Origin of the sequence: Sphingomonas sp. NIC1 (assembly GCF_001638925.1) — a bacterium.
GTDB lineage: Bacteria > Pseudomonadota > Alphaproteobacteria > Sphingomonadales > Sphingomonadaceae > Sphingomonas > Sphingomonas aquatilis.
In genome coordinates this window covers 3,065,924-3,296,609 of the sequence record NZ_CP015521.1, presented here as the reverse complement: position 1 = coordinate 3,296,609, position 230,686 = coordinate 3,065,924, and the positions used below count along the sequence as shown (strand labels likewise).

Here is a 230,686-nt window from a genome sequence, read left to right as displayed (position 1 = left end):
ATCCTGCCAGCGGCCGTCGCGGATTGCTTGGAACACCGCGCGATACCCCTCGCGCTGCGCGCTATCCAGCTGGTCGGGAATGCGATCGTTGCGGCTGGCGGTGGTGATCCGGGCGTCGCCGCCTGCGGATGTGCCGGGCTCGGCGGCCGAAGCGGCCTGCGGCACGGTCAGCGCGACGATCGCGGCCATCCCCAGTGCCGCTAGTCCTGGCGCCAGCATACGGGTCATGCGGACAAATTCCCCATCAGCAATTGCAGGTCCTTCCAGGCCTCCGCCTTCGCCGCGGGCTTCTCGATCAGGAAGCGCGGATGAAAGCTGGCGACCACGCCTGTCTTTCCCCGTCTATGGTTAAACGCGTGTAAAGACCCGCGCGTCCCGGGCATTTCCGCCCCCAAAATCGCACGGCTCGCCGCATTGCCCATCAGCAGCAGCCGTTTCGGCGCGACGAGGCCGATGTGGTGCTTGGCGATATCGGCCAGCTGCGTTTCCACCTCGCGCGGCATCCGCCCCGCCACGGGTCGCTTCGCGCACACCGAGGCGAGGTGGATCGTCTCGCGCGACAGGCCGATCGCGGCGAGCATGCGGTCGAACAGCCGCCCCGTCTCGCCGCTCATCAAAACACCGGCGGCATCGTCGTCCTTGTCGGGGCAATCGACCAGCACCATCACCGCGGCCTCCGCGGGGCCGGTCGCGGCGATCGACACGCCGCGCCATGCCACTTCGGGCACGGCATCGCCGCCGCGCCATGCGATGAAGTCAGCCAGTTCGGCGGGCATCGCCGGAGCCAGCTCTACCGGTGCGGCGGGGGAGGGGGAGGGCGCCCGCGCGAAGACCGGCGCGACCATCGGCTGGGTCAGCCAGTCGCGTGGATCCGCCTCGACGAGCGTATCGACGCCCGCCTCCTGCCACCAGTCGAGCGCACTCGCGAGGCTCTCATTCCAACTGTGATGCTGATCGGCCCCCACGTTTCTCTCTTTCTGTAGGTTGACGTTTTCGTCAACTTGTCCGATCGCGGTTCAGAGACGAGACGTTGTCGGCCTGCGCCTGACCGCTATCCCCCGGCGCCGACAACCGCAACCGTATCCGGGAGTGGATTGAAGATGACCCAGCGTGAATCGATGCCTTACGACGTGGTGATCGTCGGCGCCGGCCCGGCGGGCCTGTCGGCGGCGATCCGGTTCAAACAGGTGGCGGCCGAAAAGGGCGCGGACCTCAGCGTCTGCGTGCTCGAAAAGGGCTCGGAAGTGGGCGCACATATTCTGTCGGGGGCGGTGATCGATCCGCGCAGCCTCGACGAACTGCTGCCCGACTGGCGCCAGGACTGCCCGCTCGCCGAAGTGCCGGTGACCGAAAACCTCCATTGGGTGCTGACGGAAAAGAAGAAGTCGATCCTGCCGCACGCGCTGACGCCGCCCTTCCTGCACAACAAGGGCACCTATACCGGCAGCCTGGGCAACCTGTGCCGCTGGCTCGCGGGCAAGGCCGAGGAACTGGGCGTCGAAATCTTCCCCGGCTTCGCCGCCGCGGAAATCCTGTTCGACGATCAGGGTCGGGTGATGGGCGTCGCGACCGGCGACATGGGCGTCGCGCGCGACGGCACGCACAAGCCCGATTATCAGCCCGGCCTCGAGCTTCACGCCAAATATACCTTCTTCGCAGAGGGTTGCCGCGGACACCTCACGAAGGAAGTGGTCCGCACCTTCGGCCTTGCGAAGGATAGCGACCCGCAGGTCTATGGCCTCGGCGTCAAGGAGTTGTGGGATATCGACCCGGAGCTGCACCAGCCCGGCCGCGTCATCCACACGCAGGGCTGGCCCTTGGGCGACGATGCCAATGGCGGCGGCTGGCTGTATCATCAGGCGAACGGCCAGGTCAGCCTCGGCTTCGTCACCTGGCTCAACTATTCCAACCCCTACATCTCGCCGTTCCAGGAGATGCAGAAGTGGAAGACCCACCCCGAGATCGCCGCGATCCTGAAGGGCGCCAAGCGCGTCAGCTATGGCGCGCGCGCGATCAGCGACGGCGGACTCCAGTCGATCCCGAAGCTCGTCTTTCCGGGCGGCGCGCTGATCGGCGACAGCGCCGGCTTCCTAAACGTGCCGCGCATCAAGGGCACGCACACCGCGATGAAGAGCGGCATGATGGCCGCCGAAGCCGCGGCCGACGCGATCCTGTCGCAGCGTCAGCATGACGAACTGGCCGCTTATCCCGAAGCGTTCGAGCACAGCTGGGTGAAGAAGGAGCTGTCGATCGTCCGCAACGTCGTGCCGTTGGTCAAGAAGTTCGGCGATTTCCTGGGGTCGGGCCTCGCCGGCATCACGATGTGGCTGGAACATTTCGGCCTCAAGATGCCCTTCACCATGAAGCATCACCCGGATCACGAGACGCTGTGGCGCAAGGATCTGGTGAAGGCCCCGGTCTATCCGAAGCCCGATGGCGTCCTGACCTTCGACCGCCTGTCGTCGGTGTTCCTGTCGAACACCAACCACGAGGAGGACCAGCCCGTCCACCTGACGCTGAAGGACCCCAACGTCCCCGTCGAATATGATCTGCCGCTCTACGACGAGCCTGCGCAACGCTATTGCCCGGCCGGCGTTTACGAGATCGTCGGGCAGGAGACGGGCGATCCCAAGTTCGTCATCAACGCGCAGAATTGCGTCCACTGCAAGACGTGCGACATCAAGGACCCCACGCAGAACATCAACTGGGTGGTGCCGGAGGGCGGTGGAGGCCCCAATTATCCCAATATGTAAGCGTCTGTTCCTAGCATCGGTTCTGAGCATCGCGGTCGCCGCGCCGGCTCAGGCCGATGCGGCACGCCGCGCCGATCCGGTCGCGGACTATATGCAGGCCCGCGTCGCCGATGCGGACGGCGACGTGGCGACGGCGATCGCCGGCTACGCCCGCGCGCTCGCCGCCCGGCCCACCGATACGACGGTCGCGCTGAGGGCGTATCGCGAAGCGCTGGCCGCCGGCGACATCCCGCTCGCCACGCGCGCCGCCGCGGTGCTGCGCAACCAGCCCGGCGCGCCTGCCGACCTGGCGCTGCTCCCCCTCGCGCTCGCCGCCGCGCGCAACGATGCGGCAGGTGCCGAGGCCGCGACACAGGCGCTCGCCCGCACGCCGCTGTCGGTGATGGTGCCGGCGCTTCGGGCGTGGATCGCATACAGCCGCGGCGGAAATCCGAGCGGCCCGATCGTCGCCGCCAATGTCGGCAGCACGCCCGTCGCCCAGCGTCTCGCGGCCGAGACCGCGGCCTTGCTCCAGATCGCGATGGGCGACGTGCAGGGCGGCCTGCGCGGGGTGCAGGCGCTCCGCGAAACCGGCTCGCCCGTCGATCTGCGCCTGTCCGCCGCGCAATTGCTGTTCGGCACCGGCCATGCCGACGAAGCGCGCGCGCTGCTCGCCGGTGACGACCCCGCGCTCGCCGCCCTCCGTCGGGGTGCCCCGGCCAAGCCGACGCTCGCTTATGGCGTCTCGCGCCTGCTCGCCCGCGTCGCCGGCGACCTCGTCGATCAGGATGTCGCGCCGCTCTCGATCGCGCTCACCCGCACCGCGCTCATCGCTTCGCCCGCCAACGATCGCGCCCGCCTGCTGCTCGCCCAGGCGCTCGCGGGGGAGGATGCGACCGATCAGGCGCTCGCGACGCTCGACGCGGTGCCCGCGTCCAGCCCCTTCGCCTCCACCGCCATCGCCGCGCGCATATCGATCCTCGCCCGCGCCGATCGTACCGCCGACGCGCTCGCACTCGCGCGCCGTGATGCCGAGCGTGCCGACGCCGGCCCCGCCGCCTGGCAGCTCTACGCCGACCAGCTCAGCACCGCCGGCAATAACGCCGAAGCCGCCCGCTGGTATCGCCGCATCGCCGAGGCGCAGCCCGCCGCGTGGAACGCCTGGTTGCAATATGGCGGCGCGCTGGAGCAGGCGGGCGATTGGCCCGCCGCCCGCGCCGCGCTGCAAAAGGCGGTGGCGCTCGCCCCCGCCGAGCCGCTCGCGCTTAATTACCTCGGCTATGCGCAGGCCGAACGCCGCGTCGACGTCCCCGCCTCGATCGCGATGCTGCAACGCGCGCACGCCGCCAAGCCCGACGATGCCTCGATCGCCGATTCGCTCGGCTGGGCGCTGTTCGTCAACGGCGACACCGCACGCGCGCTGCCGCTGATCGAGCGCGCCGCCGAGGCGGAGCCGACGAATGCCGAAATCGCCGAACATCTCGGCGACGTCTATTGGGCGCTGGGCCGCCGCTACGAAGCCCGCTACGCGTGGCGCGCCGCGGCGTTGACCGCTCCGGCCCAGGACGCCGCGGCGCTCGCCACCCGGATTGCACAAGGCCCGCCCGCCCGATGATCGTCGAAGCCGCCCCCGCCAAGATCAACCTCGCGCTCCACGTCCGCCATCGCCGGCCGGATGGCTACCACGCGCTCGAAACGCTGTTCGCCTTCGCGGCCGATGGCGACACGGTGACCGTCGTGCCCGCCGACACCGACAGCTTCACCATCACCGGACCCTTCGCCGCGGCGCTCGAGACGGCATCCGGCCCGAACCTCGTGGAAAAGGCCGCCGGCGCGTTCCGCGACACGTTCGGCGTCGCCGGGCACCACGCGATCACGCTCGACAAGCATCTCCCCATCGCCTCAGGGATAGGCGGCGGATCGGCCGACGCCGCCGCGGCGCTGCGCGCGCTTGCCCGCCTCCACGCGATCGCCCCGCAGGACCCGCGCCTGTTCGTCCTCGCCGAAACGCTCGGCGCCGACGTGCCTGCCTGCCTCGACGGCCGTACCACCTTGGGCACGGGCAAGGGCGAGGCGCTGATCCCCATTGCCGGCCTCGCCGGTATGCCGCTGCTCCTGGTCAACCCCGGGGTCGCGGTCAGCACCGCCGCAGTCTTCGCCCGCTGGGACGGCACCGACCGTGGCGGCATCGCAGGGGAGGGCGACCTCCTCACGCGCGCCACCGCCGGCCGCAACGACCTGCAACCCGCCGCACTCGCACTGGCGCCAGAGATCGCCGACGTCCTGTCGCTCCTCGAAGGGGCAATCGGCGTCCGCCTTGCCCGCATGTCCGGCAGCGGCGCCACCTGCTTCGCCCTGTTCGCGGACGACACGACCCGTGACGCCGCTCGCGTCGCGGCGGCAGCCAGAGGCTGGTGGACCCTAGCCACGACCCTTACCTAAAAGGGCTATCCCTCCCGCTCTCCAATCTTCATCCCAGCGCAGACTGGGATCTTATATTTACAGCGCGCCACCAGCGCCGAGAAAGACGCAAGCCTCCGCTGGGGTGACGCCAAAGGCTGCGAAAAGCCGCCGCTGCCACAAGCGCAACCCCTCCGCGTCCTCCGCGCCTTTGCGCGCAAAACCTCTTCGCGTCTTCGCGTCTTCGCGCGAACCATATCCACCAACTCCATGGCCCAAAACCAAAGTTCCCCTCTTGTTCTCATGGAACAAACATCGTACATACAGAACAGACGCGTTGCTCATGCCGCGCGCTTGCTCTAGCGAGGAACCCTCCCGATGGCCGCCAATCTGAAAGTGATCGACACCGGCATGGCAACCGCAAACGCAGACCGTCAAAAGGCGCTCGACGCCGCCCTCGCGCAGATCGATCGCGCCTTCGGCAAGGGCAGCGCGATGAAGCTCGGTCAGAAGGAAACGATGCAGGTCGAGGCGATCTCGACCGGCAGCCTCGGCCTCGACATTGCGCTCGGCGTCGGCGGTCTGCCGCGTGGCCGCGTGATCGAAGTCTATGGTCCTGAATCGTCGGGCAAGACCACGCTCGCGCTGCATGTCATCGCCGAAGCGCAGAAGAACGGCGGCACCGCCGCCTTCGTCGACGCCGAACATGCGCTCGATCCCGTCTATGCCAAGAAGCTGGGCGTCAACATCGACGAACTGATCGTGTCGCAGCCCGATACCGGCGAACAGGCGCTCGAGATCACCGACACGCTCGTCCGCTCGAATGCGATCGACGTGCTGGTGGTCGATTCGGTCGCCGCGCTCGTCCCCCGCGCCGAAATCGAGGGCGAGATGGGCGATAGCCACGTCGGCCTTCAGGCCCGCCTGATGTCGCAGTCGCTGCGCAAGCTCACCGGCTCGATCAGCCGCTCGCGCTGCATGGTGATCTTCATCAACCAGCTGCGCATGAAGATCGGCGTGATGTACGGCAACCCGGAAACCACGACAGGCGGCAACGCGCTGAAGTTCTACGCGTCCGTCCGCCTCGACATCCGCCGCACCGGCGCTATCAAGGACCGCGAGGAAGTCACCGGCAACACCACGCGCGTGAAGGTGGTGAAGAACAAGGTCGCGCCGCCGTTCAAGCAGGTCGAATTCGACATCATGTACGGCGAGGGCATCTCGAAGATCGGCGAGATCCTCGACCTTGGCGTGAAGGCGGGCCTCGTCGAAAAGTCGGGCAGCTGGTTCTCCTACGATTCGGTACGGATCGGGCAGGGGCGTGAGAACGCCAAGAACTACCTGCGCGAGAATCCCGAGATGGCCGACCGCCTCGAGAAGGCGATCCGCCAGCGTACCGAAAAGGTCGCCGAGGAAATGATGGCCGGCCCGGAAGCCGACGACGATCTGTGATCGCCGCGCCATCCGATTGGATGCTACGAGGGGGCTCGCCGGCAACGGCGGGCCCCTTTCGCATGGAGGCGTTCCGGACGATGACGTATCCTCCACTTCGTCCACTTCCACGCTCGTTTTGGCGGAAAATGGGCTGTTCCCGAGTAGAGGCTCGGCGTTCAAGCACCGCTCGCTCACTGATGTCGACCCTCACCCTTCCGGCGCTTCGCGCCTCCCTCCCTCTCCCGCCGGGAGAGGGAAGGGGCCCGCCCGGCGCAGCCGGGTGGGAAGGGTGAGGGTCGAAGGGGAGATTGGCGGATGACAACGACCGTGGCCCAATTTGCTTACTGGACCGGCTCCAGGTTCATCGCTGAAAGTCACACCCCATGACCACCGCCACAGACTGGACCGGCCGCGTCGGCCGCACCTGGGCCGCCGAATGGCAGCGCACCGACCGCTCCTTCGCTAACCTGTCCCCGCATCTCGACGCCGCAATCCGCACCGCCGCCCCCGCCGGCCCCTTCCACGCGATCGACATTGGCTGCGGCGCCGGTGCCACCAGCCTCGCCCTCGCCGACGCCCGCCCCGACGCCACCCTGACCGGCCTGGACCTGTCCGCCGACCTGATCCGGATGGCACGCACCCGCGCGGGCGACCGCGGCACCGTTACCTTCCATCATGGCGACGCCATCGCGATGGCCCCGCAACTCTCACCCGCCGACCTCATCGTCTCGCGCCACGGCGTCATGTTCTTCGCCGATCCCGTCGACGCCTTCGCCACGCTCCGCACCGCAGCCAGCCCAGGCGCCCGCCTCGTCTTCTCCTGCTTCCGCGACCGCAGCGACAATGTCTGGGCGTCCGATCTGATCGAGCAGGTCACCGGCAGCCGCCCGCAGCCCTTCGAAGGCTACGCCCCCGGACCCTTCGGGTTCGCCGACCGGAGCGTTACCGCCGCGATCCTGACCCAGGCGGGCTGGAGCGTCGACAGCGCCACCCGCATCGACTTCGCATATGTCGTCGGGGCCGGCCCCGATCCGGTCGCCGATGCCGCCGATTTCTTTCACCACATCGGCCCGCTCGCGTCGGCGCTCAAGGACGCTGCCGATCCATCGCTCGACGATCGGCTCAAATCGGCATTGCAGCGTTATACAGCCGACGGCATCGTCGCGCTCCCGGCCTCCGCCTGGATCTGGCGCGCGACCGCAACAGGGGAACAGCCATGATCATCGTCCACCATCTCGAAAACAGTCGGTCGCAGCGCGTGCTGTGGATGCTCGAGGAACTGGGCCTGCCCTATCAGGTCAAGCGCTATGAGCGGAACAAGACGACGATGCTCGCGCCGCCCGAGCTGAAGCAGGTCCACCCCTTGGGCAAGTCGCCGGTCATCGAGGATACGGACGGCGGCCACGTCATCGCCGAAACCGGCGCGATCGTCGAATATCTGGTTGAGAAGGCCGACGGCCGTCTGGGCGCGCCCGCGCATCGCGACTCGGCGCTCCGCTACCGCTTCTGGTTGCATTATGCCGAGGGCTCGCTGATGCCGCCGCTGCTGCTGAAGCTCGTCCTCAGCAAGGTGCCGCTGATGGGCAAGCCCGCGATGAAGCGCATCCAGCCGATGATCGACGTCCATCTCGACTATGTCGAATCGGAGCTGAACCAGCGCCCCTGGTTCGCCGGCGACGCGATGACCGCCGCCGACATCATGATGAGCTTCCCGCTGGAGGCGGCGCGCAGCCGCGCCGGCCTCGATACCGCTCGCCCGGCGACGATCGCCTGGCTGGAAAAGGTGCATGCCCGCCCGGCCTACCAGGCCGCGCTGGCGCAGGGCGGGCCCTACGCCTACGCCTGATCCCCGGTGCTTAGTGCCGGAAGCTGGTGGCCGGCGGCAGCGCCGGCCCATCCGCCACTGCCGGGTCGATCTCGGCCGGCTCGCGGGGATCGAAGCCGCCCTCCCACTTGGCGACGACCGACGCCGCCACCGCATTGCCGATCACGTTGGTCGCGGTGCGGCCCATGTCGAGGAAATGGTCGATGGCCAGGATCAGCAGCAGCCCCGCCTCCGGAATGTCGAACACCGGCAGCACCGCGGCGATCACCACCAGGCTGGCCCGCGGCACGCCCGCGATGCCCTTGGACGAGATCATCAGGAACAGCAGCATCGCCACCTGCGTCCCCAGCGGCATGTCGATGCCATAGGCCTGGGCGATGAACAGCGACGCGAACGTCATGTAAATCATCGACCCGTCGAGGTTGAACGAATAGCCCAGCGGCAGGACGAAACTTGCGATCCGCGGCGGCACCCCAAACTTGTCGAGCGCCTCCAGCATCCGCGGATAGGCCGCTTCCGACGAGGCGGTGGTGAAGGCGACCAGCAGCGGCTCGCGAACGTAGCGGATCAGATCCTTGATCCGCGGTCCGATGACGAGGAACCCGACGCCGAGCAGCACCGCCCACAGGCACAGGAGCGCGAAATAGAAACTGCCCATGAAGAAGGCGAGCTGCCCGATCACCCCCGCACCGTGCTCGGCGAGCGTCGCGGTCACGGCGCAGAACACCGCGACCGGCGCGACGCGCATCACATAGTCGGTGATCCGCAGCATGACGGCGACGAGGCCGTCGACCGCCCGCACTAGCGGCGCACCCCGCTCGCCGACCGCGGTCAGCGCGACCCCGACGAAGATCGAAAAGACGACGATCTGCAGGATTTCGTTCGTCGCCATCGCCTCGATCATCGATGCGGGGACGATATGCGTGATGAACTTGTCGAGGCTGAACGCCGCGGTCGCAACCCCGGCATCGGTGCCCGCCGGCGGCAGCGCCAGGTTGATGCCGACGCCGGGATGGATCGCATTGACCAGCACGAGGCCGAGGCCGAGCGACACCAGGCTCGCGCCGATGAACCAGCCGATCGCCTTCGCCCCGACGCGCCCCAGCGCCGCGGTATCGCCCATCTGCGCAATGCCGCTGACCAGGGTCGCGAAGACGAGCGGCGCGATGATCATCTTGATCAGCCGCAGGAACACCGTCGTGCCGATCGTGAAATAGCCGGCGATCGCCTTCAGCCGCGCCGCGGCCTCCGGCGTGCCGTCGTCCAGCCAGCCGTTCAGAATCAGGCCGGTAACGATGCCGAGCAACAGGCCGATAACAATAAACACAGTCAGCCGCTTGGCCATTCATTCCCTCCCGGATTCGCGCTTAAGGGAAGGGGATTGCGAGCGCCGGGTCAAGCGCCGTATCGTTTCGCGATGCCCTTCACCCCCTCGCGCCGCACGTTTCTCGCCGCGGCCGCCGCTACGCCGCTGCTCGCGTCGGCCATGCTTCGTGCTGCCGAACCCGACCTGTCGGCGCTCCGCGACATCACCACCGGCGCCCAGCCGATCGGCCCCGACGAGCGCGCCCACCGCCTGGCCCGTGCCCAGGCGCTGATGGCGCAGAACGACATCGGCGCCGTCCTGATCGAGCCGGGATCGTCGATGATCTATTTCACCGGCGTGCGCTGGGGCCGCAGCGAGCGGCCGACGCTCGCCATCCTGCCCCGCGAAGGCCAGCCGCTGATCGTAACGCCCTTCTTCGAAGAACCCTCGGTGCGTCAGACGCTCGCCGTCCCCGCAGAGGTGCGCGTCTGGCAGGAGGACGGCAACGCGCTCGCCATCGTCGCCGGTTGGCTGAAGGAGCGCGGCCTCGCCAACGCCAGGATCGGCATCGAGGAGACCGTCCGCAGCTTCATCCCCGCCGACCTCGCCCGCTTCGCACCGGCCGCACGGCACGTGAGCGCCAACCCGATCGTCCGCGGTTGCCGCATGGTGAAGACCCCGGCCGAACTCGCGCTGATGCAGACCGCGACCGACGTCACGCTCGCCGCCTATCGCTGGCTCGCACCCCGCATCGAAGCCGGAATGACCGGCGCGGAGATCGGCGCATTGATGAACGCCGCGACGCGGAAACTGGGCGGCGACCCCGAATTCGCCCTCGCCCTGATCGGCCCCGCCGCCGCACTGCCCCATGGCAGCCGCGAGGTATATCGCGTCACGCCGGGCGAGATCCTGCTGATGGACTGCGGTTGCACCGTGCAGGGCTATCAGTCCGACGTCTCGCGCACCTGGGTGCCGAAGGGCGCGCCCAGCGCAGACCATCGCAAGGTCTGGGATCAGGTCGCCCGCGGCCAGCAGGTCGCCTTCGCCGCCGCGAAGCTCGGCGCCACCGCGGGCAGCGTCGACGACGCCGTCCGCCGCTATTACACCAGCCTCGGCTACGGCCCCGACTATAAGCTGCCCGGCCTGTCGCACCGCACCGGCCACGGTATCGGCATGGACGGCCACGAACCCGTCAATCTGGTCCGCGGCGAAGCGACGCGCCTCACACCCGGCATGTGCTTCTCCAACGAACCGGGCCTCTACCTCCCCGGGAAGTTCGGCGTCCGCCTGGAAGACTGTTTCCACATGACCACCGACGGCCCCCGCTGGTTCAGCACGCCACCCCGTTCGATCGATCGGCCGTTCGGATGACACACGAACGACGCTTGAGGGGAGGGGCGCTCTCGCCTAAGTCACGACGCCTATGATCTCGACCAACGACATTCGCCGCAGCTTCCTCGACTATTTCGCGAGCGCCGGCCACACCATCGTACCCTCCGCGCCGTTGGTGCCGCAGAACGACCCGACGTTGATGTTCGTCAACGCGGGCATGGTGCCGTTCAAGAATGTGTTCACGGGGCTGGAAACCCGGCCCTATGTCACCGCGACCAGCAGCCAGAAGTCGGTGCGCGCCGGCGGCAAGCACAACGACCTCGACAATGTCGGCTACACCGCGCGTCACCACACCTTCTTCGAAATGCTCGGCAATTTTTCGTTCGGCGACTATTTCAAGGAACAGGCGATCCACCACGCCTGGACGCTGCTGACGAGCGTCTGGGGCATTCCGGCCGAAAAACTCACCGCCACCGTCTACCACACCGACGACGAGGCGTACGGCCTCTGGACGAAGTACCTGCCCGAAGAGCGCATCATCCGCATCGCCACCAAGGACAATTTCTGGGCGATGGGCGACAGCGGCCCGTGCGGCCCGTGCTCGGAAATCTTTTACGATCACGGCGACCATATCTTCGGCGGCCCTCCCGGCAGCCCGGATGAGGACGGCGACCGCTTCGTCGAGATCTGGAACCTCGTGTTCATGCAGTACGAGCAGGACGCCAATGAGATCGTCGGCGAACTGCCCAAGAAGTCGATCGACACCGGCATGGGGCTGGAGCGCATCGCCGCCGTCTTGCAGGGCGTCCACGACAATTACGATACGGATACGTTCAAGGCGCTGATCGCCGCATCGACTTCGCTGACCGGCACCGATGCCGAGGGCGAGCGGCGCGCGTCGCATCGCGTCATCGCCGATCACCTGCGCTCGTCGGGCTTCCTCGTCGCCGACGGCGTGCTGCCGGCCAACGAAGGTCGCGGTTACGTGCTGCGCCGGATCATGCGCCGCGCGATGCGCCATGCACATCTGCTCGGCGCCAAGGAGCCGTTGATGCACCGGCTGGTGCCGGCCCTAGTCGCCGAAATGGGCGCGGCCTACCCCGAACTCGTCCGCGCCCAGCCGCTGATCGAGGCGACGCTGCGCCAGGAAGAGACGCAGTTCCGCAAGACGCTCGACAAGGGGCTGAAGCTGCTCGACGAGGCGACCGCGGGCATGGGCGAGGGCGATACGCTGGCCGGTGAAACTGCGTTCAAGCTCTACGACACCTATGGCTTCCCCTACGATCTGACCGAGGACGCGCTGCGCACGCAGGGCCTGCACGTCGATCGCGCCGGTTTCGACGCCGCGATGGCCGAGCAGAAGCGTGCGGCGCGGGCGGCATGGAAGGGCTCTGGCGCCAAGGCGTCGGACGATCTGTGGTTCGACATCGCCGAGGAAGCCGGGTCGACCGAATTTATTGGCTATTCGGCCGATATCGGCGAGGCGGAGGTCGTCGCGCTGGTCAAGGACGGCGCACGCGTCGACACGGCGAACGCAGGCGATACCGTCGCGATCATCGTCAACCAGACGCCTTTTTACGGCGAGAGCGGCGGCCAGGTCGGCGACAGCGGGACGATCTCGACCGATGCGGGGCTGCGCGCCACCGTTACCGAAACGTCGAAGCAGTTGGGCCGAATCTTCGTCCATCATGCGGTGGTCGAGGCCGGGTCGATCACGGTCGGCGACGCGGTGAAGCTCCAAATCGACGTCGCCCGCCGCGCCGCAATCCGCGCCAACCATTCGGCGACGCACCTGCTGCACGAGGCGCTGCGTCAGCGGCTCGGCACGCATGTCGCGCAGAAGGGCTCGCTGGTCGCGCCGGAGCGGTTGCGCTTCGACGTTTCGCATCCGGTCGCGATGACGCCGGCCGAACTCGCCGACGCCGAAGCTGCGGTCAACGCGCAGATCCGTGGCAATGGCACCGTCACTACCCGGCTGATGACCCCGGACGAGGCGATCGCCGAAGGCGCGATGGCGCTGTTCGGCGAGAAATATGGTGATGAAGTCCGCGTCGTGTCGATGGGCACCGAAGATGGTGGCAAGACCTATTCGATCGAGCTGTGTGGGGGCACCCACGTCAACGCGCTCGGCGACATCGGCCTGTTCAAGGTGGTGGGCGAGGGCGCGGTGTCGTCCGGCGTCCGCCGCGTCGAGGCGCTGACCGGCGAGGCGGCGCGCGCCTATCTGGTCGGCCGCGACGAACGTCTGCGCGAGGCGGCGGCGACCCTCAAGACCACGCCGGACGAAGTGCCCGCGCGCGTCGCGGCGCTGCTCGACGAACGACGCCGGTTGGAGCGTGAACTGGCCGAAGCGAAGAAGGCGCTCGCCATGGGAGGCGGTGCCGGTGGTCCGGCGGGGCCGGAGCAGGTCGGCGGCGTCGCCTTCATCGGCCAGGTGCTCGACGGCTTTGATGCCAAGGGGCTGCGCGGCGCGGTCGACGAGGCCAAGCAGCGCCTCGGCGGGTCGGGCGTCGCGGTGATGGTCGCGGTGAACGATGGCCGCGCTTCGATCGCGGTCGGCGTGACTGACGATCTGGTCGGGCGCGTCACTGCGGTCGACTTGCTGCGCAAGGCGGTGGCGGTGCTCGGCGGGCAGGGCGGCGGTGGCCGTCCCGACATGGCGCAGGGTGGTGGCCCCGATGGCAGCAAGGCCGCCGACGCGGTCGATGCGATCCGCGCGGCGCTGGCCGAGGCTCCCGTCGCAGCCTAGGCTTTCGGGACGGCGCCGGGCAGGCTTTGCTGGCGCCGTCCTGATCCTGATCAACTAGAAAAGCCCATATCGCGCCGAGACTTAGGCGGCGTCCGGCCGTTGATCGATCGTCCCCTTCAACGATCGAAAGACAGCACGCCATGACAGCCCAGCCGGACCGCCTGCGCGACCTCTTCATCGTCGGCCTGCGCAATGCGCACGCCGTGGAAAAGCAAGCGCTGTCGATCATGACGCCGCAGGTCAGCCGCATCGAGCACTATCCCGAAGTCGCCGACCAACTCCGCCGCCATATCGAGGAAACCAACCAGCAGATCGCCCGGCTCGACGAACTGCTCGAAGGGTTCGACACCAGCGGTTCGCTGTTGAAGGAGGCGGCGCTCAGCCTGTCCGGCACTATGGCGGCGATCGCCCACGTCCCGGCGGGCGACGAAATCTTGAAGAACAGCTTCGCCAACTACGCCTTCGAGCATTTCGAAATCGCGGCGTACAAATCGCTGCTGACCCTCGCCGACGATGGCGGGTTCAGCTCTGCGACGACGTTGTTGTCGCAATCTCTCGGCGAGGAAGAGCGAATGGCGGCATGGATCGACGACACCTTGCCGACGATCACCCGCCGCTATGCCACCCTCTACGCCGAAGGCGGGTCGAGCGCCGCCAAGGTGTAAGCCGCCTTACGACCCCAGGAACGCAGCGGTTCGCGCCGCTGCGGCCTCCCAATGGACACCATGGGCGCTGAGCCACGCATCGTCATAATAGGTGCAGCCGTACCGCTCGCCCCCGTCGCACAGCAATGTGACCACGCTGCCGCTCCGGTCCGCCGCTGCCATGTCGTCGATCAACGTCATGCAGGCGATCAAATTGGTGCCAGTCGACCCGCCGACCCGCCGTCCCAGCCGATCCGACAGCGCACGCATCGCGCCGATGCTGTCCGCATCCTCGACCGCGATCATACGGTCGATCACGCTCGGCACGAAACTCGGCTCGACGCGGGGGCGGCCGATGCCTTCGATCCGCGAACCGCAGCCTTCGGGCAAGGCGGTTACCGTGGCATCCGCGAAATGGCGGTGGAAGACCGAATGGACCGGGTCGGCAACGCACAATTCGCTGTCATAGCGACAATAGCGAATGAAGCGCCCGATCGTCGCCGACGTGCCGCCCGTTCCCGCACCGCACACCACCCAGGACGGCACCGGATGCTCCTCCGCCGCCATTTGTGCGAAGATCGATTCGGCGATGTTGTTGTTGCCCCGCCAGTCGGTTGCACGCTCGGCGTAGGTGAACTGGTCGATGAAATGCCCGCCGGTTTCCGCAGCGAGCCGGTGCGATGCCTCGTAGATCGCACGCGGATCGTCGACCGCATGGATTTCGCCGCCATGGAAACGGATCGCGTCGAGCTTGGGCGCCGCGGTGCTGGCGGGCACTACGGCAATGAACCGCAGCCCCAGCATCCGCGCGAAATAGGCTTCGCTGACCGCGGTCGAGCCCGACGACGCCTCGATCACGCAGGTGTCGGGCCCGATCCACTCGTTGCACAAGGCGTAGAGGAATAGAGACCGCGCCAACCGGTGCTTCAGGCTACCCGTCGGATGCGAACTTTCGTCCTTCAAATAGAGCGTGATGCCCGGAAAGCGCGGCAGGTCGACGCGGATCAGATGCGTATCGGCGGAGCGGTTGAAGTCCGCCTCGATCCGCCGCACCGCCTCGGCCAGCCAGGTCCGGTCGGTCCGCGTCCGCATCATTGCAGGCCGTGCCGCACCAGCATCGCGACCGGATCGGGGTCACGGCCGCGGAACGCACGGAAGCTGTCCGCCGCCGGCCGTGTCGCGCCGCGCGCCAGCACTTCCTCGCGGAACAGGTCGCCGGTCGCGCGGTCGACGAGGCCCGCCTCACGGAAGCGGTCGAAGCCGTCGGCGGCGAGCAGTTCTGCCCACAGATAGCTGTAATAGCCCGAGGCATAGCCGCCCGCAAAGATGTGGCTGAACGCATGCGGAAAGCGATTCCACGCCGGCGGGCGGATCACCGCCACCTCGTCGCGCACCGCCTCGATTACTTCGATCGGGTCCGACCCCATCGTGCCAAGGTGAAGCAGCAGATCGAACAACGCGAATTCCACCTGGCGGACGATGAACAGCCCCGCCTGGAAATGCCGCGCCTTCACCATGCGATCGAACAGGTCCTGCGGCAGGCGCTCGCCGGTCGCGACATGGCCGGACATGCCGGTCAGCACATCGGCATCCCAGGCGAAATCTTCCATCAACTGGCTGGGCAGCTCGATCGCGTCCCATTCGAACCCGTTGGTGCCCGCGATGCTGGGCCGATTTACCCGCGTGAACAGCAGGTGGAGCACGTGGCCCGTCTCGTGGAGCAAGGTGGTGACGTCATTGTGGCTCAGCAGCGCCGGCGACCCCTCGCTCGCCGGCGGGAAGTTGCACACCAGATAGGCCACCGGATTGGCGATCGTATTGCCGTCATGTAGCCGCGGCCGTGCCTCGCTCATCCAGGCGCCACCCCGCTTGCCGGCGCGGGCGTGGAGGTCGAGGTACATCCCCGCCAGCACCGTGCCGCCCTCATCGATCACGTCGAAATAGCGCGCATCCGGGTGATAGAGCGACACGTCGTGACGCTCGACCAGCGTGACGCCGAACAGCCGGGTCAGTAGCGCCTGCCACCCCGCCACGACGCGTTCGACAGGGAAATAGGCGCGCACCAATTGCTCATCGACGGCATAGCGCGACTGGCGCAACTTGTTCGAGGCGAAGCCGACGTCCCAGGGCTGCAGATCGGCGATGCCCAGCTCCGCGGCGGCAAACGCCCGCAACTCGGCCAAGTCTCGCTCCGCGGCCGGCTTGGCCCGGCGCGCCAGGTCGCGCAGGAAAGCGAGCACCTCGCCCGCATTGGGTGCCATCTTGGTAGCGAGCGACCATTCGACGGGATCGGCAAAGCCCAAAAGCTTGGCGGCCTCATGCCGCAGCTCCAGGATGCGGGCGATGCGCGGCGAATTATCGAACTTTCCGGCATCCGGCCCCTGATCCGAAGCGCGCGTCGCCGACGCGCGGTAGACGCGCGCGCGCAGATCGCGGTTCGTCGCGAAGGTCAGGATGGCGTTGACGCTGGGTTGCTGCAGCGTGACCAGCCAGCCGTCGAGCCCCTTGGCCTTTGCGGCGGCGGCAAACATCGTCCTGTCCGCGTCCGACACGCCATCGAGCAGCGCCGCGTCGGTGACGTGCTCGCTCCAGCTTTCGGTCGCATCCAGCACCGCGCTGCCGAAGGCGTTGGACAGCGCCGACAATTCGACCGAGATGTCGCGAAAGCGGTCGCGATCCCCGGCATCCAGCGCCACGCCCGACAAGCGGAAATCGCGCACCGCATGCTCTACCGCGACACGATCGGCCACCGGCAGGGCGGCGAAATCGGGCGATGTCGTCAGGCCGACGAGGATGTCGTAGAAGTCGCGATCCTGCCCGACGGCGATGCTATGCTCGGTCAGCCGGCGCTGCGCTTCGGCGTGCGCCGCGCGAATGTCGGGCGTGTCGGCGACGCCGTGCAGGTGCGAGACTGCCGACCAGATCGCGTCGATGCGCGTGTTCGCCCGCTCATAGGGGAGCCATACGGACGCGAAATCGGTGGGCTTCGCCGCCTTGATCGCGGCCACCGTCGCGTGATGCTCGGCGAGCGCCACGTCCAGCGCAGGCGCGATCATGTCGGGCGTGATCTCGGCGAAACGGGGCAGCGCATCGGTATCGAGCAGCGGATTGGTCGTCGAAGTATCCATTGCGCCGATAAAGCCGCTCGCGCCACCAATCGCAAATCCGAATTGACGATAGGGCCATCAATCGTGCGAATGACGGGATGGCGGACCGGCGTTCAGGACACCGGTATCTCGAACGCCCCCACCGGCAGCCCGGCATCGTCGGTCAGGTTGGTGATCGCGCTGTCCCCCCATGCGTAGCGCACGCGCGTGACGGGCTTGCCGTCGCCCGACAGCATCACGCCGTCGTTACCCACCGTGCCCGCGGCAAAGCGACACGTCCCCGGCCCAGCGCCACACAGTTCGAAGCCGATCGCCTGCGCGGCGCCCCGCGCATGGAGCACCCCGGTGACGCCAGTGAACCGCAACGCCACGCCGGTGCCGCTCGCACGGGCTGTCGCAATGGCGGGCCCGGACGCACCGATCGCGTCCTTGTAGACGATGGCGCGCATGACCCGAGCGAGCCGCTGACCCACCGCATGCTTCTCGCCGGGGTGGATGTCGAGCGGATCGCCGATATCGTGCGATACCGCGACGCCCGCACGTCCGTCGCGCTCGACGACCAGTCGTTGCGCATTGCGCACCTCGCCCCAGCCGCTCTCGCTCGGCGCGGTGGGGATGGCGCCGTAGGACGACAGCTGCACGACGCCCCATGCTGCCTGTGGACTATCCAGCCGCGTGCGCCAGTCGGCAAACAGGGCGGCAAGGCGTCGGTCGTATCCTGGGATGCCGGTATCCGATTCACCCTGATACCAGGCGATGCCAGCGACGTGCGTTTGCCTCAGCGGCGCGATCATCGCATTGTACAGCGTGCCGGCGCCGTTGATGTCATCCCAGGGCACGCGCGGCGCCGCACCGTTCAATCGCTTGGCGATCGCGTAACGCCAGCCTGAACCCAGCGGAATGCTGCTGCCATCGGCAAAGGTGATCCGCATCGCCTCGGTCGGGCCGGTCATCCCGCCGAGCGCATAGACGTCGTCGTCATTGACGGTGATGACGTTGCGTCCAGCGGTCAGCGTACCGGCGGGCAGGGCGTAGACCCGCATCTGCGACGCCAGGCTGCTGCCGCCAACCCCCTTGCCATTCACCCAGGTCCGATCCGCATCGTCGATCGCGCCCAGCGTCAGCGTCGCCGGGCCCCGCGCTTGCTCGGCCGAGACATCGATATCGCGGCTATACCAGAGCATGCCGTTATAATCGGCGAGTTCCGGCACACCCCAATGTTCGAAGTTGGTCATCGACGGCACCGGTCGCCAGTCGAGCCGCGCTTCCGGCTGCCAAGGCTCGTGTCCTGCGGCATCGCCCGATCCCTTCCGCCACCACGCCTCCCACGCGGCCATCGCGCGCGCATTGGCCGCGGCGGGATCGCGTGCGTACAGCGCCAGCAGGTCGGCAGCATCCGCCATGCCGGCACGGCGCAGCGCGGCGTCGCTCATCCACGCGCTGATCCGCGACCCGCCCCAGCTCGAATGGATCGCGCCGATTGGCACGTCGGCGCTGCGGCGCAGCGCCTGCACCATGTAATAGCAGGAGGCCGAGAAGCCGGGCACGCTTTCGGGCGTCGCCGCGACCCAGCGGGGTTGTTCGGCAAAGCGGGTCAGAGGCGTCGCGGAAGACACCTTCGCTACGGTGAGCAGCCGCAGTATGTCGTCGGCGGGGGCATGCGCGTCGGCGATCATGTCCTGCGCGCTCGAAACCGTCATCTCCATGTTGCTCTGCCCCGAACAGAGGAACACATCGCCCACCAGCAGGTCGCGCACCACCGCGGCGCCACTCGGAGCGGCGATGGTCATGTCATAGGGGCCGCCGGCGGGCAGCGTGGGAAGCTGCGCAGCGAAGCGGCCGTTGCGGTCGGCGCGGGCGGTGACGCTGTGCCCGGCGAGCGTCACCATCACCGTTTCGCCGGGGGCCGCATCGCCCGACAGGTCGACGGGTTGGCCGCGCTGGATCACACCATGATCGGTCAGGACGCCATCGAGCCGGGGCGCAGCACCGGCCGCGGCACTCGTGGCGGTCAGGAGCAAGGCGAATAGCGGCTTCATGACAGACCCTCTCAATAATCGGCGCTCGACGGTGACGCCTTTTCGGCAATGGTAACGCCATCATCGGATTTAAAGAAGGCTATAGCCAATAGAGCGGTCGGCCGCTTTCCGTCGGGCGAATCTTCTGACACACCTTATGCTAACGATATCACGATGGGAGAGGGCGCATGGATCGCCGCGATTTTCTGGCGAAGGGCATGTTGGGCGGCGCTGCCGGTTTGGCGGCGAATGGCTTCGCGACAGTCGCGGGCGCCGATCCGATGAAGCCGCAAGACCTCAGTTTTCCCAAGGATTTTCTGTGGGGCTGCGCCACCGCCTCGTATCAGATCGAAGGCGCGGTGACGGAGGACGGCAGAGGGCAGACGAATTGGGACGTTTTCTCGCATACGCCGGGCAAGGTTGCCAATGGCGACACCGGCGACGTCGCCTGCGACAGCTATCACCGGTACAAGGACGACATCGGCCTCCTGAAGGCCCTCGGCGTAAAGGCCTATCGCCTGTCGCTCGCCTGGTCGCGTATCTTTCCCGACGGTCGCGGCAAGCCGAACCAGAAGGGCATCGACTATTACAACCGTGTGATCGACGGCCTGCTGGCGGCGGGCATCCAGCCTAACGTCACCCTGTTCCACTGGGATCTGCCTCAGGCGCTGCCCGGCGGGTGGCAGAACCGCGATACGGCGAAGGCGTTCGCCGACTATGCGGGTTTCATGGCGGGCAAGCTGTCCGACCGCGTCCACCGCTTCATGACGGTCAACGAGCTGCGCTGCTTTACCGATCTCGGCCATATGGTCGGCATCCACGCGCCGGGGCTGAAGCTGCCCCAGGGACAGGTCAACCAGGTCCGCCATCATGGCGTGCTGGCACATGGCCTGGGGGTGCAGGCCATTCGCGCCAACGTGCGGGCCGGGACCGAGGTGGGCCTTGCCGACAACGCCAACATCTTCGTTCCGGTCATCGAGACGCCCGATCATATCGAGGCGGCGAAAAAGGCGCTGCGCGACGACAATGCCATGTTCCTGACCGCGATCATGGAGGGGGCCTAACCGGACAGCTATCTCACCGCCGCCGGGGCCGACGCGCCCAAGGTGCAGGCGGGCGACATGGCGGCGATCGGCAGTCCGATCGATTTCGTCGCTCTCAACATCTATACGCCGACCTATGTGAAGGCCGATCCGTCGGCCCCGCGCGGCTACACGCCGCTGCCGCATCTGCCCTCCTCACCGCGGATGGCATCGCCCTGGCTGTATGTGGGGCCGGAGGTCGCCTATTGGGGCGTGCGGGCGGTCAGCGAATTGTGGAAGCCTAAGGCGATCTACATCAGCGAAAACGGCTGTTCGGCGGACGATCCCGTCAACGCGAGCGGGCTGATCGATGATTCCGACCGGATCATGTACCTGCGCAATTACCTGGGCCAGTTCCGCCGCGCGGCCGCCGAAGGCTATCCGCTCAAGGGCTATTTCCTCTGGAGCCTGATGGACAATTTTGAATGGGCAGATGGCTATGGCAAGCGCTTCGGCATCCACCACGTCGACTTCGCCACGCAGAAGCGGACGCCGAAGTTGAGCGCTCTGTGGTACAAGGAACTGATCCGCCGCAACGCGCTGGTCTGACGCATGCGCCGCCCCGTCACGTGCAGAGCGTGGCGGGCGGCAGCGGGGCGTCGGCGGGAATGGGGACCCCCTTCGCTGCCGCAGCCGCTTCCAGCATCGGGCTGGGACCCGGCAAGGCCAAGTCGATCGCTGCCGCGTAAAAGGGGTCCGCTTCCGCGCGTTGCAGTGTCGTGAAGGTGAAGCCCATCTCGCGATACTGCGCCAGCAGGCGCGGCATCATCCGTGCATCGAACGCCCCCAGATGCATCAGCAACACATAGGGAATGTCGCGCCCCAGAGCGGCTTGCGACAAGGCCCGCGATCGGAGCGCTTGCGCGCGTGCGGCGGCGAGGAAGCTGGTTTCGAGGCTCGTGATGGCCGCGCCGTCGTTCTTCGCGACGCAGCGCGCATAGGCGTCGTTCCAGCCGTAATCGCCGAAGCTCATCGTCACCGCGGCAATGCGATAGCCGTTGGCCCGCAACCCTGCGCGCACCGCTCCGACCTGCGCCGCATCCTTGCCCTCGCTGAGGAAGGGATAGCGGAACCAGCGCCAGTCGCTGCGCTTGCCGGCCGCAGCCAGCGCCGGCTCGTTGCGAGCGACGTCGGCGAGGAAGGCTGGGGCGGCCGTCGTCGCCAGATTGCCGTGGCTCCAGCTGTGGTTGCCGATCGGCAGCCCGGCACGCCGCCACGCCGCGACCACCTGGGGCGCGGTCGCATCGCTGGCGAAACCGCCGTTGTAGAAGCCGAACGCCGGCGCCCGTTCGGCTTTCAGCGCCGCGAGGATGCGCTGCGCGATGCGCAGGCGGTCGTCGCCGATCGGCAACGGACCATGCGCGGGCAGGTCGTCGAAGGTCAGCGCGATCTGCGGCGGCGGGGCCTGCGGCCCGACCCTAATCGGGGCGGAGGCGCCAAGGATGCGTCGCTCGGCGAAAAGCGAAAGCGGGATCGCCTGGGCCATCGCGCGATAGCCGGCCTCGTTCGGATGAAGATGGTCGCCGGTATCATAAGCAGGCAGCAGCCGGTCCGGATGCGCCGGGTCGCGGACCGCCGCGTCGAAATCGACCACTGCATCGAACGTGCCGGAGGTTCGGATGAAGCGATTGATCGCCTGCCGGTCCGCTTCGGTTTCGGGGCCGGCATGATAATTAGCGTTGCCGACCAGCGGCGTGATCGTACCACCGATCAGCCGGATGCCATGCGAGTGGGCCCGTGCCGCGAGTTGGCGGTACGCAGCGGTGATGGCGGCAACCATCGCGCGATGGGTCGCGCCATCCACGGGTCGGTCGCGTGTCAGCGTGCCGAGATCGTTGACGCCTTCCAGCACGATCGCCGCGCGCACGTTGGGCCGGTCGATCACGTCCCGATCGAAGCGCGCGAGCAGATTGGGGCCGGCGCCGTCGAGCAGCACCCGATTGCCGCCGATCCCGGCGTTGACCACCGACAGGCCGGCGGTGGCGCGGTTCGCGGCCAGGCGGCGTGCCAATTCGTCGGGCCAGCGGGTGTTCGCATCGTCACGCACGCCGCGGCCATCGGTGATCGAGTCGCCGATCGCGACGATCGTCCCCGTCGTGCCGCCACCGCTGACCTCGACATCGGCAAGGCTCCACCAGCCGCCGATCGTCTGCGGATCGGTCAACGTCGCGGCGGCAGTCTGGTCGCCGCGCGCGGCAAAGGTCGTCGCGCGGGCACCGGGGTGGCCGGTACGCGTGGCGGGCGCGTCGGGGAAGAACAGGCTGATCGTCAGATCGTCCCCCGCGTTTGTCGCAAGCGGCAGCGGATCCGAATAGACGTCGGCACCCGCCGGGATGGTGACTGCCTGTGCGCCGGAGAAGGTCAGCGGCGTATTGCCGCTAACGGCAGCACTGGCGGGCGCGCCCTTGCCCAGCGCAGCGGCGTCGATCCGGAGCGGCGCAGTGCCGGCGCTGTTCGACAGCCGCACGCGCACCATCGTGCCACCGCCCGAGAGATGGACGATCTGCCGCACCGTCACCGGCCCCAGCGCTGCCAGCTTGTCCGCTTCGGCCTGCGCGGCGACCATCTGGGCCGATCCCCAGGCCGGCACCCAGTGCGGCCCCTGCGCCCAGCCCGCGGCCGCCATCCCGGCGAGCAGCAACGCGCCGCCCGTCACCATCGTCGTCCGCCGCACCCGGCCCCGCCATGCCGCCCTCATCCGCCCGATCCTCTCAACCCGATGCCTAGCGCGGCATTGCCAAATACGCCGCGACCCAGACCAGTGGCGCATTCCAGTTGATGGCCACTTCGTTGTCCGCAAAGGCCCGCGAATCGTCCAGCCAGCACCGCTGCGCAACGCATCGCCCCTTCAGCGAGGCCGAGACGGGATCGGCGAACGAGGTGTTGTTCGCTCCCCCACTCAGCACGCCCGGCGGCGGCCCCGGCAGTCGTGCGTCGAACTGATGCGCCCAGAAACGATGGTGCGGGTGCTGCATCGGCTTCCATCCGAAGCCGGTGACATAGCTCTGATCCAGCGGATTGCGCCCCAGCACATAATCGGCGGTATCGACCACCGCATCGCGATAGCGCGCCTCACCGGTAAAGCGCGCCGCCAGGGCGAGCACGATGCCCCGGCTCAGGATCGCGCCGTTCGATCCCCAGACATAATCGGTGGTCGCATAGGGCAGGTGATATCCCGACCGCTCCCGCTCCGCCAGGAATGCGTCGGCGAGCGCCACGAGCTTTGCCCGTGCCGCATCGCGTTCGGCCAAGGGGACGCCATCGGCGGTCGCCAGCGTGATCGTCCCCAGCGTCCCGACATTGGCCCAGCCCGCTTCGCCCCACAGCGGTGCGGCATGCAGCGGCATGCGCTGCAGCGTCTCGGCCAGCTCTGGCATCTTGGTCGTCGCATACAGCTCAGCAGTCGCCCAATAGCGCTCGTCGTCGAGGTGCGGGTCGCCATAGCCGCCGCTGCCCTCGAAATCCTGAGCGGCATAGATATCCGGGTTGCGCAGTGCCGCTCGATAGGCCTTGCCCGCCGCCACCAGGCAGCGATGCGCGAAGGCCTTGTCGATCGCGCGCCAGATCCGCGCACATTGCGCGGCGGTGGCCGCCAGATTCAGCGTGGCGGCGGTGCTCGGCGGATACAGCAACCGCTCCTCGCGATCCTCGGCGGGGATGGTCGGCAGCGGGGTCCAGTGGCGATCGGCGACCTTGTGATGCGCCATGCCACCGGCATCGACGCTGGTCAGGGTCATCGGCCGGCGTGGTTGCGGCCCGACCGGCAGCGCGAGTTGCGTGCCATCCGGCACCTGCATCGCCAGCAGGAACCGCATCTCCCATCGGCTTTCGTCGAGCAGGTCGTCGATGCCGTTGCCGGCCTCGGGCAGCACCGCGCTGCCATCGGCGAACGGCGGGGCCGCGGCATTGACCTCGTAGAGGTTCTGCAACGTCCACAGCGCGATGCCACCGTTGACCACATACTTGCCATGGTCGCCCGCGTCGTACCAGCCGCCCGTCACGTCCAATGTGTAGCGGCACCCGGGCCAGACCGTGCCGGCGGTATCACGCCCGGCAAAACAGGTCGCGACCTCATGCGGATGCCCCGCCGCGCGCGCCCATTGCGGACCACCGGCATAGCGCGCGTCGATCGCGATGCCGGCGCGGTTCTGGTAGAAGAAGTTCAGCGCCGCGCGCGCCAGCGACGCATAGGTGTCGGCCTTGATCGCAAAGGGATGGCTGGTCACGCCATCCACCATCAGCCGATACGTGCCGGGCACCCGCACGGCGCTCAGGTCGATCTGATGAACGTGATCGCCCGATGCCGCATCATCGCCAAACGGCCGGGTCTTGCCCTCCGCCACGGCCTTGCCGCTTGCATCGATGACGCGCCACGGCAGCGGCGCCTTGGCATCGTCCGACAGGATCGCCCATTTCGCCGTGTCGGGGCGAAAGCCGATCTGGTTGAGATGCACCGCCGGCGGTGCTGACGCCGCGCCTGCCAGCGCCAGCGGTAACAGCAGCGCCCAGGCCGTGCTCATCGGGTCTGCCCCCAATTGGCGAGCGGGGAGGGGGCCACCATCCGCAGAAAATCGCCATGCGTCGGCAGCCGCTCGGCGGTGTCCGCATAGCCGCGCCGCATCGTCTCCATCGCCTCGGCGACCAGAGTTTCGTCCAGCGCGTCTGCGGCGGGCTCCCAGGTCGATGGCACCAGTCCCTGGCCCAGACACACCGCGACCCAGCTCGGCACGCTGAACAGATCATAGCCTTCGCGGAACAGTCGCCCCTTCCCGCGCCACAGGTCCAGCTTGCGGGTCAGACTGTCGGGCAGCGGCATGGTGCGGACGCGATCCCAGAACGGCGTGTCGGTCCGCCGGGTCTGGGCATAATGGAGGATGATGAAGTCGCGGATGTCCTCGTACAGATCGTGCAGCTGGCGGTTGAATTCGTCGCGTTCGGCGGGGTCGAAGCGTGTGTCGGGGAACATTGCGACGATCCGCTGAATGCCCGCCTGGACCAGATGGATGCTGGTCGATTCGAGCGGTTCGATGAAGCCGCTCGACAGCCCCAGCGCGATGACGTTGCGGTTCCAGCTCTGCCGCCGCCGTCCCGCGGTGAAGCGCAGGCGGCGGGGATCGCCCAACGGCTCGCCCGCAAGGCTGGCGAGCAGGTCGAACTCCGCCGCCTCGTCGGACAGAAAGTCGCTGCAATAGACATAGCCGTTGCCCATCCGGTGCTGCAGCGGGATACGCCACTGCCAGCCGGCCGCACGAGCGGTGGCACGGGTGTAGGGATCGGGCTCCCGCGCATTGGGCAGCGCACACGGCACCGCCACCGCCCGGTCGCAAGGCAGCCATTGCGCATAGCTCTCATAGCCCGTGTGCAGCGCCTCCTCGATCATTAGTCCGCGAAAGCCGGAACAGTCGATGAACAGGTCGCCCGCCACCTGCCGCCCGTCGGCGAGCGTCAGCGCCTCGACATAGCCATCCTCGCCCCGCAACCGGACGTCGGCGATCCGCCCCTCGATCCGCGTCACGCCGCCGCGCTCGGCATAGCCGCGCAGATAGCGCGCATAGAGCGAGGCATCGAAATGATAGGCGTAGAACAGCTCGCGCACCGGCGAGCGCGCATCCTCGCGCGCCCGGCCGAACCGCCCGCGCGCCGCCGCCTGCGCGCTCATCGACCAGGCGGTGATGTCCGGTATCGCGCGACGACTGCGTTCGCGCAGCCACAGCTGATGGAAGGCTATGCCCTGCAGATCCTGCCCGAAAGTGCCGAACGGATGGATGTAGCGATCGCCGATCGCGCCCCAGTCGCGAAATTCGATGCCCAGCTTGAACGTGCCTGCGGTCGCCGCGAGGAATTCGTTCTCGTCGATCCCCAGCATCCGGTTGAAATTCAGCAGCGGCGGGATGGTCGCTTCGCCGACGCCGACCGTACCGATCTCTTCCGATTCGATCAGCGTGACGCGCGTATAGCCGGTGTTGAGCAGGCGCGAGAACGCGGCGGCGGCCATCCAGCCGGCGGTGCCGCCACCGACGATGACGATATTGCGGATGGCATGGTCGGGGACGGGCAGGGTCATCGGGCTAGGCGCCTCGCTTGCGCCGCGAGCCAGGCGGCATGGGTGGGGGCGTGCGGCAGCGCCGCCGCGATAGCGTCGGTGATGCCATGCATCGCCGCATGCGCATCGGCCAGCGGCACGGCGTCCGCCAAGGGATCGATCCGCCGCGGGCGTATCCCCTGACCGATCATCACCGCCGCCCAGCCGTCGCGCGTGAACGTTTCCTCTTCGTAGAAGGGCAGGCGCCCGCGCTCTTCGAACTGGCGTAGGGTATGGGCCAGGCTATCCGGCGGCTCCGCGGAGACCACCGCCCGCCACATCGGTTCCGGTCGGGCGGTCGCGCGATAATGCAGCGCCAGCATGTCGCGCACGCGTTCCGCCTCCGCCAGCGTCTGGCGATTGAAATCCGCCGCCTCCACCCGCGCCATGTCCCGGTCGGGGAGCATCGCGATCAGGCGATCGATCGCGCTCAGCGCCAGGTGCAGGTTGCACCATTCCAGCGGATCGATTGCCGTCGCGGCATCGCCGATCGCGACGCAATTGGCACGCCATGGCTCCCGGCGCGTCCCCGGTCGGATTGTCATGGGTGCAGCACCGGCCGTCCCCAGCAATGCCGCTGCATCGTCATCGGTCAGCCGGTCGGCCGCATAGACGATACCGCGCTGCGTGCCGCTGTCCCACGACCAGCCCGCCGCATGCGCGGTGACGGGCGTTAGCAGCGGCGGCTCGGCCGGCGGCCCATCGGCCAGCATCACCCGATCGCACGGCAGCCACGCGCTCCAATCGTCGCACGCGGTGTCGATCGCATCGCGCAGCCGCGCTTCGGGCCCAGTCGCATCGACGTACAGGTCCGCTGTCAGCCTTCCCCCATCGGCGAGCGCCACCGCTTCGATCCCGCCACGATCGTCGCGCGCGATGTCGCCGATCTCTCCCGCCACCACGTCCACCCCGACATGGGCGGCAAAGGCCCGGATCATCCGCGTGTAGCGCGGCAGGTCCAGCGTCAGCCCGGGCTGATGCCGGGCGAAGATCGTCCCCGGCGTCGGCGGCGCGTATCGCCCGGCCCGACCGAGCGCGGCGGCGGGCGCGAACGCTTCGAACCGCGGCACCGCCCCCTCCCGCTCGACGCGCAGCCAGTGCAGGTGAAATGCCGTCGCGCCGAACGCCTGGCCATAATGATCATAGGCGTGGACATAGTCCGCGTCGTCGCGTCCCCACCCGATGAAGCGCGTGCCCAGGCGATAGCCGGCGCCGGTGCGCACCACGGCATCCTCGTCACCGATGCCCAGATCGGCATGGAAACCGGCGAGCGAGGGCAGGGTGCAGGTGATCCGATCGGCCAGTGCATTCGGCGACGGCGCGGTATCGAGCAGCGTCACCTCTAGAAACGGCGCGCGGCGCTTCAGTGCGGCTGCGGCCAGCCAGCCGACGATCCCGCCACCCGCCACCAGAATGCTGCGAATGGCGCGGTCCTGCGTCACGCCGCCTCCGCCATCGGGCAGTAGCCATCGATGAACGCGCGATGCCCCGGCCGCCGCGCCACCTCTGCGGCAATCTGTTCGGCAAGGCTGCCGATGCCACGCCACACGTCGCCCTCGGGCGGAACGTCGGCGCGCGGGTCCCAGCCCCGCGGTACGATGCCCTGGCCCATGTAGACCGCGATCCACGACGCATCCAGGAATACGCCCTCGCGATATTTCACCACCCGACCGCGCCGGCGCCACAGCTCCAGCTTCTCCGACAGGCTGTCGGGGATCGGCATCGTCCGCACATAGTCCCAGAACGGCGAATCGCTCCGCGTCGTCGCGTGATAGTGCAGGATCAGGAAGTCGCGGATCCGGTCATATTCCAGGTCGATCACACGATTGAACTCGTCGCGATCCGCGGCGCTGGTGCGCCCGTCCGGGAACAGCTCGACAAGCAACGTGATCGCCTGCTGCACCAGATAGATGCTGGTCGATTCGAGCGGCTCCAGAAATCCACTCGCCAGCCCGATCCCGACGCAATTGTGCGACCAGCTCTGCCGCCGCCGCCCCGCCTTGAAGCGCAGCGGCCGCGGGTCGGCGAGCGCTTCGCCCTCCACCACGCCGCGCAGCGCTGCGGCTGCGGCATCGTCGCTCAGGAAGCCGCTGGCATAGACATAGCCGTTGCCGGTGCGGTGCTGCAGCGGGATGCGCCAGCGCCACCCCGCCGGCATGGCGATCGCGCTGGTATAGGGCGTCACCGCCGTCTCCGTCCGGCACGGCATCGCCACCGCCCGATCGGCGGGCAGCCAGCGCGACCAGTCCTCGAACGGCTCGCCCAACGCCTCGCCCAGCAGCAGCGATCGGAAGCCGGAACAGTCGACGAACAGGTCACCTTCGATCCGCGTGCCATCGGCCAGCGTCACCGCGACGATATCGCCGCTTACGCCATCGCGCGCCACATCCACGACGATCCCCTCGCTGCGCCGCGCGCCCATCTCTTCGGCGAGACCGCGCAGATAGGGCGCGAAGAGCAGCGCATCGAACTGATAGGCATAGCCGAACGTCCCCGCGAGCGACCGCCGGTCCGTCTCCGGCATGGCGAACCGCCCCTCGCGCGCCAGCGCGCAGGCATAGGACAGCCGGTCGAGCGGCGGCAGCTCGGCGCCCTCGCGCAGCAGTCGCGTATAATAATGGTGGAAATCGACCGCGCCCGATCCGGTGCCGAACGTACCGAACGGGTGGATATAGCTGTCGCCGATCGCGCCCCAGTCGCGAAATTCGATCCCCAGCTTAAACGTCGCGCGCGTCCGCGCCATGAATTCCGCTTCGGGGATGCCGAGCCGTTCGTTGAAGGCGCGGATATGGGGTAGGGTGGCTTCGCCGACGCCGACCACGCCGATCGCCTCCGATTCGATCAGGTGGACCTCGGCGCGATGCGGCAGCAAGCGCGCGATCGCCGCCGCAGTCATCCAGCCCGCAGTCCCGCCGCCGATGATGACGACGCGGGTCGTCCGTTGCCGTTCCCCGGCCATCCTCATCCCTTCCCGACGCCCCATGGTGGCGCTCCCACTCGTGCGGCGTCTTGTCTGATCAATGTCCCTACAGCAGTTCCGACGATGCGCCAATGTTGCTCGAAAATCACACTAGAGACATAAAATGTAATGGCGCCGGAACGGGCGTTACCGCAACCATTGCAGTTGGATCGCTGCTCTGCTCAGACAAATAGAACAGGAGACCCGCGGATTCGAAACCGTGCGGCTCATTGGGGAGGATCATCATGCGCCCAACCGCGCCGTCGCATTCCACTGCCACATCGCTCGTCCGCCTCCTGCGCGGCGCCTCGGTCGGTGCCCTCTGCATCGCCAGCGTGACGGGCGCCGCCCATGCGCAATCGGTCGAGCAGACTAAACAAACCTCCCCGACCGCGGCGAAGGCCGGCACCGGCACCGCAGGCACCGCGTCGGCCACCACGCCCGCCGCGAGCGCGCAGGTCGATCCGGCCGCGACGTCGCAGGCGAGCGATACGTCGGCATCGCCCGAAGACATCGTCGTCACCGGCATTCGTCAGAGCCTCGCCAATGCGCAGAACATCAAGCGCAATTCCGATACCGTCGTCGACGCCATCACCGCGACCGACATCGGTGCGCTGCCCGATCGCTCGGTCACGGAGGCGCTGCAGCGCGTGCCGGGCGTCTCGATCAGCCGATTCGCTGCGGCCAACGATCCCGACCACTTCTCGGTCGAAGGATCGGGCGTCGTCGTACGCGGTCTCAATTTCGTCCGGTCCGAATTCAACGGCCGCGACGCCTTCGCGGCGGGTATCGGTGGCCAGTCGCTCAACTTCTCGGACGTTCCCGCCGAACTGCTCGGCTCGGTCGAGGTGTACAAGAACGTCACCGCCGCCGCGATCGAGGGCGGCCTCGCCGGTACGGTCAACCTCAACACGCGCAAGCCCTTTGACAATCGCGGCTTCCACATGGGCGTCGATGCCGAGGGGAATTACGGCGATTTCCGCAAGAAGTGGACGCCGACGGGCTCGATCCTGATCAGCGACACCTTCGAAACCGGGATCGGCACGTTCGGCATCCTGGGCGATCTGTCCTATTCGCGCATCCGCAGCCGCGCCGATGGCGTGCAGATCACCAATTTCCAGACGCGCGACAACACGCAGGTGCCCTTCCAGAACGGCAATGGCGTGCTCGTCTGCCGCAACCCGTTGCCGAGCAACAGCAACACCACGACGCTGCCGCCGGCCGGATCGGCGTGCGGCACGGCATCGACGGCCGGGGCGGATGGCTTCGCCGATCTGCTGCCTAAGGCCTATGCGCCGCTCGGCGGCCAGTACCGGACGCAGGAATTCGACCGCAAACGCGACGGCATCGCGCTGGCCGCACAGTTCGAAACGCGCGACAAGTCGTTCCTGCTGACCGCGCAGTACCTGCGGTCGCACACCACCAACACGACGGATGAGCACACGTTCGAAGCGGCGCCAGATCTGTCGGAATACAGCACCTTCCCGGTCGGCTGCGTGCAGAACAACGACGGCCCGCTATACAACGGCAATGGCACGGTGCGGGCGGAATGCCCGGTCGGCCAGTTCAAGAATTACGTCTACGATTCGAACGGGCTTTTTCAGAGTGGCTACATCACGTCGCCGGGCACCGGCTATCGCACCAGCCGTAGCGGCGCGCCGGCCACCACCTTCCTGCCGACGGGGGGTGCGCAGCTTCAGCTCGCGCGCGGGCAGACCTACGATCGCAACCTCGTCAGCGATTACGGCCTCAACGCCGAAATCCATCCGGCCGAGCGTTGGTCGATCAACCTCGATGCGGACTACACGCGATCGGAACACAACAACTACAGCCTGAGCATCTTCGGCGCGACCTTCGCCGATCAGGAGCTGGATCTAACGGGCAAGCTGCCCAGCGTCATCTCGCACAAGCCGAACACGCTGTCGGCGAGCTGGGCGCAGCCGGCGAATACGATTCTCGCTGGCGAAACCGACGCCCAGTATTTTGCTGATCCCCGCGCGCAATACTGGCGCGCCGCGATGGACCACAGCGAAGACAGCGTCGGTCAGGAATATCAGTTCAAGGCGGACGTCACCTACGACTTTGCCGAGGACAGCTTCTTCAACAAGGCCCGCTTCGGCGCACGCTATGCCGATCGCGACCAGAATGTGAAATATTCGACGTATAACTGGGGCATGCTCAGCGAAATCTGGGCGGGCAATTATCCGGTCACGCTCGACCAATATGGCGGCAACCAGGCCCAATATTACACCTTCCCCAACTTCTTCCGCGGAGCCACCAATTCGCCGCCGGGCGCCTATTTCTACAATGGCGACATGATCAACGGCTACGGCACGGCGGTGAACTTCCTGAAGCAGGTGGAAGCCGTATCGCGCAACCAGAACGGCAATACGCAGCAGCAATGGCTGCCGCTCGCCGAGCGTCCGGGCGTCGTGGCGGGCACACCCTATCTGCCCAGCGAAATCCAGCGCGTGCATCAGCGCGATACCGCCGCCTATGCGATGATCTCGTTCAAGTCGCGCAGCGGTCTCGACTTCAGCGGCAACGCCGGCGTCCGCTATGTCCGCACGGGTCTGGACTCGTTCGGGACGACCACGGTGCCCAACCAGGCGACGCTGAACATCTCGAACCCGTACAGCTCGCGTTGCGCCATCGTGGCTCCCCCTGCCGGTGCCCCTCCCGGTGCGACGCCCAGCACGCCTGGCGGCGTCTGCAACCTGGGGCCGACGGGCTATGCTCTGCTGCAGCAGTTCGCCGGGGTGAACTCGGTCAACCTCTACAATCAGGCGAAGAACAGCTACACCTACTGGCTGCCAAGCGTGAACCTTAAGTTCGGCCTGACGCGAAACCTGATCGCGCGTCTGGCCGGATCGAAGGTGCTGACGCGACCGGATTCAGCGCTGATCCGCAACTTCCAGCAGATCACGATCGACGGCAACGGCAACTTCCTCAGCACGGTCGGCAATCCGTATCTGAAGCCGGCAACGGCATGGCAGTTCGACGCAACGGCGGAATGGTACTTCTCGAAGGTCGGGTCGTTGACCGTCGACGCCTTCTACAAGGACGTGTCCAACTTCTTCTACCAGTCGGTCGTCAGCCTGCCGCTCCAGAACAATGGCGTCACGTTCCCGCTGCTGACCCGCGGGCCGGCGAACTATAACGGTCACGGCAAGATCAAGGGTGTCGAGGTCGCTTACCAGCAGACGTTCAGCTTCCTGCCCGGCTTCCTCAACGGCTTCGGCTTCACGGGCAACTATTCCTATATCGAAAGCTCGGGCCTGCCGAACTCGTTCCTCAACGGCGGTGCGCCGGTGACGAACGTGGCCGCGCAGACGGTGCGTGGCAGCCTGCCGCTGGAAGGTCTGTCGAAGCACAACGTCAACGCGACGCTCTTCTACGAAAAGGGGCCGATCTCGCTGCGTGCCGCCTACAACTGGCGCTCGAAGTATCTGCTGACCGCGGCGGACGTGATCTTCCCCTATACGTCGATCTTCCAGGACGCCTCGGGTCAGCTCGACGCATCCGCGTTCCTAAACGTGACGAAGGCGATCAAGATCGGTGTCCAAGGCGTGAACCTCACCAACACCGTCACCAAGACATTGCAGGCGTATACGGGCGATCCCGCCCAGCTCGCCCCGCGCTCCTACTTCATGAACGATCGCCGCTTCTCGTTCATCCTGCGCGGCAATTTCTGACGAAAAAGGCGGCGGGATATCCCCGCCGCCTCCACCGTTCCGGGCCGGTTCCTCGGGATCGAGGCGCCGGCCCTTTTTCGTATCCGTCAGTTATGCGGCAGCTTCGACCGATCGAACCCGGCGCCCAAATCGAGCAGGAACGCTGGCCCCACCTCGATCACCTGCTTCGCTCCGGCGAGCTGTATGCCGATCCGCGCCTTGCCCGCCGCGAATGCCTGGTTCGACACGCCCGACACGAAATAGCGCTTCCACCCCGCGCCGACATTCACTGTCTCGCTGGTGATCTGCGGGTAGGGGGCGTCGGCACCGCCGACGTTGACCGGGATCGGCACGGTCGCGCCGTCCTTGGCATCGGGCGCGCGCAGATAGACCATCACCAGCAGCGTATCGCCGGCCGCGATCGGCTTGATCGTCGGATAGGTTGCGCCGACGTCCCACACGTTCGCGCCCGCCTTGCTCACCTGCACTCGCACGGCGGCACCGCCGGGCACGTCCGTCGCCGGCACCTGCTTGGCGGTCTGGCCGGGCCCATAGACGCTCCACCCGATACCGGGCTGATTGATCGCCTTGTCGAAGATGCTCCCCTGTGCCGGCGCCGCCTGTTGTCCCGCCGCCACGGCGCTCAGCGGCACCATGGCGAGCGCCGCTGCGACCATAACCCTCATCATCGTCTCCCTGTATGGCCGGCCGGCTCCATGCCGGTCCGGAAACGGATCAGCGCGGACGCGCCGCGGCAAAGGCGTCCGCAATGGCGGTGCGCATTGGCTTTGGCCGCAGCGCCGCATCATACGGGGTCGGGCGGCGCGCGGCACGATCGGTGCGCGGCTCGAACCCCGGAATCCAGCTGTGCGCATCGCTCAGGCCCCACACCAGCACGTCGCGCAGCTGCGGATAGGCGAGCGTCACGTCCAGATAGCCGCGGGTAAAATCCGCCACCGCGCGATCCCGCACCGCAGTGTCGGCCGGCAGGTTGTTGTCGCGCACGTCGAGCTCGGTGATCAGCAAAGCATAGCCCATCCCCATCACCGCATCCAGGAACCGCCGCCACTCACCCTGCAACCGCCCGACATCGGCGCGGGCGTCTGCGCTCTGCGTGATGAGATGCGATTGCACGCCCAGCGCGTCCACCGGTACGCCACGCCGCCGAAACCCCTCGAGCAGCCGCAGCACGCCCGCGCGATGCGCCTCGTTGTGCGGTTCCCAGCTCATATAATCGTTATAGACCAGCTGCGCGCCCGGCGCGGCCGCGCGCGCGGCGTGGAAGGCGAGGTCCAGCGTTGGCTCCGCGCCACCGATCGCCTTCGACAGCGCGGTCTCGTACAGATGGCCGTCCGCCGGATCGACCGCCTCGTTGACCACATCATAGCTGCGGATTTTGTTGCCATACCGACCGAGCACGGTGCGGATATGCGTCGTCAGCAGCCGTCCGCCCTCGGCGCGGGGGCGGCTGCCGAAATCATAGGCGTTCAGCCATTTCGGCTGCCATTTCGGCTGGTGCCACAACAGATTGTGCCCTCGCACCGCCAGGCCGTTGCGCTCCGCCCAAGCGACGATCGTGTCGAAGGGCGCGAAGTCGAACACGTCGGGCGCCGGGCGCAGCCGCTGCCACTTCATCTCGTTTTCGGCGACGACCAGCCCGCATTGCTGGGCGATCAGTCGCGCATAGGCCGGGTCGCGGACCGGCAGGCCCGGGGGCGAGCCCGGCTGCCACGGGATCGCCGATCCGAAGCGCAGCCCCTTGCGTGCGGCGATCGCCTCCAGACTGTCGGCGGGGTGCGCGGCCCATGCGGCCGGCGCCGCCATGCCGGCGACGGCGAGCGCCGCGCCTCCCAAAATATCGCGTCGCGACGGCGGTGCCATGATAGCCTCTCCAACTTTCGTTATCGCTATCATTGGCCTCGCCGGCACCGCCGTCAAGGACGCAGCGCCGCTACCGCCCGATCACCATGACCAGCGGATCCAGCGCCTGCCCGGTCGGCAGCCGCCCCTCCACCGACAGCCTGCCGCGGGCATCGTCCCACACCAATGTCGCGCTGCGTCCGCCCCCGGTGCGCCAAGCGTTGGTCGTCCCGTCGTCGTCGTACAGCGTGAAGCGCGCGTCCCGCCCCGGATAGACACGGACCTTGGCCAGCCCTTGCTCGCGAGCGGTGCTTTGCACCTGCTCCCCGATCGGCAGGATCGATCCGGCGCGCACGAACACCGGGATGCGGTCGATCGGCGCAGCCGCGTCGATCCACTGGCCGCCGGTGTAGCGCTTGTCCGTCCACAGATCGTACCAGTCCGTCCCGGCGGGTAGATAGACGCGGCGGCTGGTGACGCCCTGTTCGGTGACGGGCGCGACCAAGAGGGCGGGGCCGAACATATATTCGTCGCCCAGCGTCTTGGCCGTCGCATCGTTGGGAAAGTCCATGAACAGCGCCCGCATGAACGGTGCGCCGGTCAGGCTGGTCTGGCGTCCCAGCGCATAGATATAGGGCAGCAGCTCGTACCGCAGCCGCAGCGATGCGGCGAGCACCGGTTCGGCCGCCGTGCCATAGTCCCAGATCGCCGTCGCCGGCCGCTGGCCATGGATGCGGAGCGTCGGCGTGAACACATTATACTGGAACCAGCGCACGAACAGCTCGGGATAGTCGCGATACGACGGCGCCATGGCGGTCGCCCCCGCCGGATCGATCAGCACGGGGCGCTGCGCCGCCGGGCCGTTGGGCCACTGCCACCCGCCCGTATCGCTCGACCAATAGGCGATCCCGCTTGCCGTCATGCCGAGCCCTGCCGGCACCTGCCGCCGCAACGCCTCCCACGTCGATCGCACGTCCGATGACCAGAACAGACAGCCATTGGCCTGCGTCCCCAGATAGGCCGCCCGGCACAGGATCAGGTTGCGCATATCCGGCCGGTCGCGCGCCGAGCCTTCCGCGACGCTCAGCGTATGCAGCAGCGGAAAGACATTGTGATAGCGATCGCCCGTGCCGATCGCATAGTGGAAGCCGTCCGGCACCAGATCGGGCTCGGTCTCGTCCAGCCAGGCGAAATCGAAGCCCGCGCTGAAGATATCGTCGCGGATCTTGCCCCAATACCAGGCGCGCGCATCCGGGTTGGTGCTGTCGATCAGCCCGCCCGCGCGATCCGACCGGATCGGCAGTCCGTCCACCGGCTTGCCGTCCTTGTCCTTGAGCAGCCAGCCTTTGGCGGCGAGCGTGTCGAACCAGCGGCTCTCCTTCTCGAACCGCGGCCAGATGCTGACGATGCTGCGGACGCCCTGCGATTTCAGATGGGCGTTCATGGCGACCGGATCGGGAAAGGCCGTCCGGTCGATGTCCAGCTGCCCCATCCGGGTCCAGTAGAACCAGTCGAGCACGATGATGTCGAGCGGATAGCGGCGCTGCCAGTACCCGTCCGCCACCGCGGTCAGCTCCGCCTGCGTCTCGTAGCGCGCCTTGCTCTGGATCAGGCCGAACGCCGATTTGGGCGGCAGCGGCGTCGCGCCGGTCAACCTGGCATAGCCCGCATACAGATCGTCGCTGCTCCGCCCGGCGATGACGAAGAACGACACGCGCTCGCCGACGTTGGATTGCAGATGCGTCTGGCTGTGCAGGCCGGGCGAGACGATCGTCGCCGACGGATTGTCCCACAGGATCGCATAGCCTTTGTCCGTCACCATGAACGGCACGCACACCGCTTCGCCGGCGGGGCGATCGTAATCGTGGCGGCAGTCGATCGTCCGCCCGCGCAGGTCGAGCACGCCGTCCTGATATTGGCCCAAGCCGTAGTAATGCGTGTCGGGCGTGTCGGCGAAGGTCGCGCCGACGCGGAACGTATGCTCGCCCGTCACGTCGTGCGGCGCCATCTCCCACCCGGTCATCGCGGTCAGCGGCGTGCCGTCGGCACGGTCGAAGCGGATCGACACCGGCGGCAGGGACGGAGCGAAGTAGCGTTCCATCTGGCTCGGCGGCTTGGGCCAGGGTTGCGCCGCCACGGTGACGCGCAGGTCGCCCGAGGCGAAGACGTCGCCGCCGTCGCTACCCCGCTGTCGGCTCCAGCCCGCGGCATCGCTTTTACCGGAAATGCCATAGCCGGGCAGGCCTTCCGCTTGGCCCCGATCCGTCGCGATCGTCACGCGTACGATCCCCGGCCCGTAGGGCTCCACCGACACCAGCGCCCCATGGCGCTCGACGGTCGCCAGTCGCTGGGCATAGGCGGGCGCGCTGCCGGCCAGCAGCGCGGCGATGAGGGCGAGGCGCTTCATCGGCCCGCTCCCCGTTCGCCCAGTGCCTGGCGGATCGCCGCCTCGGCCACGGGCCGCATCGCAGCATAGCCCGCCGCCGTCGGATGCACGCCGTCGCTCGCCAGCCCCGGCTTCATCGCGCCTTGCCCGTCGTCCAACACGGGATGATAATCGACATAGGTGAACCCCTCGCGCTGGGCATACTCCCGGATCCACGCATTCAGCGCCGCGATCTGCGGCACCGGCTGCTTGTCCTTCGCCCAGGGGAAGGCGCCCGCCGGCGGCACGGAGGCAAGGATCACCCGGATGCCATGCGCGCGCGCCAGCTCCGCCATGCTCGCGATATGCCCTTCCACCGTCTCGATCGTTGCTGCACCGGTGTTGCCGGCGATGTCGTTGGTGCCGATCATGATGTGGACGGCCTGCGGGTGCAGGTCGATCACGTCCTGGCGAAAGCGGACCAGCAGCTGCGGCGTCGTCTGCCCGCCGATCCCGCGATCGATCACGCCGTCGCTGAAGAAGGTGGGCTCGAGGTTGATCCAATTGTCGGTGATCGAGTCTCCCGCGAATACCACCCGCGGCCGTTCCGTCAGCGCGGCATTGGCGGCGCGATAGCGGCATAGCTGCCCGAAATCGCGGGTCAGAGTGTGCAACTGCTGCGCGGCCCAGCCAACCTTGGGATGGGCAGGGCAGGGATCGGCGACGATCCCGGTCGGGTCGCTTGCGAAGGGATCGCCGGCGGCGCTGACCTGTGCCGCGGCGGGCACCGCGCCCGACACCAGCACCGCGGCGCCCATGACACCCAGCCAACCATTGCCCACGACATTCTCCCCTACCTCTTGTGAGCGCTATCGTAGCCGCCCGGTCGCGCGTGTCCAATCTCTCAGCCGGTCGGATTGAAAAAGGGGCTGTCCTACACGCTTCGTTCGATCTATGTTCCTGGCATAGGCCAAGGGATCGTCACGGAAAAACACCCTCTTCGGCGTGACTTTTGTGACCTTTCGAAGGGACGTTCGTGGACCAGTTGCTTGTCGTTGCCATTCTCGCGCTTGCCGCCGGCCTGCTGATCGGTTGGCTGCTGGCGGCCCGTCGCAGCGGTCGACTCGCCGCCGATCTGGCGGTCGCGCAGAGCAAGGTCGCCGACGCTGAGCTCGTCGCCCGGACGCGTGACGCGGTGGAGCGCGAACGCAACGACGCGATGCGCGAACTCGCCGGCCTGCGCGCGCAGGTCGACGATCGCATCGCCACTGCCGACTCGCTGCGCACCGAACTCCTCGCCGTCCGCAGCGACCGCGACGCGGCACGCGCCGACCTTGCCGCCGCCGGCGCGCAGGTCGAGGCCGCGGAGGTCCGGCTTATCGACCTCCGCGCGCAGATCGATCAGAGTCTCGCCGCTGCCGACCTGCTCCGCCGCGAATTGGCGACGATCCGCGCCGATCGCGATGCCGCCCGCGCCGATCTCGCCGCGATGCAGGCACAGAGCGAGGCCTTCGAAGCCCGCCTCGCCGACATGCGCGAGGCGAAGGAGCTGATGGCGACGCAGTTCAACGATCTCGCCAACAAGGCGCTGACCGACGCGCAAAAGGCGTTCCTCGATCGCGCCGAGGCTCGCTTCCGCCAATCCGAAGAGCTTGCCGGCAGCAACCTCAAGTCGCTGCTCCAGCCGGTCAACGATCGCCTGGCGCGTTACGAGGAGGGCGTCGCCAAGGTCGAGGCTGAGCGTCGCGATGCCTTCGGCGACCTCAAGGGCCAGATCGAACAGATGCGCCTCGGCCAGGAACGCGTCTCTGGCGAAGCTGCCAAGCTCGTCAACGCGCTCCGCAACGCGCCCAAGGCCCGCGGTCGCTGGGGCGAACAGCAGCTGCGCAACGTCCTCGAAACCTGCGGTCTTGCCGAGCATACCGATTTCGCGATGGAGGTCAGCGTCGCGGACGGGGAAGGGGGCCGCCTGCGCCCCGACGCGATCGTCCGCGTCCCCGGCGGCAAGTCGCTCATCATCGACGCCAAGGTGTCGCTCAACGCCTATCAGGACGCGTTCGGCGCGGTCGACGAGAACGAGCGTCATATCGGCCTCACTGCCCATGCCGCCTCGATGCGCGCGCATATCAACGGCCTCAGCGCCAAGGCCTATTGGTCGCAGTTCGACGATACGCCGGAATATGTCGTGATGTTCGTCCCCGGCGAACACTTCCTCTCCGCCGCGCTGGAGCATGACGCCGGCCTGTGGGACTATGCCTTCGACAAGAAGGTCCTGCTCGCCACCCCAACCAACCTCATCGCCATCGCCCGCACCGTCGCTGCGGTCTGGCGTCAGGAAAAGCTCGCCAGCGAAGCCCGGGCGATCGGCGCGCTGGGCAAGGAGCTGTACGACCGTCTCGCCAAGGCCGGCGAGGATCTGCGCAAGGTCGGCAGCGGCCTCACCACCGCGGTGAACAATTACAACAGCTTCGTGTCGAGCTTTGAAAGCCGTGCTCTGGTGTCCGCACGCAAGTTCCGCGACCTCAACATCGAACCCGGGGCACGCGAGATCGGCGTTGCGGAACCAGTCGAGGCCTTGGCGCGCTACGGCGATGACGTACTGCGCCTTCCCGACGCAGCCGAATGAGGACCCCGCGATGAAGGGCATGCACCCCGGCGATATCGTGATGGATCAGGACGGCCGCATCGCCGGCATGGTCGCCGGGGATGTCGTCATCCGTCCCGGCTGCGACGTCCGCATCAGCGGCATGGTCGCGGGCGACGTCTATGTCGAAGAGGGTGCCCGCGCCCGGATCAGTGGCATGGTATCCGGCCGTGTCTTCAACGACGGCGGTGCGGTGCGCGTCAGTGGCATGATCGGCGGATAGATGGCTTCCCATACCGTGCGGCCTTTCTGCGGGCAGCTTGGGTACAGAGACCGAAACGATTAGCCCCGATCGTTTGCGCCAAGGTATTCATGTTGCTGCAAAAACGGGCAATCACCGGCTCTGCTGAGCCAGCACCTCATAGGCCATCACCGCCGTCGCTACCGCAGCGTTCAGGCTGTCCGCCTTGCCCAGCATCGGAATCTTGACCAGCAGGTCGCACGCTGCGGCATAGTCCGCCGGCATCCCTTGCGCCTCATTCCCCGTCAGCAGAAAGGTCGGCGCGGCATAGGTCGCCCCGCGATAATCGTGGGTGGTGTCGAGACTCAGCCCCACCAGCTGTCCCGGTCCCTGCCGCAGCCACCCGAGGAACTCCTCCCAACCGCTCCGCACCACGGGCACGGTGAACAGCGCCCCCATGCTCGCGCGGACGGCCTCGACCGAGAAGGGATCGACGCACTCGCCGATCAGGATCAGCCCGCCGGCGCCCACCGCATCGGCGGTGCGCAGGATGGTGCCCAGATTGCCCGGATCGCGTAGCCGCTCGGCGACCAGCCAGATGCCGGCACTGTTGCGGTCGAGGTCGGCAAGCGTGCGATCGAACTCGTCGAACACCCCGACGACGGCTTGCGGGTTATCCTTGCCTGACAGCTTGGACAGGATGTCGGGCGTCGTCTGAATCGATTCCCCGCCCGCCATCTCGACATCGACCGACAGGGCATGGACCAGCGGATGGTCGGCATTGGCTGCCGCGTAGAACAGGATGCGGGGCAGGCGGCCCGTCTCGCGCGCTTCGGTCAGGATGCGCAGGCCCTCGGCCATGAACTGCCGCGCGCCGCGACGATGCTTCTTGTCGCGCAGCTCGCGGGCATATTTGACCAGCGGGTTGGAAAAGGCGGTAATCTCTCGGGGCATTGCGTGTCGGGCCTTCGCGCCAGCCGGAGGCTGACGCAAGGCAAAAGCGACACGCCCGGCCGACGCGGCAAAGCCGCGTCCGACGACGCGGCTTTGCCGCTGCGCTGCCCTAGACGGAACGCAACCCGAAATCCGGCGGCCGCCCCGCTCAGTCTTCGCCGAACTTCGCCTCGACCAGCTCGCACAAGGCGCTCACCGCCGCCTCGGCCCCGTCGCCCGCTGCGCTGATCGTGATCGAATCGCCCTTGGCGGCGCCCAGCATCATCAGCCCCATGATCGACGTGCCGGTGACGGCGCCGTCGTCCTTGCGCACCTGCACCTCGACCGGCTGGCTGGAGGCGAGGGTGACGAACTTGGCGCTCGCCCGCGCGTGCAGGCCGCGCTTGTTGGTGATCAGGACGGTGCGCTCGATCCCGGCGCTCATGCCGCCGCCTCGCCCAGCACCTCGGATGCGACCGAGATATATTTGCGTCCCGCCTCGCGCGCTGCAGCCACCGCGTCGACGACTTTCATCGATTTGCGCGCCGATCCCAGCCGGATCAGCATCGGCAGATTCATCCCGGCGATCACTTCGACATGCCCGCGCGTCATCAGCGAGATGGCGAGGTTGGAGGGCGTTCCGCCGAACAGGTCGGTCAACACGATGACGCCCCGCCCCGTATCGACCGCGGCGATCGCCGCGGCGATATCCGCGCGGCGCTCTTCCATGTCGTCGTCGGGACCGATCGAGATGGTGGCGATCCGCTCCTGCGGCCCCACGACATGTACCATGGCGGTCACGAACTCTTCGGCGAGCCGTCCGTGCGTCACCAGAACCAGGCCAATCATATCGGTTACGTTACTCATTTGCTGGCCGGCGGCCCCTCGAGCGAGTCCTGCGGTGCGGCCCCCAGGTCGCGATGCGTAATGGTGGGCGAAAAACCCGCGTCGCGCAACCGTCGAGCGAGATGTTCCGCGACATGGACCGAGCGATGCCGCCCGCCGGTGCAGCCGATCGCGACGCTGACATAGGCTTTCCCCTCAGCGCGATAGCGCGGAATCAGCAGTTCGAGCAGACTGCCGATCTGTTCCATCGCGGCGGGATAGGCGGGGTCTGCGGCGACATAAGCGGAAACGTCGGCGTCCAGTCCGGTGCCCGGTCGCAGCACGGGGTCCCAGTGCGGATTGCGCAGGAAGCGCATGTCGAACACCAGATCGGCGTTGCGCGGGATGCCGCGGGCGAAACCGAACGACTGGATCGACAGCACCGGCGCGTCGCTGCCCGACACAGCGAAGGTCGACCGCACCTTTTGCGCAAGCATGTTGGCGCTGAGGTCGGTGGTGTCGATCAGCCGATTCGCCCATTCGCGCAGCGGGGCCAGCAGCTCGCGCTCACGAGCGATGCCGTCGCTCGCCGGTCGGTCCGGCGCCAGCGGGTGGCGTCGCCGCGTTTCCGAATAGCGGCGCTCGAGCTCGGAGCCCGCGCAATCGAGGAACAGCATGCCGACGTCGAGCCCATGGCCTTCGCGCAGGGCGCGGATGCGCTCGATGATCCGTTTCGGGTCGAAGTCGCGCGTCCGCGCACCGATACCCAGCGCCAACGGCTGAGTACCATCCGCCGCTCCCTGCGCCAGCGGCGCTTCCAACAGTCGATCCAGCAGGGCGAGCGGCAAATTGTCGACCACCTCCCACCCCAGGTCTTCCAGCGTCTTCAACACGGTCGACTTGCCCGCACCCGACAGGCCGGTGACGAGCAGAATGTCCTTGGTCATCAATACGTCCCTGCAATGCGGGAAAAGAGGAGAGGGCGTGTCACGCGGGCGTCGCGCCGGGTTGGCGGACCGCCCATTCGATCTTTAGCGGGGTTGAGGCGTGATGTGCGTCGAAGGAAAGCTCGCGGACGGCGATTCCTGCGAGCAGCCGCTGTCGCCGCTCGGGCATGCGGTCGGGCTCGCCGCCCAGGTGCACGATCAGCGCGACCGGCAGATCATCCACCTGCGGCAGGCTGACGATGCCCAGGCCTCGCACCTCAATCCGGCCACGGATGGTGTCCGGCGCCCGCGCGAGCAGGGCGGTTCCCTGCCGCACCACCAAAGTGCGATCGTCGCTGACCAGCACCGCGCCGCGATCGATCAGGCGCAGCGCCAGATCGGACTTGCCAGTGCCCGACACGCCCTGGATCAGCACGACATGCCCATCGATCGCGACACTGGTCGCGTGCAGCATTTCTGACGAAAGGATGGTCATGATGCTCAGTCCGCCGCAGATGGCGCGCCGGCGATCGGCAGGCGCACGACGAAGCGCGCGCCCGCCAGCCGGTCTTCGCGCGATTCGACGATGATGCTGCCCTGATGGGCCTCGACGATGGTTCGCGCAATGGCGAGGCCCAGGCCGCTGTGCTGGCCGAATGCCTCGCTCTCCGGCCGGATCGACTGGAAGCGGCGGAAGATCGCCTCACGCGCTTCTTCGGGCACGCCAGGGCCTTCGTCCTCGACGCGGATGATGACGTCCTCGTCGCTCCGTGCGGCGGCAATGGCGACGAGGCCACCATCGGGAGAGAAGGATAGCGCGTTCTCGATCAAATTCTCGAACACCCGCTCCAACCGCGCGCCCTCGCCGAGCACGACGAGCGGTTGGCCATCATCGTCGACCCGCAACCGGATATGCCGCTCCACGACGCGCTCGATGCGCTGGGCGACGAGCGCATGGATCATCGCGGCGACATCGATCGGTTCGAAATGCGCGCGGCTGAGCTGCGCATCGAGGCGCGATGCCTCCGAAATGTCGGTGATCAGCCGATCGAGCCGATGCACATCGTCGCGCACGATGCCGAGCAGGCGGGCTTGCAACTCCGGGTCTTTCACCCGCCCCAGCCCCTCGACTGCCGACCGCAGCGAGGCGAGGGGGTTCTTCATCTCATGCGTCACGTCGGCCGCAAACGCCTCCGTCGCATCGATCCGCGCGCGGAGTGCGAGGCTCATGTCGGACAGGGCGCGAGCGAGGCTACCGATCTCGTCGCGGCGCGAAGGCAGGCGCGGCACCACGACCTCGCGCGCGCGCCCCAGCCGCACCCGCACCGCCGCGCGTGCCAGCCGACGCAATGGCCGCACGATCGTGCGTGCCAGAAACAGCGAGAGCAGCACCGAAACGAGCGTCACGACGAGCAGCACGATGCTCAGCCGGAACCGTTCGATCCGCACCGTCTGCGTGATGTCGCGCGCGTTGATCGTACTCATGACCACGCGTTTGCCGGGCAGTGGCGCCGCGACGGTGATGACGGGGGTGCGATCGGGCGCGCGCCAGATGCTCCCCGATACCTTGCTCTGCGCTGCCGCGACGGAAACGTCCGGCCATTCGCGTCCGTCGCCGCGCTCGCGGTACAAGGGTGGGCGGACCGCGCCTACGATCGTATCGATGGCCGCGTCCAGGAAGCGGGCGACGCTCTGGTTCCACGCCTGTTTGTCCGGGTCTAGTAGCACGGCGTTGCGGACGCCGAGGTCCCGACTGTCGGCGATCGTCCGCCCGCCACCATCGAAGATACGCAGCCGTGCGCCGGTGTCCCGTGCCAGTCGCGTGATCAGATCGTCCCGCTGTTCCGGCCCCACCATTGCCAGTGATTCGGCGATCAGCCGCCCTTCGCGGACATATTGCGCCACCCGCGCATCGAGCAGCCGGCTGCGGTACGAATCGAGGTAGAAGAACCCGCCCGCCAGCAGCAGCAGCGCAAAGATGTTGACCGCGAGGATGCGGCGGGTGAGCGAGATCTGGCCCGACCAGCGGAGCGCGAGGTCGCTCGCCTCGCGTCGCCGATCGCCGCCTTCACTCTTCGGAGAAGCGGTAGCCGGCGCCATACAGCGTCTCGATGGCGTCGAATTCGGGATCGACCTGTCGGAACTTGCGTCGCAGCCGCTTGATGTGGCTGTCGATCGTCCGGTCGTCGACGTAGATGTCGTCCTGATAGGCGGCATCCATCAGCTGGTTGCGCGTCTTGACGATCCCCGGGCGCTGCGCGAGCGTTTCGAGGATCAGGAATTCGGTGACGGTCAGCGTGACCGGCGCATCGTCCCAGGTGGTGCGATGCCGCGCCGGGTCCATGGACAGGCGCCCGCGGATGAGCGGCGCCGCCGCCGTCGTATCGCCCTCCTCGGCGGGGCTCGCCACCGCCTCGGTCCGACGCAGGATCGCGCGGATGCGGGCGATCAGCAGCCGCTGGCTGAAGGGCTTGGCGATATAATCGTCCGCGCCCATCGCCAGGCCGAGCGCCTCGTCCAGCTCATCGTCCTTGCTGGTCAGGAATATGACCGGGATCTGGCTCTTCTCGCGCAATCGCCGAAGCAGTTCGAGGCCATCCATCCGCGGCATCTTGATGTCAAAGATGGCAAGGTCGGGCGGGTTGTCAGTCAGGGCCTTCAGCGCCGTCTCGCCATCCGAATAGACGCGGGTCAGGAACCCCTCCGTCTGCAGCGCGATGGACACGGACGTCAGGATATTGCGGTCGTCGTCGACCAGCGCGATCGTCGCGGTCATGCTCGGGGGCGCCTTCGATCCATAGAGTGTGGCCTAGGGCAAAGCGCGTCGCGGCTCAACACCTGCCCCTGCGGCAAGTGTTTGACGTGTTAAACGCCGTGTCCTATATGATGGGACATCAGCGGCGTGCGCACAGCCCCTCCCCAGGATGTGCACGCCGTGGCGAGTCATGGGAGGATGATTGTGAACGAGCGCATTCCGCACGCGGGTCTTGCCGCACAGGGTATCGAAACGCGCGCCGACCTGCATTGGAACCTGGTGACGGCGCGGCTGGTCGAGGCCGCCGTCGCGCGCGGCGAGGGCAAGCTCAGCGCCGACGGACCCTTGGTCGTCGAAACCGGCGCCCACACCGGCCGGTCCGCGCAGGACAAATTCATCGTTCGCGATGCCGAAACCGATGGCACCGTCTGGTGGGGCAAATCAAACAAGGCGATGGCGCCCGAGCATTTCGCCGCGCTGAAGGCGGACTTCCTGACCGCGCTGGGCAGCAAGGAACATCTGTTCGTCCAGGACCTCTACGGCGGATCGCAGCCCGAAAACCGCGTGCGCGTGCGCGTCATCAACGAACTCGCCTGGCACAATCTGTTTATCCGCACGATGCTGGTCCGCCCCGAAGAGCATGAGCTGCGCGACTTCCAGCCCGAATATACGATCATCGACCTGCCGACCTTCCGCGCAGACCCGGCGCGTCACGGCACGCGCAGCGAGACGGTGATCGCCGTCAACTTCACCGAAAAGCTGATCCTTATCGGCGGCACGCGCTACGCGGGTGAGATGAAGAAGAGCGTATTCGGCCTGCTCAACTATCTGTTGCCGACAACCGGCGTCATGCCGATGCATTGCTCGGCCAACATGGGCGCGGATGGTTCGACCGCGGTGTTCTTCGGCCTCTCGGGCACCGGCAAGACGACGCTGAGCGCCGATGCCAGCCGCACGCTGATTGGCGACGACGAACACGGCTGGTCGGACACGGCGGTCTTCAATTTCGAAGGCGGCTGCTATGCCAAGATGATCCGCCTGTCGGCCGATGCCGAGCCGGAAATCTTCGCGACCACCAAGCGTTTCGGCACGGTGCTGGAAAACGTGGTGATGGACCCCGTCACGCGTCAGCTCGACCTCGACGACAACAGCCTCGCCGAAAACAGCCGCGGCGCCTATCCGATCGACTTCATCCCCAATGCCTCCGAAGAGAATATGGGGGGCGTGCCCAAGAACATCGTGATGCTGACCGCGGATGCCTATGGCGTGCTGCCGCCGATCGCGAAGCTGACGCCGGATCAGGCCATGTACCACTTCCTGTCGGGCTATACCGCCCGCGTGGCGGGGACCGAGATCGGCGTGACCGAGCCGGACGCGACCTTCTCGACCTGCTTCGGCGCGCCATTCATGCCGCGTCACCCGTCGGTGTATGGCAACCTGCTCAAGGAGCGCATCGCCAAGGGCGGCGTCGACTGCTGGCTGGTCAACACCGGCTGGACCGGCGGCAAGTACGGCGTCGGTAACCGCATGCCCATCAAGGCGACGCGGGCGCTGCTCAACGCCGCGCTCGACGGCAGCCTGAAGGACGCGGAGTTCCGTACCGATCCCAATTTCGGCTTCCAGGTGCCGGTCGCGGTGCCGGGCGTCGATGCCGCCATCCTCGACCCGCGCAGCACCTGGGCGGACAAGGACGCCTATGACGCGACTGCCGCGCGTCTGGTCGACCTGTTCGTCGAGAATTTCGCGCAATTCGCCGACCATGTCGACGAGGGCGTTCGTCAGTCCGCGCCGCAGGTGAAGGCGACCGAAGCCGCCTGACGCGCATCGCGCCGCGGGCCCGGAGGGGCTCGCGGCGCTGTCACGCGATCATCGCGGGACTTTCCCCGGCGCGTCACAATCCGCGCGCATGGCGCCGCTCGACGCACAGCCGAGGGGTGGGCAGATGACGGGTAACACGCAGAAGGCCGTGGCCGCCGCGATGCAGCGGCACGGCCATCTTTCCAAACAGGGCCTGCTGGAGCGCGCCTTCACCTGGGCATTTCGCGGACTCGTCTATGCGCAGATCTGGGAAGACCCGGTCGTCGATATGGCAGCGCTGGCGATCACGCCGGACTGCCACGTCGTCACCATCGCATCGGGCGGCTGCAACGCGCTGTCGTATCTGACCGCCAACCCGGCGGCGATCACCGCGGTCGATCTCAACACCGCGCATATCGCGCTCGGCACGCTGAAGCTCGCCGCGGCCCGGCACTTGCCGGATCACGCGAGCTTCCTGCGCTTCTTCGGCCACGCCGCCAGCCGTGACAATCTCGACGCCTATCAGCGCTATATCCGCCCGCATATCGACGAACCGACGCGCCGCTATTGGGAAGGTCGCGACCTGATCGGCCGACGCCGCATCGGCGGCTTCGCGCATGGCGTTCACAAGCGCGGTCTGCTGGGCCGGTTCATCGGCGCCGCACATCTGCTCGCCAAGCTCAACGGCGTCGATCCGCGCCTGCTGCTCGATGCGCGATCGATCGAGGAACAGCGCGCGATCTTCGATCACAAATTCGCGCCCGTCTTCGACCGGCGCTTCGTCAAATGGTTGACCGACCAGCCGGCCTCGCTGTTCGGCCTTGGCATTCCCCCCGCGCAGTTCGATGCGCTGGCCGGCGAGGAGCGTATGGCCGGCGTCCTGCGCCAGCGCCTGGAAAAGCTCGCCTGTGGCTTCGACCTCAAGGACAATTACTTCGCCTGGCAGGCTTTCGGCCGTCGGTACGGCGAAGGCCCCGCCGCGCCGCTGCCGCCCTATCTGCAAGCCGAGCATTACGACGCCATCGTCGATCGCGTCGGCCGCATCACGCTCGCCCACGCCAATCTGACCGAGCATCTCGCCGGCCTGCCCGATGCCTCGCGCGATCGCTACATCCTGCTCGACGCGCAGGACTGGATGACGGACGCGCAACTGTCCGCGCTGTGGACGCAGATCACCCGAACGGCGCGCCCCGGCGCGCGCATTCTGTTCCGCACCGCCGGGGAGGCGGACATCATCCCCGGCCGCATCCCCGATGCCGTCCTGTCGCGCTGGGCGTATCAGGCCGAGGCATCCAAAGTCTTCACCGCGCAGGATCGGTCCGCGATCTACGGCGGCGTCCACCTCTACATCCTGCAGGATGCGTGAGGTGGATCATGCCGCGCGGATGGACCGCATCTACGCGGGCCAGCGCCACATCTATGATCTGACGCGCAAATATTATCTGTTCGGGCGTGATCGGATGATCGATCGTCTGGATCTTCAGCCGGGTGCCACCGTGCTGGAGGTCGGCTGCGGGACGGGACGCAATCTGATCCGGGCGGCGCGGGCGTGGCCGGACGCGCGTTTCTACGGCCTCGATATCTCGGCCGCGATGCTGACCACGGCGCGGGCCAAGGTTGCCGCGGCGGGTCTATCCAGTCGGATCACGCTGGCGCAGGCCGATGCCGCCGATTTCGATCCCGTCGCGCTGTTCGGCCTCGCGCGGTTCGATCGGGTCGTCTTCAGCTATACGCTATCGATGATCCCGCCCTGGCGCGCCGCGTTGCAGCAAGGGCTGGCGGTCACGGCAGCGAACGGGCGGCTCGCGGTGATGGACTTCGGCACGCAGGGCGGCTGGCCCGCGTGGTGGCGCACGGCGTTCCTTGCCTGGCTGCGCCATTTCGACGTGACGCCGCGCGCCGATCTGGCGGAGGAGGTCGCGAGCCTCGCCACGCTAGCCAACCGACAGGCCGATACGCGGGCGTTATGGGGTGGTTACGCCTGCGAAGCGACGATCGCCTGAGTCGTCAGCGGCGTTCGACCAGACCCGTGGCGGGCAGGGGCCCTTCGCCGAGCTGAAAGAAGCGTTCGACGATATCGCGCGCGAGCCGTGCCGGCCGCAGCGTTTCCGCATCGAGGCAGCACCAGCTCGATTTCACCTCGGCGACCACCTCTTCACCGCGACGGATGACGGTGTCGTAGAAGGCGCGTGCGCCCTGTACCTTCTCCAGCAACACCGTCGCGATCACGTCGTCGCCGAGGAACGTCGGCTTGCGATAGGTGATCTCATGCTTCAGCGCGACCCACAGATGGGCGGCGACGGCATCGGCGGGCGCGAGCTTCTGCCAATGGCTGACGACGGCGTCCTGCACCCACTTCAGATAGCTTGCGTTGTTGACGTGCCCCATGAAGTCGATGTCGGCCGGATCGATCGGAACCGGAAATTGATGCGGAATGCTCTGCGTCACGCCTGTGGATATAGCAGTTCGTGCGCAATCCGACAGGGCCGATCGGGATGGATGCGACGAATGGCGCGGTGAACGTCGGTCAGTCGCCCGCCTGTTCGACGGTAACCAGGCCGCCGTCGACCGCGACGATTCGGACACGGTCCCCCACCGCCGCATGCGGTCCTCTCGCCGGCCAGCTGCCATCGCCGATCCGCACCCGGCCGCCAGCCTCGCCGATCGCTACGTCGACCAGTACGATCTCGCCGATCAGGCGCGCCGCCCGGTCGTTCAGCTTGGGGTCGCTGCTCGACACGGGAAAGTCCCGATACCAGCGCCGACCGACCAGCACCGCGATGACGCTCCAGACGGCGAAGGCGGCGATCTGCGCGGGCAGCGGCAGATCCGGTACTACCAGCACGACCGCGCCGACGACCGCTGCGGCCGCCGCCAGAAAGATCGCGAACACGCCCGGGATCAGCAGTTCCGCAATGCCGAGCGCCAGCGCGGCGATCAGCCACGCGCCGCCGGCCCCGCCGATCGTGTCGAGCGTCACGCCTGCGGCAATTCGAACGGCCCGCGCTTTGGTTCGGGCTTGGCCGCGGTGGGGGCAGGGGATTTCGCCAGCGCTTCCTTTGCAAGTTCGCCGATGCCGCCCAGCGTCCCGATCAGCTGCGTCGCTTCCACCGGGAACAGGATCGTCTTGGCGTTGGGGCTGGTCGCGAACTTGCCGACCGCCTCGACATATTTCTGCGCGACGAAATAGTTGATCGCCTGCGTCCCGCCTTGCTCGATCGCCTCCGACACGACGCGCGTCGCTTTCGCCTCGGCCTCCGCCGCGCGTTCACGCGCTTCGGAATCGCGATAGGCCGACTCGCGCCGTCCCTCGGCTTCGAGGATCCGCGCCTGCTTCTGGCCTTCCGCCCGCAGGATCTCCGATGCGCGCGTGCCCTCGGCCTCCAGGATGTTGGCGCGCTTCTCGCGTTCGGCCTTCATCTGCCGGCCCATGGCGGCGACGATATCAGCCGGCGGGCGGATGTCCTTGATCTCGACGCGGGTGATCTTGACCCCCCAGGGCACCGTCGCATGATCGACCACCGACAGCAGTCGGGCGTTGATCTCGTCGCGCTTCGACAGCGTTTCGTCGAGATCCATCGATCCCATCACGGTGCGCAGGTTCGTCGTCGTCAGCTGCAGCAGCGCGGTATAGAGGTTCGATACCTCATAGGCCGCCTTGGCCGCATCGAGCACCTGGAAGAAGACGACGCCGTCGGTCGAGATGATCGCATTGTCCTTGGTGATGATCTCCTGCCCCGGAATGTCGATCACCTGCTCCATCATGTTCATCTTGCGCCCGACCCGGTAGAAGAAGGCGGGGTAGAAGTTGAAGCCCGGGCTCGCCGTGGTCGTGTAACGCCCGAAATGTTCGATCGTATATTGATAGCCTTGGCGGACGATCTTGATGCTCGTCATCAGGTAGAACAGCACCAGGACGAGGGCAAAGGCGGCGATCGTGATGGCCATCGGTGTCGTATCCCTTGCCGCGCGAATCTGCCCCGCGCTGTCGTGCGACGATAGCACAGTCCGCCGGCCATGCACGGCCCTCTAGCGCTTCTGCTGCACTGCGGTTACATGGCCCGCCACTTACTCCCCTCCCGCGAGGACATGGCACCTTGGATATCCGGCTCGGTCTCACCTTCGACGACGTATTGCTCGTACCGGGCGAGTCGGACATCCTGCCGAGCACCGCGGATACGCGCACGCAGCTGACGCGCGGGATTGCGCTCAACATCCCGATCCTTTCGTCCGCCATGGACACCGTGACCGAAGCCGACATGGCGATCGTCATGGCGCAGTTGGGCGGGATCGGCGTGCTCCACCGTAACCTGTCGATCGAGGAACAGGTCGCTGCGGTGCGGCAGGTCAAGCGCTTCGAATCGGGCATGGTCGTCAACCCGATCACCATCGCCCCCACCGCGACGCTCGCCGAAGCGCAGGCGCTGATGGCGCATCACCGGATCAGCGGCATTCCGGTCGTCGAGCGCGACGGCAAGCTCGTCGGTATCCTGACCAACCGCGACGTGCGCTTCGCCGGCAACCCGAAGCAGCCCGTCGCCGAGCTGATGACGCATGAAAATCTCGCCACCGTTACCACCGACGTCGGGCAGGAGGAGGCGCGCCGCCTGCTTCACCAGCGCCGGATCGAGAAGCTGCTGGTCGTCGACGATGCCTATCGCTGCGTCGGCCTGATCACGGTGAAGGACATCGAAAAGGCGGTCACCTATCCCTCGGCGACGAAGGATGCCGCCGGTCGTCTGCGCGTCGCCTCGGCGACGACGGTCGGCGACAAGGGCTTCGAGCGGACCGAGGCGCTGGTCGATGCCGAATGCGATCTGATCGTCATCGACACCGCGCACGGCCACAACCGCGACGTCGCGCGCGCGGTCGAGCGGGTGAAGAAGCTCAGCAATTCGGTGCAGGTCGTCGCCGGCAACGTCGCGACCGGCGAAGCCACGCGCGCGCTGATCGACGCGGGGGCGGATGGGATCAAGGTCGGCATCGGCCCGGGCTCGATCTGCACCACGCGCGTCGTCGCGGGTGTCGGCGTGCCGCAGCTCACCGCCGTCATGGACTGCGCGGAGGCAGCCGCAAAGGCGGGCGTGCCGGTCATTGCCGATGGTGGCCTGCGCACCTCGGGCGACCTCGCCAAGGCGCTTGCCGCGGGCGCCTCGACCTGCATGGTCGGCTCGTTGCTCGCGGGCACCGAGGAGGCACCCGGCGAGACCTTCCTCTACCAAGGCCGCGCCTACAAATCCTACCGCGGCATGGGCTCGGTCGGCGCGATGGGCCGCGGCTCGGCCGATCGCTATTTCCAGGGCGACATCAAGGATCAGATGAAGCTGGTGCCAGAGGGCATCGAGGGGCAGGTCGCCTATAAGGGCCCGGCGAAGGACGTGATCCACCAGCTGGTCGGCGGCATCAAGGCGGCAATGGGCTATACCGGTTCGGCGACGATTCCCGATCTCCAGACGCGTGCCCAATTCGTCCAGATCACTGGCGCGGGCCTGAAGGAAAGCCACGTCCACGACGTGACGATCACGCGCGAAGCGCCGAATTATCCGACTCGTTAAGTGACGCCCGCCGCCCGCACCCAGGCCGCGATCGAGTTGCTCGATGCGGTGATCGACGCCGCGCGCAGCGGCGGCGCGGCGGCGGACACGTTGATCGCGCGCTATTTCGCGACGCGCCGCTATGCGGGATCGAAGGATCGCCGCGCGGTGCGCGACCTCGTCTATGCCGCGATCCGGCGAGCAGGGGACGTGCCGGCATCCGGCCGCGCCGCCATGCTCTCGGTAGCGGCAAGCGACGCCGCGGTCGCCGCGACCTTCGATGGCTCCGCACACGGACCGGCACCGATCGCCGCGGACGAACCGGTGGCAGCCAGCGGTGTCATGCCCTCGTGGCTCGCGGCAGCCTTGTCGGCCTCCGGCGTCTCACCCGATCAGCAGGCCGCCCTCATCGACCGAGCGCCGTTGGACGTGCGCGTCAATCGTCTGCGCGCCGATCCGGCGTCGATCGCTTCAGCCTTGGGTGGCGAACCGATCCCCGGCGTGCCCGATGCGCTCCGCCTGCCGACCGGCACCAACGTCGATGGCTATGCCGGCCAGATCGAGGTCCAGGATGCCGGCAGCCAGATCGTCAGCCTCGCCGCTCGTGCGCAGCCCGGCGAGCGTATCGTCGACCTGTGCGCCGGCGGTGGTGGCAAGACGCTGGCGCTCGCCGCAGCGATGCGGAACGAGGGGCATATCCTTGCCACCGATATCGATCGGGCGCGGTTGTCCCGTCTGGCGCCACGCGCCGAAAAGGCCGGCGTGACGATCGTCGAAACCCGGTTGCTCGATCCGAAGCGCGAGGCGACAGCGCTGGCCGATTGGGCGGGGGCAGCCGACACGGTGCTGATCGATGCCCCTTGTTCGGGCACCGGAACGTGGCGCCGCAACCCCGAGGCGCGGTGGCGGCTTACCGCCGACCGGCTCGCGCGTCTCGCCGAGCAACAGCGTCATGTGCTGGATGTCGGGGCGGCGCTCGTCCGACCCGGCGGGGCATTGGTCTATATCGTCTGCTCGCTGCTCGATGCCGAAGGCGCCGGGCAGCTGGAGGCGTTCCTCGCCGATCATTCGGACTGGCGCGCCGAACCGCTCGACCTGCCAGCGGGCAGCCCGCGCGGCGCCGGTCTGCGGCTCGATCCGGCAAGCCATGGCACCGACGGATTTTTTGTCGCGCGGTTGATCCGCGCCTGTTAGTCCTCGGGGCGTGCCCCCCGTGGAGACCTTCATGCGCGTTACGTCCGTCGCCCTTGCCGCTGCGCTGACCCTCGTCTGCGTGTCCACTTCGCTCAGCGGCCAGCGTCCCGACGACCAGATCGACGCGCGGTCGTTGCAATTGCTCAGCGAAGGACGTTCCGCCAAAGCTGCCGGCAATCTCGATCAGGCGACCGATCTGCTCGAAACCGCCCTCGCGGTCGATCCCCGCAACCGTCAGGCGTTCATCACGCTGGCGCAGGTCGCCGAAACGCGGGGTCTGCCCGGCAAGGCAATCCGCCTGTATCGCGAGGCGCTGACGCTCGAGCCCAACGATGTCGCCGCGTTGCGCGGGCAGGGCGAGGCGCTGGTGATGAAGGGCGCCGTCGCAGTCGCGAACGGCAACCTCGCGAAGATCCGCACGCTCTGCAAGGGCGCCTGCCCGGAGGCCAACGAACTCGCCGCCGTCATCGCCAAGGGCCCGCCGGTGACGACGGCGCAGAACGACGGGAAGCCGGCGACCGCCAAGCCCTAAGCGCCGGCGCCCACCTCTCTCGCGAGGGCAACGAACTCCGCGACGCTCACCGTTTCCGCCCGCCGGGTGGCGTCCAGACCGAGCCGCTCAAGCGCGGCGAGCGCGCCCGGCACGCCCTTCAGGCTTTGGCGCAACATCTTGCGCCGCTGGCCGAAGGCCGCAGCCGTCACCCGCTCCAGCACGCGCACATCGACGCCGTCCGGCGCGTCGCCCGGCACGATATGCACCACGGCCGACATCACCTTGGGCGGCGGAGTGAAGGCCGAGCGATGCACTGGCATCGCGATCCGCGCGGTCGAGCGCCACTGGCTGAGCACCGCAAGCCGGCCATAGGCATCGTCCCCGGCGTCGGCGACGATCCGGTCCGCGACCTCCTTCTGGAACATCAGCGTGCACGATTGCCACCACGGCGCCCAGTCGCTGGTCAGCCAGCCGACGAGCAGCGCGGTGCCAACATTATAGGGCAGGTTCGAAACGATATGCGGCCGCCCCGCGAACAGCGTCGGCGCATCGATTTCCAGCGCGTCGCCCTCGATGACACGCAATTTGCCCGGATAGGCTTCACCGAGTTCGGCCAGCGCGGGGATACAGCGCCGGTCGCGCTCGATCGCGGTCACCTGCGCGCCCGCCGCGAGCAGCGCTCGCGTCAGACCGCCGGGACCGGGGCCAACCTCCAGCACCTCGGCACCGGCGAGGGGGCCCGGCACCGCCGCGATGCGGGCGAGCAACTGCCCATCGAACAGGAAATTCTGCCCCAGCGCCTTGCTGGCGCTCAAACCGTGCCGGGCGATGACGTCGCGCAAGGGGGGGAGGACCGGCGCAGGCGCACCGGCCGTAGGCGCATCGCTCATGCCCGAGCGCGCCGGTCCGCCGCCTGCCCCGCCATCGCGATCGCCGCGATCATCGCACCGGGATGCGCCCGGTCACTGCCCGCCAGATTGAACGCCGTGCCATGATCGGGCGAGGTCCGCACGATCGGCAGGCCCAGCGTCATATTGACGCCTTCGTCGAAATGGAGCGTCTTGATCGGCACCAGCGCCTGATCGTGATAGCAGCACAGGGCCGCATCATAATGTTTGCGTGCGCGGGCATGGAACAGTGTGTCCGCGGCGAACGGCCCGGTGGCGTCGATGCCCTCGGCGCGGAGCTGCGCGATCGCAGGCTCCAGAATGTCGATCTCCTCGCGTCCGATCGTCCCGCTCTCGCCCGCATGCGGATTGAGGCCGGCAAAGGCCAGGCGCGGCGCAGCGATGCCGAAGTCGCGCCGCAGGGCGGTCGCGGTCGTCCGTGCCTTCGTCACCAGCAGATCGATCGACAATAAAGACGGCACCGCCGCCAGCGGCACATGCGCCGTCAGCGGCACGACGCGCAGCGATGGCCCCGCCAGCATCATCACCGCATCCTCGGCCGCCACGCCGCAGCGTTCGGCGACGAATTCCGTCTGTCCCGGCTGGTTGAAGCCGATGCCGTAGAGTTGCGCCTTGGAGACCGGTCCCGTCACCAAGGCCTTCGCTGCGCCCCGCTGTGCGAGCGCGATCGCGCATTCCAGCGCGCTCAGCGCGGCCCGCGCGCCGGAAACCGTCGCCGTACCCGGCACCACGTCTCCAGCGGGCTCGACCGCCAAAACCGGAAGCGCCCGATCGAACACGACGGGCGCCTCGGCGATATCGTCGATCACCTCGATCGGGCCATCCCACACACGTGCCACGGCGCCGGCATCGCCGACCATTGCAAAGGGCGGCAGGCTGCGCAGCGTGCGAACCACCCAGCTCTTGGCGATGATCTCCGGGCCAACCCCCGCGGGGTCGCCCATCGCAATCGCCAGCGCCGCCCCGCCCGTCATATCAACGATACTCGATGACCGCGTCACGACGCAGGTCGCGCAGCTTGCTCTGCGCACGCAGGTTGACGCGCTGCTGCTCCAGCTGCCCCTGGATCTGGGCAGCGCCTGGCACCACCGAGGCCTGCGGATCGTCACGACCGCACAGCACCAGCGCGCGCACGCCTTCGGTCGGCGAACCGAACGGCGGGGTCGCCTGACCGACCTGCATCTTCAGCAGAATTTCCTGAAGCGGCGCGGGCAGGTCGCGGATGCGGATCGAATCGTTGTCGACCACTTCGGCGCCGATGCCGGCGGCAATCTTCTCGACCGTGCCGCAGCCCTGGATCGACTGGACCGTCTTGGCGAAGGTCGCGGCGCGCGCCGAGGCCTGCGCCTGCGTCGTGCCCGCCGGGAAGGCGACGGTCAGCTGCTTCAGGCTCAGCTTCGCATCGCGCGGGTCGGCCGCACCGATCGTCCGCTTGTCGGTGAGGTACAGGATCGAGAAGCCGCCCGGCGTTTCGATCGGGCCGGCGATCTGGCCGACCTGCATCTGCTGCGTCGCTTCGGCGAGCGGCTGTGGCAGCGTGACGAGGCGGATCCAGCCAAGATCGCCACCGACGCCGCGCGTCGACGCTTCGGAATAGTTGCGCGCGAACAGTTCGAAGGGCTGCTGCGCCTTCTGGATTTCGCCGATGATCTGCTTGGCCTTGGCGAACACCTGCGCGCGATTCGCGTCATTGGCGCTCAGGTAGATTTCCTTGAGATTATATTCCTCGGTGCCGCGCGATGCCTCGATGCGCTTCTGGATCGCCGACACCTCTTCGTCGCCGACGTTGACGAACGGCTCGATCTTGCGGCGCAGGTAACGGCTCCAGGCCAATTCGCCCTCGATCGCGCGGCGCAGCGAGCGTTCCGACGACCCCGCCTTGCGCAACGCGACGCGCAGCTGCGGCACGGTCATGTTGAACCGCTTGGCAAGGCCCGCCTCGCTCTGGTCGAGCTCGGCCTGCGTCACGGTGATTTCGGCGCTCTTCGCCTCCTGGATTTCCAGCGTCTCGTCGATCAGCTGGCGCAGGATCTGGAGCTTGAACTCGTCGATCTGGTCGGGCGGGGGCGTGCGGCCGCCGTTGTTGAAGACGGTGAGCGCCAGGCGCTGGTCGACGTCGGTGCCGGTGATGACCGTGTCGTTGACGATCGCAGTCGGCTTGCGGATGTTGGGGTCGAGCTTGCCGAAGATCTGCAGGTTCGCGGGGATGTTCAGGTTCGTGTCGGGCACCTGCTGGTCGGCGACCGTCTGCGCGATCGCGCCGGTGCTGAAAGCGGCCAGCGCGGTCCAGCCGAGCAGGCGCACGGCCTTGCCGCGGAGATTGCGTCGAATGTTGTGCGTCACGTCGTTCCGTTACCCCAAAAAGCGCGGGCGCGCCGCAGCACGGCCTTGCGGCCCGTCTTGCCCCGTCGCAGCTGAACTTCGGCTTAGCGACCGAGGTTGGTCAATGCCAGCGTCAACAGGAAGCTGTTGCCCGAGCGCGCGTCGCCCGTATCCTGATAATCGCGGCGCCACGTCGCCCCCAGCCGGATGCAATCGTCCTCATATTGCACGCCGATACGATGGCGGATCGGATCGAATCCGTCGGACAGCGACAACGGGTCTTCGTTGCGATCGGTCAGATCGATGACGGTCGATCCGAACGCCGACCAGAAGCGTGCGAACTGGACGCGGCCGGCAAGGCGCAATTCCTCGCGGTCCTGCAAATCCTCGATCTCGGGGAAGATATTGCGATTGAGCCGCAGATAGCCCGCCATAACGTAGGTGGAGCGCGATCCGATCGTCGCATCCACTTCGTTGCGGCGTACGGCCAGCCCGTCCTTGTCGAGGCGGTAACGATGCGTGATCGACACGAAATCGCGGATGCGCAGCGTCGTCCGGCCGACGATGTCGGAAAAGCGGTCCGACAGGCCCGTGCCGCTCGGCAGGATCGTCGGCCGTTCCGACAGACGATAGCTCTGGCCGATCACCGCATCCAGCGTCGCGCCGGGCAGCGCGACGGACCATTCCGCGCCATAGGTCGCGCGGCTGCTGTCCTCGAACCGGTCGTACCCGGCGAAACGATTGAGCGCGAACAGGTTCGAATCCTCGAGGTCGACGGCGCGCGCATCCTCGTTCGGCACGGCGAGGTTCGCGATCCGCGGCGCGCCGACGATCTGCACCCGCGGCGTCAGGCGCTGCGTGCCGCCCAGGAAGCTACCGACGAACGGCCACTTCACATCCACCGCCACCGCACCGATCGCTCGCGTCTGGAACCCCTCCAGCCCGCGATAGCTCGCGACGCTGGTCAGCTGCGTATCCTGCGTGTTGTACGCGTCGAGCCGGGCATAGCCGGTCAGCGTCACTTCCTGGCCCCAATTGGTCAGGCGGCGAAGGTCCCACTGGCCCGCGACGAACGCGCGCTGCGTATCCTGCCCGGCGGTGCGGGTGAGGGCGAGCGTGTTCGCCTGCAGCTGCAAGCGCCCGCCGGCCAGATCCATCCGCTTGCGGAAATCGAGCTCGGGCAGCGCGATCGGCTGCGTCCCCTGCGGATCGTTGACGCGCATCGACTGCACGTACCAGCCGGTCAGCGCGAAATAGGTATTGGGGTCGATCCGCTCCAGCGACGCCGTCGTGCGCAGCCGGTCGTCGCGCGAGATGTTGTAGCGGCGCAGGAAGGTGCGGTCGCTCGCCAGGCGGACCGACCCGCTGACGCTCCAATAGGGCGACAGCTGATAGCGGGCGACGCCATCGATATAACCGCGCAAGGCCCGTTCGGTATCGGTCGGGGTGATCGTGACCAGATCGTCGCTGCGCCGGCTTTCGGTGCCATAGGCGGTGATGCGGAAGGCGCCGTTGGTGCCCAGCGCATCATATTGCGCCTCCATCATCGGCAGGACGGCCGAGAAGACATGCGGCGTCAGCGTCAGCCCCTTGTTGGGCGCGAGCCGGAAATAATAGGGCGCGACCAGTTCGAGGCCGTTGACGCGATCGAGCTGGAAATCGGGCGCCAGCAGGCCGCTTTCCGCCTTGCCGCCGATCGGCAGGGAGAAGGCGGGCAGGGGAAGCGCGGGCAGGCCGAACAGATGGAATTGGCCGCCGCCGAAGTACACGCGCTCGCGATCCGGGCGATAGGTGATGCGGATCGCCGTGATCTTCCACGACGGTTCCTTCGGGCACCCTTGCGGATTCGTGACCGTGCAGGGCGTATAGGCGGCCTTGTCGAGCTGGAGCGTGCCGTCGGCGTAGCGCTGCCCGCGCTCGGCCGCCATGCGCCCGCCTTGTTCCAGCACGACGAGCATATTCTCGACGACGCCGTCCTTCATCGAATCGGTCAGCTCGATCGAATCGCCGTAGGCGACGTCGCCTTCGGGGTTGGTGACCGCGATATTGCCGGTGGCGACGACACGCCCCGTCTTCCGGTTCCACACCACCTTGTCGGCGCGCAGGCGATCGCCCTGCCGGAACATCCGCACGTCGGTCAGCGCGGTGACGATGTCGGTGTTCGTATCATATTCCAGGCTGCCGGCGCTGAACTGCACCTGCTCGGCATCGTTGGGCTTGGCCGCAGGCGCAGACAGAGCCGGATCGCTGGAGGATGGCGGCGCGACGGGGCGGCTCTGCAGGTCCTGCGCATGCGCCGATCCGGCGAACAGGGTCGCGGCGAGCGCACAGCCGGCCAGTAGGTCGAAACGCAACACGATGATCCCGGCACCCTTTTCCGTACACCGCGGCCTCGCCCTGATCGACGCCGCACGTCTGCCGCCTATCGCACCCCTGATGCGCACCTGCAATCGTTGTGCTTCACCGCCTGCGATCCTAGATCGGGCATCAGTCATAGTCGTTGTCGGAAAGTCGAAAGATGCAGATCGCCTTCACCTCCACTGCGCCCAGCGCGCCCGCCATTCTGGCGCTTCCAATCGACAAGGATGCTGTCGGTCGCGGGCAATGGGGCGGTCTGGGGGAAGGTCATCGCGCGATCGCCGATGCCGCGGCCAAGGCGGCACGGTTCGACGGCGAGGCGGGCGCGATCGTCGAACTGTTCGTCGCGGACGACGGTCAGGCGAAGCAGCTGCTGCTGGTCGGCGTCGGGTCCGGTGACGAAGCGGGCTGGAGCAAGGCGGGCGGCGCGCTGGTCGCGCGGTTGCTGACCTCTGGCGCGACCGAATTGGTTGCCGACCTGAGCGGCGCGGACGCCACCCCGCAGGCCGCCGCGCGTTTCGCCGCCGCCGCCGCCCAGCGCGCATGGCGCTACGATCATTATCGCACCAAGCTGACCGATAAGCAGAAGGTGAGCCTGACCACGCTGACGATCGCCGGGGCACCCGACGGCACCCATGCCGCATGGGCCGCGCAGGACGCCGTGACGCAGGGCCTCGAACTCACCCGCAACCTCGTCGCCGCGCCGCCGAATGTCCTCTATCCTGAAACCTTCGTCGAGCAGGTCCGCGAATCGGTCGAGGGACTGGGCCTGGAGATCATCGTCCTTGGCGAGGACGAAATGCGCGAACACGGCATGGGCGCGTTGCTCGGCGTCAGCCAGGGGTCGGTGCGCGACGCACGCATCCTCGCGCTCAAGTGGAACGGTGCTGGCGAAGGCGATCCCACGCTCGCGCTGGTCGGCAAGGGGGTGACGTTCGACACCGGCGGCATATCGCTGAAGCCCGGCGCGGGCATGGAAGACATGAAGTGGGACATGGGCGGCGCCGGTGCGGTCGCGGGCACGATGAAGGCGCTCGCCGCGCGCAAGGCGAAGGTCAACGTCGTCGGCGTGATGGGCCTCGTCGAGAACATGCCCGACGGTAACGCCCAGCGTCCCGGTGACGTCGTCACCTCCATGTCCGGCCAGACGATCGAGATTCTCAACACCGATGCCGAAGGGCGGCTGGTGCTGTGCGATGCGATCACCTGGACCCAGCAAACGTTCCGGCCGAAGACCATCATCGATCTCGCCACGCTGACCGGCGCGATGATCGTCAGCTTGGGCAACGAATATGGCGGCCTGTTCTCCAACGACGACGGCCTCGCCGACAAGCTGCTTGCCGCGGGCACCGCGACCGGCGACAAATTGTGGCGTTTCCCGCTGTCCGACACGTACAACAAGCTGATCGATTCCCCGATCGCCGACATGAAGAACGTCGGCCCGCGCGGCGCTGGTTCGATCACCGCGGCGCAGTTCATCCAGCGCTTCGTCGATGAGGGCGTGCAGTGGGCGCACCTCGACATCGCCGGCATGGTGTGGAGCGACAAGGCTGCCGCGACCTATGACAAGGGCGCGACGGGCTATGGCGTGAAGCTGCTCGACCGCCTCGTTGCGGAGCATTTCGAAGGACAAGCCTGAGCGATGCGGGGGTGGAGCCATGCCCTCCGGCAGGCTACACCCCCGGCATGCAGGTCGACTTCTACCACCTCACCGCGACGCCCCTCGACCGCGCGCTGCCGCAGATCGCGGCGAAGGTCGTGGAAAGCGGCGCGCGTCTGCTGATCGTCACCGCGCGCGACGAGCAACGGGCCGATCTCGACCGCCTGCTGTGGACCTACCGCCCCGACAGCTTCCTGCCGCACGCGCAGGCGGGGGCAGGGGACGACAGCGTGCAGCCGGTGCTGCTCGCGCCCGCGGTCACGCCGACGAACGATGCCCGCCACGTCGCGCTGGTCGACGGCCAGTGGCGCGACGAGGCACTGACCTTCGATCGTGCCTTCCACTTCTTCGAGGACGAGCACATCGGCGCCGCGCGAGAAGCTTGGCGTGCGCTGGGCGGCCGCGACGGGGTGGAGCGGCGCTATTGGAAACAGTCCGATACCGGCCGCTGGGAACAGGCCGCCTGAACCCGAAGCGGTTGCAAAGCCGCCGCCCCGCGACTAGGGCGGCGGCACTTTCAAACCCCTCCCAAATCACAGGAGCCCGTGACCATCATGGCCGCGACCCGTACCTTTTCGATCATCAAGCCCGATGCCACGCGCCGCAACCTGACCGGCGCGGTCACCAAGATGCTGGAAGACGCCGGTCTGCGCGTCGTCGCGTCGAAGCGTATCCACATGACCCGCGAGCAGGCCGAGGGCTTCTACGCGGTCCATAAGGAGCGACCCTTCTTCAACGATCTGGTCGAGTTCATGATCTCGGGTCCGGTCGTCGTGCAGGTGCTCGAGGGCGAGAACGCGATGCAGCGTAACCGCGACATCATGGGCGCGACGAACCCGGCGAATGCCGAGGCCGGCACGATCCGCAAGGAGCTCGCCGAGTCGATCGAGGCCAACACGGTCCACGGTTCGGATTCGGACGAAAACGCCGAAATCGAGATCGCCTACTTCTTCAAGCCTGAAGAGATCGTCGGCTGATGACCGACTGGCGGCTGCGGCGTGCGTCCGTCGAGGATGCGCCCGCGGCCGCTTTGGTTGCCGGCGCCAGCTTCCTGGCGACCTTCGCCGGCATCCTCGATGGCGCCGACATCGTCGCGCACGTCGCGAAAAACAGCGCGCCTGCCAGCTTCGCGGCATGGATCGGCGATCCCGGCAGCGTCGTCACGCTTGCCGAACATCCGATCGGCGCCGCCCCTGTCGGCTATAGCGTCCTGACCACGCCCGACCTGCCGGTCGCTACGCACGGCAGCGATATCGAGCTGCGCCGCATTTACACTTTGCCACTCGCACAAGGCACCGGCCTTGGTCGCGCCCTCATGCAACAGGCCATCGCTGACGCCATCGCGATGGGTAAAACACGCCTGTTGCTCGGCGTGCTGGGCCGTAACGCCCGTGCGCGCGCCTTTTACGAACGGCAAGGCTTCGAGGTCGTCGGAACGCGCCAATATCGCGTCGGCAGCGCCCTGTGCGATGACGTGATCTACGCGCGTCCACTGTAAGCCCCCTCCCGATCCTGTCGGGAGAGGGCTCATTCGGGCTCAGGCCGGCGCGAACACGCCGTCGTCGTCCATCACGTGCAGCACGCCGTCAGCGATCGCGAAATAGGCGCCGCGCAGCTTCAGCGTGCCCTGCGCCTCGCGCTTCGCCACGAAGGGGAAGGTGCGCAGGTTGTTCAGGCTGACGCGCACCGCCTCATGCTCCATCTCGCGCGATGCATCCGGGCCATCGCCATGCTTCGCGATCACCCGCTCGCGCGCCGCATCCAGCATTCCGACCCAGTCGGAGATGAACTTGCCCTCGCCGGCCTTCGCATCCTCGAAGCCATGGGTCAGCGCCGCCTTGCAGCCGCCGCACGACGCATGGCCCATCACCAGCACCTCGGGCACTTCGAGCTGCGTCACCGCGAACTCCAGCGCCGCCGACACCCCGTGATAGCCGCCGCCGACCTCATAGGGTGGCACCAGGTTGGCAACGTTGCGCACCACGAAGATTTCGCCGGGCGACGTGTCGAAGATCTGCGACGGATCGACGCGGCTGTCCGAACAGGCGATCACCATCACCTTCGGGCTCTGGCCATCCTTCAGTTCGTCCCAGCGCTCGCGCTGTTCCGACCAGCCGGTGTCGCGAAACCGATGATAGCCACCAATCATGTCGGAAAAGTCGGTCATTGTGCCTCCGTTATGGTCTAGGTCCGGTTCGGCGGGGATAACGCGTTTGCGGCCGACTGGTGCCCACCCGGGCGCGTCAGCAAAGCAACGTCACAATCGAGCGATGGTTGTTCCATCCGCCCGACATCGCTATCTCGCCCGAATGAACGAGATGACTCCGGTGGCCCGCCCCGAACGCCAGCGCAAGCCCGACTGGATCCGCGTGAAAGCGCCGACCAGTGCCGGCTTCGCCGCAACGCGTGAACTGATGCGGTCCAAGAGCCTGACGACCGTCTGCGAAGAGGCCGCCTGCCCGAACATCGGCGAATGCTGGTCGAAGAAGCATGCGACCGTCATGATCCTCGGCGATACCTGCACGCGCGCCTGCGCCTTCTGCAACGTGAAGACCGGCATGCCACGCGCCGTCGATCCGATGGAGCCGAACAACGTCGCCGATGCGGCTGCGCAGATGGGCCTCGAACATATCGTCGTTACCTCGGTCGACCGTGACGATCTGCCCGATGGCGGCGCCAAGCAATTCGTGAAGGTGATCGAGGCGATCCGCCGCGCCAATCCGAAAACGACGATCGAAATCCTCACGCCCGACTTCCGCAACAAGCACGAAGCGGCGGTCGAGGCGATCGTCGCCGCGCGGCCGGACGTCTACAACCACAATCTCGAAACCGTGCCGCGGCTGTATCCGACGATCCGCCCGGGTGCGCGCTACTATGCGTCGATCCGGCTGCTGGAAAGCGTCAAGAAGCTCGACCCGTCGATCTTCACCAAGTCGGGCGTCATGCTGGGGTTGGGCGAAGAACGGCTCGAGGTGCATCAGGTGATGGACGACATGCGCTCGGCCGACATCGATTTCCTCACCATGGGCCAGTATCTTCAGCCGACGCCGCGCCATGCGAAGGTGGCCGAATTCGTCACGCCCAAGGCGTTCGACAGCTATGCCGCGATCGCCCGTGCCAAGGGCTTCCTGTTGGTCGCTTCTTCGCCGCTGACCCGCTCCAGCTATCACGCCGGTGACGATTTCGCGAAGATGCGTGCCGCGCGTGAGGCCAAGCTCGCCGTCCATGCCTAAGCATTCGGAAACGCGGCATCTGCCGTATTCGGCCGAACAGATGTTCGACATGGTCGCCGACGTAAAGCGCTATCCGGAATTTCTGCCCTGGGTCAGCGCGATGCGTGTGCGTCAGGACAGCGACACCGCGACGCTCGCCGACATGATCGTCGGCTTCAAGGGCCTGCGCGAAACCTTCACGTCGAAGGTCGAAAAGCAGCGCCCGGGCAGCATCCACGTCGAATACATCGACGGGCCGCTGAAGTATTTGCACAACGATTGGCGCTTCCGGCCGGAGGAGGGCGGCTGCGCGGTCGATTTCAGCGTCGACTTCCAGTTCAAGAACCGGATGTTCGAGATGCTGGCGGGGCAGGTCTTCGGCGTCGCGCTCAGAAAGATGATCGGCGCGTTCGAAGACCGCGCCCGCGTCCTTTACGGTAGCAGCAGTTCCAGCGCGACCAGCGCCGCCTGAAGGCGGATTCCTCCGCGGCCTAGGTCGCCAAACTGTTTGCGGTCGGCATGGACGTCCGCGGGGTCGCCGCCCCGCTCCGCGCGGGCGAAAACGACCGTGCCGACGGGCTTCTTTTCCGATCCGCCACCGGGACCGGCGATGCCGGTGATCGCCACCGCGACATCGGCGTCGCTATTGGCGAGCGCGCCCTGTGCCATGCTCCAGGCGACGGCGATCGACACCGCGCCAAATGTTTCGAGCACGTCGGAATTGACCTTCAGCAGGCGCATCTTGGCTTCGTTCGAATAGGTGACGAAGCCGGCGCCGAAGACGTCGGACGATCCGGGAATTTCGGTCAATGCCGCCGCGACGAGCCCGCCGGTGCAGCTTTCGGCCAGCGCCACGGTCCGTCCGGCGGCGCGGTTCGCTTCCACGACACGGCGTGCAGCATCGATCAGTTCGGTGGGGAGCAGGCTGTCCATCATCGCGCCTCCGAACATAGCGGCAGGTCGGGCACGTTGATCGCCTTGCCCTTCGCCTTTTCCGCCTTGAAGTAGCGCAGGGTCGTCACGATGACCCCTGCGGTGTTCTGCGGGGGTAGGGGCGCGAGCTGCGTCACGAAGCGGTCGATCGTCCCGCAATCGGCGGGGTTGATCCGGCCGACGAGCAATGGCGCCAGCGCCGCCGTCAACAGCGGCCGGGCGAATTCGGATTGCAGCAGCGAATCGATCATCGGATCGGACAGTTTGACGATCGCGACACGGGCATTGGGCCACGCCCGATCGGCGGCGGACTGGTAGCGCGCCAAAAAGTCGCTGTCCGTCCGTCGGATCAGGCTGGTTGCGGGCAGGCGCGTCGCACACACGATGCCGGTCTGCTGGATGATATCGGGCAAGGCGACCAGTGTCATCGCCTCCGCCTCAGGCGTGGTGATGCAGCGGCTCTGCGCTTCGGCAGGCGCGGCCGCGAGCAGGGCTGTGACGGCGAGCAGCGCGGTCTTCATCGCGGCAGGCTCACGGTTGCCACCGCCTGCGCGGCAATGCCTTCGCCGCGGCCGGTGAAGCCCAGCCGTTCCGTCGTCGTCGCCTTGATGCTGACGCGGTCTTCCGACAGCCCGAGCAGCGCGCCGATGCGCGTGCGCATGGCTTCGCGGTGCGGCCCGATCTTCGGGGCCTCGCAGATCAGCGTCAGGTCGACGAAGTCGATGCGGCCGCCCTTGTCGGCGATCAAGGTGGCGGCATGTTGCAGGAACTGCGCGGAGTCGGCGCCCTTCCACTGCGGGTCACTCGGTGGAAAGTGCGTGCCGATGTCGCCCGCCGCGATCGTGCCCAGCAGCGCGTCGGTCAGCGCGTGCAGGCCGACATCGGCATCGCTATGTCCTGACAAACCCTTGTCGTGCGGGATGAGCACGCCCCCCAGCCACAATTCCTCGCCCTCTTCCAGCCGATGAACATCGAAGCCGGACGCGCTCCGCGTCTCCCAGGCGATTTTGGCTTCGGCCGCGGCGAAGTCCTGCGGATGCGTCACTTTGTCGAGCATCGCATCGCCCTGCACCAAAGCGACGCTCCCGCCAAGCCGCTGCACCATCTGCGCATCGTCGGTTGCCTCTTCATCGGCCGGCCATCCGGCATGGGCGGCGCGGAGCGCGGGCAGGCGAAAGCCCTGCGGCGTCTGGACGCGGAACAGCTTGTCGCGCGAGACGACCGAACCGTCGCGGATTAGCGTGTCCGCAACGGCAAGGCCGGGGATCGCCCCCTCATTGGTGTCGAGTGCGGCCAGTATCCGGTCGATCACCTGCGCCGGCACGAAGGGCCGTGCCGCATCGTGGACCAGCACCCTGTCGGCCTCGATCGCTGCGAGCCCGCGCGCGACCGACTCGCGCCGCGTGGCCCCGCCGACGATCGTCCGCACCGGCCCGAGTGCGGCGGCTGCCAGCGGCTCCGCCCCCGCGGCGATCACCACCACCACCTCGTCCACCGCCGGGTGACCGGCAAAGGCGGCATAGGCGTGCGCCAGCAAGGCCTTGCCGCCGACGTGGGCATATTGTTTCGGGATGGCACCACCGGCGCGCGAGCCGCTACCCGCCGCCACGATCAGCGCGACCGTCCGCTGCTTGTGTATCATTGCCGCCGCCTAGCGCAGACCTGCAATGCTTGCCAGAGCAGGCATGGGACGGTAAGGGCTGCCCGTTTTTCAGGCAGATTTATGGCCCATCTCACGCCCATTCAGATCGGTCCCATCCGGATCGAGCAGCCCGTCGTGCTGGCGCCGATGACCGGCGTCACCGACATGCCGTTCCGCACGCTCGTGCGCCGCTATGGCTCCGGTCTCAACGTCACCGAAATGATCGCGAGCCAGGCGGCGATCCGCGAAACGCGGCAGTCGCTGCAGAAGGCCGCGTGGCACCTGTCAGAAGAGCCGGTCTCGATGCAGCTCGTCGGCTGCACCCCCTACGAGATGGGCGAGGCGGCGAAGCTCGCGGAAGATCGCGGTGCGGCGATCATCGACATCAACATGGGCTGCCCGGTCCGCAAGGTGACGAACGGCGACGCCGGCTCGGCGCTGATGCGCGACCTCAAACTCGCCGCTGCCCTAATCGACGCCGTTGTAAAGGCGGTCAAGGCTCCAGTAACGCTGAAGATGCGTATGGGCTGGTGCCACGACAGCCTCAACGCGCCCGAACTGTCGCGGATCGCGCAAGATCTTGGGGTGAAGCTCATCACCGTCCACGGGCGCACCCGCAACCAGATGTACAAGGGATCGGCCGATTGGCGCTTTATTCGCTCGGTCAAGGACGCGATCGACCTGCCGGTGATCGCAAACGGTGACATCTGCACGATCGACGATGCGGTGGACGCCCTCGATCAGTCCGGCGCCGATGGCGTCATGATCGGCCGTGGCGCCTATGGGCGGCCGTGGATACTCGGGCAGGTGATGCACTATTTCGCGACCGGCGAACGGCTTCCCGACCCGTCGCTCGACGAACAATATCGCGTCATCGTCGAGCACTACGATGCCATGCTCGACCATTATGGCGAGATGACCGGCGTCAACATGGCCCGCAAGCACATCGGTTGGTACACCAAGGGCCTCACCGGATCGGCCGAGTTCCGCAACGCGGTGAACCAGGAACCGAGCGCCGCGAAGGTGAAGGCGATGCTCGCCGATTTCTACGCGCCATACCGCGATCAGCCGCCCGCGGCCGTCCGCCAGGCCGCCTGACAGGATTGTGACGGACCGTCCGGGCTTTGCCGAGTTGTTCGCGGCGCTGCCTGTCGCCGTGCTCGTGATCGATGGAGAAGACCGTATCCAGCACGGCAACGCCCAGGCGGAGCTGCTGCTCAATTTGTCCGAGCGGGTGATGCGCGGGCAGCTGCTGTCAGCGATCCTGCCACGCCCTCCGGCTGGCGATCGGCAGGCCGGGCACGGCTTTGCCGTCTACGACACGGAGATCGCGACGCCGCACGGGCCCAAGATCCGTGTCGACTTTTCCGAGGCGCAGCTCGCCGATCATCCCGGTTGGCGCGCTATCACGCTGCACAGCGTCGCGGGTACGCGCAGCGTCGGCCAGCTTGGCGGACGCGGGGCCAGCGCCCGCGCAGCGAGCGGCGCGGCGGCGATGCTGGCGCATGAGATCAAGAACCCGCTGTCCGGCATCCGCGGCGCCGCGCAGCTACTTGATGCCGGTGAACTGACCACGCTGATCGTGACTGAGGTCGACCGCATTGCAGCGCTGATCGACCGTATGCAGGATTTTAGCGATACGCGCCCGCTGCCGATCCAGTCGGAGAATATCTATCCCCTGATCGGCCATGCCCGCCGGCTGGCGCTAGCCGGCTTTGCCCGCGGCGTGTCCATGGAGGAGCGGTTCGATCCCTCGCTGCCGCATGCCGCGATCAATCGCGATGCCTTGCTGCAGATCCTGATCAACCTGCTTAAGAATGCCGCGGAGGCGACGCGGACCGTCGCCGATCCCCGCATTATCATCACCACCGCCTATCGCCACGGCATGTCGGTAGCGGCGACGCGGGGCGGCCCGCGCGTGCCCTTGCCGATCGAGATCTGCGTGACCGATAACGGCCCCGGCGCCCCCGCCGACATCGCCGAATATCTGTTCGATCCGTTCATCTCGGGCCGGCCGGAGGGGCAGGGGCTTGGCCTCGCGCTGGTCGACAAGCTGACGCGCGACATGGGCGGGATCGTTCAATATGCCCGTGAAGGATTGCCCGAGATGACGACCCTGCGCCTCCTGCTGCCACGGGCTGCTCAGTGAGCCGCGTTCTGGTCGTCGACGACGACGCTGCGATCCGCACCGTCGTCGCGCAGGCGTTGCGCCGTGCGGGACACGACGTCCAGACGGCGGAGACCCTGTCGCAGGCTGATCGTGCGCTGGCGCAGCGGCTGCCGGACGTGCTGATTACCGACGTCGTGCTGCCCGACGGCGACGGCATCGTTCATGTGGCGGAGGTCAATGCGCGCCACCCCGATCTGCCGATCATCATCCTGTCGGCACAGAATACGCTGACGACGGCGGTGCGCGCGAACGAGGTTGGCGCGTACGAGTATCTTCCCAAGCCTTTCGATCTCGACGATCTGACCCGCGCCGTCGCCGGTGCGCTGGTCCGCCACGCGGCGATGCCGCCGCAAGGGGAGGGGGAGGACCCCGCGCTCCCCCTGATCGGCCGCTCGCCGGCGATGCAGGACGTCTACCGGGTCATCGCCCGTGTCGTCGCCACGGACCTGACCGTGCTGATCTCGGGCGAATCGGGCACGGGCAAGGAACTGGTCGCGCGTGCGATCCACGATCTCGGGCGACGCCGGGGGGCGCCTTTCGTCGCGATCAACATGGCCGCCATCCCGCGCGAGCTGATCGAGGCGGAATTGTTCGGCCACGAACGCGGCGCCTTCACCGGCGCGGGCCAGCGTAACGCCGGCCGCTTCGAACAGGCCGCGGGCGGCACGCTGTTCCTCGACGAGATCGGCGACATGCCGATGGATGCGCAGACGCGTTTGCTTCGGGTGCTCCAGTCGGGCGAGTTCACCACGGTCGGCGGCGCTCGGACGATGCGGGCCGACGTGCGCGTCGTGGCTGCCACCAATCGCGACCTTACGCAGCAGGTCGCTTCGGGCCAATTTCGCGAGGACCTGTTCTATCGCCTGAACGTCGTCCCGATCGTGCTGCCCGCGCTGCGTGACCGGCGACAGGACATTCCGTTGCTCGCCCGCCACTTCCTCGACAGCGCTGCCGCCCAGGGTTTGCCGCGCCGCCAGTTGCAGCCGGAGGCGGAAGCCGCGCTCGCGGCTTATGACTGGCCGGGCAACGTCCGCGAACTCGAAAACCTGATGCGCCGGCTCGCGGTGCTGGCACGAGATGAGCTGATCGATCCGGCGACGATCCGCGATATGATCAGGGTGCCGGGCGCACAGATGGATCTGCCTGACGCGGGAATCGCCGAGGCGGTACGCCACCTGATCGAACGGATCGCCCGTGAGCGCCCCGGCGCTCTGGACGATGGCACCCTGTACGATCGCGTCATCGGAGAGGTGGAACGCCCCTTGATCGAAGCGATGCTGGCCCGACACGGCGGCAATCAGCTACGCGCGGCGCGGGCGCTGGGTCTCAACCGCAATACGCTGCGCAAGCGGTTGGATACGCTGGGGATCAGTGCCAAGGGCGACGATTGATCCGTAGCGGCTGACCGCCGCGCTTGATCGTACTGTGGCCCCAAACCACCGCAACCGGCAATTATGTGGTTTCCGTGCAACAATCCGCGTTGTACGGAGGGACGAATGCACGCGGCCCCCACGCCCGATTTGAACGACATGCTACCGGTTCGTCGCCGGCGGATTACGCCCGCGGTCGAAGGGCTGGTACTGGCGCTTGCGTTGGCAATCGCCGTCGCGACCTATTTCGTGTTGACGGGTGGCGCATCCGATACACGTGTGATTTCGCCTCCGTTGGTCGCGTTGCTACTCGTCGCCAATCTGGTGTCCGGCACGACGTTGATGATGCTGATCGGGCGGCGGATCGCGAGGCGGCGCGCCGTGCAATCCCAGATTGGCGGCAACGGGCAATTGCACGTGCAATTGGTCGCTTTGTTTTCGCTTGTCGCAGCGGTTCCGTTGGTGCTGGTAAATATCTTTGCGTCGCTGCTGTTCCAATACGGTGTCGAGTTTTGGTATTCGGACCGCGCTCGTGGAATGTTGGAGAATTCGACCGCACTTCTCCAGATCAATTATTATCAAGAGCTGGACCGCATCGCCGCCGAAGCAACTGCGATGCGTGTAGACCTCGCAGGATATTTTCGAGAATATCCGATCAATAGTGAAACGTTCGCGAAGGCGCTCGTCTTTCAGCTGAAACAGCGCAACATGTCTGAAATGGCAATCTTCGTAAAAGGCGATCCTGTTCCGATTGCCTTCGTCAATCCTTACGAACGGCGGCTGGATCGTGTCGTGACCCCGGGCATGATCAGAAAGATTGATTCCGGTACGCCGAGCGTTGTTATTCAAGCCAAGGATCGCGCCGCACTGTTGATGCCGTTAAAATACGGCAAGGGTGCCTATCTCTACGTGGCGCGCGTTTTTGACCCCGGGGTGGTCGAGCAATGGAAGCGCGGCGAGAAACTCGTTGCAGACTACCGAGACATGCAATCGCGTTCGCGGGCATTGCAGTTGCGGTTCAACTCCGCATTGCTGGGCATTTCGTTGCTGATCGTGGCCCTTGCGGTGTGGATCGCGCTGGCCGTTGCCGACCGTCTCGTTCGTCCGCTGGGCGAGCTTGTGGGCGCGGCGCGACGCGTAGCAGATGGTGATCTGTCGACACGTGTACCTGATCCCCGCACCCTGGATGAGGTCGGCACGCTGGCCAATGCGTTCAACCGAATGACCGGGCGGCTACAGGAACAAAATCGCGCGCTGGTCACCGCAAACGATCAGCTCGACAGCCGCCGTGCGCTCATCGAGGCGGTGATGGCCGGCGTGTCGGCCGGCGTGATCGCCTCGGGCGAAGACGGCATGATCCGGATCGCCAACAATTCGGCGTCCGAACTGATCGGCACGGGCATCGACAGCGTCGTCGGGCAGCCGCTTGCCCTCATAGCGCCTGAACTCGCCGATCTGGTGGCGAGTGGCCAGCGTGAGGCAATCGTTCAGGTCGTGCGTGGCGGCGAGACGCGGACGCTCGCCGTCCGGATCGCGCGGACCGATGCGGGGCCGATCCTGACCTTCGACGATATCACGCAGCAGTTGCTCGATCAGCGCCGCGCGGCGTGGTCGGACGTCGCGCGCCGCATCGCGCATGAGATCAAGAACCCGCTGACCCCGATCCAGCTCGCCGCCGAGCGCCTGCAACGCCGCTACGGCAGCAAGATCGATCCCGCGGATACAACCTTCGCGCGGTTGACCGAAACGATCGTCCGGCAGGTCGGCGACCTCAGGCGGATGGTCGACGAATTCTCGTCTTTCGCGCGCATGCCGAAGCCGGTGTTCCGCGAGGAATCGCTCGTGGACATCGCTCGCCAAGCGCTGTTCCTGCACGAGGTCGCCCATCCCGCGATCCGCTTCGCGCTCGACCACGATTTTCCCGCCCCGCAGCTCGTCTGCGACCGGCACCAGCTTGGTCGCGCCTTCACGAATATCGTCAAGAACGCCGTCGAGGCGATCGAGAGCAAGGGGGATGGCGGCGGCGCTGTTACCATGGGTATCCATGAGGATGGCACGACGATCGTCGTCGAGGTCGCGGATACGGGCGTTGGTCTGCCGCCGGATCGCGATCGGATCGTCGAACCCTATATGACGACACGCGCCCGCGGTACGGGCCTAGGCCTCGCGATCGTCAAGAAGATCGTCGAGGACCATTTCGGCACCATGGCCTTTGCCGATCGCGACGGCGGCGGCACCGTGGTGCGCATGACATTCGATGCCGCAGCCCTCGCGGCGCTCGATCAGGGGGCAGCCCCACCCGAACCGGTCACCGAACATGACGGTGCCGGCCAGCTTGCTGCACTCACACGCAATCGGAATTAGAGATTATGGCGCTCGACATCCTCGTCGTCGACGACGAACACGATATCCGCGAACTGGTCGCCGGCGTTCTGGAGGACGAAGGCTATGACACGCGCTCGGCCGCAGACAGCGACGCCGCGCTGGAGGCGATCGCCACCCGACGCCCGTCGCTCGTGCTGCTCGACGTCTGGCTTCAGGGCTCTCGCCTTGACGGTCTCGAGCTGCTCGACGAGATCAAGCGACGCGACCCATCGATCCCCGTGCTCGTCATCTCGGGCCATGGCAATCTCGACACCGCCGTCGCCGCGATCCGGCGCGGCGCCAGCGATTTCATCGAAAAGCCGTTCGAGGCGGAGCGGCTGCTGTTGCTGGTCGCCCGCGCGACCGAAACCGAACGCCTGCGTCGCGAACTCGCCAGCCTGCGCGTCTCGGCCGGTCGCGAGACGGACCTCACCGGCCGCTCGGGCGCGATCAACGGCGTCCGCGCCACGCTGAAGCGCGTCGCCGCGACGGGGAGCCGCGTGCTCATCATGGGGCCGGCCGGCGTCGGCAAGGAGGTTGCCGCCCGCCTGCTCCACGGCTGGAGCAATCGCGCCGAGGCCCCCTTCGTCATCGTCAGCGCCGCGCGGATGACGCCAGAACGCGTCGAGGAAGAGCTGTTCGGCGTGGAGGAGGGGGGCGACCTCGTCCGGCCGGGCCTGCTCGAACAGGCGCATGGTGGCACGTTGTTCCTCGACGAAATCGCCGACATGCCCATCGCAACGCAGGCGCGTATCCTGCGCGTGCTGACCGATCAGAGCTTCAGCCGCATTGGTGGCACCCGAACGGTCAAGGTCGACGTCCGCGTCGTCTCCGCCACCTCGCGCGACCTGACGCAGGAGATTGCCGAGGGGCGGTTCCGCGAAGATCTCTATTACCGCCTCAACGTCGTGCCGGTAATGCTGCCGGCCTTGGCCGAGCGCCGGGAGGACATTCCGTCGCTGGTCGAGCATTTCATGGCGCATTACGCCTCCGAACGCCGCGTACCGACCCCGGAGATCGCACCCGACGCGATGGTCGCGCTGCAAAGCTATGATTGGCCCGGCAATGTCCGCCAGTTGCGCAACGTCGTGGAGCGCACGATCATCCTCGCGCCGGGCGATCGCATCGGCCGTATCGACCTCGATCTCTTGCCCGCCGAGGTTCTCGGCGATCAGGGCGATCTGGCCGGCGGGGGTGGCGGCGCGATCATGGGTGCGCCGTTACGCGAAGCCCGCGAGACGTTCGAGCGCGAATATCTGCGCGTCCAGATCCGTCGCTTCTCGGGCAACATCAGCCGTACCGCCAGCTTCATCGGCATGGAGCGATCGGCACTGCACCGTAAGCTCAAGCTGCTCGGCATTACCGACGTGCGCGAGGATTGACGCCTTTACGGCACGGGCCTTCGTTCATAGATACGGGGTCGCTGCCTATCATGGGTGGCGATCCCGACGCCGGGAAACGGCGCGATAGCGGGCGAACGTCCCGCCAATAACGGAAAAAGGCTCAACTCATGGCCGAAAAGCAAGGCTCGCTGCAGGACCTGTTCCTGAATTCGCTGCGCCGCTCCAAGACCCCGGTCACCATGTTCCTGGTGAAGGGCGTCAAGCTCCAGGGTATCGTCACCTGGTTCGACAATTTCTCCGTGCTGCTCCGCCGCGATGGTCAGTCCCAGCTGATCTACAAGCATGCCATTTCCACGATCATGCCATCGGGCCCGATGGACCTCGCCGGGATCATCGAATCCGTGGGAGAAGCACAGCGCAAGCAGCCGCTGTTGCAGGAAATTTTCCTGAACGCGGTGCGCAAATCCGAAGATTCGGTCACGATGTTCCTGATCAACGGCGTGATGCTGCAGGGCCAGATCGCCGGTTTCGACCTGTTCTGCATGCTGCTCCAGCGTGAAGGCATGGCGCAGCTTGTCTACAAGCATGCTGTGTCGACCATCCAGCCGTCACGCGCGCTCAACCTCGCCGATGAGGGCGAGACGGACGAATAAGCGATGAGCACCGGCTTCAACCGTGACCGCGACGAGTTCGCCCGTGGCGGTCGCGCGCTGATCGTCCTGCCCGATCAGGGCGATGCGCATCGCGATGCCGAGGCGCGGCTGGAGGAGACCGCCGGTCTCGCCGCCGCGATCGGCCTCGTCGTCACCGACAAGGTGGCGGTGCGCGTCCGCCAGCCAAAGCCCGCGACGCTGATCGGCAGCGGTCAGGTGGAGCAGCTGGCCGTGCAGGTACGGCAGGACGAAGCCGACCTCGTCGTCTTCGACGCCAGCCTGACGCCGGTGCAACAGCGCAATTTGGAAACCGCGCTGGAGGCCAAGGTGATCGACCGCACTGGCCTGATCCTCGAAATCTTCGGCGAACGCGCCGCCACGGCCGAGGGGCGGTTGCAGGTCGAGCTCGCCCACCTCGATTATCAGGCCGGTCGACTGGTGCGAAGCTGGACCCACCTCGAGCGGCAACGCGGCGGCTTCGGCTTCCTCGGTGGTCCCGGCGAAACGCAGATCGAGGCGGACCGCCGGCTGATCCGCGATCGCATGGCGCGACTGCGGCGCGAACTCGAACAGGTCAGCCGCACCCGCGGGCTGCACCGCGAACGGCGCCAGCGCGCGCCGTGGCCGGTGATCGCCCTGGTCGGTTATACCAATGCCGGCAAGTCGACGCTGTTCAACCGGCTGACCGGCGCGCACGTGATGGCGGAAAATCTGCTGTTCGCCACGCTCGACCCGACCCTTCGGCAGATCTCGCTACCCGGCATCGACAAGGCCATCCTGTCCGACACCGTCGGCTTTGTTTCCGACCTGCCGACTCAGCTGGTCGCGGCGTTCAAGGCGACGTTGGAAGAGGTGGTATCGGCCGACCTGCTGATCCACGTCCGTGACATCGCCCATCCGGACACCGAGGCGCAGCGCGCCGACGTCGAAGCCGTTCTCGCCGACCTCGGCGTGTCCGAAACAACGCCGCGGTTCGAGGCGTGGAACAAGCTCGATCTGCTCGATGCAGACCAGCATGAGGACGTGCTGGTGGAGGCGGCGCGCCGCGACGATGTCGTCGCGCTGTCCGCACTGGATGGGGAAGGGGTGGACCAGCTTATCGCGCAGGTCGCGGCGAAGCTGACCGCCGGCCATCGCCGCTATTGGATCACGCTTCCGGCTGGAGACGGTGCGGGCGCCGCATGGCTGCACGCGCATGGCGAAGTCCTGGGGCAGGAAGAAGAGGGCGAGGGGCTGTCGACCCGCTACGAGGTTCGGCTCGCCGAGCGGGACTACGAACGCTTTCTCCAGCGTTGATGAACCGGCTCAGCCGCGCTTGACCTGCTGCCAGAGCGCTTCCTTGTCATCAAGGCTCAGTGCGGCGAACGCTTCGCCGCCCAGGGCTTCCATGGCGCGGAAGCGACGCTCGAACTTGGCGTTGCCCGATCGCAAGGCGGCCTCGGGATCGACGCCCAAATGCCGCGCCCAATTGACGACGGCGAACAGAAGATCGCCGATCTCGTCCTCACGCTGATCGTCGGAAGCCGTCTTAACTTCCTCGATTTCCTCCATGATCTTGGCGATGGCGCCGGTATGATCGGGCCAGTCGAACCCGGTTCGGGCGGCGCGCTTTTGCAGCTTTACGGCGCGCATCAGAGCGGGCAGGCCCGCCGCGACGCCGGCAAGCGCGCTGTCGTCTTGCGTCGTGTCGCGGCGCTCCGCGGCCTTTAATTCCTCCCAACCAGGGCTATGCGGCGCATCACCGAAGATGTGCGGATGGCGCCGTTCCATCTTGTCGCTGATGGCGGCGACGACATCGGCAAAGGCGAAGACGCCGGCTTCCTCGGCGATCCGCGCATGGAACACGACTTGCAACAACAGATCGCCCAGTTCGTCTTTCAGATCGCCCGCATCATTCCGCGCGATCGCATCGGCAACCTCATAGGCTTCTTCGATCGTATAGGGCGCGATCGTCGCCCAGGTCTGTGCCACATCCCATTCGCAACCGCGCGTCGGATCGCGCAGGCGCCCCATGATCGCCAACAGCCGTTCAACCGCCATATCGCGCGTCCACTGAAAGATTGATAATATACATTATGTAAATTCCTGATGATGGTGCGGTACGAGGATCAGCGTGTTCCCCTCCACCCGCCACGATTTCAGTTTCGACAGGAAGTTCATGCCGAGGACGTCGGTGTCGCCGAACGCGGGCGATACGACCACCGGCAAATCGCGCGCGACGATATCGCCGAGTTTCAGGTCTCGCACCGTCGCGCTCCGCGCCTGGATGCGCCCGTTCGCCGTATTGAGCACGATCGGAATCAGGCTGTCCCTCACGTCCAGCGACGCGGCGGCCGCGGTGTCCGTCGACAATGCCGTCAGGGTCGCGCCGCTATCGACGAGCATGCGCCGGTTCACGCCATCGATCGTCACTTTCGCCCAGAAATGCCCGTCGGCAGACATTCTGATGCGGGTTTCTTCGCCGACGACATTCTGGTCATCCAGTTTCAGCAGTCGCGTAACATATTGCAGATACGGATCGAACCGTTCGCGCTCGGTGATCACCACCAACAGCAACCCCGCGATTACCGCCCAACTGACCAGCGACAAAACGACCCGCAATACCGGCACCCGCCGGGCGATCAGCGCCGAGATCGGCAGGATGAGCAGCAGCAGATAGATGACCGCCTGGCCGCCCGAGTCGAGGTTCATAGGACGAATTCTAATCCATCGTAGCCGGGTTCGACGCCGGACGGCAGATCGCGGACCAGCGTGGCGTAATCCATGCTCTGATCCATATGTATGAAGGCTGACCGTTTCGGCCGAAGCTCAGCGATCCAGTCGAGCACCTCCGGCACGTGCGGATGGGTCGGATGCGGCGCATAGCGGAGCGCATCGACGATCCAGACGTCGAGCCCCGTGTAGAGCGCGCGCATCGCCGGGGTCAGTTCGTGAAAGTCGGTGGCATATCCCACCACTGCGCCACCCGCGGAAAAGCGCAGGCCGGCCGAGGTGATATGACCGTGGGGCTGATCGACGACATCTATCGTGATCGCGCCGATCGTCAGCCTATCCGGTAACACCGCGCTTTCCACCGTCGGCGGATAGCCCTGACGGCCGGCGAAGACATAGGCAAACCGGTCGCGGAGCGCCGTCAGCGTGCTTGTCCGCGCATAGCCCGGGACCGGCCGGCGCATGGCGTGAAAAATCTGGCGAACGTCATCGATGCCATGACAATGGTCTGCATGGTCGTGCGTCCACAAGATCGCGTCGACCGTCGACACATCGGCTGCGAGCAATTGCTCCCGCATGTCGGGGCCTGTGTCGACCAGGATACGCGTGTCGTCATGCTCAACGAGCAACGATACGCGCGTACGCCGGTTACGTGGTTCGTTGGGGTCGCAGGCGCCCCAGTCGTTCCCGATCCGCGGCACGCCCGATGACGTGCCCGATCCGAGAATGCGAACCTTCACGCGCGCGCCTTGTTGAACAACGTGAAGAAGTTGTCGGCGGTTCGTGCTGCCAACTCTTCGATTGGCTCGCTGCGTAGCTGGGCGAGAAAGGTCGCGGTGTCCGCGACGAAAGCAGGCTCGCCCTGCTTGCCGCGATGCGGCACCGGCGCCAGAAATGGAGCGTCGGTTTCGATCAGCAGCCGTTCGATCGGCAGCCGGGCCGCCGTCTCTTGCAGGTCGCGTGCGTTTTTGAACGTCACGATCCCCGAGATCGAAATGTAGAACCCGAGCTCCAGCGCCGCGTCGGCAAAGGCGCCGCTCGCGGTGAAACAGTGGATGACGCCCGTATAGGCCCCCTGCTTCATCTCATCGCGCAGGATCGCCAGTGTGTCCTCTTCCGCGTCACGGGTGTGGACGATGAGGGGAAGCCCTGTTTCGCGACACGCTCCGATATGACTCTGGAAGCTTGCCTGCTGGCGGGCACGATCGGAATGATCATAGTAATAATCGAGGCCGGATTCACCGATGCCGACGATGCGCGGATGCGCCGTTCGGTCGACGAGGCGCGCGATGTCAACGTCGGGATGCTGATCGGCCTCGTGCGGGTGGATGCCGATCGAAGCCCAGACGTCGGGTTCGCGCTCGGCTGTCGCGACCACCGCGTCCCATTCGCTTTCGCGCGTCGAGATGTTGAGCATCGCCCCCACCCCACGCGATCGGGCACGGGCGAGCACGTCACCCTGCTGCTCGAACACCCCTTTGTAATTGAGGTGGCAGTGGCTGTCGGCGAACATCATGCCGCGGCGGCAGGCAGTTCGAGCCGTGGGAAGACCGGCGACGGCGGTGCGATCGTAAAGCCCGCGGCCTGCTGGCGCGCATACCAGCCATCGTCGTCGATCGCGGCATGGTCTCGCTCGTCCGCGCCGAGCTGATCCAGCACCTTGCCAGCCGATTGCGGCACGACCGGCAGGATTGCGATCGCCAGCATCCGGATCGCCCGCACCAGCGTGCCCAGCACCGCATGCATCCGATCGGGATCGGTTTTGCGCAACGCCCAGGGGGCTTGCGCATCGATATACTGATTGCACGCAAAGACCCCGCGCATCCATGCCTCGATGCCCTGGCTCAGCATCAGATCGTCGAATGCCGTCCGCAGTCCGGCGCAGGCGACGACCATCTCCTCGATCAGCATGGCGTCCGCCGGATCGCTGCGCCCGGCATCCGGCATCGCGCCATCCAAATTCTTGGCGATGAACGACAGCGTGCGCTGCGCCAAATTGCCGAAGCTGTTGGCGAGCTCCGCATTGACGCGCGTCACGATCGCCTCGGCCGAATAGCTGCCGTCCTGCCCGAAGCTGACTTCGCGCAGCAGGAAATAGCGGACCGCATCGACCCCGAACGCATCGGTCAGTTCGTCGGGGCTGACGACATTGCCGACCGACTTCGACATCTTCTCACCCCGGTGGAGCACGAAGCCGTGTGCGAACACCTGTTTCGGCAGCGGCAGGTTCGCCGACATCAGGAACGCCGGCCAATAGACGGTGTGGAAGCGCGTGATGTCCTTGCCGATCAGATGCAGATCGGCGGGCCAGAAGCGGGCCATCGTCCCGGCATCGTTAGGATAGCCCGCACCGGTCAGATAATTGGTAAGCGCATCGACCCACACATACATGACGTGGCCGGGGCTGTCGGGCACCGGGACGCCCCAGTCGAAGCTCGTCCGCGACACGGACAAATCCGACAGACCGCCTTCGACGAAGCGCATTACCTCGTTGCGGCGCGCCTCGGGGCGGATGAAATCGGGGTTGGCGGCGTACAGGTCGAGCAGCGGCTGCTGATATTTCGACAGGCGGAAGAACCACGTCTCTTCGGCGGTCCACTCCACGGGCGTGCCCTGAGGCGACAGCTTGGCGCCGCCTTCCCCCTCCACCAGTTCCTTCTCGTCGTAGAAGGCCTCATCGCGCACCGAATACCAGCCCTCATACCGATCAAGGTACAGGTCGCCGGCATCGCGCATCGCCTGCCAGATCGCCTGGCTGGCCGCATAGTGATCGGGTTCGACGGTGCGGATGAAACGGTCGTACGAAATGTTCAGCGTGTCCGCCATCGCGCTGAAATACGATGACATTTCGTCAGCGAAGGCGCGCACTTCGATGCCGCGGGTGCGCGCGGTCTGTGCCATCTTCAGCCCATGTTCGTCGGTGCCGGTCTGGAAGCGCACCTCGCGCCCCGCCTGCCGCTGGAAGCGGGCGATCGCGTCGGCGGCGATCATCTCATAGGCATGGCCGATGTGCGGACGGCCGTTGGGGTAATGGATTGCGGTGGTGATGTAATAGGGATCGGCCATAGCGCGCTTCCCTAGTCGATCGATCCGGCGAGGTGAAGCGGCGTCAGCGCAGCCGTGCGACGATCGCCGCCATCTCGAACACCGTCGCCTGAGCATCGAGCGACAGGCCCATCGCCGCCCCAGCAAGGTCGCGCGCAGCAGCCTGAGCGTCGAGCGCGGTTTTCAGCCGCGCTCCCGCCCGTCCACGGGCTTCGCGCGCGATAATTGCCGGAACCCGATCGAGGAACACTTCGTAGCGCGCGGCATTCCCCTTCCCCGCCAGCGCCTTGGCAAGCGCCGCCCGACGCGTGTTCACCGGATCGCCGTCGGTGGCGATCGCCGCGATCGCGGTGTCGAGGCCTGCAACATCCAGCCCCGCATAACGGATCGCGCGCCCCGGCGAGCCCTCCCCCGCCGCGATCAACGTCCCGATCTCGTCGCTATCGGCATCGGGCAACGCGTCGTGCAACGCACGGCGCATGTCGGCTTCGTCAAGCGCGCCGAAGCGCAGAACCCGGCATCGCGATCGGATGGTGGGGAGCAATCGTCCGGGAGCGTGGCTCACCAGCAGGAACACCGTTCCCACTGGCGGCTCCTCCAGGTTCTTGAGCAGCGCATTGGCTCCGTTGCGCTCGAGATCATCGGCCGCGTCGATAATGACGACGCGGCGTGCGCCCATCGACGGCGTCGTCGCAAACATCGGTTGCAGGCTGCGCACCTGCGCGATGCTGATCGACCGCGCGATATCCTGATCGGGCTTGTCGGCATCCTTTGGCAGACGGCGCAGGATACGCAGGTCGGGATGCGACCCGGCCTCCACCAGAGCGCGCGTGGGATGATCGGCGGGCACCGTCAGTCCCGGCGCGGTTACCCCGCTCGCACTCGCCTCGGCCAGCATGCGCAACGCCGCCAATTCGGCGAAGCGTGCCTTGCCCACGCCTTGCGGCCCGACCAGCAACCAGGCGTGATGCAGCGCACCGCTGCGCAGGGCGGCCGCGAAGGCCCCCTGCGCCTCGGCATTACCGAACAACGCGGTCATCGCGGTTGCGCGATCAACCGAAGAACGAGGTCAGCCCTGCCCAGGCGCGACCGAAGAAGCCCGCCTGACCGACGTCCTTGTCCGCGACCAGGGGCAGGCGCTGTTCGGGCAGATCGGGCGACGTCACGACCAGGTCGGCGATATGCTGGCCCTTGGTGATCGGCGCCTTGATCGGACCTTCGTAGACGACCTTGGCGCTCATCTGCGGCACGGCGCCCGCGGGCAGCGTGACGGTCAGCTGGCGCGGCGCGACCAGACCGACGTTGCTGGAACTGCCCATCTGCACCTCGGCCGTCGACACCTGCTTACCCGCCGCGACGACGGGTTTCGCCTGCCAGGCACGGAAGCCCCATTCCATGAAGCGCACCGATTCCTCGGCGCGATCCTTGGACGACGTCAGCCCCGCAACGACCATCACCAGACGGCGACCGTTCTGCTCGGCAGAGCCGGTGAAGCCGTAACCGGCCTCCTCGGTATGGCCGGTCTTCAGGCCATCGGCGCCGGCGACGCGGCCCAGCAGGGGGTCGCGATTCGCCTGCGTGATGTCGGCCCCTGCCCCCAGCGTCTTGCCCCAGGTGAAATTCGGCAGCGAGTAGAAACGCTTATAGAGGTCTGGGAAGTCCTGAATCGTCGCGGTGGCGAGATGCGCCAGGTCGCGCGCGGTCACATAGGTGACGCCATTGTCCGGCCAGCCGTTGGCGGTGCCGAAGTGGCTGTTGGTAAGGCCAAGGCGCTTCGCCTGCGCATTCATCCGGTCTGTGAACGTTTGCTCGGTGCCCGAAATACCCTCGGCCAGCACGACGCAGGCATCATTGCCCGACAGCGTAACGATGCCCTTCAACAGGTTCTCGACACTGACGTTTTCGTTGGGCGACAGGAACATGGTCGATCCCGCCTGCGGCCCATGCCACTTCGCCCAGGTTTCGGGGCGGACGGTGATCATCTGGTCGAGCTTCAGCTCGCCCTTCTTGATCATGTCGAAGGCCACGTAGACCGTCATCATCTTCGCCATCGACGCGGGCGGCATGCGGCGGTCGGCGTCACGTTGATACAGCACCGCGCCCGACGACAGATCCTGCATGAAGGCGATCGGCGCGATGCCCTGGAACTGCGGCGCCGCAGCGACGGAGGGCATGGCCAGCGCGACGATGGCAAGGGGAGCGGCGATCAGCGGTTTCATGACGTCGGGTTCGGCTTTCGGCAGGGTAATTGGGGTGGAATGGGTCAGGCATAGCGCCGCAACTGCGCCGCGTCAGCCCTCAACCGCGTCGGCGAGCAGGCCGACGGACAGCGCGTAGAAGTTCGAGCAATTGTAATCGAGGATCACACGGTAATTGCTGGTGAGCAGATAGGCGGTGGCATTGGGGCCATCCGGCTCGATCAGCGTCGCCTGCACGCTGTCGGCGGGCCAGCCTCTGCCCTGCGGCACGAGGCCGAGCGCGCGCCATTCGGCCATCGTCCGCCACTGGCTGTGCCGCTCGAACACCCGCGGGCAACGTGGCGATACCATGCGCGTCGTCAGGGCGGCGCGGTCGAAGCCGGCGGGGACGCGCACCGCGATCCCCCACGGCTGACCCGGCCGCCAGCCGGCATTCTCGAAATAATTGCCGATCGAGGCGAGCGTATCCGCCGGGCTGGTCCAGATATCCGCGCGGCCGTCGCCATCGCCGTCACGGGCGAGGCGCAGGTAGACCGAGGGCAGGAATTGCGGATTCCCGGTGGCGCCCGCCCAGCTGCCCTTCAGCCGCTCGCGCGGGATGCCGCGGTCAAGGATCTTCAGGCCGGCGATGAACTCGCTCGCAAACAGCTCGCGACGCCGACCCTCGTAGGCGAGCGTCGCCAGGCTGCGAAGCAGATCGAAATTGCCCGTATAGGCCCCGTAATTTGTTTCATGGCCCCAGATCGCAACCATGATCGACTCGGGGACGCCCGTCTCCCGCTCGACACGGGCGAGGCGCGCCCGCTGCGCCTGATAGGTACTGCGCCCGCGGCCGATCCGCGCGGCATCGACGTGGCTGATCCGGTAGGGCGCGAACGGCGGCGTCGCGGTGCGACCCGGATTGCCCGGCTGCGCGCGGTCGAGCTCGATGGTCCGTTCGCTGAGTGTCAGCGTCGGAAATACCTCATCGACCGTGCGGCGCGTGACGCTCTCCGCAAGCGCCTGTGCGCGCAGCGTGTTGAGATAGGACTGGAAGCCCTGCTCGTCCTGCGCCGCGACCGGTCCGGCCGAAGCCATCGCCAGTATCGTCGCCATCAAACCGGCCTTCAGCCCGCGCGTCATCGGATGCCCCCACATGCCCTCGCAGGTGCCACAGCCGGCATCCCGCGTGAACCTCCTATCGTCGCGGGGCTTGCACGGACAAGCGCGGTGCGCGTATTCGGGCGCTCCACGCGGAGGGATGGCCGAGTGGTTTAAGGCAGCGGTCTTGAAAACCGCCGTAGGTGGAAGCCTACCGTGGGTTCGAATCCCACTCCCTCCGCCAAGGCTCCCCGGCCGAAACCGGGGAGGCAGCGGCGATTATTTTGCGGGCTGCGCCGGGCCCATCAGCTTCTGTGCGAAATAGGTCATCTGCAGCGCCTGCAGGCGGGCACCCTGTTCGATGTCGGCATCGCCCGAATGGCCGCCGGCGGTGTCTTCGTAGAACAGATACGGCAGGCCATATTCCTTCAGGCGCGCGGCGAATTTGCGCGCGTGCTGCGGCCCGACGCGGTCGTCCTTGGTCGTCGTCCAGATATAGGGTTCGGGGTACGCCACCCCCTTCTTGATATTCTGATAGGGCGAGATCGTGCGCAGGAACGCCTTTTCCGCCGGCACGTCGACCGAGCCATATTCGTCGACCCAGGACTTGCCGGCCTCGATCTGTTCGTAGCGCATCATGTCGAGCAGCGGGACCTGGATGGTCACCGCCTTCCATAGGTCAGGGTGCTGGTTGAACTCGACGCCCATCAGTAGGCCGCCGTTCGAGCCGCCGTAGATGCCCAGCTCCTGCGGGCTGGTCAGTTTGCGCGCGAACAGGTCCTTCGCGACGCTGGCGAAATCGTCGTAGATGATCTGGCGCTTGGTCTTGCGACCGGCATCGTGCCAGGCGGGACCGAATTCGCCGCCGCCACGGATGTTGGCGAGCACGTAGGAGCCGCCGCGCTCCAGCCACAATTTGCCGGTGATCGCCGAATAGGCGGGCAGCATCGGCAGCTCGAAGCCGCCGTAGGCCGTCATGATCGTCGGCGTGCTGCCGTTGAGCGGAATGTCCTTATGGTGGACGATGAAATACGGGACCTTGGTGCCGTCGGTCGACGTCGCCTCATGCTGCTCGACCACCAGACCTGCCGAATCGAACTTGGGCGGCAGCGTCTTGACCGGCTTGCCGACGCTCGCCGTCGCGGCGTCGAGCGGCAGCAGCGTGGTCGGCGTCAGGAAGCCGGTGACGGTCATATAGCCGTGGTCGCTGCGATCGTCGGCACTGGCGACGCCGAGCGAGACGTTGTCCGGCAAGGCGATCGGCCGCGCGGTCCAGCCCGCCTTGCCCGGCGTGTAGACCGCCGCGCGACCGCGCACATTGTCGTTATAGATCAGGACGACATGGTCCTTGGTCGTCACCACTTCGTCCACCGATTGGCGCGGATTGGGCGCGAACAATATCGTCGGCGTCACCCGGCCGCTTTCGACCATGGCGAGCGGGGCCGAGGCGACCGAGCCGGCGGCAACGGCGCCCCAGGGATCGCTGGTTTGGAACAGCACCTGCCCGGCGACCATGCCGGCGGGGAAGGTACGCGCCGGAATGTCGAGCTTCTTCGTGCCCTCTGGCGTCCAGACATGCGTCTCGCCGCCGAAGAAGGTGGTGCGGCGTTCGATCGTGACCAGACGATGGCCCTGCCCGTCGGTCATCACGCCGGCATAGGTGCCCAGCTGATCGGTCGGCGCGCCGCGGAAGATTTCCTTGGCGGCATCCAGCGGTTGGCCGCGCTTCACCATCTTGACGACGAAGGGATAGCTCGATCCGGTCATCGTGCCGGCGCCCCAGTCGCGGCTGACGAGCAGCGTATCCTTGTCGAGCCAGCTCGCGCCCTGCTTCGACTTGGGTAGCGAGAAACCGCCGGGCACGAACTGTCCGGTCGCCAGGTCGAACTCGCGATAGCTGATCGCGTCCTCGCCGCCTTCGGACAATGCGACGAGGCAGAGGCGCTCTTCGGGATGGAGGCAGCTTGCGCCCTTCCACACCCACTTCTTGCCCTCGGCTTTCGACAGCGCGTCGAGATCGAGCGCGACGGTCCATTTGGGCTGCGGCGCTGCGTAATCCGCCTCGCTCGTCCAGCGCCAGATGCCCTGCGGGTGATCGGCGTCGCGCCAGAAATTGTAGATGCGGCCGAACAGCTGGTTCGGCATCGGAATGCGATCCTTCGCAGAGGCAATCGCCAGCGCGTCGGCGTAAAAGCCCTGGTAGCGCGGATCGTTCTGCAACCGGGGCAGCGTGCGGGCGTTTTCGGCCTCGACCCAGGCGAGCGGCTTGGCGCCGTCCTTGTCTTCCAGCCAGATATAGGGATCGGTATCGGTCACGGGCGTGCTCTGCGCGAAGGCGGAGGTCGCGGCAAGCATGGTGGAGGCGATCAGCAGCGTGCGGACGATCATCGGGGTGCAATCTCCCAGGGGTGCTACGAGCAGTGATGGACCGGTTGTGCCGGGCAATGGCCCCACGGGCAAGGCACCGGCACGCGAAAGCGGCGATGGCCTGCCCCTGCCCCGTCGCTTCGTGGCGATCGGGGCGATTTCGGCCGGCACCGCGCTGACGATCATTGATGGCGGCATCGCCACGGTCGCGCTGCCGACGATCGCGACGGACCTGCACGTCGGCAGCAGTGCGGTGGTGTCGGTGGTCACCGTCTACCAGCTGATCCTCGCGATGATGATCCTGCCCTTTGCGGGCCTCGGCGACCGGTTCGGGCTGAAGCGCACCTATCAGTTCGGGCAGCTGTTGTTCACCGTGGCGACAGTGCTGTGCTTCTTCGCCAAAAGCCTGCCGTTCCTGCTGGTGGTGCGAGCAGCGCAGGCGTTGGGCGCAGCGGCGGCGTTGAGCGTCTCGTCGGCGCTGATCCGCTCGATCTATCCCTCGTCGCAGCTCGGCCGGGGCCTCGGCATCAATTCGGTCGTCGTGTCGAGTTCGGCGGCGCTGGCACCGACGTTGGGCGGGCTGGTGCTGGGGATCGCGCCATGGCCGTGGGTGTTCGCAAGCGCGGTGCCCTTCGCGATCATCAGCCTGGTCCTCGGCCGCGCACTGCCTGCGCCGCAGCCGCGCAAGGAGCCGTTCGACGTACTCGGCGCGGTGATGTGCGCGAGCATGATCGGCCTGGTCATTTCCGGGGCGGAGAGCGCGGTACATGGCGACAGTCCGGTCGTCTCCGCCGCGATCGTCGGGGTCGGCGCGGCGATCGGCTGGGTGTTCATCCGCCGCGAGCGTGGCGAAGCCAAGCCCATCCTGCCGGTCGATCTGTTGGCGAAGCCCGTGATCGCGCTGTCGGCCATCGGCGCATACACCGCTTTCACCGCTTCGATGACGCTGCTGCTGTCGACGCCGTTCCGGCTGACGCACGGTTATGGCTGGAGCGCCGCCGCGGTGGGCGCGGCGATCGCGCCGTGGCCGCTGACCAACATGATCGTCGCGCCGCTGGCGGGCTGGCTGTCCGACCGCGTGCCCGCGGGGCTGCTCGGCGGCATCGGCATGGCGGTATCGATCGTCGCGTTGACGCTGATCGCGCTGCTGCCGGCGGACGCGACCTATGTCGATATCGCGTGGCGGATGGCGCTGTGCGGATCGGGGTTCGGACTGTTCCTGCCACCCAATGCGCGACTGATCATCGGATCAGCCCCGCGCGAACGGGCGGCGGCGGCCGGCGGGCTGGTCGGCACGGTGCGGCTGGTCGGCCAGACGACCGGCGCCACACTGGTCGCGGCCCTGCTGGCGATGGGCGTGGGCGCGACCTCGACGCCGCCGTTGGTCGCTGCGGGTCTGGCGCTGGTGGCGGGCCTGTGCAGCCTTGCGCGACTGCGCCCGTCGATCCGCAATCCGCGCAGCGACGAGGCGGAGGACGAGCAGCCGGGCACGCAGGTGTCGCGGTAGGTCTCGCATTCCTCCCCCGCCGGGGGGAGGTGGCAGCGAAGCTGACGTAGGGGGAAGATGCCGCGAGCTCGGCGTGTGCGGAAAGGCCCCCTCCACCATTCGCTGGCGCGAACGGTCCCAGCGCAGGGTCGATCATGCCCCCGGCATGATCTTGGATTGCTGGGGGCAATCCAACCCTGCACTCCCGCTGAAGCGAGGGAGGAATTGTGAGACCAGAACGCGGCCTGGGTCGCGGTGGGGTATCCGACCGCATTCCGTCACCCCGGCCGAAGAGCCGGGGGCTCGCTTCTACACCCGATGCGCGGAAGCAGCGGGGCCCCGGGTCAAGCCCGGGGTGACGGGTGAGGTGCGATCAGAACACCGCCCGGGCCGTGTCTTCGCCCATCATCTGCTGGCGGACGAGTGGGATCGCCGGGCCGCCGTAGCTGAGGAACTGATCGTGGAAGGCCTTCCACGCCTTTCGCCCGCCGCGGCTGGCGGTCCAGTCCTCGCGGAGCTTGCGGATCAGCAGCTTGCCCATCGTGTAATTGAGATACGCGGGATCGTAGGTGCCGCGGGCCGCCTGTTGGCGCGCATTACCTTCGTCCTGATAGCATTGCTCGCGGAACATCTGGAGGCTCTGCGCCTGCGTCATGCCGCGTGCGTGCAGGCCGATGGCGGACAGGAAGCGGCAGTCGCGCAGCAGTGCGTTGCTGAGCTGGCCGATGTGCGTTTCGGGCTTGCCGTTGTCAATGCCGGCTTCCCACATCATCTCTTCGGCGTAATGCGCCCACCCCTCGGCAAAGGCGTAGCCGACGAACAGGCGACCGATCGGCGATTTGGCCCGGTTCGAATGCAGGAACTGGAGGAAGTGGCCCGGCATCACCTCATGGATCGAGGTGAACAGCAGGTCCTTGCGCCCCGGTACGAAGGCATCCTGCGTTTTCTTGTCCCACGCCGGATCGGGCGGCGAGATGTAATAGACCGACGGCACGTTTCTCTCGAACGGCCCGGCGGGATCGATATAGGCGGAGTTCTGACGGTTGTAAGGCGGGCTTTCCTCGACCTTCGCCTCTTCGGTGCCAGGAATGGTGACGAGGTCGTGCTTGACGACGAAGGCGCGCAGTTCGGGGATCTGGCGGCGCGCTTCGGCTACTGGGCCGTCGGGCGCCTTGTCGGCGTTCATCTTGTCGATGCACTGCGGGATCGTCTTGCCCTTGGCGTAGAGCGCGCAGGCAGCGGTCAGCGCGTCCTGATTGCGCTTCAGGTCGGCGCGACCCGCCGCCTCGAGCTGGTCGAGCGAGGCGTCGACGCCCTCGGTCGCGCGGACCATCCGCTGGAAGCGATCGGCGCCGAGCGCGAAATCCTGAGTCGCGCTGCCGCGCTGCGACGCCAGCCACGTCCCGAGGCCGCGCATTGCCTCGCTGGCGGCGGCCGAGGCGGTCTTGAGCTGATCCTGCAGCGCGGGATCGTCGACGTCGGCGAAGGCCTTCACCGCGTCGCCGCCGTAATAATCGGCAAAGCCATTGAAGCCGGCGACCCCGTAGTTCACGAACGACAAGGGCATCGGCGTCTTCAGGTTCGCGCGGATGTTGCCGACCGCCGCCGGCACGCGTTGCAGGAAGGCGATCACCGCCTTCATCCGCGTCGGCGCATCGGCATAGGGCCGCGCGATATAGACGTTGGGGTCGAGGCCGCCGCCGACATAATAGGCCGGGTTGTTGTGCGGCTGGTCGGCGTCGTCGAGCCAGAACAGCTTGCCCTCCGCAACGCGCACCAGATAGTCGCGCTCGAACCGATCCTGCGGCGATAGATCGGCGTCACCGAACGCCTTGGCGCGATCGATCGTCTGGTGCAGGAATTCGGACTGGCGCTTCAGCCCCGCCGCGCTCCAGTCGGGCAGCTGACCGTCGAAATCGTGGCGGCCTTCATACACCGCGAAGGCGGGATCGATCCGGAACCAGCTTTCGATGAAGCCGTCGCGAAAGCGCACCCAGTTGCTGGGGGTGGCGACGGGCTTGGGCGCGGGCGCGGTGGCCGCCTCGTTGGCGGCCGGCGACGCACCACGCGAACAGCCTGCCGATACCGTTGCCGCGATCGCCATCGCCAACAGGGATGCCCTGACCCTCACCGTCATATCCGTCTCCACTCCGCCATTCCGGCGCTTGTCGCGGCCGATCCTGACAGGGCAAACCCAATGGCGCCACCCCCTTCAGCCGCCGATGGCTATCCGGGCGGTTGCTCGGAAATGTGATCCAAGTTGCGGAACGGCCGCCCGATCCGCCTCGTTGGGGCAGCGCATTGCATGAGAGGAAGATCGCCATGCCCTATATCAAAACGCGCGACGGCACCGATATTTACGTCAAAGACTGGGGCTCGGGCCGGCCGGTGATCCTGATCCATGGCTGGCCGTTATCGGCGGACAGCTGGGACCCGCAGATGATGGCGTTGGCGGACGCGGGCTTCCGCGCAATCGCCTATGACCGGCGCGGGTTCGGACGGTCGGGACAGCCGTGGAGCGGCTATGATTACGACACGCTCGCCGACGATCTCGCCGACGTGATGGCCGCCACCGGCGCGGACAGCGACGCGACGCTGGTCGGCTTCTCGATGGGCGGTGGCGAGGTCGCGCGCTACATGAGCCGTCATGGCGGCAAGGGCGTGATCGCCGCCGCACTGGTCGGATCGGTCGTCCCCTATATGCTGAAGACCGAGGACAATCCGAATGGCGTCGCCGAGGCGGATCTGGCCGAGATCGGCGAGAACATTAAGAAGGATCGGGCGCATTTCTTCCGCAGCACCTTCTTCAAGCAGTTCTTCGGCGTGGGCGTGATCAGCCACCCGGTGAGCGATGCGGTGCTGGATGCGGCGACGGCGACCGCGATGCAGGCGGGGCTGAAGCCGACGCTCGCCTGCGCCGAGGCGTTCGGCCACACCGATTTCCGCCCCGACCTCAGCGCCTTCCGCGTGCCGACGCTGATCATCCACGGTACGTCCGACGTGACGGTGCCGATCGATGCCACCGGCCGCGCCGCGGCCGAGGCCATCTCGGACAGCCAGCTGGTGGAATATGACGGCGCGCCTCACGGCCTGTTCGCGACGCATGGCGACCGGCTGACCAACGATCTGCTGACCTTCCTCGGCCGCTGACGCTACGGCTGGCGCCGGGCGAGATGCATCGGTAAGCAGTGCCGCGGGCGCCCAGGAGGTGCCCGCGGTTTTGAGTTGGGGAGCGTGATGACCGATCCAGAAATCTATCCGATCACCGGCGATTGGACGAACGCCAGCCTCAACGAAAAGACCTATGCCGAGCTGTGCGAAGCCGCGACGAGCAACCCCGGCGGCTTCTGGCTGGACCAGGCGACCAAGCGCCTCGATTGGACGCGCACGCCCACAATCGCCGGCGACTGGTCGTTCGCCGAGGCCGATTTTCACATCAAATGGTTCGCCGACGGCAAACTGAACGTCGCGGCCAATTGCATCGACCGGCATCTGGCCGCGCATGGCGACACGGTGGCGATCATCTGGGAACCCGACGCGCCGACCGAAGAGGCGCGACACATCACCTATCGCGACTTGCATGCCGAGGTCTGCCGCTTCGCCAACGTGCTGAAGAGCCAGGGTGTCGGCAAGGGCGATCGCGTTACCCTCTACATGCCGATGATCCCGGAGGCGGCCTATGCGGCGCTCGCCTGCGCGCGGATCGGGGCGATCCATTCGGTGGTGTTCGGAGGCTTTTCGGCGGATGCGCTGGCGGGCCGGATTGAGGATTGCGGATCGCGTATCGTCGTGACCGCCGACGAGGGCCGGCGCGGCGGCAAGCGGATCAAGCTGAAGGCCTGCGTCGACGAAGCGGCGGCGCGTGCGCCCAGCCTCGAAAAGGTCATCGTCGTCAAGGCGACGGGCGCCGATGTGCCGATGGGTGACCGCGACGTCTGGTATCACGACGCGGCGGCGGCAGTCGGCACCGACTGCCCGGCGGAGGAGATGGACGCCGAGGACCCGCTGTTCATCCTCTATACCAGCGGTTCGACCGGCAAGCCCAAGGGGGTGATGCACACCTCGGGCGGGTATCTGCTGTGGGCCAGCCTCACCCATCAGATCGCGTTCGACTATAAGCCCGGTCAGATCTTCTGGTGCGCGGCCGATATCGGCTGGGTGACGGGCCACACCTACATCCTCTACGGCCCGCTCGCGAACCGGGCGACGACGGTGATGTTCGAAGGCCTGCCGACCTGGCCCGATGCCAGCCGCATCTGGCAGGTCGTCGACCGGCATAAGGTCGACACGCTCTTCACCGCCCCGACGGCGCTGCGCGCGCTGATGAAGGAGGGCGACGATTTCGTCCGCAAGACCGACCGCAGTTCGCTGAAGGTGCTGGGATCGGTCGGCGAGCCGATCAATCCGGAGGCGTGGCGCTGGTATCACGACGTCGTCGGCGAAGGCCGTGCGCCGATCGTCGATGCCTGGTGGCAGACCGAAACGGGCGGAATCATGATCGCGCCGATCCCCGGTGCGGTGCCGATGAAGCCGGGCTCCGCCGCCAAGCCGCTGCCGGGCGTGACGCTGCAACTGGTCGACGATCAGGGCAGCCCATTGGTCGGCGAAGCACAAGGCAACCTCTGCATCACCGAAAGCTGGCCGGGGCAGATGCGCGGCGTGTGGGGTGATGCCGAGCGGTTCTTCCAGACCTATTTCACCACCTACAAGGGCAGCTATTTTACCGGAGACGGCTGCCGCCGCGACGCGGACGGTTATTATTGGATTACGGGCCGCGTCGATGACGTCATCAACGTCAGCGGTCACCGGATGGGCACTGCCGAGGTCGAGAGCGCCCTGGTGCTGCACGAGGCAGTGGCGGAGGCCGCGGTCGTCGGGATGCCGCATGACGTCAAGGGTCAGGGCATCTACGCCTATGTGACACTGAACGCCGGCCGCGAGGGTTCGGACGAGCTGCACAAGGCGCTGGTCGCCTGGGTGCGGCAGGAGATCGGGCCGATCGCAACGCCCGACAAGCTCCAGTTCGCGCCCGCATTGCCCAAGACGCGATCGGGCAAGATCATGCGCCGCATCCTGCGCAAGATCGCTGAGGGCGATGTGTCGAGCCTGGGCGATACGTCGACGCTGGCGGACCCGGCGGTGGTGGACGATCTGGTGGCGAACCGGGTGGGGTGAGACGGCGCGGTCGCCGCAACATCCTCGTCACCCCGGACTTGTTCCGGGGTCCACTCCGCGGCGAGGGGCATGGCAAGAGACTCGAGCGTTGCCCTCGCCGCCCGGTGGACCCCGGAACGAGTCCGGGGTGACGTAGGGATTAGGGAGGTTGCCCCTCCTGTCCCGCCTCTCTACGCATCTCCCGCAAAGGGAGACAGACGGATGGGCATCGCTAGCAGGATCGGCTGGATCGTCCTCGCGCTGGTCGGGGCGGCGGCGCTGGCCGTGGTCGCGACCGCGCGGGGCGAGGCGGTGAACGCCGTCTGGATCGTCGTCGCGGCGGTCTCCGTCTATCTGATCGCCTATCGCTTCTACGCGCTCTATCTTGCCAAAATCGTCGGTATCGACCCCGCCCGCCCCACCCCGGCGGTGCGCCATCCCGACGGTCTCGATTTCGTCCCCACCGACCGGCGCGTGCTGTTCGGCCATCATTTCGCGGCGATCGCCGGCGCAGGGCCGCTCGTCGGGCCGGTGCTGGCGGCACAGATGGGCTATCTGCCGGGCATGCTGTGGCTGCTCGCCGGCGTCGTGCTGGCAGGGGCGGTGCAAGACTTCATGGTGCTGTTCCTGTCGATGCGGCGCGACGGGCGCTCGCTTGGCGAGTTGATCCGCATGGAAATGGGCGCGGTGCCGGGCACGATCGCGCTGTTCGGCGCCTTCATGATCATGGTGATCATCCTGGCGGTGCTGGCGCTGATCGTCGTGCGCGCGCTCGCCGGCAGTCCCTGGGGCCTGTTCACCGTCGCCGCCACCATCCCGCTCGCGCTGCTGATGGGCGTGTATACGCGCTGGATCCGGCCGGGGCGGATCGGCGAGGTGTCGCTGCTGGGCTTGGTCGGCCTTATTCTCGCGATCGTCTACGGCCAGAATGTCGCGGAGTCCGCGACGCTGGCGCCCTGGTTCACCTATACGCCCATCCAGCTGTGCTGGATCCTGATCGGCTATGGCGCCATCGCTGCCCTGCTGCCGGTGTGGCTGTTGCTTGCGCCGCGCGATTACCTGTCGACCTTCCTCAAGATCGGCGCAATTGCAGCGCTTGCGATCGGCATCGTGGTGGTCGCTCCGCCGCTGCGCATGCCCGCGCTGACGCAGTTCATCGACGGCAGCGGGCCGGTGTGGTCGGGTTCCTTGTTCCCGTTCCTGTTCATCACGATCGCCTGCGGCGCGGTGTCGGGCTTCCACGCGCTGATCGCCAGCGGCACGACGCCCAAGCTAATCGCGAGCGAGGGCGATGCGCGCTTCATCGGCTATGGCGCGATGCTGATGGAAAGCTTCGTCGCGATCATGGCGCTGGTCGCGGCATCGGTGATCGATCCGGGCGTCTATTTCACGATGAACAGCCCCGCCGCGGTCGTCGGCACCGATCCCGCCAGCGCGGCCGCCGCGGTTACCAAGATGGGCTTTGCCGTCAGCGCGGATACGATCGCCGCGACCGCGAAGGATGTCGGCGAAACGACGATCATCAGCCGCGCTGGCGGCGCGCCGACACTGGCGGTCGGGATGGCGCATATCTTCAGCCGGCTGATCGGCGGGCGTGAGATGATGGCCTTCTGGTATCATTTCGCGATCCTGTTCGAGGCGCTGTTCATCCTGACCGCGGTGGACGCCGGCACCCGTGCCGGGCGCTTCATGTTGCAGGATCTGATCGGGCTGGCGGTGCCGAGCTTCCGTAACGCGACGTCCATCGTGCCGGGCCTGATCGGCACAGGTCTGTGCGTCGCGGCCTGGGGGTTCTTCCTCTATCAAGGGGTCACCGATCCCCTGGGCGGCGTGAACACGCTGTGGCCGTTGTTCGGAATTTCGAACCAGATGCTCGCGGCGGTCGCGCTGACGCTGGCGACGGTCGTGCTGTTCCGCATGAAGCGGCAGCGCTACGCCTGGGTCACGATCCTGCCCGCGAGCTGGCTGGTGCTCTGCACTGTCACCGCCAGCCTGATGAAACTGTTCGCGTCGGATCCGCGTGTCGGCTTCCTCGCCCATGCCAGCCGCTTCGCCGATGCGGCGGCGCGCGGCGAGGTGCTGGCGCCGGCGAAGTCGCTGGCCGAGATGCAGCGGATCGTGATGAACGACCGGATCGACGCGGCGCTGTGCGCGCTGTTCCTGGCGGTGGTCGTCTCGATCGTGGCATATGGCATTCGCACGTGCCTGACGGCGCGACGGATCGACGCGCCCTCGGTCAGCGAACTTCCGGCGACCGTGGGAGCGGCGGCGTGACGATCACTCGCACGCTCCGGACGCTCCGCGATGCGCTGCACCTGCTGGTGGGTATGCCGTCCTACGAGACATACCGGGCGCATATGGCGGAGGCGCATCCGGACCAGCCGGTCATGAGCAGAAGCGCGTTCTTTCGCGACCGGCAGCAGGCCCGGTACGGCGGGCGCAACGGCGGGCGTTGCTGCTGACGCGCAGCGAAGGTTACGGCCATGACGCTGCCGGCGGTCAGCCGAGCAGCAGGAACGTCACCGCACAGATCGAAGCCGCCATGCCGCTGGCGCAGCACAGGATTCCAAATCCGCATTGGCACAAGGTCGGTTGATACCGGTCCATAGCACCTCTCCTGTCGATCGCGTCGTTGCGCGACCAACGAAGCGTAACATGGACCGGATCGGAAGAAAATAGCCTGGATTTAGGCGTCAGGTGCCGGCGTCTCCTGCGCATCGAGCTCGGCGGACAGTTTCGCGAACAGCGCCGAAAGCTGCGCCTGCTCGTCGTCGGTCAGCGCTCCGAACACGCTGCCGATCAGCTCCTGCCGCAGCGGTTCCGTCTCACCCAGCACGCGCCCGCCCGCTTCGGTGATCGAGATCTGCTTGACGCGGCGATCGTGCGGATGCGGTCGCCGGACGACGAGGCCGTCGCGCTCCAGCCCGTCGATCGCCTCGGTCACCGTGCGCGGCGCCTGATCGAAGAAATCCGCGATGTCCGCCGCGCGGGATGGGCCGCGCCGGTCGAGGAAAAGTAGCAATTTCGTGCGTGCCAGCGACGCACCCTGCTCCGCGAGGCGTTTGTTCATCATCCGGTGCATGCGCAGGAACAGGCTGAACAGGTCGGAGGCGAGGTTTTCGGTGCAGTCCATATATGAGGACCCTCATTAAATGGTCTTGCGCTATGCTGCAAGTGCGAGCATGTAGGCGCCTCACGCAGTCTGAAAAGATGAAGAGCATGGCAGACCACGAGCAGACGCAGGACGATCATTCCGATTCGCAGGACGATGCCGAAACGAAGAAGGCATCCCCGCTGAAGAACCCACGGGTGCGGATCATCCTGTTGCTGGTTCTCGCCGTTGCGGTGATCGGCGGCGTGCTGTGGTATGTCCGCTACCAGAGCGTGGGCAAGTTCATGCAGGCGACCGACGACGCCTATATCCAGGCGGATGCGGTCACGATCGCGCCCAAGGTGTCGGGCTATGTCGATCAGGTGTTCGTCGCCGATAATCAGGCGGTTAAGGCTGGGCAGCCGCTGCTGCGCATCGACGCCCGCGACTATCGCGCCCAGGCCGCGCAGGTCGAGGCGCAGATCGACGTGGCGCGGGCGAATGCGGAGGGCGTGCGCGCCCAGATCCGCGAGCAGCAGGCAGCCATCACAAAGGCGCAGGCCGATTTGGCTGCGGCGCGCAGCGATGCCGCCTTCGCGCATGCCGAGGTGGCCCGGTATCAACCGCTCGCCGCGTCGGGTGCCGAGACTCGCGAGCGTTTGTCGCAGCTGCAAAATCAGGCGCGTCAGGCCGATTCGCAGGTCGCGGCCGCGCAGGCGGCGCTGACCAGCGCCAATCGCCGCGTGGGCACCCTACAGGCGCAGGTGCAGCAGGCGCGCGCCCAAGGCGAAGCGAGCCGGGCCCAGCTGACCGCTGCCAACGTCAACCTGGGGGCAACCGTGCTGCGCGCCAGCATCGACGGCCGCGTCGGCGACAAGACGGTGCGCGTCGGCCAGTTCGCGCAGGCCGGCACGCGGCTGATGTCCATCGTCCCCGTCAAGCAGCTGTACGTCGAGGCGAACTTCAAGGAAACGCAGCTTGGCCTGATGCGGGTCGGCCAGCCGGTGACGCTGGAGGTCGATGCGCTGCCGGGTGTCGAGATCAAGGGGCATGTGCAGAGCGTGTCGCCGGGCACGGGCGCGCAATTCTCGCTGCTGCCGCCGCAGAATGCGACGGGCAACTTCACCAAGATCGTCCAGCGCATCCCCGTCCGCATCGCGATCGATGCCGGCCCCGAAACGCGCGCGCTGCTCGTCCCGGGCATGTCCGCGGATGTGACGGTCGACACGCGCTCGGCCAAGGGTGCCGTGAAGCGCATCCGCGAAGAGCAGGACCAGCATAACGAACGCCGGGCGCAATGAGCAGCGCGGCGCTCCCCGCCGACACGGCGCCGCCGAAGCGGGACGCCGACGCACCGCCGGAGCGGGCCGACCTCGGCGCGTGGCTGGCGGTGGCGGCGGGCAGCCTCGGCGCGCTGATGGCGACGCTCGACATCTCGATCGTCAACTCGGCGCTCCCCGTCATCCAGGGCGAGATCGGTGCGAGCGGGACGGAGGGGACGTGGATCGCCACATCCTACCTCGTCGCCGAGATCATCATCATTCCGCTTGCCGCCTGGCTGGAGCGGGTGCTGGGCCTGCGCACCTTCCTGCTGATCGCGTCGATCCTGTTCACCGGCTTTTCGGTGGTGTGCGGCCTGTCGACGTCGCTCGGCATGATGATCGTCGGCCGCGCGGGGCAAGGCATCACTGGCGGCGCGCTGATACCCACCGCGATGACGATCATCGCGACCCGCCTGCCGCGATCGCAGCAGCCGATCGGCACCGCCTTGTTCGGCGTCACCGCCATTCTGGGCCCCGTGCTCGGCCCATTGATCGGCGGCTATCTGACGGAAAACGTCAGCTGGCATTACGCCTTCTTCCTCAACGTTCCCGTCGGTGCGGTGCTGCTCGTGCTGCTGCTCGTTGGCCTGCCGCATCAGAAGGCGCACCTCGAAGAGCTGCTGAAGGCCGACTGGCTGGGTATCGCCGGCCTAGCGCTCGGGCTCGGCGGCCTGACGGTCGTGCTGGAAGAGGGGCAGCGCGAACAATGGTTCCAGTCGGCGCTCATCATCAAACTGACCGCGCTGACGGTGCTCGGCCTCGTCATGCTGATTGCAGGCCAGTTCATCGCCAAGAACCCGGTGGTGAAGCTGCGCCTGTTGCTCGACCGCCAGTTCGGCAGCGTCGCGACGATGGGCTTGGTGCTTGGCATGGTGCTGTACGGCAGCAGCTATGTGATCCCGCAGTTCCTCGCGGCGATCGCGGATTATAACGCGCTGCAATCGGGCAAGGTCGTGCTGCTGAGCGGCATCCCCAGCCTGCTGATGATGCCGCTGGTACCCATCATGATCCGGCATCTCGATATTCGGCTGGCGGTGGCGTCGGGCTTGCTGCTGATGGCGATGAGTTGTCACCTCGACACGACGCTGACGGCGGATTCGGTGGGCAGCGCCTTCACCGATTCGCAGCTTTTACGCGGTGTCGGCACGATCCTCGGCTTCGTGTTCCTCAACCAGGCGGCGATCGCGTCGGTCAAACCATCGGAGGCGGGCGATGCCGCGGGGCTGTTCAGCGCCGCGCGCAACATCGGCGGGTCGTTCGCGCTCGCGGGCATCGCGACGTTGCAGGACCAGCGCAGCTATCTGCATGCGCGCCGGATCGACGAGACGCTGAACGCCAACTCGATCGACCTGCAATCCTACCTTGCCGCCACGGGGCGGGCGCTGGGCGATCCCGCCGCGGCGCTCCGGGCGCTCGGCGGCACGATCCAGCGCGAGGCGCTGGTGATGACGTATAACGATCTGTTCTGGCTGCTGTCGGTCGGCATCTGCTGTGTCGTGCCGCTGGTCCTGTTCCTGCGCCCCCTGCCGCAAGGCAAGATGGCGGCGATGCATTGAGGCGATTGATGCGTACCCTCCCCCTTCTCGTCCCGGCGCTTCTGCTTAGCGCGTGCACCGTCGGTCCCAATTATGCGGGCCCGCCGAAGACGCTCGCCGACGCGACCGGCACCGCTGGCTTCAAGCGGGCGGGGCCTGCGACCACCACCGCGGCGCCGGCCGTCGCCGACTGGTGGACGCAGCTGAACGACCCCATGCTGACCGCGCTCGAGCAACAGGCGCTGGCGGGCAATCCCACTATCGCGGTGGCGGAGGCCCGGCTGCGTCAGGCCCGCGCGGGCCTGCGGCTGCAACGCGCCAATCAGGCACCGAGCGCGAACGCCTCGGCCGTCTATGCGCATGCCCGCATCCCCGGCATCGACCTGACCGGTAAGGGCGATACCGGTGCAAGTGCGGTCGACCTGTACAACCTCGGCTTCGATGCGAGTTGGGAGGTCGATCTGTTCGGCGGCCAGCGCCGACAGGTCGAAGCCGCGCGTGCGCAGGCGCAGGCGGCGGAGGCCAATGTCGCCGATGCGCAGGTGAGCCTGACCGCCGATGTCGCCAACGCTTATGTCGCGCTGCGTGATCGGCAGCAGCGGATCGCGCTGTCGCGCCGCTCGGCCGAGATGCAGCAGCGCATGCTCGACCTCACCCGCCAGCGGTTCGATCAGGGCGCCGCCTCCGCGCTCGACGTGGAGCGGCTGACCGGGCAGCTCGAGGCGACCAACGGCCAGATCGTGCCGTTGCAGGCCGAACTCGAGAGCTATCTGAACGCGCTGGCCGTGCTGACGGGGCAGGAGCCAGGCGCGCTCGATGCGCAGCTGACGGCGCCCGCCCCGGTGCCGCTGCCGCCCGCGTCGGTGGCGGTCGGCGATCCCGCCGCGCTGCTGCAACGGCGCCCCGATATCCGCTCAGCCGAACGCCAGCTCGCGCAGCGCACCGCGCAGGTCGGCATTGCCGATGCGGCGCGCTTCCCCCGGCTCAACATCCTGGGCCTCATCGGCCTCGGCGGCACGCGCCTGTCGGACATCAGCCCGGACAAGCTGCTCGGCATCGCCGCGCCGATGCTGCAGTGGAATTTCCTCGATTTCGGCCGCGGCCGGGCGCGCGTCGATCAGGCCAAGGGCCAGCGCGACGAGGCGGAGGCGCAATATCGGGGCGCGGTGCTCGGGGCGCTGCGCGACGCGGAGGATTCGCTGTCGCGCTTCGGCCGGCGTCGCGAAACGGTGGCGAGCCTGATGCGGAGCAAGGCCAGCGCCGATCGCGCCGCAGGGCTGATGCAGCAGCGGTTCCGGGCCGGCACCGCGACGCTGATCGACACGCTGGATGCGGAACGCCAGCGCGTCGCGGCAGAGCAGAATCTGTCGGCGGGCCTCGCCGCACTCACCGGCGATTACGTCTCGCTGCATAAGGCGCTGGGCCTCGGCTGGGCGCCGGTGCCGCCGGTCGAAAACCGGGCCGCGCGATAGCTGCGGCCCCGGCCGGCGTTACCCGACGACCAGCGACACCGCGCTGCCTGCGTCGGCGAAGCGAAGGTCGAAGCCGTGCAGGTCTGCGATCGCCTTCACGAGGCTAAGCCCCAGCCCCGCGCCACCGCCATCGGACCGAGCGCGATAGAAGCGCTGGGTCACCAAGGCGCGATCGGCGGCCGGTATGCCATCGCCGTCGTCCGCGACTGTGACGGCCGCGCCCGCGCCCAGCGGCCCGACCGAGACGTGGACCGTCCCGCCCGCCGGGCCGAACTTCATCGCATTGTCGATCAGATTGGCGATCGCCTCCATCAGCAGGCTGGCGTCGCCCTCGACCGGCGGCACCGGTGCGATCGAGCACAGCAGCGTCAGGCCGCGATCCTCCGCGGCGGGGCGATACAGGTCGCAGGCATCGTCGACCAAGCGGGCGAGATCGACCGGCGCGAAACGGCTGCGGCGGGCGTGATCCTCCATCTCGCGCAGGCGCAGCAGCGCGCTGACGATGCCGAGCAGCGTATCGATCTCGGCGAGCGCCTGATCCGCCACGGCAGCGAACGCCGCGGGATCGGCGGCATCGCGCAGCCCCCGATCGATCCGGGCGCGCAGACGCGTGAGCGGCGTCCGCATCTGGTGCGCGATGTCGTCGCCTATCCCGCGCACGTCGCCCACCAACTGCTGGAGGCGATCGAGCATCGTGTTGATATGCGCGCACAATAGCCCGAAGCTGTCGGGATAGGGTGCCACGGGCAGCCGGTGTTCGAGGTCCCCGGACACGATCTGCTGCGTCAGGCGGCGGACGGTATCCACCTGCCGCGCAGCGCGGCGCCCGGCGACGAAGCCGAAGGCGACCGCGAGCAGCACACCCGGCACCAGCCCCAGCAGCAAGGACTGCCAGATCAGCTGCAGCGCCTCTTCGGTATCGTCGAGGTCGATGCCGGTCAGCAACCGCGTGCCATCGGGCATGGGGCAGACCATGACGCGCGCTTCGTCGCTGCGTTTGCCGGGCAATTCCGTCGGCGCAAGGTCGGCGATGAAGGATCGCCCCTTCGGCGGCGCGGTTGGAAGGCGCGCGATATTCCCCGCGATCAGGCGCCCGCGCGCATCGAATAGGCCTAGGAAGCGATCGCGATGGATGTCGCGCGTCAGCTTCTCGCGCAGTTCCTCGGGCCGCTCCTCCGCTGGGGTCAAGGCGAAGAAGGCGCAATCCTCGCCCAGCGCATGTTCGATCGCGCGTCGGTGGCTGCCGTTGGCGAGCACCCAGAAGGCGGCGGTCATCACCAGCGACTGGACGACCAGCATCGCCGCCAGCGCCCCGCCCCAGCGCCACGTCGATCGCGTGCGCGGGTCAAAGCGGCGCGTCAAGCACATACCCCTGGCCGCGCACGTTGCGGATCATCGGTGTCTCGCCCTCGCCATCGATCTTGCGGCGCAGGCGACCGAGGTGGACATCGACGACATTGGTGTCGGGTTCGAAGCTATAGCCCCAGACGTCGCGCAACAGCATCGCGCGGGTCACGATCTGTCCGGCGCGGCGGACCATATAGTCGAGCAGCTTGAGTTCGCGCGGCAGCAAGCCGAGCGGGCGTCCGGCCCGCGTTGCGGTGCCGGCAAGCAGGTCCAGCTCCAGCGGCCCGGCGATCAGCCGCGTCGCGCGTGTATCGTTGGGCCGGCGCAGCAGCGCCTCGACCCGCGCGATCAGTTCGACCAGCGCGAAGGGCTTGGGCAGATAATCGTCGCCACCCGCGCGCAGACCGCGCACCCGGTCGTCCAGGCTGCCCAGCGCGCTCAATACCAGCGCAGGCGTGCGCTGGCCGTTCCGTCGCAGGGCGGACAGCAGCTCCAGCCCTTCGCCATCGGGCAGCTGGCGATCGAGGATCAGCAGGTCGAAGGGCTCGCCGGCCGACAGCGCGCGCGCCGGTTCCAGCGCGGCGACGCGCGTGACGTCATGGCCGCTCGACGTCAGCTCGAGGCCGATCTCGTCGGCGGTGCCGTCGTCGTCTTCGATAAGCAGGATGCGCGCCATGATCGGTCTGATCGCCGGGCGGCTGGGTCGGGGTCAACTGAATAGCAATTTAGGTTTGAGACGGGTACGCGTCGCTGATGGCTCCTCACGCTTCGGCGGGAGAAACGGGCACTCTGCCAGACGGCGATCGGTCCCTGAAAATAAACCCTGATTTAGTCGACACCTGGCCGCGCCGATGCCTACCAGCCGGGCAACAGGAATCCGGAGTTTGCGATGCGGACCGTTGCGTGCGTCTGTCTGATGGTTGCGGCGTCGCCCGCGGCGGCCCAAACCACTGCGCTATCGCTCGATGCGCTGGCGCAGGACGTCGTCACCCACAATCCCGAACGGCAATTCTACCAGCGGCAGATCGAGACGGCGGGCGTCGAGCGCGATGCGGCCGGGCGCTGGGCCGATCCCGAGGCGGTGGTGGAATTCGGCCAGCGTCGCGCACAGGACGTCACCAGCGGCGCCGTCACCGGCGAAGGGCTGACCTACGCCGTGTCGGTCGTCCAGCCGATCGAGTTCGGCGGGCGTATCGCGCTGCGCCGGGCGATCGCCGATCGGCAGGTGGCGCTGGCCCGGATCGGGTTGCAGCAGTTCGACGCGACGCTCGCCGCGCGTGCCCGCTCGCTGGGCTATGGATTGTTCGCCGCGGACGAAAAGGCCGCTGCGGCGCGCGAGGTCGCCGGGCGGATGCGCACGCTGGCGAAGGTGATCGTGTCGCGCGATCCCGCCGGGCCGTCGCCGCAGCTGGAGGCCGCATCGCTGGTCGCGAGCGCGATCGGCGCGGAGCGCACCGCCGCGACGGCCGATGCGGAGGCCAATTCGATCCTCTACGAACTCAACCAGCTGCGCGGCGCACCCTTCGCCGCCCGCATCCGCATCGTCCGCCCCGACATGACGTTGCCGGCCCTGCCCTCCGGTCAGGTGCTCGCGACCCGCGCGTCGGAGAATAACTTCGAGCTGAAGGCGCTGCGTGCGCAATTCGAGCAGCAGGGGCTGCGCGTCGATCTGGCGAAGAAGGCGCGTATCCCGACGGTCAGCGTCGGCCCTTATTACGACCGGGCCCGATCCGACATCCGCGAAACCAATTACGGCGTCCGCCTGTCGACCAGCATTCCGCTGTGGAACCGGCAGGCGGGCGAGGTCGCGGTCGAACAGGGCCGGCAGGCGCAGGCCAATGCGACGCTGATCAATGCCGAACGCCGGATCGCGCGCGACGTCTTCGATCAGGCGGCGCAATATGCGGCGAAGCGTGAGGCGCTGGCGCAATGGGACGGCGAGACGCCCAAGCGCTTTGCTCAGGCGGCGGTCGATGCTGATCGCAACTACCGGTTGGGCGCCATCCCGCTGACCACCTACACGCAGATGCAGCAAAGCTATGTCGAGGCGGTCAACGCCATGCTCGACACCCGGCGCGAGGCCCTGGAGGCCTTGCTGCAACTGCGCGCGCTCAACGGCGGGGAACCGCTGGCGCGATGAACCGCTGGCTGCATTACGTCACGCACCACCGGCTTGCGGTGGCGCTCGTCACCGCCCTGGTTGCCGCGGCCGGTCTGTGGTCGTTCATCAACCTGCAGATCGATGCGATCCCCGATATCACGGGCGTGCAGGTGCAGATCAACACGCAGGTGCCCGCGCTGGCGCCGGAGGAGATCGAGCGGCTGGTGACGCTGCCGATCGAGCGCGCGATGGGCGGCCAGCCGGGGCTCGACCAGACCCGCTCGCTGACCAAGACCGGGCTCAGCCAGGTCACTTTGCTCTACAAGGACGGCACCGATCAGCTGAAGGCGCGCCAGCTCGTCACCGAACGGCTGACGGCGGTACAGAACCAATTGCCACCCGGCAGCACGCCGCAACTCGCCCCGATCACCACCGGTCTGGGTGAGATTTACTACTATACGCTTGAATGGCGCCGCCCGCCGCCGGGCATGGACGCGCAGCGCCAGCTGATGGAGCTGTACGAGGCGCAGGAATATACCGTCCGCCCGATGCTGCGCGCGGTGCCGGGCGTCGCCGACGTCAATTCGAACGGCGGGCTGGAGGAACAGTTCGTCGTCTCGCCCGATCCGGTGCGGCTGCGGCTGCATGGCGTCACCGCCGGCGAGCTTGCCGCGGCGGTGGCGAAGAACGTCGAGAATGCGGGCGGCGGCATCGTCCGGCGCGGACCCGAACGCTTCACCATCCGCACCGACGCGCGCGTGCTGAACGCGACGCAGATCGGCGCGATCCCGGTCAAGTTCGCCGCCGGCGTCCTGCCCTTGCAGGTCCGCGACCTCGCCGATGTCGTGATCGGCGCGGCCCCGCGACAGGGTGCGGCGACGCAGAACGGGCGCGAGACGGTGCTGGGCACCGTGATGATGCTCGTTGGGCAGAACAGCCGCGAAACCGCGCTGGCGGTCGAGGACGCGCTGCCCGGCATCCGCGCCGCGCTGCCCAAGGGCATGGTGATCGATCGCCAGTATAGCCGCGCCGATCTGGTCGATCGCACCATCCACACGGTTGAAAAGAATTTGGGCGAGGGCGCGCTGCTGGTGGCGCTCGTGCTGTTGCTCGTGATGGGCAATTGGCGTGCGGCGCTGATCGTGGCGCTCGTCATTCCGCTCGCCTTCCTCGTCACCGTGTCGGGCATGCATGCCATCGGCGTGTCGGGCAATCTGATGAGCCTTGGCGCGCTCGACTTCGGGTTGATCGTCGATGGCGCGATCGTGGTGGTCGAAAACAGCCTGCGATTGATGGCCGTGCGTCGCCAGGAAAAAGGCGAGGCGCTGACGGCGGACGACCGCCGCGACGTGGTCGCGCATGCGGCGCAGATGGTCGCGCGCCCGACCTTCTTCGGTATCGCGATCATCGCTTTGGTCTATGTGCCGGTGCTGAGCCTCGGCGGAGTCGAGGGCAAGCTGTTCCAGCCGATGGCGCAGGCGGTGATGCTGGCGATCGTCGCCGGGCTGGCGTGGACCTTCACGATCGTTCCCGCTCTGTCGGCGTGGCTGCTCCGCTCCCCCGCTGCCGATGCGCGGAACGACCACCACAAGGGCTTCGTCGGCGTGGCGGAGCGCGTCTACACGCCCGCGCTGAACCGGGCGCTGGCGCATCCGGTGCTGCTCGTCATCGGGGCGGTGGCGCTGCTCGCCGCGACCTTCCTCGTCTTCAAGACGCTGGGGTCGCAGTTCACCCCGCAGCTCGACGAAGGCGCGATCACCGCCATGGTCTACCGCCCGGTCGGCATGTCGCTGGAAGAGAGCCTGGCGATCGAACAGCGGACCGAGGCCGCGATCCGCCGTGCCTACCCGCAGGTCACGCACACCTTCTCGCGCATCGGCACCAGCGAGGTGGCGACCGATCCGATGCCGCCGAACGAGAACGACCTGTATATCTTCTACGGCCCCCAAAAGGACTGGCCGACCGGCGACGGCATGCCGCGCACGAAGCAGGAACTGATCGCCGGCATCGAAAAGATCGCCCGCCGCGTCTACGCCGGTCAGAATTTCGAGTTCGCCCAACCGATCGAAATGCGCTTCAACGAGATGCTGGAGGGTGTGCGCGCGGACGTGTCGGTCAAGATCTACGGCGACGATTACGACCGGCTGGAGCAGGCGGCCACGAAGGCGAAGGCCATTCTGGAAAAACTGCCCGGCACCGAGGGCGTCGAGTTCGAAACGGCCGGCCGCCCGAAGAGCATCGTCGTCGACCTCGACCGCGACGCGCTGATCCGCCTCAATCTCGGCGCCGAGGAGGTCAACAACGCCATCCGAGACGCGCTCGCCGGTGCGGAGGTGGGCTTCATCCCGCATGGCCCCGCGCGCCATGCCATCGTGATCCGCATGCCCGAAAGCCTGCGCGCCGATCCGTCGGCGATCCTCGCGCTGCCCCTGCGGGTCGGCGAGTACGGCATGGTGCCGCTGTCACGGGTCGCGCGGCTGCGGCAGACGCGGATCGTCGAGCCGATCCTGCATGACGACACCAACCGCCGAGCCGCGCTGATGGTCAATCTGTCGACCAGCGATCTCGAAGGCTATGTCCAGAAAGCGAAAGCCGCGATCGACGGGCAGGTGAAGTTGCCGCCGGGCTATCGCATCGAGTTCGGCGGCCAGTATCACCAGTTGGAAGCAGCGCAGAAACGCCTGTCGATCGTCGTGCCGGTGGCGCTGATCCTGATCTTCGCCTTGGTCTATGCGGCGCTCGGCAGCGTGCGCGAGGCGGCGATCGTCTACACCGGCATCCCCTTTGCCGTGACCGGCGGCGTTCTGGCGCTGTGGCTGCGCGGTATGCCCTTTTCGATCACTGCCGCGATCGGCTTCATCGCCTTGTCCGGAATCGCGATGCTGAACGGTCTGGTGCTCATCGACCATATCAACGCACTTCGCGATGGGCGGGAGGGCGATCCGCTGCCGGTCGAGGACGCGGTGCGGCAGGGCGCGCACGACCGGTTGCGGCCGGTCTTGTCTACCGCGCTGGTCGCCTCGGTCGGGTTCGTGCCGATGGCGATCGCGACCGGCGCGGGGGCGGAGGTGCAGCGTCCGCTCGCCACCGTGGTGATCGGCGGGATCATCACCTCGACGATCCTGACGTTGCTGCTGCTGCCCAGCCTGTATGCCTGGATCGAGCGGCACGCGGCACGACGCCGTAGCGACGAACAGCCGTCGGCATGATCGCAGCCGGTTGTGGAGCCGGCACGAATGATACAAAGTCACCGCCGAGTCTCACAGCCGAGTGCGCTCATGCCCATCGACATCCTCCCCTCGCCCGTCACCCGTCGCCCCATCCGTACTGCCGCGATCGTCGCGAGCGGCCTGCTCGTCGCCTTCGCGGCGGGGGGCAGCACCGCAAAAAGCGACAATCCCGGTTACCTCAGCGCCGGGGAGTTCGACGTGACGCATGTCCTCGAGCCGGCGCCACGTAAGGGCGATCCCCGCTATGAGACCGACCGGATCATCTTCCGGGCGACGCGCAAACTGTTCGGCACGCCGCGGTGGCAGCTCGCGACGAACGACGCCGATACCTCGCGGCCGGCGCTGATGCGCGACTTTAGCTGCGCGGTCGGCGTTGCGCTGACCCCGGAAACCGCACCGCTGACGCTGCGCCTGATCTCGCGCGCCGGTGCGGATACGGCCGCACAAACCAACATCGCCAAGAATTACTACCGCCGCGCCCGCCCCTATCACCAGGACAAGGGGCCGGTGTGCCAACCCGTCGCGCAGCTTGCCGACAGTTACGATTATCCGTCGGGGCATACGACTTGGGGATGGACCTGGGCGCTGACCCTCACCGAACTGGCGCCCGATCGCGCCGGGCCGATTCTGCGACGCGGCCGGGCCTATGGCGACAGCCGCTTCGTCTGCGGCGCGCATAATGAAAGCGCGGTCGAGGGCGGCATGCTGTCCGCGAGCGCGACGATGGCACTGGTGCGGACCAAGCCGGCCTTCCAGCAGGACCTGGCCGCCGCACGCGCCGAGATCGACCGGTTGCGCGCCGATCCCGCGACGCCCCGGCCGCAGGGCTGCGCCGCGGAAGAGGCGCTGGTCGCGCAACGCGTGATGCCGAAGCTGGACCGTTGAGGCGCGCACCGCTCCTGATCGCGCTGGCCGCCACGGCCGCCAGCGCGCAGGACTATCAGCCGCGCGAGACGTTCGCGCCGTTCGACATGGCGCAGCCGATCAATCGCTATCGCAGCGCGAACGGGCTGCCCGGACCCGATTATTGGCAAAATCGCGCCGATTATCAGCTGCGCGTGACGCTCGATCCCGTCGCCAAGACGATCGCGGGGACGGCGACGATCACCTATACCAACAACAGCCCCGATACGCTGGATGTCCTGTGGCTGCAGATCGATCAGAACCTCTACAGGCCCGGCTCGCGCGGCGGCATGGCACGGGGCGGTGCGGCGGGTGGCCATACCGACGGGATGACGCTGGATGCGGTCGGCGTCGCGGTCGGGAGCGGCAAGGCCGTGTCGGTCACGCCGCTGGTCAGCGATACGAGGGCGCAGCTGCGGCTGCCGACCGCGCTTGCGCCGCATGCGAAGGCCGTGGTCACGATCCGCTACCATTACACCATCCCGGGGGAATGGGGCGGGCGCACGTCCTGGGGTCGATCGCGCGACGGCGAGATTTACGATATCGCGCAATGGTATCCGCGCATGGCAGTGTACGACGACCTGCGGGGCTGGGACACGGCGCCGTATCTCGCGCAGGAATTCTACCTCGAATATGGCAACTTCGATTATTGGGTGACGCTGCCGGCAGCGATGCTGATGGCGGGGTCCGGCGAGTTGATGAACCCGCGCGAGGTCCTGACCCCGACGCAGGCCGCGCGGCTCGAGGCGGCGCGACGCAGCGACACGACGGTGCCGATCCGCAGCGTCGCGGAGATCGGTGACCCGGCCTCGCGGCCGCGGCACACCGGCACGCTGACCTGGCATTATCGCATGCAGAATACGCGCGACGTCGCGTTTTCGGCCTCGTCCGCCTTTGCCTGGGACGCGGCGCGTATCCGCCTGCCGGACGACAAGACGGCGCTCGCCATGTCCTATTACCCCGCGGAAAGCGCCGGAACCGCGCGCTGGGGCCGATCGACCGAATATGTGAAGGATACGGTCGAGCGCTTCTCGGCCCGCTGGTATCGTTATCCCTGGCCGGCCGCGATCAATGTCGCCGGCCCGACGAGCGGAATGGAATATCCCGGCATCGTCTTCGATGCGCCTGAAGATGCGGGCAAGGAGTTATTCTGGGTCACCGCGCATGAGATCGGGCATAATTGGTTTCCGATGATCGTCGGCTTCGACGAACGGCGGCATGCGTGGATGGACGAGGGCTTCAACACGTTCATCGACGTCTATCAGTCGGACGATTTCAACCGCGGCGAATATGCGCCCAAGCGCGACAGCGAATATGCCGAAGGTGGCGGCAATCCGGTCGACGAGATCCTCCCCGTCCTGGCCGATCCCACCGCGCCACCGATCCTGTCCCGCGCGGATACGGTGATCGAAAAGTGGCGGCACCCGGTCACCTATTTCAAGTCGGCGCTGGGCCTTGTGCTGCTGCGCGAACAGATCTTGGGGCCGGACCGCTTCGACCCCGCCTTCCGCCGGTTCATCGCCGCCTGGGCCTATCGCCACCCGCAGCCCGCGGACTTCTTCCGGGCGATGGAAAGTGAGGCGGGCGAGGATTTGTCCTATTGGTGGAACGGCTGGTACGCGCATAACTGGCAACTCGATCTCGCCGTGGCGGGGATCGAGACGGCGAAGGACGGGACGCCGCTCGTCCGGGTCACGTCGCGCGACCGATTGGTGATGCCAGCGACGTTGCGCGTGACCTATGCCAACGGCACGACACGCGATGTCCGCCTGCCCGCGGAAACGTGGATCCGTCAGGCATCGACCGCAGTCTCCGTGCCCGCAGGAACAGTCGTGAAGGCAGAACTCGACCCCGACCATAAGCTGCCCGACCGCGATCGGTCGAACAACGTCGCGCAACGCTGACGATCCCGTCGACAACTGCAGTCGCGAAAGCAGCCTATGACGCTTCGTTATGGGCGGGCGTCATGGTGGAATGGGTTGCGCGCACCGGTCATGCTATGCGCGCTGCCATGGACGGCAGGACGATCCAAGGCGCAGCCAAAGCCCGCTTCCACCGCCTCTCGCGGGTCGGGTGGCTGGTAGCAGGGGCGGCATGTCTTGCCGCCTCGCCTGCCGGTGCGGCGACCGAGACCGACAGCTGTCTGATCCTCCACGATCCGGCGCCAAGGCCCGACACGCAGTTCGCATCGATCGACGCCGCCGTGCGCGGGGGTGTCGGCACGCTGTACCCCGGCGCGGTGCTGCTGATCGTGCATCATGGCACGATCGTGCATCGCGCCGCCTTCGGCAATGCGCAGACGCTGACTGCGACGCCGGAGGGCGATCTGCGCGCCCTTACCCCGCCGCGGGCGATGACGATCGACACACCGTTCGACATGGCGTCGATCACCAAGGTGGAGGCGACCACCGCCGCGATCCTTCATCTCGTGGGGCGCGGCAAGCTGTCGCTCGACGATAGGCTCGGCACGCTGCTGCCCGCCTTCCGTAATACCGACAAGGCCGACATCAGCGTGCGCCAGCTGCTGACGCATCGCAGCGGATTGTGGGAATGGCAGCCGACGTGGCTGCATCGGGCACCCTCGGGAGGCGCCCTGCCATATCTCGCGGCGCTACCGCTGCGCTATGCCACAGGGGCACGCTTCGCTTATTCGGACCTCGGCTTCATGATCCTGGGCGCGGTCGTCGCCAAGGTGTCGGGGATGCCGCTCGATCGCTACGTGCGCGAGGCGATCTACCGGCCGCTCGGCATGACGGACACCGGGTTCCTGCCGGACGCGGGCCAGCGCCGACGCGCCGCGGCGACGTCACAAGGGGATGCGTACCAGCGCCGGATGGCGGAGACGGGTAAACCCTATCCGCAGGCCCCCTACCCACCGGCACAACCCTTTTCGGGTTATCGCAGCCGGGTGCTGGTCGGCGAGGCGAACGACGCCAATGCCGCGCTCGGCTGGGGCGGCGTCGCAGGGCATGCGGGACTGTTTTCGACGGCGACGGACGTTGCGCGCTACGCGCAGGTGCTCAGCAACGGCGGCTGCTACGGTCGCTGGCGGCTGGCACCGGCCGCGACGGTGGCGGCGTTCGAGCAGACGCCGTTCGATCCCGATCAGGCGCTCGGCTTCCACAAGACGCAGCTCGCCGGCATCGCGGCGCCCTTCTTCGGCCATTCCGGCTTTACGGGCACGTGGTTCGCCGTCTCCCCGCAATTGGGGCTGACCGTCGTCTTGCTCACCAATCGCGTTCATCGTCCCGATGGCGAGCCATATCCATCGCTCGATGCGCTGCGCGAGACGGTGTTGCGTGGCGCGGTGGCGGCGTCTGGCCAATGATCCGGGACGGCAGAAAGGTACGGCTATGACAGTGAACCTCGGCGTGATCGAAGGGCTGTTCGGCAAGCCGTGGAGCTGGGCCGATCGCACCACCGTCTTGCGAACGCTCGCCCCGGCCGGCTATCGATTCTACCATTACGGACCCAAGGCCGACCCCTTCCTCCGCCGACGTTGGCAGGAACCCCACCCGCCCGAACAGTTCGCCGCGCTAGCTGCTTTCGCCGCCGAGTGCCGGGCGCGGGGCGTTCGCTTCGGCGTGGCGCTGACCCCGGTCGGCAGCACGCATCCCTTCGATGAGGCATCGCGTGCGGCGCTGCGGCAAAAGCTCGCCCATCTCGACACGCTGGGTCTCGACGACCTCGCCATCCTGTTCGACGATCTACCCGCTGAATTGCCCGATCTGGCGCGCAGTCAGGCGGACCTCGTCGATTTTTGCGCGAACGCTACCCGCGCCAGCCGCGTGTTCTTCTGCCCCAGCTTCTATTCGGACGATCCCATTCTCGAACGGGCCTGGGGCCGCCGGCCGCCGGCCTATTTAGCCGACCTCGGCCGGTTTCTCGATCGGCGGGTCCAGGTGTATTGGACGGGCGAAGAGGTGATTTCGCGGGAGATCGGCGTCGCGCATCTGAAGCGGGTGCAGGACGAACTGGGGCGCAAAGTGTGCCTGTGGGACAATTATCCGGTCAACGATGGTGTGCGGATGTCGCAATACCTTCACCTGCGCGCCTTTACCGGGCGACCCGCGGCGATCCGGAACCATGTCAGCGGCCATGCGATCAATCCGGCCTCGCAACCGTTGCTGTCCTGCATCCCGGCGCTGACGCTGGCGGCGAACTATCGCGAGGGAGACGGTTATGCCTATGGCCAGGCGTTTCTGACGGCGGCGACAACGGTGTTGGGGCCCGATTTCGCCGCGACGCTGCGCCGGGACATCCTGCCGCTGCAGGATACGGGGCTCGACAATCTTGGGCCGCGCCATGCCGAATTGCGCGTGCGCTACGGTGCCATCGACCATCCGGCCGCCCGCGAGATCACCGACTGGCTGGACGGCCGCTTCCGCACGACGCTGGAAGAGGTGCAGACGCAATAGCGGGGGACCGGAATGACACGTTTTTTCCTGGGCGTGGATGCCGGCGGCAGCCATTGCCGCAGCCGCCTGGTCGATGCGAACGGTCGGGTTCTGGCCGAGGCGCAGGCCGGGCCTGGCAATGCCGGATTGGGGCTGATCGCACTGCATGCGACGCTGCGCGACGTGACCGATCGCGTGGTGCGGCAGGCGGGCCTCGATGCGGCGGATGTAGCGCAGACCAGTGCCGCGATGGGCGTGGCCGGCATTTCCCGCTCTGGCGTGCGCGCGGCGCTGGAGGGGTTCGCCTTTCCCTTCGCCTCCACGGTCTTCGAAAGTGATGCGGAGATTGCGAACCTGGGGGCGCACGGCGGTGCCGATGGCGCGATCCTGATCATCGGCACGGGCAGTATCGCGGTGGTGCGCGTGAACGGCGAGACCTTCCGCATCGGGGGCTATGGCTTCCCGATATCGGACGAGGGTAGCGGTGCCGCGCTGGGCCTGAGTGCGATGCGCCACGCGATGCGGGCGCTCGACGGCCGTACGCGCGCGACGCCGCTGAGCGCGGCGGTGACCGAACGCTTCGGCCACGACACCGCCCGCGCGATCGCGTGGATGGATCAGGCAACGCCGCGCGATTATGGCAGCTTCGCACCGCTGGTCATGGCGCATGCGGAGGCGGACGATGTAATCGCGCGGTCGATCGTCGAGGATGCCGCGGGCCACATCGAGCGCTTCATCGAAACGATCTTCGAACGCGGCGCGACCCGCTGCGCGCTGCTGGGTGGCCTGTCGCAGGCGATGCGCCCTTGGCTGCGGGCGCGGACCGTGGCACGGCTGAGCGAGCCGTTGGGGGATGCGCTGGACGGCGCACTGTATCTGGCGGGGCTCCCCGTCGGCGCGAAGGAGGGGATGGCATGATCGACCGTCGCAGGGTCCTGGCCGCCGTCGCGAGCGCCGGGCTTGCGCCGGTCGCCCGTGCTATCCCGTTGCCGTCGGCGCCCCCGCTCCTAGCATCGAGCGCGCTGGCCGCGCTGCTGGCCTAAGCTCCGTCGCTCAATTCGCAGCGGCAACCGCTACCAAGGCCGCATCAATCGCCGCGGTCGCGCTCGCGTCCCCCGCCATGTCATTGGCATAGGCCGAGAAGATCAGCGTCCGCCCGCTCGCTGCCGTGAGATAGCCGGACAAGGCATTGGCTGCGTTGAGTGTCCCGGTCTTGGCAGACAGCCGTCCCGCGAGCGGCGTGTCGACGAAGCGACGCGTCAGCGTACCATCGGTCGCCGCGACCGGCAGCGTCGCCCGCCACGCCGCGCCCCACGGCTGAGTCATCGCCCAGCGTAGCAATGCCACCGTCGCGCGCGGGGTGACGCGATTATAGTTCGACATGCCCGCCCCGTCCGCGAAGTCGAACGCCGGCGTCGCCACGCCCGCGCGGGCTAGCGTCGCGGTGACGACGCTATGGCCATCCGCAACCGATCCGCCGGGAGTCAGCCGACGCAGCAGCAGTTCGCCGTGCAGGTTCTGGCTCAACTTGTTGGTGCGCTGGATATCCTCGGCCAACGGCGGCGGGGTCAGCCCTGCCAGCACCGGCAAAGGGGACCCTTCGACACCTTCCGGCATTGCCGCAGCAGCGGGTGGGCGGTGCCGCACGGTAACCCGTCCCGTCACCGTCACGCCAGCCGCGCGCAACAATTGCGCGAAACGCCACGCGGCGTGATGCGCGGGATCGTCGATCCCGAGAGGGATAACGATCGGTGCATGCCCAGCGGGAACGCTGCCCGCCACCTGCAGGCGATCACTCCCCGGCATACGCTCGACCGTCATCGTTCGCGCGCTGCCAGCAGGACCGGTCGTCGCGCTATTGTCGATCTGGAAGTAGCCGTCGCCCGTTACCGTGAGCGGCGATCCCGGCGTCGTCGGCACGACCGTCAGCGGCACGGCATTGTCGTCCAGCGTCAATGCCGACACGCCGGTGCCGTAGACGCTGTCCATGTTGTTCCAGCTCATGCCCTGCGGCCAGCGTTCGTCCGGGAAGGCGGTATCGTCGCCGACGACATCGCCAACGATCCGGGTGCGCTGCGCCACCGCGGTCGCCAGCGTCGACAGGCAATCGACCCGGCAATCGGGCGCGGAGGACAGCCGAGCATCGCCATGCCCCGCCAGGATCACCGTCGGCCGTTCCGTGCCCTCCAGCCGCACCGTCGCGCCGCCGCGCGTATCCGGCGCAGCCACGTTGAGCGTCGCGAAGGCGGCGGCGGTGGTGAACAGCTTTGTGTTCGAGGCGGGGATGAACCGCTCGTCGGGCCGGATCGCGACGATCTCCCGCCCATCGGCATCGACCACGAGCAAGCCGATGCGCGTACCGGGCGGCGCCTTCGCCAGTGCCTCCGCCACCGCAGACGGGGGCGTGGTTGGCGCCGGCGCAGGGGATGCCGGGGCCGCCTGTCCCACCAGCATCAGGGGTAGCAGCAGAGCCGTACCGATCATCGACGTTCGATTTCCTCGCTCAACAGGGTCAGGAACTCGGCGGCCAGCGCCGATGGCGGGCGGTCGAGCAGGTGGATCGCATGGACATCGAACGTCACCGACGGGCGCAGCGGACGCATCGACAGGCCCTGGCTGATCGACGCCGCCGCGGTGAAATTGTCGACGATCGCGACGCCCACCCCCGCCTGCACCAGAGCGGCGGCGATATAAAAGGTTCGCGCGACGGCGACCTCGTTCAGCGCTAGACCCAGGCGGTCGATCTCATCGCCGAACAGCTTGCCGATCGGGCCACTGCCCTTCATCGAAATGATCGGCTGATCGACCAGCTGGGACAGCTCAATCCGGGGCGGCGCATCGGGCATGGTCTGTTCGCGATACAGCACCACGAGTTCCCCCTCGCCCAGCCAACTGCGCGACAAGGCGACCCCACGCGGCGGCTCGCTGGCGATGGCGATGTCGCTTTCGCGCTCATACAATTTGCGCAGCAGGTCGTCGTGGTGGACGGTCTGCAAATCAAAACTGACGTCGGGGTGGCGCGTCAGAAATCGCGCGACCGCATCGGGCAGTACGCTAAGCGCCAGGCTGGGCAGCGCGGAAATGCGCAGCGTCGTACCCGCGCCGACACGCAGATTGCGGCCCGCCTCGCGTAGCGCGCGGACGCGTTCCTGGATGTCGGCGACATCGGCGAACAGGGCGTGCGCGTCCTCGGTGGGCAGTAGCCGGCCGTTGGAACGCTGAAACAGCTCGAACCCCAACAGGCTTTCGGCGTGCCGCAGCGTCTTCGACACCGACGGTTGTGACACGTTGAGCGCGCGCGCCGCGGCCGAGACGGAGCCGTTGACGTAGACGGCGTGAAAGATCTCGATGTGGCGCAGGTTCATGGACAACAGCGTAGCGAAGCCGAGGCTATTCGGCCACCGGCCCGCGGAACCGCGCGGCGTCCAACGCCCCCTCGCCGCGCGCGACCAAAGTTGCCACCGTCAGATTGGCGGAGGCGGAGGGAACGGTGCGCGTCATGTCGAGCAGGCGGTCGAACGGTAGCACCAGTCCGATCACCAGCGCGGTCTGCTCCGTGCCGACCCCTACCGCCGACAGCATCGCCGCCAGCATGAACAGCGAGGCGGACGGCACGGGTGCAGTCCCGAATGCCGCCAGCGCGCCGGTCAGCAGCATCGTAACGAGCATCGTCGCGTCGGGAACGATGCCCAGCGCCTGCAACGCGAACTGGCCGAGCAGCCCGACATACATGGCCGTCCCGTCCTTGCCGATCGACGCGCCGAGCGGCAGGACCGTGGAAGCGACTGCACGCGAGACGCCCAGATTGTCCTGCGCCACCCGCAGCGCGACGGGCAGCGTCGCCGATGACGATGCGGTCGAAAAGGCGACGATCAGCGCGTCGACGATCCCCTTGAAGAACCGCGTCACCGGCAGGCGCGCGACGAAGCGGATCAGCCCGGCATGCACCACCAGCATCTGGACGAGCGAGGCGAGCACCACGGCCAGCGCCAGCCAGCCGACATGGACGAACACGCCCGCGCCATTGACCGCGACCGCCTGCGCGATCAGCGCCAAGACGCCGAACGGGGTCGCCTCCATCACCAACCGGACGATCTGCAACAGCACCACCGACAAGCCCTGCAGCAGTGCCGCGACCGGCTTGCCCGCCTCGCCCGCCAGAATGGTTCCCGTGCCCAGCAGCACCGCGACGAAGATGATCGCCAGCGTGTCGCCGCGGACCAGCGCCTCGACGATGTTGAGCGGCACGATCGACAGCAGCTGATCGGCCGGCGTCACTGCGGCGCCCAGCGCATGCGGTACGACACCGCCCAGCGACATGGCCGCGCCGGGGCGCAGGATCAGCCCTGCGGCCATGCCGATCGATACCGAAACCAGCGTGGTGGCCGCGAACAGGCCCACGGTGCGCAGGCCGATCGACCCCAGCCGCCGCGGGTCACCCAGCGTGGCGATCCCCGCCGCGATGGTGACCAGCACCACCGGCACCACCAGCATCTTGATCAGGCGCACGAACAGATCGCCGATCAGCCGGATCGCGCCCGCCGCCTCAGGCCACAGCAGCCCGAGCGCGACGCCCAGGATCAACCCGCTGACCACCCGCTGCCACAGCGGAATGGCGAACCAGCCCCTGATCAGGCGCAAGCGGGCGTGCCCCAGAAGCCGGGCGCCGGTGCGGACAGGATGCCGTCGTGATCGCGCGCGCCGCCGTCGCGATCCTGCGCCAGCCACAGCGGGCCGTCGAGATCGACGAAGTCCGCGCCACTCGCAACCAGCATCGCCGGCGCGATACCCAGCGACGAACACACCATACAGCCCACCATCACCCCGAACCCCCGCTCCCGCGCCTCACCGGCCAGCGCAAGGGCTTCGGTCAAGCCGCCCGTCTTGTCGAGCTTGACGTTCACATGGCTGTAGCGGCCAGCCAGCCGATCGAGATCGTCGCGGGTGTGCAACGCTTCGTCCGCGCAGATCGGGATGGCGCCGGCCAGTGCCGTCAGCCCGTCGTCGTCATCCGCGGGAACGGGCTGTTCGAGCAGATCGACCCGCTGCGCGCGCAGCAGCGGCAGATAGGCGGCGATGTCCTCTACCCGCCAGCTCTCGTTGGGATCGACGATCAGCCGGGGGGCAGGCGCAGCGGCGCGGACCGCCGCGATCTGGGCTGCGGCCTCCTCGCGGTTCACCTTGATCTTCAGCAGCGGCACGTGCGCCACGGTCGTCGCGATGGCGGCCATCGCGTCGGGCGTATCGATGCCGATCGTGATCGCGGAGGGCAGCGCCGAGACGGACGACACGCTCGCCAGCGCTGCGACCTCGGTACGGCCGATTTGCGCCTCCAGGTCCCATAGAGCGCAGTCGACCGCGTTGCGTGCGGCACCCGGCGGCATCGCTTGGGCGAGATCCTGCCGTGATCCGCCGCCTTCGATCAGCGCGCGGACACCGTCGATCGCGGCGATCGCGCCATCGATCGTTTCGCCATAGCGAGGATAGGGCACGCCCTCTCCCCATCCGCGTACGTCACCCTGCGCGATCGTGACCGTCACCACATCGGCCGCGGTCTTCACGCCGCGGGCGATGCGGAACGGCGCCCTCAGTGGGAAGCGGTCATGGCGAACGATGAGGGTGCGGCGCATGATGTCTCCAGCAGCAGGTCGATGATCGCCTCCGACCCGAAGCGATAGGGGTCGGTGCAGGGCAGCCCCAGCGCATCTTCGGCCTCGCGGCACATTCGGCGGGCGGTCAGCTCGTCGAGCTTCGCCGTGTTGAGCGCCACGCCGACGCCGCGGACGTTCGGGCTGGTCAGCCTGGCGACGCGCAGGTTCGCCTCCAGGCATTCGGCAAGGCCCGGCATCGGGCAATGCGGCAGGCCGCGCATGTGCGGGCGCAACGGATCGTGGCACAGAACCAGCGCCGCCGGCTGCGCGCCGTGCAGCAGCCCGGTCGACACGCCGGCGAAGGCCGGGTGGAACAGCGATCCCTGCCCTTCGATCAGGTCCCAGCCATCGTCTTCGCGTGCCGGAGCGAGCGTTTCGATGGCGCCCGCGATGAAATCGGCGACGACGGCGTCGAGCGGCACGCCCTCGCCCGCGATCAGGATGCCGGTCTGGCCGGTCGCGCGGAAATCGGCGGTGACCCCGCGCGCCCGCAGCGCGTCGCGCAGGCCGAGCGTCGCGTACATCTTGCCGACCGAACAATCCGTGCCGACGGTCAGCAGGCGGTTGCCCGCACGCCGGCGACCGTTGCCGACGGGAAGGCCCGCGGGCGCGTCGCGCACGTCGAACAACTGGACTCCCGCCGCTTTCGCTGCCTCGACCAGTTCCGGCACGTCGCGCAGCCGCTCGTGCAGGCCGCAGGCGACGTTCAGCCCGGCACGGATCGCGGCCAGCGCGTCGCCGATCATCCAGCCGGGAAAGCGTCCGCCGGGATTGGCGATGCCGAGCACCAACGTACGGGCGCCCGCGGCACGGGCGGTGTCCGCATTCATCTGGGGCAGGCCGAGCGTGAAGGGGCAATCGCTGTGCCGCCATTCGCCGACGCAATCCGCCCCGCGAAAGGCGGCGAGCCCGCGGGAGGTCTTGAGGCCGATCTCGTCATCGGAATGGCCGAGATAGAGCAGATAGGGAGCGGGAACGGTCATGATGCCAGCATGATAGAGGGGGGATCGCCGATGGTGCCAATCGCGCTCGCGGCGCTGCCTATAACGTTCGGCTATTGGTCGCAGCCCGCGGGGCGCGGGCGGAGCAGCGCCCGTCCGGCAGCGGCGCCGGTCGCCGTGCCATCGGTCAGCGCGCGCCGGCCGTTGACGAACAGAGCGACGACGCCGACGCTCGTTTCGCGAGGATGCAGATAGTCGGCCCGCGGCGCATAGCCTTTGGGGTCCAGCACCACGACGTCCGCAAAATAGCCCGGCCGAAGATAGCCGCGCTGCGGGATACGGTACATGTCCGCGGTCGCGCCGGTGGAGCGGCGGATGAACTGCCGCAGCGTGATGACCTTCCGGTCGACGACATAGGTGCGATACAGCCGCGGGAAGGTCGCATATTGGCGCGGGTGCCCGTCCGATCCGTCCGACGACGTCACGACCCAGGGCTGCTTCATGATCAGGTCGACATCGCGATCGACCATGTTGAAGCTGGCGACGTCCGACCCCGCCGGGCCATCGCCTGCCGCATTGGGCGTGCGCAGGATGCGGATCGCCGCGTCGATCGCGGAGAGTTGCCACGTCGTCGCCATCTCGGCGAGCGTCTTGCCGGTCCACGGCTGGCCCTGCGCGGTGAGCAGCAGCGCCCCCGCCCCGCCCCGGCGGCGCAAATTGTCCGCCATCGCCGATTTCAGCCGTGCCATGGTCGCCCGATCGTCGAAGCGCGCAAGCAGCCGCGTATAGCCGCCGTCCATCGCCCAACCCGGCACCAGCGCGGCATCGACGCTCGATCCCGAGGCGAGCCATGGATATTGGTCGGCCGTCACTGCCTGCCCCGCGCGCCGCGCCGCCTCGATCGTGGCGATCAGCGCGGGCGCCTGCCCCTGAACGGGCACGCCCAGCGCCTTCAGATGCGCGAAATGCACCGGCGTGCCGGCGCTCTTCCCGATCGCGATCGCCTCGCGGGTCGAGGCAAGCAGGCCGATCGAGTAGTTTGATTCGTCGCGCTGGTGCGTGTCGTACATCCCGCCGCGCTTGCCCGATTCGCTGGCGACGGCCGCCACCTCGTCGGTCTTGGCGAAGCTTTGCGGAGGATAGAACAGGCCGGTGGACAGACCATAGGCCCCTTCGCACATCCCCTTGGCGGCGAGACGCCGTTCCTCCGCCAGCTCGGCAGAAGTGGGTGCACGGGCGTCCTGCCCCAGCACATGCGTGCGGATCGCGCCGAAGCCGACGAAGGGCACGATATTGGTGCCGATCCCACTCGCCTCCAGCGCGTGTGCGTCCTTGGCCACCTCGAACGTGCCATAGCCGTCGACGCCGATGACGACCGTGGAGACACCCTGTGTCAGCCACGGCAGATTGAGGCGCGCCTTGGGATCGGGCGAGCGGATGTAGCTGTCGGGATGGGTGTGGGCATCGATCAAGCCCGGCGCGACGATCATCCCCCGCGCATCGATCACCTCGCCCGCGGCGGTGCCGCGCGGTCGCCCGACATAGACGATGCGGTCACCGGCCAGCTCGACATCGCCGACGAAGGGCGCGCCTTCCGCCCCCGTGTAGATCGTGCCGCCTTGGATCACGACATCGACGCGCGGGTTGCTGGCTGAGGTGGCGACGCACCAGACGAGAGCGGTCAGGGCGAGGCGCTTCATCGCAGGCTCCTTTCGGGTCGAAGGTGAGTGGTGGCGGCGGCAATCGCATCGACCGCCGCCCGGCTGAAGGGCATGGGCAGCATCCGCCCCGCGATCCACGGGGCAGCCTGATCGTCGCGATGGACGGACCGCGGGTCGTTGGATTGGCCGGGCAGATTGAGCATGACTGATCGGTCCCAGTTGCCGACATCGATCACCTGCGGGTAGCTCGCGCCGCCACCGACCCGCCAGTCCGGCCCGTTGCCCAGCCAGCGCGCCATGACGGTGAAGCCGTCGCCACCGGACCCACCGACCTCGATCGGCGGAAAGGCCGCGGCGATGGCGGGGATACGGGCAAGCGGGTGGGCGATCCGGACGCGGTGGAGCGTATCCCACCGCCACGCGGCGGGGTTATTTCCTAGCAGCGTCGTCGCTTTCGCCCAGCCATCGGCAAGCGCTGCGTCGATCAGGTCGGGCCGCTTTGCGGCGACCCGGATCAACTCGGGCGGCTCGATCGCGGGTATCAGGGCGCGGGCGCTCTCGGGCACCAGTGCGGCGATCATCTTCGCGTTGAGATCGCGCAGCACGATCTCGTACAGTGCCGCCGCGCCGCTTGCGCCGTCGATCCGGCCGTCCCAGCGCGCCAGCATGGCCGCGGCGGCGGCAGCCCCGGCAGATGGCGCGCTTGGCAGCAGCGCCTGAAAGCGCCGGGCGGGCAGCGACAGCGTGTCATGCTGGAGCGCAACACTGTCGGCGACGCTGTGGCGCGTCTGGGCCGATAGCACCTCGGCGATCCGGTCGTAGCGTGCAGGGCTACGAAACGAAAAGGCCGGGCTGTGGTCTGCGGGCCAGCCGGCCGGCAGATTATTCTGATTGGCGGAGGCGAACCAGCCGGCCGGTGGATCGATGACGCCGGGCAAGGCACGGAAATCGCGCATCCCGGTCCAGTCGTAACGACCGTCGCCGGGCACCGGCAGCAGGCCATGGCCGCGCTTGCGCTGAGGCCAGAAGCCGATCGCCTGCCAGCCATGATGGCCGCGCACGTCGGCATAATGGAAATTGGTCGGCGACGGGTGCAGCTTGAACGCCTCGCGCAAACCGTCCCAATCCTGCGCAAGGTTGATCGCCACCATGGCGAAGGCGCCCGATCCGCCGGGCTGCATCTCGACCGAGGCCAGCACGGTGGCGCGCGACCGGACCGGATCGTGGGCGATGACGGGCCCTTGCACGGCATAACGCAGCCGTACGGTGCGGGGCGCCGCGTCCTTGACGGGGATCGCGACATCGACCGCCGTAAACCGCTTCCACCCGCCGTCGTGGCGGTAGCGTTCGGGGTCGGCCGGATCGAGTTCCAGGACGAACAGATCCTCCTGGTCGATATGGAAGTTGGTGCGACCGAAGGCGAAGCGATCGGTATGGCCCTGCATGATGCCCGCGAGGCCCGGCGCGCCGCCGCCGATCACGTCCAGCCCCGGCGCGGTCAGATGCGCGACATGGCGCGGGCCGAACCCGCCGATGCCGAGGTGCGGATCGTTGGCCAGGATTGGGCGCCCGGTCGCCGTCCGGCTGCCCGCGACCGTCCAGGCATTGGAGCCGGCATTGGCGGCGTTCAGCAGCTCGTCCGGGTCCTGCGTGTGCGTCTCGCGGCCAAACGGCAGCGGTCCGAGGCGCAGCACGCCCAGATCGGCCTCGCTGACCTGCGCGGGGTCAAGGCCGTCGGGCACCTCGAGCGGGATCGACGGGCGTAGCGGCGCCACCAACCCGTCGAGGTCGAGCAACCCCAACGCCGCCAGCTGCGCGCGGCGGATCTCGTCGTCGACATTGCCGATGCCGCCGCCCCGCGCCAGCACGAGGTCGCGCACGTCCCAGCGCAGCGGCATGACGCCAAGGATACGGTATTCGAGCGGCAGCAACGACCGATCGCGCTCCACCTCCGCGATGCGCGCGTTGATGCCGGCGATATAGCCGCGCACGCAGTCGAGCACCTCGCGCGGAATGCGCGCCAACTCGGCGTCGAGATCGCCGCGATAGTGGAACAGTCGCGCGGCCGCGTCATGGGCGGCGAAGTCCCCGCCGAACACCTCGGCCATCTGCCCCATCTCGCGGCGATGCGCGAAGTCGATCTGGAACAGCCGGTCGCGCGCGACCACATAGCCCTGCCCGAAAAAGGCATCGGCCTTGGTCGCGGCGCGGATATGGGGAACGCCCCACAGATCGTCGACGATGGTGATCGGCTGCGACAGCTCCGGCACCGTCGCATAGGCGGGAGCGGCGGACAGCCGTGCCGCCGCCCGCCAGGGCGCGAGCGCGCCGAATGCCGTGGCGCCGAGCAGGAAGGTGCGGCGAGAGACCATGGTTTCCCCTTGTTCGGCCGACCCACGATACGGCCGCGCAAAATCGGCGGCGCAACGGTCGGCGGGGCGGTTCGCGAGGGAGCATAGGCCGGCGTCGGGGCCGCGCAATGCCACCATAATCGCAGGCTATGGCCCACCCAACGATCGGTGTCGGTCGACCCTTGACCTAGGTTGCATCCCGCCTGCACCATCGCCGTTGCCCGGATCAGCGACAAGACCATGACCGGCCGCAGGGTGATCACGCTCAAGACGATCGTGAATAAGGGGGATTGCAGATGACGGACGGATCATGGCGCGGGTTGATGGCGACCGGGACCGCATTGACGGCCTTGTCGATGGCGCTCGCCGCCCCCGCCTTCGCCCAGACGACGCCGGCCGCCTCGGCCGACGCCACCCCGCCCCCGCCGCAGACCAACCCCGGCGACATCGCGCCGGACGATATCATGGTCACCGGCACGCGCATCGTGCGCGATGGCTTCAAATCGCCGACGCCGCTGACCGTGGCGACGCAGGAGGATATCCTCAACACCTCGCCGACCAACAACATCGCCGACTTCGTCAACCAGCTGCCGGCGCTGGTCGGGTCCACCCGCCCCTCGAACTCGCGCCTCGCGATCAGCTCCGGTCTGGCCGGCATCAACGCGCTCAACCTGCGCGGGCTGGGTGAAATCCGAACACTGGTGCTGCTCGACGGGCGCCGCACGGTGGGATCGAGCGTCACCGGGCTGGTCGACGTCAACACCTTCCCGCAGGCATTGGTGAAGAGCGTCGAGATCGTCACCGGCGGTGCGTCGGCAGCCTATGGCTCCGACGCGGTCGCCGGCGTGGTCAACTTCGTGCTCGACAAGACGTACAAGGGCATCAAGATCCAGGCGGACAGCGGCGTCACCGAACGCGGCGACGGCGCCAATTATTCGTTCAGCGCCGCGGCGGGTCTCGCCTTCGGCAGCGACGATCGCGGGCATCTGTTGCTCAGTGGCGAATGGGCGCATCGCGACGGCATCTTCCGCGTCGATCGTGATTGGAACGCGCGCGGCGTCGTGCGGATCACCAACCCCAATTACACCAACACCAACGGGCAGGCGCAATTCCTGATCCGCCAGCCGGTGGGTGTCGCCAACACCACGCCCGGCGGCATCATCCTCAATTCCAGCGGCGGCGTCGCCAACCGGCTGCGCGGCATCTATTTCGGCCAGGGCGCCGCGGCGAGCCAGTTCCAATATGGAGCCCTCACCTTCCCCGCGGTCGGTGGCGCGACCGCGCCCTCGTTGACGCAGGGTGGCGACTGGCAGGTCAACGACCAGGGCCGCAACATCGGCCTCGACGCCGACGACGATCGCCGCGGCGCCTTCGGGCGGCTGAGCTACGAAGTCGCCACCGGCGTGACGCTCTTCGCCGAAGCCTCGTACAATTGGCAGAAGACGCTGTTCAACGCGGGTCCGCAATCGACGACCTCGATCACGCTGACGTCGGCCAACCCGTATCTGCAGAGCGCGCTCGCCAATGCGGTGTCCGCCGGCCTCATCACCGCGGCGGAGCGTGCGGCCGTCACGTCGGTGACGGTCGGCAGCACGGCGGTCGACCTGCCCTATCGCAAGAACAACAGCAGCCGCGACGTGCAGCGCTATGCGATCGGCGCGGAGGGCGAGTTCCAGGCCTTCGGTCACAAGGCGTTCTGGAACATCTACGGCCAATATGGCGAGACGAACGCGCACGAACAGCTGCGCGACATCATGAACACGGCCAACATGGCCAATGCCACCGATGCGGTCGCGGCGCCCGCCGGCAATGCGCTGGGTGTGGCTGCGGGCACGGTCGTGTGCCGCTCGTCGCTGACCGCGCCGACCAACGGCTGCGTACCGTTGAACCGGCTGGGCATCGGCGTCGCCAATCCGGCCGCTTTCGCCTATGTGCTGGGCGATCCCTATCGCGACCAGAAGCTCAAGCAGACGGTGGCAGGCGTCAATCTGTCGCTGACGCCATTCGCGACCTGGGCGGGCGACGTCAGCGTCGCGGTGGGTGGCGAGTATCGGCGCGAATCGGTGTCGGGTTCGGTCCCGACGCAATTCCAGACCGGCTGGTCGGTGGGCAACTTCCTGCCCACCTTCGGCAGCTATAACGTCAAGGAAGCCTATCTCGAAACGGTCGTGCCACTGGGTCTCGGCCTCGAGTTCAACGGCGCGGTGCGCGGGACCGACTATTCGACGTCGGGCTATGTGACGACGTGGAAGCTCGGCGCGACGTGGCAGCCGATCCCCGACATCCGCTTCCGCGCCACCCGCTCGCGCGACATCCGCGCGCCCAACCTCAGCGAATTGTACGCGTCGGGCACGTCGCGCACCAACACGCTGACCGATCCGGCGACGGGGCGCACGACGGTCACCTTCCGCGAGACGACGACCGGAAACCCGAACCTGCGGCCGGAAAAGGCGGATTCCGTCTCGGTCGGCGTGGTGTTCCAGCCGACGTTCCTGCCGGGCTTCTCGGCGTCGGTCGACGGCTTCGACATCAAGCTGAAGGACGCGATCGGCCAGTTCTTCGCGCAGGACATCATCAACCGCTGCTTTGAGGGGCGGACCGAATTCTGCGCCGCCTATGGCCCCGATCCCACGGGCGACCGCGAGCTGTTCTTCCGCGCGAGCCCGTTCAACTTCGCCCGCCAGTGGGTCCGCGGCATCGATTTCGACGCGAGCTACCGCCTGCCGCTCGCCAACATCATCCAGCGCGCGCCGGGCACGGTCACGCTGCACGGCCTCGCGACGCGCTACATCCACAACATCACCGACAGCGGCGTGCCGAACGTAATACCGGTCGACACCGTCGGCCAGCTGAGCGGCATCAGCCCACCCAAGTGGATCTATCGTTTCAACGCCAGCTACGAGACCGACAGCTTCTCCGTGACCGGCACCGCGCGTGGGGTCAGCAGCGGCACCTATGGCAATGCCTATATCGTCTGCGACGGCAATTGCCCGACGGGTCGCCCCGCCGCCACCGTCTCGCAATTCCCGACGATCGACAACAATTCGATCTCCGGCGTCACCTATTTCGACCTCAATCTGACGACCAAGATCGAAACGCACAGCGGCGGACGCGCGGAGCTGTTCCTCAACGTTACCAACCTGTTCGACCGCGATCCTATCCTGCTGCCTGAAACCGGGCTGGCGGCGAACAGCACCTATTCCGATCTGCTCGGCCGCGCCTTCCGGGTCGGCATCCGCTTCCAGACGCGCTGAGCAGGGCGGCGACGATGACCCATCGTCGCGCAGCCCGCCCGGCCCCCCGCGCCGTCCTCGCCCCGCCCGGCGATGCGGCCGCGGGGTCGAGACCAGCGTCGCCGGAATGAGCAGTGCGGCAACACGCGGTCCGGTGACGATCGCCGACGACATATGGGGCGTGCCCCATATCCGGGCGGGCTCGATCCCCGACGCCGATTTCGGTCAGGGCTATGTCGTCGCCCGCGATCGACTGTTCCAGATCGACCTGCAACTGCGCCGCGACCTTGGGCGGCTGGCGGAAAGCTTCGGGCCGCGGTTCGTGCCCTATGATCACGCCGCGCGCCTGCTGCTGTTCCGCGGCGATGTCGCGGCAGAACTCGACGCCTTGCCGCCGGACGTGGTGGCGTGCGTGCGCGCCTATGTCGATGGGATCAACGCCCGAATTGCGGAAGTGGAGGCGGATCCCGCACGGCTCCCGCCCGAATATGCTGCGCTGGGGCTGACGCCGCTCCGCTGGGATATCGCCGATCTGGTGCGCATCCGCAACGGCGACATGGGCCGGCCCGATGACGAGGTCCGCCGCGCCCGGCTTGCGGCGCGCGGGCTGCTCGACCTCGACCGCCTGATGACACCCCTCGCCTGGGATTGGCAGCCCGTGGTGCCCGACGGGCTCGACATGGCGGCGGTGTCCGACGCCGACCTTGGCGTTCTTGCGCTGACCGATGGGCCGTTGCCATGGAATGCGGCGGTGCAGGCGCGCTATGATCCGGTCCACGATCGGCTCGACCGCGACGCCCATGGCAGCAATGCGTGGACGATCGCCGCGGAACGCTCCGCGACCGGTCGCCCGATCCTGGCCAACGATCCCCATCTGGGCATCGGCGGCTTTTCGCCACGCCACATTGCGCACCTGACCGCGCCGGGGTTCGACGTGATCGGCGCCGGCAGCCCGGGCATGCCCGGCATCATGCAGGGTCACACCGATCATTATGCGTTCGGGCGCACCAACTCGCATATCGATCAGGAAGACCTATTCGTCCTGGACCTGCACCCGAACGACCCGGAGACCTATCGCCACGACGACGTCTGGAAGCGGTTCGAGACGCGGACCGAGACGATCCGGGTGAAAGACGCGGCGGACGTGACCGTCACGATCCGCCAGTGCGTGCACGGCCCGGTTCTGTCGCACGACCCGTCGCGCCGACGCGCAACGGCGATGGCGTCGGTGTCGCTGCAACCCGGCGCGAACATGACCTTTGCGATCATCGCGCTGAATCTCGCGCGGGACTGGGACGCGCTGGCGCAGGCCGCCCGCCTGCATGTCGCGCCGACGAATTTGCACTATGCCGATCGCGACGGGAACACCGGCTGGCGGATGCTGGGCCATGTGCCGATCCGTAGCGCTCATCACGACGGGCTGATGCCGGTCCCGGGCGACGGACGGTACGACTGGCGGGGCATCGTAGCGACGCAGGACATGCCGGCGTTGCTGAACCCACCCGACGGCTGGTTCGCGTCCGCCAATCAGTTCAACCTGCCCGCCAATTGGGGCCCCGACAAACGGGTCAGCAGCTTCCTCTGGAACGCGCCCTATCGCTACGATCGGATCGTCGAAGCGCTCGGACAGCAGGACAGGCATAGCCTCGCCGATAGCGTCGCGCTGCAACACGACGATCTGTCGCGGCCGGCACGTGCGCTCGTCGCGCTGCTGCCCGACCGCCTTGACGGAACTGCAGCCAGCGCCGCCGCACTACTCGGCAACTGGGACTGCCGTCTGGGGGTCGACAGCGCGGCGGCTGCCCTGTTCGAGATGGTCTGGATTGCGTTGGGCCAGGCCTTTTTCACCGCGATCGTACCGGACGCAGCGCGGGACCTCGTCACCTCCGTCGATCCCCGGCCGATGTTGGCGATGCTGTCCCACCCCGATGCCCGCTTCGGCCCCGAACCCGAAGCCGCGCGGGACAGACTCCTGGCGACGGCGCTCGCCGAAGGCTGGGACGCCGCCGTCGCCGCGTTCGGGCCCGATCCCGATAGATGGCGCTGGGGAGACGCGCACCGTGTAGTGCTGCGCCACCCGTTGTCCGCGCTGCCCGAGGTCGCGGCCGTCAGTCCGGCGATCGAGGGCGGACGATCGGGCGGCGACGCCTTTACGGTGATGGCGCGCGGCTATGTCGCGGCGCGCGATTACACCGTGAGCCACGGGGCCAATTTTATGATCGTCTGCGACGTCGGCGACTGGGACGAATCGCTCGTCTGCGCGCTGCCGGGCCAGTCGATCGACCCTCGCTCGCCGCATTATTCCGATAGCTATGCCACGTGGGTCGCGGGCGAACCGCGCCGCCTCGCCTTCAGCCGGCAGGCCGTCGATGCGACCATACGCCAGATCACGGAGCTTCGACCATGAGAGGCCTCATCAGGGCAGCGGCGCTCATGTCTGCGTTGAGCGCCTTTACAATAGCCCCCGTCCCCACCCCCGCCATCGCCGCAGAGCGCACGCCGAACTTCGACACCGCCTTCGCGGAAGTGCAATCCTGGGTCGGCAAGGCGTTCCCCGGCGCGGTGGTTGCGGTCGGCGTGCGCGGCCGGCTGGTCGCGCTGAAGGCCTTCGGGCGCATATCCTCCGCTCCAGACTCACCGCCCATGCCGCGCAATGCGATCTTCGACCTCGCGTCGCTCACCAAGGTCGTCGGCACCACGACCGCCGCGGAAATCCTCTACGACCGCGGCCTGCTCGACCTCGACCGCCCCGTCGTCACGTATCTGCCGTCCTTTGCCGGCACGCCGGGTCATGAGCGGATCACCGTACGCCATCTGCTCAGCCACAGTTCGGGCCTCTTTACGTCCGATCTGTTATGGCAGCACAGCCGCAATCGGCAGGAGCTGCTCGCGCTGATCGACCGGATGCCGATGGCCTGGGCGCCGGGGACGCATTATCAGTATCGCGACGAGAATATGATCCTGATGGGCGAGATCATCGAGCGTCTCTCCGGTCAGTCGCTCGACCGCTTCCTGCATGATGCGGTCTTCGCGCCGCTGGGCATGACAGACACCGGCTTCAACCCGCCAGCCAGCCGGATCGACCGGATACCGCCCACCGAGCAGGACGACCTATTCCGCCATCGGCTGGTGCGGGGCGAGGTGCATGACGAAAATGCCTTCGTCCTGGGCGGGGTCGCCGGTCATGCAGGCCTATTTTCTACCGCGCGAGACATTTCGCGCCTCGCGCAGCTCTATCTCGACGATGGCCGTCACAACGGTCGCCCATTCCTGAAGCCCGGCAGCCTAGCCGCCTTCACCACTCGGACGGCCTTTCCGCCCGGAAGCTTCCGCGCCCTGGGATGGGACATGCCCGATCCGGCCGGCAGCTTCGCCGGCCCCCTCGCCTCACCCGACGCGCTGATTCACACCGGTTTCACGGGCACGTCGATCTATATAGACCGATCGCGCGACGCGTTCGTCATCCTGCTGACCAATCGCGTAAATCCCACCCGGACCAACAAGCAGATCGCCGAGGCCCGGATCGCGATCCACACCGCCATCCTTTCTGCCATCGATGCTGCGTCGCGGCCGTCAGCGTCCCCCCAGCTGCGTCCACGCTGACCGTTCGCAATGGTGCGTAAATAGCACGATTCGTGACGCGAGACGCCCCAGGGCGCCGCAATCAGCGTGTTCAATTTGCGAGATAAAATGGTCGGGGCGACAGGATTCGAACCTGCGACCCCCACACCCCCAGTGTGATGCGCTACCAGGCTGCGCTACGCCCCGACCGAGGGACCGTGCGGCATTCGCTGCCGATCCCAGAGGGCGGGCCTTTAGGCGGGGCGGACCGGCGATGCAAGCGCTGATCGTCGCTTGGCCGATACAATGCGGTCACGTGTGCCGTTGCAGCGGCGCAACATTGCGCAAGTCGCCGTGCGATGCTAGCGCGCGGCGCTTCCAGTGCGGGGGATTTCCTCCGCCGATCAGCCATGCACGGATCAGATGTTCATCTCCCCAGCCTATGCCCAGACCGCGGGTGGCGCCGCTAAATCCGGCGGCCTTGCCTCGCTGATCAGCTTCGCACCGCTGCTCCTCATCTTCGTCGTCTTCTACTTCCTGATGATTCGCCCGCAGCAGAGCCGCATGAAGGCGCTGCAGGCCGCGATCGCCGGCGTGAAGAAGAACGATCAGGTCGTCACCGCCGGCGGCATCGTCGGCCGCGTCACCAAGGTGGAGGACGCCTTCGTCGAGGTCGAGATCGCCGCGAACACGCGCATTCGCGTGGTAAAGGCGACGCTGGCCGAAGTCACCAGCCCCAATTCGAAGCCGGCGAACGACTGATGCTGGACTTTCCGCGCTGGAAGGTAGCGACGATCTGGACGGTGCTCGCGCTGCTGTGCGCGCTCGCCATCCCGACGTTCCTGCCCGAATCGATGACCGCGAACTGGCCGTTCCATCCGCGGGTCAACAAGGGGCTGGACCTCGCCGGCGGCAGCTATCTGATGCTGGAAGCCGATACGCAGGATCTCGCCAACACGCGGATCGAGGCGATGCGCGATCAGATTCAGGGGACGATGCGCAACGGCACGCCCCGGATCGACATCGGCGACATTTCGACGCGCAACAACCAAATCAGTTTCATGCTGCGCAACCCGGCGCAGGTCGACGCGGCGCGCGAGCGCCTGCTCGGCATCACTGGTGGCGGCGCAGGCATGACCGGGCAGCGCGAATGGGACATCCAGGTCGTCGACGGCAGCCGCTTCGTGCTGACCCCGACGCAGGCGGGCCTCAACCAGGCGATCAAGACCGCGATGGAGGACGCGACCGACGTCGTGCGCCGTCGTATCGACGCGCTCGGCACGCGTGAACCGACGATCGTGCGCCAGGGCGACAACCGCATCCTGGTGCAGGTGCCGGGCCTGCAGAACCCGCAGCAGCTGAAAGACCTGCTCGGCAAGACCGCGCGCCTCGAATTCAAGCTGGTCGATACGACCGCCAACCCGGCCGACGTCGCCAAGGGCATCGCCCCGATCGGCAGCCAGATCCTGCCCTATCCCGGCAGCCGTGACGGCTCGCCGGTCAGCGTCGTGAAGCGCACCGCGGTCATCACCGGCGACATGGTTGCGGATGCCCGCCAGGGCTTCGACCAGCAGACCAACGCCCCCAACGTCCAGATCACCTTCAACGGCGTCGGCGGCAATCGCTTCGCCCGCGTCACGCAGGCGAACGTCGGCAAGCCGTTCGCGGTGGTGGTCGACAATCAGGTCGTCTCGGTCGCGAACATCAACGAACCGATTCTCGGCGGATCGGCGGTCATCAACGGTGGCTTCACCGTCGAAAGCGCCAACCAGCTCGCCATCGCGCTGCGTTCGGGCAAGCTGTCGATCAACCTGAAGGTGATTGAGGAATCGACCGTCGGGCCGGAACTGGGCGCCGATTCGATCCGCGCCGGCATCCTCGCCTGCTCGGTCGCGGTCGCGCTGGTCATGGCGTTCATGTTCCTGACCTACGGCCGCTTCGGTGCCTATGCGAACCTCGCCGTCGTCATCAACGTGTTCGTCATCCTCGGCGTCCTCGCCCTGATCAGCGGCACGCTGACGCTGCCGGGCATTGCGGGCTTCGTGCTCACCATCGGCACCGCGGTCGACGCGAACGTGCTGATCAACGAGCGTATCCGCGAGGAACGCCGTCGCGGCCGCAGCGTCGTGCAGGCGGTGGAGCTGGGTTACAAAGAAGCCAGCCGCACCATCTTCGAAGCGAACATGACCCACTTCATCTCGGGCGCGATCATGTTCGTGCTGGGGTCTGGTCCGGTCCGCGGCTTCGCGGTCGTTCTGCTCATCGGTATCGTCACTTCGGTCTTCACCGCCGTTACCTTCACGCGCATGCTCGTCGCGCTGTGGATCCGGCGCGAGAAGCCCAAGACGATCAACATTTGAGGCGAAAGGACACCTCATGCGCCTCCTGAAAATCGTACCCGACAACACCAACATCGACTTCGTCCGCCTGCGCGGCTGGGCATTCGGGCTGACGCTCGCGCTCAGCCTGCTCGCGGTCGGGTTGACGGTGGTGAAGGGCCTCAACTTCGGCGTCGACTTCGTCGGCGGCCTGATGATCGAAGAGAAGTTCCCGACCCAGCCCGACCAGAACAAGGTCCGCCAGGTCATCGACGGCCTGGGCGTCGGTGAAGCCGCGCTCCAGCAGTTCGGCGACCCCAAGACGCTCACCATCCGCCTGCCCGTGCAGGAAGGCGCCGACGAAGGCGCGACCAACGCCGTCGTCAAAAAGGTGGAAGGCGCGCTGGGGCAGGCATTCCCGGGCGCGACCTTCAGCCGCTATTCGACGGTGTCGAGCAAGGTGTCGGGCGAGCTGATCCGCAACGGCGTGCTCGCGGTCGTCCTCGCGATCCTCGGCATCGGCCTGTTCGCGATCGTGCGGTTCGAATGGCAGTTCGGTGTGTCGACAATCGTCGCGATCGTCCACGATCTGTTGATGACGGTCGGCTTCTTCGCGCTGTCGCGCTTTGAATTCGACCTGAACATCATCGCCGCGGTGCTGACGATCATCGGCTATTCGATCAACGACAAGATCGTGATCGACGACCGTATCCGCGAGAACATGCGCCGCTATCGCAAGATGGAGATGCGCGAGATCATCAACCTGTCGGTCAACGAAACGCTGCCGCGTACCGTCATGACCTCGGTCACGATCCTGCTCGCGCTGATCGCGATGCTGTTGCTCGGCGGCCATGTGCTGCGCGGCTTCACCGCCGCGATGATCCTCGGCATCGTCGTCGGCACCTATTCGTCGATCTACGTGTCGTCGTCGCTGCTCATCACGCTCGGCCTGCGCGCCGATCCGAATGCCGGCGAACGCACGGCAAAGGGCGGCATCAGCAATGCGGAGCGGGTCGGCCCGCGCGAGGGCTGACGCGGTGCGGATGGACCGTGAGGCCGCCGCGGGCGGCCCGATCGTGCGCGGCTTCGTCGGTTCGGGGTTCCGGGTCGACGACGAGCGGGTGTTCCGCGCGCTGCTGATGACGGTGGAGACGGCGTCCGAATGGACGCCGCCCCCGCTCGACCGGCTCGACACGGCAGCGTTGCAACCACTGATCGACGTGGCGCCCGAGTTCATCCTGATCGGCACGGGCGCAGGGCTGACCCGCCCGCCGGTCGCTCTGGTCCGCGCGCTGGAAGACGCCGGCATCGGCGTCGAGGCGATGGACAGCCGCGCGGCGGCGCGCGCCTGGGGCGTGCTGCGCGGCGAGGGCCGCGTGATCGGCGCGGCGCTCTACCCGCTGGACGCCTGATCCCTCTCGCGCCGGTGGGCGACGAGAGCCGACAGGTGCTCCACCAGCGCCGAGGTATTGGCTTGCCAGGTAAAGCACTTCACCGTCGCAGAGACTGCGTCGGGCGCAGGCGGAGCGGCGATCAGCTCCCGTATAGCGGCGGCAAAGGCCTCCGGGGTGCGCGCGACGATCCGTCCGGCGTCCGCTGAGGTCACCACCTCCGCCGCACCCCCGATCGGCGGAATGACGACAGGGGTGCCGCAGGCGAGCGCCTCGATCCACGCATTGGCCAGCCCTTCCGAACGCGATGCCAGCGCCATAACGTCAGCCGCAACGATCACTGCCGGCAGCGCCCGATGCGGCACGCCGCCCGCGATGCGGACGCGATCGGCAATCCCCAACGACGCGGCAAGCGCGGTCAGGCTCGCCCGCTCCGCCCCCTCGCCCACGATCATCAGCGTGACACCGGGCAGCGTCGCTACCGCGCGCAGCACGATGTCATGGCCCTTGCGGGGGATCAGTGCCCCCAAGGACAGGACAAGCGGCCCGGTGACGCCCAGCGCGGCCTTGGCAGCGGCCCGATCGACCGGGCGGAAGGCGTCCGTGTCGATGCCCGTGTGATGCACGCGGATGCGGTCTCCCGGCATGCCGAGCGCGATCATGTCGTCCCGCATCGCGCCGCTGACCGCGAGCAGGCCGTCCGCCCCGCGGCCGGCCTCCCGCACCTGCGCGGCCGTCGGGCCCGACCGCCCCCAAAGATGGATATCCGCGCCGCGCGCCTTGATCGAGACGGGGACGCCATAGCGCTGCCCGAGCATCACCGCGGCCGGCCCATCGGGGAAGAAGAACGACGTATCGATCACGTCGAACGGAAAGTCGCGCCGTATCGCGTCCAGCACCGGCACCAGCGCGCGAACGAGCATACGGGCATGCCACCGACCGGCGGTGCCCGGAATGGCGGTAAAGCGCGGCCTGTACACATCGACTCCGCGCCAGGTCTCCCGCACCGGCAGTGCCAGCCGCTCGCGTTGCCGCAAACGCGACACCGGCCAGGGGGCAACACCCACCGGCGCGACGACCCGCACCTCGACGCCGTCCGCCGCCGCCAGCCCCTGCGTCTGCCGTTCGACGAACACGCCGAAATTCGGCCGGTTCGCATCCGGATACAGGGACGACAGGGTCAGGACGCGCAGCATCGCGGCTTGGCCTAACGGCGCCGGGTTAAGGCTTCCCCTACCCGGCGCCCGCCCGCGAATCAGAGGCGCTGCGTGCCCGGATAGGCGAACAGCAGGTCGGCATCGGCACTGCTCGCGATCGTCTCGCTACCGGTGACGGTGACGCATTCGCCCGCCTTGAACGCGACGCTGGCAACCTCGCCCGACCCGCGGATCGGCACCAGCCAGCCTGTCTGACCGTCCTGCAGCGCGACCTGGTGTTCGCCACCGGTCCAGCGCTCCAGAACGAACTTCGGCCCCTCGACCAGAATGTCGCGCCCCTCGCCCGCCGCACCCGGCGAGACGATCGGCTGGTACGGCGTCAGGTGCGATACCGCGACGCCATCGTCGAGGTGCAGTTCCCGGTCGCTGCCGTAGTCATATAGGCGATAGGTCGTTTCACTGTTCTGCTGCACCTCGATCAGTGTCAGGCCACCGCCGATCGCGTGGATCGTGCCGCTGGGGGCGTAATAGAAGTCGCCGGCCTTCACCGGCACCCAGTCGAGATCGTCCTCGATGCTGCCGTCTTGTGCATCAGTGCGCAGTTGGTCAGCGGTAATCGGCTGCTTGGGGCCCAGGGCGATCGTCGAATCGGGGCGTGCCGCCAGGATCGTCCAGCATTCGTCCTTGCCGCGCGGCAGGCCGCGGGCGTGCGCCTGCTCGTCGTCCGGGTGGACCTGCACCGACAATTTGTGGTCGGTGAACAGATATTTGATCAGCAGGTCGGGCGTGGTGTCACCCGGCTCCTGGAACCAGATTTCGCCAATCGGCTCGCCGTCCTTGGGCGCATCCTCAAAGCCGAACCCAAGGTCATGCCGGCCCCACGGCTTTTCGACACGGTGGGTGTGGAGCAACGTAGCAGGCATGAGGGTCCTTTCGAGTCCGTAACAGGCGCGCCAACGTGCGACGGAGGGGATTGTTCGCTGGCACGCGCTTACGCTAAGAGCCTTAGCCGATGCGTATCCCACAGTCCAAGGCGCTTGCCGCCGCGATGATCGCCGTCCTCGCGCTTCCGGTCGCCGGTTGCGCCCGTAACAAGGCGAAGTCCGACCTGCCCTATGTCGCGCGCGACGTGGGCACGCTCTATTCGACCGCGAAGACGCGGCTGGATCAGGGCCGCTACAAGGAGGCGGCGCTGCTGTTCGACGAGGTCGAGCGCCAGCATCCCTATTCGATCTGGGCCCGCCGCGCGCAGCTGATGAGCGCGTTCAGCTATTATCTCGACCGCGATTACACCGCGAGCATCCAGTCGGCGCAGCGCTTCCTGTCGGTCCACCCCGGCAACCGCGATGCTCCTTATGCCTATTATCTGATCGCGCTGAGCTATTACGAACAGATTCGCGACGTCACGCGCGACCAGAAGATCACGCTTCAGGCGCTGAGTGCACTGGGCGAATTGACCCGCCGCTATCCCAACACCCGCTACGCTTCCGACGCGCGCCTGAAGATCGACCTCGTCAACGATCACCTCGCCGGCAAGGAAATGGAGATCGGGCGGTTCTACGAAACCCGTGGTCAGTGGCTGGGCGCCGCGCTGCGCTTCCGCACCGTGATCGACAAATATCAGACCACGACGCACACGCCCGAAGCGCTGATGCGGTTGGTCGAATGCTATCTGGAACTGGGCCTGCGCGGCGAAGCCGAGAAGGCTGCGGCGGTGCTCGGCGCCAATTATCCCGGCAGCGACTGGTACGCGCATGCGTACAAGCTGATGCAGGAACACCCCTTCACGCCGACCGCGCCGATTCCGGCCGGCCAGCCGATCATCCCGCCCAACACGCCGGGCACCAAGAAGCTCGCCGAGCCTGGCGAGCTGGAGGCTGCCAAGCCCAAGGCGGAAGCCCCCACGCCGCCGACGCCGGTCGCGCCGAGCGGCGGCACGGCCGGTGCACCGGTGCCGACCACCGAGACGCCGACCAACTGATCGGCACCCCGGCCGTCATCGCGGCGATGAGAACATTTAAGGATCAACATCGCCGCGCGGGCGCGCTATAGCGCCTGCGATGCTGACCGCGCTGTCCATTCGCGATGTGGTGCTGATCGAGGCGCTTGACCTCGAATTCGGGGCCGGGCTCGACGTGCTGACCGGGGAGACCGGTGCGGGCAAGTCGATCCTGCTCGATGCCCTGGGGCTAGCGCTGGGGGGACGTGGCGAGTCGGGGCTTGTGCGCCACGGCGCGGCGCAGGCCATCGTCACCGCGACCTTCGATCCGCCCGTCGGCGCACTCGGCGCCTTGCTGGAAGAGAATGGCGTCGAGGTGGAGCCGGGCGAGCCCTTGCTCGTCCGACGCATCGTCAAGGCCGATGGCGGCAGCCGCGCGCTCGTCAACAATCAGCCCGCAGGCGTCGCGCTGCTGCGTGAGATGGCGCCGATGCTGGTCGAGATCCACGGCCAGCACGACGATCGCGGGCTACTCAATCCACGCGGGCATCGCGCGCTGCTCGATGCGTTCGGACGCGTCGATCCGGGCGATACCGCACGCGCTTGGGCAAGTTTGCGAGACGCGCAGGCAAAGCTCGCCGCGGCGCAGGCCGAGATCGAGACGGCCGCGCGTGATCGCGAATGGCTGGAGCATGCGGTGGGAGAACTCAGCGCCCTGGCCGCCGAACCGGGCGAAGAGGAAGCGCTCGCCGACAAGCGGCGCGGCATGCAGCGCGCCGAAAAGATCGCGGACGAACTGGCCGCCATCGACGACTATCTGGAAGGATCGAACGGCGGCCTAGCGCAGCTGCGCCAGGCAGCGCGGGTGCTGGAACGCATTGCCGAGGATCATCCCGCGCTCGGCGAAGCGCTGGCGGCGATCGATCGCGCGGTGATCGAGGCGGCCGCTGCCGAGGAACAGCTGGTCGAGGCGCGCCGTGCCCTCGCCTTCGACCCACGGGCGCTGGAAGAGGATGAGGCCCGCCTGTTCGAACTGCGCGGTATGGCGCGCAAGCATCGCGTCCAGCCCGACGATCTCGCCACGCTGACCGAGGATTTGCGCGGCCGCCTGGAGCGGCTGGAAGCCGGCGAGGATGGGATCGCGCTGCTGGAAGCGATCGTCGCTGCCGCCCGCGCCGATTACGACGCCGCCGCCGACATCCTGTCGCAACGCCGCCATGCCGCGGCCGAGCGGCTGGACGCGGCGGTCGCGGGCGAGCTTGCGCCGTTGAAGCTCGACGCCGCACGCTTCCGCACGACCGTGGTGTCGGTCGGGGCCGACGGTTGGTCCGCGCACGGCAAGGATCGTGTCGAATTCGAAATCGCGACCAATCCCGGCGCGCCCTTCGCCCCGCTCGCCAAGATCGCCAGCGGTGGCGAGCTGTCGCGCTTCATCCTGGCGCTGAAGGTCGCGCTGGCCGAGGAAGGCGGCGCGGCCACGATGATCTTCGACGAGATCGATCGCGGCGTCGGCGGTGCGGTGGCGAGCGCGATCGGCGAACGCCTCGCGCGACTGGCCGAACACACGCAGCTGCTGGTGGTGACGCACTCGCCCCAGGTCGCGGCGCGCGGTGCCGAGCATCTGCTGATCGCCAAGAGCCACGACGGCACCGTCACCCGCACCGGCGTTCGCGTGCTGGACGAGGCCGAACGACGTGAAGAAATCGCGCGGATGCTGTCCGGCGCGACCGTCACCGACGAAGCGCGCGCACAGGCCGATCGCCTGTTGGAGACGGCCTGACCCTCCCCTCCCTCATCGGAGGGGAAACGTCAGATCGCGCCGGTGCCGCCGTTCGCGCCAAAGGCGCTGCCGGTGGTGAAGCTGTTCCCCGCCTCGGCCAGCGCAACGTACAGCCCTGCTAGTTCCGCTGGCTGACCCGCGCGGCCCAAGGGCGTATCCTGCCCGAATTCGCCCATCTTGCCGGGCAGCTGGCCGCCCGCCACCTGTAGCGGCGTCCACACCGGACCCGGCGCGACCATGTTCACGCGGATGCCCTTCGGCCCCAGCTGTTTCGCCAATCCCTTGGTGAAGACCAGGATCGCCGCCTTCGTCGTGGCATAATCGAGCAGCTCTTCGCCTGGATTGACCGAATTGACCGACCCTGTGTTGATGATCGCCGCACCCCGCGGCATCAGCGGGATTGCCGCCTTGCACAGGTGGAACATCGCATAGACGTTGGTCTTCATCGTCCGGTCGAACTGTTCGGTGCTGATCTCCGCGATCGACGCCTTCGACTGCTGGTACGCCGCATTGTTGACCAGGATATCCAGCCCGCCCAGCTCGCGGTTGGCGCGCGCAATCAGGTCACGACAGAATTTCTCGTCCGTGAGGTCGCCGGGGATCAGCACCACCTTGCGTCCTTCGGCCCGCAGCAGCTTGGCGACGTCCTGCGCATCGGGCTCTTCGGTCGGATAGTAATTGAGCGCGACATCGGCGCCTTCGCGCGCAAAGGCGATTACCGCGGCGCGGCCGATGCCAGAATCACCGCCCGTGACCAGCGCCTTGCGCCCGGCGAGCCGCCCAGAGCCGCGATAGCTACGCTCACCGCTGTCGGGCACCGGCTTCATGTCGCGTTGCAGCGCCGGCCATTTCTGGCGCTGTTCGGGAAACGGCTGGCTGGTGTAGCGCGTCTGCGGATCGCTGAGCGCCGGCGCGCCTTGCGCGAAGGCCGGGGCCGCAGCGGCGGCGACGCCCGCGACGGCGGCGCCCTTGAACAGATCGTGGCGATTGGTCTGATCGGTCATGATGCGGCCTTCGATGGCGGATGGATGAAGACGCAATCGCCGGGGGCCGTGGTTGGTTCATCGGCGGCGAAAATTCATGCGGCGGATCAAGCATCTACCGCCGTCGATCGGGTCTATTCCACTCCCCGCTTGCCCGACCGCCTTTCTCTCCCCTAGTCCGCAGCCATGACCGACCTGCCGCAGACGCCGCTCGATGCCGCCGCCGAACTGGAGGCGCTCGCCGCGCAGATCGCGCACCATAACAGCCTCTACCATACGCATGATGCGCCCGAGATATCGGACGCCGAATATGACGCGCTGGTCCGCCGCAACAGCGCGATCGAGGCGGCCTTCCCCGACCTGATCCGCGCCGATTCGCCCAGCCGCAAGGTCGGCGCCGCCCCCGCCGCCCATCTGGCCAAGGTGCCGCACGCCCGGCCGATGACCAGCCTGGACAATGCCTTTACCGATGAGGAGGTCGAGGAGTTCGTCGCCCGCGTCCGCCGCTATCTGAAGCTGTCCGAGGACGAACCCGTCACCTTGACCGCCGAGCCCAAGATCGACGGCTTGTCCTGTTCGCTGCGCTATGTCGACCAGCGGCTGGTCCAGGCGTTGACCCGCGGTGACGGCGCCATCGGCGAGGACGTGACCGAGAATGTCCGCACCATCGCCGACATACCCCAGACCCTGCCCGCCGACGCGCCGAACGTGTTCGAGGTGCGCGGCGAGGTTTATATGAGCAAGGCCGATTTCGCCGCGCTCAACACCCGGCTGGCGCAGGAAGCAGCCGAGACGGGCAAGGAGGCCCGCCAGTTCGCCAATCCGCGCAACGCCGCCGCCGGTTCGCTGCGCCAGAAGAACCCGGCCATCACCGCCGGGCGTCCCTTGTGCTTCCTGTCGCATGGCTGGGGCGAGGCAAGCGATGTGCCGGTCGACACCCAGTTCGACATGGTCGAGGCGTGGCGCCGCTGGGGCTTTCCCATCGCCGACGCCTTTGCCCGCGTGCCCGATGCGGCGGCGGCGCTGGCCATCTATCGCACCATCGAGGCGCAGCGCGCCGATCTGCCCTTCGATATCGACGGCGTGGTCTATAAGGTCGATCGGCTCGACTGGCAGGCCCGGCTCGGCATTGTCGGGCGCACGCCGCGCTGGGCGATCGCGCACAAATTCCCGGCCGAGCGCGCCCAGACCACGCTGGAGAAGATCGATATCCAGGTCGGCCGCACCGGTGCGCTGACCCCCGTGGCGCGGCTGGAGCCGGTGACGGTGGGCGGCGTCGTCGTCACGAACGCCACGCTGCACAATGCCGACGAGATCGAGCGACTGGGCGTCCGCCCCGGCGACCGCGTGGGCCTGCAACGCGCCGGCGACGTCATTCCGCAGATCGTCGAGAATTTGACCCGCGAGACGCCGCGCGAGCCCTTCGTCTTCCCCGACCACTGCCCAGAATGCGGCAGCTTAGCGACTCGCGAGGAGGGCGAGGTCGTCATCCGCTGCACCGGCGGCCTGATCTGCCCGGCGCAGCGCGTGGAACGCCTGATCCACTTCGTCTCGCGCCACGCCTTCGACATCACCGGGCTGGGCCTGGTGCGGGTCGAGGAGTTCTTCCGCGACGGCCTGATCGCCTCGCCCGCCGACATCTTCCGCCTGCACCAGCACCGCGAGGCGCTGATCCAGCGCGAGCGCATGTCCGAGCTGGTGGTCGACAAGCTGCTCGCCGCGATCGATGCGCGGCGTGACATATCGCTCGACCGCTTCCTGTTCGCGCTGGGCATCCGCCATGTCGGCGAGATCACCGCGCGCGACCTGGCCCGTCGCTTCGTGTCGATGGCGGGCTTTCGCGCGATGATCGACGCCGCGCTCCAGGTGCGCGCCGACACCGTCCCCGCGCTGGGCGAGCCCGACCGCAAGTTCGAGCTTCGCCGCCAGCGCGCGATCGTCGCGGCGATCGACACGCCCCAGATCGGCCCCGAGGTCGCCGACGCGCTGCTCGACTTCTTTGCCGAGGCGCATAACCGCGAGGTCGTCGACGACCTGCTCAGCGAGGTCACGCCCGCCGACGTCGTGTGGGAAACCCGCGCCTCGCAGGTCAGCGGCAAGATCGTCGTCTTCACCGGCAAGCTCGAAACGCTGAGTCGCGACGAAGCCAAGGCGCAGGCCGAGGCGCTGGGCGCGCGCGTGTCGGGGTCCGTGTCCGCCAAGACAGACCTCGTGGTGGCCGGAGCCGATGCGGGGTCGAAGCTCAAGAAGGCGACGGACCTGGGCGTCACGGTCATCACCGAAGCGCAATGGGCTGGAATCGTTGCCGAAACGGCCGCATGACGAACCGGGGGCGTTGCCTTTTTGCAACGCAGCGGGACGAAGCGACGCGGGTCATCATCGCTGCCCTTTGATTGTCACAAACTCGCAATATTGATCTCACATGGGCCGCGGCAACGGCAAAAAACACGAGCCGCGAATCCAAGAGCACCATGCTCAAAGGGGACAAGATCAGATGCGTATGACTTTCGCTTGCGGCGTTGCCTTCGCCGCGCTCATGCTGCCGGGCGCCGCCTTCGCGCAGTCGACCGGTTCGGTCGAGGCTGAGGAAGGTGACATCGTCGTTACCGGCAATCGCGGGCCTGTGACCATCAACGGTGTCCAGATCCCGGATTCGCCCAAGGCGCGCGCGGTCATTACGCAGGAATTGATCGAGCGTCGGTCGCCTGGCCAGACCATTCTTGACACGCTGAACCTGGTTCCCGGCGTCAGCTTTACCAACTCGGATGCGTACGGCTCGTCGGGTGGCCAAATTCGTATCCGTGGCTTCGACGGCAACCGTATCGCGCTGACGTTCGACGGTATTCCGCTGAATGACTCGGGTAACTACGCTATCTACTCTAACCAGCAGTTGGACCCGGAGCTGATCGATCAGGTCAACGTGAACTTCGGTTCAACCGACGTCGACTCGCCGACTGCGGCGGCGTCTGGCGGCACCATCAATTATCGATCGCTGACCCCGTCGGACAAGATGGGTGCGACCGCTGTGTACTCGCACGGCACGAACAACATGAACCGTGCGTTCGTTCTGCTCAACACCGGCGAGCTTACGAAATTCGGCACCAAGATGTGGCTGTCCGCGTCGACGCAGAAGTACGACCAGTTCCGCGGACCAGGCGACATTTACAAGCAGCAATACAACGGGAAGATTTACCAGCCGATCGGCGATCGCGGTGATTTCATCTCGATTGCTGCGCACTACAATCAGAACCGCAGCTATTTCTATTCGAACCCCACGCTGGCCAACATCCGCACGGTCACGGGTGGTACGCTGATCCCCACGACCGGCTTCTCTACGGCCAATCCTTATACGCTCGACCTGAACCGTCAGCAGTTTGATTCCGTATTTGACGATACGTCGTCGGCGTACCTTTACGATTACACCTGCACTCGTCCGGCCGCTGCTGGCGGAGCGGGATCGCAGACCGATCGCAACGGTTGCAACAACGTCTACACGACGGCCTTCAACCCTTCGAACACCGGCAACATTCGCCTGAATTCGCGATATACGCTGTCGGACAAGCTGCTGTTCACGTTCGACGGTGCCTATTCTTGGACCCGCGCGAACGGTGGCGGCTCGACGCTGCTCGCTGAGCGCGACGCAAATGCCTCCAGTGCCAACGGCGTATACACCCAGCAATATGCACAGGCTTCGGGTCGCCTCGGAGCGGGCATCGCTCCCGGTGTCGACCTGAACGGTGACGGCGATACGCTGGATTTCGTTCGCGTATACTTCCCGTCGAACACCCGCACGCAGCGCTTTACCGCGATCGCCGGTCTGCGTTATCAGATCAATGACGATAACCTCGTGCGAATTGCCTATACGTGGGACCGCGCACGCCATCGCCAGACCGGCGAAGCCAGCCAGCTCACGGCATCGGGGCGCCCCCAATCGCCGTTCAGCGCTCTCGATGGTGCTACGCCGATCCTAGATGCGGCCGGGAACGTTTTCCAGAAGCGCAATCGTCTGTCGTATGCGATCCTTCACCAAATCTCGGGCGAATACCGCGGTCAATTCTTCGACGACACGTTCAAGGTTACGCTGGGCGTTCGCGCCCCCTTCTTCCGGCGTAATCTGAACAATTATTGCTACACTATCGCGGGCAACTCGAACGACGCCTACTGCACCTCGCAGACTGCGGCGCAGGTAGCAGCGTTCGACGCCGCCAACACCAACGTGTCGCTTGGCGCCCCGTACACGAACCGCATCAAGACCTATAATGCGGTGCTGCCGAACGTCGGATTCACGTATAGCTTTACGCCGGCGGTCAATATGTTCGGCAGCTATTCCAAGGGCGTTTCGGTTCCGCGTACCGATAACCTCTATGGTTTCGACGACGTATCGATCAGTCCGGTGGCGGCTGTGAAGCCTGAAAAGACGGACTCGTTCGATCTCGGCTTGCGCTACACCAGCCGCCTTATCCAGGCGCAGGTCGGCGGCTGGTACATTAAGTATCAGAACCGGATCATCTCTTCGACCGTCTTGCTCGAGGGCGGTGGCACGCTCAGCGTCGATCGCAACGTCGGCGCGGTGAAGAGCCATGGTGTCGACGCCAGCCTCGCGTTCCGTCCGACCCGCTACCTCGACCTGTACGCCTTCGGCTCCTATACGATCGCCCGGCTGCAGCAGGATGCCACCGATCCGCTGAGCGGTCGTGTGCTTGTGCCGACTGCGGGCAAGTTCGTCGTTGAAACGCCGAAGTGGCAGTATGGCGGCCGTGCTCAGTTGAACCTTAACCCGATCACGCTTGGTGTGACGGCTAAGCACACGGGCGATCGCTGGGTCACAGACATCAACGATCTGAAGTCGTCGGGCTATACCCTTGTCGACGTCGACGCGCGGCTGTCGCTCGCATCGATGGGCCTGGAGCGTACGTTCCTCCAGCTGAACGTCAGCAACATTCTGAAGGAGCGTTACTTCGGCAACCTGTCGACTGTGACCAACGCTTTCCCCTACACGGTGGGCAACACGACTACTTCGGCAGGCAGCCCGCGCTTCACGTTCGGTGCGCCGCGCACGTTCATCGGCTCGATCCACTTCCAGTTCTGATCGACCTGACCGACACGGTCTGACGGACAGGGCCGTCGCTCCATCATCGGAGCGGCGGCCCTTCTGTTTTGCACGGCGGTGCGCACGCGTGTAGAGACGCCGCCTATATGGCGACCCTTCCCGCCCCCACCCGCCCGGCGCTCAACGTGCGCCCCTTCTTCGAGAACAAGAGCCGCGCCTTCTGGACGCTGCAGGCGGTCGGCTGGACCGGCTATCTGCTGCTGCGCGGCGCGTCGACGCTCACCAACCTGTCGCTCGACACGATCATCCCGGTGATCGTCGAGGCGATCGTCGGCTATTGCGTCACGCTGCTGCTCTCGACCTTCTACGGCTATTTCCGGCGCTTGCCGCGGGTCAGTGGGCTGATCCTGACGATCCTCGCCTTCGTGGTCGCGACGATCTTCTCGACCTTCGTCGATGCCTTCACCTGGTCGCTGATCCAGAACGGTCAGCCGGGCGTCACGCTGCCGCGCATGGTCGTCGCCTTCTACGTCGCCTTCACCGCGCTGTTCGGCTGGTCGGCGCTGTACTTCGGCATCAACTTCTACCTGATCGTCGAGGATCAGATCGACCAGATGCAGCATCTGGAAAGTCAGGCGTCGTCGGCGCAGCTGGCGATGCTGCGCTATCAGCTCAACCCGCACTTCCTGTTCAACACGCTCAATTCGATCTCGACGTTGGTACTGCTCAAGCAGACCGAGCGGGCCAATGCGATGCTGAGCCGGCTGTCGTCCTTCCTGCGCTACACGCTGGCCAACGAACCGACCGCGCACGTCACCGTGCTGCAAGAGGTCGAGACGCTGAAGCTGTATCTCGAGATCGAAAAGATGCGGTTCGAGGATCGCCTGCGCCCGGTGTTCGACGTCGATCCGCGCGCCGAACGCGCCCGCCTGCCCTCGCTACTGCTGCAACCCTTGGTCGAGAACGCGATCAAATATGCGGTCAGCACGCAGGAGCAGGGGGCCGAAATCTGCATCCGCGCGCGGCTCGCCGGGGATCGCGTGCAGATCGGCGTATCCGACACGGGGCCGGGTTTGCAGGAGGGGCGTGCGATGCCAAGCCTTTCAACCGGCGTGGGTCTCCCCAATATTAGGGAGCGGCTGGTCCAGGCCTATGGCCCGGATCACCGTTTTGAGACGCGTACCGCGCCGGCTGGCGGGTTTTCGGTGGAGATCGAAATCCCCTTCCAGCTCGACGATGTGAGTAGAGAGGCCGCATGACGATCAGAACCATCCTGGTGGACGACGAACCGCTCGCGATCCAGGGATTGGAGCTCCGGCTCCAGGCGCATGAAGACATCGAGATCATCGAAAAGTGCTCGAACGGGCGCGAGGCGATCCGGGCAATCAAGACGCATAAGCCCGACCTCGTCTTCCTCGACATCCAGATGCCCGGCTTCGATGGCTTTTCGGTGGTGCAGGGCCTGATGGAGGTCGAGCCGCCGCTGTTCGTGTTCGTCACCGCCTATAGCGACCATGCGCTGCGGGCGTTCGAAGCGCAGGCGGTCGATTATCTGATGAAGCCGGTCGAGGAATCGCGTCTTGCCGACACGATCGAACGGGTGCGGCAAAGGCTGAGCGAGAAGCGCGGCGTCGAGGAGGTGGAGAAGCTGAAGGAGGTGCTCGCCGAGCATGCGCCCGAGGCGGCCGCCGATATCGCGGACGCAGGCGACCTGTCCGCCAATCGCTACGAGAAGCTGATCAACATCAAGGATCAGGGCCAGATCTTCCGCGTCGACGTCGACACGATCGAGCGGATCGACGCGGCGGGCGATTACATGGTGATCTACACCGGCGACCGTAACCTGATCCTGCGCGAGACGATGAAGGATCTGGAAAAACGGCTCGATCCGCGCCGCTTCCAGCGCGTGCATCGCTCGACGATCGTCAATCTGGACCTCGTCAAACAGGTGAAGCCGCACACCAACGGCGAATGTTTCCTGGTGCTCGATTCGGGCGCCAGCGTGAAGGTCAGCCGCAGCTATCGCGACGTCGTGGCGCGCTTCGTTCACTGACGAAAGCGGGGGGCGGCCGGTGCCGCCCCCGATCGATCTTATAAAGCGCGGCGACCGGTGAAGAGCTGGATCAGGCCGACGATGATCGCGATGACCAGCAGGATGTGGATCAGACCGCCGGCGATGTGGAGCGAGAAGCCCAGCAGCCACAGGATCAGCAGGATTACGGCGATCGTCCACAACATGATTGGCATCCCTCTCTTCGCCAGGCCCAGCGCCCGGCGTCAGCAACAAAACGTTACGCAGGCGATACCGGTTCCTTCATGGCCGAAGAGTGATTGTTTGTGAGGCGCTTACGACGCGCGGTCAGCGGATCGAGGCCGTCTCTGCCCGTGGCCTGATCCACGCCAGCGCCTCGGCATGGATGCCCGGCGCGGCGACCATCACGCCGAAGGCGGTCGGATCGGGCTTATTGTAGCGGAGCGGCCCACCCAGCGCGTCGCTTACCCCCGCACCCGCCTCTACCGCGATCACCGCCGCGGCCGCGATGTCCCATTCGTTGCCCCAGCGCAGCGTCGCGACGAGATCGGCCTCGTCCGCCGCCACCATCGCCATCCGCAGCGCGATGGAGTTGGGCTTGTGGACGATCGTTAGATGACGATCGATCTTCGGCAGCGCATCGGTGGGCACACGCGCACCAGACAAAACGGATCGCGTACCGGCGTGCAGCGCCACACCGTTGCGCCACGCCCCCTGTCCGCGCGTCGCGGTCCAGCGTTCGCGGCGTGCCGGTGCATCGAGCACCCCCAGCACCACCTCGCCGTTGCGCACCAGCGCGACCGAGACCGCCCAGCCTTCGCGTCCGCGAATATAATCGCGGGTCCCGTCGATCGGATCGACAACCCACACCGCCTCGCGCGCCAGCCGGTCGGTATTGTCCACCGTCTCCTCCGACAGCCAGCCGGCGTCAGGCAGCAGCCCCTCCAGGCGCGCACGCAACATACGATCGACATCGAGGTCCACCTCGCACACCGGGCTGCCCGGCGTTTTCTCCCAGCGGCGGAAGTCGGTCCGCCAGCGGGCAAGCGCCATCTGCCCCGCCTCGTGCGCGATCTGGGCGACGGCCGCCGTCAGGTTGAACGCCGGATCAGCCACTCGCGATCGTCATCCCGTCGATCCGCAGCGTCGGCACGTTGATGCCATAGCGGAATTCGAGGTCGCTCGCAGGCGTCAGGTTGAGGAACATATCCTTCAAATTACCCGCAATCGTAAATTCGGCGACCGGCCCGGCGATCGCCCCGTCGACGATGCGGAAGCCGGACGCGCCCCGGCTGTAATCGCCCGTAACGGAGTTCACGCCCTGGCCGATCAGCTCCGTGATATAGACGCCATCGGAAATGTCGCCGATCAGCGTTTCGACCGGGATCACGCCGGCCTGCATGTACAGATTGCTGGGCGAGACGCCGGGCGAACCGCCGACGCCGCGGGCGGCATGGCCGGTCGGCTCCAGCCCAAGCTGTCGCGCCGATCCGCTGTCCAGCAGCCAGGTTTCCAGCATACCGTCCGCGATGATCGCGGTCGGCGATACCGGAAGCCCTTCACCGTCGAAGGGGCGCGACCGCAGCCCGTGCGGGCGATGCGGATCGTCGCAGATGGTGACGCCGTCGGCGAACACGCGCGTCCCCAGCGCGTCGAGCAGAAAGCTGGTCCGCCGTGCGATCGCCTGGCCTGCAATCGCGCCGGTGAGATGGCCGAGCAGTGACGAGCCAACGCGCGGATCGAGCACGACCGGCATCGCACCACTGGCGAGGCGGCCGGGGTTGATCCGGGCGACCGCGCGCTCCCCGGCGCGCCGGCCGATCGCCTTGGGCGTCTCGAGATGCGCCCGCTTGCGCGCCGCGTGATGGGCGTAATCGCGCTGCATGCCGCTCGCGACGTCACCCGCCAGCACGCTCGCGGACAGGCTGTAGGTGGTCGTGGCATAGGCGCCGGCAAAGCCGTGGCTGGTCGCCAGACCCCAGACGGACCGTGACGCGGCCGCGCCGCCACCCTCACTATTGCTGACGCCCGCGACGCTGCGTGCCGCATCCTCGGCCTCCTCGGCCCAGGCCCGCAAATCCGCTGGCGAAATGTCGCCGCCATCGTCGAGATCGAGCAGCGGCGGCGCCCCGTGCATCAGCCGCTCCTGCGGCGCGAGGCCCGCCCAACGATCCTCCGGCGCCTCGCGCGCCATCGCCACCGCACGCTCCACCAGCGCGCCCAGCGCGTCGGCGGACAGGTCGGACGTCGAGACGCTCGCCGAGCGCTGGCCGACGAAAACCCGCAGCCCCAGCTCTTCGCTTTCCGACCGACCCAGATCCTCCAATGCGCCGAGCCGCACGCCGACGTCGGTCGAGGCATCTGCGGCGAAGACCGCGTCCGCGGCATCCGCCCCCGCCCGAACGGCGCGGGAAACGATATCGGCGGCGCGGTCACGCGCTTGGTCGGGAGTCAGCATCGCCCCCAATTAGGGGCGGGGCGGGCGCGATGCTAGGCCCGACGGCGGCTCAGGCGGTCGATCCGACAACGAGACAGGCGAGGAACATCAGCAACCCGGCAAAACGGTTGCTGCGAAAGCGGGCCAAGGCATTGCCGCCATCGTCCGGCACCAGCGTCGTGACCTGCCAGCCGAGATGCAGCGCGACCGGCACCAACGCGACCAATGCGAGCGGATCGGCATGCACCAGCCAAATCGCCCCCGCCCAGCACAGCACCGCCAGCAGGTAGAAGCCAGCCGTCCCCGATCGCACCCGCGCCCCCATCCGCAGGGCCGACGAGCGCACGCCGATCAGCGCATCGTCCTCGCGATCCTGCAGCGCATAGATCGTGTCATAGCCGATCACCCAGGCGATACACCCCGCGTAGAGCAGCCACAGCGGCGCCGACAGCGCACCCGCCACCTCCGCCCAGCCGACCAGCGCCGCCCAGGAAAACACGAGGCCCAGCCACGCCTGCGGCCACCAGGTGATCCGCTTCATGAAAGGATAGGCCGCCACGGGCGCCAGGCTCGCCAGCGCGACGATCTTCGCCAGCGTGCCGAGCTGGAGCAGCACCACCAGCCCGACCAGACACAGTGCGACCAGCCACACCCAGGCGAGCCGCACCGACACCAGTCCGCTCGGGATCGGCCGCGCCCGCGTGCGCGCCACCTGCGCGTCGAGGTCGCGATCGACGATGTCGTTGTACACGCAGCCCGCACCGCGCATCGCGATACTGCCAGCAAGGAACCACAACAGCAGCGGCCAGCGCGCGATCCCGCCCCCGGCAAGCGCAATCGCCCACGCGCCCGGCCAGAACAACAGCCACCAGCCGATCGGCCGGTCGAGCCGGGCCAGCAGCGCCAGTCCCCGCGCGCGGGGCGGCAGGCGGCCGACCAGACCGCGATGTTCGCTGTCGGGGACGATATCGGTGGGGGGATGCGCGGCCATGATCCGCCTTTGCCGCGTGACTCCGCCCGCGGGCAAGGCCGTTCCCGGGCTTTTGCCTCGCTATCGCCGCGAAGATGCGGCAGATCGTCCGCGATGGACGCCACCCGCCCCTCCTGCCCCCGTCGGAACGACCGATGATCGGCCTGTCCGTCGCGGTCGGGCGCTTCGTCGAGGCGCTGTTCTGGGCGATCCTGCGCGTTGCAGGCGTGGTGACCGTCGTCGTCGTGGCGATCGCGGTGGCCGCGCTGCTCGTCGCGATCGTCGCCCGCAAAATCTGGGCGCGGCAGAAGCGCCTGAAGGCCCCATCCGAGCATCGACCATGACCGCCACGCCCGCCTGGCCGCCACAATCCACCCCGCGCCTGTTCGTCGAGCAGCCCCTCGCGCCCGGTCCGCTGCGGATCGACGGGCCGGCGGCGCATTATCTGCTGTCGGTGATGCGGATCGCGCCGGGCGATCCGGTGAAGCTGTTCGACGATGTTACCGGGGAATGGTTGGCGACCGCAGTGCAGGTCGGGCGCCGCGATCTGACCGTCGACGTGTCGACACGTTTGCGCGAGCGGGAGCCGGTGCCCGACCTGTGGCTGTGCGCCGCGCCGCTGAAGAAAGGCCGGATCGACTGGCTCGCCGAAAAGGCCTGCGAGCTTGGGGTCGATCGGTTGGTCCCCGTCGTCACCGCGCGCACGATCGTCGACAAGCTGAAGACCGATCGCCTGCGCGCGCACACGATCGAGGCGGCGGAGCAATGCGCCCGCACCGCTTTGCCGGCGGTCGACGAGCCCGTGAAGCTCGCCGCCTTGCTGCGCGACTGGCCCGCGGAGCGCACTTTGTTCTTCGCGGACGAAGCGGGCGGCGATCCTGCCGTCGCGGCGATGCGGGCGCATCCCGGCCCGGGCGCGATCCTGATCGGGCCGGAAGGCGGTTTCACCGATGCCGAGCGCGCGATGATACGCGAACATTCTCAAGCGATTGGCATCAGCCTGGGGCCACGTATCCTGCGCGCCGACACGGCCGCGGCCGCCGCGGTCGCATTATGGATGGCGGCTGCGGGCGACTGGTAGCAAAGCTTGCTGGCGTCGCTGTTCATCCCCGCGTAAGGGCGCGCCATGACGACCAAGACCGTTATCGCCGAGGGCTCACCCCTCATCGAGTCGCGCGAGCAGCTGATCGCGAGTTTCGCCCGCGGGGAAAAGCCGCGCGAACGGTGGCGGATCGGCACCGAACATGAGAAGTTCGTCTACAGCACGACCGACCATCACGCGCCGAGTTGGGGCGAACCCGGCGGCATCCGCGCACTCCTGACAGAGCTTCAGCAATATGGCTGGCAACCCGTTGAGGAAGGCGGAAACCTTATCGCCCTTACCGGATCGGACGGCAGCGTCAGCCTGGAACCGGCCGGTCAGTTCGAACTGTCGGGCGCACCGCTCGACAACCTGCACCAGACCTGCGCCGAAACCGGCCGTCACCTCGATCAGGTGAAGGCCGCGGGCGAAAAGCTCGGCATCGGCTTCCTCGGCCTCGGCATGTGGCCCGACAAGACGCGCGATCAACTGCCGATCATGCCCAAGGGCCGCTACGCGATCATGCTGCGCCACATGCCGCGCGTCGGCAGCATGGGCCTCGACATGATGCTGCGCACCTGCACGATCCAGGTGAACCTCGACTATGCGTCGGAAGCCGACATGGCGAAGAAGTTCCGCGTCGGGCTGGCCCTCCAGCCGCTCGCGACCGCGCTGTTCGCCAATTCGCCCTTCACCGATGGCAAGCCCAACGGCTTCCTGTCGTATCGCAGCCATATCTGGTCGGATACCGATCCCGCCCGCACCGGCATGTTGCCCTTCGTGTTCGAAGACGGCTTCGGGTACGAACGCTACGCCGACTATATGCTCGATGTGCCGATGTACTTCGTCTACCGCGACGGTCGCTACATCGATGCCGCCGGCCTGTCGTTCCGCGACTTCCTGAAGGGCGAGCTCAGCGTTCTGCCCGGCGAAAAGCCGACGCTGGACGATTGGAACGATCATCTGTCCACCGCCTTCCCAGAAGTGCGGCTGAAGACCTTCCTCGAAATGCGTGGGGCCGATGGCGGTCCTTGGGGCCGCATCTGCGCCCTGCCCGCCTTCTGGGTCGGCCTGCTCTACGACGATGCCGCGCTCGATGCGGCGTGGGACGTGGTGAAGGGCTGGAGCCTCACCGAACGGCAGGCGCTGCGCGATGCGGTGCCGCGGATGGCGCTTGATGCGCCGCTGCCGGGCGGCGGACGGCTGGCCGATATCGCCGGCACCGTGCTCGACATCGCCCACGCCGGCCTCGCCGCGCGCGCGCGTATCAACGGCATCGGCGAAAACGAAACCGGCTTCCTCGATCCGCTCCGCGAAGTCGTCCGGAGCGGCAAGGTGCCCGCGCAGGTGCTGCTCGATCGCTACAACGGCGCCTGGGCAGGCGACCTGTCCCGCGTGTACGATGAGGCAAGCTTCTAAAGCGGATCGACTGACCATTCCTCCCCCGCCAGGGGGAGGTGGCGCCGCGCAGCGGTGACGGAGGGGGAGGTAAGTGACACATCGGTTGTGTATCCTCCCCCTCCGTCATGCCTACAGCATGCCCCCTGGCGGCGGAGCAATTGTTACGCCCGTTGAATGTCGATCCGCCCCCTTCGTCATGCCTACCGCCCCAACGCGACCCGTGCGACGCGCTCCAGTTCCGGATCGAGCGGCGGCGGCGTCATATCCACCGCGGCCGCGAGCCGGTCGGCGACCTCCGTCAGCGCGTGGATGCGCGCCGCTTTCTTGTCGTTGCCGTTGATCACCGTCCAGGGCGCGCCGCCCGTGTCGGTGCGGGCGAACATGTCGTGCATCGCGGCGAGATACTCCTCGCGTTTGGCGCGGTTGCGATAATCCTCCAGCCCCGTCTTCCACCGCTTCCACGGATCGTCCAGCCGCGCTTCCAGCCGTTTGTCCTGTTCCTTCTGCGACACATGGACGAACAGCTTCACCAGCGTCGTGCCGCCCTCGGCCAGCTCCGCCTCGAACGCGTTGATCGCGTCGTAGCCCGCACGCCATTCGGCCTCGCTGGCAAAGCCCTCGACCCGCTCGACCAGCACACGGCCATACCAGCTGCGGTCGAACACGATGATATTGCCCGGCTTGGGCAGGCGAGTCTGGAAGCGCCACAGGAAATCATGCGCCTTTTCCTCCGCACTCGGCGCGGCGATCGGATAGACCTCGTAATAGCGCGGGTCCCATTCCGCGGTCAGCCGCTGGATGATGCCGCCCTTGCCCGCCGCGTCCCAGCCCTCCAGCATCACGACCGCACGGCGGCCATGGACGATATGGGCGACGAGGATATGCTCTAGCCGCTCCTGCAGCGGGGCGAGGTCGCGCTTGTAATGGCCCTTATAGGCCTGCTTCTTGTCGTAATCGCGCAGGTCGATCATGCGTCGGTCCGTCCTTTCGCTCCTAACCCTCATCAGGAACGTGAACGCTCCAGTCGCCGCGACGACGCAGGACGAACCAGTAATAGGCCGCGGACGCGACGATCTGCGCGCCCGTCATCAGCAGGCCGGGCCGCCCCTCGCTCGCGTCCTGCCAGCTCGTCCACACAACATAGGCGAGCGCAACCAGCGTCACGACCGGGGCCAGCGGATACAGCGGCATCCGATAGCGGGCATGGGACGTCGCCCCGGTCCGCCGCCCGACCATCGCGGCGATCGCGATGCCGGCGTAGATCGCGACGAGGCCGGTCCCGCTCAGCACCAGCAACAGCGTCAGCGGCAGGAAGCAACAGGCGACGCCCACCCCGCCGACGATCAGCGTGCCGACCCAAGGCGACCCGAAGCGCGGGTGAATGCGCGTCATCCACAGATCGATCGGCCGCCCCCAGCTGCCGTCGCGCGCGGTGCCGTAGAAGAAGCGCGAACAGGCCAGGATGCAGGCGATGATCGCGTTGACGATCGCGATGACGACGCCGATCGCGGTCGCGTCCGCCACCCAGCCGTTACCGCGCAACCGCGCGATCAGCCCGAACGGGTCGCTGGCCGTGGTCAGCGCATGCAGGTCGGGCGCGCCCATCAGCACCGCGATCGTCGGGACGATCTCGAACAGCAACGTCAGGACGAGGCTCGCCAGGATCGCGCGCGCAATCAGCCGCGACGGCTCCTTCATCTCCTCGCCGAAATAGACCGCCGCGCCATAGCCATTGAGCGCGAAGATCGCGATCGAGGTGGCAAGGCCGATCCCCGCGGCCGATGCCGGCACCATCGCGCTGCCGTCCGGCATCACCGGCGCGGTCAGCAGCACGGCGAACGGCCGCACCACGTCCGACCAGCCGAGCGCGGTGACGACGAGCAGTGCCAGCACTTCGCCCGCCAGAAACAGGCCGGTGATCCAGGCATTTACGCGGATCTGCAGCAGCGCGATCAGCGTCGATGCCGCGACGACCACGATCGCGACCGGCACCGTCGGCAGGCCCGGATAGACGGTGGACAGAACCGCACTGATCCCCAGCGCCGCGGCGGGCGGAAAGAACAGATTGTTGAAGACGTTGACGCCCAGCATCACGAATCCGGACAGCGGCCCCAGCGTCTTGGCGACGGCGACATATTCGCCGCCTGCGACGGGCCAGGCGCTCGACAGTTCGGCATAGACGAAGGCCGTCGCGACACAGACGATCCCCGCCAGGATCAGCGCCCAGATCGTCCCCGTTCCCGCCACCTGCAACATGCCCGGAATGATGACGAACACCGACGAAGCCGGCGTCGCCACCGACAAGGTGAGGAACAGGACACCCATGACACCGAGACTGCGAACGAGCGGGGCCGGCCGTGCCGGAAGCAACTGATCGTCTAACATGACCCCCCACGTCTAACCCCGGGGGCCTAGTGACATGGTTAACGGAGCGAGGGAAGCGACGGAATTGCGCGGCTTGCTACTCGTATTGGGTTTTGTAGGCGTGGTAGGGCGGTGCATCACCTGAAGAGGACGATGATCCATGCCCTATGAAAGTCCCTGGCAGCAGCAGCGCCGATCGAGCGTGGCGGACGAGATCGACTATGAGATCAAGGGCCAGGAATTGCAGTTCCTTGAGATCGAGCTCGACCCCGGCGAAAGCGCGGTCGCAGAGGCGGGCGCGATGGTGTGGAAGGACGCCAGCATCGCGATGACCACCGTGTTCGGCGACGGCAGCGGCGCGAGCGGTGGCGGCTTCATGGGCAAGCTGCTCGGCGCGGGGAAGCGACTGGTCACGGGCGAAAGCCTGTTCACCACGGTCTTCACGCATGAGGGGTACGGCAAGGCGCGCGTCGCCTTCGCCTCGCCGACGCCGGGTTCGATCGTGCCGCTGCGCCTGTCGGACCTGGGTGGGCAGCTGATCTGCCAGAAAGACGCGTTCCTCGCCGCCGCGAAGGGCGTGCAACTCGGCATCTATTTCCAGCGGCGGGTCATGACCGGGCTGTTCGGCGGCGAAGGCTTCGTGATGCAGTCGTTGACCGGCGATGGCTGGGTGTTCGTCCAGATGGGCGGCACCGTCGTCGAGCGGACGCTGGCGCCGGGCGAGGAATTGCACGTCGATACCGGCTGCCTCGCCGCGATGACGCCGTCGGTGGAGTTCGACCTCGTCACGGTCGGCGGCGTGCGCAGCGCATTGTTCGGCGGCGAGGGCCTGTTCTTCGCGCGGCTGCGCGGACCGGGCACAGTCTGGATTCAGTCGCTCCCCTTCTCGCGCCTTGCGGGCCGCATGATGGCGGCGGCGAACGGCGGTGGCCAGAACCGCGGCGAAGGATCGGTGCTGGGCGGGCTCGGCGATTGGGTCGGCGGCAACGATTAAGCGGACCTGCATCCGACGCCCCAAAATTCCTCCCCCGCCAGGGGGAGGTGGCATGCCGCAGGCATGACGGAGGGGGCGGACACGAAACCGATGTGTCGCTGACCTCCCCCTCCGTCACCGCTGCGCGGCGCCACCTCCCCCTGGCGGGGGAGGAATTTTCGTTTGTCTTCCGCCGACCTCGACAACGCTCGAGCCGCCGCCGCCGGTAGACCAGTTGTGCGAAACTTACCCCGCGCTCGGCGCCACCGCCTTGTCGACGTTGACCGTCGGCTGCGGCGGGGTTGCCTGACGGATCGACAGCTCGCGCAGCTGCTGCACAGACGCGGGCGACGGCGCCCCCATCAGCAGGTCCTCGGCGCGCTGGTTCATCGGGAACAGCGACACCTCGCGCAGATTCTGCGCGCCGCAGACCAGCATGACGATCCGGTCGACACCGGCGGCCATGCCACCGTGCGGCGGCGCGCCATATTGGAACGCGCGATAGAGGCCGCCGAAGCGCTCCTCCACGTCCGCCTTGCTCAGGCCGACCAGCTCGAACGCCTTCACCATCAGCTCCGGCGACTGATTTCGGATCGAACCCGACGCGATCTCATAGCCGTTGCAGACGAGGTCGTACTGATACGCCTTGATCGTCAGCGGGTCCTGATTCTCCAGCGCGTCCATGCCGCCCTGCGGCATCGAGAACGGGTTGTGCGCGAACTCGACCTTCTTCGCGTCCTCATCATATTCGTAGAACGGGAAGTCGACGATCCAGCACAGGCGGAACGCGCCCTGCTCGATCAGCCCAAGCTGGTCCGCCACGCGCGTGCGTGCGGCACCGGCGAGCTTCGCCGCCGCCTCCGCCTTGCCCGCCGCGAAGAACAGGCCGTCATCCGGCCCCAGTCCGAGCGCGGCATAGATCGCCTCCATGCCTTCGGTGCCATGGTTCTTCGCGATCGGCCCACCGAACTCGCCGCCCTTGCGGGTGACGTAACCCAGGCCCGCATGGCCCTCGGCACGCGCCCATTCGTTCATCTCGTCGAAGAACTTGCGGCTCTTGTCGGCGGTGCCCGGCGCCGGGATCGCGCGGACGACACCGCCACCGGCGACGATCTTCTCGAACAGGCCAAAGCCGCTCTGCGTGAAATGCGCCGACACGTCGGTGATGATCAGCGGGTTGCGCAGATCGGGCTTGTCGCTGCCGTACTTCAGCATCGCTTCGTCGTGCGGAATGCGCGGGAACTGGCCCGACGGCGTTACGCTCTTCCCGTCGGCGAAGGATTCGAAGATGCCGCCGATCACCGGCTCCATCGTCTCCCACACCTCTTCCTGCGTCACGAAGCTCATTTCCAGGTCGAGCTGGTAGAACTCGCCCGGCAGGCGGTCGGCGCGCGGGTCTTCGTCGCGGAAGCAGGGCGCGATCTGGAAATAGCGGTCGAAGCCCGCCACCATCAGCAGCTGCTTATACTGCTGCGGCGCCTGCGGCAGCGCGTAGAACTTGCCCGGATGGATGCGGCTCGGCACCAGAAAGTCGCGCGCGCCCTCCGGCGACGAGGCGGTGAGGATCGGCGTCGAATATTCGGTGAAGCCCACGCCTTCCATCCGGCGGCGCATTTCGGAAATCACCTTGGTCCGGCGCACGATATTGGCGTGCAGCGTCTCGCGGCGCAGGTCGAGGAAGCGATAGCGTAGGCGGATGTCCTCAGGATATTCCTGCTCGCCGGCGACCGGCATCGGCAACTCGTCAGCCGCCGACAGCACCGTCGCGCCGCGCGCGAACACCTCGATCTCCCCGGTCGCGAGGTTGGCGTTCACCGTGCCGGCCGAGCGCGCCTTGACGCTGCCGTCGATCGTCACGACCGATTCGACGCGCACCTGCTCCAGGATGGCGAGCGCGGGCGAATCGCTGTCGGCGACGATCTGGGTGATGCCGTAATGGTCGCGCAGGTCGACGAACAGGACGCCGCCATGGTCACGCTTGCGATGCACCCAGCCTGACAGGCGAACGGTATCGCCGACGTTGCTCGCGGAGAGCGCGGCGCAGGTGTGGGTACGATAGGCGTGCATGATCGTGTCTTCTTCTGTCGTCACCCCGGCCTCGAGCCGGGGTCCCGCTTGCTCGCTACGGAGAAGAAGCAGGACCCCGGCTCGAGGCCGGGGTGACGGGGATGGATGACGGAGCGCATCTTCACCCATCCCCTATTTGTCAACCCGCGCGGGCGGTCTATGGAGCGTCGGATGCATATCCACCCGTTGATTACCGATAGCGCGACGCTCGCCAATCTCTGCCATCGCCTCGCCCAGGCCGACTTCATCACGGTCGACACCGAGTTCATGCGTGAGAGCACCTATTACCCCGAGCTGTGCCTGATCCAGATCGCCGACGTGAACGAGGCTGCCGCGATCGACCCGATGGCGCCGGGGCTCGACATGACGCCGCTGCTCGATCTGCTCGTGAACAACGAGGACGTGCTGAAGGTCGTCCATGCCGGCGGGCAGGATATCGAGATCATCTACAATCTGACCGGCAAGACGCCCCACCCGCTGTTCGACACGCAGGTTGCGGCGATGGCGCTGGGTCAGGGCGAACAGATCGGCTATTCGAACCTCGTCGACAGCTGGCTCGGCATCCAGGTCGACAAGGGCGCGCGCTTCACCGATTGGGCGCGCCGGCCGCTCGATGCGCGCCAGATCGAATATGCGATCGGCGACGTCACGCACCTCGCGCGGATCTTCCCCAAGATGCTGGAACGGCTCCGCAAGACCGGTCGCGGTGTCTGGCTCGACCAGGAAATGGAGCGGCTCGCCGATCCCGCCAATTACGCCAACGACCCCGATCAGGCGTGGAAGCGCGTGCGCATCTCGGGCCGCAAGCCCGACGTGCTGGGCCGGCTGAAGGCTCTCGCCCGCTGGCGCGAGCTGGAGGCGCAGGGCAAGGACCTGCCGCGCGGTCGCATCGTGAAGGACGAGACGCTGGGCGACCTCGCCGGCCATCCGCCGCGGCGGCAGGCGGACCTCGCCAAGGTGCGTGGTCTGTCGGCGACCTGGGCGTCGAACGATATCGGCGGCCGGCTGATGGCGGCGTTGGAGAGCGCGGCGCCACTGTCCGCGGACGAACTGCCCCCGCGCGACGATCGCAAACCGGGGCTGGGCAAGGACGGCGCGCTGGTCGCCGATCTGCTGAAGCTGCTGCTCAAGATTCGCGCGCGCGACATCGACGTCGCCTCGCGCCTGCTGGCCCGATCCGATGAGCTGGAGGCGCTCGCCGCCGGCACCCGCACCGGCCTGCCGATGTTGGAAGGCTGGCGATTCGACCAATTCGGTCGCGATGCGTTGGATCTTGTCGAAGGGCGACTGGGTTTTGCCGTACAGGGCGGCAAGCTCACGATGACGCGGACGGAGGAAGCGGGATGACGACACGGGTCTGGACGCTGGCGGCGCTGCTGCCGATCGGTCTTTCCGGCTGCATGACGATGGCGCCCCCGCCACCGCCCGCCGGCCCGTGCGTCGTGACCGAAGAAGCGCGCATCCGCTATGCCGGCGTCAAGTTCCGCGAGCGCATGCGCGATGCCATCGAATATGAAACCCACTCGCGCATTTCCCGCGTGCTGCGCCCCGGCGATGCCGCGACGATGGATTTCCGGCCCGACCGCCTGAACATCCTGCTCGACGACATGAACGAGATCAGCGGCCTGAAATGCGGCTAAACCAATAACGGCTAACTCAAAGTCCTCCCCCGCCAGGGGGAGGTGGCATGCCGCAGGCATGACGGAGGGGGAGGCAAGGGCAGCGCGTCGTTAGCAGAAACGCCCCCTGCGCCATCGCCCCCCGACCCACCCCCGCCGTCACCCGCTCCAGTGAACCACCGACTTCCGCCCCAGCGCCGCGGCCAGCGCCGCATGCCGCCGCTCCACCGTTTCGGCATATAGCGCGCGATCCGCATCCTGCAGCGCCAGCGTCACCTGCCCGGCATCGATCGACAGCGCGGATCGCTGCAATGGCCCCGCCAGCCCTCCGCTGAACCGCTGCCCCAGCCGGATCGCAAGGCCCCAGCGAATCGCACAGGCGATCTGCGCATCCCCCGCCAGCCCGCCAAGCAGCGGGTGCGGCGTCGTGCTGCCGCCCAGGCTGGTATGCAGCGCCTGCGCCAGCATCGCGCGTTCGGACGCCTCGATCGCCACCCAATTGCCGTGGAGCGCGATCTCGAAGCCGCGCTCGTCGCGAAATTCGGGATTCGCACGCCACCCCACGTCGGCCAGCAGGCAGGCGGCATGGCGAATACGCGCCAGATGCGGCGGATCGGCGGCGAACAGCGGCGCGATCCAGTCGCTCAGCAGATCGCCATGTTCGGGAAAGCGTCCCAGCAGCCGCCCTTCTTCGCGCGCGGCGACGATCAGCGGATCGAGGCTGCGGGTCTGGCGGTCGAGCGCACCGTACAACAGCCCCTCGCGCAGGCCGAAGCTCGATGCCACCGCGCTGGACGATCCCAGTTCGCGCAGCACGATGCCGAGCAAGGCGGTGGCATCACCAAGCTGCGACGCCCGGCCTGCGGACATGCCGGGAATTTCGCGTAGCCGCTGCTTGGACATGTGCGCGATGCTGCGGCCGAGGCGTGCGACCGTCTCCGGCGCCAGCGCATAGCCATGGATGATCGGCAGCGGGAAATGCGTCAGGCTCATGTCGAGCCGCGCCAGCGCGCGCCACGATCCGCCGACCATGTACAGCGGCAGGCCCCTGCCCCGCCCGTTCCACCCAGCATCGCGGATCAGTTTCGACACATGGCGGTCCAGCCCCGGGCGGCTGCCCCGCCGCAGCGCCGCGATGCGCAGCACGCCGAGCGGGAACGAGATGCGATCGGTGACGGTGCCCGCCACTACCCGCACCAGCTCCAGACTACCGCCGCCCAGATCGCCGACGATCCCGTCCGCATCGGGGATGGCGGACAGGACGCCCAGGCCCGCCGCATTCGCCTCCTGTTCGCCGCTCAGCAGCTCGACCTCCAGGCCAAGGTCACGCGCGGCGGCGATAAAGTCCCCGCCGTTCGACGCGTCGCGCACCGCTGCGGTCGCCACGGTACGCACCGTCGCCTCCATCTCGCGCGCCACCGCCGCGAATCGCCACAGCGCCCCGATCGCGAGGCTCATGCTGTCGGCGTCGATCGCCCCCGTCGCGGCCAGGCTGCGGCCGAGACCCGCCATCACCTTTTCGTTGAACAATGTCGCCGGCACACGCGGGTGCCCCTGATACACGACCAGCCGAACCGAGTTCGATCCGATGTCGATGATGCCGGTACGGGGAAAGGCGCGGCTCATGGGCGCGCGAACCCGTCGCCCCAATCCTCCGCCACCCCGGACTGGTTCCGGGATCCACTCTGCGGCGAGGGGGACGGCACGAGGCGCGAACACCGCCCTCGCGGCCCGGTGGACCCCGGAACCAGTCCGGAGTGACGACGGATATGAGGCAAGCGCGTACGATCCATCACGCGACTGTGGCCGCTGAAGGGACGAGCAACAACCCTAACGCCGCCGCCGAAGCGCCAAAGTGGGCACCGCATTGCTTTCCGCCAGCGCCGCACCGCGTCCAGACAGCGACGGATTGTTCATGAAATAGCGGTGCAGGTTGAACGGCTTGTCGCCGGGCTCGTCGCGCACGTAGCGGCCGTCCGCCTCCAGCTCCCAGCTCTGCTCGGTGTCGATCAGGTTGGCGACCATCACCTGGTCGAGCACCTGGTCATGCACCGTCGGGTTCTCGATGGGCAGCATATATTCGACGCGGCGGTCGAAGTTGCGCGGCATCCAATCGGCGGACGAGATGAACACATGCGCATTGTCGTTGGGCAGCGCCGCGCCGTTGCCGAAGCAGAAGATGCGGCTGTGCTCCAGGAAGCGGCCGATGATCGATTTCACGCGGATATTCTCCGACATGCCGGGCACGCCCGGCCGCAGGCAGCAGATGCCGCGGATGATCAGCTCCACCGCGACGCCCGCGCCGCTCGCCTCGTACAATTTGTCGATGATGATCGGGTCGACAAGGCTGTTCATCTTCGCCCAGACCGCGCCAGGCTTGCCGCTGCGGGCATTGGCGATCTCGACGTCGATCTGCTCCAGCAGCGTCTTGCGCAGGTCGCGTGGGCTGAGCGCCAGCTTGGTAATATCGGTCGGTTCGACATATCCCGTGACGTAATTGAACATCTGCGCCGCATCCCGCCCCATCCGCGCATCCGCAGTGAAGAAGCTGAGGTCGGTGTAGATGCGCGCCGTCACCGGGTGGTAATTGCCGGTGCCGAAGTGGCAATAGGTGCGGAATTGCCCGCCTTCGCGCCGCACCACCATCGACACCTTGGCGTGCGTCTTCCACTCCAGGAAGCCATAGACCACCTGCACGCCCGCCCGCTCCAGCGCGCTCGCCCATAGAATATTCTGCTCTTCATCGAACCGCGCGCGCAACTCGACGACCGCCGTCACCGATTTGCCCGCCTCCGCCGCGGCGATCAGCGCGTTGATCACCGCGGGCTGCTTGCCGGCACGATACAGCGTCTGCTTGATCGCGATGACGTCCGGGTCCGCCGCCGCCTGCTTCAGGAAGGCGAGCACCACGTCGAACGTCTCGTACGGGTGGTGGACGATGATGTCCTTCGCCCGGATCGCCGCGAAACAATCGCCGCCGAATTCGCGGATGCGCTCGGGAAAGCGCGGCACGAACGGCAGGAATTTGAGGTCGGGCCGATCCTCGTCGATCACCATGTCGAGGTCGCCGATGCCCAGGAGGTTGCCGCTTTCGGTGACGATCGCGTCCGCCCCGCCCAGTTCGTTGCGCAGCACGTCGGCCAGCGCATCGGGCATGCCCGTTTCCAGCTCCAGCCGGATCACGCGGCCGCGACGGCGGCGCTTGATCGCATTGGCAAAGTAGCGGACGAGATCCTCGGCCTCTTCGTCGATCTCGATATCGCTGTCACGCAGCACGCGGAACGCCGCAGCGCCGACCAGCGTGTATCCGGGGAACAGCACATAGGCGAAGCGCTTGAGCAGCGCCTCGATCGACACGTAGCGCGCGACCTCGCCCGGCAGGCGCACGAATCGCGGCGCGCTGGCGGGGATCATCACCAGCTCGCGCACCGGCTCGCCGTCCGAATCGCGGACGACGTCGAACATCACCGACAGCCCCTTGTTCGGGATGAACGGAAACGGGTGCGCCGGATCGAGCGCCTGGGGCGTCAGGATCGGAAAGATTTGCTCCCGGAAATGCTGCTCCAGCCACACCGCGGCCTCGGCATCCACCTCGTCGCGGCGCAACACATGGACACCCGCCTCGTCGAGCGCGGTGCGCAGGTCGCCCCACACCGCCTGCTGGCTCGCCATCAGCGAATCGGCCTCCGCGGTGATCGCGGCGAGCTGCTGCGCGGGCGTCAGGCCGTCGGTCGACCGGCGATCGACGTCCTTCAGCTGCTGCCCTTTGAGGCCAGCCACGCGCACCATGAAGAATTCATCGAGATTCGTGCCCGAGATCGACAGGAACCGCAGCCGCTCCAGCAACGGATGCGATCCGTTGCACGCCTCTTCCAGCACCCGCCGGTTGAACGCCAGCCACGACAGCTCGCGGTTGAAATAGCGATCGTTGACCTCGGGGACGAAGGGATCGTCGTCGGCGTCGGTCAGATGGGCGAGATGGGCTGGACGAGTCATGATCAGGACATAGGCAGCAACGGTTGCGGTTGCGTGACGATCCCTGCCGCGGTCAAAACTGTACGCGCCAGCGGGATCGACAACCGCTTGCGGCTTTCGAGCACCTCCTGATCCAGCGCATCGACGACGCGCTGGACGATGATATGGCTGCGCTCGATCCGCGTGCTGAGCCACGTGACGAGGTCCGGCCGCGCATCCAGGCCGCGGCGCTGGAACAGATGGTCGAGCAGCGCCGCGATCAGCTCGTCATCGGGCGGCTGGATCGCGGCATGCGGGCTGGCGGCAAGGCGCGATCGCAGGTCCGGCAGGCGCACCGCCCACAGCGGCGGCAAGGCGTCGGCGACGATCACCAGCGGACGCCTTTCGGCCTGCGCCTGGTTCCACGCGTGGAAGATTTGCGCCTCGGGCACGTTCTCCGCATCGTCGATGATCGTGCCGTTGCTCTTCGCAGCGAAGATTCGCGCGAGCAGGCTGCGGCCGGACTTGCGCGGGCCGGTCAGCACCGCCGCCATCACCGGCCACGTCGCCCAATGTTCCAGCGTCTGTGCGGCGCGGGCGTTGGAGGGCGTCACGAGAAAGGCGTCGTCGCGGGGGTCGGCGGGCCACCCCAACGGCAACGCGAGCTGGTTGGTCATCGCGTCAGCCTGCCGGGTTGGTGTCGGCCGGCAGGTTCGGCGGCAGCAACTGCGGCGCGCGGCGGATGCGCAGCGTCTGGCCGCTGCCCGTCACCTGCAAGCCGCGCACTTCCAGCGCCGCGCGCAACGCATCGGGATCGCCGTCATAGGTCACGCGCATCAGCGACACGCCACCCAGCGCCAGGCTGGTGGTGGAGGCGGAGCGGACGCCGGGGATGCCGCGGACAAGCCCTTCGGTATTCGCGACCGCGCTCGCGCTCGGCGTATCGAATTGGAGCGTGATCGCGATGCCCGCGCTCGCGGGCGCCGTATCGCCGACGATCTCGGCCAGCGTCTCGCCGCTCGTATCCTCGGTCGTCGGATCGACGACGGGTTCGGGCTCGGGCGGCGGCGACAGCGTGGGGTCGAGCCCCAGCGCGCCACTGCGCAGCGCCTGCTGGAACAGCCCATCCATCCGCGTCACGCCCGCATCGAGCAATTGCGGCAGGCCCGCCGCCGTCCCGACCCGCAACGTGAAGCTGCCGAGCAACTGATTGTCCGGTCCGTGCCGTGCCTGAAACACGCCGATAATCGGCCCGCCCGGATAGCTGCGATACAGGCGCACGACCGGGATCAGGATGTCGGACGCGCCATATTGGTCGATGATCGTCCGCCACCAGCCGCGCCCCGGCCGCCCGATCTGGCCCGCATTCAGCAGCAGCGAATCGGCACCCGTGCCCGATGGACGGACATAATCGATCGTGCTGTTGCCGGTGCGGAAGCGCGCCCAGGCCTCCTGCCAATCGTTGCGCTGTTCGAACACCGTTTCGACACCGCCCGATATCTGCAGCGGCACGAGCAGCATCGGGCGCGACCGGTCGGAATAGGCGCTGATGCCCAGGATCGACGCCGCCCGCCCTCGATCGAACAGCACGCCCAGCTTGGCGATATAGCGTGTCGGCCCCAGCTGCTCGTTCTCGACGACGATGCCCGACACGATCTGGTCGAGCGCATTGTCAGAAATCAGCGCGCCGTCGCCGCCCAGCCGGCGCGACAGCTGCACCCATGCCTTGCGCTGCGCCAGTCGCCAGCCTCCCAGCCGCGCGGCCTCCGCCGTCTTCGCCGCGACGTCGACCGTGACGCCGCTCACCTCGAAATCGCCCGAACTGTCGACCGGCGCTACCCCGCGCCCGCCCTCAATCTGCGCAAGCGCACCCGCGCCAAAGAGGAGCGCGGCACCGGCCAGCGACGAGAACAGGGTACGGACACGCATCGTGCCCGCCTTTTGGCGAAGCGCGGCCGGTAAGCCAAGCGGGATGTGACGGGGCGGCGCCGTGGGAGAGACGCAGAGGGGCGGCCGGGGCGTGGCTGCCAGCCTGCTTCTCGGCAAAACGATCGCGAAACGGGAATGACGCTCGCGAATTTTACGTTTCGAAGTCAGGCTTCAATGACCGCCGATCTTACACAGCGGCCAACGCTACGGCGTGACTATCTTCAAACAGCCGGAAGCGAACGATCTGACCGTCCTCGACCGTAAAGTCGAAGGCGAATTCCGTCTCTATGAGTTTCCCGGTATTCCTCACCCGCGAGGCCAGCTCACCAAGCACAACGACCCTGTTTTCGGTGGCCAGCATATCCGTAATCTCGAATTTCTCGGCTATAACCTGTTGACGAAGTTCACGATAAAAGTCCGTTACGCCCGCACGACCTTCCTTACGCCCGATCCACGGGACGACGTCGACGTCGCCCGCCACGTACCAATCGACATCCTCGCGGACCAATTCGGCAATATGCTCAGGAGGGTCACCGGATGCGTTCCGGCGGAAGAACTCCTCAACCGTCGCCTTAGCGGAGTTGGCCATAGCGTCCTCGTTGTGCTGCGTCGCATCGGAAAAGCTATGTTGGCGACCCGTCAGGGTCAACGGCCTGCACGGGTTTTGCAGTGCTCTCCGCTTGGGAACGGCGACGGACACCCGGTCGGGCGAATTATGTACACCCCCACTCTGCGCTGATCGGAAGCCCGGTGGCGCGTCTGAATGAACTTCAGCCGTCACGCCCCCCTGTCCTACACGCCGATCACTCCCTACATCCGCATCATGTGCTCAACCGGCGCCCACCTCCCCCATCGCGACGTTGGGGCAGGTGGGGTGGGCATTTCGAACGACACGTGTCGTCCACTTCGTCCACTTCCGCGCGCGAATTTCGGCGATCCGGGCCCATCTACCCCACCCGAATCACCTGCCCTCGCACCCGGCGCCGGTTCGGCATTGCCACCGCGCCGGACAGATCGTAGCAGGCTGGCCGGATGAGCACCGAGCCATCCTCCCCCGCCGACCAGTCCTACACCTATGCCGACGCCGGCGTATCGATCGCCGCGGGCAACGCGCTGGTCCGCGCGATCGGGCCGCTCGCCAAGGCGACGCGGCGGCCGGGTGCGGACGCCGACCTCGGCGGCTTCGGCGGCATGTTCGATCTGCGCGCGGCGGGCTTCACCGATCCGCTGCTGGTCGCGGCGAATGACGGCGTCGGCACCAAGCTGAAACTCGCGATCGAATGGGACCGGCATGAAGGCGTCGGCGTGGATCTCGTCGCGATGTGCGCCAACGACCTGATCGTACAGGGCGCCGAGCCTCTGTTCTTCCTCGATTATTACGCCACGGCGAAGCTCGACAACGGCATCGCCGAACGCGTCGTCGCCTCGATCGCGGAGGGCTGCCGCCAGGCCGGCTGCGCGCTGATCGGTGGCGAAACGGCTGAGATGCCCGGCATGTACGCCGAGGGCGATTACGATCTCGCCGGCTTCTGCGTCGGCGCGGTCGAGCGCGATGCCGTGCTGACCGGCCAGACGATCGCGGCGGGCGACGTCATCCTCGGCCTCGCCTCGTCGGGCGTGCATTCGAACGGCTTCTCGCTGGTCCGCCGCCTTGCTGCGGATCGTGGCTGGAAGCTTGATCGACCGGCGCTGTTCGACGCCGATCGGCTGCTGATCGACACGCTGATGGCGCCGACGCGCATCTATGTCGCATCGCTGCTGCCGCTGCTGCGGACACGCCAGATCAAGGGCCTCGCCCACATCACGGGTGGTGGCCTGCTCGAGAACATTCCCCGCGTCCTGCCCGACGGCACGCATGCCGTGGTCGACGCCGATGCCTGGGAGCAGCCTCGCCTCATGGCGTTCCTGCAGGCCCAAGGCGCAATCGAGCCCGAAGAAATGGCCCGCACCTTCAACTGCGGCATCGGCATGGCGGTGGTCGTCGCGGCGGATCAGGCGGAAGCGGTCGCCGCAGCGCTGACCGATGCCGGCGAAACCGTCCATACGATCGGCCGCATCGACGCCGGCCCGCGCGGTTGCACCGTGCGCGGCAGCACCGAGACCTGGAGCGCGCGCGCCGACTGGACCGCCACGCACACCCATGGCTGATCAGGCGATGAAGACCGTCGGCATCCTGATCTCGGGCCGCGGCTCGAACATGATGGCGCTGGTCGAATCGGGCGTGCCGGTCGGCCTCGTCGCATCCGACAAGCCCGATGCCGCGGGCCTCGCCTGGGCGCGCGAGCGGGGCCTGAAGACCTTCGCGCTGTCACCCAAGGGGATCGGCAAGGCGGCCTATGAGGCAGAGGTCGACGCCGCCCTGCGCGACGCGGACTGTGAGATCGTCGCACTCGCCGGCTATATGCGGCTGTTGTCGAACGAGTTCGTCGCGCGCTGGCGCGACCGCATCGTCAACATCCACCCTTCGCTGCTACCCAAGTACAAGGGCCTCGACACCCACGCGCGCGCGATCGACGCCGGCGATGCGGTGGCGGGCTGCTCGGTCCATATCGTCACCGAGGAACTGGACGCTGGCGCCCTGCTCGGCCAGGCCGAGGTGCCGATTTTTGCCGGCGATACACCTGATACGCTCGCCGCGCGCGTTCTGGTCGCCGAACATCGCCTGTATCCGCAGGTGCTCAAGGAGTTCGCCAGCCGATGACCCCCGAATTGACCGACGCGTCTACCCCGATCGACCGCGTCCGCGCGATCGCGCTGCTGCTGCCCGAGGCGGAAGAACGCGGCGAGGGCGGCCTCCCCGTCTTCGTCGTCGATGACGTCCCCTTCGCGCAGCTGACCGACGACGAGACGGTGTGTGTCCGAACCGCCGATGCCGAGGAACAGGCCGACGCGCTGGAAAGCGATCCCGACGCCTACGAACCCGCTGACGATCTCGGCCCCGAACCGTGGATCGGCATGACGCTGGGCGGCGACCCCGACTGGACGCTGATCGAGGATCGCATCGCGCACAGCTGGGAACTGGCGGCCCCCGAACGCCTGCTGGAGGCTGGCGGACGATGAGCGGCACCGGCGGCAGCAGCGAAACGCCCGATCAGGCGCAGACGCGCCGCCGCTGGATCACGCTGGCGGAGGTGGTCGCCGTCGCCGGCGTCATCATTGCCGCGCTGACGCTGTACAACAATTGGCAGGAACGCCGCGACGCCGCCGCCGACAAGGCGGTCGAAGCGGCTAGCGCGACGCGAGACAAGACCCGCTTCGTGCTGCGCGGCACACCGTCGAAGGACAAGAGCCAGATCGTCCTCGCCAAGACAGAGGCGCATCCGCTGGGTGACGTCCGCGTCACCTTCCCGACCGCGCTCGACGTCGGTCCGCAGGATGCCGTCGATCAGACGATCGAATCGCGCTGGTTCGAAAAGGCGCTGCGCAAGGCAACCGATGGCGGTCCCGACGCACAAAGCGGGCGGCTCCCCGTGCTGATCCGCTACACCTATTTCACCGACGATCAGCCGACGACGCGGCAGGCGGTCTACGATCTCGTGTGGGAAACGCATGGCCGCCCGCTGCGCGGCCGCGTGGTCGAACTGATCGATCTGCGCCTGCGCGAAACCGGCGGCAATCAGGCGCGGATCGACGCCTTATGGACGAAGGATCATCCCGCCACCTGAGGCGCCTCGACCGGCGCCGGTGCAGGCGTACCGAGCAGCCAGCGGAGGAACCGCGGCACGGCGCCATGCCGCCCTATCCAGTCGCTGTACGCGCGATACGTCGGGTCGAGCCCCAGATGCCGCTCTTCGGTCTTCGCCCGCCAATAATAGACGCCGCTCACCACGCCCATCAGCAGCGTCGCCCGACTCGCATCGACCAGCGACCCCGTCGTCAACAGCGGCAGCGTCGACAGCCACCAGAACGTGTTCTTCGACAGATAGGCCGGATGCCGTGACCAGCCATAAGGCCCGTGGGTCAGGATGCCGCGATGCGTGAGATTGGAAAAGCGCAGGCCGAATGCCACCGTCGCCCAAGCATAGACCGCGGTCAGGGCGACGAGGGCCGCCCCCCACAGCCACAGCAGCGCCGGGTGTCCGGCGAACCAGCTGCTCCACTCCTGCGTCCCCGGATGGTAATCCAGCGGCCCGCCGGTCTCCATCATGATGAACGGCGGATAGCAGATCAGCGCCGCGGTCCACGCCGCTGCAAATGGGTTGGCGCTGCGGATATGCGAATCGAGCGGCCGCAATGTCAGCATATAGCCGATGGTCGCGAAGCTGACGTCGATCACGAACATCAGCGCGATCAGCCAGCTCGCCAGCATCACCGGATCGCTCAGCCGCGTCAGATCGCTGCGGATGAAGCTGCCGTAATTGCCCGGCACAACTGCCAGCATGAAGGCCAGGAAGAACGCCTTCACTCCCCAGCTGCGCATATGCCCCCAGATCGCCTCGCGCTCGACGCCCGCCTGCCCGGTCAGCCACGCGCCGACATGCCAACTGCCGTCGCGCGGCTGCTCCAGATAGCGGTCCAGCCACAGGACATAGGGCACCGCCAGCAGCGCGACGATCGGCATGCCCCAGCTGAAGCACCACATGGCAAAGGCGAAATTCCCCTCCCAATAAAATCGCCCCATGCCATACATGATGCCGATCCCCGCCCAGGTCGCGAACAAGCCGGCAAGCTTGGTCAGGCTGATCTCCCGCGTCTCGACGAATGGCCGCGGACAGCCCCAGTCGATCCCCGTCGTCGCATGGCGATGCACCTTGTCGACGAGCAGCGACCACAGGATCATCGGCGCAGCGCAGGCGACCAGTGCGACCAAGGCCGCATAGGGTCCGTCCATGCCGATGCTGCCCGCGAAGACCAGCCACGCGCCCAACCCCGCAATGCCCGCCAGCCCCACGCCGTGGCTGACCGCCGACGGCGGGCAATGATCAGGCGAGGACGCGCAATTAGGTACAGGGTCGACAGACATGGCCCGCTTCTACCGTGCGAACGGTAATCAAGCCATGAACCACGCTGCCGCTTGCACCGCACGAAGGCCGACGATAGATAGGCCCCCGCGCGACGATCGCCGGGCCCCAAGCCCCGCTGCCAGCGTCATGCGGGTATAGCACAATGGTAGTGCAGCAGCCTTCCAAGCTGAATACACGGGTTCGATTCCCGTTACCCGCTCCATCCCTCCCCATGCGCCGCCCATCATGCCGGTTGCGCTCCGGCATGATGGGCGCGAGCCTTCGTCGTTCAGTCCTTTGCCGTTCCCGGCTCGGCCATGGCGCGGTGGCGTTCCGCGAGCACGGCGTTCGGTGTGACGTTCGCGACGGCGGACTGGATCTTGTTTTTCCAGCCCGACACGACCTGTGCCTTGCCGGCCATCAGCGCGTCCCAGCCATCGCGGGCGACGTCGGCGGGGTCGCTCTTCTTCGGATCGCTGCCGACCGACGTGTCCAGCATATCGCCACGCGCGAAGAACTCGGTGTCGACGGGGCCCGGCATCAGATTGGTGAGCGTGACGCCGTCCGCGTCCTTGATCTCGTTCTGGATCGCGGCAACGAAGCTGTCCACGAACGCTTTGGTGCCGTTGTACACCGCCTGGAACGCGCCGGGGATGTAGCCTGCGATCGAGCCGGTCACCAGCACCTTGCCCGCGTTACGGGCGACCATGTCGGCCAGCACCTTTTGCAACAGATAGCTTGTGCCGACGATGTTGGTGTCGACCACACGGCGCCAATCTTCGACACGCTGATCGAGGAAGGCGTGACCAAGTCCCCGGCCGGCATTGGCACACAGCAAGTCCACCGGCCGCCCCTCTGCGGCCGCGAGCAGTTCATCGACACCCTGCAGGGTCGACAGGTCGGCCTCGACGAAGCGTACCTCGGTGCCGAACTGGCGAAAGTCCTCCGCCGCCGCCTCGATCAACGGCTCGTCCGCGACGACCAGAATGTCGTAGCCGTTTTTGGCCGCCAACGTGGCGAGCTCGAAGCCGATGCCGGTCGAGGCGCCGGTAATGATCGCAAAGGGATGTGCCATGATGTCGCGTTCCTTATGAGGTTGCCGTCATGCCGGGCTTCAGCACGATCTTCGTCGTCTCGTTCTGCTGGTCCTTGAACATCTTGTAGCCCTTGGGCGCGTCCATCAGCGGCATGCGGTGCGAGATCAGAAATTCGGTGTCGATCTTGCCCTCCAGAATCGCGTTCAGGAGTGCGGGCATGTAATGCTGGACGTGGGTCTGGCCGGTCTTCAGCGTCAGCCCCTTTTCCATGAACGCGCCGAGCGGAAACTTGTCGACGAAGCCGCCGTACACCGCCGGCATCGACACGCGTCCGCCCTTCCGGCAGGCGATGATCGCCTGCCGGACCGAATGCGGTCTATCGGTGCCGAGGAAGGTGGACGCCTTGATCTGATCGATGACGTTGTCGACGAACATCCCGTGCGCCTCCAGCCCCACCGCGTCGATCACCGCATCGGGGCCGATGCCACCGGTCATCTCCATCAGCGCGTCATAGGTCGCACTGTCCTCGAAATTGATCGTCTCCGCGCCGAAGCGCTTGGCGAGGTCGAGGCGGCGGGGGAAATGATCGATGGCAATGACGCGCTCGGCCCCCATCAGGAACGCCGACTGGACGGCGAACAGCCCGACCGGGCCGCAGCCCCACACGGCAACCGTGTCGCCGGGTTCGATCTGGGCATATTCCGCAGCCTGCCAGCCGGTCGGCAGGATGTCGCTAAGGAACAACACCTTGTCGTCCTCCACCCCGTCCGGGATCACGATCGGTCCGACATCGCTGAACGGCACGCGGACATACTCGGCCTGGCCGCCCGCATAGCCGCCGGTCATGTGGCTGTAACCGAACAGCGCCGACATCTCATGCCCGTACAGCTCACGAGCAATATCCTGATTGTCGGCGGGCAGGCCGTTGGGACAGGCGGAATATTGGTGCTTGCCGCAGTGGAAGCAGCTGCCACAGGCGATGGTGAAGGGCACGACGACGCGCTGCCCCTTTTTCAGCGTCGACTTCGCGCCGATATCCACTACCTCGCCCATGAACTCATGGCCCAGGACATCGCCGGCCTTCATGGTCGGGATATAGCCGTCGTACAGGTGCAGATCCGATCCGCAGATTGCGGTGGAGGTTACCTTGATGATGCAATCGCGCGGGTTGACGATTTCGGGATCGTCGACCGTATCCATGCGGACGTCATGCTTGCCGTGCCATGCGAGCGCTTTCACAGCCCCATCTCCTCGAATTGCTTGAGCGTCATGGCCGGCGTGGCGATCTCGCCCGCCTCCATCAGCTGCTTGAAGCGCGCCAGGTCGCGACGCGCCTGGATGGCGGGTTCGCGCTGGAACATCTTGGCGATGACCTTGCCGATCACCCCGCCGGGCGGATCATAAGCGATCGTCGCGGTGACGACCGTCCCGCGCGGACCCGCATCGCGGAACGTGACCCGGCCCGAATTGGGCACGTCGGCACCGGGTTCGGACGACCAGGCGATCAGCCGATCCGGTTCTTCCTGCGTGATCCGCGCGTCCCACGACACCGTGGCGCCGGCGGGCGCCTTCACGGTCCAATGCGAGGTCTTATCGTCCGTCACCTCGATCGAGATGACATTTTCCATGAAGCTCGGCAGGTTCGCGAAGTCGCGGAAGTAGGCATAGACCTCGGCCACCGGCCGATTGATCGTCACGGCCGTTGCGATCGCGGACGAGCCCTTGGCATCGATCAGCGATTCGGTTGCAGCATCGGCGGCATCGCCATGTTTCGACGTCGTCGGTGGCGCGTCGTCGCGTGGATAGGTCATCCTCAGCTCCCTCGAGAAGAGGGGCACCAACCCGACGTAGCAACCAGCGTTCCAGTCGTTACGCCCGTAGATTCAACTAGATAAGTCTCTTTCCGTCGTGCGCCGCATGCACGCGGCGCATCAACGGGCGGACGACGTCTCTGTGATGGTGAGGAGCGATCCGGCGGTGGGGATCGGCCTTCCCTGCGTCGGGAAGGATGGTGGACAGGGCTGGATTCGAACCAGCGTACGCTTGCACGGGCAGATTTACAGTCTGCTGCCTTTAACCACTCGGCCACCTGTCCAGATGGGAGCTTCGCCGAAGCGAGGCGGCCTATTGGCGTGGGGCGACGCGCCTGTCAACGCCGCTTTGCCCACAAAACTGTGCATAAGCTGCACAGCTTGCGTGCTCCGCCGTCGCGGCCTAGCAGGCCGGCGATGACTTACGCCCCCTTCCCCTCCGTGTCCGGCGGCCTGCGCTGATGGCGCGCCGCGGCCATCGCCCGTCGACGGGCACCGCCAATCGCCCCAAATTCTGGGGTCGCCACCCGGTGACGGCGGCGCTCGCCAACCCCAACCGCACCGTGCGCAAGATCTGGGGCACGCGCGAGGCGCTGTCGTCGCTCGATCTGCCGCCCGCAATGCCGGTCGTCTATGCCGACGCCGCGGACCTCGGCCGGCTGGTGCCATCGGACGCGCCGCACCAGGGCCTCGTCGCCGAGGTCGAGCCGCTCGAGGAGATGTGGCTGGCCGACCTGCTGATGGAGGGCAAGGACGACAACCGCCCGCTGATCGTGCTCGACCAGGTGACCGACCCGCACAATGTCGGCGCGATCCTGCGCTCGGCAGCGGCGTTCGACGCGCTGGGCATCGTGACGCAGGACCGGCACGCCCCGCCCGAAAGCGGCACGGTCGCGCGCTCGGCCTCGGGTGCGCTGGAAACGGTGCCGTGGTGCCGCGTCGTCAATCTGGCGCGCGCGTTGGAAGAGATCGCCGAAGCCGGCTTCTGGCGCATCGGCCTGACCGGCCACGCCGATCAGACGCTCGCCGAGGCGATGGGGACGGAACGCATCTGCATCGTACTCGGCGCCGAAGGCGAAGGCATGCGCCAGAATACCGAGGCGCATTGCGACGAACTCGCCAAGCTGCCGATCAGCGACAAGGTGGAAAGCCTGAACGTCTCGAATGCCGCGGCGATCGCACTGTATGCGGTAGCGGCACGATAAGGCCATGTGAACGTCGTCATCCCCGCGTAGGCGGGAATGACGACGTCGGGCTGCCGGTCCCCTCAATCCTCGCCGGCGATCGTGACCTTCAGGCCGTCGAGCGCATCGGTGAACGGCAGCTGGCACGACAGGCGCGAGGTGGCGTTGCGCTCGTCGCTCGAATCGAGCAGGTCGTCCTCGTCCGGGCTCATCGCGGGCAACTGATCGGCGAAGGCCGGGTCGACATGGACGTGGCAGGTCGCGCAGCTGCAGCAGCCGCCGCACAGCGCCAGCAGTTCGTCGATGCCGGCGTCGCGGATGACTTCCATCACCGACAAACCGGCCTCGCCGTTGATTTCGCGTTCTTCCCCCTCGCGCGTGACGACGATAAGCTTGGGCATGATAATCTCCCCTAGAGTTGCCGCGGGCCATGCCTCGCCACCGCCCCAGGATCAAGCATGGGCCTGAACGCCGAGCAAATCCGCGCGAGCATGGACGCCCTCGCCGCCGCCGAACCCGCCTTCGCCGCGGGGCTCGCCCGTGTCGGCTATCCGCCACCACGGCTGCGCGCGCGCGGCTATATCACGCTGCTGCGCACGATCATCGGCCAGCAGGTGAGCGTCGCATCGGCGAATGCCGTCTATCGCAAGCTCGAATCCTTGGTAGGCGATCCGGGCGATCCGCATACCATCCTCGCCGCTAGCGACGAGACGCTGCGTGCGGCGGGCCTTTCTCGCCAAAAGGCGGGATATGCGCGCAGCCTCGCCGAGGAGGTGACGAGCGGTCGCCTGAACCTCGATGCGCTGCCCGAGGATGACGAAGAGGCGATCGCGCAGCTCGTTCGCGTGAAGGGGATCGGGCGCTGGTCGGCCGAAATCTATCTCCTTTTTGCCGAAGGACGGCCCGACATCTGGCCTGCCGGCGACCTCGCCGTGCAGATCGAAGTCGGCCGCCTGCTGGGTCATGACGCCCGCCCGTCCGAAAAGCAGGTTCGCGCACTTGCCGAGGCGTGGCGGCCGCATCGTGGCGCGCTCGCGATCTTCACCTGGCACCATTACGGCGCCGGGCCGGACGTCGACGCCGCTCCGGTGTGACGGCGCACGTTTGCGAATAAGATCGGGCGATTACATCTGATTAACACAGATCAGCGTATCGTCGTCGGGAGAGGCACACCGCGCGAGGGGAGGCTTGATGACAATGACAGTCGATATCGCACCCGCCTCCGATCCCTTGTGGCATCGGCTGCTGTCGGGCGAGATCAAGCCGACTTATCGCTGCCTGGCCCTGCGGATCCTGATGATCCGGCTGACGCATGCCTATCGTGACGGAACCACCGACAAGGCGGACATCGTTGCCGAACTGCGCACCTTCTTCCGCGACAATGCCCGGTTCGCGGCTCCTGATTATGCCACCATCGCAGAGGCCAGCGCGCGATGACCATCAGCCCGGAACAGCCCGCTGCCGACCGTTCGCTCTACAGCGTTGACGAAGTCGGCGCGATGATCGCCGCTGGCGATGCCCTGCTGCTGGCCGGCGAGGAGCGGCTGCTCGCTGCGCTGCCGCAAGGCCGGTGGATCGGCGGCACCATCCCCTATTTCATGACGCATGAAGACGGCGGCACGTTCGATCGCGATCGTATTTTCGTGCAACGCCTGCCAGACATGGCGGCCGTTCACGCGCAACACCTGCTGCCGGCCGATGCGCTGTCGACGCTGGCGGACGGAGGCCCCGACAACGGCTTTACCGTCATCCTGCTGCCGTCGCAGAGCCCGGCGCATCAGGCGTTCGCACTGCGCAGCGGGGAATGGCCCGGGGTGTTCCGCCGCCCGTTGGTCGGCTGGGTCACGGGGGCCGCGCTTGATCGTCTCGACACCGATAGTCCCAAGGTCTTCGACGGCGCGACCGGGCAGATCTCCGGCACGGACGCCGTGGTCATGCACGTCGCGCTGCCCGACAGCCATTATGCCGACGTCGATATCGTCAACCTGTTCGAACCCGGCGACGGCCCCGCACTGACCTTCGGAGACGAAGACGGCGCCGATACTGGTTTCACCGTCGAACATGTTTACGTCGATGGCGTTCGCAAGCGCCTGGTCGACCATATCGCGGCCCATAGCATCGATACGCGGTTGCCGCTCGTCGCGGACTATAACGGCGCGATGATCAACGTGGCGACGGCCGGCATCGCGGCGGACACCGGCCACGTCACGTTTTTCGCTCCGGTGTTCTCCCACATCACCTATCGCTTCGCCAAGCCGATCGGGGATTATGAGACGCTGTTCACTGAGCAGCTCGGCGAACGGCATGACACGCTCGCCTTCGCCTGCAACTGCATCCTCAACTACAATTATGCAGGTCTTGCGGGCAAACGCACCGCGGATGTCGCCGGGCCGATGTCGTTCGGCGAGATCGCCTATATGCTGCTGACCCAGACCTTGGTCTACCTCACCATCAAGGCCGCCTGACCCGGCCAGCAGCCGAGCGCGCAACGAAGTTTTTCCCGTCGCGCGCGACACTTGCGGTCGTGACGCGCTTGCCGCACAGACCGCGGGGATGACGCCCCCCGCCACCTCGCCCGCGCCCTCGCTGATCGGCAGCCATCGCAGCGTCTCGGTGCCGACCGGCGGATCGGGCTGGCGGCGGCTGGCGGCGTTCATGGGGCCGGGCTTCCTCGTCGCCGTCGGCTATATGGACCCCGGCAATTGGGCGACCGACATCGCCGGCGGGTCGGCCTTCGGTTACACCTTGCTGTCGGTCATTCTGCTGTCGAACCTGATGGCGATCGTATTGCAGGCGCTCTCGGCACGACTGGGCGTCGCCTCCGGCCTCGACCTCGCACAGGCCTGCCGGGCCTATTACAGCCGGCCGGTGTCGTTCGCGCTGTGGGCGCTGGCGGAGGTCGCGATCATCGCCTGCGACCTGGCCGAAGTGCTGGGCACGGCGATCGCGCTGAAGCTGCTGTTCGGTATCCCGCTGGTCTGGGGCGTGATCCTCACCGCGCTCGACGTCTTCCTGATCCTGGCGCTGCAACGCTATGGCTTCCGCAAGATCGAGGCGTTCATCATCGCGCTGCTCGTCATCATCGCGGGCTGCTTCGCGTTCGAGCTGTTCCACGCAAAGCCGGACGTCGGCGCGATGCTCGCGGGCCTCGTCCCCAGCCCCGGCATCGTCACCGATCCAGCCAAATTGTACCTCGCGATCGGCATCCTCGGCGCGACGGTGATGCCGCACAACCTCTACCTCCATTCCTCGATCGTCCAGACGCGCGCCTTCGAACCCACCGACGCGGGAAAGGCCGAGGCGGCGCGGATGGCGACGATCGACGGCACGATCGCGCTGGGCCTCGCCTTCTTCATCAACGCCGCCATCCTCGTGACGGCGGCGGCGGTGTTCCACACCGCGGGCCGCACCGAAGTCGCCGAGATCGATGAGGCCTATCGCCTGCTCGCCCCGATGATGGGCGTCGGCGCGGCGAGCGTCGTATTCGGTATCGCGCTGCTGGCCTCGGGCCAGAATTCCACCGTCACCGGCACGCTCGCCGGGCAGATCGTGATGGAGGGCTTCCTGCAGCTCCGCCTGCCCGTCTGGCTGCGCCGCCTCGTCACGCGCCTGCTCGCGATCGTACCGGCGGTGATCGTCGTCGGCGCCAGCGGCGACGGCGGTGCGACCCGGCTGCTGGTGCTGAGCCAGGTCATCCTCAGCCTGCAACTGCCCTTCGCCGTCGTGCCGCTGGTCCTGTTTACCGGCCAGTCACGCGTCATGGGCCGCTTCGTCAGCCCGCGTTGGTTGCGTCTGCTCGCCTGGTTGATCGCCGCGATCATCATCGGGCTCAACCTGACGCTACTGGTCGGCATGCTGTGATGCCACTTCGGCCATTTAGAGGGTGACTTTCGCCGGCACCTATCGTTTAGTTACGGCAGCGTATCCCTCTTCTTCCCCGGATCGATCGTGACCGAACCAGCTGCCGCATCCACCCCTGCGCAGACCCATGCGCTCGCCCCCGACCTCGCCAGCGAGATCGTCGACACCCTCGTCCATCGCATCGGCAAGGACCGGCAGGCCGCCCGCCCGCACGATTGGCTCGCGGCGACGATCTTCACACTGCGGAACGAGATCATCGAACGCTGGATGCGCTCGACCAAGGAAGCGCACGCGGCGGGCGCGAAGCGGGTCTATTATCTCAGCCTCGAATTCCTGATCGGGCGGTTGCTGCGCGACGCCCTGTCGAACCTGCGGCATAACGACGAGGTCGCGCAGGCGCTGGCGTCGCTCGGGGTCGACCTTGCCGTGATCGAAGAGATCGAGCCGGACGCGGCGCTCGGCAACGGCGGCCTCGGGCGACTGGCCGCGTGTTTCATGGAAAGCCTCGCAAGCCTCGACCTGCCGGCCTATGGCTATGGCATCCGCTACGTGAACGGCATGTTCCGCCAGCGGCTGGACGATGGCTGGCAGGTCGAGCTGCCCGAAACCTGGCTCGCGCACGGCAATCCGTGGGAGTTCGAGCGGCGGGAAAGCGCCTATTTCGTTGGTTTCGGCGGTGAGGTGACGACGCTCGCCGACGGCCGCAGCCACTGGTCGCCCGCCGAAGCGGTGGAGGCGGTCGCCTTCGACACGCCGATGGTCGGCTGGCGCGGCAAGCGCGTCAACACGCTGCGTCTGTGGAACGCCCGCGCATTCGATCCGATCAAGCTCGACCAGTTCAACGCCGGCGATTTCGAAGGCGCGCTCGCCGGGCAGCTCCGCGCCGAAACGCTGACCCGCGTCCTCTATCCCAATGACAGCACGCCCGCAGGGCAGGAGCTGCGGCTGCGGCAGGAATATTTTTTCTCGTCGGCCTCGATCCAGGACATCGTCCGCCGTCACGTCCAGTATTTCGGCGATATCCGCACGCTGCCGGACAAGGCCGCGATCCAGCTCAACGACACGCACCCGGCGGTGTCGGTCGCCGAACTGATGCGGTTGCTGAAGGATTTCCACGGCCTGACGTTCGACGAGGCGTGGGACATCACGCGACGGACGTTCGGCTACACGAACCACACGCTGCTGCCCGAGGCGCTGGAAAGCTGGCCGCTGCCGCTGTTCGAACGGCTGCTGCCGCGGCACATGCAATTGGTCTATGCGATCAATGCCAAGCTGCTGCGCGAGGCGCGCGAAAGCGGTGCCGACGATCGCGCGATCGCCGCGATCAGCCTGATCGACGAAGGCGGCGAGCGCCGCGTCCGCATGGCGAACCTCGCCTTTGCGGGCAGCCACAGCGTCAATGGCGTGGCCGCGCTGCACACCGATCTGATGAAGAAGACGGTCTTCGCCGACCTCCACCGTCTCTATCCCGATCGGATCAACAACAAGACCAACGGCATCACCCCGCGCCGCTGGCTGCAGCAGTGCAATCCCGGGCTCACCGATCTGATCGAAAGCGCGATCGGCGACGGCTTCCGCGACGATGCGCAGGCGCTGACCGCGCTGGCCCCCTTCGCTGACGACGCGGGCTTTCGCGACCGCTTCGCCGCGGTAAAGCGCGCGAACAAGGTGGCGCTCAGCCAGTATCTGCATGACACGATGGAGCTGAAGCTCGATCCCGATGCGATCTTCGACGTGCAGATCAAGCGCATCCACGAATATAAGCGCCAGCTGCTCGGCATCGTCGAGACGGTCGCGCTATACGATCAAATCCGCAGCCACCCGGAGCGCGACTGGACGCCGCGCGTCAAGCTGTTCGCCGGCAAGGCGGCGTCGAGCTACCACAACGCCAAGCTGATCATCAAATTGGCGAACGACGTCGCCAAGCGGATTAACGCCGATCCCGCGGTCGGCAATCTGTTGAAGGTCGCCTTCGTCCCCAATTACAACGTCAGCCTTGCGGAACGCATCATCCCGGCGGCCGACCTGTCCGAACAGATTTCGACCGCGGGCATGGAGGCGTCCGGCACCGGCAACATGAAGTTCGCGCTGAACGGCGCGCTGACGATCGGTACGCTCGACGGCGCGAATATCGAGATTCGCGATCATGTCGGTGCGAACAACATCTTCATTTTCGGCCTGACCGCTGAGGAGGTCGCGGACAAGCGCGCCAGCGGCTATCGCGGTACGGACGCGATCGGCGCGTCGCGCGAATTGGCGCAGGCGGTGAACGCAATCGCCTCTGGGGTGTTTTCTCCGGACGATCCAAATCGTTACGGGGGACTGATGGACGGCATTCGCGATCACGACTGGTTCATGCTGGCCGCCGACTTCGACGGCTATGCCGCCGCCCAACGCATGGTCGATGCGCGCTGGAGCGATCCCGCAGCATGGGGCCGATCGGCGGTGCTCAACGTCGCCAACATGGGGTGGTTCTCGTCGGACCGCACGATCGGTGAATATGCGCGCGACATCTGGAACGTGATGTGAAGCCGCCGCGTGGCGCCATCGCTGCCCTGCTCGCCGGGCGCCACGACGATCCCTTTTCGCTACTGGGTGTCTTCGCAGGTCCGAACGGTACGTTCGCGCGCACGCTGATCCCCGGCGCCGAAACGGCCGAACCGCACGACCTGTCGGGCACCTCGCTCGGCCGCGTGAACCGTGTAGACGACGCCGGCCTGTTCGAAGGCGCGATCGATGGCGACCCGCAGCCGGTGAAGTACCGCGCGCAGGGCTATGGTGCGGAATGGTGGGTGACGGACCCGTACAGCTTTGGCCCGGTGCTCGGCCCCACCGACGATTATCTGATCGCGGAAGGGTCGCATTTCCGCCTCTACGACAAGATGGGCGCGCATCTGATCGAGCATCAGGGCGCAAGCGGCATGCACTTCGCCGTCTGGGCCCCCAATGCACAGCGCGTATCGGTAGTCGGCGACTTCAACGACTGGAACGACACCCGCCACGTGATGCGCCGCCGCGCCGACATCGGCGTGTGGGAGATTTTCCTGCCCGATATCGGTGCGGGCCGCAGCTACAAGTTCGCGATCCTCGGCCCGGAGGGCACGCTGCAACCGCTGAAGGCGGACCCCTTCGCCTTCCAGTCCGAACTGCGCCCGAAGACCGCGTCCATCACCACCGCACCGTCCGCGCACGACTGGGGCGACGCCGCGCACCGCGACAGCTGGTCGAAGCTCGACCCGCGCCGCGTGCCGATGAGCATCTACGAGGTCCACGCTGGCAGCTGGGATCGCGACGAAAACGGCTGGTATCTGTCGTGGGACGCGCTGGCCGACCGCCTGATCCCCTATGTCGTCGACATGGGCTTCACCCATATCGAATTCATGCCGATCAGCGAACACCCCTATGATCCGTCATGGGGTTATCAGACGACCGGGCTCTACGCGCCCTCCGCGCGCTTCGGCGATCCGGACGGCTTCGCCCGCTTCGTCGATGGTGCGCACCGGGCGGGGATCGGCGTGCTGCTCGATTGGGTGCCCGCGCACTTCCCCGTCGATGTCCATGGCCTCGCCCGGTTCGACGGCACCGCACTGTACGAACACGAAGACCCGCGCCTCGGCTTCCACCCCGACTGGAACACCGCGATCTACAATTTCGGGCGGCGCGAGATCCGTAGCTTCCTGATCAACAACGCCTTGTTCTGGACCGAACGCTATCACGTCGATGGGCTGCGCGTGGATGCCGTCGCCTCGATGCTGTACCGTGACTACAGCCGCAAGGCCGGCGAGTGGATCCCGAACGACGAGGGTGGCCGCGAGAATTGGGAGGCCGTGCATTTCCTGCGCGACATGAACCGCGCGGTGTACGGCAAGCGCGACGGCGTGTTCACCGTTGCCGAGGAATCGACCAGCTGGCCGGGCGTCTCCACCCCCGCCTTCGACGACGGGCCGCGCACCAACCTGGGCTTCGGGTTCAAGTGGAACATGGGCTGGATGCACGACACGCTCCAGTATTTCGCCCGCGAACCGATCCACCGGCGGCATCACCATGGCGAGATCACCTTCGGCCTCGTCTATGCCTTCGACGAGAATTTCGTGCTCCCGCTCAGCCATGACGAGGTCGTCCACGGCAAAGGGTCGTTGCTCGCCAAGATGGCCGGTGACGATTGGCAGCAGTTCGCGAACCTGCGCGCCTATTACGCCTTCATGTGGGGCTATCCCGGCAAGAAACTGCTGTTCATGGGCCAGGAGTTCGCGCAGCGGCAGGAGTGGAGCGAGGATCGGGCGCTCGACTGGCATTTGCGCTGTTCGTCGTCGCACGAGGGGATTCGCAATCTGGTCCGCGACCTCAACCGCCTGTACCGCGAAACGCCCGCGCTGCATGCGCGCGACTGCGAGGGCGAGGGCTTCGAATGGCTTATCGGCGACGATGCCGCCAATTCGGTCTTCGCCTGGTTGCGCAAGGCGCCGGGCGAGAAGCCGGTGGCGGTGATCGCCAACCTGACGCCGGTCGCGCGCGCGCCCTATCGCGTGCCGCTGCCGCACGACGGGCGCTGGCGCGAGATCATCAATTCCGACGCGCACCATTATTGGGGCTCCGGCCTCGGCAATATGGGGGGCGTCGACGCGAAGGACGGCGCGGCATGGGTGACACTGCCTCCGCTCGCGACCATCATGCTGCAATACGACGGTTGACCGATCCAGGGGCAGGACGGTCGACGGTACAGAGAATAGGAGGATGCCGGTGGTAGACAGACGAGGACAGCCGCTATCGCGTGATGCGATGGCCTATGTGCTGGCGGGTGGCCGCGGCAGCCGGCTGATGGAATTGACGGACACGCGCGCGAAGCCCGCGGTCTATTTCGGCGGCAAGAGCCGGATCATCGATTTCGCGCTGTCGAACGCGATCAATTCGGGCATCCGCCGCATCGGCGTCGCGACCCAATACAAGGCGCATTCGCTGATCCGCCACTTGCAGCGCGGCTGGAACTTCCTGCGCCCGGAACGCAACGAAAGCTTCGACATCTTGCCCGCCAGTCAGCGGATCAGCGAGTTCCAATGGTATGAAGGCACCGCCGACGCGGTCTACCAGAACATCGACATCATCGAGGCTTATGATGTTGAGTATATGGTGATCCTGGCCGGCGATCACATCTACAAGATGGATTACGAAGTGATGCTCCAGCAGCATTGCGACAGTGGCGCCGACGTCACCGTCGCGTGCATGGAGGTGCCGCGGATGGAGGCGGTCGCATTCGGCGTGATGCACGTCGATGAGACCGACCGGATCATCGACTTCGTCGAAAAGCCTGCCGATCCGCCGTCGATCCCGGGCCAGCCCGACATCGCGCTCGCCAGCCTTGGGATTTACGTCTTCCGCACGAAGTTCCTGATCGAGCAGTTGCGCCGCGATGCCGACACGCCCGGCTCCGCGCGCGACTTCGGCAAGGACATCATCCCCTACCTCGTCCAGCACGGCAAGGCGCAGGCCCACCGCTTCTCGGCAAGCTGCGTCCGCACCAGCGAGGAGCCCGCCGCCTATTGGCGCGACGTCGGCACGGTCGACGCCTATTGGGAAGCGAATATCGACCTCACCGATGTCATCCCACAGCTCGACGTCTACGATCATGAATGGCCCATCTGGACCTATTCGGAGATCACGCCGCCCGCCAAATTCGTCCATGACGAAGAGGGCCGGCGCGGCTCGGCGGTGTCGAGCCTGGTGTCGGGAAATTGCATCGTGTCGGGCTCGTCGATCCATCGCAGCCTGCTGTCGACCGGCGTCCGCGCGCACAGCTTCTCTGCCTTGGACGAGGCGGTGGTGCTGCCCTATTGCCACATCGGCCGGGGCGCCCGCCTGAAGCGCGTGGTGCTTGATCGCGGCGTCGTCATCCCGGACGGGCTCATCGTCGGGGAGGACCCGGAACTCGACAGCCGCCGCTTCCGCCGGACCGACAAGGGCATCTGCCTCATCACCCAACCGATGATCGACCGCCTGGCGCTGTGACCCTATCGGTCCTCTCGGTCGCGTCCGAAGCCTTCCCGCTGGTGAAAACCGGCGGGCTGGCGGACGTCGTCGGCGCTTTGCCCGACGCACTCAGCCCGCACGGCATCGCGACGACCACGCTGCTCCCCGGCTATCCCGCGCTCGCCAAGGCGGTGAAGGGTGCGACGGTCGTCCACCGCTGGCCCGATCTGCTCGGCGTCGAGGCGCGGCTGCTGGCCTCGCACATCGGCGAGCATCCGCTGCTGGTGCTCGACGCGCCCGAATTGTTCGCGCGCCCCGGCGGCCTCTATGGCCAGACCGACGACTGGCAGCGGTTCGCGGCGTTCGCCTTTGCTGCGGCGGAGATCGCCGCGGGCGTGGTGCCGGGTTATTGCTTCGAACTGCTGCACGCGCACGACTGGCAGGCGGCGATGGCACCCGCCTATCTTCGCTTCCTGCACGCCGATCGCCGCCCGGCGAGCGTGATGACCGTTCACAATATCGCCTTCCAGGGCCAGTTCGACGCGGAGGTGTTCACCGACCTCGGCCTGCCCGCGATGGCCTATGCGATCGACGGCGTCGAATATTACGGCGGTGTTGGGTTCCTGAAGGCAGGTCTCGCCGCCGCGGATGCGATTACCACCGTCAGCCCGACCTATGCGGCCGAAATCCGCGAGGGCCGCTTCGGCATGGGCCTGGAAGGCCTCATCGAAGCGCGCCGCGACCGCGTCCACGGCATCGTCAACGGCATCGACCCCGCGGTCTGGAACCCGGAAACCGACGCCGCGCTCCCCAGCCGTTACACCACCCGCGCGCTCGGCCGTCGCAAGGCGAACAAGCGCGCGATCGAAAGCGTATTCGGATTGGAAGCGGGGGACGGCCCCCTGTTCACCGTCATCAGCCGCCTGACTTGGCAGAAGGGCATGGATGTCCTGACGCAATGCCTCGACGAACTCGTCGCACTCGGCGGACGGCTGGCGCTGCTCGGATCGGGCGACGCGCATCTGGAGGCGGCATTCCTTGCCGCCGCCGCACGCTATCCCGGCCGGATCGGCGTGCAGATCGGCTATGACGAGCCGCTCTCGCATCTGCTGCAAGGTGGCGCGGACGCCATCCTGATTCCCTCGCGCTTCGAACCGTGCGGGCTGACCCAGCTGTACGGCCTCGCTTATGGCTGCGTGCCGATCGTCGCGCGCACGGGCGGTCTTGCCGACACGATCATCGATGCCAACGAAGCGGCGCTCGCCGCCGGCGTCGCCACCGGTTTCCAACATGGCGAGACCGGCCACCACACGCTGGCGCACGCGATCCGCCGCGCGATTGCCGCATATGCCCGGCCCGATCTATGGTGCATCCTCCAGCGCAACGGGATGCGCGCCGATTTCTCCTGGGGCCAAAGCGGCCGCCGTTACGCCGACCTCTACAAGACCCTGACAGGACACGCATGATCCGCACCTGCCCGACCCAGCCCTACACCGACCAGAAGCCCGGCACCTCGGGCCTCCGCAAGAAGGTGACGGTGTTCCAGCAGCCCAATTACGCCGAGAATTTCGTCCAGTCGGTGTTCGACGTCATCGACGGCAAGCAGGGCGCGACGCTCGTCATCGGCGGTGACGGCCGCTTCCTCAACCGCGAGGTGATCCAGAAGGCGATCCGCATCGCCGCCGCCAATGGCTTCGGGCGGGCGGTGATCGGCCGCGGCGGCATCCTGTCGACGCCGGCGGCCAGCAACATGATCCGAATCCGCAAGGCGCTGGGCGGCCTCGTTCTGTCGGCAAGCCACAATCCCGGCGGCCCGACCGAGGATTTCGGCATCAAGTACAATATCGCCAATGGCGGCCCGGCACCCGAAAGCGTCACCGAAGCGCTGTACCAGCGTACCAAGGTGATCGACCGCTGGCTGACCGTCGACGCGGCGGACGTCGATCTCGACACGATCGGCGAAACGCAGGTCGGCGATATGACCGTCGAGATCGTCGATCCGGTCGCCGATTATGCCGCTTTGATGGAGCGGCTGTTCGACTTCGCTGCCATTCGTGCCGCCGGTCTGACCATGGCATTCGACGCGATGAGCGCCGTTACCGGCCCCTATGCGATCGAAATCCTCGAAAACCGCCTGGGCTTCGCCAAGGGCACGGTGCGCAACGGCACGCCGCTGGAGGATTTCGGCGGCCATCACCCCGACCCCAATCTCGTCCACGCGCATGCGCTCTACGAGACGATGATGGCCCCCGATGCGCCCGATTTCGGCGCCGCGTCGGATGGCGACGGCGACCGCAATCTCATCATCGGCCGTGGCCGGTTCGTGACGCCGTCCGACAGCCTCGCGATGCTCGCCGCCAATGCGCACCTTGCGCCGGGCTATGCCGCAGGGCTGAAGGGCATCGCCCGATCGATGCCGACCAGCGCCGCCGCCGATCGCGTCGCGGCGGCCAAGGGGCTGCCGATCTTCGAAACGCCTACGGGATGGAAGTTCTTCGGCAATCTGCTCGACGCCGGCATGGCGACGATCTGCGGCGAAGAAAGCGCGGGCACCGGCTCCGATCACGTGCGGGAAAAGGACGGCCTGTGGGCGGTGCTCCTGTGGCTCAACATCCTCGCCGTCCGCGGCCAATCGGTTGATGCGATCGCGCGCGATCACTGGGCGACCTACGGCCGCAACTATTACGCCCGCCACGATTATGAAGGCGTGGAGAGCGATCGCGCCGATGCGCTGATGGCGGAACTGCGCGGGAAGCTCGACACGCTCGCCGGCACGCAGGTTGCCGGCCTCAGCGTCGCGGAAGCCGATGATTTCGCCTATACCGACCCCACCGACGGATCGGTCAGCCGCAACCAGGGCGTGCGCATCCTGTTCGACGGCGGCAGCCGTGTCGTCTTCCGCCTGTCGGGCACGGGCACCAGCGGCGCGACATTGCGCGTCTATCTCGAACGCTACGAACCCGCCGACGGCGACCTCGACCGCGATACCGGCGAGATGCTCGCCGATATCGTCGCCGCAGCGGACGCGATCGCCGGGATCGCTCGCCACACCGGCCGCACCGAGCCCGACGTCATCACGTGAGCGTGTCGTTCGGCGCCGAAGTCGTGGACGGCGGCACCCGTTTCGCCGTGCGGAGCGCGACCCCGGTCACGCTCTGCCTGTTCGACGATGCAGCCGAGCGACAGATACCCATGACCGGTGCGGACGGCGTCTGGCATGCGGAGATCGAGGGCGTCAGCGTCAGCGCGCGATACGGCTATCGCGCTGCGGCCGACCCGGCGAAACTGCTAGTCGATCCCTATGCGATCCAGCTAGACCGGCCGTTCCACTACGACCCGTGCCTCGGCGAGCCGGGTATCGACACGACCGCGCTGGTCCCCCGCGCCATCGTCACGCCGCCCCCTAACGCACCTGTCGCCCCGCCCCTCTTCACCCCCGGCGGCCTGATCTACGAACTCAACGTCCGCGGCTTCACTATGCTGCACCCCGACGTGCCTGAGGCACAGCGCGGCACGATCGCCGCCCTCGCCCATCCCGCTGTCATCGCGCATCTCAAGAAGCTGAACGTCGCCGCGATCGAGTTGATGCCGATCGTTGCATGGATCGACGAACGCCACCTGCCGCCGCTCGGCCTCACCAACAGCTGGGGCTATAACCCGGTCGTGCCGATGGCGATCGACCCGCGGCTCGCCCCCGGCGGCGTCGCCGAACTGGTCGAGACGGTGGCCGCCCTCCGCAGTGCCGGGATCGGCGTGATCCTCGACCTCGTCTTCAACCACACCGGCGAGAGCGACCGCCTTGGCCCGACTCTGTCGCTGCGCGGGTTCGATGACCCGCTCTATTACGCGCACGCACCCGACGGCAGCCTCGTCAACGACACCGGTACGGGCAACACGCTCGATTGCAGCCGGCCCGAGGTCCGCGCACTGATCCTCGGCAGCCTGCGCCATTTCGCCCGGTGCGGAGTCGACGGCTTCCGGTTTGACCTCGCGACGATACTCGCCCGCGGCCCCGGCTTCGATCCTCATGCGCCGATCTTCGCGGAGATCGCCGCCGACCCGCTGCTTGCCAGCCGCGTCATGATCGCCGAGCCGTGGGACATCGGCCCCGGCGGCTATCAGCTCGGCCAGTTCCCCGACCACTGGCTGGAGTGGAACGACCGCTACCGCGACGACGTCCGCCGCTTCTGGCGCGGCGACGGCAGCGCAGGCGAGCTGGCCACCCGCATCGCAGGATCCGCGGACCTCTTCGGTCCCGGCGACACGCGCACGGTCAACTTCCTCGCGGCGCACGATGGCTTCACGCTTGCCGATCTCGTCAGCTATGCCGAGCGCCACAACCGTGCCAATGGCGAGGACAATCGCGATGGCCATGGCGACAATCTCAGCTGGAACAATGGCGTCGAGGGGCCGAGCGACGATCCCGCCATCCGCCAGCGCCGCCGTGACGGCCTCCGCGCGCTGCTCGCCACGCTGTTCGCCTCGCGCGGCACGATCATGCTGACCGCCGGCGACGAATTCGGCCGCACGCAGCAGGGTAACAACAACGCCTATGCGCAGGACAATACGATCGGCTGGGTCGACTGGCAGCACCGTGACCGCGATCTCGAGGATTTCGTCGCCGCCCTCGCCGCCTTTCGCGCCGCCAACCGGCTGGACGCCGTCGCCCCCTACGCCGACGCCGACTGGCGCGCGCTCGATGGCGAGGCCATGACGCCGGGCCGCTGGCACGACGCGCCCGGTTTCGAACTTCGCCTGCCCGACGGCGAAGCCCAGATCGTGCTGCGTATAGACCGCCTGACCCGCCGCGTCTCGCTGAGCCGTAGAACCATCGTGGAGAGCCGATGATGATCCGCCCGCTGCTGCTTGCCCTGTCGACGCTGCTCGTCGCCGCCACGCCGCTGTCGCCCGCCCAGCGCTTCGGCGAGTTGTTCCGCGCGGTGCAGATGCAGCGCGTCTTCCCCGATTCAAAGACCTTCGCCGACGCCCAGCCGCGGCGCAGCGATGCCGCGATCATGAAGGCCTATCGCCAGTGCGCCTGCAAGGATCGCGCGGCGCTCGAAGCCTTCGTGCAGGCGAACTTCACCCTGCCGATCACGCCGACCGTGCCGCCACCGTCGGCCAAACTCTCGCTCACCGCGCATATCGATGCACTGTGGCCGCAGCTCACGCGGACCTTGCCGAGCGTCGCCCCAGGTTCGTCGGCGCTGCCGTTGCCCAAACGCTTCGTCGTCCCCGGCGGCCGGTTTCGCGAAATGTATTATTGGGACAGCTGGTTCACGATGCTGGGCCTGCAGGCCTCCGGACGGCAGGATCTGGTCGAAGACATGATTGTCGATTTCGGCAGTCTGCTCGATCGCTACGGCCGCATTCCCAACGGCACGCGTACCTATTATCTCAGCCGCTCGCAGCCGCCTTTCTTCTACCTGATCGCCGGCATGTCGAAGCGTGCCGACACGCTGGCGCAGCGCACCCGCTGGCTGCGCGCCGAGCATGATTTCTGGATGCGCGGTGCCGATGGCCTGCGTGCCGGCGAGGCGAACGCCCGCGTCGTCCGCCTTCGCGACGGCAGCCTGCTCAACCGCTATTGGGATGACCGCGACGATCCCCGCGACGAAAGCTATCGCGAGGACGCGCTGCTCGCACAGGCGAACCCTGGTCGCGACGCCAAGGTCCTTTACCGCGATCTGCGCGCCGGCGCCGAAAGCGGCTGGGACTTCAGTTCGCGCTGGCTCGCCGATGGCAAGACGCTGGCGACGATCCGCACGACGCGCGTCGTCCCGGTCGATCTCAACAGCCTGCTCTACGGGCTCGAACGCAGCATCGCGACGAACTGCCGGACGCTGAAGGACGATCCCTGCGCCAGCCGCTACACCGCGGCGGCAGACGCCCGCGCGGTCGCGATCAACCGCCATCTGTGGAACGCTGCCGGTTATTATGCCGATTACGACCTGGAAGCGGACACGGTAGCGGGCGGGCGCACCGCCGCCATGGCCTTCCCCCTGTTCGTCGGCATCGCGACGCCTGACCGTGCCCAAACCACTGCCAAGGCGCTGGCCCCGCTGATCGGCGAGGGCGGGCTTCGCACCACGCTGGTGGACACTGGGCAGCAATGGGATGATCCCAACGGCTGGGCGCCCTTGCAATGGGTCGCGATCACGGGGCTGGAACGCTATGGCGAAACTGCGCTCGCCCGCCGGATCGCCGCCCATTGGCTGGCCAGCGTGACCCGCGAATATGATGCCAGCGGCAAGCTGCTGGAAAAGTACAACGTTGTGCAGCGCCTGCCCGGCGGCGGCGGCGAATACCCGCTGCAGGACGGGTTCGGCTGGACCAACGGCGTCACTCGGGCGCTCATCGCCAAGGGGTTTACGACGGCGCAATAGCTGCATAACATCGGTTATGGCCACCGCCGCCCCCGACCGGACGCTCCGCGCGACGGACCTTACGCCACGCGATTGGCTGGAGGCGGGGCAGTCGCTATTGCGGCGGGGCGGCCTGCGAGCGCTGAAGCTTCGTCCGCTCGCCGCGGAGCTGAACGTTTCGACAGGCAGCTTCTATCACCATTTTACGGACTTCGACGCCTATCAGGGCCGGCTGGCGGACTATTTTGCGGGCGAGCATCTCGCCAGCATCCTCGACACGATCATGAAAGCGGAGCGAAACCCCGTCGATCGCATCCGCCTGCTCGCCGAGATCGTCCGCCGGCGGGGTCTGTTCCGTCTCTCACTCGCGATGCGCGCCTGGGCCGAAAGCGATCCCCGTGCGCAGGCTGCGGTCGAACGCAACGACGCGCAGGTGCTCGCCTTCCTGTCGCATTGCCTCGAGGCGAACGGCCTCACGCCCTATCAGGCACGCGTGCGCGGCTATGCGCTGATGACGCTGGGGCTCGGCAAGGTCCACGCGCCCGATCTCGATCGGCCCGCATTGATGGAGGAGCTGATCGCGCTCCTCTGCACACCCACGGATGCGACGGTCGAAACGGCCGCGCAGGAGGAGAGAGCATGGCAGACCAAGGCTTCGACTATATCGTCATAGGGGGCGGCTCGGCCGGCTGCGTCATGGCGGCGCGCCTGTCCGAAGACCCCGCAGTCCGCGTGCTGCTGATCGAAGCCGGTGGCCCCAACCGGGACTTACTCGTCCGCATGCCGGCCGGCGTCGGCGAACTGATCAAGACGAAGAGCAAGCACAATTGGGGCTTCTGGACCGCGCCCGAACCGCACCTCGACAACCGGCGCCTGTGGTGGCCGCGCGGCAAGGGGCTGGGCGGCAGCTCGGCGATCAACGGCATGATCTATTCGCGGGGCCATCCGCGCGATTACGATCGCTGGGCGCAATCCGGCCTCGCCGGGTGGGGCTGGGACGACGTCCTCCCCTATTTCCGCAAGCTGGAGGGGCATCATCGCAACGGGCCGCTGCACGGGACCGATGGCCCGCTGCGCGTCTCGGCAGGCGAAAGCGACAGCCCGTTCAACGCCGCCTTCATCGCCGCGGGGCGACAGGCCGGCTATCCGATCACCGACGATTTCAACGGCGCGCATCCCGAAGGTTTCGGCCCCTATGACCTGACCATCGCCAACGGCCGGCGCTGGACCGCGGCGGAGGCGTATCTGTTCCCAGCCTTAGCCCGACCAAACCTGACGATCGCGACGGATGCGCGCACTACGCGGATCGACGTGCAGGGAGGTCGGGCGGTCGCGGTCGACTATGTGGTCGGGCGCGAGCCGCGCCGGGCGACCGCCTCCGGCGAAATCCTGCTGTGCACGGGCGCAGTCCAGTCGCCGCAACTGCTCCAGCTATCAGGTATAGGCGATCCCGCGCATCTCCGCGGCGTCGGCATCAAGACGGTGCATGAGCTACCCGGTGTCGGCCGCAACCTGCAGGATCATCTCGACGTCATCATGAACTGGCGCAGCCGCGGCCTGCGCACGGTGTTCAGCGAAGTGAAGGGCCTGCGCCAGCTCGGCGTCGGCCTCCGCTACGCGCTGACAGGCAAGGGCGTCGGGCGCCAGAACTTTCTCGAAGCCGGCGCCTTCATCCCCTCGCGCGAGGGCCTCGACCACCCGGACATTCAAATCCACGCGGTGCTCGCGATCATGCGCGACCACGGCAAGGTCAAGGCGACCGAAGACGGCTTCTCGCTCCACCTCTGCCAGCTTCGCCCCGAAAGCCGCGGACGCATCGGCTTGGTGTCGGACGAGCCATTGGCCGATCCGCTGATCGAGGCGAATTACCTCAGCACACCCGAAGACCGCCGCGTCCTGCGCGAGGCAGTGACGATCGGTCGCGACGTGGTGGCGCAGGTAGCGCTCGATCCCTATCGTGACGCCGAACTGGCACCTGGGCCGGACGTACTGGGCGATGCCGCGATCGACGCCTGGGTCCGCCGGACGGCAGAGACGATCTATCACCCGATCGGCACCTGCAAGATGGGGGCGGAAGGCGACCCGATGGCGGTGGTGGACGGTCAGCTACGGGTGCACGGCATCGCAGGCCTGCGCGTGGTGGATGCGTCGGTGATGCCGAGCCTGGTCAGCGGCAACACCAATGCGCCGACGATCATGATCGCGGAGAAGGCGGCAGAAATGATCCGGAGAATCGCCAAAACCCAACTGGCGGCCTGATCGCTTACCCAACTCCCCCGCCACCCCGCTTCCTTCCCGCGCGCATCGCTCACGCCAAACACACCGTCACTCCGGACTCGTTCCGGGGTCCACTCCGCGGCGAGGGGGACGGCAGGAGGCTCAAACGTGACCCCCGCGGCCCGGTGGACTCCGGACCAAGTCCGGAGTGACGGAGCGTGTGGGGCTGCCCTCCCCGCGCATCGCTTGCCCCAAACACCCTGTCGACCCGGACTCGTTCCGGGGTCCACTCCGCGGCGAGGGGGACGGCAGGAGGCTCAAACGCGACCCCCGCGGCCCGGCGGACTCCGAACCAAGTCCGGAGTGACAGATCGTGTGGGGCTTCCTTTCCGCGCGCGACGCCACGCCAGCGATTGGCGGTTCAGCGCCGCCAGATCGGCCCGTCCGTCGACGACGTCGTGCCCCAACGCCACCGCCCGCGCCAGCAGCCCGCCATCGATACACCGATACGCCGGCCGTCCGGCAACCGCATCATACCACACCCCGCCGACGACCGCGTCGAGCAAAATCCGTTGGAAGCAATGATCCGCCCGCACCGGCCACACACGCGAACGCGCGAGACCCGGTAGGGTCCCGCGCGTCAGCTCCAGCCATTCGGCCTCCAGATCGGCGCGGGAACGCTCCGCTCCCCCGCCGTCCGACATCAGATGTGGATCGGCTTGCCCGCCACCGCCATCGCCGCTTCCTTGATCGCCTCGGAATGCGTGGGGTGGGCGTGGCACGTGTAGGCGATGTCCTCGCTGGTAGCGCCGAACTCCATGGCCTGCGCCGCCTGCGCGATCATCGTGCCGGCGACGCTGGCGATCGCCCAGACACCGACGACGCGATCGGTCTTGGCATCGGCGATGATCTTCACGAAGCCGTCGGGCTCGTGGTTGGTCTTGGCGCGGCTGTTCGCCATCATCGGGAACTTGCCGACCTTGATCTCGCCCTTGGCCTTGGCCGCTTCCTCGGTCAGACCGACACCGGCGAACTCGGGCATCGTGTAGACGACGCTCGGGATCACGTCGTGGTTCACGATGCCGGTCAGGCCGGCGATGTTTTCCGCCACCGCAATGCCCTCGTCCTCGGCCTTGTGCGCGAGCATCAGGCCGGGTGCGACGTCGCCGATCGCCCAGATACCGGCCACGCTGGTCGCGAAGTCGTGGTCGATCTCCACCTGTCCGCGCGCGTTGACCGACAGGCTCGCGGCTTCGAGATTCAGGCCATCGGTGTTCGGCTTGCGACCGATCGCCAGCAGCACGGCATCGGCGGTGATCGTTTCGGCCGCGCCACCGGCGGCGGGCTCCACGGTCAGGGTCGCGGTGTCGCCCGCCACGGTGACGCCCGTCACCTTGGTGGACAGCTTGAACTCCATGCCCTGCTTCTTGAAGATCTTCTGCGCTTCCTTGCGCACGTCACCATCGAAGCCCGGCAGGATCTGGTCAAGATATTCGACCACCGTCACCTTCGCGCCCAGGCGGCGCCACACGCTACCCAGCTCCAGGCCGATCACGCCGCCGCCGATGACGACCATGTGCTCGGGCACCTTCGGCAGCTCGAGTGCGCCGGTGCTGTCGACGACGACCTTCTGGTCGACCGTCACGCCCGGCAGCGGCGTCACCGACGATCCGGTCGCGATCACGATGTTCTTGGCGCGCACCGTCTGGCCCGCGACCTCGACGCTGTCCTTGCCGGTGAAGCGCGCATGGCCCTTCAGCCACGTCACCTTGTTCTTCTTGAACAGATATTCGATGCCGCCGGTCAGCTGCTTCACCGCGTCGCGGCGCTGGCCGTGCATCGCGTCCAGGTCCAGCTCGGGCGTCACCTTGATGCCCATCTTGGCCATCGCGCCATTCGCCGCCGCATCGAAATATTCGGACGCGTGCAGCATCGCCTTCGACGGAATGCAGCCGACGTTCAGGCAGGTCCCGCCCAGCGTCTCGCGCGCCTCGGCGCAGGCGGTCTTCAGCCCCAGCTGCGCCGCGCGGATCGCCGCGACATAGCCGCCGGGGCCGGCACCGATCACGAGGACGTCATAGTCGTAGTCTGCCATCATTTCCTCCAACCGTCATGCCAGCGGACGCTGGCATCTCGTGCGGCAGGAAGCGATGCTCCCCGCGAAAGACCCCGGCCTCCGCCGGGGTGACGTGTCTATATAGATATTTACAGGTCGATCAGAATGCGCGTCGGATCCTCGATCGCATTCTTCAGCGCGACGAGGAAGGTCACCGCCTCGCGGCCATCGATCAGGCGATGGTCGTAGGACAGCGCCAGATACATCATCGGCCGCACCACGACCTGGCCGTTCACCACGACCGGGCGATCCTCGATCCGGTGGAGACCCAGCACCGCCGACTGCGGCGGGTTGATGATCGGGGTCGACATCAGCGAGCCGAACACGCCGCCGTTGGAGATGGTGAAGGTGCCGCCCTTCATCTCGTCCATCTTCAGCGTGCCATCCTTGGCGCGGCGGCCGAAGTCGCCGATCGTCTTCTCGATCCCCGCGACCGACAGGTCCTGCGCATCACGGATGACCGGCACGACAAGGCCGTTCGGCGCCGAAACGGCGACCGAGATGTCGGCATAGTCGTGATAGACGATCTCATCGCCCTCGATCGAGGCGTTGACGGACGGAATGTCCTTCAGCGCCATCGTCGCGGCCTTCACGAAGAAGCCCATGAAGCCCAGGCGAACGCCGTGCTTCTTCTCGAACAGGTCCTTGTACTTTGCACGCGCTTCGATCACCGCGGTCATGTCGACGTCGTTGAACGTCGTCAGCATCGCGGCGGTGTTCTGCGCTTCCTTCAGGCGCTTGGCGATCGTCTGGCGCAGGCGCGTCATCTTGACGCGCTCTTCCTTGCGGCCACCCGCGGGCGCGGCAGCCGGAGCGGCAGCAGCAGGCGCCTGCGCGGTCGCGGCCGGCTTCGCAGCGGCGGCAGCGGCTACGTCTTCCTTGGTGATGCGACCGTCCTTGCCCGTGCCGGTGATCGACGCGGGGTCGAGGCCGTATTCCAGCACGGCGCGACGGACCGACGGCGACAGCGCCGCCGGCGAGTCGCTCGATGCCTCAGGCGCCGCAGCAGGTGCCCCAGCGGCCGGAGCGGGCGCAGCCGGGGTGACTGCCGGAGTGGGCGCAGCAGCAGGCGCCGCCGCCGCCCCACCACCCGCTTCGATCGTCGCGAGCATCGCGCCGACCTGCACGGTATCGCCGACCTGCACCGCGTGCTGACCCATCACGCCGGCGACCGGCGAGGGCACTTCCACCGAGACCTTGTCGGTCTCAAGGCTCGCGATCGGCTCGTCGGCCTTCACGGGGTCGCCGGGCTGCTTCAGCCATTCGCCGACGGTGGCTTCGGTGATCGATTCGCCCAGAACGGGAACGGTGACTTCGGTTGCCATCTCTTGCATCCTTCTCCCCGGGGAGGGGGTCTTCAACGGGGAAAGTGGTTAGCTGCTCGGGGACTGGGTCGGCCGGGCGGTGGTGGTGGAGCCCTCGCTGCGGGTCCGGCGGATTTCTTCGCGCACGTTATGGCCGAGCGCATCGGCGACCAGCGCGCCCTGCTCGGCGGTGTGCCGCTTCATCAGACCCGTGGCCGGCGACGCCGCCGCGGCGCGACCCGCGTAGCGGGCACGCTTCACCGCGCACTGCGCCTGGGCAAGCGATTCCTCGATCAGCGGCTCGACGAAGAACCAATACCCATTGTTCTTCGGCTCTTCCTGCGCCCAGACCACGTCCTTGAGGTTCGGCATCCGCGCGATCCGGCGGGCGAGCGCATCGCCCGGGAACGGATAGAGCTGCTCGATCCGCACGATCTGCGTGCCGGTATCGCCCGCCGCGTTACGTGCCTCGATCAGGTCATAGGCGACCTTGCCCGTACACAGCACCAGCCGCGTCGTATCGGCATCCGCCGCACCATTGGTGTCGGACAGGATGCGCTTGAAGTGGCTGTCGCCCTGGAACTCGGCCGCCGTCGACACCGCCAGCTTGTGGCGGAGCAGCGACTTCGGCGTCATCACGATCAGCGGCTTGCGGAAGTTGCGGTGCATCTGCCGGCGCAGCAGGTGGAAATAGTTGGCCGGCGTGGTGCAGTTCGCGACCTGGATATTGTCCTGCGCGCACAGCTGCAGGAACCGCTCCGGACGCGCCGAGCTATGCTCCGGCCCCTGCCCTTCGTAGCCATGAGGCAGCAGCATCACCAGGCCGTTGGCACGCAGCCACTTGGCTTCGCCGCTCGCGATGAACTGGTCGATCATGATCTGCGCGCCGTTGACGAAGTCGCCAAACTGCGCCTCCCACATCACCAGCGTCTTGGGGTCCGCCAGCGCATAGCCGTATTCGAAGCCAAGCACTCCATATTCCGACAGCGGGCTGTCCAGCACCTCGAACCGGCCATGCTCCACCGTCGTCAGCGGCACGTATTTGTGCTCGTCGGTCTGGTCGACCCACACCGCGTGGCGCTGGCTGAACGTGCCGCGACCCGAATCCTGGCCCGACAGACGCACGCCATAGCCTTCCGATAGCAGCGAACCGAAGGCCAATGCCTCGCCCGTCGCCCAGTCGAAATTCTCGCCGGTCTTGAACATCTGGCGCTTGGCGTCGAGCACGCGGCCCAGCGTCTTGTGGATCTGGATGCCCTCCGGCACCGTCGTCAGCGTACGACCCAGCGCGTCGAACAGCTTCATCTCGATGCCGGTTTCGACGTTGCGCCGCTCGGTGCCGCCATCGGTCGGCGCCGACAGGCCGGTCCAGCGACCCGCGAACCAGTCCGCCTTGTTCGGCTTGTAGCTCGCGCCCGCCTCGAACTCGCCTTCCAGCAGCGTCGTGAACTGATGGACCTTCTCGTCCATCCACGCCTGGTCGATCACGCCTTCCTGGATCAGGCGCTTGCCGTAGATCTCGCTGACGCCGGGGTGCGAACGGATCTTGTTGTACATCAGCGGCTGCGTGAAGCCCGGCTCATCGCCCTCATTGTGACCGAAGCGGCGATAGCACCACATGTCGATCACGATGTCGCGATGGAACTTCTGGCGGAATTCGATCGCCATCTTGGTGGCGAAGGTCACCGCCTCGGGATCGTCACCGTTGACGTGGAAGACCGGCGCCTGCACGCCCTTCGCCACATCAGACGGATAGGGCGACGACCGCGCAAACTGCGGGCTGGTGGTAAAGCCCACCTGGTTGTTGATGATGAAGTGGACGCAGCCGCCGGTATTGTAGCCGCGGATGCCGGAAAAGCCGAGGCATTCCCACACGATCCCCTGCCCCGCGAACGCCGCGTCGCCGTGGATCAGCACGGGCAGCGAGGCGCTGTGCTCCTTGAGGTCGTTGGCGATCGTCTGGATCGCGCGCGTCTTGCCGAGAACGACCGGGTCCGCCGCCTCGAGGTGCGACGGATTGGCGACCAGCGACATATGCACCTTGTGCCCGTCGAACTCGCGGTCGGTCGAGGTGCCGAGGTGATACTTCACGTCACCCGAACCGCCGATCTCGTCAGGCTGTGCCGAACCGCCAGCGAATTCGTGGAAGATGACGCGCAGTGGCTTCGCCATGACGTTGGCGAGCACGTTCAGGCGGCCGCGGTGCGCCATGCCGTATACGATCTCGCGCACGCCGGCCTGGCCGCCGTACTTGATGACGCTTTCCAGCGCCGGGATCATGCTCTCGCCGCCGTCGAGGCCGAAGCGCTTGGTCCCGACATACTTCTTGCCGAGGAACTTTTCCCACTGCTCGGCCTCGATGACCTTGCTCAGGATCGCGCGCTTGCCGTCGACGCTGAACTCGATCGCCTTGTCCTTGCCCTCCATGCGGTCCTGCAGGAAGCGGCGCTCCTCGACATCGACGATGTGCATGTACTCAAGGCCGACGTTGCCGCAGTAATTGCGGCGCAGCGTGTCGACCAGCTCGCGCACGGTCGCCCATTCGAAACCGAGCGTTCCGCCGAGATAGACCGGGCGATCGATGTCGGCATCGGTGAAGCCGTGATATTCGGTGCGCAGATCCTCCGGCATGTCGCGGTGCGACAGGCCGAGCGGATCGAGATTGGCCGCAAGATGGCCACGGACGCGATAGGTGCGGACCAGCAGCTGCGCGCGGATCGCGTCGCCCGCCGCCTTGATGATGTCCTCCTTAGACGGCGCGGCGCCAGCCGCCGGCGCGGGCTTGCCGCCGCCCTTCGCGGGCTTGGGCGCAGGCTCCATCTGCGTCGGGTCGAGCCCCGCGGTCAGGTCGTCGGTCGTGGTCAGCGGCCAGCGCTTGTTAGTCCAGCTCGGACCGCCGGTGCCGGCCTCCAGGCCCTCGAAGAAACTGCGCCAACCCAGATCGACCGACGACTGGTCGGCCTGATACTTGGCATAGAGCGCCTCGATGAACGCCGGGCTGACGCCCGCCGCGATATCTCCGAAATCCTGACCTTCGTAGCCCATGGTCTTCTTCCTAATCCCCTCTCCCACCGGGAGAGGGAGGGGCCCGCCGCTCGTCAGAGCGGTGGGAGGGTGAGGGTCGAGGGGAAGGCTACCGCCCTCACCCTTCCGCGGCTCTGCCGCTCCCTCCATCTCCCGCCGGGAGAGGGAATTTACTTGTTCAGCACCTGCAGCAGGGTCGAACCCAGCTCGCTCGGCGACGCCGCGACCTTAATCCCGGCCGCTTCCATCGCCGCGATCTTGCTTTCCGCATCGCCCTTGCCACCCGACACGATCGCGCCGGCATGGCCCATGCGACGGCCCGGAGGCGCCGTGCGGCCCGCGATGAAGCCCGCCATCGGCTTGCTACGACCGCGCTTTGCTTCGTCGATCAGGAACTGCGCCGCCTGCTCTTCCGCATCGCCGCCGATCTCGCCGATCATGATGATCGACTGGGTCTCGTCATCGGCCAGGAACAGCTCCAGCACGTCGATGAAGTTGGTGCCGTTGACGGGGTCGCCGCCGATGCCGACCGCAGTCGTCTGACCGAGACCTGCGTTCGAGGTCTGGAACACCGCCTCATAGGTCAGGGTTCCCGAGCGCGACACGACGCCGACCGAGCCCTTCTTGAAGATCGAACCCGGCATGATGCCGATCTGGCACTCGACCGGTCAGCACGCCCGGGCAGTTCGGAACGATTAGGCGCGACTTGGAACCCGACAGGGCGCGTTTGACCTTGACCATGTCGAGGACCGGAATGCCCTCGGTGATCGCGACGATCAGCGGGATTTCCGCGTCGATCGCTTCCAGGATCGAGTCGGCCGCGAAGGGCGGCGGCACGTAGATCACGCTCGCGTCGGCGCCCGTCTTCGACTTGGCTTCCGCGACGGTGTTGAAGACCGGCAGGCCGATATGCTCGGTGCCGCCCTTGCCCGGCGTCACGCCGCCGACCATCTGCGTGCCATACGCCAGCGCCTGCTGGGTGTGGAACGTGCCGGTTTCACCCGTCATGCCCTGGGTGATGACCTTGGTGTTCTTGTTGACGAGGATGCTCATCTTAGCTCCCAACTCCCTTGTGTCCCCGCGAAGGCGGGGACCCAGTCCTGGGCTCCCGCCTTCGCGGAAGCACGATCGCTCAAAACAATGACTCGTACAGGTCGAGCCAATCCGGATTTTTCTCTTCGATCAGCCGCAGCTTCCAGTCCCGGTTCCACTTTTTGAGCTGGCGTTCGCGAAGTCGCGCACTGTCCAGTTCGTCATGGGCCTCATACCAGACCAGGAGCCTGCAACCGTATGTCTTGGTGAACCCGTCGATCAGGGCGTTGCGGTGTTGATAGGCCCGCTTCGCCAGATCGCTCGTGACACCTAAATATATCGTTCCATTCAGTCGGCTCGCCATGATGTAGACGTAGCCAACCTTGGTCATCCTACCACTCCATGTGTCCCCGCGAAGGCGGGGACCCAGTACTGGGCTCCCGCCTTCGCGGGAGCACAACGGAGCGTGAAGATCGCCATTAGTTCAGCGTGCTGTCGATACCCTTGCAAGCGACGAGCAGTTCCTTGACCGCGTCGACCGAAACCTGAAGATTGGCCTTCGCCTCGTCCGACAGCTTGACCTCGACGACCTTCTCGACGCCACCGGCGCCGATCACGACAGGCACGCCGACATAGAGGTTGTCGATGCCATACTCACCCGACAGGTGCGCAGCGGCAGGCAGGATGCGCTTCTGGTCGTAGAGATACGCCTCGGCCATCGCGATACCGCTGGTGGCGGGCGCATAATAAGCCGAGCCGGTCTTCAGCAGCGCGACGATCTCGCCGCCGCCACCGCGGGTGCGCTTGACGATCTCGTCGACCTTTTCCTTGGTCGAGAAGCCCATCTCGATCAGGTCGCTGACCGGGATGCCGCTGACGGTCGAATATTCCAGGACCGGGACCATGGTGTCGCCGTGACCGCCGAGCACGAAGGTGTTCACGTCCTTCACCGACACGCCGAACTCCTCGGCGAGGAAGTGCGAAAAGCGCGCCGAGTCGAGCACGCCCGCCATGCCGACGACCTTATTGGCCGGGAGACCCGAGAATTCGCGCAGCGCCCAGACCATCGCGTCGAGCGGGTTGGTGATGCAGATCACGAAGGCGTCGGGCGCGTTGGCAGCGATGCCCTCGCCGACCGCCTTCATCACCTTCAGGTTGATGCCGAGCAGGTCATCACGGCTCATGCCGGGCTTGCGCGCAACACCGGCGGTGACAATGATGACGTCCGCGCCCGCGATATCGGCGTAGTCGTTGGAACCCTTGATGGTCGCGTCGAAGCCTTCGACCGGGCCGCACTGCGACAGGTCGAGCGCCTTGCCCTGGGGCACGCCCTCGACGACGTCGAACAGGACGATATCGCCAAGCCCCTTGAGCGCGGCGAGGTGCGCCAGCGTGCCGCCGATGTTACCGGCGCCGATCAGCGCGATCTTCTTGCGAGCCATTCCAATCCTACTCCATTGGCCCCAACGGGGCGAGGCGTGATTGGTCATGCCGCATAGGCCTGTTACGGCAAGGGCACAACCACCTAAAACTCGCCGGCCTGATTTATCGTCGATAACAGTTCGCAATAGCGATAGGCACAGGAAGAGGCTTTCGCTGACGGCTTGTTAACCTATCTCATATAGGCGCACGGCGTGGAAATGCCGCCTCTACGATCGGATCGCGCCCTGCGGTGGCGTTCATGCCCATGGGCATCCAGATCGACGGGTCCTACTGGACGCTGGCGATCGAGATCGGCTTCTACGCGGTCGTAGCTGCCGCGCTCGCCTTCGGCAGGACCGAACGCGCGGGGTGGTGTGTGATCGTGTATCTGGGCGCGGTCAGCCTCGATTACTGGATGATGCAGGCCGCATTCGCCAACGATCCCGCCTTTCCCACCCGCGCCCGCATGCTGACGCTTTTGCCGCACGGCGTGTTCTTCGCGCTCGGCGCGGTGTTGCGACGCCTGTCGACGCGTGGCAGCTTGCCGGCTTTGCGGTTGCGCTGACCTGGGCCTGCTGCTTCGAGATCGCCTTGCGTACGGCGACGTTCGCGCGGGACTATCAACTGGCCTACAGTCCGCAGGAGCCGATCGCGCTCTTCTTGACCGGCGTCACCGTCGTCGCGCTCGCGGTTCGTTTGCAACCGGCGATGGTGCGGATCATCCCCTCACGCGCCGCGATCCGGCTCGGCCTTGCCACCTATCCCTTGTACCTGATCCACCAGGCAGCCGGGGCGGTAGTGATCGCGTGGCTGATGGCCGCGGGCCTTCCCTATTATCCGGCAGCGATCCTGGTCGCGGGGATTGCCTTGGGGTTCGCGCTGTGGTGCGCCGCCGTCCCCGAGCCTCAACTGCGCGCCCGCATCGCCCGCGTCAGGCTGCCCCGTGCCCCTGCGCCAGATAGTCTTCCGATCGCATTTCTTCGAGGCGGCTGACGGTGCGTTGGAATTCGAAACGCCCGTCGCCTTCGGGGTAGAGTGCATCCGGTTCGGCGTCTGCGGCGGCGAGTAGCTTCACTTTGTGTTCGTAGAGCGCGTCGATCAGTTGGACGAAGCGCGCCGCCTCGTTGCGGTTTTCGGGGCCGAGCCGGGGAATGCCGACGAGGATCACGGTGTGATAGCGGCGGGCGATGGCGAGATAGTCGGCCGCGCCCCGCGCTTCCCCGCACAGTTTCTTGAACGAGAAGACGGCGACACCCTTCAGCGTCTTGGGCACGTGAAGCGTACGCCCCTGCACGGCCAGATCCTCCGAGGGGATCGGTTCGGTCACCTCATGGTCGGTGAGGCGGAAAAAGGCCGCGGACAGGTTCGCGGTCGCTTCCGGCCCGTTGGGCACCAGCCAGGTGTTCTGCTGGCCCAGCCGGTCGCGGCGATAGTCGATCGGACCGTTCAGCGTCACGACGTCCAGCCGCCCCTCGATCAACGCGATGAAGGGCAGGAAGTGTTCGCGATTGAGGCCATTCTTATAGAGATCGCCTGGCGCGCGGTTGGAGGTCGTGACCATCGTCACGCCCGCCTCGATGAGCGCGGTGAACAGGCGGCTGAGGATCATCGCGTCGGGCGAGTTGGTGACCATCATCTCGTCGAAAGCCAGCAGCCGCGTCTCCTCGGCGAGCGCCGCGGCGACGGGGGCGATCGGATCGCCGCTCTCCTTGCGCCGCTCGATCGCGATGCGCCCGTGAACCTCGAGCATGAATTCCGAGAAGTGAACCCGTCGCTTCCGGTCGACCGCCACGTTGGCGAAGAAGAGGTCCATCAGCATCGATTTGCCGCGCCCGACATCGCCGAACATATAGACGCCGCGCGGGGCCGTGCCGCCGCGGCCGGTGAGGCGGGCGAACAGGCCGGCCTTTTTCGGGATTTCGAGTTCGACGGCCAGCGTATCGAGACGGATGGCGGCGGCCCGTTGCTCCGCATCCGGGCGCAGTTCGCCCGCGGCAATGAGCGCGTCATAAGCGGCGAGGACTTTGGTCATGTCAGGCTTTCGTGATGGTCTTTGCGCGGGCCATTCGCTCCACCGTCGCGCCGGACGTATGCAAGGATGTACCGGGCCGCGGCCGTAGCGCTAGAGCCTCTAGCCAATCCCCTCGCCGCGGAGTGGCCCCCGGAACACGTCCGGGGTGACGAAGAGAGAAGTACCGACGTTATAGCAAATCACCGCAACGACGGCGGCGGCGTGGACTTGCGCAGGGTGCCGGTGAAACTCGCGACGGTAGGCCATCCGTCCTGCACGACCAGCCCGCGCAGAAACAGCATCCGACCCGTCTCGCGGAGCAGCTCGATCCGTGCCTCCAACGGCTCGCCGATCGCGCTGCCACCGATGAACTGTGCCGACAGATCGAGCGTCACCGCCCCGCCCGCCTGCAACACTCCCAGGCCGCGGGCCGCGGCGAAGAGCGCGATGTCGATGAACCCCAACAGCGCACCGCCATGGACGTGGTCGCGCATGTTCGAATGCTCTCGGCGCGGCGTGATCCGCACGCGCGCGATACCGTCTTCTACCCGAACGTGGAGCGGATCGAATGCTGAGTTGAACCGCCCCCCGTCGCGAAGCTGCCAGCGTTTCCAGCCGGGCAGCTCCGGATCGTCGTCGAACGAGAAGACGGGGGATTCCGGCGCGTCCACAATCCTTACAGGATGCGCTCGGCTTCCATCTTCTTGACCTCGGCGATCGCCTTGGCCGGGTTGAGACCCTTGGGGCAGGTGTTCGCGCAATTCATGATCGTGTGGCAGCGATACAGGCGGAAGGGATCTTCCAGCTGATCGAGGCGCTCGCCGGTCATTTCGTCACGGCTATCGGCCAGCCAGCGATAGGCCTGGAGCAGGATCGCCGGCCCCAGGAACTTATCGGCGTTCCACCAATAGCTGGGGCACGACGTCGAGCAGCAGGCGCACAGGATGCACTCGTACAGGCCGTCGAGCTTCGCGCGATCCTCTGGCGACTGCAGCCGCTCCTTGCCCGAGGGCGGCGGGCTGACCGTCTGCATCCACGGCTTGATCGAGCTGTACTGTGCGTAGAAGTGCGTGAAATCGGGGACGAGGTCCTTGATCACATCCATCGACGGCAGCGGGGTGATCTTCACCTCGCCCTTCACGTCCTCGATCGCCGTGGTGCAGGCGAGGCCGTTGCGACCATCGATGTTCATCGAGCACGATCCGCAAATGCCTTCACGGCACGAGCGGCGGAAGGTGAGCGAGCTGTCCTGCTCCGCCTTCATCTTGATCAGCGCGTCGAGCACCATCGGGCCGCATTCGTCGAGGTTGATCTCGAACGTGTCGTAGCGCGGGTTCTCGCCCGTGTCGGGATCGTAGCGGTAGACCTTGAACGTCTTGATCCGCTTGGCGTCACCGGTCGCTTTATGGACCTTGCCCTTCGCCTTGACCTTGCTGTTCTTGGGCAGGGTGAACTCGGCCATCGCCGTGACGCTCCTTCGAAATGCTGCAATTGCGGTTATGCCTGTCGGCCCGCGGACGCAACCCCTTTGGCACCGTCAGATGATGTCGAGCACCAGGCCACGGCTTCGCGCCTCTTCCGCCTCGATATACCAGTTGGAGGGCGCCTTTTCGCACAGCTCCTCGAACGAGACAGACGATCCGCGCACGATCTCGCGAAACCCCTCCTCCTGAATCTTGATCGATTCCTCGATCTCATGCAGCTTCGCCTTCAGCACCGCGGGCAGCGTCGTCAGCGGACCGGAGAGCTGGACGCTGCTGCTCATCAGCCGCTCGTGCAGCATCAGGCGCGTACCGCGGGTGAGGAAGCGCTTCTCGACCGGGAAGGCCGCCATGAAGGTCGCGCCCGCCGAATAGACCGCGACCTTGCCCAGAAACAGCGTCTCGCGCCCGGTATAGTCGCGCAGCAGCTGGATATCGTCACCCATCGCCCGCCCCATCTCAGGGTCGCCGCCCAGTGTGGTCAGCGACACGACGAGCGGCCCGTCCACCGGCGCCTCGGCCAGCTGCGTCTTGAAGCGGGCGTACATCATGTCGTCGACCGTCCCATGCAGCTGGATATGGGGGTGGGCGAGCAAGGGATATTTGCTCGCGGCGGTCTGGCGGTCCTGATCGGTCATGGCGGCGCGAACCCGCCGTGCGTGGCTGGAGTTCCCGGCGACCGCCAAGGAATACGCCCTTCATGACACAATGTTAACGGAACCGCGCGGGACGGGCTGGGGTTCATAGGCCCCGTCAGGAGAAGATCACCGTGGCCGCCATGCCCAAACCCTTAGCCGACCAGGTGATCGTTCTGACCGGCGCAAGCTCGGGGATCGGCCTCGCCACCGCCCGGATGGCGGCGGAACAGGGCGCGCGGGTGATGTTGGTCGCGCGCGACGACGGGTCGCTGCGCGAGATCGTACGGACGATCACCGCGGCGGGCGGCACCGCCGACTGTTACGCCGCGGACGTCGCCGATGCCGACGCGGTTCGCGCCGCGGCAGCCCATGCCCAGCAACGGTTCGGTCGGATCGATACCTGGGTGAATGCGGCGGGCAGCGCGATCTACGGCAAGCTTGCCGGATTGCCGCTGGACGAACATCGCGCGCTGTTCGACACGAATTACTTCGGCGTGGTGAACGGCTGTCAGGCGGCGATCCCCTATCTGCGGGACAGCGGCGGGACTCTGATCACGATCGGATCGATCGCATCCGACCTGCCCAGCCCGATCATGGGCGCCTATGCGGCGAGCAAACATGCGATCAAAGCCTATGTCGAGGCGCTGCGGATCGAACTGGCCGCGGACGACGAGCCGATCACGGTCACGCTGGTGAAGCCATCGGGGATCGATACACCCATCGCTCAGCATGCGGTGAACCACGAGGCGGGCGAGGCGCAGATCCCGCCGCCCGTCTACGCTCCGGAGGTCGTGGCCCGCACGATCCTGTTCTGCGCCACCCATGTGAGGCGCGACATTACCGTCGGCGGTGCCGGACGGGCGCAGGCGCTGTTCGCCGCGCATTTTCCGCGCCTGTTCGAACGTCTGGCGCCGATCGCGGCGAAGACGTTCGTCGATCCGGCCAAGTCACAGCCCGCGCCGGCCAATCTGTTCGCCTCGACCGATACCGGCCGGGTGCGGTCCGGCGAGCATCCCGCGGCGCGCCAGACCAGCACCTACACCCGCGCGGCGCTGCACCCGGCGATCACTGCGACCGCCGCCATGGCCGCGGCCGCGATCGGCGCCCTGTTCTATCGCCGCCACCGGCGGCTTATCCCCGATGCAAGGAACGAATGATGGCCGAAGACCGCGTTACGATCGACACGGCGAGCGTGTTCGACAACACCGCCGACCGCCAGGTCGAGTTTGCCGGCGAGGCGAGCGGCGAACGCTATGCCTTCGCGTTGCGCTATGATGTGCTGGAAGCCTTGGCCGGCGATGCGACATTCGACGCGATGCCGCTGTTCCAGCGCCACCGCGCGCGCATCCAGACGCTGGCCGCCGATGCGCTGGCGCGCGATCCCGATCAGGCGCTGGTCGTGATCAGCGAGAACGATCTCGCATGAGCGGCATCGACTGGCGGATGAGCGCGGTGCTGGCCAATGTCGACCGCGGCGGCTCGGAATTGGCGGAGGTGACCAGCCTGGAGCAGGCGGTGCGGGCTTGGCTGGCGCTGGACAATGGCTTGCAGAACGAAGCGGTATTGCGGCCGGAACGCGCCGTCGTGATCGACGGCGAGACGGTCGCGGCGTTCGAGGGGCAGGCGATCCGCGCACTGGCGGACCGCCTGCCGTAGATCGATCCTTCTCCGCGAAAGCGAAGTGGCAACGCTGGGGTTGGCCGACGGGGAGGATTAGCGCGAGCTCAGCGTGTGCGGGAACGCCCCCTCCACCATTCGGCTAGCGCCGAACGGTCCCCCTCCCCCGGCTGCGCCGAGGGAGGAATAAGTGGTTATGCCGCGCGGAACATTTCGGGCGGCAGCGCCATCACGCTCTCCGCGCCGCCTTCGATCTTGCGACGCAGTGCGCCGGCGTCCGGGCAGATCCGCTCGGCGAAGAAGCGTGCGGTGACCAGCTTGGCATCGAGGAAGGCGGCATCGCCCTCGCCCGCCGCCTTCTGCTCGGCGGCCGCCTTGGCCATGCGCAGCCACATCAGGCCGGTCGCGACGATGCCCATCAGGTGCATGTAGGGCACCGCGCCCGCGCCAACGTTTTCCGGGTTCTTCATGCCATTGGCCATGAACCACATCGTCGCGGCCTGCAGTTCGCCCAGCGCCTTCTTCAGCGCCGCCGCGATGCCGGCGGTCGCCTCGACACCCTCGGCCGCTGCGGTTTCCTCGGTCACGATCTTGAACAGCGCCTGCACCGCGCGTCCGCCCTTGGTGGCGAGCTTGCGGCCGACGAGGTCCATCGCCTGCACGCCGTTGGTGCCTTCATAGATCATCGCGATCCGAGCATCGCGGACGTACTGCTCCATCCCCCATTCCTGGATGTAGCCGTGGCCGCCGTACACCTGCTGCGCGTTGGTCGCGATCTCATAGCCCTTGTCGGTGCCGACGCCCTTGATGACGGGGGTGAGCAGGCCGATCAGGTCGCCCGCCATCTCACGCTCTTCCTCGGTGCCGGCATTATGCTCGAGGTCGACCTGGAGCGCGCCCCACAGGCACAAAGCGCGCAGGCCTTCGGTCCAGGCCTTCGCCTCCATCAGCATGCGGCGCACGTCGGGGTGGACGAACAGCGTATCCGCCTTTTCGTTCGGCTCCTTGGGGCCGGTCAGCGCGCGGCCCTGACGGCGGTCGCCGGCGTATTGCACGGCGTTCTGATAGGCGACTTCGGCGATGGCGAGACCCTGGAGGCCGACGCCGAGGCGTGCCGCGTTCATCATGATGAACATCGCGGCCAGGCCCTTCATCTCCTCGCCGACCAGCCAGCCCTTCGCACCGTCATAGTTCATGACGCAGGTCGAATTGGCGTGGATGCCCATCTTGTGCTCGATCGAGCCGCAGGTGACGGCGTTGCGCTCGCCCAGGCTGCCGTCCTCGTTCACCAGCACCTTGGGCACCACGAACAGCGAAATGCCCTTCGAACTGTCCGGCGCGCCCGGCGTCTTGGCCAGCACGAGGTGGATGATGTTGTCGGTCAGGTCGTGCTCACCGGCCGAGATGAAGATCTTGGTGCCGGTGATCGCATACGATCCGTCGGCCTGCGGCTCCGCCTTGGTGCGGATCAGGCCCAGGTCGGTGCCGCACTGCGGCTCGGTGAGGTTCATCGTGCCGCCCCATTCACCCGACACCATCTTGGGGACGTACATCGCCTGCTGCTCGGGGCTGCCCTTGGCGATCAGCGCGGCGATCGCGCCATGGGTGAGGCCCGGATACATGGCGAAGGCCATGTTCGACGAGATCATATATTCCTGGAACGCGATCGACACGACGTGCGGCATGCCCTGCCCGCCATGTTCGGGCAGGTTGCCCAGCGTCGCCCAGCCGCTCTCGACATATTGCTTATCCCACATTTCCCAAGTAAGGCGCTGATTTCGCTGTCCTGACCATTATATTTCCTATATAAAACATGGTGTTGAAGGCTGCGAGGGGCGCGTTTCATGGATCACCCAGAGGGTGCGGGCTTGCAACGGGCAGATCGGGTGGATTTCGACCCTCGCGTGCGGCTGGAATTTCGCGGCACGCAGCTCAGTTCCGACGGCGGCCTTCTGGTGATGCGCGAGCTTGATGACGCGCTCGGGTTGTCCGATTTGGCGTCAGCGGCGCTGCGCGATACTCGCTCTGGCAAGAACACGGTCCATCGGCTCGACGGCCTGTTCCGGCAATCAGTCTTTGGGCGGCTGGCCGGATACGAGGATGTCAACGACGCCAACCGTCTCGCCTGCGATCCGGTCATGCGCCAAGTTGTCGGCGGCAGAGCGGTCGATGCACAAGCGGCCTCGGCATCGCAGATGGGACGGTTCGAGACCGAGACGCTGGCTCTGGCCGGGAACCGTGCCGCGCTGGCCGACCTGAACGGGCAATGGATCGACCGGTTCCATGACCGTAACGGGCTGAAGTACATCGTTCTGGACATGGACAGCTCGGTCAGCCCGACCCATGGCGACCAGGAAGGGTCCGCCTGGAATGGCCATTTCGACTGTAGCTGCTATCACCCCAACTTTCTGTTCAACCAGTTCGGGATGCTGGAACGCTGCGCCCTGCGCCATGGCAACGTCCACAGCGCCGATGGCTGGCGTGATGTTCTCGACCCCGTCATTGCGCGCTACGCGGAGCGCGACCTTGGTGGCAGGTTCTTCCGGGCCGATGCTGCCTACGCGATCCCGGCGATCTATGAGCGATTGGAAGAAGCGCGGTTCTTCTACGCCATCCGGCTGCCCGCAAACGCGGTCCTCAAGGACAAGATCGCGCATCGGCTAACGCGCCCTGTCGGGCGGCCGTCACTGACCAAGGTCAAGCGGTTCTTCGAGGAATTCGAGTATCAGGCGGCGTCCTGGGACAAGGAACGCCGGGTGATCGCCAAGATCGAATGGCATCCGGGCGAACTGTTCCCGCGTGTCGGCTTCATCGTCACCAACCTGCCGATGGAGCCGGACTGGGTGGTGCGGTTCTACAACCAGCGCGGCACCGCCGAGCAGCACATCAAAGAGGGCAAATACGCCTTTCGCTGGACGCGGCTGTCGTGCCGGAAGTTCCGCGACAATGAGGTGCGGCTGCAACTGCACGCCCTGGCGTACAACCTGGCCACCTTCTTGCGCTGCATCGAGCTGCCCGAGGCCATGGCCGACTGGTCGTTGACCAGCCTGCAACTGAAGCTGATCAAGATCGGGGCACGTGTGGTCCGTCACGCCCGCACCATCACCTTCCAGCTGGCCGAGGTCGCTGTCACCGGCACGATGGTACGCGCCATCCTCGCCGCTATCCGCCGATTGCGAGCGCCACCGCTATGCGCATGATCGCGATCCACGCTCAAACTGAACGAAAGCGGCTGGACAGATCTGTCCGCTGCGCTGAAAAACGCCGCCCCTGGGCAAGGAAACAGCGGCTTCGCGGTCTGATCCGTCCAGATCCAGCAGTCTGCGCGACCGCAGGTGCCGCTTGCGGCAGAAAATCCTTGTCTAGCGCTCGGATACAGGCGATCTTCACCTCAAACGCCACGCCACTTGGGGAATGCAGGCTTATAGGCTTCCTTGAAGCCCTTGGGCGTCGTGACGCTGCCGTCTTCGTGGCGGGTGCAGCCTTCCTGGTCGCCCGACTGGTTGATCGGGAACAGCACCTCGGCGACGAAACGGCCGCCCTCCTCCAGCACCGCCTCGACAACGTCGGGGGTGGCGGCATCGAAGCCGGGCAGGTTGCTGTAGTTCTGCAGGCCGACGACATGCTCCAGCAGGAAGCGGGTGTCGCGGACGGGGGGCGTATACTGAGGCATCCGATTATCCTTGCTGTTCGGTATTGTGGACGGCCGAGACGACCTCCACGAATTCGGTGAGTTCGGCGATGGCGGCGTCGATATCCTGCTTCTGCCGTTCGAGCAGCGCGATGCGCGCCTGGCAGCGGTCGATCGACACCTGCCGCTGCACGCGCCGCCCGTCGCCCAGATCATACAGGTCGATCATCTCGCGGATCTCGCTCAGGCTGAACCCGACGCGCTTGCCGCGCAGGATCCAGGCGAGACGCGCGCGGTCGCGGTGCGAATAGATACGCTGCGTGCCGCGTCGCTCGGGCGCGATAAGGCCTTCATCCTCATAGAAGCGCAGCGCCCGCGCGGTGACGCCGAACTCCTCGGACAGGTCCGAGATCGTGAAATGGTCGCGGTCGTGGCGATGTTCGATCATCGCATAAGCGGGAGACGAAGCCATGGGCTCCGACTACATCACGTTTACGTCAACGTCAATTGGCTGACGCGGTGGGACACAGCAAATTTCCGCCCGGCGTCCGCAGCGTTTCCGCCTCCGCCGTCGACGTGCTGAGGCGCTCGACGGTCAGCGCGGCGAGGGATGCGCGGCCGGTACACAGGCTGTCGCAGCTTGCCGGCAATTCCGCTGGAAAGACGATGCGATCGCCTTCGAACCGCGCCTCGAAACGACAGGCGCCGAAGGCCACTTGCACGCGATCTCCGCGGCGCCGCGCGGTGCCGGACGCCGCGCACCCCTGCCCCTCGCCGTAATCGACGAGCGCCCCCAGCCGCAGCAGGCCTTTCGCGCCCGGCACGACGCAGACGCGATCGGTGTCCAGCGCCCAGGAGCCGAGCAGATTGGCGCGTGTCGGATCGTCGATCAGGCCGGTGCGGATCGCCGCCGCTTCCAGCTGCGCACCGACCGTCGCGGCGTCGGCGGACGGCTGCGGTCGCGATCCGCAGCCCGCCAGCAGGGCGAGCGCGGCCGCCAGCGCCGGCAACGCCTTCATGCGACGCGGATGAGCCGATCGCCGTCGATCCGCCGGTAGAAGCAGCTCGTCGCCCCGGTGTGGCACGCGGGGCCGGCCGGATCGGCGATGATCCAGAGCGCATCCTGATCGCAGTCGATCCGCATCTCGACGACGCGCAGGAGGTTGCCCGAGGTTTCGCCCTTCTTCCACAGCCGGCCGCGGCTGCGGGACCAGAAGGTGGCCTCGCCACTCGATTGGGTCGCGGCCAGCGCCTCGGCGTTCATATGCGCCACCATCAGCAGCGCACCGTCGCGCGTGGTGACGACCGCGGTGATGAGGCCGGCGGCATCGTATTTGGGATCGAGGATCGGATCGGTTTCGCGCGGGTCGGACATGCGATCCTCCTACCGCCCACCCGCGGCATTGGCGAGAGCCGGTTGGCCCATCGATGGCATCAGCCGTCGCCCAAGACCATGTCCGGGATCGCGGGTGGGGCTATTATTCCGCCGCCCGTTGCGCTTCCGGTTCGTGCGCATGCACCCTGGCGAGCGCCTCGCCTTCGAGCTTGGCCAGTTCGCCCAATGTCTGGTCCAGCGCATCGCGCTGCTTTTCCAGCTCCTCGATCCGCATGCGAACCCGCTCGGCCAGCGCGCGCATCTGTTCGAGATGCTGGGGGTCCGCATCGTACAGGTCGAGGAATTCGGCGATGTCGGTCAATGAAAACCCCAGCCGTTTGCCGCGCAGGATCAATTGCATCCGGGCGATCTCGCGTCGGCGATAGACGCGCGTCGTGCCGATGCGGCAGGGCTCGATCAGCCCCTTGTCTTCATAGAAGCGCAGGGTCCGCGGCGTGATGCCGAGCATGTCGGCCACTTCCTGAATACCCTGCAATTCGCCTCTGTCCTCGTTCACCCCTTGCACCCTCACCTGACGCGAGCCGGCGTCTAGCGCGCCGCCTTCGCCATTTCCTCTTCGACCAGCTCCTTTTTGGAAAGCTTGCCGATCAACGTCTTGGGCAGACTGTCGCGGATTTCCACCTCGCGGGGAAGCTCGATCTTGCTGATCTTGTCGCGCAGGAAGTCGCGCAGATCGGCGCCCGTCACGCTGCCCGGTTCAGACAGGACGACGAAGGCCTTGGGCGCCTGGCCGCGATGCGCATCGGGTACGCCGATCACGACGGCTTCGACGACGGCGGGATGCTCGTACAGCGCCTCTTCGATCACGCGCGGATAGACGTTGTAGCCGCCGCACAGGATCATGTCCTTGATCCGGTCGACGATGAAGAGATAGCCGTCGTCGTCGAGATAGCCGACGTCGCCCGTCCGCAGCGCACCATCGGCGAAGGCCGCGTCGGTTTCGGCAGGCTTGTGCCAATAGCCCTTCATGACCTGCGGCCCACGCGCGCAGATTTCGCCCTTCTCGCCCTTGGGCATGATCCGCGTCGGGTCTTCGCGGTCGCGGATTTCGATCGTCGTGCCGGGGAAGGGCAGACCGGCCGAGCCTTCCTTGTTGACGCCGTCGAACGGGTTGCAGGTGATGATCGGCGAGGCTTCGGACAGGCCGTAGCCCTCGACCAGCTTCGCGCCGGTGTTCGTCTCGAACGCATGGCGCACCTCGATCGGCAGCGGTGCGCCGCCCGAAATGCAGACCTTGATCGCGGACAGGTCGGGACGCTGCCCCTCCCCCAGATTGGCGAGCGCATTGTAGATCGTGGGCACCGCCGGGAAATAGGTTGGCCGGGTGCGCTTCAGCGTGCCGAGCAACTGCTTCATTTCAAAGCGCGGCAGCAGGATCATCTCCGCACCGACCAACGTCGAGAAGGTCAGCACGTTGGTCAGCGCGAAGACGTGGAACAGTGGCAAGACACCGAGCACGCGATCCTGATCGGGCGTCTCGCCGCCGACGTGAACCAGCATCGCGTCGGTATTCGCGACGATATTCGCGTGGGAAAGCATCGCCGCCTTGGGCACGCCGGTGGTGCCGCCGGTATATTGCAGCACCGCCACCTCGTCCGGCGCGACCGCAACGGGTGTGGGCGCACCACCGCGTTTCATCAAGTCGGCAAAGCGGCTGTGGATCGGCCCCGCATTCAGACCCGCGAATTTGATTGTGAACGGCGCGCGACCGATCTCCTTGCGCTTGACCAGCTTGTAGGCGAATTTCTTGATCGTCGGCAGGGCGTCGGCGATCGGGCAGGTAATGACGTGGCGCATGCCCTTTTCACCTGCGACCTTCAGCACCCGCGCCTGAATTTCGGCGACATCGGGCGTCGCGATGATCTCCGCGCCCGAATCGTGGATCAGATGCGCAAGCTCGCGCTCGACGTAGAGCGGGTTGACGTTGACAACGATGCCGCCCGCCTTCAGCGTCGCGAAGAACAGGATCGGATAATAGGGCGTATTCGGCAGGCAGAGCGCGACGCGCGTGCCCTTCACCACGCCCAGCGCTTGCAACCCCGCCGCGGCGCGATCGACCGCCTTGCCGAGGTCGCCCCAGCTGGTGACGGAGCCCATGAAGTCGATCGCCGCGCGGCCGGGAAAGCGTGCGACGGTATGGTCGAGCAGGTCGCCGAGCAGGCGGGGCCGACTCGGCAGCGGAACGCCCTGCTTGATCGCCAGCGGCGCTGCACCCTGCGCCGTCGTTCCGGCGGTGGCGGTGTCGCTCATTCCCTCATCCTCTCATGCGCATCATCGAGCATATTGTCGGCTCGATCCACTTGACGTAATGGGAAGGTATCGCACCTATACGGCATCACGCAAGTCTGCCCTTGCATCCCGATGCCTGCCAAAGAGAGGATTTCATGACCAACGTCGTCATCGCCGGTTATGCGCGCTCGCCGTTTCACCTCGCCGGCAAGGGCGCCCTCGCCCGCGTCCGTCCCGACGATCTTGCCGCGCAGACGATTCGCGGCCTGATCGACAAGACCGGCGTCGACGCCGCCGAGATCGAGGACATCATCCTGGGCTGCGCCTTCCCCGAAGGCGAACAGGGCCTCAACGTCGCACGGATGATCGGGTTGCTCGCCGACCTGCCGTTGTCGGTCGGCGGCATGACGGTGAACCGTTTCTGCGGATCGTCGATGAGCGCGATCCACATCGCGATGGGCCAGATCCAGATCGGTGCGGGCGAGGCGTTCATCTGCGCCGGCCTGGAATCGATGAGCCGCGTGCCGATGGGCGGCTACAACCCCCTGCCCAACCCCGTTCTCGCGAAGAAGAATGCGGGCGCATACATGGGCATGGGCGATACGGCGGAGAATGTCGCGACCAAGTATCAGATCACGCGGGGCGAACAGGATGCGTTCGCGGTGAAGAGCCAGCAGAAGGCCGCTGCCGCGCGCGCCGATGGCCGGCTGAGTGATGAGATCGTGCCGATCCAGACGAAGGCCGGCACGGTGAGCGAAGACGGCACGATCCGTCCCGACACCACCGTCGAAGCGCTCGGCGGCCTGAAGCCCGCGTTCAGCCAGGACGGATCGGTTACCGCCGGCACCTCGTCGCCGCTGACCGATGGCGCGAGCGCGGTCCTAGTGACGTCGGAAGAGTTCGCCAACAAGCACGGCCTGAAGATCCTCGCCCGCATCAAGGCGGTGGGCGTGTCGGGCATCGAGCCGGAAACGATGGGTCTGGGTCCGATCAGCGCCTCGCAGAAGGCGCTGGCGCGCGCCGGCGTGTCGGTCGGCGACCTCGACGTCGTCGAGATCAACGAGGCGTTCGCCAGCCAGGCGATCGCCTGCATCCGCGATCTCGGCCTGAAGGACGAAACGATCAATCTCGACGGCGGCGCGATTGCGATCGGCCACCCGCTTGGCGCGACCGGCGCGCGCATCGTCGGCAAGGCCGCGGCGCTGCTGGAGCGCGAGGGCGGTCGCTACGCACTGGCGACCCAGTGCATCGGCGGCGGCCAGGGCATCGCCACGGTGCTGGAGCGCGCATAACATGAGCGAACCCATCAAAAAGGTGTGCGTGATCGGTGCGGGCGTCATGGGCGCCGGCATCGCCGCACAGGTCGCCAACGCCGGCATCCCGGTGCTGCTGCTCGATATCGTCCCCAAGGAGGGTGACGATCGGGACGCGGTGGCCAAGAATGCGGTCGCCAAGATGCTCAAGACCGAACCCGCGCCCTTCATGTCCAAGGGTGCGGCGAAGCTGGTCGAAACGGGCAATATCGATGACCAACTCGACCGTGTCGCCGAGTGCGACTGGATCGTCGAGGCGATCGTCGAACGGCTCGACATCAAGCAGGCGCTTTATGCGAAGCTGGAGCAGTTGAAGCGCCCCGGCACCGCGGTCAGCTCGAACACGTCGACCATTCCGCTCGGCCATCTGGTCGACGGGCGCTCGGACCAGTTCAAGGCCGACTTCCTCATCACGCACTTCTTCAATCCGCCGCGCTACATGCGGCTGATCGAGATCGTGCGCGGCGAACACACCGACGCGGCGGTGGCCGAAAAGGTCGAGGACTTCGTCGATCGCTTCATGGGCAAGCGCATCGTCCGCGCCAAAGACACGCCGGGCTTCATCGCCAACCGCATCGGCACCTATTGGCTCGCCGTCGCGATCAATGCGGCGATGGACCAGGGCCTGACCGTCGAGGAGGCCGACCAGATCGGCGGCCGCCCGATGGGCGTGCCCAAGACGGGCATCTTCGGCCTCGTCGACCTGGTCGGCGTCGACCTGATGCCGCTGCTGTCGAAGAGCCTGTCGTCCACGCTGCCGCAGGGCGACCCCTATTTCGACACCGTCCGTCCGATGCCGCTCGTCGATAAGATGATCGCGGACGGGTTCACGGGTCGCAAGGGCAAGGGCGGTTTCTACCGCTTCGACAAGGCGACCAAGACCAAGCTCGCGCTCGATCTGGCCACCGGCGAGTATCGCGGTGGGCAGAAGCCCGCGCCGCTGCCACCCAAGGCGGAAAAGGATCTGGGCGCGCTGATCGCGACGCCGGGCAAGGTCGGCGATTATGCCTGGGAGATCCTGGGCAAGACCTTGTCCTATGCGGCGATGCTAGTCGGCGAAGCCGCGGACGATATCGTCGCGATCGATGATGCGATGAAGCTCGGCTATAATTGGAAGTTCGGCCCGTTCGAGTTGCTCGACCGGATCGGTGCCGCCGCCTTCGTGCAACGGCTGCGCGACGAAGGCCGCAGCGTTCCCGCGATCCTCGAGACGGCCGGCGACCGCAGTTTCTACCGCGTCGTCGAGGGCAAGCGCCAGTTCCTGGGCACGGACGGCGACTATCATGACGTCGTCCGCGGCGATGGCGTGCTGCTGCTCGAAGACATCAAGCTCCGCTCCGAGCCGTTGCTCAAGAACGCGTCGGCCGCTCTGTGGGATGTCGGCGACGGCGTTGCCGCGCTCGAGTTCACTACCAAGATGAACGCGCTCGACGGCGAGATCATGAGCCTGATCCAGCAGGCGATCCCTCTGGTGCAAGACCGGTTCAAGGCGCTGGTGATTTATAACGAAGGCTCGAACTTCTCGGCCGGCGCCAACCTGGGCATGGCGATGTTCGCCGTCGCCGCGGGCATGTGGGGCGAGATCGAAAAGCTGATCGCGGGCGGGCAGCAGGCACTGAAAGCGCTGAAATACGCCCCCTTCCCGGTCGTCGCGGCACCGGCCGGCATGGCGCTGGGCGGTGGCTGCGAGGTCGTGCTCCACGCCGATGCGGTGCAGGCGCACGCCGAAAGCTACATCGGTCTGGTCGAGTGCGGCGTCGGCCTGCTTCCCGGCTGGGGCGGCAATGGCGAATTGCTCGATCGCCTCGCCAAGGCGCCGATGATGCCGCGCGGGCCGATGCCCGCCGTCGCCAAGGCGTTCGAGACGATCTCGACCGCGCAGGTGTCGAAGTCGGCCGCGCTGGCGAAGGAGATGATGTTCCTGAAAGCCAGCGACGGCATCACGATGAACCGCGACCGCCTGCTCGCCGACGCCAAGGCCAAGGCGCTCAGCCTTGTCGACGGCTATAAGGCACCCGAAAAGCCGACCTTCCGTCTGCCGGGCGAAAGCGGCCGCACCGGCATCGCCGGCGTCGTCGAGGGCTTCCGCAAGAAGGGCATGGCGACTGAGTATGACGAGGTCGTCTCTGGCCGGCTCGCGACGGTGCTGACCGGCGGCGAGGCCGATCTGGTCGATACCGTGCAGGAGGATGAGCTGCTGACGCTGGAGCGTGCGGCGTTCATGGAGGCCTTGCGCGATCCGCGGACGCAGGCACGCGTGCAGCAGATGCTGACCACGGGGAAGCCGCTGCGCAACTGACGCTGCCCCGGGCGGGGTTCAGGGCTTGCGAATGCGAGGCCTGGAACCGCCCGGGCGCATGGCGGTTGGCACGATCCGATGCCGTCCGCGGGAAAAGATGCTTTGTACACCGCGGTTTACGTCATCACACTTGACACACTGCGCCCCGGAGTTAGGCGGGCATCAGATTGCCGTAAACGGCATCTGGCTCGCCAATAGGTCATGGCCCGGCATCGGGTGGCCTCCGCGGCGCCACAATGCGACCGTACAGATACGGCGCAAGGCTTGAACGGCTTGTTCGATGGGCGCGGCCGTTCGCGTCCATCCGGGAGAGGAGAAGTAACCATGTCCCTGATGTTGATTGGCGCGCTGCTGGCCGCCGCCCCTGCGCCCACCCCCACCCCCGACGTCGCGCTGGGCCGGTGGAAGACCGAGACGCGCAACGGCATCGTCGAAATCCAGCGCTGCGGCGCGTCGATCTGCGGCCGGCTGATCTCGTCCGAACTGCTCCGCCAGCAGCCCGACCTGAAGGACGTCAACAATCAGGATCCGGCGCAGCGCGGCCGCCTGCTGAAGGGGCTGTTGCTGATCAGCGGCTTCACCGCCGATGGCGATGCCTGGAGCGGCGGCAAAATCTACAACCCCGACGACGGCAAGACGTACAAGGCGAAGGTGACGCCCGTCGACGCCAACACGCTGAAGGTGCGCGGCTGCGTCTTCGTGCCGCTCTGCAAGACGCAGACCTGGACGCGCGTGCGCTGATCCGACCCGTTTCGACCTACCAGTAAGCTTAAGGAAGACCGCTCATGTCCCTGCGTATCAAGACTTCGTTGCTCGCCACTGCCGTCCTCGGCTCGTTCGGCTTCGCCTCGGTGGCGCACGCCCAGGCCTTCTATCTGCAGGAGCAGTCGGCGCGTGGCGCCGGCCGCGCCTTCTCGGGTGAAGTCGCCGACACCGGCCCGCAGTCGCTGTGGTGGAACCCGGCGTCGATCGCAGGGATGGAGCGCGGCGAGGCGGCGATCAACGCGTCGGGCATCCTGCCGCGCGGCCGCGTCGTCAACAACGGCACCGTGGTGTGTCGCCCGGCCGGCGTGTCGTGCGCCAACCCCGCCAACTACCAGCCGGTCGGCGGTGCGCAGGAAGCACGCAATCCGATCGACAAGGGCCTGCTGCCGTCGGGTGCGATCGCCCTGCCGTTCGGCCCGGTCGCCTTCGGCCTCGCGGTGACGTCGCCCTACAGCTTCACCACCGATTACGATAACAACAGCTGGACCCGCTATAGCGCGACCCGCACCAAGCTGATGACGATCGACATCCAGCCGTCGATCGCGGTGGCGCTGACCGACTGGCTGCGCGTGGGCGGCGGCGCCAACGTCGAGCACGTCTATGCCAGCCTGGGCAACGCGCTGCCCAACCTGACCACCACCGCCGACGGCTCGCAGAAGCTGGAAGGCAAGGGCTGGGACATCGGCTGGACCGCGGGCGTCCAGATGCACAACGACTGGGCGACCGTCGGCATCAGCTACAAGTCGCGCATCGAGCACACGCTGACGGGTGATCTGACCGTCGCCGGTCTGGTCGGCCCGCTGGCCGGCCAGAACCGCACGCTGACCGGCGTGCAGGCGAGCTTCTACACGCCTGCGCAGACGATCGTCGGTGCGCGCATCAAGGTGACGCCGGCGCTGACCCTGAACGGCCAGGCGGTGCGCTACAATTGGAGCAAGTTCGACGCGATCCGCCTCGGCGCGCCGCTGAACACCGCGCTGCCCGAAAACTATCGTGACAGCTACAGCCTGGCCGGCGGCGTGGACTATGCCGTCTCGCCCAGCCTGACGGTCCGCGCCGGCGTGCAGCGCGCGCTGACCCCGACGCAGGACGGCCTGCGCGACGCGCGCGTGCCGGATTCGAACCGCTGGAACTATGGCGTCGGCGGCACCTTCCAGGTGACTCCGAAGTTCGGCTTCGATCTCGCTGCAAACTATGTCGATTTCGAAGACACGACGATCGACCGTCAAACCGCGGCCTATGTCGGCACCGCGGCGCAGACCAACGTCCTGACCCGCGGCACCCTGCGCGATGCCCATGCGGTCGTTCTGTCGGCGGGCGCGCATATCGGCTTCTGATCCCGCCACCTATCTGCATCAAAACGTTGCGGGTCCGGGTTCCGTTGGAACCTGGGCCCGTTTCTTTGCGTACTGATAACAAGGGTTTGCTTTGCGCTGCGTCGAAACGATAAGGCCTACCCCGCCAGTGGCGTACACCGCGTCGAAAACGTCGGTATGTCAGATGCATCAAGGGGCCTTTGATGAGCGATTACGAACTGTCCATGTCTCGCCGCGGCGTGCTCGCGAGCGGGGCGATCGGTGCGGCGGCGACCGCCATGCCCACTGAGGCGGCAGCCGCGCCGCTCGACAAACGGCCAACCCCGCCGACGATGCCGGTGACGCTGAAGGTCAATGGCCGGACCAGCCAGGTCGCGCTCGACACGCGGACGACGCTGCTCGATGCGCTGCGCGAACATTGGAAGCTGACCGGCACGAAGAAGGGCTGCGACCATGGCCAGTGCGGTGCCTGCACGGTGCTGGTCGAGGGGCGGCGCATCAACAGCTGCCTCAGCCTCGCCGTGATGCACGATGGCGACGAGATCACCACGATCGAAGGGCTCGGCACGCCCGACAAGCTGCATCCGATGCAGGCGGCCTTCGTCAAGCACGACGGCTATCAGTGCGGCTATTGCACGCCTGGCCAGATCTGCTCGGCGGTCGCGGTGCTGGACGAGATCAAGCGCGGCGTGCCCAGCCATGTGCAGGACGACGTCGCCGGCGCGCCTGCGCTGACTGCGGAGGAAATGCGCGAACGGATGAGCGGCAACATCTGCCGCTGCGGCGCCTATTCGAACATCATCGACGCGATGCGGGACGTCGCGGGAGCCAAAGCATGAAGGCCTTCACCTACGAACGCGCCGACACGCCCGCCGCCGCTGCGCAGGCCGTAGCCGCGCGCCCCGGCGCGAAGTTCATCGCAGGCGGCACCAACCTGCTCGACCTGATGAAGTTGCAGATCGAGGAGCCGGTGCATCTGGTGGACGTCAACCGGCTGAAGCTCGACCGGATCGAGCCGACCGACACTGGCGGCCTGCGCATCGGCGCGCTGGTGCGCAACACCGATCTCGCTGCGGACGCGCGCGTACGCCGCGACTATGGCGTCCTGACCCGCGCGATCGTCGCGGGCGCCAGCGGGCAGCTGCGTAACAAGGCCACCACCGCAGGCAACCTGATGCAGCGCACGCGTTGCCCCTATTTCTACGATACCAACCAGCCGTGCAACAAGCGCAAGCCCGGATCGGGCTGTGCGGCAATCGGTGGCTACAGCCGGCAGCTCGGCATCATCGGCACGAGCGATGCGTGCATCGCGACCTATCCCGGCGACATGGCGGTGGCGATGCGGCTGCTCGACGCAAGCGTCGAGACGGTGCAGCCATCGGGCACGACGCGCGCGATCCCGATCGCCGACTTCCACCGCCTGTGGGGCGACACGCCGCATATCGAAACGGCGCTGCAGCCGGGTGAGCTGATCACGGCGGTGACGCTGCCCAAGCCGCTCGGCGGGACGCACATCTACCACAAGGTGCGCGACCGTGCGTCCTACGCCTATGCGCTGGTGTCGGTGGCCGCGGTGATCCAGCCCGACGGCACTGGCCGCGCCGCGATCGGCGGCATTGCGCCCAAGCCGTGGCGGACGCCCGAGGCGGATGCGGCCATGCCGCAGGGGGCGAAGGCGGTGGCGAGCCGCTTGCTCGCCGGCGCTCGCCCCACCGCCGACAACGCCTTTAAGTTGCCGCTGGTCGAGCGCACGCTCGCCGGTGTGATGGCCCAAGCCAAGAGCAGGAGCGCCGCGTGAAGTTCGATCAGCCTGCGGGCACCAATCCGATCGACCAGCTGAAGGTCATCGGCAAGCCGACCGATCGTATCGACGGCAAGTACAAGACCACCGGCACGGCGCGATACGCCTATGAGCGTCATGACGTCGCCCCGAACGCCGCCTACGGCTATGTCGTCGGCGCCGGCATCGGCAAGGGCCGGATCAGCAGCATGGATCTCAGCGCCGCCAAGGCCGCGCCGGGCGTGCTGGCGATCGTCACCGCGGACACGGCCGGTCCGCTCGGCAAGGGCGACATGAATACCGCCAAGCTGCTCGGCGGTCCGGCGGTCGACCATTATCATCAGGCGATCGCGCTCGTCGTTGCCGAGACGTTCGAACAGGCGCGCGCCGCCGCGGGCCTGATCCGCGTCGATTATGCGCGTGGCAAGGGCCGCTTCGACCTCGACAGCGCGCTCAAGACGGCGCCGCTGAAGGGTGACGGCAGTGGTGAAGGCAGCGCCGCACCGCCCGTCGACCGTGTCGGCGACTTCGACAAGGCGTTCGCCGCGGCCCCCGTGACGCTCGACGCGCGCTACGAGACGCCCGACCAGAGCCATATGATGATGGAGCCGCATGCCAGCACCGCGGCATGGAATGGCGACAGGCTGACGCTGTGGACGTCGAACCAGATGATCGCCTGGGGCAAGGGCGACGTCGCCAAGACGCTAGGCATTCCGAAACAGAACGTCCGGCTGATCTCGCCCTATATCGGCGGTGGGTTCGGCGGGAAGCTGTTCGTGCGCGCCGATGCGATTCTTGCGGCGCTGGGTGCCAAGGCGGCGGGGCGGCCGGTGAAGGTCGCGCTGCAACGGCCGCTGATGGCGAACAACACCACGCACCGCCCGGCGACGCGCCAGCGCATCCGGTTGGGCGCGGGCAAGGACGGCAAGCTCGTCGCGATCGCGCACGAAAGCGGTTCGGGCGATCTGCCCGGCGGTGGACCGGAAACGGCGGTGGCGCAGACCAAGCTGCTCTATGCCGGCGCCAACCGGCTGACGTCGATGCGCCTCGCGGTGCTCGACCTGCCCGAAGGCAATGCGATGCGCGCACCGGGCGAAGCACCGGGGCTGATGGCGCTTGAGGTCGCGATGGACGAGATGGCGGAAAAGCTGGGCATGGACCCGGTCGCCTTCCGCATCGCGAACGACACGCAGGTCGATCCCGAAAAGCCGGAACGCAAATTTTCACAGCGCCAGCTGGTGCAGTGCCTCCAGATGGGGGCCGATCGCTTCGGCTGGAGCCGGCGTCAGGCCAAGCCGCGCGCAGTGCGGGACGGCCGCTGGCTGGTCGGCATGGGCGTCGCGTCGGGCTTCCGCAACAACATCAACATGAAGTCGGGCGCCCGCGTCGGCATCGATGCCAAGGGCATCGTCACGGTCGCGACCGACATGACCGACATCGGCACCGGCAGCTATACGATCATCGCGCAGACGGCCGCCGAGATGATGGGCGTCCCCCTCGACAAGGTTCGTGTGCTGCTCGGCGACAGCGACTTCCCCGTGGCCGCCGGATCGGGCGGACAATGGGGCGCAAACAGCGCGACCGCGGGCGTCTATGCCGCCTGCGTCAAGCTGCGTGAGGCGGTCGCGCAGAAGCTGGGCTTCAACTCGGCCGATGTTGTGTTCGAGGACGGCAAGGTCCGCTCGGGCAATCGCAGCGTGCCGCTGGGTCAGGCTGCGGGCGACGCGGGCCTATCCGCCGAGGACAGTATCGAGTTCGGCGACCTCGCCAAGAAGGTACAGCAGTCGACCTTCGCGGGGCATTTCGTCGAGGTCGGCGTCGATGCCTATACCGGGGAGATCCGGGTCCGCCGCATGCTGGCGGTATGCGCCGCCGGGCGTATCCTCAACCCCAAGTCCGCGCGCAGCCAGGTGATCGGCGCGATGACGATGGGCGTGGGCGCGGCGCTGATGGAGGAACTCGCCGTCGACAAACGGTTCGGCTTCTTCGTCAACCACGACCTTGCGAGCTATGAGGTGCCGGTCCACGCGGACATCCCGCACCAGGAGGTGGTGTTCCTCGACGAGACCGATCCGACGACGTCGCCGATGAAGGCCAAGGGCGTCGGCGAGCTCGGCCTATGCGGCGTCGGCGCGGCGATCGCCAATGCGATCTACAACGCGACCGGCGTGCGCGTTCGCGAATATCCGATCACGCTCGACAAGATCATCGGCGGCATGGCGAAGGTGGCGTAAGGGTAGAGGGGTCGGTTCGCCGGCCCCCACACCGTCACTACATCATGCGCAGCTTGGTGGGCGCGATAGCCCTCTGAGCTAAGGGATATTCGGACCGCGTCCGTTATGACGAACCGGGTGAGGCGAAGGCTCGCCCCACCCAGTCGCGATAACTTCGTTACTTCCCCGACTTCAGCCATGTCTCCACGGCGGGGCGCAGGCGCTCCGCGGCCGCCTTGCGCACCGCGATGCCCGAGATCACGCGACGCGCCGGTGCGCGCGAGGTTTCCGGGAGCGTCTGCGCGAAGCTTTCGATCTTGCCCGGCATCTTGGGATCGGACGAGCCACCGCCCAGGCCGACGATGAAGCCCGACCGGCTGCTTTCCTCGATAAAGCCATTGACCAGCGTGTGGTTCGCCACCGCCCAGTCGAACGCCATATCGGGATGGCTGCCCGAGATCGCCCGCAGCAGCGCCGCCTTCTGGGGGGCGGTGAACGTGTCTGTCTTGAGCAAGGCCAGTGCGCGGGTCGCGACCGCATCGTCCTCCGCCGCGCCGAGCAGCGACACATACCGGTTCTTGGTGACCGGATTGGTTTCCGCCTGGGTCAGCGCCAGCAGCGCATCCCAATCGGCGGGCGTCGCATAGGTGGCGAAGGTCGACAGGATCGGTGCGCGGATGGCGGGCGGGATCGCGGTCGGATTCGTCTTGAGCTGCGCGACATAGCTGCGCGCCTGCGCCAGCACCTGGCCGTCGCCCGCCGCGCCCAGGCGATAGACGAGCGATTCGCGCAGGTTCGTCACCAGCGGCGACTCACCCGGCTGCGCCGTCATGCCGATGCGCCGCAGCACGGGGCCGAGGATCGCGACGGTGCGATTGCGCAGCGCCGTCTCCAGTGGCGTGCCCTCGTACAGCCCGGCTAGGCTGCCGAGGCGTCCCGACACCAGCTGCCATTCGAGCGGATCGGCGCCCTCGCCCACCCGGCCCATCAGCGCGAAGAAGCGCGACAGGTCCTGATAGCCCCCCGCCGCCAGCGCATAATCGTCGGCGAGCGTGCCGAGGCGGTCCTTCAGCTCCAGCCGCGTATAGTCGCGCACCAGCGCGTCGTGCGCCGGCTGATCGTACATCACACGCGTGTAGCTGCCCTTGCCTTGGTTCAGCACCAGCGTGCCGCAGCCCTTGACGGTGACCTTGGTCGATGGGCCGGTGACGATGGTGCGGGTCTCACCGCCGCCGAGCGTGCCGACGACCATCGGCACCTTCCACGTCTGCGGCTTCTTCGACGCCTCATCCAGGCCGAAACGGCCCTGCACCAGCGTCGCCTGCGTCATGCCGCCGACGCACTGCGCGTTCGACAGCGTCACCAGCGGCACGCCGCCCTGCAGCGTATAACCATGCGCGATCTCCGCGACGGGCTGCCCCGCCGCGGCGGACAGTTCCGCCCACAGCTGTTCGGTGACGGTGTTGCCGTATTTGTACTTCGCCATGTAGCGGCGAATGCCGTCGCGGAACTTGTCCGGGCCCAACGTCGATTCGAGCATGCCGATCACGGCCTGCCCCTTCATATAGGTGATGCCGTCGAAGGCCTCGCCGATCTGATCGACCGTCTCGATCTTGCGGATGATCGGATGTGTGGCCGAGGTCGCGTCGATACTCATCGCCGCCTCGCGGTCGCTCATTACCGCACCGGCTTCCGCATTCCAGTCGGGGTTCAGATCGGCGGCGGACTTGTTCTCCATCCACGAGGCGAAGCCCTCGTTCAGCCACAGATCGTCCCACCAGCGCATGGTGACGAGGTCGCCGAACCATTGATGCGCCATTTCGTGCGCGACGACGGTGAAGATGCGCTGGCGGCCGCTTTCGGTGGCACGCTTGGGATCGAACAGCAGTTCGGGTTCGAAGTAGAAGATCGCGCCCCAATTCTCCATCGCGCCAAAGAACTGGCTGGAGCCGGGGCCGGCGATCATGTCCATCTTCGGCAGCGGATAGGGGGTGCCGAAATAGCTGTTGTAATAGCCGAGCAGCCGCTTGGCCTGCGCCAGCGCGTAATCGCCCTGGTCCGCGACGCCGCGACGCGTCACGACGCCGATCTCGACATTGCCCGCCTGCACCGTCTTGCGGTCCAGATCACCCATGCCGAGGTACAGGAGGTAGCTCGACATCACAGGCGTTTCGGCAAAGCTGTACAGCTGCGTGCCGTTGGCCTGCTTCGTCACCGACGTTGCCGGCATGTTGGAAATGCCGAGCTGCCCCGCCGGCACCACCGCCTTCAGCTTGAACTTTGCCTTGAACGCCGGCTCGTCCCACATCGGCGCGAAGCGGCGGGCGTCGGGGGCTTCGAACTGCGTCGCGAGCATGCGCGCTTTCGACCCGTCCTGGTTGGTGTAATCGATCGCGAACAGGCCGGCGGCGGACTGGTTGATCTTGCCGCTCCACGCAAAGCCGACGGTGTGACGGCCGACGGTCGCGGCGGCGGGCAGCGTCAGCACGAGCTGCTGCTTGTCCTTGTCGAGCGTGAAGCGGACAGCCTTGCCGTCGACCGTCGCCGACGTGACGTCCAGATCTGCGGCGTTGAGCGTAATCGTGCGGGTCGCCGCCTTCACGTCCACGGTGACCGTCTCGGTGCCGGTGAAGGTCATCGCCTGCGCATTCGGCGTCACGGCGATATCGTACAGCACGGGCACGACATCGGTCGGCAGGCTGCCCGCAGCGAGCGCAGGCGCGGAGACGGTCATCGCGAGAGCGGCGGCGACGGCGAGTTTCATGGACTGGTAACTCCGGATACAATGTTACGTCCCGTCTGACGCCTTTGCACGCGCGCCGCAAGCGCCGTCGTGCTGGACAGGCGGATAGGTTTCGCTAGACAACCGATCATACGAAGAGGAGCCGCCCGACCATGACGACGCCCACGCTGTTCGACCGCCTGCGCCTGCCCGTGATCGGTTCGCCGTTGTTCATCATTTCCGGGCCGGAACTCGTGATCGCGCAGTGCAAGGCGGGCATCGTCGGATCGTTTCCGGCGCTCAATGCCCGGCCGCAGGCTTTGCTCGACGAATGGCTGCACCAGATCACCGAAGAGCTCGCCGCGCATAATCGGGCGCACCCGGATCGTCCCGCCGCGCCGTTCGCCGTCAACCAGATCGTCCACAAATCGAACGACCGGCTGGAAGCCGACCTTGCCACCTGCGCCAAGTGGCAGGTGCCGATCGTCATCACCTCGCTGGGCGCGCGCGAGGACCTGAACACCGCGGTCCATGGCTGGGGTGGCATCACGCTGCACGACGTCATCGACGATCGCTTCGCGCGCAAGGCGATCGAGAAGGGCGCGGACGGGCTGATCGCAGTGGCGGCCGGGGCCGGCGGCCATGCGGGGCGCCTGTCCCCCTTCGCGATCATCCAGGAAATCCGCCAGTGGTTCGATGGACCGCTCGCTTTGTCGGGATCGATCGCGACGGGCGGTGCGATCCTGGCGGCGCAGGCGATGGGCGCCGACTTCGCTTATATCGGCTCACCCTTCATCGCCACGACCGAGGCGAATGCCGCGCCCGATTACAAAGCGTCGATCGTCGCGAGCAAGGCCGCCGACATCGTCTATTCGAACCTGTTCACCGGCGTGCATGGCAATTACTTGCGCAGCTCGATCGAGGCGGCCGGGCTGGACCCCGATCATCTGCCCGAAGGCGACCTCAAGACGATGAATTTCGGCGGCAACAACGGGTCGAAGGCGAAGGCCTGGCGCGACATCTGGGGATCGGGCCAGGGCATCGGCGTGATCGATGCGGTGGAAAGCGTCGCTGACCGCGTCGATCGCTTCGCGCGCGAATATGCGGCGGCAAAGGCGCGGATCGCCAGCTAACCCGGCGCCGCGTCGCGGTCAGAAGGCCAGCGCCAGCCGATCGTGCAGACGCTGGACCGGGCTGGGGGCGACCGCATCGCCTTGGGCCGCATCCAGCAGACCGACCCGGCGGTGCAGGTTCGCGCTCGCCTCTACCAAGGCGCGGGCACGCTGCGGCAGCGCCGCGACCAAGTCCGCGTCGAACTGCGGCGCGTGGCCCAGCCGCCGGTTCCCATCGAGCGCGTCGCGCGGCTGCATCTCGCCCGCATCGATCGCTCGTTGCGTCAGCAGCCAGGCGATGACGTGCATCAGCCGCGTCGTCACCTTCAGCGATTCGCACGAAAAGCCGACGCGGATCAGCGGGTCGAGCGCTTCCCGCTCCAGCCGCCCCGCCTCGTCGAAATAGCTGCGCGCCTCGTCCGCCAGCAGCATCGCCTCCGTATAGAGCGAATCGATCAGGCGGCGATGGATGCGTGATTCGGAACGGCTGCCAGTCATGCGTTCACCGGTGGCATAGCGTGCGCCGCCTGCCCAGCGGCCGTTGCTGTCGATCCTGTGCCAAAACGGAAAAACACCATCGGCGGCTTAGGCGATGATGTCCGGGATCAGCTGGTCTTCGCATGAGGCGATCTCGTCGCGTAGCCGCAGCTTGCGCTTCTTCAGCCGGGCGAGCTGCAATTGGTCGGGCGTCGCGCTGGCGCCCAAGGCCGTGATCGCCGCGTCGAGATCGCGGTGCTCGGTGCGCAGCTGTTCCAGGCGGGCGATGATCTGCGCGTCGTCCATGGTAAAACCCCCTGCCACCACCCTGCGGCCCGCTTTGCCCCTAGCGCAGCCGGACGACCAACCCAAGTCGTCGCATCATGCCCCTCGGCTAATCGTGTTCAACCATTTTCGGTGACGACTTTTAGGATGTTCGGTGGTTTACTCAGTCCCCCAACACGCATGCATCAGGAGGTACACCGAAATGCAGACGACGCATCAACAGGCACTGGAAACCAAGCATGCCGCGCTCGACCGCCGCATCGCCGACGAATCCCATCGCCCGATGCCCAACTCCGCGATCCTCACCGACCTGAAGCGCCAAAAGCTGAAATTGAAAGAAGAGCTTACGGGCCTGTAGAGCCTGACGCCAATCAGCCCCTCCCCAATACGGAGGGGCTTTTTGCAGGGGCGGCACGTCGAAGGGGAACGCCCGCCGCGACCCTTAAACCGCAGTGACCTCGTCGCGCACCAGCGCCGGATCGATCGGGGTGTCGAACGCGATCCCCATCCGTCCCGCGGTACACCAGGCGACCTTCCCCGCGACGGTTCCCAGCCCCGGCATCTCGAGCCGCACCAGCGATCCCGGCTCCCTCAGTACACCGCAATCGACCATCACCCCGCCCGGCGACAGGTTGCGCATGCGAACCTCGCGATCGCAATGATCGCCGTGCAGCCATAGACGCGCCGGGAGCAACAGGCTTTCGCGCGGTGGCTGGCGCGGCGGCACGATGCCGCCGTCGACAGGCCCGGCATCGTCGGATGCCGTAAGAGACGCGTGGAAGAGGCTGTCCATATCCGGTGCCCTCGTCATGATCGGCCGGGAAACTCCCACCGCATGCCGCCCCGAATCTTACCAGAACGTAAACGCCGGCGCATCGCAGCGCGACGGCCGGCGCACGATCAATCTTCGCGCGAAATCTTCTCGTTACGCTCGTGGCGCTCCTGCGCCTCCAGCGTCATCGTCGCGATCGGGCGCGCCTCCAGCCGGCCGAGGCTGATCGGCTCGCCGGTGACTTCGCAATAGCCGTATTCGCCCTCGTCGATGCGGCGGA

At 67.0% G+C, this 230,686-nt stretch carries 191 protein-coding genes, 4 tRNA genes and 4 pseudogenes (2 of these 199 cut by a window edge); 102 read left to right on the top strand and 97 right to left on the bottom strand.

The window, feature by feature from the left end; all coding sequences use genetic code 11:
• Positions 1–189 carry the 5' portion of a lytic transglycosylase domain-containing protein gene (locus A7E77_RS15390; protein ID WP_063689386.1) on the bottom strand. The gene continues 1,617 nt to the left of window position 1, outside the view, so only the first 189 of its 1,806 coding nucleotides appear in the window; its start codon is at positions 187–189; its stop codon lies off the left edge, out of view.
• Positions 190–224: 35 nt separating this feature from the next.
• The gene (locus A7E77_RS15385; RefSeq protein ID WP_063689383.1) at positions 225–965 is read right to left on the bottom strand and encodes a uracil-DNA glycosylase; all 741 of its coding nucleotides are present in this window, start codon (positions 963–965) and stop codon (positions 225–227) included.
• 135 nt (positions 966–1,100) lie between these two features.
• Here A7E77_RS15385 and A7E77_RS15380 point away from each other — a divergent pair, with 135 nt between their 5' ends.
• The 6 genes from A7E77_RS15380 to A7E77_RS15355 all read left to right on the top strand — a co-directional run bounded on the left by A7E77_RS15380 (position 1,101) and on the right by A7E77_RS15355 (position 8,412).
• Positions 1,101–2,753 carry an electron transfer flavoprotein-ubiquinone oxidoreductase gene (locus tag A7E77_RS15380; RefSeq protein ID WP_063689379.1) on the top strand — a complete coding sequence of 551 codons (1,653 nt, stop codon included), beginning with the start codon at positions 1,101–1,103 and terminating at the stop codon, positions 2,751–2,753.
• Complete coding sequence (locus A7E77_RS15375; RefSeq protein ID WP_226341779.1) at positions 2,725–4,347, top strand: tetratricopeptide repeat protein; 1,623 nt, start codon at positions 2,725–2,727, stop codon at positions 4,345–4,347. The genes A7E77_RS15380 and A7E77_RS15375 overlap by 29 nt, the downstream gene beginning before the upstream one ends.
• Positions 4,344–5,174 carry a 4-(cytidine 5'-diphospho)-2-C-methyl-D-erythritol kinase gene (locus tag A7E77_RS15370; RefSeq protein ID WP_063689373.1) on the top strand — a complete coding sequence of 277 codons (831 nt, stop codon included), beginning with the start codon at positions 4,344–4,346 and terminating at the stop codon, positions 5,172–5,174. Before A7E77_RS15375 ends, A7E77_RS15370 begins: the two co-directional genes overlap by 4 nt.
• A 336-nt stretch (positions 5,175–5,510) precedes the next feature.
• Complete coding sequence (recA, locus tag A7E77_RS15365; RefSeq protein WP_017978889.1) at positions 5,511–6,584, top strand: recombinase RecA; 1,074 nt, start codon at positions 5,511–5,513, stop codon at positions 6,582–6,584.
• 365 nt (positions 6,585–6,949) lie between these two features.
• Positions 6,950–7,786 carry a class I SAM-dependent methyltransferase gene (locus tag A7E77_RS15360; RefSeq protein ID WP_063689370.1) on the top strand — a complete coding sequence of 279 codons (837 nt, stop codon included), beginning with the start codon at positions 6,950–6,952 and terminating at the stop codon, positions 7,784–7,786.
• Entirely contained in the window at positions 7,783–8,412 is a 630-nt protein-coding gene (locus A7E77_RS15355) for a glutathione S-transferase family protein (RefSeq protein ID WP_063689368.1), read from the top strand. The genes A7E77_RS15360 and A7E77_RS15355 overlap by 4 nt, the downstream gene beginning before the upstream one ends.
• Positions 8,413–8,422: 10 nt before the next feature.
• Here A7E77_RS15355 and A7E77_RS15350 read toward each other — a convergent pair whose 3' ends face one another.
• On the bottom strand, positions 8,423–9,736 hold the full coding sequence (locus A7E77_RS15350) for a dicarboxylate/amino acid:cation symporter (RefSeq protein ID WP_063689365.1): 1,314 nt from the start codon (positions 9,734–9,736) through the stop codon (positions 8,423–8,425).
• Between the two features lie 72 nt (positions 9,737–9,808).
• Here A7E77_RS15350 and A7E77_RS15345 point away from each other — a divergent pair, with 72 nt between their 5' ends.
• From A7E77_RS15345 to A7E77_RS15335, 3 genes are all read left to right on the top strand, one after another.
• Positions 9,809–11,068: a M24 family metallopeptidase gene (locus A7E77_RS15345; RefSeq protein ID WP_063689363.1), complete on the top strand. Its 1,260-nt coding sequence runs from the start codon at positions 9,809–9,811 to the stop codon at positions 11,066–11,068.
• A 52-nt stretch (positions 11,069–11,120) separates the two neighbouring features.
• Positions 11,121–13,778, top strand: a complete 2,658-nt coding sequence (gene alaS, locus A7E77_RS15340) for an alanine--tRNA ligase (protein WP_063689361.1) — start codon at positions 11,121–11,123, stop codon at positions 13,776–13,778.
• A 140-nt stretch (positions 13,779–13,918) separates the two neighbouring features.
• Positions 13,919–14,443 carry a ferritin-like domain-containing protein gene (locus A7E77_RS15335; protein WP_063689359.1) on the top strand — a complete coding sequence of 175 codons (525 nt, stop codon included), beginning with the start codon at positions 13,919–13,921 and terminating at the stop codon, positions 14,441–14,443.
• A gap of 6 nt (positions 14,444–14,449) precedes the next feature.
• Here the strand turns inward: A7E77_RS15335 and A7E77_RS15330 are convergent, their stop codons facing one another.
• The 3 genes from A7E77_RS15330 to A7E77_RS15320 all read right to left on the bottom strand — a co-directional run bounded on the left by A7E77_RS15330 (position 14,450) and on the right by A7E77_RS15320 (position 19,568).
• Entirely contained in the window at positions 14,450–15,517 is a 1,068-nt protein-coding gene (locus tag A7E77_RS15330; protein WP_063689356.1) for a PLP-dependent cysteine synthase family protein, read from the bottom strand.
• A complete protein-coding gene (locus A7E77_RS15325; protein WP_063689353.1) occupies positions 15,514–17,550 on the bottom strand; it encodes a M3 family metallopeptidase in 2,037 nt (678 codons plus the stop codon). The genes A7E77_RS15330 and A7E77_RS15325 overlap by 4 nt, the downstream gene beginning before the upstream one ends.
• Positions 17,551–17,642: 92 nt before the next feature.
• The gene (locus A7E77_RS15320; protein WP_063689351.1) at positions 17,643–19,568 is read right to left on the bottom strand and encodes a sialate O-acetylesterase; all 1,926 of its coding nucleotides are present in this window, start codon (positions 19,566–19,568) and stop codon (positions 17,643–17,645) included.
• A 167-nt stretch (positions 19,569–19,735) separates the two neighbouring features.
• On the opposite strand from A7E77_RS15320, the pseudogene A7E77_RS15315 reads away from it, so the two are divergent.
• Positions 19,736–21,178: pseudogene (locus A7E77_RS15315) on the top strand (GH1 family beta-glucosidase).
• Positions 21,179–21,194: 16 nt separating this feature from the next.
• On the opposite strand, the gene A7E77_RS15310 reads toward A7E77_RS15315, so the two are convergent.
• From A7E77_RS15310 to A7E77_RS15290, 5 genes are read right to left on the bottom strand one after another with little or no spacing between them, the layout of a single operon-like run.
• On the bottom strand, positions 21,195–23,327 hold the full coding sequence (locus tag A7E77_RS15310) for a GDSL-type esterase/lipase family protein (protein WP_226341778.1): 2,133 nt from the start codon (positions 23,325–23,327) through the stop codon (positions 21,195–21,197).
• A 25-nt stretch (positions 23,328–23,352) separates the two neighbouring features.
• Positions 23,353–25,149, bottom strand: coding sequence for a glycoside hydrolase family 9 protein (locus A7E77_RS15305; RefSeq protein ID WP_063689349.1), 1,797 nt, complete (start codon positions 25,147–25,149; stop codon positions 23,353–23,355).
• Positions 25,146–26,693, bottom strand: coding sequence for a tryptophan halogenase family protein (locus A7E77_RS15300; protein WP_063689347.1), 1,548 nt, complete (start codon positions 26,691–26,693; stop codon positions 25,146–25,148). The genes A7E77_RS15305 and A7E77_RS15300 overlap by 4 nt, the downstream gene beginning before the upstream one ends.
• Complete coding sequence (locus A7E77_RS15295; RefSeq protein ID WP_226341777.1) at positions 26,690–28,153, bottom strand: tryptophan 7-halogenase; 1,464 nt, start codon at positions 28,151–28,153, stop codon at positions 26,690–26,692. Before A7E77_RS15295 ends, A7E77_RS15300 begins: the two co-directional genes overlap by 4 nt.
• Positions 28,150–29,670, bottom strand: coding sequence for a tryptophan halogenase family protein (locus tag A7E77_RS15290; protein ID WP_063689345.1), 1,521 nt, complete (start codon positions 29,668–29,670; stop codon positions 28,150–28,152). Before A7E77_RS15290 ends, A7E77_RS15295 begins: the two co-directional genes overlap by 4 nt.
• 245 nt (positions 29,671–29,915) lie before the next feature.
• On the opposite strand from A7E77_RS15290, the gene A7E77_RS15285 reads away from it, so the two are divergent.
• Positions 29,916–33,365 (top strand): TonB-dependent receptor, encoded by a 3,450-nt coding sequence (locus tag A7E77_RS15285; protein ID WP_063689342.1) that lies wholly within the window; start codon positions 29,916–29,918, stop codon positions 33,363–33,365.
• An 86-nt stretch (positions 33,366–33,451) separates the two neighbouring features.
• Here A7E77_RS15285 and A7E77_RS15280 read toward each other — a convergent pair whose 3' ends face one another.
• From A7E77_RS15280 to A7E77_RS15265, 4 genes are all read right to left on the bottom strand, one after another.
• Positions 33,452–34,033: a hypothetical protein gene (locus tag A7E77_RS15280; RefSeq protein WP_226341776.1), complete on the bottom strand. Its 582-nt coding sequence runs from the start codon at positions 34,031–34,033 to the stop codon at positions 33,452–33,454.
• Positions 34,034–34,079: 46 nt separating this feature from the next.
• Positions 34,080–35,225 (bottom strand): endo-1,4-beta-xylanase, encoded by a 1,146-nt coding sequence (locus tag A7E77_RS15275; RefSeq protein WP_063689336.1) that lies wholly within the window; start codon positions 35,223–35,225, stop codon positions 34,080–34,082.
• A 70-nt stretch (positions 35,226–35,295) separates the two neighbouring features.
• Positions 35,296–37,611, bottom strand: a complete 2,316-nt coding sequence (locus A7E77_RS15270) for a TIM-barrel domain-containing protein (RefSeq protein WP_063689329.1) — start codon at positions 37,609–37,611, stop codon at positions 35,296–35,298.
• Entirely contained in the window at positions 37,608–38,387 is a 780-nt protein-coding gene (locus A7E77_RS15265; protein ID WP_063690040.1) for an SGNH/GDSL hydrolase family protein, read from the bottom strand. Before A7E77_RS15265 ends, A7E77_RS15270 begins: the two co-directional genes overlap by 4 nt.
• A 218-nt stretch (positions 38,388–38,605) precedes the next feature.
• On the opposite strand from A7E77_RS15265, the gene rmuC reads away from it, so the two are divergent.
• Both rmuC and A7E77_RS15255 read left to right on the top strand, forming a co-directional pair.
• Positions 38,606–40,195 (top strand): DNA recombination protein RmuC, encoded by a 1,590-nt coding sequence (gene rmuC, locus A7E77_RS15260; protein ID WP_063689326.1) that lies wholly within the window; start codon positions 38,606–38,608, stop codon positions 40,193–40,195.
• A gap of 10 nt (positions 40,196–40,205) precedes the next feature.
• Entirely contained in the window at positions 40,206–40,436 is a 231-nt protein-coding gene (locus A7E77_RS15255) for a hypothetical protein (protein WP_043059303.1), read from the top strand.
• Between the two features lie 111 nt (positions 40,437–40,547).
• Here A7E77_RS15255 and A7E77_RS15250 read toward each other — a convergent pair whose 3' ends face one another.
• The 7 genes from A7E77_RS15250 to A7E77_RS15220 form a co-directional block, all read right to left on the bottom strand.
• Positions 40,548–41,348, bottom strand: coding sequence for a TrmH family RNA methyltransferase (locus A7E77_RS15250; protein WP_063689324.1), 801 nt, complete (start codon positions 41,346–41,348; stop codon positions 40,548–40,550).
• Positions 41,349–41,496: 148 nt separating this feature from the next.
• Positions 41,497–41,772, bottom strand: coding sequence for an HPr family phosphocarrier protein (locus tag A7E77_RS15245; protein WP_017978864.1), 276 nt, complete (start codon positions 41,770–41,772; stop codon positions 41,497–41,499).
• Entirely contained in the window at positions 41,769–42,176 is a 408-nt protein-coding gene (locus A7E77_RS15240; RefSeq protein WP_063689322.1) for a PTS sugar transporter subunit IIA, read from the bottom strand. Before A7E77_RS15240 ends, A7E77_RS15245 begins: the two co-directional genes overlap by 4 nt.
• Positions 42,177–42,190: 14 nt before the next feature.
• Positions 42,191–43,099: an RNase adapter RapZ gene (gene rapZ / locus A7E77_RS15235; protein WP_043059305.1), complete on the bottom strand. Its 909-nt coding sequence runs from the start codon at positions 43,097–43,099 to the stop codon at positions 42,191–42,193.
• Positions 43,100–43,139: 40 nt separating this feature from the next.
• The gene (locus tag A7E77_RS15230) at positions 43,140–43,574 is read right to left on the bottom strand and encodes an HPr kinase/phosphorylase (protein WP_078462318.1); all 435 of its coding nucleotides are present in this window, start codon (positions 43,572–43,574) and stop codon (positions 43,140–43,142) included.
• A 5-nt stretch (positions 43,575–43,579) separates the two neighbouring features.
• Positions 43,580–45,178: a sensor histidine kinase gene (locus A7E77_RS15225; protein WP_063689316.1), complete on the bottom strand. Its 1,599-nt coding sequence runs from the start codon at positions 45,176–45,178 to the stop codon at positions 43,580–43,582.
• Complete coding sequence (locus tag A7E77_RS15220; RefSeq protein WP_017978859.1) at positions 45,147–45,854, bottom strand: response regulator transcription factor; 708 nt, start codon at positions 45,852–45,854, stop codon at positions 45,147–45,149. The genes A7E77_RS15225 and A7E77_RS15220 overlap by 32 nt, the downstream gene beginning before the upstream one ends.
• Positions 45,855–46,031: 177 nt before the next feature.
• Between A7E77_RS15220 and A7E77_RS15215 the strand changes: the two genes are divergently transcribed.
• From A7E77_RS15215 to A7E77_RS15205, 3 genes are all read left to right on the top strand, one after another.
• Positions 46,032–47,651 carry a phosphoenolpyruvate carboxykinase gene (locus A7E77_RS15215; protein ID WP_017978858.1) on the top strand — a complete coding sequence of 540 codons (1,620 nt, stop codon included), beginning with the start codon at positions 46,032–46,034 and terminating at the stop codon, positions 47,649–47,651.
• 124 nt (positions 47,652–47,775) lie between these two features.
• Complete coding sequence (locus A7E77_RS15210) at positions 47,776–48,996, top strand: DUF3419 family protein (RefSeq protein ID WP_063689313.1); 1,221 nt, start codon at positions 47,776–47,778, stop codon at positions 48,994–48,996.
• Entirely contained in the window at positions 48,989–49,633 is a 645-nt protein-coding gene (locus A7E77_RS15205; RefSeq protein WP_063689309.1) for a class I SAM-dependent methyltransferase, read from the top strand. Before A7E77_RS15210 ends, A7E77_RS15205 begins: the two co-directional genes overlap by 8 nt.
• A 4-nt stretch (positions 49,634–49,637) precedes the next feature.
• Here A7E77_RS15205 and A7E77_RS15200 read toward each other — a convergent pair whose 3' ends face one another.
• The 3 genes from A7E77_RS15200 to A7E77_RS15190 form a co-directional block, all read right to left on the bottom strand.
• Positions 49,638–50,078, bottom strand: a complete 441-nt coding sequence (locus A7E77_RS15200) for an acyl-CoA thioesterase (RefSeq protein WP_017978855.1) — start codon at positions 50,076–50,078, stop codon at positions 49,638–49,640.
• A gap of 79 nt (positions 50,079–50,157) precedes the next feature.
• Positions 50,158–50,610 carry an NfeD family protein gene (locus A7E77_RS15195; protein ID WP_063689306.1) on the bottom strand — a complete coding sequence of 151 codons (453 nt, stop codon included), beginning with the start codon at positions 50,608–50,610 and terminating at the stop codon, positions 50,158–50,160.
• Positions 50,607–51,578, bottom strand: a complete 972-nt coding sequence (locus tag A7E77_RS15190) for an SPFH domain-containing protein (protein ID WP_063689303.1) — start codon at positions 51,576–51,578, stop codon at positions 50,607–50,609. Before A7E77_RS15190 ends, A7E77_RS15195 begins: the two co-directional genes overlap by 4 nt.
• Positions 51,579–51,727: 149 nt before the next feature.
• Here A7E77_RS15190 and guaB point away from each other — a divergent pair, with 149 nt between their 5' ends.
• The 3 genes from guaB to A7E77_RS15175 are packed head-to-tail and all read left to right on the top strand — an operon-like array spanning position 51,728 to position 54,890.
• Positions 51,728–53,185, top strand: a complete 1,458-nt coding sequence (guaB, locus tag A7E77_RS15185; RefSeq protein WP_017978852.1) for an IMP dehydrogenase — start codon at positions 51,728–51,730, stop codon at positions 53,183–53,185.
• Positions 53,186–54,358 carry an RsmB/NOP family class I SAM-dependent RNA methyltransferase gene (locus A7E77_RS15180; protein ID WP_063689300.1) on the top strand — a complete coding sequence of 391 codons (1,173 nt, stop codon included), beginning with the start codon at positions 53,186–53,188 and terminating at the stop codon, positions 54,356–54,358. It abuts the gene before it with no gap.
• A gap of 31 nt (positions 54,359–54,389) precedes the next feature.
• On the top strand, positions 54,390–54,890 hold the full coding sequence (locus tag A7E77_RS15175) for a tetratricopeptide repeat protein (RefSeq protein WP_063690037.1): 501 nt from the start codon (positions 54,390–54,392) through the stop codon (positions 54,888–54,890).
• On the opposite strand, the gene rsmA is transcribed toward A7E77_RS15175, so the two are convergent.
• The 4 genes from rsmA to A7E77_RS15155 all read right to left on the bottom strand — a co-directional run bounded on the left by rsmA (position 54,887) and on the right by A7E77_RS15155 (position 60,438).
• On the bottom strand, positions 54,887–55,741 hold the full coding sequence (rsmA, locus tag A7E77_RS15170; protein WP_063689297.1) for a 16S rRNA (adenine(1518)-N(6)/adenine(1519)-N(6))-dimethyltransferase RsmA: 855 nt from the start codon (positions 55,739–55,741) through the stop codon (positions 54,887–54,889). The two genes, A7E77_RS15175 and rsmA, sit on opposite strands and share 4 nt — an antisense overlap.
• Positions 55,738–56,733, bottom strand: coding sequence for a 4-hydroxythreonine-4-phosphate dehydrogenase PdxA (pdxA, locus tag A7E77_RS15165; protein WP_063689294.1), 996 nt, complete (start codon positions 56,731–56,733; stop codon positions 55,738–55,740). The genes rsmA and pdxA overlap by 4 nt, the downstream gene beginning before the upstream one ends.
• Before the next feature lies 1 nt (position 56,734).
• Entirely contained in the window at positions 56,735–58,102 is a 1,368-nt protein-coding gene (locus A7E77_RS15160; protein WP_063689291.1) for a peptidylprolyl isomerase, read from the bottom strand.
• Between the two features lie 83 nt (positions 58,103–58,185).
• The gene (locus A7E77_RS15155) at positions 58,186–60,438 is read right to left on the bottom strand and encodes an LPS-assembly protein LptD (RefSeq protein ID WP_063689289.1); all 2,253 of its coding nucleotides are present in this window, start codon (positions 60,436–60,438) and stop codon (positions 58,186–58,188) included.
• Between the two features lie 161 nt (positions 60,439–60,599).
• Here A7E77_RS15155 and A7E77_RS15150 point away from each other — a divergent pair, with 161 nt between their 5' ends.
• The 4 genes from A7E77_RS15150 to A7E77_RS15135 all read left to right on the top strand — a co-directional run bounded on the left by A7E77_RS15150 (position 60,600) and on the right by A7E77_RS15135 (position 63,597).
• Positions 60,600–62,078 carry a leucyl aminopeptidase gene (locus A7E77_RS15150; RefSeq protein WP_063689286.1) on the top strand — a complete coding sequence of 493 codons (1,479 nt, stop codon included), beginning with the start codon at positions 60,600–60,602 and terminating at the stop codon, positions 62,076–62,078.
• 47 nt (positions 62,079–62,125) lie between these two features.
• On the top strand, positions 62,126–62,566 hold the full coding sequence (locus tag A7E77_RS15145; protein ID WP_063689283.1) for a DNA polymerase III subunit chi: 441 nt from the start codon (positions 62,126–62,128) through the stop codon (positions 62,564–62,566).
• 87 nt (positions 62,567–62,653) lie between these two features.
• Positions 62,654–63,076, top strand: coding sequence for a nucleoside-diphosphate kinase (gene ndk / locus A7E77_RS15140; RefSeq protein ID WP_017978843.1), 423 nt, complete (start codon positions 62,654–62,656; stop codon positions 63,074–63,076).
• Positions 63,076–63,597, top strand: a complete 522-nt coding sequence (locus A7E77_RS15135; RefSeq protein WP_063689280.1) for a GNAT family N-acetyltransferase — start codon at positions 63,076–63,078, stop codon at positions 63,595–63,597. Before ndk ends, A7E77_RS15135 begins: the two co-directional genes overlap by 1 nt.
• Positions 63,598–63,636: 39 nt before the next feature.
• On the opposite strand, the gene A7E77_RS15130 is transcribed toward A7E77_RS15135, so the two are convergent.
• The gene (locus A7E77_RS15130) at positions 63,637–64,266 is read right to left on the bottom strand and encodes a carbonic anhydrase (protein ID WP_017978841.1); all 630 of its coding nucleotides are present in this window, start codon (positions 64,264–64,266) and stop codon (positions 63,637–63,639) included.
• Between the two features lie 142 nt (positions 64,267–64,408).
• On the opposite strand from A7E77_RS15130, the gene lipA reads away from it, so the two are divergent.
• Positions 64,409–65,332 carry a lipoyl synthase gene (gene lipA / locus A7E77_RS15125; protein ID WP_017978840.1) on the top strand — a complete coding sequence of 308 codons (924 nt, stop codon included), beginning with the start codon at positions 64,409–64,411 and terminating at the stop codon, positions 65,330–65,332.
• Complete coding sequence (locus A7E77_RS15120; RefSeq protein WP_017978839.1) at positions 65,325–65,783, top strand: type II toxin-antitoxin system RatA family toxin; 459 nt, start codon at positions 65,325–65,327, stop codon at positions 65,781–65,783. The genes lipA and A7E77_RS15120 overlap by 8 nt, the downstream gene beginning before the upstream one ends.
• On the opposite strand, the gene A7E77_RS15115 is transcribed toward A7E77_RS15120, so the two are convergent.
• From A7E77_RS15115 to A7E77_RS15105, 3 genes are read right to left on the bottom strand one after another with little or no spacing between them, the layout of a single operon-like run.
• On the bottom strand, positions 65,744–66,247 hold the full coding sequence (locus A7E77_RS15115; protein WP_063690035.1) for a CinA family protein: 504 nt from the start codon (positions 66,245–66,247) through the stop codon (positions 65,744–65,746). The genes A7E77_RS15120 and A7E77_RS15115 overlap by 40 nt on opposite strands.
• Entirely contained in the window at positions 66,244–66,765 is a 522-nt protein-coding gene (locus A7E77_RS15110) for a hypothetical protein (RefSeq protein ID WP_063689278.1), read from the bottom strand. Before A7E77_RS15110 ends, A7E77_RS15115 begins: the two co-directional genes overlap by 4 nt.
• Positions 66,762–67,886 carry a bifunctional 2-C-methyl-D-erythritol 4-phosphate cytidylyltransferase/2-C-methyl-D-erythritol 2,4-cyclodiphosphate synthase gene (locus A7E77_RS15105; RefSeq protein WP_063689275.1) on the bottom strand — a complete coding sequence of 375 codons (1,125 nt, stop codon included), beginning with the start codon at positions 67,884–67,886 and terminating at the stop codon, positions 66,762–66,764. Before A7E77_RS15105 ends, A7E77_RS15110 begins: the two co-directional genes overlap by 4 nt.
• 81 nt (positions 67,887–67,967) lie before the next feature.
• On the opposite strand from A7E77_RS15105, the gene dusB reads away from it, so the two are divergent.
• The 7 genes from dusB to hflX all read left to right on the top strand — a co-directional run bounded on the left by dusB (position 67,968) and on the right by hflX (position 77,082).
• Positions 67,968–68,984, top strand: a complete 1,017-nt coding sequence (gene dusB, locus A7E77_RS15100; protein ID WP_063689272.1) for a tRNA dihydrouridine synthase DusB — start codon at positions 67,968–67,970, stop codon at positions 68,982–68,984.
• A gap of 7 nt (positions 68,985–68,991) precedes the next feature.
• The gene (locus A7E77_RS15095) at positions 68,992–70,035 is read left to right on the top strand and encodes a two-component system sensor histidine kinase NtrB (protein WP_063689270.1); all 1,044 of its coding nucleotides are present in this window, start codon (positions 68,992–68,994) and stop codon (positions 70,033–70,035) included.
• Positions 70,032–71,447, top strand: a complete 1,416-nt coding sequence (gene ntrC, locus A7E77_RS15090; protein ID WP_063689267.1) for a nitrogen regulation protein NR(I) — start codon at positions 70,032–70,034, stop codon at positions 71,445–71,447. Before A7E77_RS15095 ends, ntrC begins: the two co-directional genes overlap by 4 nt.
• A gap of 105 nt (positions 71,448–71,552) precedes the next feature.
• Positions 71,553–73,790, top strand: coding sequence for an ATP-binding protein (locus A7E77_RS15085; protein WP_063689264.1), 2,238 nt, complete (start codon positions 71,553–71,555; stop codon positions 73,788–73,790).
• Between the two features lie 5 nt (positions 73,791–73,795).
• The gene (locus A7E77_RS15080) at positions 73,796–75,172 is read left to right on the top strand and encodes a sigma-54-dependent transcriptional regulator (RefSeq protein ID WP_017978831.1); all 1,377 of its coding nucleotides are present in this window, start codon (positions 73,796–73,798) and stop codon (positions 75,170–75,172) included.
• Between the two features lie 128 nt (positions 75,173–75,300).
• Positions 75,301–75,786, top strand: a complete 486-nt coding sequence (gene hfq / locus A7E77_RS15075) for an RNA chaperone Hfq (protein WP_017978830.1) — start codon at positions 75,301–75,303, stop codon at positions 75,784–75,786.
• A gap of 3 nt (positions 75,787–75,789) precedes the next feature.
• On the top strand, positions 75,790–77,082 hold the full coding sequence (gene hflX / locus A7E77_RS15070; protein ID WP_017978829.1) for a GTPase HflX: 1,293 nt from the start codon (positions 75,790–75,792) through the stop codon (positions 77,080–77,082).
• A gap of 9 nt (positions 77,083–77,091) precedes the next feature.
• Here hflX and mazG read toward each other — a convergent pair whose 3' ends face one another.
• The 8 genes from mazG to A7E77_RS15030 all read right to left on the bottom strand — a co-directional run bounded on the left by mazG (position 77,092) and on the right by A7E77_RS15030 (position 84,863).
• A complete protein-coding gene (gene mazG / locus A7E77_RS15065) occupies positions 77,092–77,826 on the bottom strand; it encodes a nucleoside triphosphate pyrophosphohydrolase (protein WP_063689262.1) in 735 nt (244 codons plus the stop codon).
• Positions 77,827–77,859: 33 nt separating this feature from the next.
• Positions 77,860–78,477 carry a TIGR02281 family clan AA aspartic protease gene (locus A7E77_RS15060; RefSeq protein ID WP_018250750.1) on the bottom strand — a complete coding sequence of 206 codons (618 nt, stop codon included), beginning with the start codon at positions 78,475–78,477 and terminating at the stop codon, positions 77,860–77,862.
• On the bottom strand, positions 78,474–79,238 hold the full coding sequence (locus A7E77_RS15055; protein WP_063689260.1) for an MBL fold metallo-hydrolase: 765 nt from the start codon (positions 79,236–79,238) through the stop codon (positions 78,474–78,476). The genes A7E77_RS15060 and A7E77_RS15055 overlap by 4 nt, the downstream gene beginning before the upstream one ends.
• Positions 79,235–80,011, bottom strand: a complete 777-nt coding sequence (locus A7E77_RS15050; protein WP_063689258.1) for a TatD family hydrolase — start codon at positions 80,009–80,011, stop codon at positions 79,235–79,237. The genes A7E77_RS15055 and A7E77_RS15050 overlap by 4 nt, the downstream gene beginning before the upstream one ends.
• Positions 80,011–81,564, bottom strand: coding sequence for a methionine--tRNA ligase (metG, locus tag A7E77_RS15045; RefSeq protein ID WP_063689256.1), 1,554 nt, complete (start codon positions 81,562–81,564; stop codon positions 80,011–80,013). The genes A7E77_RS15050 and metG overlap by 1 nt, the downstream gene beginning before the upstream one ends.
• A gap of 43 nt (positions 81,565–81,607) precedes the next feature.
• Positions 81,608–82,582: a DNA polymerase III subunit delta' gene (locus A7E77_RS15040; RefSeq protein ID WP_063689254.1), complete on the bottom strand. Its 975-nt coding sequence runs from the start codon at positions 82,580–82,582 to the stop codon at positions 81,608–81,610.
• Positions 82,583–82,595: 13 nt separating this feature from the next.
• On the bottom strand, positions 82,596–83,762 hold the full coding sequence (locus tag A7E77_RS15035; RefSeq protein WP_063689251.1) for a D-alanyl-D-alanine carboxypeptidase family protein: 1,167 nt from the start codon (positions 83,760–83,762) through the stop codon (positions 82,596–82,598).
• Positions 83,763–83,834: 72 nt separating this feature from the next.
• Entirely contained in the window at positions 83,835–84,863 is a 1,029-nt protein-coding gene (locus A7E77_RS15030; protein ID WP_413243584.1) for a lytic transglycosylase domain-containing protein, read from the bottom strand.
• Positions 84,864–84,975: 112 nt separating this feature from the next.
• Between A7E77_RS15030 and A7E77_RS15025 the strand changes: the two genes are divergently transcribed.
• Positions 84,976–85,065, top strand: a tRNA-Ser gene (locus tag A7E77_RS15025).
• Between the two features lie 35 nt (positions 85,066–85,100).
• Here the strand turns inward: A7E77_RS15025 and A7E77_RS15020 are convergent.
• Positions 85,101–87,209 (bottom strand): prolyl oligopeptidase family serine peptidase, encoded by a 2,109-nt coding sequence (locus A7E77_RS15020; protein WP_063689245.1) that lies wholly within the window; start codon positions 87,207–87,209, stop codon positions 85,101–85,103.
• Between the two features lie 46 nt (positions 87,210–87,255).
• On the opposite strand from A7E77_RS15020, the gene A7E77_RS15015 reads away from it, so the two are divergent.
• On the top strand, positions 87,256–88,695 hold the full coding sequence (locus A7E77_RS15015) for an MFS transporter (RefSeq protein WP_063689242.1): 1,440 nt from the start codon (positions 87,256–87,258) through the stop codon (positions 88,693–88,695).
• Between the two features lie 352 nt (positions 88,696–89,047).
• Here the strand turns inward: A7E77_RS15015 and A7E77_RS15010 are convergent, their stop codons facing one another.
• Positions 89,048–90,778, bottom strand: a complete 1,731-nt coding sequence (locus tag A7E77_RS15010) for a DUF885 domain-containing protein (RefSeq protein WP_063689240.1) — start codon at positions 90,776–90,778, stop codon at positions 89,048–89,050.
• Positions 90,779–90,996: 218 nt separating this feature from the next.
• Between A7E77_RS15010 and A7E77_RS15005 the strand changes: the two genes are divergently transcribed.
• From A7E77_RS15005 to A7E77_RS14990, 4 genes are all read left to right on the top strand, one after another.
• Positions 90,997–91,824 carry an alpha/beta fold hydrolase gene (locus A7E77_RS15005; RefSeq protein WP_063689237.1) on the top strand — a complete coding sequence of 276 codons (828 nt, stop codon included), beginning with the start codon at positions 90,997–90,999 and terminating at the stop codon, positions 91,822–91,824.
• 87 nt (positions 91,825–91,911) lie between these two features.
• Positions 91,912–93,849: an acetate--CoA ligase gene (gene acs / locus A7E77_RS15000; protein WP_063689234.1), complete on the top strand. Its 1,938-nt coding sequence runs from the start codon at positions 91,912–91,914 to the stop codon at positions 93,847–93,849.
• 201 nt (positions 93,850–94,050) lie between these two features.
• The gene (locus A7E77_RS14995) at positions 94,051–96,102 is read left to right on the top strand and encodes a carbon starvation CstA family protein (RefSeq protein WP_063689231.1); all 2,052 of its coding nucleotides are present in this window, start codon (positions 94,051–94,053) and stop codon (positions 96,100–96,102) included.
• Positions 96,099–96,290, top strand: a complete 192-nt coding sequence (locus A7E77_RS14990; RefSeq protein WP_063689229.1) for a YbdD/YjiX family protein — start codon at positions 96,099–96,101, stop codon at positions 96,288–96,290. Before A7E77_RS14995 ends, A7E77_RS14990 begins: the two co-directional genes overlap by 4 nt.
• 224 nt (positions 96,291–96,514) lie before the next feature.
• Here A7E77_RS14990 and A7E77_RS14985 read toward each other — a convergent pair whose 3' ends face one another.
• Complete coding sequence (locus A7E77_RS14985) at positions 96,515–96,961, bottom strand: MarR family winged helix-turn-helix transcriptional regulator (protein ID WP_063689227.1); 447 nt, start codon at positions 96,959–96,961, stop codon at positions 96,515–96,517.
• Between the two features lie 86 nt (positions 96,962–97,047).
• Here A7E77_RS14985 and A7E77_RS14980 point away from each other — a divergent pair, with 86 nt between their 5' ends.
• Genes A7E77_RS14980 through A7E77_RS14970 form a run of 3 tightly spaced genes read left to right on the top strand, consistent with a single transcriptional unit; the run spans position 97,048 to position 101,248 of the window.
• Entirely contained in the window at positions 97,048–98,220 is a 1,173-nt protein-coding gene (locus tag A7E77_RS14980) for an HlyD family secretion protein (RefSeq protein WP_063690033.1), read from the top strand.
• Positions 98,217–99,797, top strand: a complete 1,581-nt coding sequence (locus A7E77_RS14975) for an MDR family MFS transporter (protein ID WP_017978809.1) — start codon at positions 98,217–98,219, stop codon at positions 99,795–99,797. The genes A7E77_RS14980 and A7E77_RS14975 overlap by 4 nt, the downstream gene beginning before the upstream one ends.
• Before the next feature lie 8 nt (positions 99,798–99,805).
• The gene (locus A7E77_RS14970) at positions 99,806–101,248 is read left to right on the top strand and encodes an efflux transporter outer membrane subunit (RefSeq protein ID WP_063689225.1); all 1,443 of its coding nucleotides are present in this window, start codon (positions 99,806–99,808) and stop codon (positions 101,246–101,248) included.
• Positions 101,249–101,266: 18 nt separating this feature from the next.
• Here A7E77_RS14970 and A7E77_RS14965 read toward each other — a convergent pair whose 3' ends face one another.
• Both A7E77_RS14965 and A7E77_RS14960 read right to left on the bottom strand, forming a co-directional pair.
• The gene (locus A7E77_RS14965) at positions 101,267–102,616 is read right to left on the bottom strand and encodes a sensor histidine kinase (RefSeq protein WP_063689222.1); all 1,350 of its coding nucleotides are present in this window, start codon (positions 102,614–102,616) and stop codon (positions 101,267–101,269) included.
• Positions 102,594–103,271, bottom strand: coding sequence for a response regulator transcription factor (locus tag A7E77_RS14960; protein WP_063689220.1), 678 nt, complete (start codon positions 103,269–103,271; stop codon positions 102,594–102,596). Before A7E77_RS14960 ends, A7E77_RS14965 begins: the two co-directional genes overlap by 23 nt.
• A gap of 213 nt (positions 103,272–103,484) precedes the next feature.
• Between A7E77_RS14960 and A7E77_RS14955 the strand changes: the two genes are divergently transcribed.
• The 8 genes from A7E77_RS14955 (at position 103,485) to A7E77_RS18480 (ending at position 114,269) form a co-directional block, all read left to right on the top strand.
• Positions 103,485–104,735, top strand: coding sequence for a TolC family protein (locus A7E77_RS14955; RefSeq protein ID WP_063689214.1), 1,251 nt, complete (start codon positions 103,485–103,487; stop codon positions 104,733–104,735).
• Entirely contained in the window at positions 104,732–107,905 is a 3,174-nt protein-coding gene (locus A7E77_RS14950) for an efflux RND transporter permease subunit (RefSeq protein WP_063689212.1), read from the top strand. The genes A7E77_RS14955 and A7E77_RS14950 overlap by 4 nt, the downstream gene beginning before the upstream one ends.
• Before the next feature lie 69 nt (positions 107,906–107,974).
• Complete coding sequence (locus tag A7E77_RS14945; protein WP_063689209.1) at positions 107,975–108,811, top strand: acid phosphatase; 837 nt, start codon at positions 107,975–107,977, stop codon at positions 108,809–108,811.
• A complete protein-coding gene (locus tag A7E77_RS14940; RefSeq protein ID WP_063689206.1) occupies positions 108,808–110,733 on the top strand; it encodes a M1 family metallopeptidase in 1,926 nt (641 codons plus the stop codon). Before A7E77_RS14945 ends, A7E77_RS14940 begins: the two co-directional genes overlap by 4 nt.
• Positions 110,734–110,840: 107 nt before the next feature.
• Positions 110,841–112,157 carry a serine hydrolase domain-containing protein gene (locus A7E77_RS14935; RefSeq protein WP_226341774.1) on the top strand — a complete coding sequence of 439 codons (1,317 nt, stop codon included), beginning with the start codon at positions 110,841–110,843 and terminating at the stop codon, positions 112,155–112,157.
• 25 nt (positions 112,158–112,182) lie between these two features.
• Positions 112,183–113,247, top strand: a complete 1,065-nt coding sequence (locus tag A7E77_RS14930; protein WP_063689202.1) for a beta-N-acetylglucosaminidase domain-containing protein — start codon at positions 112,183–112,185, stop codon at positions 113,245–113,247.
• Positions 113,248–113,259: 12 nt separating this feature from the next.
• Complete coding sequence (locus tag A7E77_RS14925) at positions 113,260–114,144, top strand: BadF/BadG/BcrA/BcrD ATPase family protein (protein ID WP_063689199.1); 885 nt, start codon at positions 113,260–113,262, stop codon at positions 114,142–114,144.
• Entirely contained in the window at positions 114,141–114,269 is a 129-nt protein-coding gene (locus A7E77_RS18480; RefSeq protein WP_264177008.1) for a hypothetical protein, read from the top strand. The genes A7E77_RS14925 and A7E77_RS18480 overlap by 4 nt, the downstream gene beginning before the upstream one ends.
• A 10-nt stretch (positions 114,270–114,279) precedes the next feature.
• On the opposite strand, the gene dacB is transcribed toward A7E77_RS18480, so the two are convergent.
• From dacB to A7E77_RS14890, 7 genes are all read right to left on the bottom strand, one after another.
• The gene (dacB, locus tag A7E77_RS14920) at positions 114,280–115,710 is read right to left on the bottom strand and encodes a D-alanyl-D-alanine carboxypeptidase/D-alanyl-D-alanine-endopeptidase (RefSeq protein WP_063689196.1); all 1,431 of its coding nucleotides are present in this window, start codon (positions 115,708–115,710) and stop codon (positions 114,280–114,282) included.
• A complete protein-coding gene (locus A7E77_RS14915) occupies positions 115,707–116,591 on the bottom strand; it encodes a LysR family transcriptional regulator (RefSeq protein WP_017978797.1) in 885 nt (294 codons plus the stop codon). Before A7E77_RS14915 ends, dacB begins: the two co-directional genes overlap by 4 nt.
• Positions 116,592–116,616: 25 nt before the next feature.
• Complete coding sequence (locus A7E77_RS14910) at positions 116,617–117,867, bottom strand: dicarboxylate/amino acid:cation symporter (protein ID WP_063689193.1); 1,251 nt, start codon at positions 117,865–117,867, stop codon at positions 116,617–116,619.
• Positions 117,858–118,856 carry an N-acetyl-D-Glu racemase DgcA gene (gene dgcA / locus A7E77_RS14905; RefSeq protein ID WP_063690030.1) on the bottom strand — a complete coding sequence of 333 codons (999 nt, stop codon included), beginning with the start codon at positions 118,854–118,856 and terminating at the stop codon, positions 117,858–117,860. Before dgcA ends, A7E77_RS14910 begins: the two co-directional genes overlap by 10 nt.
• Positions 118,814–119,860 (bottom strand): N-acetyltransferase DgcN, encoded by a 1,047-nt coding sequence (gene dgcN, locus A7E77_RS14900; protein WP_063689191.1) that lies wholly within the window; start codon positions 119,858–119,860, stop codon positions 118,814–118,816. The genes dgcA and dgcN overlap by 43 nt, the downstream gene beginning before the upstream one ends.
• Before the next feature lie 71 nt (positions 119,861–119,931).
• Positions 119,932–121,518 carry an N-acyl-D-amino-acid deacylase family protein gene (locus A7E77_RS14895; RefSeq protein ID WP_063689188.1) on the bottom strand — a complete coding sequence of 529 codons (1,587 nt, stop codon included), beginning with the start codon at positions 121,516–121,518 and terminating at the stop codon, positions 119,932–119,934.
• On the bottom strand, positions 121,515–123,851 hold the full coding sequence (locus tag A7E77_RS14890; protein ID WP_063690028.1) for a penicillin acylase family protein: 2,337 nt from the start codon (positions 123,849–123,851) through the stop codon (positions 121,515–121,517). Before A7E77_RS14890 ends, A7E77_RS14895 begins: the two co-directional genes overlap by 4 nt.
• A gap of 302 nt (positions 123,852–124,153) precedes the next feature.
• Between A7E77_RS14890 and A7E77_RS14885 the strand changes: the two genes are divergently transcribed.
• The 3 genes from A7E77_RS14885 to A7E77_RS14875 all read left to right on the top strand — a co-directional run bounded on the left by A7E77_RS14885 (position 124,154) and on the right by A7E77_RS14875 (position 130,666).
• Entirely contained in the window at positions 124,154–127,084 is a 2,931-nt protein-coding gene (locus A7E77_RS14885; RefSeq protein WP_226341773.1) for a TonB-dependent receptor plug domain-containing protein, read from the top strand.
• 133 nt (positions 127,085–127,217) lie between these two features.
• Positions 127,218–129,470, top strand: a complete 2,253-nt coding sequence (locus A7E77_RS14880; protein WP_264177007.1) for a penicillin acylase family protein — start codon at positions 127,218–127,220, stop codon at positions 129,468–129,470.
• A 26-nt stretch (positions 129,471–129,496) separates the two neighbouring features.
• Positions 129,497–130,666 carry a serine hydrolase domain-containing protein gene (locus tag A7E77_RS14875; protein ID WP_063689181.1) on the top strand — a complete coding sequence of 390 codons (1,170 nt, stop codon included), beginning with the start codon at positions 129,497–129,499 and terminating at the stop codon, positions 130,664–130,666.
• 88 nt (positions 130,667–130,754) lie between these two features.
• Here the strand turns inward: A7E77_RS14875 and A7E77_RS14870 are convergent.
• Positions 130,755–130,831 (bottom strand) — tRNA-Pro (locus A7E77_RS14870).
• Between the two features lie 216 nt (positions 130,832–131,047).
• On the opposite strand from A7E77_RS14870, the gene yajC reads away from it, so the two are divergent.
• From yajC to A7E77_RS14850, 4 genes are read left to right on the top strand one after another with little or no spacing between them, the layout of a single operon-like run.
• Positions 131,048–131,386, top strand: a complete 339-nt coding sequence (gene yajC / locus A7E77_RS14865; protein WP_063689179.1) for a preprotein translocase subunit YajC — start codon at positions 131,048–131,050, stop codon at positions 131,384–131,386.
• Positions 131,386–132,984: a protein translocase subunit SecD gene (gene secD / locus A7E77_RS14860; RefSeq protein ID WP_063689176.1), complete on the top strand. Its 1,599-nt coding sequence runs from the start codon at positions 131,386–131,388 to the stop codon at positions 132,982–132,984. The genes yajC and secD overlap by 1 nt, the downstream gene beginning before the upstream one ends.
• A 16-nt stretch (positions 132,985–133,000) precedes the next feature.
• Positions 133,001–133,975, top strand: coding sequence for a protein translocase subunit SecF (secF, locus tag A7E77_RS14855; protein WP_018250758.1), 975 nt, complete (start codon positions 133,001–133,003; stop codon positions 133,973–133,975).
• Positions 133,976–133,985: 10 nt separating this feature from the next.
• Entirely contained in the window at positions 133,986–134,354 is a 369-nt protein-coding gene (locus tag A7E77_RS14850; protein ID WP_226341772.1) for an MTH938/NDUFAF3 family protein, read from the top strand.
• Here the strand turns inward: A7E77_RS14850 and A7E77_RS14845 are convergent.
• Positions 134,336–135,529, bottom strand: coding sequence for a glycosyltransferase (locus A7E77_RS14845; protein ID WP_063689171.1), 1,194 nt, complete (start codon positions 135,527–135,529; stop codon positions 134,336–134,338). The two genes, A7E77_RS14850 and A7E77_RS14845, sit on opposite strands and share 19 nt — an antisense overlap.
• 59 nt (positions 135,530–135,588) lie before the next feature.
• Positions 135,589–136,413 (bottom strand): class I mannose-6-phosphate isomerase, encoded by an 825-nt coding sequence (locus A7E77_RS14840; protein WP_063689168.1) that lies wholly within the window; start codon positions 136,411–136,413, stop codon positions 135,589–135,591.
• Between the two features lie 89 nt (positions 136,414–136,502).
• Here A7E77_RS14840 and A7E77_RS14835 point away from each other — a divergent pair, with 89 nt between their 5' ends.
• Together A7E77_RS14835 and recN are read left to right on the top strand one after the other, a co-directional pair.
• Positions 136,503–137,471 (top strand): outer membrane protein assembly factor BamD, encoded by a 969-nt coding sequence (locus A7E77_RS14835; protein ID WP_017978782.1) that lies wholly within the window; start codon positions 136,503–136,505, stop codon positions 137,469–137,471.
• A gap of 79 nt (positions 137,472–137,550) precedes the next feature.
• Complete coding sequence (gene recN / locus A7E77_RS14830) at positions 137,551–139,209, top strand: DNA repair protein RecN (protein ID WP_063689165.1); 1,659 nt, start codon at positions 137,551–137,553, stop codon at positions 139,207–139,209.
• 29 nt (positions 139,210–139,238) lie between these two features.
• Here the strand turns inward: recN and A7E77_RS14825 are convergent, their stop codons facing one another.
• The gene (locus A7E77_RS14825) at positions 139,239–140,213 is read right to left on the bottom strand and encodes an SDR family oxidoreductase (protein ID WP_063689162.1); all 975 of its coding nucleotides are present in this window, start codon (positions 140,211–140,213) and stop codon (positions 139,239–139,241) included.
• Between the two features lie 165 nt (positions 140,214–140,378).
• On the opposite strand from A7E77_RS14825, the gene ligA reads away from it, so the two are divergent.
• From ligA to A7E77_RS14805, 4 genes are all read left to right on the top strand, one after another.
• Positions 140,379–142,514, top strand: coding sequence for an NAD-dependent DNA ligase LigA (gene ligA, locus A7E77_RS14820; RefSeq protein WP_063689159.1), 2,136 nt, complete (start codon positions 140,379–140,381; stop codon positions 142,512–142,514).
• Between the two features lie 100 nt (positions 142,515–142,614).
• Entirely contained in the window at positions 142,615–145,281 is a 2,667-nt protein-coding gene (locus A7E77_RS14815) for a TonB-dependent receptor (RefSeq protein ID WP_226341771.1), read from the top strand.
• Positions 145,282–145,388: 107 nt separating this feature from the next.
• On the top strand, positions 145,389–146,501 hold the full coding sequence (locus A7E77_RS14810; protein WP_018250763.1) for a sensor histidine kinase: 1,113 nt from the start codon (positions 145,389–145,391) through the stop codon (positions 146,499–146,501).
• Complete coding sequence (locus A7E77_RS14805) at positions 146,498–147,295, top strand: LytR/AlgR family response regulator transcription factor (RefSeq protein ID WP_017978776.1); 798 nt, start codon at positions 146,498–146,500, stop codon at positions 147,293–147,295. The genes A7E77_RS14810 and A7E77_RS14805 overlap by 4 nt, the downstream gene beginning before the upstream one ends.
• Positions 147,296–147,333: 38 nt before the next feature.
• On the opposite strand, the gene A7E77_RS17790 is transcribed toward A7E77_RS14805, so the two are convergent.
• The 4 genes from A7E77_RS17790 to ubiA form a co-directional block, all read right to left on the bottom strand.
• Positions 147,334–147,480 (bottom strand): lmo0937 family membrane protein, encoded by a 147-nt coding sequence (locus A7E77_RS17790; RefSeq protein ID WP_017978775.1) that lies wholly within the window; start codon positions 147,478–147,480, stop codon positions 147,334–147,336.
• 121 nt (positions 147,481–147,601) lie between these two features.
• A complete protein-coding gene (locus tag A7E77_RS14800; RefSeq protein WP_063689153.1) occupies positions 147,602–148,390 on the bottom strand; it encodes a 3'(2'),5'-bisphosphate nucleotidase CysQ in 789 nt (262 codons plus the stop codon).
• The gene (locus A7E77_RS14795; RefSeq protein WP_063689150.1) at positions 148,383–149,732 is read right to left on the bottom strand and encodes a TldD/PmbA family protein; all 1,350 of its coding nucleotides are present in this window, start codon (positions 149,730–149,732) and stop codon (positions 148,383–148,385) included. Before A7E77_RS14795 ends, A7E77_RS14800 begins: the two co-directional genes overlap by 8 nt.
• Positions 149,733–149,781: 49 nt before the next feature.
• Positions 149,782–150,702 (bottom strand): 4-hydroxybenzoate octaprenyltransferase, encoded by a 921-nt coding sequence (gene ubiA, locus A7E77_RS14790; protein ID WP_063689148.1) that lies wholly within the window; start codon positions 150,700–150,702, stop codon positions 149,782–149,784.
• A 74-nt stretch (positions 150,703–150,776) separates the two neighbouring features.
• Here ubiA and A7E77_RS14785 point away from each other — a divergent pair, with 74 nt between their 5' ends.
• The 3 genes from A7E77_RS14785 to A7E77_RS14775 are packed head-to-tail and all read left to right on the top strand — an operon-like array spanning position 150,777 to position 153,181.
• The gene (locus A7E77_RS14785) at positions 150,777–151,025 is read left to right on the top strand and encodes a hypothetical protein (protein WP_063689145.1); all 249 of its coding nucleotides are present in this window, start codon (positions 150,777–150,779) and stop codon (positions 151,023–151,025) included.
• A complete protein-coding gene (locus tag A7E77_RS14780; RefSeq protein ID WP_063689143.1) occupies positions 151,022–151,762 on the top strand; it encodes a 16S rRNA (uracil(1498)-N(3))-methyltransferase in 741 nt (246 codons plus the stop codon). Before A7E77_RS14785 ends, A7E77_RS14780 begins: the two co-directional genes overlap by 4 nt.
• A gap of 45 nt (positions 151,763–151,807) precedes the next feature.
• Positions 151,808–153,181 (top strand): glutamate--cysteine ligase, encoded by a 1,374-nt coding sequence (locus tag A7E77_RS14775; RefSeq protein WP_063689141.1) that lies wholly within the window; start codon positions 151,808–151,810, stop codon positions 153,179–153,181.
• A gap of 182 nt (positions 153,182–153,363) precedes the next feature.
• On the opposite strand, the gene A7E77_RS14770 is transcribed toward A7E77_RS14775, so the two are convergent.
• Both A7E77_RS14770 and A7E77_RS14765 read right to left on the bottom strand, forming a co-directional pair.
• Positions 153,364–154,134, bottom strand: a complete 771-nt coding sequence (locus A7E77_RS14770; protein WP_063689139.1) for a polyphosphate kinase 2 family protein — start codon at positions 154,132–154,134, stop codon at positions 153,364–153,366.
• A 22-nt stretch (positions 154,135–154,156) separates the two neighbouring features.
• The gene (locus tag A7E77_RS14765; protein ID WP_063689134.1) at positions 154,157–155,488 is read right to left on the bottom strand and encodes an APC family permease; all 1,332 of its coding nucleotides are present in this window, start codon (positions 155,486–155,488) and stop codon (positions 154,157–154,159) included.
• A 199-nt stretch (positions 155,489–155,687) separates the two neighbouring features.
• Here A7E77_RS14765 and A7E77_RS14760 point away from each other — a divergent pair, with 199 nt between their 5' ends.
• On the top strand, positions 155,688–156,521 hold the full coding sequence (locus tag A7E77_RS14760) for a TIGR00266 family protein (protein WP_063689133.1): 834 nt from the start codon (positions 155,688–155,690) through the stop codon (positions 156,519–156,521).
• A 225-nt stretch (positions 156,522–156,746) separates the two neighbouring features.
• Here the strand turns inward: A7E77_RS14760 and aspS are convergent, their stop codons facing one another.
• Positions 156,747–158,567, bottom strand: coding sequence for an aspartate--tRNA ligase (gene aspS / locus A7E77_RS14755; RefSeq protein ID WP_063689131.1), 1,821 nt, complete (start codon positions 158,565–158,567; stop codon positions 156,747–156,749).
• Positions 158,568–158,738: 171 nt separating this feature from the next.
• Between aspS and rnd the strand changes: the two genes are divergently transcribed.
• Positions 158,739–159,914: a ribonuclease D gene (gene rnd, locus A7E77_RS14750; RefSeq protein ID WP_043059378.1), complete on the top strand. Its 1,176-nt coding sequence runs from the start codon at positions 158,739–158,741 to the stop codon at positions 159,912–159,914.
• Complete coding sequence (locus A7E77_RS14745; RefSeq protein ID WP_043059379.1) at positions 159,911–160,207, top strand: I78 family peptidase inhibitor; 297 nt, start codon at positions 159,911–159,913, stop codon at positions 160,205–160,207. Before rnd ends, A7E77_RS14745 begins: the two co-directional genes overlap by 4 nt.
• A 138-nt stretch (positions 160,208–160,345) precedes the next feature.
• On the opposite strand, the gene A7E77_RS14740 is transcribed toward A7E77_RS14745, so the two are convergent.
• From A7E77_RS14740 to A7E77_RS14720, 5 genes are all read right to left on the bottom strand, one after another.
• On the bottom strand, positions 160,346–161,812 hold the full coding sequence (locus A7E77_RS14740; protein WP_063689130.1) for a Ppx/GppA phosphatase family protein: 1,467 nt from the start codon (positions 161,810–161,812) through the stop codon (positions 160,346–160,348).
• Between the two features lie 204 nt (positions 161,813–162,016).
• Positions 162,017–164,182, bottom strand: a complete 2,166-nt coding sequence (locus A7E77_RS14735) for an RNA degradosome polyphosphate kinase (protein ID WP_017978761.1) — start codon at positions 164,180–164,182, stop codon at positions 162,017–162,019.
• Between the two features lie 2 nt (positions 164,183–164,184).
• Positions 164,185–164,817, bottom strand: a complete 633-nt coding sequence (locus A7E77_RS14730; RefSeq protein WP_063689128.1) for an HdaA/DnaA family protein — start codon at positions 164,815–164,817, stop codon at positions 164,185–164,187.
• A gap of 4 nt (positions 164,818–164,821) precedes the next feature.
• Entirely contained in the window at positions 164,822–166,069 is a 1,248-nt protein-coding gene (locus A7E77_RS14725; protein ID WP_063689126.1) for a hypothetical protein, read from the bottom strand.
• A gap of 187 nt (positions 166,070–166,256) precedes the next feature.
• The gene (locus A7E77_RS14720; protein WP_063689123.1) at positions 166,257–166,658 is read right to left on the bottom strand and encodes a nuclear transport factor 2 family protein; all 402 of its coding nucleotides are present in this window, start codon (positions 166,656–166,658) and stop codon (positions 166,257–166,259) included.
• Between the two features lie 443 nt (positions 166,659–167,101).
• On the opposite strand from A7E77_RS14720, the gene purM reads away from it, so the two are divergent.
• The 4 genes from purM to A7E77_RS14700 are packed head-to-tail and all read left to right on the top strand — an operon-like array spanning position 167,102 to position 169,734.
• Entirely contained in the window at positions 167,102–168,217 is a 1,116-nt protein-coding gene (gene purM, locus A7E77_RS14715) for a phosphoribosylformylglycinamidine cyclo-ligase (protein ID WP_063689121.1), read from the top strand.
• Positions 168,218–168,224: 7 nt separating this feature from the next.
• Positions 168,225–168,770: a phosphoribosylglycinamide formyltransferase gene (gene purN / locus A7E77_RS14710; RefSeq protein ID WP_063689118.1), complete on the top strand. Its 546-nt coding sequence runs from the start codon at positions 168,225–168,227 to the stop codon at positions 168,768–168,770.
• On the top strand, positions 168,767–169,129 hold the full coding sequence (locus A7E77_RS14705) for an MmcQ/YjbR family DNA-binding protein (protein WP_063689116.1): 363 nt from the start codon (positions 168,767–168,769) through the stop codon (positions 169,127–169,129). Before purN ends, A7E77_RS14705 begins: the two co-directional genes overlap by 4 nt.
• Entirely contained in the window at positions 169,126–169,734 is a 609-nt protein-coding gene (locus A7E77_RS14700) for a hypothetical protein (RefSeq protein ID WP_063689113.1), read from the top strand. Before A7E77_RS14705 ends, A7E77_RS14700 begins: the two co-directional genes overlap by 4 nt.
• Here the strand turns inward: A7E77_RS14700 and A7E77_RS14695 are convergent.
• Positions 169,719–171,032, bottom strand: a complete 1,314-nt coding sequence (locus A7E77_RS14695; protein WP_226341770.1) for a methyltransferase family protein — start codon at positions 171,030–171,032, stop codon at positions 169,719–169,721. The two genes, A7E77_RS14700 and A7E77_RS14695, sit on opposite strands and share 16 nt — an antisense overlap.
• Positions 171,033–171,161: 129 nt before the next feature.
• Here A7E77_RS14695 and A7E77_RS14690 point away from each other — a divergent pair.
• Positions 171,162–171,235: transfer RNA gene (locus A7E77_RS14690), tRNA-Gly, on the top strand.
• A gap of 66 nt (positions 171,236–171,301) precedes the next feature.
• On the opposite strand, the gene A7E77_RS14685 is transcribed toward A7E77_RS14690, so the two are convergent.
• From A7E77_RS14685 to A7E77_RS14670, 4 genes are all read right to left on the bottom strand, one after another.
• On the bottom strand, positions 171,302–172,087 hold the full coding sequence (locus tag A7E77_RS14685; protein WP_063689111.1) for an SDR family NAD(P)-dependent oxidoreductase: 786 nt from the start codon (positions 172,085–172,087) through the stop codon (positions 171,302–171,304).
• A 13-nt stretch (positions 172,088–172,100) separates the two neighbouring features.
• Complete coding sequence (locus tag A7E77_RS14680) at positions 172,101–173,288, bottom strand: zinc-dependent alcohol dehydrogenase (protein ID WP_063689109.1); 1,188 nt, start codon at positions 173,286–173,288, stop codon at positions 172,101–172,103.
• The gene (locus A7E77_RS14675) at positions 173,285–173,860 is read right to left on the bottom strand and encodes an SRPBCC family protein (RefSeq protein ID WP_063689106.1); all 576 of its coding nucleotides are present in this window, start codon (positions 173,858–173,860) and stop codon (positions 173,285–173,287) included. Before A7E77_RS14675 ends, A7E77_RS14680 begins: the two co-directional genes overlap by 4 nt.
• A 198-nt stretch (positions 173,861–174,058) precedes the next feature.
• Positions 174,059–174,144, bottom strand: a tRNA-Tyr gene (locus A7E77_RS14670).
• Between the two features lie 177 nt (positions 174,145–174,321).
• Between A7E77_RS14670 and rlmB the strand changes: the two genes are divergently transcribed.
• Positions 174,322–175,065, top strand: coding sequence for a 23S rRNA (guanosine(2251)-2'-O)-methyltransferase RlmB (rlmB, locus tag A7E77_RS14665; RefSeq protein ID WP_063689103.1), 744 nt, complete (start codon positions 174,322–174,324; stop codon positions 175,063–175,065).
• A gap of 62 nt (positions 175,066–175,127) precedes the next feature.
• On the opposite strand, the gene A7E77_RS14660 is transcribed toward rlmB, so the two are convergent.
• Positions 175,128–175,445: a 2Fe-2S iron-sulfur cluster-binding protein gene (locus A7E77_RS14660; RefSeq protein WP_043059391.1), complete on the bottom strand. Its 318-nt coding sequence runs from the start codon at positions 175,443–175,445 to the stop codon at positions 175,128–175,130.
• Between the two features lie 57 nt (positions 175,446–175,502).
• Here A7E77_RS14660 and A7E77_RS14655 point away from each other — a divergent pair, with 57 nt between their 5' ends.
• From A7E77_RS14655 to A7E77_RS14595, 13 genes are all read left to right on the top strand, one after another.
• Positions 175,503–176,138: a DNA-3-methyladenine glycosylase family protein gene (locus A7E77_RS14655; protein WP_063689101.1), complete on the top strand. Its 636-nt coding sequence runs from the start codon at positions 175,503–175,505 to the stop codon at positions 176,136–176,138.
• Positions 176,139–176,235: 97 nt separating this feature from the next.
• Positions 176,236–176,481 carry a hypothetical protein gene (locus A7E77_RS14650; protein ID WP_063689099.1) on the top strand — a complete coding sequence of 82 codons (246 nt, stop codon included), beginning with the start codon at positions 176,236–176,238 and terminating at the stop codon, positions 176,479–176,481.
• Positions 176,478–177,509 (top strand): DUF6976 family protein, encoded by a 1,032-nt coding sequence (locus tag A7E77_RS14645; protein ID WP_063689096.1) that lies wholly within the window; start codon positions 176,478–176,480, stop codon positions 177,507–177,509. Before A7E77_RS14650 ends, A7E77_RS14645 begins: the two co-directional genes overlap by 4 nt.
• A gap of 88 nt (positions 177,510–177,597) precedes the next feature.
• A complete protein-coding gene (locus A7E77_RS14640; protein ID WP_063689094.1) occupies positions 177,598–178,905 on the top strand; it encodes an Nramp family divalent metal transporter in 1,308 nt (435 codons plus the stop codon).
• An 87-nt stretch (positions 178,906–178,992) separates the two neighbouring features.
• The gene (locus A7E77_RS14635) at positions 178,993–181,434 is read left to right on the top strand and encodes a glycogen/starch/alpha-glucan phosphorylase (RefSeq protein ID WP_078462317.1); all 2,442 of its coding nucleotides are present in this window, start codon (positions 178,993–178,995) and stop codon (positions 181,432–181,434) included.
• A complete protein-coding gene (gene glgB / locus A7E77_RS14630; RefSeq protein WP_063689089.1) occupies positions 181,431–183,596 on the top strand; it encodes a 1,4-alpha-glucan branching protein GlgB in 2,166 nt (721 codons plus the stop codon). Before A7E77_RS14635 ends, glgB begins: the two co-directional genes overlap by 4 nt.
• An 88-nt stretch (positions 183,597–183,684) precedes the next feature.
• Complete coding sequence (gene glgC, locus A7E77_RS14625; protein WP_017978741.1) at positions 183,685–184,908, top strand: glucose-1-phosphate adenylyltransferase; 1,224 nt, start codon at positions 183,685–183,687, stop codon at positions 184,906–184,908.
• A complete protein-coding gene (gene glgA, locus A7E77_RS14620; protein WP_063689086.1) occupies positions 184,905–186,335 on the top strand; it encodes a glycogen synthase GlgA in 1,431 nt (476 codons plus the stop codon). The genes glgC and glgA overlap by 4 nt, the downstream gene beginning before the upstream one ends.
• Positions 186,332–187,951: an alpha-D-glucose phosphate-specific phosphoglucomutase gene (locus tag A7E77_RS14615; RefSeq protein ID WP_063689084.1), complete on the top strand. Its 1,620-nt coding sequence runs from the start codon at positions 186,332–186,334 to the stop codon at positions 187,949–187,951. Before glgA ends, A7E77_RS14615 begins: the two co-directional genes overlap by 4 nt.
• Positions 187,948–189,717, top strand: coding sequence for a glycogen debranching protein GlgX (glgX, locus tag A7E77_RS14610; protein WP_063689082.1), 1,770 nt, complete (start codon positions 187,948–187,950; stop codon positions 189,715–189,717). The genes A7E77_RS14615 and glgX overlap by 4 nt, the downstream gene beginning before the upstream one ends.
• Positions 189,714–191,255: an alpha,alpha-trehalase TreA gene (treA, locus tag A7E77_RS14605; RefSeq protein ID WP_063689079.1), complete on the top strand. Its 1,542-nt coding sequence runs from the start codon at positions 189,714–189,716 to the stop codon at positions 191,253–191,255. Before glgX ends, treA begins: the two co-directional genes overlap by 4 nt.
• 16 nt (positions 191,256–191,271) lie before the next feature.
• Complete coding sequence (locus A7E77_RS14600) at positions 191,272–191,907, top strand: TetR/AcrR family transcriptional regulator (protein ID WP_063689076.1); 636 nt, start codon at positions 191,272–191,274, stop codon at positions 191,905–191,907.
• Positions 191,874–193,493, top strand: coding sequence for a choline dehydrogenase (locus A7E77_RS14595; protein WP_063689074.1), 1,620 nt, complete (start codon positions 191,874–191,876; stop codon positions 193,491–193,493). The genes A7E77_RS14600 and A7E77_RS14595 overlap by 34 nt, the downstream gene beginning before the upstream one ends.
• A gap of 661 nt (positions 193,494–194,154) precedes the next feature.
• Here A7E77_RS14595 and lpdA read toward each other — a convergent pair.
• From lpdA to mdh, 6 genes and pseudogenes are all read right to left on the bottom strand, one after another.
• Positions 194,155–195,546: a dihydrolipoyl dehydrogenase gene (gene lpdA, locus A7E77_RS14590; protein ID WP_063690022.1), complete on the bottom strand. Its 1,392-nt coding sequence runs from the start codon at positions 195,544–195,546 to the stop codon at positions 194,155–194,157.
• A gap of 110 nt (positions 195,547–195,656) precedes the next feature.
• Positions 195,657–196,892, bottom strand: coding sequence for a 2-oxoglutarate dehydrogenase complex dihydrolipoyllysine-residue succinyltransferase (odhB, locus tag A7E77_RS14585; RefSeq protein ID WP_063689071.1), 1,236 nt, complete (start codon positions 196,890–196,892; stop codon positions 195,657–195,659).
• Between the two features lie 48 nt (positions 196,893–196,940).
• Positions 196,941–199,916, bottom strand: coding sequence for a 2-oxoglutarate dehydrogenase E1 component (locus A7E77_RS14580; protein WP_017978731.1), 2,976 nt, complete (start codon positions 199,914–199,916; stop codon positions 196,941–196,943).
• 149 nt (positions 199,917–200,065) lie between these two features.
• Positions 200,066–200,948: pseudogene (sucD, locus tag A7E77_RS14575) on the bottom strand (succinate--CoA ligase subunit alpha).
• Between the two features lie 79 nt (positions 200,949–201,027).
• Positions 201,028–201,318, bottom strand: coding sequence for a GIY-YIG nuclease family protein (locus tag A7E77_RS14570; protein ID WP_063689069.1), 291 nt, complete (start codon positions 201,316–201,318; stop codon positions 201,028–201,030).
• Between the two features lie 88 nt (positions 201,319–201,406).
• Complete coding sequence (gene mdh, locus A7E77_RS14565; RefSeq protein WP_063689067.1) at positions 201,407–202,369, bottom strand: malate dehydrogenase; 963 nt, start codon at positions 202,367–202,369, stop codon at positions 201,407–201,409.
• A 230-nt stretch (positions 202,370–202,599) separates the two neighbouring features.
• Here mdh and A7E77_RS18280 point away from each other — a divergent pair, with 230 nt between their 5' ends.
• Both A7E77_RS18280 and A7E77_RS18275 read left to right on the top strand, forming a co-directional pair.
• A complete protein-coding gene (locus A7E77_RS18280) occupies positions 202,600–202,914 on the top strand; it encodes a hypothetical protein (protein WP_413243583.1) in 315 nt (104 codons plus the stop codon).
• Positions 202,915–202,940: 26 nt separating this feature from the next.
• The gene (locus tag A7E77_RS18275) at positions 202,941–203,342 is read left to right on the top strand and encodes a hypothetical protein (RefSeq protein WP_226341769.1); all 402 of its coding nucleotides are present in this window, start codon (positions 202,941–202,943) and stop codon (positions 203,340–203,342) included.
• Here the strand turns inward: A7E77_RS18275 and zapE are convergent.
• The 4 genes from zapE to A7E77_RS14540 all read right to left on the bottom strand — a co-directional run bounded on the left by zapE (position 203,281) and on the right by A7E77_RS14540 (position 206,479).
• On the bottom strand, positions 203,281–204,381 hold the full coding sequence (zapE, locus tag A7E77_RS14555; protein ID WP_063689062.1) for a cell division protein ZapE: 1,101 nt from the start codon (positions 204,379–204,381) through the stop codon (positions 203,281–203,283). The two genes, A7E77_RS18275 and zapE, sit on opposite strands and share 62 nt — an antisense overlap.
• Positions 204,382–204,560: 179 nt before the next feature.
• Positions 204,561–205,031, bottom strand: a complete 471-nt coding sequence (locus A7E77_RS14550; RefSeq protein ID WP_043059012.1) for a PaaI family thioesterase — start codon at positions 205,029–205,031, stop codon at positions 204,561–204,563.
• A 5-nt stretch (positions 205,032–205,036) separates the two neighbouring features.
• Positions 205,037–205,822 (bottom strand): succinate dehydrogenase iron-sulfur subunit, encoded by a 786-nt coding sequence (locus A7E77_RS14545; RefSeq protein WP_043059011.1) that lies wholly within the window; start codon positions 205,820–205,822, stop codon positions 205,037–205,039.
• A gap of 75 nt (positions 205,823–205,897) precedes the next feature.
• Positions 205,898–206,479 carry a ClpP family protease gene (locus A7E77_RS14540; protein ID WP_017978723.1) on the bottom strand — a complete coding sequence of 194 codons (582 nt, stop codon included), beginning with the start codon at positions 206,477–206,479 and terminating at the stop codon, positions 205,898–205,900.
• Positions 206,480–206,619: 140 nt separating this feature from the next.
• Between A7E77_RS14540 and A7E77_RS14535 the strand changes: the two genes are divergently transcribed.
• From A7E77_RS14535 to A7E77_RS14525, 3 genes are read left to right on the top strand one after another with little or no spacing between them, the layout of a single operon-like run.
• Positions 206,620–207,636 (top strand): SDR family oxidoreductase, encoded by a 1,017-nt coding sequence (locus tag A7E77_RS14535; protein WP_063689059.1) that lies wholly within the window; start codon positions 206,620–206,622, stop codon positions 207,634–207,636.
• The gene (locus A7E77_RS14530; protein WP_226341768.1) at positions 207,633–207,905 is read left to right on the top strand and encodes a DUF1488 family protein; all 273 of its coding nucleotides are present in this window, start codon (positions 207,633–207,635) and stop codon (positions 207,903–207,905) included. The genes A7E77_RS14535 and A7E77_RS14530 overlap by 4 nt, the downstream gene beginning before the upstream one ends.
• Positions 207,902–208,135 (top strand): hypothetical protein, encoded by a 234-nt coding sequence (locus tag A7E77_RS14525; RefSeq protein ID WP_063689056.1) that lies wholly within the window; start codon positions 207,902–207,904, stop codon positions 208,133–208,135. The genes A7E77_RS14530 and A7E77_RS14525 overlap by 4 nt, the downstream gene beginning before the upstream one ends.
• 155 nt (positions 208,136–208,290) lie before the next feature.
• Here A7E77_RS14525 and A7E77_RS14520 read toward each other — a convergent pair.
• Positions 208,291–209,841 (bottom strand): annotated as a pseudogene (locus A7E77_RS14520) (acyl-CoA dehydrogenase C-terminal domain-containing protein); the annotation flags it as partial.
• A 99-nt stretch (positions 209,842–209,940) separates the two neighbouring features.
• Between A7E77_RS14520 and A7E77_RS14515 the strand changes: the two are divergent.
• Positions 209,941–211,296 (top strand): IS1380-like element IS1247 family transposase, encoded by a 1,356-nt coding sequence (locus tag A7E77_RS14515; RefSeq protein WP_006473457.1) that lies wholly within the window; start codon positions 209,941–209,943, stop codon positions 211,294–211,296.
• Between the two features lie 224 nt (positions 211,297–211,520).
• Here the strand turns inward: A7E77_RS14515 and A7E77_RS14510 are convergent.
• The 6 genes and pseudogenes from A7E77_RS14510 to A7E77_RS14485 form a co-directional block, all read right to left on the bottom strand.
• Positions 211,521–211,769: pseudogene (locus A7E77_RS14510) on the bottom strand (acyl-CoA dehydrogenase N-terminal domain-containing protein); the annotation flags it as partial.
• A 4-nt stretch (positions 211,770–211,773) separates the two neighbouring features.
• Complete coding sequence (locus tag A7E77_RS14505; protein ID WP_020486487.1) at positions 211,774–212,199, bottom strand: MerR family transcriptional regulator; 426 nt, start codon at positions 212,197–212,199, stop codon at positions 211,774–211,776.
• Positions 212,200–212,230: 31 nt separating this feature from the next.
• On the bottom strand, positions 212,231–212,746 hold the full coding sequence (locus A7E77_RS14500) for a hypothetical protein (protein WP_226341766.1): 516 nt from the start codon (positions 212,744–212,746) through the stop codon (positions 212,231–212,233).
• Positions 212,743–213,102, bottom strand: coding sequence for a phosphoribosyl-AMP cyclohydrolase (hisI, locus tag A7E77_RS14495; protein WP_063689051.1), 360 nt, complete (start codon positions 213,100–213,102; stop codon positions 212,743–212,745). The genes A7E77_RS14500 and hisI overlap by 4 nt, the downstream gene beginning before the upstream one ends.
• Positions 213,103–213,205: 103 nt before the next feature.
• Positions 213,206–213,619: a MerR family transcriptional regulator gene (locus A7E77_RS14490; RefSeq protein ID WP_063689048.1), complete on the bottom strand. Its 414-nt coding sequence runs from the start codon at positions 213,617–213,619 to the stop codon at positions 213,206–213,208.
• Positions 213,620–213,651: 32 nt separating this feature from the next.
• Positions 213,652–215,373 (bottom strand): long-chain-fatty-acid--CoA ligase, encoded by a 1,722-nt coding sequence (locus tag A7E77_RS14485; protein WP_063689045.1) that lies wholly within the window; start codon positions 215,371–215,373, stop codon positions 213,652–213,654.
• 134 nt (positions 215,374–215,507) lie between these two features.
• Between A7E77_RS14485 and A7E77_RS14480 the strand changes: the two genes are divergently transcribed.
• From A7E77_RS14480 to paoC, 7 genes are all read left to right on the top strand, one after another.
• Positions 215,508–216,644 carry a thiolase family protein gene (locus A7E77_RS14480; protein WP_063689042.1) on the top strand — a complete coding sequence of 379 codons (1,137 nt, stop codon included), beginning with the start codon at positions 215,508–215,510 and terminating at the stop codon, positions 216,642–216,644.
• 1 nt (position 216,645) lies between these two features.
• The gene (locus A7E77_RS14475) at positions 216,646–218,964 is read left to right on the top strand and encodes a 3-hydroxyacyl-CoA dehydrogenase/enoyl-CoA hydratase family protein (RefSeq protein WP_063689039.1); all 2,319 of its coding nucleotides are present in this window, start codon (positions 216,646–216,648) and stop codon (positions 218,962–218,964) included.
• A gap of 324 nt (positions 218,965–219,288) precedes the next feature.
• Positions 219,289–219,705 (top strand): DUF2147 domain-containing protein, encoded by a 417-nt coding sequence (locus A7E77_RS14470; protein ID WP_063689036.1) that lies wholly within the window; start codon positions 219,289–219,291, stop codon positions 219,703–219,705.
• Between the two features lie 44 nt (positions 219,706–219,749).
• Positions 219,750–221,066 carry an OmpP1/FadL family transporter gene (locus A7E77_RS14465; protein WP_017978710.1) on the top strand — a complete coding sequence of 439 codons (1,317 nt, stop codon included), beginning with the start codon at positions 219,750–219,752 and terminating at the stop codon, positions 221,064–221,066.
• A gap of 182 nt (positions 221,067–221,248) precedes the next feature.
• Complete coding sequence (gene paoA / locus A7E77_RS14460; protein WP_063689034.1) at positions 221,249–221,884, top strand: aldehyde dehydrogenase iron-sulfur subunit PaoA; 636 nt, start codon at positions 221,249–221,251, stop codon at positions 221,882–221,884.
• Positions 221,881–222,843, top strand: a complete 963-nt coding sequence (locus tag A7E77_RS14455; RefSeq protein WP_063689033.1) for an FAD binding domain-containing protein — start codon at positions 221,881–221,883, stop codon at positions 222,841–222,843. The genes paoA and A7E77_RS14455 overlap by 4 nt, the downstream gene beginning before the upstream one ends.
• Positions 222,840–225,059, top strand: coding sequence for an aldehyde oxidoreductase molybdenum-binding subunit PaoC (gene paoC, locus A7E77_RS14450; protein ID WP_063689031.1), 2,220 nt, complete (start codon positions 222,840–222,842; stop codon positions 225,057–225,059). Before A7E77_RS14455 ends, paoC begins: the two co-directional genes overlap by 4 nt.
• A 157-nt stretch (positions 225,060–225,216) precedes the next feature.
• Here paoC and A7E77_RS14445 read toward each other — a convergent pair whose 3' ends face one another.
• Positions 225,217–227,802 carry a M1 family metallopeptidase gene (locus tag A7E77_RS14445; RefSeq protein WP_063689029.1) on the bottom strand — a complete coding sequence of 862 codons (2,586 nt, stop codon included), beginning with the start codon at positions 227,800–227,802 and terminating at the stop codon, positions 225,217–225,219.
• A gap of 131 nt (positions 227,803–227,933) precedes the next feature.
• On the opposite strand from A7E77_RS14445, the gene A7E77_RS14440 reads away from it, so the two are divergent.
• A complete protein-coding gene (locus A7E77_RS14440) occupies positions 227,934–228,893 on the top strand; it encodes an NAD(P)H-dependent flavin oxidoreductase (RefSeq protein WP_063689027.1) in 960 nt (319 codons plus the stop codon).
• Positions 228,894–228,911: 18 nt separating this feature from the next.
• Here A7E77_RS14440 and A7E77_RS14435 read toward each other — a convergent pair whose 3' ends face one another.
• Entirely contained in the window at positions 228,912–229,370 is a 459-nt protein-coding gene (locus tag A7E77_RS14435) for a DUF1465 family protein (RefSeq protein ID WP_063689025.1), read from the bottom strand.
• Between the two features lie 87 nt (positions 229,371–229,457).
• A complete protein-coding gene (locus A7E77_RS14430; RefSeq protein ID WP_063689023.1) occupies positions 229,458–229,655 on the bottom strand; it encodes a YdcH family protein in 198 nt (65 codons plus the stop codon).
• 181 nt (positions 229,656–229,836) lie between these two features.
• Between A7E77_RS14430 and A7E77_RS17460 the strand changes: the two genes are divergently transcribed.
• Complete coding sequence (locus A7E77_RS17460) at positions 229,837–229,992, top strand: YdcH family protein (protein WP_017978702.1); 156 nt, start codon at positions 229,837–229,839, stop codon at positions 229,990–229,992.
• Positions 229,993–230,076: 84 nt separating this feature from the next.
• On the opposite strand, the gene A7E77_RS14425 is transcribed toward A7E77_RS17460, so the two are convergent.
• A complete protein-coding gene (locus tag A7E77_RS14425; protein WP_063689020.1) occupies positions 230,077–230,427 on the bottom strand; it encodes a PilZ domain-containing protein in 351 nt (116 codons plus the stop codon).
• A 107-nt stretch (positions 230,428–230,534) separates the two neighbouring features.
• Positions 230,535–230,686 carry the end of an RNA polymerase-binding protein DksA gene (gene dksA, locus A7E77_RS14420; RefSeq protein WP_017978700.1) on the bottom strand. The gene runs 283 nt beyond the window's last position, so the window shows 152 of its 435 coding nt (coding positions 284–435); its start codon lies off the right edge, out of view; it ends in the stop codon at positions 230,535–230,537.

What these genes read in the sequence shown, in the direction of transcription:
- A7E77_RS14470 (WP_063689036.1), top strand. Translation starts at nt 219,289, where the DNA reads ATGTCCCTGATGTTGATTGGCGCGCTGCTGGCCGCCGCCCCTGCGCCC.
- A7E77_RS14945 (WP_063689209.1), top strand. Translation starts at nt 107,975, where the DNA reads ATGCCCATCGACATCCTCCCCTCGCCCGTCACCCGTCGCCCCATCCGT.
- A7E77_RS14655 (WP_063689101.1), top strand. Translation starts at nt 175,503, where the DNA reads ATGGGCCTGAACGCCGAGCAAATCCGCGCGAGCATGGACGCCCTCGCC.
- A7E77_RS15210 (WP_063689313.1), top strand. Translation starts at nt 47,776, where the DNA reads ATGACGGGTAACACGCAGAAGGCCGTGGCCGCCGCGATGCAGCGGCAC.
- A7E77_RS14780 (WP_063689143.1), top strand. Translation starts at nt 151,022, where the DNA reads ATGACCGCCACGCCCGCCTGGCCGCCACAATCCACCCCGCGCCTGTTC.
- A7E77_RS15020 (WP_063689245.1), bottom strand. Translation starts at nt 87,209, where the DNA reads ATGATCGTCCGCACGCTGCTGATCGCCTCCACCATGCTTGCCGCGACC.
- A7E77_RS14985 (WP_063689227.1), bottom strand. Translation starts at nt 96,961, where the DNA reads ATGGACTGCACCGAAAACCTCGCCTCCGACCTGTTCAGCCTGTTCCTG.
- A7E77_RS15240 (WP_063689322.1), bottom strand. Translation starts at nt 42,176, where the DNA reads ATGATTGGCCTGGTTCTGGTGACGCACGGACGGCTCGCCGAAGAGTTC.
- A7E77_RS15350 (WP_063689365.1), bottom strand. Translation starts at nt 9,736, where the DNA reads ATGGCCAAGCGGCTGACTGTGTTTATTGTTATCGGCCTGTTGCTCGGC.
- A7E77_RS15285 (WP_063689342.1), top strand. Translation starts at nt 29,916, where the DNA reads ATGCGCCCAACCGCGCCGTCGCATTCCACTGCCACATCGCTCGTCCGC.
- A7E77_RS14840 (WP_063689168.1), bottom strand. Translation starts at nt 136,413, where the DNA reads ATGCCTGCTACGTTGCTCCACACCCACCGTGTCGAAAAGCCGTGGGGC.
- A7E77_RS15360 (WP_063689370.1), top strand. Translation starts at nt 6,950, where the DNA reads ATGACCACCGCCACAGACTGGACCGGCCGCGTCGGCCGCACCTGGGCC.
- A7E77_RS15280 (WP_226341776.1), bottom strand. Translation starts at nt 34,033, where the DNA reads ATGATGAGGGTTATGGTCGCAGCGGCGCTCGCCATGGTGCCGCTGAGC.
- A7E77_RS14435 (WP_063689025.1), bottom strand. Translation starts at nt 229,370, where the DNA reads ATGACTGGCAGCCGTTCCGAATCACGCATCCATCGCCGCCTGATCGAT.
- A7E77_RS14645 (WP_063689096.1), top strand. Translation starts at nt 176,478, where the DNA reads ATGACCATCAGCCCGGAACAGCCCGCTGCCGACCGTTCGCTCTACAGC.
- aspS (WP_063689131.1), bottom strand. Translation starts at nt 158,567, where the DNA reads ATGCACGCCTATCGTACCCACACCTGCGCCGCGCTCTCCGCGAGCAAC.
- mazG (WP_063689262.1), bottom strand. Translation starts at nt 77,826, where the DNA reads ATGGCGGTTGAACGGCTGTTGGCGATCATGGGGCGCCTGCGCGATCCG.
- A7E77_RS15225 (WP_063689316.1), bottom strand. Translation starts at nt 45,178, where the DNA reads ATGGCGCCGGCTACCGCTTCTCCGAAGAGTGAAGGCGGCGATCGGCGA.
- A7E77_RS14980 (WP_063690033.1), top strand. Translation starts at nt 97,048, where the DNA reads ATGGCAGACCACGAGCAGACGCAGGACGATCATTCCGATTCGCAGGAC.
- A7E77_RS14875 (WP_063689181.1), top strand. Translation starts at nt 129,497, where the DNA reads ATGTCTGCGTTGAGCGCCTTTACAATAGCCCCCGTCCCCACCCCCGCC.
- lpdA (WP_063690022.1), bottom strand. Translation starts at nt 195,546, where the DNA reads ATGGCAGACTACGACTATGACGTCCTCGTGATCGGTGCCGGCCCCGGC.
- A7E77_RS15290 (WP_063689345.1), bottom strand. Translation starts at nt 29,670, where the DNA reads ATGGCCGGGGAACGGCAACGGACGACCCGCGTCGTCATCATCGGCGGC.
- A7E77_RS14515 (WP_006473457.1), top strand. Translation starts at nt 209,941, where the DNA reads ATGGATCACCCAGAGGGTGCGGGCTTGCAACGGGCAGATCGGGTGGAT.
- A7E77_RS14580 (WP_017978731.1), bottom strand. Translation starts at nt 199,916, where the DNA reads ATGGGCTACGAAGGTCAGGATTTCGGAGATATCGCGGCGGGCGTCAGC.
- A7E77_RS14730 (WP_063689128.1), bottom strand. Translation starts at nt 164,817, where the DNA reads ATGACCAACCAGCTCGCGTTGCCGTTGGGGTGGCCCGCCGACCCCCGC.
- A7E77_RS14720 (WP_063689123.1), bottom strand. Translation starts at nt 166,658, where the DNA reads ATGGCCAACTCCGCTAAGGCGACGGTTGAGGAGTTCTTCCGCCGGAAC.
- A7E77_RS14785 (WP_063689145.1), top strand. Translation starts at nt 150,777, where the DNA reads ATGCGGCAGATCGTCCGCGATGGACGCCACCCGCCCCTCCTGCCCCCG.
- A7E77_RS18480 (WP_264177008.1), top strand. Translation starts at nt 114,141, where the DNA reads ATGATCGACCGTCGCAGGGTCCTGGCCGCCGTCGCGAGCGCCGGGCTT.
- A7E77_RS15305 (WP_063689349.1), bottom strand. Translation starts at nt 25,149, where the DNA reads ATGAGCACGGCCTGGGCGCTGCTGTTACCGCTGGCGCTGGCAGGCGCG.
- A7E77_RS14440 (WP_063689027.1), top strand. Translation starts at nt 227,934, where the DNA reads ATGACGACGCCCACGCTGTTCGACCGCCTGCGCCTGCCCGTGATCGGT.
- A7E77_RS15265 (WP_063690040.1), bottom strand. Translation starts at nt 38,387, where the DNA reads ATGGGCGCCGCGGTGCTGGTGTCGGGCGCGGTGCCCGCCGCGGCACAG.
- rnd (WP_043059378.1), top strand. Translation starts at nt 158,739, where the DNA reads ATGCATATCCACCCGTTGATTACCGATAGCGCGACGCTCGCCAATCTC.
- A7E77_RS14740 (WP_063689130.1), bottom strand. Translation starts at nt 161,812, where the DNA reads ATGAGCCGCGCCTTTCCCCGTACCGGCATCATCGACATCGGATCGAAC.
- A7E77_RS15310 (WP_226341778.1), bottom strand. Translation starts at nt 23,327, where the DNA reads ATGAGGGCGGCATGGCGGGGCCGGGTGCGGCGGACGACGATGGTGACG.
- A7E77_RS15010 (WP_063689240.1), bottom strand. Translation starts at nt 90,778, where the DNA reads ATGGCGATCGCGGCAACGGTATCGGCAGGCTGTTCGCGTGGTGCGTCG.
- A7E77_RS14700 (WP_063689113.1), top strand. Translation starts at nt 169,126, where the DNA reads ATGAGCGGCACCGGCGGCAGCAGCGAAACGCCCGATCAGGCGCAGACG.
- A7E77_RS15060 (WP_018250750.1), bottom strand. Translation starts at nt 78,477, where the DNA reads ATGAACCTCGACTCGGGCGGCCAGGCGGTCATCTATCTGCTGCTGCTC.
- A7E77_RS15255 (WP_043059303.1), top strand. Translation starts at nt 40,206, where the DNA reads ATGAAGGGCATGCACCCCGGCGATATCGTGATGGATCAGGACGGCCGC.
- A7E77_RS14915 (WP_017978797.1), bottom strand. Translation starts at nt 116,591, where the DNA reads ATGAACCTGCGCCACATCGAGATCTTTCACGCCGTCTACGTCAACGGC.
- purM (WP_063689121.1), top strand. Translation starts at nt 167,102, where the DNA reads ATGAGCACCGAGCCATCCTCCCCCGCCGACCAGTCCTACACCTATGCC.
- paoA (WP_063689034.1), top strand. Translation starts at nt 221,249, where the DNA reads ATGAGCGATTACGAACTGTCCATGTCTCGCCGCGGCGTGCTCGCGAGC.
- A7E77_RS14995 (WP_063689231.1), top strand. Translation starts at nt 94,051, where the DNA reads ATGGGCATCGCTAGCAGGATCGGCTGGATCGTCCTCGCGCTGGTCGGG.
- A7E77_RS14965 (WP_063689222.1), bottom strand. Translation starts at nt 102,616, where the DNA reads ATGTGCTTGACGCGCCGCTTTGACCCGCGCACGCGATCGACGTGGCGC.
- alaS (WP_063689361.1), top strand. Translation starts at nt 11,121, where the DNA reads ATGATCTCGACCAACGACATTCGCCGCAGCTTCCTCGACTATTTCGCG.
- A7E77_RS14540 (WP_017978723.1), bottom strand. Translation starts at nt 206,479, where the DNA reads ATGACCGATCAGGACCGCCAGACCGCCGCGAGCAAATATCCCTTGCTC.
- A7E77_RS14430 (WP_063689023.1), bottom strand. Translation starts at nt 229,655, where the DNA reads ATGGACGACGCGCAGATCATCGCCCGCCTGGAACAGCTGCGCACCGAG.
- A7E77_RS15220 (WP_017978859.1), bottom strand. Translation starts at nt 45,854, where the DNA reads ATGACCGCGACGATCGCGCTGGTCGACGACGACCGCAATATCCTGACG.
- recA (WP_017978889.1), top strand. Translation starts at nt 5,511, where the DNA reads ATGGCCGCCAATCTGAAAGTGATCGACACCGGCATGGCAACCGCAAAC.
- A7E77_RS14815 (WP_226341771.1), top strand. Translation starts at nt 142,615, where the DNA reads ATGGGCCGCGGCAACGGCAAAAAACACGAGCCGCGAATCCAAGAGCAC.
- A7E77_RS15035 (WP_063689251.1), bottom strand. Translation starts at nt 83,762, where the DNA reads ATGAAACCGCTGATCGCCGCTCCCCTTGCCATCGTCGCGCTGGCCATG.
- A7E77_RS15345 (WP_063689363.1), top strand. Translation starts at nt 9,809, where the DNA reads ATGCCCTTCACCCCCTCGCGCCGCACGTTTCTCGCCGCGGCCGCCGCT.
- A7E77_RS15120 (WP_017978839.1), top strand. Translation starts at nt 65,325, where the DNA reads ATGCCTAAGCATTCGGAAACGCGGCATCTGCCGTATTCGGCCGAACAG.
- A7E77_RS14805 (WP_017978776.1), top strand. Translation starts at nt 146,498, where the DNA reads ATGACGATCAGAACCATCCTGGTGGACGACGAACCGCTCGCGATCCAG.
- A7E77_RS14925 (WP_063689199.1), top strand. Translation starts at nt 113,260, where the DNA reads ATGACACGTTTTTTCCTGGGCGTGGATGCCGGCGGCAGCCATTGCCGC.
- A7E77_RS14795 (WP_063689150.1), bottom strand. Translation starts at nt 149,732, where the DNA reads ATGCTGACTCCCGACCAAGCGCGTGACCGCGCCGCCGATATCGTTTCC.
- A7E77_RS15250 (WP_063689324.1), bottom strand. Translation starts at nt 41,348, where the DNA reads ATGCCCCGAGAGATTACCGCCTTTTCCAACCCGCTGGTCAAATATGCC.
- lipA (WP_017978840.1), top strand. Translation starts at nt 64,409, where the DNA reads ATGAACGAGATGACTCCGGTGGCCCGCCCCGAACGCCAGCGCAAGCCC.
- A7E77_RS15320 (WP_063689351.1), bottom strand. Translation starts at nt 19,568, where the DNA reads ATGAAGCCGCTATTCGCCTTGCTCCTGACCGCCACGAGTGCCGCGGCC.
- A7E77_RS14935 (WP_226341774.1), top strand. Translation starts at nt 110,841, where the DNA reads ATGGACGGCAGGACGATCCAAGGCGCAGCCAAAGCCCGCTTCCACCGC.
- A7E77_RS15085 (WP_063689264.1), top strand. Translation starts at nt 71,553, where the DNA reads ATGCACGCGGCCCCCACGCCCGATTTGAACGACATGCTACCGGTTCGT.
- rsmA (WP_063689297.1), bottom strand. Translation starts at nt 55,741, where the DNA reads ATGAGCGATGCGCCTACGGCCGGTGCGCCTGCGCCGGTCCTCCCCCCC.
- ubiA (WP_063689148.1), bottom strand. Translation starts at nt 150,702, where the DNA reads ATGGCCGCGCATCCCCCCACCGATATCGTCCCCGACAGCGAACATCGC.
- A7E77_RS15245 (WP_017978864.1), bottom strand. Translation starts at nt 41,772, where the DNA reads ATGAGCGCCGGGATCGAGCGCACCGTCCTGATCACCAACAAGCGCGGC.
- A7E77_RS14970 (WP_063689225.1), top strand. Translation starts at nt 99,806, where the DNA reads ATGCGTACCCTCCCCCTTCTCGTCCCGGCGCTTCTGCTTAGCGCGTGC.
- A7E77_RS15105 (WP_063689275.1), bottom strand. Translation starts at nt 67,886, where the DNA reads ATGATACACAAGCAGCGGACGGTCGCGCTGATCGTGGCGGCGGGTAGC.
- A7E77_RS14825 (WP_063689162.1), bottom strand. Translation starts at nt 140,213, where the DNA reads ATGACCGATCAGACCAATCGCCACGATCTGTTCAAGGGCGCCGCCGTC.
- A7E77_RS15190 (WP_063689303.1), bottom strand. Translation starts at nt 51,578, where the DNA reads ATGGCCATCACGATCGCCGCCTTTGCCCTCGTCCTGGTGCTGTTCTAC.
- A7E77_RS14775 (WP_063689141.1), top strand. Translation starts at nt 151,808, where the DNA reads ATGACGACCAAGACCGTTATCGCCGAGGGCTCACCCCTCATCGAGTCG.
- hfq (WP_017978830.1), top strand. Translation starts at nt 75,301, where the DNA reads ATGGCCGAAAAGCAAGGCTCGCTGCAGGACCTGTTCCTGAATTCGCTG.
- A7E77_RS14850 (WP_226341772.1), top strand. Translation starts at nt 133,986, where the DNA reads ATGGACCGTGAGGCCGCCGCGGGCGGCCCGATCGTGCGCGGCTTCGTC.
- secF (WP_018250758.1), top strand. Translation starts at nt 133,001, where the DNA reads ATGCGCCTCCTGAAAATCGTACCCGACAACACCAACATCGACTTCGTC.
- A7E77_RS15270 (WP_063689329.1), bottom strand. Translation starts at nt 37,611, where the DNA reads ATGAAGCGCCTCGCCCTCATCGCCGCGCTGCTGGCCGGCAGCGCGCCC.
- A7E77_RS14465 (WP_017978710.1), top strand. Translation starts at nt 219,750, where the DNA reads ATGTCCCTGCGTATCAAGACTTCGTTGCTCGCCACTGCCGTCCTCGGC.
- metG (WP_063689256.1), bottom strand. Translation starts at nt 81,564, where the DNA reads ATGGCCGATCCCTATTACATCACCACCGCAATCCATTACCCCAACGGC.
- A7E77_RS15370 (WP_063689373.1), top strand. Translation starts at nt 4,344, where the DNA reads ATGATCGTCGAAGCCGCCCCCGCCAAGATCAACCTCGCGCTCCACGTC.
- rlmB (WP_063689103.1), top strand. Translation starts at nt 174,322, where the DNA reads ATGGCGCGCCGCGGCCATCGCCCGTCGACGGGCACCGCCAATCGCCCC.
- A7E77_RS14475 (WP_063689039.1), top strand. Translation starts at nt 216,646, where the DNA reads ATGAGCGAACCCATCAAAAAGGTGTGCGTGATCGGTGCGGGCGTCATG.
- A7E77_RS14685 (WP_063689111.1), bottom strand. Translation starts at nt 172,087, where the DNA reads ATGGCACATCCCTTTGCGATCATTACCGGCGCCTCGACCGGCATCGGC.
- A7E77_RS15005 (WP_063689237.1), top strand. Translation starts at nt 90,997, where the DNA reads ATGCCCTATATCAAAACGCGCGACGGCACCGATATTTACGTCAAAGAC.
- A7E77_RS14770 (WP_063689139.1), bottom strand. Translation starts at nt 154,134, where the DNA reads ATGATCGACCTGCGCGATTACGACAAGAAGCAGGCCTATAAGGGCCAT.
- A7E77_RS17790 (WP_017978775.1), bottom strand. Translation starts at nt 147,480, where the DNA reads ATGTTGTGGACGATCGCCGTAATCCTGCTGATCCTGTGGCTGCTGGGC.
- A7E77_RS15215 (WP_017978858.1), top strand. Translation starts at nt 46,032, where the DNA reads ATGATTGTGAACGAGCGCATTCCGCACGCGGGTCTTGCCGCACAGGGT.
- A7E77_RS15275 (WP_063689336.1), bottom strand. Translation starts at nt 35,225, where the DNA reads ATGGCACCGCCGTCGCGACGCGATATTTTGGGAGGCGCGGCGCTCGCC.
- hflX (WP_017978829.1), top strand. Translation starts at nt 75,790, where the DNA reads ATGAGCACCGGCTTCAACCGTGACCGCGACGAGTTCGCCCGTGGCGGT.
- A7E77_RS14705 (WP_063689116.1), top strand. Translation starts at nt 168,767, where the DNA reads ATGACCCCCGAATTGACCGACGCGTCTACCCCGATCGACCGCGTCCGC.
- rapZ (WP_043059305.1), bottom strand. Translation starts at nt 43,099, where the DNA reads ATGACCAAGGACATTCTGCTCGTCACCGGCCTGTCGGGTGCGGGCAAG.
- A7E77_RS15130 (WP_017978841.1), bottom strand. Translation starts at nt 64,266, where the DNA reads ATGACCGACTTTTCCGACATGATTGGTGGCTATCATCGGTTTCGCGAC.
- A7E77_RS15135 (WP_063689280.1), top strand. Translation starts at nt 63,076, where the DNA reads ATGACCGACTGGCGGCTGCGGCGTGCGTCCGTCGAGGATGCGCCCGCG.
- secD (WP_063689176.1), top strand. Translation starts at nt 131,386, where the DNA reads ATGCTGGACTTTCCGCGCTGGAAGGTAGCGACGATCTGGACGGTGCTC.
- A7E77_RS14930 (WP_063689202.1), top strand. Translation starts at nt 112,183, where the DNA reads ATGACAGTGAACCTCGGCGTGATCGAAGGGCTGTTCGGCAAGCCGTGG.
- A7E77_RS14480 (WP_063689042.1), top strand. Translation starts at nt 215,508, where the DNA reads ATGACCAACGTCGTCATCGCCGGTTATGCGCGCTCGCCGTTTCACCTC.
- A7E77_RS14885 (WP_226341773.1), top strand. Translation starts at nt 124,154, where the DNA reads ATGGCGACCGGGACCGCATTGACGGCCTTGTCGATGGCGCTCGCCGCC.
- ndk (WP_017978843.1), top strand. Translation starts at nt 62,654, where the DNA reads ATGGCCGCGACCCGTACCTTTTCGATCATCAAGCCCGATGCCACGCGC.
- pdxA (WP_063689294.1), bottom strand. Translation starts at nt 56,733, where the DNA reads ATGACGGGCGGGGCGGCGCTGGCGATTGCGATGGGCGACCCCGCGGGG.
- purN (WP_063689118.1), top strand. Translation starts at nt 168,225, where the DNA reads ATGAAGACCGTCGGCATCCTGATCTCGGGCCGCGGCTCGAACATGATG.
- treA (WP_063689079.1), top strand. Translation starts at nt 189,714, where the DNA reads ATGATGATCCGCCCGCTGCTGCTTGCCCTGTCGACGCTGCTCGTCGCC.
- A7E77_RS14595 (WP_063689074.1), top strand. Translation starts at nt 191,874, where the DNA reads ATGGCAGACCAAGGCTTCGACTATATCGTCATAGGGGGCGGCTCGGCC.
- A7E77_RS14760 (WP_063689133.1), top strand. Translation starts at nt 155,688, where the DNA reads ATGCCCTATGAAAGTCCCTGGCAGCAGCAGCGCCGATCGAGCGTGGCG.
- A7E77_RS14810 (WP_018250763.1), top strand. Translation starts at nt 145,389, where the DNA reads ATGGCGACCCTTCCCGCCCCCACCCGCCCGGCGCTCAACGTGCGCCCC.
- A7E77_RS14835 (WP_017978782.1), top strand. Translation starts at nt 136,503, where the DNA reads ATGCGTATCCCACAGTCCAAGGCGCTTGCCGCCGCGATGATCGCCGTC.
- A7E77_RS14505 (WP_020486487.1), bottom strand. Translation starts at nt 212,199, where the DNA reads ATGGCTTCGTCTCCCGCTTATGCGATGATCGAACATCGCCACGACCGC.
- A7E77_RS14650 (WP_063689099.1), top strand. Translation starts at nt 176,236, where the DNA reads ATGACAATGACAGTCGATATCGCACCCGCCTCCGATCCCTTGTGGCAT.
- odhB (WP_063689071.1), bottom strand. Translation starts at nt 196,892, where the DNA reads ATGGCAACCGAAGTCACCGTTCCCGTTCTGGGCGAATCGATCACCGAA.
- A7E77_RS14950 (WP_063689212.1), top strand. Translation starts at nt 104,732, where the DNA reads ATGAACCGCTGGCTGCATTACGTCACGCACCACCGGCTTGCGGTGGCG.
- A7E77_RS15080 (WP_017978831.1), top strand. Translation starts at nt 73,796, where the DNA reads ATGGCGCTCGACATCCTCGTCGTCGACGACGAACACGATATCCGCGAA.
- A7E77_RS14500 (WP_226341766.1), bottom strand. Translation starts at nt 212,746, where the DNA reads ATGAAGGCGTTGCCGGCGCTGGCGGCCGCGCTCGCCCTGCTGGCGGGC.
- A7E77_RS14445 (WP_063689029.1), bottom strand. Translation starts at nt 227,802, where the DNA reads ATGAAACTCGCCGTCGCCGCCGCTCTCGCGATGACCGTCTCCGCGCCT.
- A7E77_RS14640 (WP_063689094.1), top strand. Translation starts at nt 177,598, where the DNA reads ATGACGCCCCCCGCCACCTCGCCCGCGCCCTCGCTGATCGGCAGCCAT.
- A7E77_RS15325 (WP_063689353.1), bottom strand. Translation starts at nt 17,550, where the DNA reads ATGGATACTTCGACGACCAATCCGCTGCTCGATACCGATGCGCTGCCC.
- A7E77_RS14955 (WP_063689214.1), top strand. Translation starts at nt 103,485, where the DNA reads ATGCGGACCGTTGCGTGCGTCTGTCTGATGGTTGCGGCGTCGCCCGCG.
- A7E77_RS14485 (WP_063689045.1), bottom strand. Translation starts at nt 215,373, where the DNA reads ATGAGCGACACCGCCACCGCCGGAACGACGGCGCAGGGTGCAGCGCCG.
- dgcA (WP_063690030.1), bottom strand. Translation starts at nt 118,856, where the DNA reads ATGCGCCGCACCCTCATCGTTCGCCATGACCGCTTCCCACTGAGGGCG.
- A7E77_RS15355 (WP_063689368.1), top strand. Translation starts at nt 7,783, where the DNA reads ATGATCATCGTCCACCATCTCGAAAACAGTCGGTCGCAGCGCGTGCTG.
- zapE (WP_063689062.1), bottom strand. Translation starts at nt 204,381, where the DNA reads ATGACCAAAGTCCTCGCCGCTTATGACGCGCTCATTGCCGCGGGCGAA.
- A7E77_RS14960 (WP_063689220.1), bottom strand. Translation starts at nt 103,271, where the DNA reads ATGGCGCGCATCCTGCTTATCGAAGACGACGACGGCACCGCCGACGAG.
- dgcN (WP_063689191.1), bottom strand. Translation starts at nt 119,860, where the DNA reads ATGACCGTTCCCGCTCCCTATCTGCTCTATCTCGGCCATTCCGATGAC.
- A7E77_RS14530 (WP_226341768.1), top strand. Translation starts at nt 207,633, where the DNA reads ATGATGGCCGAAGACCGCGTTACGATCGACACGGCGAGCGTGTTCGAC.
- A7E77_RS14845 (WP_063689171.1), bottom strand. Translation starts at nt 135,529, where the DNA reads ATGCTGCGCGTCCTGACCCTGTCGTCCCTGTATCCGGATGCGAACCGG.
- A7E77_RS15030 (WP_413243584.1), bottom strand. Translation starts at nt 84,863, where the DNA reads ATGACGCGCGGGCTGAAGGCCGGTTTGATGGCGACGATACTGGCGATG.
- hisI (WP_063689051.1), bottom strand. Translation starts at nt 213,102, where the DNA reads ATGTCCGACCCGCGCGAAACCGATCCGATCCTCGATCCCAAATACGAT.
- mdh (WP_063689067.1), bottom strand. Translation starts at nt 202,369, where the DNA reads ATGGCTCGCAAGAAGATCGCGCTGATCGGCGCCGGTAACATCGGCGGC.
- dacB (WP_063689196.1), bottom strand. Translation starts at nt 115,710, where the DNA reads ATGATCGGTACGGCTCTGCTGCTACCCCTGATGCTGGTGGGACAGGCG.
- A7E77_RS14895 (WP_063689188.1), bottom strand. Translation starts at nt 121,518, where the DNA reads ATGAAGCGCCTCGCCCTGACCGCTCTCGTCTGGTGCGTCGCCACCTCA.
- A7E77_RS14545 (WP_043059011.1), bottom strand. Translation starts at nt 205,822, where the DNA reads ATGGCCGAGTTCACCCTGCCCAAGAACAGCAAGGTCAAGGCGAAGGGC.
- acs (WP_063689234.1), top strand. Translation starts at nt 91,912, where the DNA reads ATGACCGATCCAGAAATCTATCCGATCACCGGCGATTGGACGAACGCC.
- A7E77_RS15145 (WP_063689283.1), top strand. Translation starts at nt 62,126, where the DNA reads ATGCAGGTCGACTTCTACCACCTCACCGCGACGCCCCTCGACCGCGCG.
- A7E77_RS14525 (WP_063689056.1), top strand. Translation starts at nt 207,902, where the DNA reads ATGAGCGGCATCGACTGGCGGATGAGCGCGGTGCTGGCCAATGTCGAC.
- A7E77_RS15230 (WP_078462318.1), bottom strand. Translation starts at nt 43,574, where the DNA reads ATGACCATCCTTTCGTCAGAAATGCTGCACGCGACCAGTGTCGCGATC.
- recN (WP_063689165.1), top strand. Translation starts at nt 137,551, where the DNA reads ATGCTGACCGCGCTGTCCATTCGCGATGTGGTGCTGATCGAGGCGCTT.
- A7E77_RS14765 (WP_063689134.1), bottom strand. Translation starts at nt 155,488, where the DNA reads ATGGGTGTCCTGTTCCTCACCTTGTCGGTGGCGACGCCGGCTTCGTCG.
- A7E77_RS15335 (WP_063689359.1), top strand. Translation starts at nt 13,919, where the DNA reads ATGACAGCCCAGCCGGACCGCCTGCGCGACCTCTTCATCGTCGGCCTG.
- A7E77_RS14660 (WP_043059391.1), bottom strand. Translation starts at nt 175,445, where the DNA reads ATGCCCAAGCTTATCGTCGTCACGCGCGAGGGGGAAGAACGCGAAATC.
- A7E77_RS15110 (WP_063689278.1), bottom strand. Translation starts at nt 66,765, where the DNA reads ATGAAGACCGCGCTGCTCGCCGTCACAGCCCTGCTCGCGGCCGCGCCT.
- A7E77_RS14570 (WP_063689069.1), bottom strand. Translation starts at nt 201,318, where the DNA reads ATGACCAAGGTTGGCTACGTCTACATCATGGCGAGCCGACTGAATGGA.
- yajC (WP_063689179.1), top strand. Translation starts at nt 131,048, where the DNA reads ATGTTCATCTCCCCAGCCTATGCCCAGACCGCGGGTGGCGCCGCTAAA.
- ligA (WP_063689159.1), top strand. Translation starts at nt 140,379, where the DNA reads ATGACCGACCTGCCGCAGACGCCGCTCGATGCCGCCGCCGAACTGGAG.
- A7E77_RS15115 (WP_063690035.1), bottom strand. Translation starts at nt 66,247, where the DNA reads ATGATGGACAGCCTGCTCCCCACCGAACTGATCGATGCTGCACGCCGT.
- A7E77_RS15175 (WP_063690037.1), top strand. Translation starts at nt 54,390, where the DNA reads ATGCGCGTTACGTCCGTCGCCCTTGCCGCTGCGCTGACCCTCGTCTGC.
- A7E77_RS14455 (WP_063689033.1), top strand. Translation starts at nt 221,881, where the DNA reads ATGAAGGCCTTCACCTACGAACGCGCCGACACGCCCGCCGCCGCTGCG.
- A7E77_RS15380 (WP_063689379.1), top strand. Translation starts at nt 1,101, where the DNA reads ATGACCCAGCGTGAATCGATGCCTTACGACGTGGTGATCGTCGGCGCC.
- A7E77_RS14615 (WP_063689084.1), top strand. Translation starts at nt 186,332, where the DNA reads ATGATCCGCACCTGCCCGACCCAGCCCTACACCGACCAGAAGCCCGGC.
- A7E77_RS15330 (WP_063689356.1), bottom strand. Translation starts at nt 15,517, where the DNA reads ATGATGCGGACGCGGACCGACCGGACCTGGCTGGCCGAGGCGGTGCGG.
- A7E77_RS14975 (WP_017978809.1), top strand. Translation starts at nt 98,217, where the DNA reads ATGAGCAGCGCGGCGCTCCCCGCCGACACGGCGCCGCCGAAGCGGGAC.
- A7E77_RS14745 (WP_043059379.1), top strand. Translation starts at nt 159,911, where the DNA reads ATGACGACACGGGTCTGGACGCTGGCGGCGCTGCTGCCGATCGGTCTT.
- A7E77_RS15205 (WP_063689309.1), top strand. Translation starts at nt 48,989, where the DNA reads ATGCGTGAGGTGGATCATGCCGCGCGGATGGACCGCATCTACGCGGGC.
- A7E77_RS15300 (WP_063689347.1), bottom strand. Translation starts at nt 26,693, where the DNA reads ATGACCCTGCCCGTCCCCGACCATGCCATCCGCAATATCGTCATCGTC.
- A7E77_RS14600 (WP_063689076.1), top strand. Translation starts at nt 191,272, where the DNA reads ATGGCCACCGCCGCCCCCGACCGGACGCTCCGCGCGACGGACCTTACG.
- A7E77_RS14425 (WP_063689020.1), bottom strand. Translation starts at nt 230,427, where the DNA reads ATGGACAGCCTCTTCCACGCGTCTCTTACGGCATCCGACGATGCCGGG.
- A7E77_RS14535 (WP_063689059.1), top strand. Translation starts at nt 206,620, where the DNA reads ATGCCCAAACCCTTAGCCGACCAGGTGATCGTTCTGACCGGCGCAAGC.
- A7E77_RS14735 (WP_017978761.1), bottom strand. Translation starts at nt 164,182, where the DNA reads ATGACTCGTCCAGCCCATCTCGCCCATCTGACCGACGCCGACGACGAT.
- glgC (WP_017978741.1), top strand. Translation starts at nt 183,685, where the DNA reads ATGGCCTATGTGCTGGCGGGTGGCCGCGGCAGCCGGCTGATGGAATTG.
- A7E77_RS14890 (WP_063690028.1), bottom strand. Translation starts at nt 123,851, where the DNA reads ATGGTCTCTCGCCGCACCTTCCTGCTCGGCGCCACGGCATTCGGCGCG.
- dusB (WP_063689272.1), top strand. Translation starts at nt 67,968, where the DNA reads ATGGCCCATCTCACGCCCATTCAGATCGGTCCCATCCGGATCGAGCAG.
- A7E77_RS15150 (WP_063689286.1), top strand. Translation starts at nt 60,600, where the DNA reads ATGCAGATCGCCTTCACCTCCACTGCGCCCAGCGCGCCCGCCATTCTG.
- A7E77_RS14675 (WP_063689106.1), bottom strand. Translation starts at nt 173,860, where the DNA reads ATGACCTATCCACGCGACGACGCGCCACCGACGACGTCGAAACATGGC.
- A7E77_RS17460 (WP_017978702.1), top strand. Translation starts at nt 229,837, where the DNA reads ATGCAGACGACGCATCAACAGGCACTGGAAACCAAGCATGCCGCGCTC.
- A7E77_RS14695 (WP_226341770.1), bottom strand. Translation starts at nt 171,032, where the DNA reads ATGTCTGTCGACCCTGTACCTAATTGCGCGTCCTCGCCTGATCATTGC.
- A7E77_RS14725 (WP_063689126.1), bottom strand. Translation starts at nt 166,069, where the DNA reads ATGCGTGTCCGTACCCTGTTCTCGTCGCTGGCCGGTGCCGCGCTCCTC.
- A7E77_RS15040 (WP_063689254.1), bottom strand. Translation starts at nt 82,582, where the DNA reads ATGACCGCGTTGTTCGGTAATGCCGAGGCGCAGGGGGCCTTCGCGGCC.
- A7E77_RS15050 (WP_063689258.1), bottom strand. Translation starts at nt 80,011, where the DNA reads ATGTTCGCCGACAGCCACTGCCACCTCAATTACAAAGGGGTGTTCGAG.